The organism is Lutibacter maritimus, assembly GCF_900116115.1.
Taxonomy (GTDB): domain Bacteria; phylum Bacteroidota; class Bacteroidia; order Flavobacteriales; family Flavobacteriaceae; genus Lutibacter; species Lutibacter maritimus.
In genome coordinates, this window is sequence record NZ_FOZP01000007.1 from 1 (window position 1) to 230,686 (window position 230,686).

At 29.7% G+C, this 230,686-nt stretch carries 198 protein-coding genes and 3 tRNA genes (1 of these 201 cut by a window edge); 82 read left to right on the forward strand and 119 right to left on the reverse strand.

What is annotated here, in order from left to right:
* Positions 1-195: 195 nt before the first annotated feature.
* Positions 196-888, reverse strand: coding sequence for a DUF4294 domain-containing protein (locus BM335_RS11700; RefSeq protein ID WP_177219203.1), 693 nt, complete (start codon positions 886-888; stop codon positions 196-198).
* 151 nt (positions 889-1,039) lie between these two features.
* On the opposite strand from BM335_RS11700, the gene BM335_RS11705 reads away from it, so the two are divergent.
* The 6 genes from BM335_RS11705 to BM335_RS11730 all read left to right on the forward strand — a co-directional run bounded on the left by BM335_RS11705 (position 1,040) and on the right by BM335_RS11730 (position 7,940).
* Positions 1,040-2,125, forward strand: a complete 1,086-nt coding sequence (locus tag BM335_RS11705; protein ID WP_090227775.1) for a M42 family metallopeptidase — start codon at positions 1,040-1,042, stop codon at positions 2,123-2,125.
* Between the two features lie 39 nt (positions 2,126-2,164).
* On the forward strand, positions 2,165-2,704 hold the full coding sequence (locus BM335_RS11710) for an NUDIX hydrolase (protein WP_090227779.1): 540 nt from the start codon (positions 2,165-2,167) through the stop codon (positions 2,702-2,704).
* A gap of 16 nt (positions 2,705-2,720) precedes the next feature.
* The gene (locus BM335_RS11715; protein WP_090227782.1) at positions 2,721-4,637 is read left to right on the forward strand and encodes a DUF294 nucleotidyltransferase-like domain-containing protein; all 1,917 of its coding nucleotides are present in this window, start codon (positions 2,721-2,723) and stop codon (positions 4,635-4,637) included.
* A 2-nt stretch (positions 4,638-4,639) separates the two neighbouring features.
* Positions 4,640-5,308 carry a 3'-5' exonuclease gene (locus BM335_RS11720; protein ID WP_090227787.1) on the forward strand — a complete coding sequence of 223 codons (669 nt, stop codon included), beginning with the start codon at positions 4,640-4,642 and terminating at the stop codon, positions 5,306-5,308.
* 62 nt (positions 5,309-5,370) lie between these two features.
* Positions 5,371-7,278, forward strand: coding sequence for a DUF294 nucleotidyltransferase-like domain-containing protein (locus tag BM335_RS11725; protein ID WP_090227790.1), 1,908 nt, complete (start codon positions 5,371-5,373; stop codon positions 7,276-7,278).
* Positions 7,275-7,940 carry a 3'-5' exonuclease gene (locus BM335_RS11730; protein WP_090227793.1) on the forward strand — a complete coding sequence of 222 codons (666 nt, stop codon included), beginning with the start codon at positions 7,275-7,277 and terminating at the stop codon, positions 7,938-7,940. Before BM335_RS11725 ends, BM335_RS11730 begins: the two co-directional genes overlap by 4 nt.
* Positions 7,941-8,006: 66 nt before the next feature.
* Here the strand turns inward: BM335_RS11730 and acs are convergent, their stop codons facing one another.
* From acs to BM335_RS11770, 7 genes are all read right to left on the reverse strand, one after another.
* Positions 8,007-11,831: an acetate--CoA ligase gene (gene acs / locus BM335_RS11735; protein ID WP_090227798.1), complete on the reverse strand. Its 3,825-nt coding sequence runs from the start codon at positions 11,829-11,831 to the stop codon at positions 8,007-8,009.
* 53 nt (positions 11,832-11,884) lie between these two features.
* Positions 11,885-12,247, reverse strand: a complete 363-nt coding sequence (locus BM335_RS11740) for a response regulator transcription factor (RefSeq protein ID WP_090227802.1) — start codon at positions 12,245-12,247, stop codon at positions 11,885-11,887.
* A gap of 1 nt (position 12,248) precedes the next feature.
* Complete coding sequence (locus BM335_RS11745; RefSeq protein WP_090227805.1) at positions 12,249-14,879, reverse strand: sensor histidine kinase; 2,631 nt, start codon at positions 14,877-14,879, stop codon at positions 12,249-12,251.
* Between the two features lie 264 nt (positions 14,880-15,143).
* A complete protein-coding gene (locus BM335_RS11755) occupies positions 15,144-16,835 on the reverse strand; it encodes a sodium:solute symporter family protein (RefSeq protein WP_090227815.1) in 1,692 nt (563 codons plus the stop codon).
* A 22-nt stretch (positions 16,836-16,857) separates the two neighbouring features.
* Positions 16,858-17,112, reverse strand: coding sequence for a DUF4212 domain-containing protein (locus BM335_RS11760; RefSeq protein WP_090227820.1), 255 nt, complete (start codon positions 17,110-17,112; stop codon positions 16,858-16,860).
* Positions 17,113-17,123: 11 nt separating this feature from the next.
* Positions 17,124-18,299 (reverse strand): hypothetical protein, encoded by a 1,176-nt coding sequence (locus BM335_RS11765; protein ID WP_090227824.1) that lies wholly within the window; start codon positions 18,297-18,299, stop codon positions 17,124-17,126.
* Positions 18,300-18,414: 115 nt separating this feature from the next.
* Positions 18,415-18,834, reverse strand: coding sequence for an IS1/IS1595 family N-terminal zinc-binding domain-containing protein (locus tag BM335_RS11770; RefSeq protein WP_090227829.1), 420 nt, complete (start codon positions 18,832-18,834; stop codon positions 18,415-18,417).
* Between the two features lie 320 nt (positions 18,835-19,154).
* On the opposite strand from BM335_RS11770, the gene gltB reads away from it, so the two are divergent.
* From gltB to BM335_RS11790, 4 genes are all read left to right on the forward strand, one after another.
* On the forward strand, positions 19,155-23,660 hold the full coding sequence (gene gltB / locus BM335_RS11775; RefSeq protein WP_090227832.1) for a glutamate synthase large subunit: 4,506 nt from the start codon (positions 19,155-19,157) through the stop codon (positions 23,658-23,660).
* A gap of 2 nt (positions 23,661-23,662) precedes the next feature.
* Complete coding sequence (locus tag BM335_RS11780; RefSeq protein ID WP_090227836.1) at positions 23,663-25,117, forward strand: glutamate synthase subunit beta; 1,455 nt, start codon at positions 23,663-23,665, stop codon at positions 25,115-25,117.
* Between the two features lie 233 nt (positions 25,118-25,350).
* Entirely contained in the window at positions 25,351-25,872 is a 522-nt protein-coding gene (locus tag BM335_RS11785; RefSeq protein WP_090227840.1) for a hypothetical protein, read from the forward strand.
* Between the two features lie 12 nt (positions 25,873-25,884).
* The gene (locus tag BM335_RS11790; protein WP_090227844.1) at positions 25,885-26,442 is read left to right on the forward strand and encodes a PepSY-associated TM helix domain-containing protein; all 558 of its coding nucleotides are present in this window, start codon (positions 25,885-25,887) and stop codon (positions 26,440-26,442) included.
* 33 nt (positions 26,443-26,475) lie between these two features.
* Here BM335_RS11790 and aroC read toward each other — a convergent pair whose 3' ends face one another.
* Both aroC and BM335_RS11800 read right to left on the reverse strand, forming a co-directional pair.
* Positions 26,476-27,528 (reverse strand): chorismate synthase, encoded by a 1,053-nt coding sequence (gene aroC / locus BM335_RS11795; RefSeq protein WP_090227847.1) that lies wholly within the window; start codon positions 27,526-27,528, stop codon positions 26,476-26,478.
* A gap of 66 nt (positions 27,529-27,594) precedes the next feature.
* Positions 27,595-28,347 carry a sulfite exporter TauE/SafE family protein gene (locus tag BM335_RS11800; protein ID WP_090227851.1) on the reverse strand — a complete coding sequence of 251 codons (753 nt, stop codon included), beginning with the start codon at positions 28,345-28,347 and terminating at the stop codon, positions 27,595-27,597.
* A 111-nt stretch (positions 28,348-28,458) separates the two neighbouring features.
* On the opposite strand from BM335_RS11800, the gene BM335_RS11805 reads away from it, so the two are divergent.
* Positions 28,459-28,543: transfer RNA gene (locus tag BM335_RS11805), tRNA-Ser, on the forward strand.
* Between the two features lie 712 nt (positions 28,544-29,255).
* Here BM335_RS11805 and BM335_RS11810 read toward each other — a convergent pair.
* From BM335_RS11810 to BM335_RS11915, 22 genes are all read right to left on the reverse strand, one after another.
* Positions 29,256-29,861: a peroxiredoxin-like family protein gene (locus BM335_RS11810; protein ID WP_090227854.1), complete on the reverse strand. Its 606-nt coding sequence runs from the start codon at positions 29,859-29,861 to the stop codon at positions 29,256-29,258.
* An 811-nt stretch (positions 29,862-30,672) separates the two neighbouring features.
* A complete protein-coding gene (locus BM335_RS11815; RefSeq protein WP_143102420.1) occupies positions 30,673-31,341 on the reverse strand; it encodes a hypothetical protein in 669 nt (222 codons plus the stop codon).
* A gap of 1 nt (position 31,342) precedes the next feature.
* A complete protein-coding gene (locus BM335_RS11820; RefSeq protein WP_245780664.1) occupies positions 31,343-32,389 on the reverse strand; it encodes an ATP-grasp domain-containing protein in 1,047 nt (348 codons plus the stop codon).
* A complete protein-coding gene (locus tag BM335_RS11825) occupies positions 32,386-33,087 on the reverse strand; it encodes an NRDE family protein (RefSeq protein WP_090227862.1) in 702 nt (233 codons plus the stop codon). Before BM335_RS11825 ends, BM335_RS11820 begins: the two co-directional genes overlap by 4 nt.
* On the reverse strand, positions 33,075-33,578 hold the full coding sequence (locus BM335_RS11830; RefSeq protein ID WP_090227867.1) for a DinB family protein: 504 nt from the start codon (positions 33,576-33,578) through the stop codon (positions 33,075-33,077). The genes BM335_RS11825 and BM335_RS11830 overlap by 13 nt, the downstream gene beginning before the upstream one ends.
* A gap of 289 nt (positions 33,579-33,867) precedes the next feature.
* On the reverse strand, positions 33,868-35,088 hold the full coding sequence (locus tag BM335_RS11835) for an alpha/beta hydrolase-fold protein (protein WP_090227871.1): 1,221 nt from the start codon (positions 35,086-35,088) through the stop codon (positions 33,868-33,870).
* Positions 35,089-35,231: 143 nt separating this feature from the next.
* Positions 35,232-36,116: a helix-turn-helix domain-containing protein gene (locus tag BM335_RS11840; protein WP_090227876.1), complete on the reverse strand. Its 885-nt coding sequence runs from the start codon at positions 36,114-36,116 to the stop codon at positions 35,232-35,234.
* Positions 36,117-36,130: 14 nt separating this feature from the next.
* On the reverse strand, positions 36,131-37,165 hold the full coding sequence (locus BM335_RS11845) for a T9SS type B sorting domain-containing protein (protein WP_090227880.1): 1,035 nt from the start codon (positions 37,163-37,165) through the stop codon (positions 36,131-36,133).
* 21 nt (positions 37,166-37,186) lie between these two features.
* The gene (locus BM335_RS11850; protein ID WP_090227885.1) at positions 37,187-37,594 is read right to left on the reverse strand and encodes a nuclear transport factor 2 family protein; all 408 of its coding nucleotides are present in this window, start codon (positions 37,592-37,594) and stop codon (positions 37,187-37,189) included.
* Positions 37,595-37,635: 41 nt separating this feature from the next.
* A complete protein-coding gene (locus tag BM335_RS11855) occupies positions 37,636-37,908 on the reverse strand; it encodes a hypothetical protein (RefSeq protein WP_090227888.1) in 273 nt (90 codons plus the stop codon).
* 63 nt (positions 37,909-37,971) lie between these two features.
* Entirely contained in the window at positions 37,972-38,517 is a 546-nt protein-coding gene (locus BM335_RS11860; protein WP_090227893.1) for a carboxymuconolactone decarboxylase family protein, read from the reverse strand.
* Positions 38,518-38,770: 253 nt separating this feature from the next.
* Entirely contained in the window at positions 38,771-39,859 is a 1,089-nt protein-coding gene (locus BM335_RS11865; protein WP_090227896.1) for a serine hydrolase domain-containing protein, read from the reverse strand.
* 164 nt (positions 39,860-40,023) lie between these two features.
* Positions 40,024-41,097 carry a 3-keto-alpha-glucoside-1,2-lyase-like domain-containing protein gene (locus tag BM335_RS11870; protein WP_090227900.1) on the reverse strand — a complete coding sequence of 358 codons (1,074 nt, stop codon included), beginning with the start codon at positions 41,095-41,097 and terminating at the stop codon, positions 40,024-40,026.
* Between the two features lie 57 nt (positions 41,098-41,154).
* Positions 41,155-42,039, reverse strand: coding sequence for a helix-turn-helix domain-containing protein (locus tag BM335_RS11875; protein WP_245780665.1), 885 nt, complete (start codon positions 42,037-42,039; stop codon positions 41,155-41,157).
* Positions 42,040-42,368: 329 nt separating this feature from the next.
* Complete coding sequence (locus BM335_RS11880) at positions 42,369-42,860, reverse strand: GNAT family N-acetyltransferase (RefSeq protein WP_090227906.1); 492 nt, start codon at positions 42,858-42,860, stop codon at positions 42,369-42,371.
* On the reverse strand, positions 42,850-43,437 hold the full coding sequence (locus BM335_RS11885) for a uracil-DNA glycosylase family protein (protein ID WP_090227909.1): 588 nt from the start codon (positions 43,435-43,437) through the stop codon (positions 42,850-42,852). The genes BM335_RS11880 and BM335_RS11885 overlap by 11 nt, the downstream gene beginning before the upstream one ends.
* A gap of 8 nt (positions 43,438-43,445) precedes the next feature.
* Positions 43,446-43,841, reverse strand: a complete 396-nt coding sequence (locus BM335_RS11890) for a hypothetical protein (RefSeq protein ID WP_090227913.1) — start codon at positions 43,839-43,841, stop codon at positions 43,446-43,448.
* Positions 43,842-44,190: 349 nt separating this feature from the next.
* Positions 44,191-44,637: a hypothetical protein gene (locus tag BM335_RS11895; protein WP_143102421.1), complete on the reverse strand. Its 447-nt coding sequence runs from the start codon at positions 44,635-44,637 to the stop codon at positions 44,191-44,193.
* A 108-nt stretch (positions 44,638-44,745) separates the two neighbouring features.
* Complete coding sequence (locus tag BM335_RS11900) at positions 44,746-44,931, reverse strand: tyrosine-type recombinase/integrase (RefSeq protein ID WP_317041037.1); 186 nt, start codon at positions 44,929-44,931, stop codon at positions 44,746-44,748.
* Positions 44,932-45,564: 633 nt separating this feature from the next.
* The gene (locus BM335_RS11905; RefSeq protein ID WP_090227922.1) at positions 45,565-46,041 is read right to left on the reverse strand and encodes a RidA family protein; all 477 of its coding nucleotides are present in this window, start codon (positions 46,039-46,041) and stop codon (positions 45,565-45,567) included.
* Positions 46,042-46,333: 292 nt separating this feature from the next.
* Positions 46,334-49,897 (reverse strand): ABC transporter permease/M1 family aminopeptidase, encoded by a 3,564-nt coding sequence (locus tag BM335_RS11910; protein WP_090227928.1) that lies wholly within the window; start codon positions 49,895-49,897, stop codon positions 46,334-46,336.
* A 3-nt stretch (positions 49,898-49,900) separates the two neighbouring features.
* Positions 49,901-50,788 carry an ABC transporter ATP-binding protein gene (locus BM335_RS11915; RefSeq protein WP_090227930.1) on the reverse strand — a complete coding sequence of 296 codons (888 nt, stop codon included), beginning with the start codon at positions 50,786-50,788 and terminating at the stop codon, positions 49,901-49,903.
* A gap of 339 nt (positions 50,789-51,127) precedes the next feature.
* On the opposite strand from BM335_RS11915, the gene BM335_RS11920 reads away from it, so the two are divergent.
* Positions 51,128-52,252 (forward strand): sensor histidine kinase, encoded by a 1,125-nt coding sequence (locus tag BM335_RS11920; protein ID WP_090227936.1) that lies wholly within the window; start codon positions 51,128-51,130, stop codon positions 52,250-52,252.
* Positions 52,245-52,946: a LytR/AlgR family response regulator transcription factor gene (locus tag BM335_RS11925; RefSeq protein ID WP_090227940.1), complete on the forward strand. Its 702-nt coding sequence runs from the start codon at positions 52,245-52,247 to the stop codon at positions 52,944-52,946. The genes BM335_RS11920 and BM335_RS11925 overlap by 8 nt, the downstream gene beginning before the upstream one ends.
* 707 nt (positions 52,947-53,653) lie before the next feature.
* On the opposite strand, the gene BM335_RS11930 is transcribed toward BM335_RS11925, so the two are convergent.
* From BM335_RS11930 to BM335_RS11950, 5 genes are all read right to left on the reverse strand, one after another.
* Positions 53,654-54,175 carry a lipid-binding protein gene (locus BM335_RS11930; protein WP_177219204.1) on the reverse strand — a complete coding sequence of 174 codons (522 nt, stop codon included), beginning with the start codon at positions 54,173-54,175 and terminating at the stop codon, positions 53,654-53,656.
* Between the two features lie 26 nt (positions 54,176-54,201).
* Complete coding sequence (locus BM335_RS11935) at positions 54,202-54,804, reverse strand: immunoglobulin-like domain-containing protein (RefSeq protein WP_090227946.1); 603 nt, start codon at positions 54,802-54,804, stop codon at positions 54,202-54,204.
* A 25-nt stretch (positions 54,805-54,829) separates the two neighbouring features.
* Positions 54,830-56,257 (reverse strand): SusD/RagB family nutrient-binding outer membrane lipoprotein, encoded by a 1,428-nt coding sequence (locus BM335_RS11940; protein WP_177219205.1) that lies wholly within the window; start codon positions 56,255-56,257, stop codon positions 54,830-54,832.
* A 20-nt stretch (positions 56,258-56,277) separates the two neighbouring features.
* A complete protein-coding gene (locus tag BM335_RS11945; protein WP_177219206.1) occupies positions 56,278-59,460 on the reverse strand; it encodes a SusC/RagA family TonB-linked outer membrane protein in 3,183 nt (1,060 codons plus the stop codon).
* 285 nt (positions 59,461-59,745) lie between these two features.
* Entirely contained in the window at positions 59,746-60,177 is a 432-nt protein-coding gene (locus BM335_RS11950; RefSeq protein ID WP_090227966.1) for a DDE-type integrase/transposase/recombinase, read from the reverse strand.
* Between the two features lie 494 nt (positions 60,178-60,671).
* Here BM335_RS11950 and BM335_RS11955 point away from each other — a divergent pair, with 494 nt between their 5' ends.
* The 3 genes from BM335_RS11955 to BM335_RS11965 all read left to right on the forward strand — a co-directional run bounded on the left by BM335_RS11955 (position 60,672) and on the right by BM335_RS11965 (position 63,082).
* Positions 60,672-61,442, forward strand: a complete 771-nt coding sequence (locus BM335_RS11955) for a LytR/AlgR family response regulator transcription factor (RefSeq protein WP_245780667.1) — start codon at positions 60,672-60,674, stop codon at positions 61,440-61,442.
* A gap of 361 nt (positions 61,443-61,803) precedes the next feature.
* A complete protein-coding gene (locus tag BM335_RS11960; protein WP_177219207.1) occupies positions 61,804-62,523 on the forward strand; it encodes a sensor histidine kinase in 720 nt (239 codons plus the stop codon).
* 112 nt (positions 62,524-62,635) lie between these two features.
* Positions 62,636-63,082: a hypothetical protein gene (locus BM335_RS11965; protein ID WP_143102422.1), complete on the forward strand. Its 447-nt coding sequence runs from the start codon at positions 62,636-62,638 to the stop codon at positions 63,080-63,082.
* Positions 63,083-63,091: 9 nt separating this feature from the next.
* Here BM335_RS11965 and BM335_RS11970 read toward each other — a convergent pair whose 3' ends face one another.
* The 3 genes from BM335_RS11970 to BM335_RS11980 all read right to left on the reverse strand — a co-directional run bounded on the left by BM335_RS11970 (position 63,092) and on the right by BM335_RS11980 (position 66,644).
* Positions 63,092-63,946, reverse strand: coding sequence for a Vgb family protein (locus tag BM335_RS11970; protein ID WP_090227979.1), 855 nt, complete (start codon positions 63,944-63,946; stop codon positions 63,092-63,094).
* A gap of 2 nt (positions 63,947-63,948) precedes the next feature.
* Complete coding sequence (locus BM335_RS11975; RefSeq protein ID WP_090227982.1) at positions 63,949-66,030, reverse strand: penicillin acylase family protein; 2,082 nt, start codon at positions 66,028-66,030, stop codon at positions 63,949-63,951.
* Between the two features lie 62 nt (positions 66,031-66,092).
* A complete protein-coding gene (locus tag BM335_RS11980; protein WP_090227986.1) occupies positions 66,093-66,644 on the reverse strand; it encodes a nuclear transport factor 2 family protein in 552 nt (183 codons plus the stop codon).
* Positions 66,645-67,488: 844 nt separating this feature from the next.
* On the opposite strand from BM335_RS11980, the gene BM335_RS11985 reads away from it, so the two are divergent.
* The gene (locus BM335_RS11985; protein WP_177219208.1) at positions 67,489-68,817 is read left to right on the forward strand and encodes a M61 family metallopeptidase; all 1,329 of its coding nucleotides are present in this window, start codon (positions 67,489-67,491) and stop codon (positions 68,815-68,817) included.
* Positions 68,818-69,001: 184 nt separating this feature from the next.
* Here the strand turns inward: BM335_RS11985 and BM335_RS11990 are convergent, their stop codons facing one another.
* The 10 genes from BM335_RS11990 to BM335_RS12035 all read right to left on the reverse strand — a co-directional run bounded on the left by BM335_RS11990 (position 69,002) and on the right by BM335_RS12035 (position 76,924).
* Positions 69,002-69,376 carry a DDE-type integrase/transposase/recombinase gene (locus BM335_RS11990; RefSeq protein ID WP_090227995.1) on the reverse strand — a complete coding sequence of 125 codons (375 nt, stop codon included), beginning with the start codon at positions 69,374-69,376 and terminating at the stop codon, positions 69,002-69,004.
* A 503-nt stretch (positions 69,377-69,879) separates the two neighbouring features.
* Entirely contained in the window at positions 69,880-70,056 is a 177-nt protein-coding gene (locus BM335_RS11995) for a transposase (RefSeq protein ID WP_090227998.1), read from the reverse strand.
* Between the two features lie 362 nt (positions 70,057-70,418).
* Entirely contained in the window at positions 70,419-71,267 is an 849-nt protein-coding gene (locus BM335_RS12000; protein WP_090228002.1) for a PPK2 family polyphosphate kinase, read from the reverse strand.
* 108 nt (positions 71,268-71,375) lie between these two features.
* A complete protein-coding gene (locus BM335_RS12005; protein WP_090228007.1) occupies positions 71,376-71,633 on the reverse strand; it encodes a DUF6952 family protein in 258 nt (85 codons plus the stop codon).
* Positions 71,614-71,928 carry a thioredoxin family protein gene (locus tag BM335_RS12010; RefSeq protein WP_090228010.1) on the reverse strand — a complete coding sequence of 105 codons (315 nt, stop codon included), beginning with the start codon at positions 71,926-71,928 and terminating at the stop codon, positions 71,614-71,616. Before BM335_RS12010 ends, BM335_RS12005 begins: the two co-directional genes overlap by 20 nt.
* An 11-nt stretch (positions 71,929-71,939) precedes the next feature.
* Positions 71,940-72,581, reverse strand: a complete 642-nt coding sequence (locus tag BM335_RS12015) for a peroxiredoxin (protein ID WP_090228015.1) — start codon at positions 72,579-72,581, stop codon at positions 71,940-71,942.
* 171 nt (positions 72,582-72,752) lie between these two features.
* Positions 72,753-73,919, reverse strand: a complete 1,167-nt coding sequence (locus tag BM335_RS12020; protein WP_090228019.1) for a sigma-54-dependent transcriptional regulator — start codon at positions 73,917-73,919, stop codon at positions 72,753-72,755.
* Positions 73,920-73,926: 7 nt separating this feature from the next.
* Positions 73,927-75,240, reverse strand: coding sequence for an ABC transporter permease (locus tag BM335_RS12025; protein WP_090228024.1), 1,314 nt, complete (start codon positions 75,238-75,240; stop codon positions 73,927-73,929).
* Positions 75,233-76,162 carry an ABC transporter ATP-binding protein gene (locus BM335_RS12030; protein WP_090228027.1) on the reverse strand — a complete coding sequence of 310 codons (930 nt, stop codon included), beginning with the start codon at positions 76,160-76,162 and terminating at the stop codon, positions 75,233-75,235. Before BM335_RS12030 ends, BM335_RS12025 begins: the two co-directional genes overlap by 8 nt.
* A 69-nt stretch (positions 76,163-76,231) precedes the next feature.
* Positions 76,232-76,924, reverse strand: a complete 693-nt coding sequence (locus tag BM335_RS12035) for a hypothetical protein (RefSeq protein ID WP_090228031.1) — start codon at positions 76,922-76,924, stop codon at positions 76,232-76,234.
* A 124-nt stretch (positions 76,925-77,048) separates the two neighbouring features.
* On the opposite strand from BM335_RS12035, the gene BM335_RS12040 reads away from it, so the two are divergent.
* From BM335_RS12040 to BM335_RS12060, 5 genes are all read left to right on the forward strand, one after another.
* Positions 77,049-77,504 carry a MarR family winged helix-turn-helix transcriptional regulator gene (locus BM335_RS12040; RefSeq protein ID WP_090228035.1) on the forward strand — a complete coding sequence of 152 codons (456 nt, stop codon included), beginning with the start codon at positions 77,049-77,051 and terminating at the stop codon, positions 77,502-77,504.
* Positions 77,505-77,515: 11 nt separating this feature from the next.
* Positions 77,516-79,915, forward strand: coding sequence for a 3-hydroxyacyl-CoA dehydrogenase/enoyl-CoA hydratase family protein (locus BM335_RS12045; RefSeq protein ID WP_090228039.1), 2,400 nt, complete (start codon positions 77,516-77,518; stop codon positions 79,913-79,915).
* A 4-nt stretch (positions 79,916-79,919) separates the two neighbouring features.
* The gene (locus BM335_RS12050; protein WP_090228043.1) at positions 79,920-81,104 is read left to right on the forward strand and encodes a thiolase family protein; all 1,185 of its coding nucleotides are present in this window, start codon (positions 79,920-79,922) and stop codon (positions 81,102-81,104) included.
* 29 nt (positions 81,105-81,133) lie between these two features.
* Entirely contained in the window at positions 81,134-82,927 is a 1,794-nt protein-coding gene (locus BM335_RS12055; RefSeq protein WP_090228048.1) for an acyl-CoA dehydrogenase family protein, read from the forward strand.
* A 152-nt stretch (positions 82,928-83,079) separates the two neighbouring features.
* Positions 83,080-83,487, forward strand: a complete 408-nt coding sequence (locus BM335_RS12060; RefSeq protein WP_090228053.1) for a hypothetical protein — start codon at positions 83,080-83,082, stop codon at positions 83,485-83,487.
* Here the strand turns inward: BM335_RS12060 and BM335_RS12065 are convergent.
* Positions 83,484-84,980, reverse strand: a complete 1,497-nt coding sequence (locus tag BM335_RS12065) for a YfcC family protein (RefSeq protein ID WP_090228056.1) — start codon at positions 84,978-84,980, stop codon at positions 83,484-83,486. The two genes, BM335_RS12060 and BM335_RS12065, sit on opposite strands and share 4 nt — an antisense overlap.
* 75 nt (positions 84,981-85,055) lie before the next feature.
* Here BM335_RS12065 and BM335_RS12070 point away from each other — a divergent pair, with 75 nt between their 5' ends.
* Positions 85,056-85,820, forward strand: coding sequence for an MBL fold metallo-hydrolase (locus BM335_RS12070; protein ID WP_090228061.1), 765 nt, complete (start codon positions 85,056-85,058; stop codon positions 85,818-85,820).
* On the opposite strand, the gene BM335_RS12075 is transcribed toward BM335_RS12070, so the two are convergent.
* Complete coding sequence (locus tag BM335_RS12075; protein WP_090228064.1) at positions 85,817-87,088, reverse strand: DUF2851 family protein; 1,272 nt, start codon at positions 87,086-87,088, stop codon at positions 85,817-85,819. The two genes, BM335_RS12070 and BM335_RS12075, sit on opposite strands and share 4 nt — an antisense overlap.
* Before the next feature lie 115 nt (positions 87,089-87,203).
* Here BM335_RS12075 and BM335_RS12080 point away from each other — a divergent pair, with 115 nt between their 5' ends.
* The 14 genes from BM335_RS12080 to BM335_RS12145 all read left to right on the forward strand — a co-directional run bounded on the left by BM335_RS12080 (position 87,204) and on the right by BM335_RS12145 (position 98,283).
* On the forward strand, positions 87,204-87,836 hold the full coding sequence (locus BM335_RS12080; protein WP_090228069.1) for an NAD(P)H-dependent oxidoreductase: 633 nt from the start codon (positions 87,204-87,206) through the stop codon (positions 87,834-87,836).
* 31 nt (positions 87,837-87,867) lie between these two features.
* Positions 87,868-89,325, forward strand: coding sequence for an aminoacyl-histidine dipeptidase (locus BM335_RS12085; protein ID WP_090228071.1), 1,458 nt, complete (start codon positions 87,868-87,870; stop codon positions 89,323-89,325).
* 120 nt (positions 89,326-89,445) lie between these two features.
* A complete protein-coding gene (locus BM335_RS12090; protein ID WP_090228075.1) occupies positions 89,446-90,225 on the forward strand; it encodes a ParA family protein in 780 nt (259 codons plus the stop codon).
* The gene (locus BM335_RS12095; RefSeq protein ID WP_090228080.1) at positions 90,209-91,108 is read left to right on the forward strand and encodes a ParB/RepB/Spo0J family partition protein; all 900 of its coding nucleotides are present in this window, start codon (positions 90,209-90,211) and stop codon (positions 91,106-91,108) included. The genes BM335_RS12090 and BM335_RS12095 overlap by 17 nt, the downstream gene beginning before the upstream one ends.
* Positions 91,108-91,686 carry a DUF5683 domain-containing protein gene (locus tag BM335_RS12100; protein ID WP_317041038.1) on the forward strand — a complete coding sequence of 193 codons (579 nt, stop codon included), beginning with the start codon at positions 91,108-91,110 and terminating at the stop codon, positions 91,684-91,686. The genes BM335_RS12095 and BM335_RS12100 overlap by 1 nt, the downstream gene beginning before the upstream one ends.
* Positions 91,687-91,688: 2 nt before the next feature.
* Positions 91,689-92,390 (forward strand): 4-hydroxy-tetrahydrodipicolinate reductase, encoded by a 702-nt coding sequence (gene dapB, locus BM335_RS12105; RefSeq protein ID WP_090228088.1) that lies wholly within the window; start codon positions 91,689-91,691, stop codon positions 92,388-92,390.
* 16 nt (positions 92,391-92,406) lie between these two features.
* Positions 92,407-93,948, forward strand: coding sequence for a signal peptidase I (gene lepB, locus BM335_RS12110; RefSeq protein ID WP_090228093.1), 1,542 nt, complete (start codon positions 92,407-92,409; stop codon positions 93,946-93,948).
* Between the two features lie 74 nt (positions 93,949-94,022).
* Entirely contained in the window at positions 94,023-94,631 is a 609-nt protein-coding gene (locus tag BM335_RS12115; protein WP_090228097.1) for a WbqC family protein, read from the forward strand.
* Positions 94,632-94,946: a DUF6122 family protein gene (locus BM335_RS15920; RefSeq protein ID WP_262493867.1), complete on the forward strand. Its 315-nt coding sequence runs from the start codon at positions 94,632-94,634 to the stop codon at positions 94,944-94,946. It begins immediately after the preceding gene.
* 117 nt (positions 94,947-95,063) lie between these two features.
* A complete protein-coding gene (locus BM335_RS12125) occupies positions 95,064-95,663 on the forward strand; it encodes a YiiX/YebB-like N1pC/P60 family cysteine hydrolase (RefSeq protein ID WP_090228100.1) in 600 nt (199 codons plus the stop codon).
* 19 nt (positions 95,664-95,682) lie between these two features.
* Positions 95,683-96,096: a DUF4878 domain-containing protein gene (locus tag BM335_RS12130; protein ID WP_090228104.1), complete on the forward strand. Its 414-nt coding sequence runs from the start codon at positions 95,683-95,685 to the stop codon at positions 96,094-96,096.
* A gap of 4 nt (positions 96,097-96,100) precedes the next feature.
* Positions 96,101-96,505, forward strand: a complete 405-nt coding sequence (locus BM335_RS12135) for a hypothetical protein (RefSeq protein ID WP_090228108.1) — start codon at positions 96,101-96,103, stop codon at positions 96,503-96,505.
* Positions 96,506-96,557: 52 nt separating this feature from the next.
* Positions 96,558-97,736 carry a hypothetical protein gene (locus tag BM335_RS12140; RefSeq protein WP_090228112.1) on the forward strand — a complete coding sequence of 393 codons (1,179 nt, stop codon included), beginning with the start codon at positions 96,558-96,560 and terminating at the stop codon, positions 97,734-97,736.
* A gap of 25 nt (positions 97,737-97,761) precedes the next feature.
* Positions 97,762-98,283, forward strand: coding sequence for a hypothetical protein (locus BM335_RS12145; RefSeq protein ID WP_143102423.1), 522 nt, complete (start codon positions 97,762-97,764; stop codon positions 98,281-98,283).
* Positions 98,284-98,321: 38 nt separating this feature from the next.
* Here BM335_RS12145 and ettA read toward each other — a convergent pair whose 3' ends face one another.
* The 4 genes from ettA to aceB form a co-directional block, all read right to left on the reverse strand.
* Positions 98,322-100,013 carry an energy-dependent translational throttle protein EttA gene (ettA, locus tag BM335_RS12150; RefSeq protein WP_090228123.1) on the reverse strand — a complete coding sequence of 564 codons (1,692 nt, stop codon included), beginning with the start codon at positions 100,011-100,013 and terminating at the stop codon, positions 98,322-98,324.
* Positions 100,014-100,078: 65 nt separating this feature from the next.
* Positions 100,079-100,255, reverse strand: a complete 177-nt coding sequence (locus tag BM335_RS15760) for a CAL67264 family membrane protein (protein WP_090228127.1) — start codon at positions 100,253-100,255, stop codon at positions 100,079-100,081.
* Between the two features lie 130 nt (positions 100,256-100,385).
* Positions 100,386-101,663 carry an isocitrate lyase gene (aceA, locus tag BM335_RS12160; protein WP_090228131.1) on the reverse strand — a complete coding sequence of 426 codons (1,278 nt, stop codon included), beginning with the start codon at positions 101,661-101,663 and terminating at the stop codon, positions 100,386-100,388.
* A gap of 75 nt (positions 101,664-101,738) precedes the next feature.
* Positions 101,739-103,337, reverse strand: a complete 1,599-nt coding sequence (gene aceB, locus BM335_RS12165) for a malate synthase A (protein ID WP_090228136.1) — start codon at positions 103,335-103,337, stop codon at positions 101,739-101,741.
* Positions 103,338-103,464: 127 nt separating this feature from the next.
* Between aceB and BM335_RS12170 the strand changes: the two genes are divergently transcribed.
* Positions 103,465-104,934, forward strand: a complete 1,470-nt coding sequence (locus BM335_RS12170) for a helix-turn-helix domain-containing protein (RefSeq protein WP_090228550.1) — start codon at positions 103,465-103,467, stop codon at positions 104,932-104,934.
* On the opposite strand, the gene BM335_RS12175 is transcribed toward BM335_RS12170, so the two are convergent.
* From BM335_RS12175 to BM335_RS12185, 3 genes are read right to left on the reverse strand one after another with little or no spacing between them, the layout of a single operon-like run.
* Positions 104,931-105,653: a pirin family protein gene (locus BM335_RS12175; protein ID WP_090228140.1), complete on the reverse strand. Its 723-nt coding sequence runs from the start codon at positions 105,651-105,653 to the stop codon at positions 104,931-104,933. The two genes, BM335_RS12170 and BM335_RS12175, sit on opposite strands and share 4 nt — an antisense overlap.
* A 2-nt stretch (positions 105,654-105,655) precedes the next feature.
* Entirely contained in the window at positions 105,656-106,093 is a 438-nt protein-coding gene (locus BM335_RS12180; protein WP_090228144.1) for a MarR family winged helix-turn-helix transcriptional regulator, read from the reverse strand.
* A gap of 2 nt (positions 106,094-106,095) precedes the next feature.
* Complete coding sequence (locus tag BM335_RS12185; RefSeq protein ID WP_090228148.1) at positions 106,096-106,626, reverse strand: NADPH-dependent FMN reductase; 531 nt, start codon at positions 106,624-106,626, stop codon at positions 106,096-106,098.
* Between the two features lie 137 nt (positions 106,627-106,763).
* On the opposite strand from BM335_RS12185, the gene BM335_RS12190 reads away from it, so the two are divergent.
* From BM335_RS12190 to BM335_RS12205, 4 genes are all read left to right on the forward strand, one after another.
* On the forward strand, positions 106,764-108,392 hold the full coding sequence (locus tag BM335_RS12190; protein ID WP_090228151.1) for an acyl-CoA carboxylase subunit beta: 1,629 nt from the start codon (positions 106,764-106,766) through the stop codon (positions 108,390-108,392).
* Positions 108,393-108,402: 10 nt separating this feature from the next.
* Positions 108,403-109,299: a hypothetical protein gene (locus tag BM335_RS12195; RefSeq protein WP_090228156.1), complete on the forward strand. Its 897-nt coding sequence runs from the start codon at positions 108,403-108,405 to the stop codon at positions 109,297-109,299.
* 80 nt (positions 109,300-109,379) lie between these two features.
* On the forward strand, positions 109,380-110,096 hold the full coding sequence (locus BM335_RS12200) for a YebC/PmpR family DNA-binding transcriptional regulator (RefSeq protein WP_090228160.1): 717 nt from the start codon (positions 109,380-109,382) through the stop codon (positions 110,094-110,096).
* Between the two features lie 9 nt (positions 110,097-110,105).
* Entirely contained in the window at positions 110,106-110,438 is a 333-nt protein-coding gene (locus BM335_RS12205) for a hypothetical protein (RefSeq protein ID WP_090228164.1), read from the forward strand.
* On the opposite strand, the gene BM335_RS12210 is transcribed toward BM335_RS12205, so the two are convergent.
* The 3 genes from BM335_RS12210 to BM335_RS12220 are packed head-to-tail and all read right to left on the reverse strand — an operon-like array spanning position 110,422 to position 113,511.
* On the reverse strand, positions 110,422-111,495 hold the full coding sequence (locus BM335_RS12210) for an AMP-binding protein (RefSeq protein WP_317041039.1): 1,074 nt from the start codon (positions 111,493-111,495) through the stop codon (positions 110,422-110,424). The two genes, BM335_RS12205 and BM335_RS12210, sit on opposite strands and share 17 nt — an antisense overlap.
* A 19-nt stretch (positions 111,496-111,514) precedes the next feature.
* Positions 111,515-112,474, reverse strand: coding sequence for a CPBP family intramembrane glutamic endopeptidase (locus BM335_RS12215; protein ID WP_090228167.1), 960 nt, complete (start codon positions 112,472-112,474; stop codon positions 111,515-111,517).
* Between the two features lie 2 nt (positions 112,475-112,476).
* Positions 112,477-113,511: an o-succinylbenzoate synthase gene (locus BM335_RS12220; protein ID WP_090228172.1), complete on the reverse strand. Its 1,035-nt coding sequence runs from the start codon at positions 113,509-113,511 to the stop codon at positions 112,477-112,479.
* 70 nt (positions 113,512-113,581) lie between these two features.
* Here BM335_RS12220 and BM335_RS12225 point away from each other — a divergent pair, with 70 nt between their 5' ends.
* Positions 113,582-114,490 carry a sterol desaturase family protein gene (locus BM335_RS12225; protein WP_177219210.1) on the forward strand — a complete coding sequence of 303 codons (909 nt, stop codon included), beginning with the start codon at positions 113,582-113,584 and terminating at the stop codon, positions 114,488-114,490.
* Between the two features lie 58 nt (positions 114,491-114,548).
* On the opposite strand, the gene BM335_RS12230 is transcribed toward BM335_RS12225, so the two are convergent.
* Entirely contained in the window at positions 114,549-114,920 is a 372-nt protein-coding gene (locus BM335_RS12230) for a TM2 domain-containing protein (protein WP_090228176.1), read from the reverse strand.
* A 39-nt stretch (positions 114,921-114,959) separates the two neighbouring features.
* On the opposite strand from BM335_RS12230, the gene BM335_RS12235 reads away from it, so the two are divergent.
* Positions 114,960-115,847 carry a hypothetical protein gene (locus tag BM335_RS12235; RefSeq protein ID WP_090228179.1) on the forward strand — a complete coding sequence of 296 codons (888 nt, stop codon included), beginning with the start codon at positions 114,960-114,962 and terminating at the stop codon, positions 115,845-115,847.
* A 97-nt stretch (positions 115,848-115,944) separates the two neighbouring features.
* On the opposite strand, the gene BM335_RS12240 is transcribed toward BM335_RS12235, so the two are convergent.
* From BM335_RS12240 to BM335_RS12290, 11 genes are all read right to left on the reverse strand, one after another.
* Positions 115,945-116,625: a metal-dependent hydrolase gene (locus tag BM335_RS12240; protein ID WP_090228183.1), complete on the reverse strand. Its 681-nt coding sequence runs from the start codon at positions 116,623-116,625 to the stop codon at positions 115,945-115,947.
* 109 nt (positions 116,626-116,734) lie between these two features.
* Positions 116,735-119,005 (reverse strand): TonB-dependent receptor domain-containing protein, encoded by a 2,271-nt coding sequence (locus BM335_RS12245; protein ID WP_090228188.1) that lies wholly within the window; start codon positions 119,003-119,005, stop codon positions 116,735-116,737.
* Between the two features lie 199 nt (positions 119,006-119,204).
* Complete coding sequence (locus tag BM335_RS12250; RefSeq protein ID WP_090228192.1) at positions 119,205-119,588, reverse strand: hypothetical protein; 384 nt, start codon at positions 119,586-119,588, stop codon at positions 119,205-119,207.
* Between the two features lie 67 nt (positions 119,589-119,655).
* The gene (locus BM335_RS12255) at positions 119,656-120,555 is read right to left on the reverse strand and encodes a 1,4-dihydroxy-2-naphthoate polyprenyltransferase (protein ID WP_090228195.1); all 900 of its coding nucleotides are present in this window, start codon (positions 120,553-120,555) and stop codon (positions 119,656-119,658) included.
* A complete protein-coding gene (locus BM335_RS12260) occupies positions 120,546-122,030 on the reverse strand; it encodes a PH domain-containing protein (protein WP_090228200.1) in 1,485 nt (494 codons plus the stop codon). Before BM335_RS12260 ends, BM335_RS12255 begins: the two co-directional genes overlap by 10 nt.
* Entirely contained in the window at positions 122,023-122,529 is a 507-nt protein-coding gene (locus BM335_RS12265) for a PH domain-containing protein (protein ID WP_090228203.1), read from the reverse strand. Before BM335_RS12265 ends, BM335_RS12260 begins: the two co-directional genes overlap by 8 nt.
* Positions 122,530-122,543: 14 nt before the next feature.
* Entirely contained in the window at positions 122,544-123,323 is a 780-nt protein-coding gene (locus tag BM335_RS12270; RefSeq protein ID WP_090228207.1) for a (Fe-S)-binding protein, read from the reverse strand.
* An 18-nt stretch (positions 123,324-123,341) separates the two neighbouring features.
* Positions 123,342-123,788 carry an LNS2 domain-containing protein gene (locus tag BM335_RS12275; protein ID WP_090228212.1) on the reverse strand — a complete coding sequence of 149 codons (447 nt, stop codon included), beginning with the start codon at positions 123,786-123,788 and terminating at the stop codon, positions 123,342-123,344.
* Positions 123,789-123,826: 38 nt separating this feature from the next.
* A complete protein-coding gene (locus BM335_RS12280) occupies positions 123,827-125,131 on the reverse strand; it encodes a 4Fe-4S dicluster domain-containing protein (RefSeq protein WP_090228216.1) in 1,305 nt (434 codons plus the stop codon).
* Between the two features lie 162 nt (positions 125,132-125,293).
* Entirely contained in the window at positions 125,294-126,256 is a 963-nt protein-coding gene (locus BM335_RS12285; RefSeq protein ID WP_090228220.1) for an MlaD family protein, read from the reverse strand.
* A gap of 60 nt (positions 126,257-126,316) precedes the next feature.
* On the reverse strand, positions 126,317-127,468 hold the full coding sequence (locus BM335_RS12290) for an N-acetylmuramoyl-L-alanine amidase family protein (RefSeq protein WP_090228223.1): 1,152 nt from the start codon (positions 127,466-127,468) through the stop codon (positions 126,317-126,319).
* Positions 127,469-127,665: 197 nt separating this feature from the next.
* Here BM335_RS12290 and BM335_RS12295 point away from each other — a divergent pair, with 197 nt between their 5' ends.
* Together BM335_RS12295 and BM335_RS12300 are read left to right on the forward strand one after the other, a co-directional pair.
* The gene (locus BM335_RS12295; RefSeq protein ID WP_245780668.1) at positions 127,666-130,326 is read left to right on the forward strand and encodes a putative LPS assembly protein LptD; all 2,661 of its coding nucleotides are present in this window, start codon (positions 127,666-127,668) and stop codon (positions 130,324-130,326) included.
* A 12-nt stretch (positions 130,327-130,338) separates the two neighbouring features.
* On the forward strand, positions 130,339-130,719 hold the full coding sequence (locus BM335_RS12300) for a RidA family protein (RefSeq protein WP_090228227.1): 381 nt from the start codon (positions 130,339-130,341) through the stop codon (positions 130,717-130,719).
* On the opposite strand, the gene BM335_RS12305 is transcribed toward BM335_RS12300, so the two are convergent.
* The 5 genes from BM335_RS12305 to BM335_RS12325 all read right to left on the reverse strand — a co-directional run bounded on the left by BM335_RS12305 (position 130,720) and on the right by BM335_RS12325 (position 138,502).
* A complete protein-coding gene (locus tag BM335_RS12305; RefSeq protein WP_090228234.1) occupies positions 130,720-131,082 on the reverse strand; it encodes a methylglyoxal synthase in 363 nt (120 codons plus the stop codon). It lies immediately after the preceding gene.
* Positions 131,083-131,127: 45 nt separating this feature from the next.
* A complete protein-coding gene (gene gap / locus BM335_RS12310) occupies positions 131,128-132,120 on the reverse strand; it encodes a type I glyceraldehyde-3-phosphate dehydrogenase (RefSeq protein WP_090228238.1) in 993 nt (330 codons plus the stop codon).
* Between the two features lie 35 nt (positions 132,121-132,155).
* Positions 132,156-133,130: a 6-phosphofructokinase gene (pfkA, locus tag BM335_RS12315; protein ID WP_090228241.1), complete on the reverse strand. Its 975-nt coding sequence runs from the start codon at positions 133,128-133,130 to the stop codon at positions 132,156-132,158.
* A gap of 93 nt (positions 133,131-133,223) precedes the next feature.
* Entirely contained in the window at positions 133,224-134,126 is a 903-nt protein-coding gene (locus BM335_RS12320) for a sugar phosphate nucleotidyltransferase (protein WP_090228245.1), read from the reverse strand.
* Positions 134,123-138,502, reverse strand: a complete 4,380-nt coding sequence (locus tag BM335_RS12325; RefSeq protein WP_143102424.1) for a translocation/assembly module TamB domain-containing protein — start codon at positions 138,500-138,502, stop codon at positions 134,123-134,125. Before BM335_RS12325 ends, BM335_RS12320 begins: the two co-directional genes overlap by 4 nt.
* A gap of 142 nt (positions 138,503-138,644) precedes the next feature.
* Between BM335_RS12325 and tsaD the strand changes: the two genes are divergently transcribed.
* The 4 genes from tsaD (at position 138,645) to BM335_RS12345 (ending at position 142,818) form a co-directional block, all read left to right on the forward strand.
* Positions 138,645-139,679 carry a tRNA (adenosine(37)-N6)-threonylcarbamoyltransferase complex transferase subunit TsaD gene (gene tsaD / locus BM335_RS12330; RefSeq protein WP_090228255.1) on the forward strand — a complete coding sequence of 345 codons (1,035 nt, stop codon included), beginning with the start codon at positions 138,645-138,647 and terminating at the stop codon, positions 139,677-139,679.
* 55 nt (positions 139,680-139,734) lie between these two features.
* A complete protein-coding gene (locus BM335_RS12335) occupies positions 139,735-140,145 on the forward strand; it encodes an HYC_CC_PP family protein (RefSeq protein WP_090228258.1) in 411 nt (136 codons plus the stop codon).
* Positions 140,146-140,222: 77 nt separating this feature from the next.
* Complete coding sequence (locus BM335_RS12340) at positions 140,223-142,451, forward strand: TonB-dependent receptor (RefSeq protein ID WP_090228263.1); 2,229 nt, start codon at positions 140,223-140,225, stop codon at positions 142,449-142,451.
* Between the two features lie 10 nt (positions 142,452-142,461).
* Entirely contained in the window at positions 142,462-142,818 is a 357-nt protein-coding gene (locus BM335_RS12345; protein ID WP_090228568.1) for a heavy-metal-associated domain-containing protein, read from the forward strand.
* An 83-nt stretch (positions 142,819-142,901) separates the two neighbouring features.
* Here BM335_RS12345 and BM335_RS12350 read toward each other — a convergent pair whose 3' ends face one another.
* Together BM335_RS12350 and BM335_RS12355 are read right to left on the reverse strand one after the other, a co-directional pair.
* Positions 142,902-144,173 carry a mechanosensitive ion channel family protein gene (locus tag BM335_RS12350; RefSeq protein ID WP_090228270.1) on the reverse strand — a complete coding sequence of 424 codons (1,272 nt, stop codon included), beginning with the start codon at positions 144,171-144,173 and terminating at the stop codon, positions 142,902-142,904.
* Positions 144,174-144,263: 90 nt separating this feature from the next.
* A complete protein-coding gene (locus BM335_RS12355; RefSeq protein ID WP_090228274.1) occupies positions 144,264-145,613 on the reverse strand; it encodes a dihydrolipoamide acetyltransferase family protein in 1,350 nt (449 codons plus the stop codon).
* A gap of 424 nt (positions 145,614-146,037) precedes the next feature.
* Here BM335_RS12355 and BM335_RS12360 point away from each other — a divergent pair, with 424 nt between their 5' ends.
* From BM335_RS12360 to BM335_RS12390, 7 genes are all read left to right on the forward strand, one after another.
* Complete coding sequence (locus BM335_RS12360) at positions 146,038-147,078, forward strand: hypothetical protein (protein ID WP_143102425.1); 1,041 nt, start codon at positions 146,038-146,040, stop codon at positions 147,076-147,078.
* Between the two features lie 150 nt (positions 147,079-147,228).
* Positions 147,229-147,609, forward strand: a complete 381-nt coding sequence (locus BM335_RS12365; RefSeq protein ID WP_090228284.1) for a hypothetical protein — start codon at positions 147,229-147,231, stop codon at positions 147,607-147,609.
* A gap of 17 nt (positions 147,610-147,626) precedes the next feature.
* Positions 147,627-148,478: a DUF5777 family beta-barrel protein gene (locus tag BM335_RS12370; protein WP_245780669.1), complete on the forward strand. Its 852-nt coding sequence runs from the start codon at positions 147,627-147,629 to the stop codon at positions 148,476-148,478.
* A 260-nt stretch (positions 148,479-148,738) separates the two neighbouring features.
* Complete coding sequence (locus BM335_RS12375) at positions 148,739-149,722, forward strand: 4Fe-4S dicluster domain-containing protein (RefSeq protein WP_090228287.1); 984 nt, start codon at positions 148,739-148,741, stop codon at positions 149,720-149,722.
* A gap of 17 nt (positions 149,723-149,739) precedes the next feature.
* Positions 149,740-151,083, forward strand: coding sequence for an NrfD/PsrC family molybdoenzyme membrane anchor subunit (gene nrfD, locus BM335_RS12380; RefSeq protein ID WP_090228290.1), 1,344 nt, complete (start codon positions 149,740-149,742; stop codon positions 151,081-151,083).
* 20 nt (positions 151,084-151,103) lie between these two features.
* Complete coding sequence (locus BM335_RS12385) at positions 151,104-152,009, forward strand: hypothetical protein (protein ID WP_090228293.1); 906 nt, start codon at positions 151,104-151,106, stop codon at positions 152,007-152,009.
* Positions 152,010-152,090: 81 nt separating this feature from the next.
* Positions 152,091-152,492, forward strand: coding sequence for a c-type cytochrome (locus BM335_RS12390; RefSeq protein ID WP_177219211.1), 402 nt, complete (start codon positions 152,091-152,093; stop codon positions 152,490-152,492).
* Positions 152,493-152,559: 67 nt separating this feature from the next.
* On the opposite strand, the gene hemN is transcribed toward BM335_RS12390, so the two are convergent.
* From hemN to hemA, 6 genes are all read right to left on the reverse strand, one after another.
* Entirely contained in the window at positions 152,560-153,918 is a 1,359-nt protein-coding gene (gene hemN / locus BM335_RS12395; RefSeq protein WP_090228298.1) for an oxygen-independent coproporphyrinogen III oxidase, read from the reverse strand.
* 70 nt (positions 153,919-153,988) lie between these two features.
* On the reverse strand, positions 153,989-155,011 hold the full coding sequence (gene hemE, locus BM335_RS12400) for a uroporphyrinogen decarboxylase (protein ID WP_090228302.1): 1,023 nt from the start codon (positions 155,009-155,011) through the stop codon (positions 153,989-153,991).
* Between the two features lie 79 nt (positions 155,012-155,090).
* A complete protein-coding gene (gene hemL, locus BM335_RS12405; protein WP_090228306.1) occupies positions 155,091-156,392 on the reverse strand; it encodes a glutamate-1-semialdehyde 2,1-aminomutase in 1,302 nt (433 codons plus the stop codon).
* A gap of 7 nt (positions 156,393-156,399) precedes the next feature.
* Positions 156,400-157,365, reverse strand: coding sequence for a porphobilinogen synthase (hemB, locus tag BM335_RS12410; protein ID WP_090228580.1), 966 nt, complete (start codon positions 157,363-157,365; stop codon positions 156,400-156,402).
* A gap of 7 nt (positions 157,366-157,372) precedes the next feature.
* Positions 157,373-158,965 carry a hydroxymethylbilane synthase gene (gene hemC, locus BM335_RS12415; RefSeq protein WP_090228309.1) on the reverse strand — a complete coding sequence of 531 codons (1,593 nt, stop codon included), beginning with the start codon at positions 158,963-158,965 and terminating at the stop codon, positions 157,373-157,375.
* Between the two features lies 1 nt (position 158,966).
* Positions 158,967-160,220 (reverse strand): glutamyl-tRNA reductase, encoded by a 1,254-nt coding sequence (gene hemA, locus BM335_RS12420; protein WP_090228313.1) that lies wholly within the window; start codon positions 160,218-160,220, stop codon positions 158,967-158,969.
* Positions 160,221-160,494: 274 nt separating this feature from the next.
* Between hemA and BM335_RS12425 the strand changes: the two genes are divergently transcribed.
* The 6 genes from BM335_RS12425 to BM335_RS12450 all read left to right on the forward strand — a co-directional run bounded on the left by BM335_RS12425 (position 160,495) and on the right by BM335_RS12450 (position 167,467).
* Entirely contained in the window at positions 160,495-161,388 is an 894-nt protein-coding gene (locus BM335_RS12425) for a helix-turn-helix domain-containing protein (protein ID WP_090228317.1), read from the forward strand.
* Positions 161,389-161,392: 4 nt separating this feature from the next.
* A complete protein-coding gene (hemH, locus tag BM335_RS12430) occupies positions 161,393-162,409 on the forward strand; it encodes a ferrochelatase (RefSeq protein ID WP_090228321.1) in 1,017 nt (338 codons plus the stop codon).
* A 4-nt stretch (positions 162,410-162,413) separates the two neighbouring features.
* Positions 162,414-162,965, forward strand: coding sequence for a CopD family protein (locus tag BM335_RS12435; RefSeq protein ID WP_090228326.1), 552 nt, complete (start codon positions 162,414-162,416; stop codon positions 162,963-162,965).
* A gap of 207 nt (positions 162,966-163,172) precedes the next feature.
* Positions 163,173-164,804, forward strand: coding sequence for a thiamine pyrophosphate-dependent enzyme (locus BM335_RS12440; RefSeq protein ID WP_090228331.1), 1,632 nt, complete (start codon positions 163,173-163,175; stop codon positions 164,802-164,804).
* A 5-nt stretch (positions 164,805-164,809) separates the two neighbouring features.
* On the forward strand, positions 164,810-165,394 hold the full coding sequence (locus BM335_RS12445; RefSeq protein WP_090228335.1) for an indolepyruvate oxidoreductase subunit beta: 585 nt from the start codon (positions 164,810-164,812) through the stop codon (positions 165,392-165,394).
* Between the two features lie 12 nt (positions 165,395-165,406).
* The gene (locus BM335_RS12450; protein ID WP_090228339.1) at positions 165,407-167,467 is read left to right on the forward strand and encodes an acetate--CoA ligase family protein; all 2,061 of its coding nucleotides are present in this window, start codon (positions 165,407-165,409) and stop codon (positions 167,465-167,467) included.
* Here BM335_RS12450 and BM335_RS12455 read toward each other — a convergent pair.
* Together BM335_RS12455 and recR are read right to left on the reverse strand one after the other, a co-directional pair.
* Positions 167,464-168,618: a glycosyltransferase family 2 protein gene (locus tag BM335_RS12455; protein WP_090228343.1), complete on the reverse strand. Its 1,155-nt coding sequence runs from the start codon at positions 168,616-168,618 to the stop codon at positions 167,464-167,466. The two genes, BM335_RS12450 and BM335_RS12455, sit on opposite strands and share 4 nt — an antisense overlap.
* 3 nt (positions 168,619-168,621) lie before the next feature.
* Entirely contained in the window at positions 168,622-169,233 is a 612-nt protein-coding gene (gene recR / locus BM335_RS12460) for a recombination mediator RecR (protein ID WP_090228348.1), read from the reverse strand.
* 78 nt (positions 169,234-169,311) lie between these two features.
* Between recR and BM335_RS12465 the strand changes: the two genes are divergently transcribed.
* The 4 genes from BM335_RS12465 to BM335_RS12480 are packed head-to-tail and all read left to right on the forward strand — an operon-like array spanning position 169,312 to position 172,869.
* Complete coding sequence (locus BM335_RS12465) at positions 169,312-170,781, forward strand: sodium:solute symporter (protein WP_090228351.1); 1,470 nt, start codon at positions 169,312-169,314, stop codon at positions 170,779-170,781.
* 8 nt (positions 170,782-170,789) lie between these two features.
* A complete protein-coding gene (pdxH, locus tag BM335_RS12470; RefSeq protein ID WP_090228354.1) occupies positions 170,790-171,437 on the forward strand; it encodes a pyridoxamine 5'-phosphate oxidase in 648 nt (215 codons plus the stop codon).
* A 30-nt stretch (positions 171,438-171,467) separates the two neighbouring features.
* Positions 171,468-171,956, forward strand: coding sequence for a SixA phosphatase family protein (locus tag BM335_RS12475; protein WP_090228358.1), 489 nt, complete (start codon positions 171,468-171,470; stop codon positions 171,954-171,956).
* Positions 171,957-171,975: 19 nt separating this feature from the next.
* Positions 171,976-172,869, forward strand: a complete 894-nt coding sequence (locus BM335_RS12480; protein WP_090228363.1) for a Ppx/GppA phosphatase family protein — start codon at positions 171,976-171,978, stop codon at positions 172,867-172,869.
* 22 nt (positions 172,870-172,891) lie between these two features.
* On the opposite strand, the gene BM335_RS12485 is transcribed toward BM335_RS12480, so the two are convergent.
* Genes BM335_RS12485 through lpxK form a run of 3 tightly spaced genes read right to left on the reverse strand, consistent with a single transcriptional unit; the run spans position 172,892 to position 175,198 of the window.
* Positions 172,892-173,371 (reverse strand): thioredoxin family protein, encoded by a 480-nt coding sequence (locus BM335_RS12485; RefSeq protein WP_090228367.1) that lies wholly within the window; start codon positions 173,369-173,371, stop codon positions 172,892-172,894.
* A gap of 17 nt (positions 173,372-173,388) precedes the next feature.
* On the reverse strand, positions 173,389-174,201 hold the full coding sequence (locus tag BM335_RS12490) for a purine-nucleoside phosphorylase (protein WP_090228370.1): 813 nt from the start codon (positions 174,199-174,201) through the stop codon (positions 173,389-173,391).
* The gene (lpxK, locus tag BM335_RS12495; protein ID WP_090228374.1) at positions 174,173-175,198 is read right to left on the reverse strand and encodes a tetraacyldisaccharide 4'-kinase; all 1,026 of its coding nucleotides are present in this window, start codon (positions 175,196-175,198) and stop codon (positions 174,173-174,175) included. The genes BM335_RS12490 and lpxK overlap by 29 nt, the downstream gene beginning before the upstream one ends.
* A gap of 98 nt (positions 175,199-175,296) precedes the next feature.
* Between lpxK and BM335_RS12500 the strand changes: the two genes are divergently transcribed.
* Positions 175,297-176,391: a Nif3-like dinuclear metal center hexameric protein gene (locus BM335_RS12500; protein WP_090228377.1), complete on the forward strand. Its 1,095-nt coding sequence runs from the start codon at positions 175,297-175,299 to the stop codon at positions 176,389-176,391.
* 2 nt (positions 176,392-176,393) lie between these two features.
* Entirely contained in the window at positions 176,394-177,164 is a 771-nt protein-coding gene (locus tag BM335_RS12505) for a zinc ribbon domain-containing protein (protein ID WP_090228381.1), read from the forward strand.
* A 50-nt stretch (positions 177,165-177,214) separates the two neighbouring features.
* Here the strand turns inward: BM335_RS12505 and BM335_RS12510 are convergent, their stop codons facing one another.
* Positions 177,215-178,024, reverse strand: coding sequence for a class I SAM-dependent methyltransferase (locus tag BM335_RS12510; RefSeq protein WP_090228384.1), 810 nt, complete (start codon positions 178,022-178,024; stop codon positions 177,215-177,217).
* Between the two features lie 11 nt (positions 178,025-178,035).
* Entirely contained in the window at positions 178,036-178,914 is an 879-nt protein-coding gene (locus tag BM335_RS12515) for a UbiA prenyltransferase family protein (RefSeq protein WP_143102427.1), read from the reverse strand.
* A 105-nt stretch (positions 178,915-179,019) separates the two neighbouring features.
* Here BM335_RS12515 and gcvP point away from each other — a divergent pair, with 105 nt between their 5' ends.
* The 3 genes from gcvP to BM335_RS12530 all read left to right on the forward strand — a co-directional run bounded on the left by gcvP (position 179,020) and on the right by BM335_RS12530 (position 184,493).
* The gene (gene gcvP, locus BM335_RS12520; RefSeq protein ID WP_090228393.1) at positions 179,020-181,866 is read left to right on the forward strand and encodes an aminomethyl-transferring glycine dehydrogenase; all 2,847 of its coding nucleotides are present in this window, start codon (positions 179,020-179,022) and stop codon (positions 181,864-181,866) included.
* Between the two features lie 359 nt (positions 181,867-182,225).
* Positions 182,226-183,218 carry a pyruvate dehydrogenase (acetyl-transferring) E1 component subunit alpha gene (pdhA, locus tag BM335_RS12525; RefSeq protein ID WP_090228397.1) on the forward strand — a complete coding sequence of 331 codons (993 nt, stop codon included), beginning with the start codon at positions 182,226-182,228 and terminating at the stop codon, positions 183,216-183,218.
* Positions 183,219-184,493: a pyruvate dehydrogenase complex dihydrolipoamide acetyltransferase gene (locus BM335_RS12530; RefSeq protein ID WP_090228400.1), complete on the forward strand. Its 1,275-nt coding sequence runs from the start codon at positions 183,219-183,221 to the stop codon at positions 184,491-184,493. It abuts the gene before it with no gap.
* A 303-nt stretch (positions 184,494-184,796) separates the two neighbouring features.
* On the opposite strand, the gene BM335_RS12535 is transcribed toward BM335_RS12530, so the two are convergent.
* The gene (locus tag BM335_RS12535) at positions 184,797-185,048 is read right to left on the reverse strand and encodes a type B 50S ribosomal protein L31 (RefSeq protein ID WP_090228404.1); all 252 of its coding nucleotides are present in this window, start codon (positions 185,046-185,048) and stop codon (positions 184,797-184,799) included.
* 120 nt (positions 185,049-185,168) lie between these two features.
* Between BM335_RS12535 and BM335_RS12540 the strand changes: the two genes are divergently transcribed.
* From BM335_RS12540 to BM335_RS12565, 6 genes are read left to right on the forward strand one after another with little or no spacing between them, the layout of a single operon-like run.
* Positions 185,169-186,203 carry a glutaminyl-peptide cyclotransferase gene (locus tag BM335_RS12540; protein ID WP_090228407.1) on the forward strand — a complete coding sequence of 345 codons (1,035 nt, stop codon included), beginning with the start codon at positions 185,169-185,171 and terminating at the stop codon, positions 186,201-186,203.
* Positions 186,204-186,242: 39 nt separating this feature from the next.
* A complete protein-coding gene (locus BM335_RS12545) occupies positions 186,243-187,766 on the forward strand; it encodes a hypothetical protein (protein WP_090228411.1) in 1,524 nt (507 codons plus the stop codon).
* Between the two features lie 2 nt (positions 187,767-187,768).
* Positions 187,769-188,449: an SDR family NAD(P)-dependent oxidoreductase gene (locus BM335_RS12550; protein ID WP_090228414.1), complete on the forward strand. Its 681-nt coding sequence runs from the start codon at positions 187,769-187,771 to the stop codon at positions 188,447-188,449.
* Positions 188,450-188,452: 3 nt separating this feature from the next.
* Complete coding sequence (locus BM335_RS12555; RefSeq protein ID WP_090228417.1) at positions 188,453-189,037, forward strand: SprT-like domain-containing protein; 585 nt, start codon at positions 188,453-188,455, stop codon at positions 189,035-189,037.
* A 6-nt stretch (positions 189,038-189,043) separates the two neighbouring features.
* A complete protein-coding gene (locus BM335_RS12560) occupies positions 189,044-190,120 on the forward strand; it encodes a mannose-1-phosphate guanylyltransferase (protein ID WP_090228422.1) in 1,077 nt (358 codons plus the stop codon).
* 11 nt (positions 190,121-190,131) lie between these two features.
* Positions 190,132-191,544 carry a DUF389 domain-containing protein gene (locus BM335_RS12565; protein WP_090228426.1) on the forward strand — a complete coding sequence of 471 codons (1,413 nt, stop codon included), beginning with the start codon at positions 190,132-190,134 and terminating at the stop codon, positions 191,542-191,544.
* Here BM335_RS12565 and BM335_RS12570 read toward each other — a convergent pair.
* The 5 genes from BM335_RS12570 to BM335_RS12590 form a co-directional block, all read right to left on the reverse strand.
* Positions 191,541-193,949 carry a TonB-dependent receptor gene (locus BM335_RS12570; RefSeq protein ID WP_090228429.1) on the reverse strand — a complete coding sequence of 803 codons (2,409 nt, stop codon included), beginning with the start codon at positions 193,947-193,949 and terminating at the stop codon, positions 191,541-191,543. The genes BM335_RS12565 and BM335_RS12570 overlap by 4 nt on opposite strands.
* A 117-nt stretch (positions 193,950-194,066) precedes the next feature.
* Positions 194,067-194,147 (reverse strand) — tRNA-Tyr (locus tag BM335_RS12575).
* A gap of 44 nt (positions 194,148-194,191) precedes the next feature.
* Positions 194,192-194,264: transfer RNA gene (locus BM335_RS12580), tRNA-Lys, on the reverse strand.
* 62 nt (positions 194,265-194,326) lie between these two features.
* On the reverse strand, positions 194,327-195,094 hold the full coding sequence (locus tag BM335_RS12585; protein ID WP_090228433.1) for an ABC transporter ATP-binding protein: 768 nt from the start codon (positions 195,092-195,094) through the stop codon (positions 194,327-194,329).
* A complete protein-coding gene (locus BM335_RS12590) occupies positions 195,094-195,834 on the reverse strand; it encodes an MlaE family ABC transporter permease (RefSeq protein WP_090228438.1) in 741 nt (246 codons plus the stop codon). The genes BM335_RS12585 and BM335_RS12590 overlap by 1 nt, the downstream gene beginning before the upstream one ends.
* 123 nt (positions 195,835-195,957) lie before the next feature.
* Here BM335_RS12590 and pafA point away from each other — a divergent pair, with 123 nt between their 5' ends.
* Entirely contained in the window at positions 195,958-197,637 is a 1,680-nt protein-coding gene (gene pafA / locus BM335_RS12595) for an alkaline phosphatase PafA (protein ID WP_090228443.1), read from the forward strand.
* Between the two features lie 45 nt (positions 197,638-197,682).
* On the opposite strand, the gene BM335_RS12600 is transcribed toward pafA, so the two are convergent.
* The 6 genes from BM335_RS12600 to porU form a co-directional block, all read right to left on the reverse strand.
* On the reverse strand, positions 197,683-198,306 hold the full coding sequence (locus tag BM335_RS12600) for a hypothetical protein (RefSeq protein WP_090228446.1): 624 nt from the start codon (positions 198,304-198,306) through the stop codon (positions 197,683-197,685).
* An 85-nt stretch (positions 198,307-198,391) separates the two neighbouring features.
* Positions 198,392-199,462 carry a 3-oxoacyl-ACP synthase III family protein gene (locus BM335_RS12605; protein ID WP_090228450.1) on the reverse strand — a complete coding sequence of 357 codons (1,071 nt, stop codon included), beginning with the start codon at positions 199,460-199,462 and terminating at the stop codon, positions 198,392-198,394.
* A gap of 32 nt (positions 199,463-199,494) precedes the next feature.
* Positions 199,495-199,878 (reverse strand): group III truncated hemoglobin, encoded by a 384-nt coding sequence (locus BM335_RS12610; protein WP_090228454.1) that lies wholly within the window; start codon positions 199,876-199,878, stop codon positions 199,495-199,497.
* Positions 199,879-199,886: 8 nt separating this feature from the next.
* The gene (gene cdd / locus BM335_RS12615; RefSeq protein WP_090228457.1) at positions 199,887-200,369 is read right to left on the reverse strand and encodes a cytidine deaminase; all 483 of its coding nucleotides are present in this window, start codon (positions 200,367-200,369) and stop codon (positions 199,887-199,889) included.
* A 22-nt stretch (positions 200,370-200,391) separates the two neighbouring features.
* A complete protein-coding gene (gene porV / locus BM335_RS12620) occupies positions 200,392-201,534 on the reverse strand; it encodes a type IX secretion system outer membrane channel protein PorV (RefSeq protein ID WP_090228460.1) in 1,143 nt (380 codons plus the stop codon).
* A gap of 38 nt (positions 201,535-201,572) precedes the next feature.
* Entirely contained in the window at positions 201,573-205,379 is a 3,807-nt protein-coding gene (porU, locus tag BM335_RS12625; protein WP_245780670.1) for a type IX secretion system sortase PorU, read from the reverse strand.
* Positions 205,380-205,540: 161 nt separating this feature from the next.
* Between porU and gldJ the strand changes: the two genes are divergently transcribed.
* Both gldJ and BM335_RS12635 read left to right on the forward strand, forming a co-directional pair.
* Positions 205,541-207,247 carry a gliding motility lipoprotein GldJ gene (gldJ, locus tag BM335_RS12630; protein ID WP_090228463.1) on the forward strand — a complete coding sequence of 569 codons (1,707 nt, stop codon included), beginning with the start codon at positions 205,541-205,543 and terminating at the stop codon, positions 207,245-207,247.
* Between the two features lie 65 nt (positions 207,248-207,312).
* Complete coding sequence (locus tag BM335_RS12635) at positions 207,313-208,572, forward strand: UDP-N-acetylmuramoyl-tripeptide--D-alanyl-D-alanine ligase (RefSeq protein ID WP_090228467.1); 1,260 nt, start codon at positions 207,313-207,315, stop codon at positions 208,570-208,572.
* Here BM335_RS12635 and BM335_RS12640 read toward each other — a convergent pair.
* From BM335_RS12640 to BM335_RS12700, 13 genes are all read right to left on the reverse strand, one after another.
* The gene (locus BM335_RS12640; RefSeq protein WP_090228472.1) at positions 208,558-209,418 is read right to left on the reverse strand and encodes an N-acetylglucosamine kinase; all 861 of its coding nucleotides are present in this window, start codon (positions 209,416-209,418) and stop codon (positions 208,558-208,560) included. The two genes, BM335_RS12635 and BM335_RS12640, sit on opposite strands and share 15 nt — an antisense overlap.
* Positions 209,419-209,443: 25 nt before the next feature.
* Positions 209,444-210,448: a type I glyceraldehyde-3-phosphate dehydrogenase gene (gene gap / locus BM335_RS12645; protein WP_090228476.1), complete on the reverse strand. Its 1,005-nt coding sequence runs from the start codon at positions 210,446-210,448 to the stop codon at positions 209,444-209,446.
* A gap of 30 nt (positions 210,449-210,478) precedes the next feature.
* Positions 210,479-211,465 carry a 6-phosphofructokinase gene (pfkA, locus tag BM335_RS12650; protein ID WP_090228479.1) on the reverse strand — a complete coding sequence of 329 codons (987 nt, stop codon included), beginning with the start codon at positions 211,463-211,465 and terminating at the stop codon, positions 210,479-210,481.
* Positions 211,466-211,628: 163 nt separating this feature from the next.
* A complete protein-coding gene (locus BM335_RS12655) occupies positions 211,629-212,984 on the reverse strand; it encodes an alpha-amylase family glycosyl hydrolase (RefSeq protein ID WP_090228483.1) in 1,356 nt (451 codons plus the stop codon).
* A 6-nt stretch (positions 212,985-212,990) separates the two neighbouring features.
* Positions 212,991-215,114, reverse strand: a complete 2,124-nt coding sequence (locus BM335_RS12660) for a glycoside hydrolase family 97 protein (protein WP_090228587.1) — start codon at positions 215,112-215,114, stop codon at positions 212,991-212,993.
* A gap of 1 nt (position 215,115) precedes the next feature.
* Positions 215,116-216,783 (reverse strand): alpha-amylase family glycosyl hydrolase, encoded by a 1,668-nt coding sequence (locus BM335_RS12665; RefSeq protein WP_090228487.1) that lies wholly within the window; start codon positions 216,781-216,783, stop codon positions 215,116-215,118.
* Between the two features lie 6 nt (positions 216,784-216,789).
* On the reverse strand, positions 216,790-219,171 hold the full coding sequence (locus BM335_RS12670) for a glycoside hydrolase family 31 protein (RefSeq protein WP_090228590.1): 2,382 nt from the start codon (positions 219,169-219,171) through the stop codon (positions 216,790-216,792).
* 19 nt (positions 219,172-219,190) lie between these two features.
* The gene (locus tag BM335_RS12675) at positions 219,191-220,159 is read right to left on the reverse strand and encodes an alpha/beta hydrolase (protein ID WP_090228491.1); all 969 of its coding nucleotides are present in this window, start codon (positions 220,157-220,159) and stop codon (positions 219,191-219,193) included.
* Positions 220,160-220,162: 3 nt separating this feature from the next.
* The gene (locus tag BM335_RS12680) at positions 220,163-222,028 is read right to left on the reverse strand and encodes a glycoside hydrolase family 13 protein (protein WP_090228495.1); all 1,866 of its coding nucleotides are present in this window, start codon (positions 222,026-222,028) and stop codon (positions 220,163-220,165) included.
* Positions 222,029-222,097: 69 nt separating this feature from the next.
* Positions 222,098-224,404 carry a family 65 glycosyl hydrolase domain-containing protein gene (locus BM335_RS12685; RefSeq protein ID WP_090228499.1) on the reverse strand — a complete coding sequence of 769 codons (2,307 nt, stop codon included), beginning with the start codon at positions 224,402-224,404 and terminating at the stop codon, positions 222,098-222,100.
* A 4-nt stretch (positions 224,405-224,408) separates the two neighbouring features.
* On the reverse strand, positions 224,409-225,065 hold the full coding sequence (gene pgmB / locus BM335_RS12690) for a beta-phosphoglucomutase (RefSeq protein ID WP_090228502.1): 657 nt from the start codon (positions 225,063-225,065) through the stop codon (positions 224,409-224,411).
* 2 nt (positions 225,066-225,067) lie between these two features.
* Positions 225,068-226,411, reverse strand: coding sequence for an MFS transporter (locus tag BM335_RS12695; protein ID WP_090228507.1), 1,344 nt, complete (start codon positions 226,409-226,411; stop codon positions 225,068-225,070).
* Between the two features lie 256 nt (positions 226,412-226,667).
* A complete protein-coding gene (locus BM335_RS12700) occupies positions 226,668-227,690 on the reverse strand; it encodes a LacI family DNA-binding transcriptional regulator (RefSeq protein WP_090228511.1) in 1,023 nt (340 codons plus the stop codon).
* 316 nt (positions 227,691-228,006) lie between these two features.
* Between BM335_RS12700 and BM335_RS12705 the strand changes: the two genes are divergently transcribed.
* Positions 228,007-230,686, forward strand: the 5' portion of a protein-coding gene (locus BM335_RS12705; RefSeq protein WP_090228515.1) for a SusC/RagA family TonB-linked outer membrane protein. It continues 251 nt past the right edge of the window; 2,680 of the gene's 2,931 nt are visible here — the first part of the coding sequence; it begins with the start codon at positions 228,007-228,009; its stop codon lies off the right edge, out of view.

Sequence of the window (230,686 nt, forward strand, 5' to 3'; positions counted from 1 at the left end):
CCCTTTTTTTAACTCTAACAAACTTTTTTTGCCTTTTTTTTGAACTATTCCTTAATCCATAAACAAGACCCTTAAAACTAGTTACTTAAATGTGAAAATTCTTTTTGAAAATATAACAAATGATTGTTTCAAAAAAAGGGGATTGCTAAGATAATAGATTATTTTGTATTACACAATAGCATTTCATACAATTTTTTACTTCTTTTTATTGACTATTGAAGATACATCTATTTCTTTTTTACTTAAATTTATATAGTCGTAATTAAGTTTTGATGGTTGTTCTTTTAAAATTCCGGCAATAAATGCTCTTTGTAAAATATCTTCAATTAAATAATCTTCTGGATTTTTTTCAGGATTATACTTATCTTTTAATGAAAGTTTAAACATACTTGCCGTTGTATTATACCAAAAAGCTTTCCAACCACTTCGTAAATCTTTTACAACATCAAAAGCAGTTTCTCCAGTTTGTCTATGAATTAACTTAATTAATATTCTTCCTTCTGTTCTTGTTAACTTTTTTAATTGATCTGTAAATTCACCTTCCATATACTTTTGAACTCTTATAGTATATTCTCTTTTTTTACTTCTTGACTTTATACTATCTCTTCTTTGGTTTAATACCGTTAATCTTTCTGAAGCCAATTTTGCATAAGGATATGCTTTTAAAACCTTTTTTCTAAACCAATAATAATACTTTTGATCGTATGCTGTTTTAAATTTTACTTTTTTTAACAACATTATTTCATCTAATTCAATTAATAAGGTGTCGCCTTCAAAAACAATATATTGATCAGACAAACTAATAGAATCTGTTTTTTGCTGAGAAAATACATTTATACCTATAAATAGTAATAAAAAGGTAAGTGTAATATGTAAATATTTTTTCATAAATAATAATCAATCAAAAAGAGCGCCAAAATTACATAATTCAAATTGCTATTTCAAAAATTGTTTTGCTTATTTAAAACGTAAAAGAAATGGTAAAATTTTATGGGTAGATAACATTTTACTATCTTCGTTTTTCAATAATATAATATATATGAGTAAAAAAATTTTAAATAAAAAATCGATTGATTTTTTAGAAAAGTATTTAAACAACGCTTCTCCTACTGGATATGAAAGTGAAGGTCAAAAAATATGGATGGAGTATATAAAGCCATATGTTGATACGTTTATTACAGATAATTATGGAACTGCGGTTGGAGTTATTAACCCAGATGCTGAATTTAAAGTTGTAATTGAAGGACATGCCGATGAAATATCTTGGTACGTAAACTATATAACTCCTGAGGGATTAATATATGTTATTAGAAATGGAGGAAGTGATCATCAAATTGCACCATCAAAAATTGTAAATATTCATACTAAAAAAGGAATTATTAAAGGTGTTTTTGGCTGGCCTGCCATTCATACTCGAATTGGAGGAAAAGAAGAAGCTCCTGCTTTAGACAATATTTTTATTGATGTTGGTTGTAAAAAGAAAGAAGAAGTTGAAGCCTTGGGTGTTCATGTGGGTTGTGTTATAACATATCCTGATGAATTTTTTATTTTAAACAAAAATAATTTTGTTTGCAGAGCGCTTGATAACAGAATGGGTGGTTTTATGATTGCTGAAGTTGCTCGTTTATTAAAAGAGAATAAAAAAGAATTACCTTTTGGATTGTACATCACAAATTCTGTTCAAGAGGAAATTGGTTTAAGAGGTGCTGAAATGATTACTCAAACAATTAAACCAAATGTGGCAATCGTTACAGATGTTTGTCATGACACCACAACTCCAATGATTGATAAAAAGAAAGAAGGTGAAACAATTTCAGGAAACGGTCCCGTTATTAGCTATGCTCCTGCTGTTCAAAATAATTTAAGAGAATTAATTATTGATACAGCTGAGGCAAATAAAATACCTTTCCAAAGAATGGCTTCGTCTAAATCAACTGGAACAGACACCGATGCTTTTGCATATAGTAATGGCGGTGTTCCTTCAGCATTAATTAGCTTGGCTTTACGCTATATGCATACTACTGTTGAAATGGTACATAAAGATGATGTTGAAAACGTGATTAAATTAATTTACGAAACGCTTTTAAAAATTAATCCAAAAGAAGGATTTAGCTATTTTAAATAATATACTAAGACAGCTTCGGCTGTCTTTTTATTTAACAATATGGATGAATATATAGACATATTAAATGATAACGGGGAAATTTCTGGAAAAACTTGCCTAAAATCTGAAGCACATAAAAAAGGTTTATTTCACCAAAGTGTACATATTTGGATTGTAGATTATGAAAAAAATGTGCTCATTCAAAAAAGAGCTGCTTCTAAAGATGTGTTCCCTAACTTGTGGGATGTTTCAGTTGCTGGGCATATATCTGCAGGAGAACAACCTGAAATTTCAGCCATTAGAGAAATTGAAGAAGAAATTGGCTTATCCGTTTCAAAAGATGAACTGCAATATATAGGAACTTCAAAAAAGAAAATAATTCATAAAATTGATTTAATTGATAATGAATTACACCATATATATATATGTAGGATTAATTTTAATTTTGATACTTTAAGAATTCAAAGAGAAGAAGTTTCAGAAATTAAAACCATTGAACTTTCCAATCTCATTAAAGAAGTTTTAAATGAAAAAAATTGTTTTGTACCTCACGGAAAAGATTATTATACTTTTGTTTTTAATGAACTAAAAATGCTTTAAAAAATTAAATTATTTTATGAAGAATACCATTGCCGAACGCATTTTCGATTTTTTAAAAGATTATCCACCTTTTAATTTAATTTCAAAAGAAACTTTATTGGAAGTTTCCAAAAGAATAGAAATTCAATATTTTGAAAAAGATCAAATTATTTTCAACCAAAATGACACACCACATGAACATTTTTACATTATATATGAAGGTGCCGTTAGGTTATATAGATTTATAGATAATGAAAAACATAATTTAGATATTTGCGACGAAGGTGATTTATTTGGATTGCGACCACTAATAATGCAAGAAAATTATTTAATGGGTGCAGCCGCTAACGAAGAAACAATTTTATATGGTATTCCTATTAGCCTATTTAACGGCATTATTTTAAATTATCCAAAAGTAAGTCAATTTTTAATTGCCAGTTTTGCCACAAATACACGCGATCCTTTTTCCGATAAACATAAAGGAAAATTATTTGCTAATGTTTCTTCAATTCAAAAAATTGAAAATAGTTTTGCCGAAACACAATCAGCAAAATATAGTAAAAACCCAATTACATGTTCTATTGAAACTTCTATAAAAGAAGCATCAATGATAATGACAAAACACATTATCAATTCAATAATAGTTGCAAAAGATTATATTCCTATTGGAATTATTACCGATAAAGACATTAGAACAAAAATTGGAACTGGAATATTTAGCATTTTTGATCCAGTTAGCAAAATTATGTCGAGCCCGGTGGTTACTTTTCCTGAAAAAATTACGGTGGCAGAAGCTCAAATTGCCTTGTTAAAACACAAAGTATCTCATATTTGTATTACTAAAGATGGCACTGACAAATCTGAATTGGTTGGTATTTTAGCTGAACACGATTTAAATATTTTACAAACAAATAACCCAATGTTTTTGGTTCGTGAAATTAAATACGCACAAGATGCTGAAACGTTAAAACATATTAGAACCAAAGCTTCTGAACTTACAAAAGGGTATTTAGAACAAGAAATTCCTATTTATTTTATTACAAAAGTAATTACAGAAATTAACATTGCCATTACCAAACGAATTATTCGTTTAGCCATAAAAGAATTAGGTCAAGATCCACCTGTTGCCTATGCTTGGCTTGCTATGGGTAGCCAAGGACGAAGTGAACAACTATTAATGACTGACCAAGATAATGCTTTGGTTTTTGAAAATGTTGATGAAGATAGTTATCTTCAGGTAAAAGAATATTTCTTAAAATTTGCTACATTAATTACCCAAAAATTACACATTGTTGGTTTTGAATATTGTCCAGCAAATATAATGGCAAGCAATCCAAAATGGTGTTTATCGTTAAAAGAATGGAAGGAACAATTTAAAGATTGGGTAAAACATCCTACTTCAGATAAAATATTACTAAGCATTATCTTTTTTGATTTTGAATATATTTTTGGAGATAAAGAATTGTACAATCAAATGTCTGAAAGTGTTTTTAAATACATTTCAAAAAAACAGACTTTTTTAGGCTTTTTAAGCAAAGCTACCCTAGACAATCCACCACCATTAGGATTTTTTAAGCAATTTTTAGTAGAGCAAGATGGCGAAAATAAAGATCATTTTGATATAAAAAGCAGAGCAATTAGACCATTGGTTGATGCTGCCAGAATTTTTTCATTACACCATAGCTTAAAAGTAAATAATACTATTGCGCGTTATGAAAAATTAATGGAAGTTGAATCTCAAAATAAAGATTTATTTGAATCTTGCGCTAATGCTTTTAAAATTTTGTTACAATTTAGAACCTTACAAGGGTTAACAAATAACGATAGTGGAAAATTTGTTGACATTAATAACTTAAGCAAATCTGACAGATTAAAACTAAAAAGTTGTTTTAAACCTATCAAAAACATACAGGATTCATTAAAATTACGTTTCAACGTTTCTCAAATTCCATAGTTATGTTTAACCTTTTTAAGAAAAAGAAATACCCATCGTATTGGCAAAAACATATTGATGCCGTAAAAAATAGCAGAAACTATTCAAATTATGAAAGCATTCGATTTGTATGCTTAGATACTGAAACCACAGGGTTTGATTATGAAAATGATCGTATTTTATGCATTGGTGCTGTTGCAATAAAAAATAATAAAATTTTAGTTTCCGACTCTTTTGAAGTGTATATGCAACAAGAAGTATTTAATAAAGAAACTGTAAAAATTCACGGAATTAGAAGAAACGGTACCGAAAAAAAAGTGAGTGAAGAAGAAGCAATCATTCAATTTTTAGAATATTTAGATGATGCCGTAATTATTGCACATCATACAAAATTTGACCTTACTATGATTAACAATGCATTAAAACGACTAAATATTGGACCAATAAAATCTAAACAATTAGATACCAATTATATACATAAAAAAATAGCAATAACAAATAAGTTTAAAAAGCTATATAGTTTAGATGAATTGTGTGAAATTTACAATATAAAAATGCACGATAGACACACAGCATTAGGCGATGCTTTATTAACAGCATACGTATTTTTGAAATTAACTTATAAATACAAAAAAAATAACGTACTTAATTTAACCAACTTAATAAACACAAACTACTATTTAAACAAATAAAATAGCTTTTTTTACTATTGTAAATTTTGTAACTTTAAAGTTTATACATGCTTTAATAGATTATGAAAAACACTATTGCTGAACGCATTTTCGATTTTTTAAAAAACTTCCCTCCTTTTGATATTTTAGAAAAAGAACAACTATTAGAAATTGCCAGTAATGTTAAAGTAACATACGTTGAAAAAGACACCTTTGTATTTAAACAAGATGAACTACCGCATCAAAATTTTTATATTGTAAAAGACGGCGCTATTGGTTTATATAGAACAATGGAATCTGACACTATTTTAATTGACATTTGTGATGAAGGTGATATTTTTGGTTTGCGACCACTTATTCAAAATGATCATTATTTAATGAGCGCAAAAGCCAATGAGGAATCCATTTTATACGCTATTTCTGTTGAAATTTTAAAAGAAATTATAAAAACAAATCAAAAAGCTAACAAATATATTATTGCTAGTTTTTCATCAAACATAAAAACACCATACGCCAAAACTAATTCAGGAAATTTATTCGCCAATATTGATACAGATACAACTTTTTCAGAAGTTCAAACAGCGCAATACAGTAAAAATCCTATTACTTGTACAAAACATTCAACCATAAAAGAAGCTGCATTAATAATGAGCGACAAAAAAGTGGGCTCAATTTTAATTGTTGAAGACAAAAAACCAATTGGAATTATTACCGACAAAGATTTACGATTGAAAATTGCCACAGGATTATTATCAATTGACAAAAATGTGAGTGAAATTATGTCGTTTCCAGTAATTACTTTTCCTGAAAAAATTACCATTGCTGAAGCTCAAATTGCCATGATAAAACATAAAATCACACATTTATGTATTACAAAAGATGGCTCGCCAAATTCAGAATTAGTTGGTATTTTATCGGAACATGATATTGTTGTGCTGCACGGAAATAATCCGTCCGTATTAATTAAAGAGCTAAAACGCGCAAAAAATGTTGAAACTTTAAAATATGTTAGAGAAAAATCATCCAATTTATTAAAAGGCTACATTGAACAGAACATTCCAATTACATTTATTTCAAAAATAATTGCTGAAATAACCGATGCTATAACTATAAAAGCTATTGAACTTTCTATTTTAGAAATGGAAACCGAACCGCCTGTAAAATTTAGTTGGCTAGCTTTAGGAAGTCAAGGCAGAAAAGAGCAACTGCTAATTACGGATCAAGACAATGCATTAATTTTTGAAGATGTTTCACAAGAAAATTATGAGAATGTGAAAACCTATTTTTTAAAACTTTCAAAAAAAATTACTTCAAAATTGAATAGTGTTGGTTATAAATTTTGCCCAGCCGATATGATGGCAAGTAATCCAAAATGGTGTTTATCACTTTCTGAATGGAAACAACAATTTAATAACTGGATTACCAAACCAACGGAAGATGCCATAATGCTATGCACTATTTTTTTTGATTTTAACTTTGTGTTTGGTGATAAAGAATTGGTAACAAAACTTTCAAAAAGTATTTTTAAATCTATTAATTCTTTTGAAATATTTTTAAATTTTTTAGGAAGAAATGCGTTAAAAAATCCACCACCACTAGGTTTTTTTAGACAATTTTTAATGGAACATGATGGAAATCACAAAGATCAATTCGATTTAAAAAGCAGGGCATTAATGCCTTTAATTGATGCTGCGCGTTTAATAATATTATCACACAACATAAAAGATAAAAACAATACTATTTCAAGGTTTAACAAACTGGCAAAAATTGAGCCTCAAAATCAAGATTTATATCTTTCTTGTGCAGATTCCTTTAAAATTTTATTGCATTACAGAACGGAACAAGGTTTAAAAAATAATGATTCTGGAAGGTATATTAATTTAAATACACTTACTAAATCGGAAAAATTAAAATTAAAAGGATGCTTTAAGCCTATAAAAGACATTCAAGATTTATTAAATATTCGTTATAATTTAGCTCAAATGATGTGATTTTTAATTGGTTTACATATAGAAAGTATCCCGATTTTTGGAAAAACTATCTAAAAAGTTTTAAGCAAAAACAACCCAAATCTATTGAAGAAACACGGTTTGTAGTTTTTGATACCGAAACAACTGGATTAAGCATAACAACTGATAGAATTCTTTCAATTGGAGCAATAAGTATTGCTAAAAATAGTATTGATGTCGCAGACAGTATAGAGATTTATTTAAAACAAGATGAATTTAATACCGAAACTGTAGAAATTCATGGAATTTTAAAAGATGGAAATCTTAAAAAAATTACTGAAAATGAAGCAATTAAACAATTTATTGAATTTTTAGGAAATGCAGTTTTGGTAGCACATCATACAGCTTTTGATATTGAAATGATAAATGCAGCATTAAAAAGAATGAAGCTTCCAAAATTAAAAAACAAAACAATTGATACTGGAATTTTATATAAAAAGTTAGCAAATAAAAAGGATAAACTTTATAATTTAGATGTGTTGTGTGATGAGTTTACTATTCCAAAACACGACCGTCACACAGCCTCTGGTGATGCTTTTATAACTGCACTACTATTTTTAAAAATTATTTCAAAACTAAAAAAAGAACGTACAGTTCATTATTCAGATTTGTTTAGAACTTCAAACAATAAAGGTTTGATTTAGTAGATTTAAAGTAGAAAACCGTTTACAAAATTGTAAACGGTTTTATCATAAAATAAAATCATTAATTTACTTCACCAAAGATCCATTTTTAATAGCTTCTACTACTTCAGGGTTTAATAGTGTTGAAATGTCACCTAAATTTGAGGTTTCATTCTCTGCTATTTTACGTAAAATTCTTCGCATAATTTTTCCTGAGCGTGTTTTTGGTAAACCTGGTACAAACTGAATTTTCTCTAATTTAGCTATTGGACCAATAGTTCTACCTATTAAATCATTAATTTCATGACGTAAAAAGTCTTCGTTTTCTGGTTTTTCATATACAATTACATAGGCATATAAAGCATTTCCTTTAATGTTATGAGGGAAACCAACTACCGCAGATTCTACCACATTACTGTGTTCGTTAATTACGTTTTCAATTGGGGCTGTTCCTAAATTATGACCAGAAACAATAACTACATCATCTACTCTACCTGTAATTCTATAATTTCCTTCTAAATCTCTAAAAGAACCATCACCTGTAAAGTATTTACCTTCAAATGCTGTAAAATAGGTTTCTTTATAGCGTTTATGATCGCCATAAATAGTTCGCGCAATTGACGGCCACGGGTATTTAATACATAATCTACCTTCTGCTGGATTGGTATTTACTTCGTTTCCTTGTTCATCAACCAAACAAGGCTGAATTCCTGGCAACGGACGTGTTGCAAACGTTGGTTTTGTTGGTGTAACTCCCGCCAATGGAGAAATCATAATTCCACCAGTTTCTGTTTGCCACCAAGTATCAACAATTGGCGATTTTTGTTTTCCAATTTTTTCATCATACCAGTGCCAAGCTTCTTCATTAATTGGCTCACCTACAGTACCTAATACTTTTATAGAGCTTAAATCGTTACGCTCTGTTAATTCATTTCCTTGTGCTGCCAATGCTCTAATGGCTGTTGGTGCAGTGTAAAACTGGTTGACTTTGTATTTTTCAACAATTTGCCAAAAACGACTGTAATCTGGGTACGAAGGAACACCTTCAAACATTAAAGTTGTTGCTCCAGCAGCCAACGGTCCGTATACAATATATGAGTGACCAGTAATCCAACCAATATCAGCTGTACAGAAATAAACATCGCCGTGCGTATATTGGAACACATTTTTAAAACTATACGCAGTATGCACCATGTAACCAGCACATGTATGCACCATTCCTTTAGGTTTACCTGTTGAACCTGATGTATATAAAATAAATAACATATCTTCTGCATCCATTACTTCCGCTTCACAAACTGCATCAACTTTTGCAATTTCATCGTGCCACCAAACATCTCGTCCAGCTTTCATATTAATATTTCCATTCACCCTATTTAAAACAATAGAAGTTTCAATAGTTGGACACGTTTCCAACGCTTCATCAACAATTGTTTTAAAATCTACTGCTTTGCTGCCTCTAAAAACACCGTCAGAAGTCAAGAGCATTTTACATTCAGCATCATTAATTCTTGTTGAAAGTGCCACTGATGAAAATCCTGCAAAAACTACCGAATGTACCGCACCTATTCTGGCACAAGCTAAAACTGCAATTGCCAATTCTGGAACCATTGGCATGTAAATACAAACTCTATCTCCTTTTTCGACACCATTATTTTTTAACACGTTTGAAAACTTACAAACCTCGGCATGTAATTCTCTGTAAGTAAAAGTTCTGTTGGTTTCATTTGGATTGTTCGGTTCCCAAATAATAGCTAAATCATCTCCTCTTTTTGATAAGTGACGATCTAAACAATTTTCAGTAATATTTAATTTAGCGCCTTTAAACCATTCAAATTTTGGTTTCTCCCAATCAAACTCCACCACTTTATCCCATTTTTTACGCCATGTAAACGTATCTGCAATCTGAGACCAAAAACCTTCTGGATCATTAACACTATGTTGATATGATTTATAGTATTTGATGAATGAATCTACTTTTAAATCATCTAAAGTTTCTTTTTCTTCTTCAGTTGCATGTTCAAAAATTCCTATTTTATGTAACTTGAATTCATGCGTAATTTCATTAATAATTTCAGGATCATCTATTGTTGAAGGAATTGTATATGCAACACCGTCAGCAATATTCCTTAATAATTTTCGAAGAATTTTTCCTGAGCGTGTTTTAGGTAATCTGTGAACTAACAATACTTTTTTCAAAGAAGCTACTGCTCCAATTTGCTTACGAACTTCCTGTACAATTTTATATTCTAACTCAAAGCTAGAAACATAATCACCTGATTTTAAAACTACCAATGCTAAAGGCACTTGTCCTTTTAACTGATCTTCAATTCCAAAAACAGCACATTCTGCAACTGATGGATTAGAAGCTACAATTTCTTCCATTTCGGCAGTAGACAAACGATGACCTGCAACATTTATCACATCATCTACTCTACCGGTAATGTACACATAGCCATCTTCATCGGTATAACCACCATCACCAGAAAAATAGTAACCAGGTAATTTTTTCAAATAACCATCAATAAATCGTTCTGTATTTCCCCAAATATTTAGCAATGTTCCTGGAGGCATTGGTAATTTAACCGCAACTAATCCTTCTTCATTTGCTCCTAATTGTTTGCCTTCAGTATTTAAAATTTGAATATCGTATCCCGGAACTGCTTTTGCTGCAGAACCTGGTTTTACTGGTAATTGTTCAACACCCATCATATTAGAAAGCATTGGCCAACCTGATTCTGTTTGCCACCAATGGTCGATTACTGGAATATTTAATTGGTCTTCTAACCAATGTAATGTTGCTGCATCACAACGTTCACCTGCTAAAAATTGATATTTCAAACAACTTAAATCGTACATTTTCAATAATTCACCTTCAGGATCTTCTTTTTTTATGGCACGAATTGCAGTTGGTGCTGTAAACATTACTTTTACATTATTTTCACTTATAATTCTCCAAAATGTACTTGCATCTGGAGTTTTTATAGGTTTCCCTTCAAAAACAATGGTGGTATTTCTATTTAAAAGTGGTCCGTACACAATATAACTATGTCCAACAACCCAACCTACATCAGAAGCTGCCCAAAAAGTATCGCCTTCGTCAACACCATAAACATTTTTCATTGAATATTTTAAAGCAGTTGCATAACCTCCTGTATCACGTAAAATTCCTTTAGGTTTTCCTGTTGTTCCAGATGTATATAATATATATAATGGATCAGTTGAGTTCATTTCAACACAATCTACAGGTTTTGAGTTTTTTACCAGTTTTTTATAACTAATATAACGTTCTGTTTTTGGATTTACAGCGCCTAAATTACGTTGATAAACAATTACTTTATCTGGTTTATGAACAGCTAATTGTACTGCTTCATCTACTAAAGGTTTATAGGCAATTAACCTATCTACTTCCATTCCAGAAGTAGCTGTAATAATAGCTTTTGGTTTACAGTCATCAATTCTTATTGCTAATTCATGTGGTGCAAATCCACCAAATACCACAGAATGAATAGCTCCAATTCTTGCGCAAGCCAACATACTAAATGCTGCATGTGGAATCATTGGCATATAAATAATTACGGTATCTCCCTTTTTTACACCTAAATCACGTAATCCACCAGCTAAACGTTCTACTTGGCTTTTTACATCATTAAAAGTGTAATTTACTTTTTGTTGTGTAACCGGAGATTCATAAATAATTGCTACCTGTTCACCAAAACCATCTTCAACGTGTTTGTCAACAGCTAAATAACAAATATTTAATTTTCCATCGGCAAACCACTTATCAAATCCATTTTCATCTTTTGATAAAATAGTTTGCGGTTTTTTATACCATTTTAAATTATCGGACTGTTCTTTCCAAAATTCTTGTGGGTTTTCAATACTGTGATTGTAATGTTTTTGGTAACTCATACTATTATATTTTTATTGGTTATATAATCCAATTGGCATTGGATTCTAATTTTTTATTTTAATAAATTATATACTTCGTTTACTAATTTTTTAGTTGAAAATGGTTTGGTAATGTATTTATCGGCTCCTAATTGCAAACCTAATTCTATATCAGAAGTTTTATTTTTAGCTGATAAAAAGATGACTTTAATATCATTTAATTTAGGGCTTTCTTTTAACAATCTTAAAACTTGATAGCCATCTACATTAGGCATCATAATATCCAACAATATTATATCTGGCACTTTTAATTCAGCTATTTCTAATGCTTCTGCTCCATCTCTTGCTATAAACACTTCAAAATTTTCTTTTGTAAAAAGGTATTCTAATGACATTACTATATTTGGTTCGTCGTCTACTATTAATATCTTTTTCATTTTAATTGGTTTTTAATGGTAAAGTAAAAGTTATACGAGCTCCTTGTGGTTTTATATTTTCAGCCCAAATTATGCCGTTATGACTTTCAATAATTTGCTTACTAATTGCTAAACCTAATCCACTTCCTACAGGCTTTAATATGGTTTGATTTTTAGATTGATAAAATTTGTTGAAAATAGAAATTAAGTCATCTTCTTCAATTCCTCTTCCGTTATCTTCCACAGAAACTTCAATATTATTTGAATTTATATTAGTAAAAACAGCAACTAAACCTGTATTTTCAGTTGAAAATTTAATGGCATTTGACAGTAAGTTGATAATTACTTGCTGAATTCTGTCTTCATCATAAAAAACTTGAAGATTTTGTACTCCTCTACTATTTATTTTAATTCCTTTATTTAATGCTAATTGAGAAACGGATTCTATTGATTTTTGAATTGTATGATCAATAAAATTCAATTTCAAATCTAATTTTTCTTTTCCTGTAGCTAATTTTTCTAAATCTAAAATATTATTAATTAATCTACTTACACGTTCACTTTCGTTTAATATACTAGTTAAAAATTTGTTTTTAGTATTTGTATCAATAGCTTCATTATCTAATAATATTTCAGAAAGCGCTCTAATTGAAGTGATTGGAGTTTTTAATTCGTGAGAAACCGTGTCTAAAAATTCGTCTTTTTGTTTATCGCGCTCTTTCAATTCTTTATTAGATTCTTTTGCTTTTTGAGTTTCATCTAAAATATTTAAAACTTCTGGCAAACTAATTTCCTCTTCTTTTACTACCGATGCAATTAAAATTCTTGAAGATGCACTTCCTATACTACCAGTTAACAATTTTTCGGAAAAATTTACTAAACGCGCATCTGCTAATTGTGTATTTTTATCAATATTATATTTCATGTAAAACAAATTCAATGCTCTTTCTGTTCTTTGTTCACCTAAAAAACGTGTTAACACTTTTCGCAAATCTTTTACATAAGCCTCACCTTTCCATACATAAGCATCTTCGTGTAAAGCAGCATATTTTGTACTATCAACAAACATTTCAGCAAAGTTTCGTTCTCTATAATTACCAACCACACTAACTGATGCAATTGCATACACTAGAATATTAAAAAATAAACTCCAAAAAAATGCGTGCGGAACAGGTTCAAACAATTGTAACCCAAAAAGTTCGTATGGTTTTAAAAATTCAACACCCCATAAACCATCGTTAATAAATGTACTTGAGATTAATTGAGAATCAATAGTAAAAGGGATAACAAGTGTATATATTGTAACAAAAAAACCAATAATTATACCGTATTTAGCACCTTTTGATGAACCTCTTCTCCAAAATAAACCACCAAAAAATGTTGGTGCCAATTGTGCAATTAATACAAATGATATTAAACCAATTGAAACTAAAGATCTTTCTAAAGTAAAACTTCTATAAAAAAAATACGCTAAAACAATTAAAGAAAAAATAGCAATTCTTCTGATGTTTTTAATTGATTCTGTATTTTCTTCAGATTCACTTGTGCTATATTTTTTAAGAAATCCATAAGGAATTATCAAATTATTACTCAGCATTGTTGATAGTGCTAATGTTGAAATTACAACCATTGAAATGGCTGCCGAAAAACCACCTAAAAACACTAATAATGCTAAAAACTCGTTGCCACTTTTTAATGGTAACATTAAAGTAAATAAATCGGCATCAACGCCAGTATTTTGAAAAACTATATTACCTCCCCATGCAATAAAAATTACAAAAACGTTAAATAATAATAAGTATAAAGGGAATAACCAAGTTACTTTTTTTAAATATTTTTCACGCTCATTTTCTACAACAGTAACTTGAAATTGTCTTGGTAATAACATAATTGCAATCATAGATAACAAACTTAAAAAGAACCAGTTAAATCCACCTTCTAATCCATTTATGGTTTGTTGTGCTTCAAAATTTGGTAATAGCGATGCTTGCTGATAAATATCTGATGGACCATTAAATAAATAAAATGTTACATAAATACCTATTGCTAAAAAGAATACTAATTTAATAATAGATTCTAGTGCAACAGCTGTTATAATTCCTTTATGACGTTCAGATGCATCTGTATGTTGTGTGCCAAAAAAAGCAGCAAAAATTGCTAATAGAATAGCAATATAAAAAGTAGTATCGTTTAAAATTGAGTTTGAAATAATATTGTGATTTGTAATTACATTAAACGTTTCTGAAATTGCTTTTAATTGTAATGATATATATGGTACAATTGCTAACACACAAACTATAGTTACAAGTGCACCTAAAAAACGATTGTTACCATAACGCAACGAAATAAAATCGGCCAAAGAAGAAATTTTATTTCCCTTCGCAATCCTAATAATTTTTCGCATTAAAATTATCCAAGTAGGAATAATTATAATTGGTCCTAAATATATAGTTAAAAATTTCAATCCCGAAGTAGCTGCCAAACCTACACTACCATAATAAGTCCAAGCAGTACAGTATACTGCTAATGATAACGTATAAACATAAGGATTATTAACCCATTTGCTTTTCGAGTTTTTTTCAGCCCAATAAGCAACATAAAAAATAATGCTTAAATAAGTTATAATAATAAATATTACTAAAAGACTACTCATAATATTTATTTAAAATAATATATGAAATAATGATACTAACAATCCAAACAAAAAAAATGTATAAGTAAATTAGTGGAAGTCCTATAACTGAAGTATTACTATTAAATATTAAAATAATAGGAATATTTAATAAGCATAATAAAACAATTGCTAAAACTATTAATTTTTGTTGATGGCGTTTTTTCATTAGATGAATTTATTTCTAAATATAATAAAAACAGCACTACATAAATATAGTGCCGTTTTTATAAACTAACTATTTTATTAATGTCCGCTTGCTTCTCCTGCTCCAGAAGGAATTCTAATATGTTCAACAATTTCCTGAACGTGTAAAGGTGGTGCAGGCGTAACTCTAGAAACCACTATTGAAACTACAAAATTTACTACCATAGCTACAGTTCCAAAACCTTCAGGTGAAATTCCAAACCACCATTCACTTGCTGGAGGCATATCACCAATCCATCCTAATTTATATTTTGCCATATAATAAAACATAAGTGACAATCCAATTATCATTCCAGATATTGCACCTTCTTTATTCATACGCTTATCAAAAATTCCCAATAAAATTGCTGGAAAAAATGACGCTGCAGCTAAACCAAAAGCTAAGGCAACAACTGCCGCAACAAAACCTGGTGGATTAATTCCAAAATAACCAGCAATTAAAACTGCTACAAAAGCACTTAATCGAGCAGCAATTAACTCTCCTTTTTCTGAAATATCTGGTTTAATAATTTTTTTAAATAAATCATGTGAAATTGATGAAGCTATAACCAAAAGTAATCCGGCTGCTGTTGAAAGTGCTGCAGCCAAACCACCTGCACCAACTAAAGCAATTACCCAATTTGGTAACTGTGCAATTTCAGGATTGGCTAATACCATAATATCACGGTCAATCTCTAATTCATTTATTTCTTTATCAGCTACATACTGCACAATTCCATCAGCATTTTTATCATCAAACTTTAATAAACCTGTTTTTTCCCAGTTATTAAACCATTGTGGCAATTCTTCATATTTAGTATTACTCACAGTTTCAACTAATTTTATTCTTGCAAATACAGCAACTGCAGGAACAGTTGTATATAAAATAGCAATAAATAACAATGCCCATCCTGCTGAAACACGTGCATCTTTTACCTTAGGAACCGTAAAGAAACGCACAATAACATGTGGTAACCCTGCTGTACCTACCATTAATGCAGTAGTTATGGCAAAAACATCAATCATCGATTTACTTCCTGATGTGTATTCATGAAAACCAAGTTCTGTTGATAAGCCATCGAGTTTATCTAACAAATAAATACCATCTTCACCAGATCCACCAAAACCTAGCTGAGGAATTGGGTTTCCTGTCATTTGAAATGATATAAAAATTGCTGGTACCATAAATGCAAAAATTAACACACAATATTGTGCAACTTGCGTATATGTTATTCCTTTCATTCCACCCAAAACCGCATAAAATAATACGATAGCCATACCAATATATACTCCCGTATTAATATCTACTTCTAAATAACGAGAAAATACAATACCTACGCCACGCATTTGACCAGCAACATACGTAAACGATACAATTAATGCTGCTATAACTGCAACAACGCGTGCAGTGTTTGAATAATATCTATCACCAATAAAATCTGGCACTGTAAACTTTCCAAATTTACGAAGGTAAGGCGCTAATAATAAAGCTAATAACACATAACCACCTGTCCACCCCATTAGGTAAACAGAACCATCATACCCTGTAAAAGATACAATTCCGGCTAATGAAATAAATGATGCTGCTGACATCCAATCTGCCGCTGTTGCCATACCATTCATTATTGGTGGAACTCCTCCACCTGCAACATAAAATTCTTTTGAAGATCCTGCTCTAGCCCAAATTGCAATTCCAATGTATAATGCAAAAGTTAATCCAACAAGTATCCATGTCCATGCTAATATTCCCATGTTTAAATTTTTTAAAGATTAATTATTCGTCTACGCCATATTTTTTATCTAGCTTATTCATCAATTTTACATAGACAAATATTAAGATAACAAACACATACATTGACCCTTGTTGTGCAAACCAAAAACCAAGTTTAAACCCAGCAAATTTGATGGTATTTAATTGATCTACTAATAAAATTCCAAATACATAAGAAACTAAAAACCATATACTTAACAAAATTGCTAAATAACCAAGATTTTCTTTCCAATATGCTTTCATATCTGTTTTTGACATAATAGTAAGTTTTAAAATTTATAAATTGCTGTTGTTAATAATCTGAAGTTGTTTACTGCGTCTGTAGAAGAAGTAATATCTCCATTTCCATCAATTGAACCATATTGAGCATTTGTAAATTCACCTTCAACACCAATAGTTAAAGCGCCAGATTTCCAACCAATTCTTGGTGCAATTCTATAAGCGTTTTCAACAGTTCCTAAAAAACCATTAACATATGTTATGGCTTCTCCAAAACCACCATTTTCAGTATATCCACCAAATAACCCCCATTCCATAGTTTCTGAAAAATCGCCACTAAATTCTGTCCATAGAGAAAGTGTATTGTTATTTACAAAATCACCATTAGTAGCTGTACCAAAACCACCAATTTGAAGTAAATCTGTCATATTTTCACCATAAATAGCTTCTGCTTTCCAAGTAGCGTTACCTAGTTTAGTCCTAAAATATCCAATAAATGCTGTGCTTGTTAAATTATCATCCCCTAAATTTGGTCTGCTAGATTTCACATTAAAACCTAATCCACCTAAAGTTTCTGAGGCTTTTCCAAATTGTAATTGTGCATGAAATTGAGGAATTCCAGATTTGCTAACGCTAGCTCCTCTAGTCTGAAAGTCCCTCTCCGTAAATAAAACTCCAATAAATTTAACGTTACCTTTTGTTGTGATACGCAATTGTGGATTTCTAGAAAACGGTTGAAAAGGCACACCCGTATTAAAAGAATAAGTTCCTGGAAAAACAGCTGTAACAAACATTGGATGCCAATATTGTCCCATTAAAATTTCAATTTTATCATTTGAAAGTTGTACAAAGGCATGTCTTAAACGCAACTCTCCAACTGACGCATCTGAATTACCAAAAAAGGCAGCTTCAATTGCTCCAGATGTTTTCATTCCAAAAAAATCTGGTCCAGAAATAGCTGCTTTCAACCTTGTTTGAATTGATAAAATATTGAAGTTAGATTGATCGTTCAAATCTTCTCCTCCAACTAAATTTTCTGCTGCTGGTAAAATATTAAAGTGACCTTCTCGAGCATTTACTACCTGACGTGTGTCATACATAAAGTCGGTTTTTACAAAGCCACTCCAATTTATACCGAATTTTTTGTCAGCATTATTTGACTGACCATAACTAAAGTAAGTTACTGCTAGCAAAGCAATTAACAATACCGAGAGCTGTTTTTTCATAATATAAATTTGGTTAGTTAATTAATTATTGTTAAAAATTAATTTTAACCATCACAATATGAAAATAAAATTGAACGAGAAGAAATTTTATATATATATTTGCTAATTAGTATAGTTACCCTTTGAATCGTTCCCATTTAATAAGCATAAACTTATCACCAAGTTCAGTAACAATAACACCTGCACCAATTAAATTTTTATTATCAGAAAAATACTTAGCCAGCTCTACAGCATTTAAAATTTTATAAGTGGAGTGATATTCAAAACTATATGGCCGTTTTATATTGTATTTTTTTACCCAATTAATAATACTAACGTGCGAAATTCCTAAAATACGCTCAATTTCTCTATAACTTAAACCCTCCAAATATAATTGCAGCGCTTTATTTACATAGTACGAATCAATTTGTTTTCCAATTTTATTAACTGTAAAATAATAGCCGCATTTTTTACACTTATAACGCTGTCTATCTTTTATAACCCCACTCTTAACATACTGATTTGAACTACAGTTTGGGCAAAATTCAATATTCATATATATTATTTTTGCATAAATATATTAATTTAGCAGTTTAAAACAAAAAATTAATTTATAAAACCTAAAAAATCAATTACTCGACTTTTTTATCATTAAATACCAAAAACTGACGTTTTGGAGTTTCTAACATCGTTTTCCAAAAATTATAACTTAATATTTTTTACATATATCATAAAATGATAACTAAAATTTAACGATTTAATTATTAATAACAATTTCAAAATTATATTATCATAATTACAACGTTTTCGTAAAATGATTGACATTCCCATTCATATTTTCCTATTTTTGTAAATATTCAAAAACCAAAACTCAATATGATAAAACAAGGACTTTACCTTCCAGAATTTGAAAGAGATAATTGCGGTGCAGGATTTATTTGTAATCTAAAAGGTGAAAAATCAAATCAAATTATTCATGATGCCTTAGAAATTCTAATAAAGCTAGAACATAGAGGTGCAGTTAGCTCCGATGGTAAAACTGGTGATGGTGCTGGAATTCTTATTGATATTCCTCATGATTTTTTTGTAAAAAACACCAATTTTAATTTGCCTGAACCCAGAGAATATGCAGTAGGTATGGTATTTTTACCTCAAAATGATAACCAACTTAATTTTTGTAAAAACTTATTTGAACAAGAAATTAAAAATCAAGGTTTAGAGGTTTTAGGATGGAGAAAAGTTCCTGTAAATAAAGCTCATTTAGGTTATGTAGCTTCAAAAATTGAACCTGCAATTGAGCAAATTTTTATTGGTAAAAATGGACAAGACTTAAAAGCTAACGAGTTTAATGCAAAACTATTTGCTGCTCGTAAAATTGCAGAACACGGTATTGAAAATTCTAAATTATCTGATAGAAAAAAATTCTATTTACCAAGTTTATCAACTACAACTTTAATATACAAAGGGTTATTAATGCCTGAAGATATTAGAAATTATTACACCGATTTGTCAAACCCAGATTTAGTTACTCGATTAGCTTTAGTTCATCAACGTTTTTCAACAAATACATTTCCTTCTTGGGATTTAGCACAACCATTTAAATATATGTGCCATAACGGAGAAATTAATACACTTCGTGGAAATGTAAACAGAATGAAAGCTCGACAAGAACTGATGCAAAGTGATGTTTTTGGAGATGATATCAAAAAATTATTCCCAATAATTATTGAAGGGAAATCTGATTCTGCTTCAATGGATATGGTTGTGGAATTATTATTAATGACTGGAAGAACTTTACCTGAAGTTATGATGATGATGGTTCCTGAAGCTTGGGAAAAAGATGTTACCATGAGCGATGAAAAAAAGGCTTTCTATCAATATAACGCTTGTATTATGGAGCCTTGGGATGGACCAGCATCTGTTCCTTTCACCGATGGAAATTACATTGGTGCGCTATTAGATAGAAATGGCTTGCGTCCATCAAGATATACCATTACAAAAGATGGAAACGTAATTATGTCATCAGAAACAGGTGTTTTAGAAATTAAACCTGAAAATGTTGTAAGTCATGGACGTTTAGAGCCAGGAAAAATGTTTTTAGTAGATATGAATGCTGGTAGAATTATTAATGACGAGGAAATTAAAAAAGAGATTGTTTCAAAAAGACCCTACAAAGAATGGTTAAATAAAAACTTACTACCACTAAAAGAAGTTCCTTACACAGGAAATATGTGTCCAATTGAAGAAACAAATTTTCTTTCAAGACAAAAAATATTTGGTTACACCATTGAAGATATAAAAACAATAATAACACCAATGGCTACCCAAGGTAAAGAAGCGATTGGCTCGATGGGGAATGATACTCCTTTAGCAGTTTTATCAGACCAACCACAATTGTTGTATAATTATTTTAAACAATTATTTGCTCAAGTTACAAATCCGCCTTTAGATGGTATTCGTGAAGAAATTGTTACTGATTTTAGCTTAGCGATTGGAGGCGATATTAATATTTTTGACATTACAGAGAAACAGTGTAAAAAATTAAAAATTAGCAATCCTGTTATATCAAATGAAGATATTGACAAATTAAAACTTATTAATCATCCTGATTTTAAAGCGGTAACCGTTGATGCTCTTTATGACATCACCAAAGGTTTAAATGGTATTGAAGCTGCTTTAAAAAACATGGTTAAAGAAGTTTCAAAAGCTGTAACCGATGGTTGTAATATTGTTATTCTATCCGATAGACATGTTAACAAAACTTTCGCTCCTATACCAATGCTTTTAGCTTGTTCATACGTTAGTAATCAATTAAATAAATTAGAACAACGTTCAAGTTTTGGAATTGTAATTGAATCTGCCGAACCACGTGAACCACATCATTTTGCAACCTTATTTGGCTACGGAGCAAGTGCAATTAATCCGTATATGATTAATGAAATTATTCAACAACAAATTAAAGATAAAGTAATTACAGGTATTTCATCTGAAAAAGCTATTGATAATTTCAACAAAGCAATTGCAAAAGGAGTTTTAAAAATTATGAATAAAATTGGAATCTCTACATTATTATCATATAGAGCTTCTCAAATTTTTGAAATAGTTGGTTTAAAAAGTGATTTTACTAATGAATATTTCCCAAATACACCATCAAGAATTGAAGGTGTTGGATTATATGAAATTGAAAAAGAAATATTTTTACGTCACAGAAATGCTTTCCCAAATACTAAAGTTGCCGCAAGCACAAGTTTAAATATTGGAGGCGATTACCGTTGGAGAAGAAATGCAGAACGTCATATGTTTAATCCAACAACAATTTCAAAACTGCAACAAGCAGTTAGAAATAATAGTTATGAAACTTATGGCGTTTATTCTAACGCTATAAACGAACAAAGCAAAGAGCTAATGACACTTCGTGGAATGTTTGAATTTAGCAATTTTGATCCAATTCCAATTGAAGAAGTTGAGCCGTGGACAGAAATTGTAAAGCGATTTAAAACAGGTGCAATGTCTTACGGATCAATCAGCCAAGAAGCACATGAAAACCTAGCAATTGCTATGAACCGTATTGGCGGAAAAAGTAATTCTGGTGAAGGTGGTGAAGATAAAAATAGATTTAGAAAAGATATAAATGGTGATAGCAGAAACAGTGCAATTAAACAAGTAGCATCTGGTAGATTTGGGGTTTCAACCAACTATTTAACAAATGCTGAAGAAATACAAATAAAAATGGCACAAGGAGCTAAACCAGGTGAAGGAGGTCAATTACCCGGCGAAAAAGTACTTCCATGGATTGCTGCAACAAGAAATTCAACACCTTATGTAGGTTTAATTTCGCCACCTCCACACCATGATATTTATTCAATTGAAGATTTAGCTCAATTAATTTTTGATTTAAAAAATGCCAATAGAGACGCACGAATAAATGTAAAACTAGTTTCTAAAGTAGGTGTTGGAACTATAGCTGCTGGTGTTGCAAAAGCAAAAGCAGATGTTATTTTAATATCAGGTTATGATGGTGGAACTGGTGCATCTCCATTAACATCATTAAAGCATACTGGCTTACCTTGGGAACTTGGTATTGCTGAAGCGCAACAAACTTTAGTTTTAAATGGGTTAAGAAATAGAGTTGTTTTAGAATGTGACGGACAGTTAAAAACTGGTCGTGATGTGGCAATTGCTTGTTTATTAGGTGCTGAAGAGTTCGGTTTTGCCACTGCTCCGCTTGTTGCTTCAGGTTGTATTATGATGCGTGCTTGTCACCTTAATACTTGCCCAGTTGGTATTGCAACTCAAGATCCTGAATTGCGTAAAAACTTTAAAGGTACACCTGAACACGTGATTAACTTTATGTATTTCATCGCAAAAGAATTACGTGAAATAATGGCGCAATTAGGTTTCAGAACAATAAATGAAATGATTGGTCAATCACAAAAAATAAATGTAAATACAGCAATTGATCATTATAAAGCAAAAGGTTTAGACTTGTCGGCAATTTTACACAAACCAACAACTGATAAACCTTTGTACAATACCGAAAAACAAGATCACGGTTTAGAACATGTTTTAGATTTTGATATTATTAGAATGGCGCATCCAGCCATTTATAGAAAAGAAAAAATGCAATTAGAATTTCCAATTAAAAACACTGACAGAACTGTAGGTGCTATTTTAAGTAATGAATTGTCTAAAATTTATGGAGATAATGGATTACCAGAAGATACTTTAAAATTAAAGTTTAAAGGTTCTGCCGGACAAAGTTTTGGTGCATTTGGAACCAAAGGTTTAACCTTGCAAGTTGATGGAAATACCAATGATTATTTAGGCAAAGGACTTTCTGGAGCAAAACTGATTATAAAAACTCCAGATGAAGCAACTTTTGAGTCACATGAAAACATTATTGTTGGAAACGTCTCACTTTACGGAGCCATTAATGGTGAAGCTTATATTAACGGAATTGCAGGCGAGCGTTTTTGTGTAAGAAACTCAGGAGCAACAGCAGTTGTAGAAGGAGTTGGCGACCACGGTTGTGAATATATGACAGGCGGAAAAGTAGTTATTTTAGGTAAAACAGGAAGAAATTTTGCCGCGGGTATGAGCGGAGGTATTGCTTATGTTTTTGATGATAAAGAAAAATTTAGAAATGGCTTATGTAATATGGAAATGGTTGAATTTGAACCAATTTCAAAAGATGATGAAGAAGATTTAAAACAATTAATTAAAAACCATTTTAAATACACAAATAGCGAATACGCATATAAAATTTTGAACGATTGGGATTCAAACTTAAAGCATTTTATAAAAGTAATGCCTACTGATTATAAAAATGCATTAATTAGATTGGAGAATGAAAAAAATATTAACGCAGAAACTGTAGCATAATTATGGGAAAAGTTACCGGATTTAAAGAATTTGAAAGAAAAGATGAATCTTATGTTTCAGTTAAAGAAAGAATTGAAAATTATAAAGAATTCACAATACCATTAAAAAAAGAGGATCTTGAAAAACAAGGATCACGCTGTATGGATTGCGGAATCCCGTTTTGTCACAGTGGCTGTCCTCTTGGAAATTTAATTCCAGATTTTAATGACATGATTCATAAAGGAGAATGGAAAAAAGCCTTAGAAATTTTACATTCTACAAATAATTTTCCAGAATTTACAGGCAGACTTTGCCCTGCCCCTTGTGAACAAGCTTGTGTACTAGGAATTATAAAACCTCCTATTTCAATTGAACAAATAGAAAAATCTATTGTTGAAAAAGGATTTTCTGAAGGCTGGATAGTTGCACAAACACCCGCAAAAAGAACTGGGAGAAAAATTGCCATTGTAGGTTCTGGTCCAGCAGGATTAGCTGCAGCTCAACAACTTAACAGAGCTGGTCATTCTGTAACGGTTTTTGAAAGAGACAATGCAATTGGAGGGCTTTTACGCTATGGTATACCTAATTTTAAATTAGAAAAAGAAATTATTAATAGGAGAATTGCAATTTTAGAAGAAGAAGGAATTGAATTTAAAATCAACGTAAATGTAGGTGTTAATTATTCTGTTGAAGAATTAAATAAATTTGATTCAATAGTACTTTGCGGCGGCGCAACTGAACGCAGAAAATTACCAATTAAAGGTGCTGAAAGTAAAGATGTTGTTCAGGCAATGGACTTTTTAACTCAACAAACAAAAGTAGTTTTTGGAGAAAAAGTAAAAGATCAAATTTTAGCTACCGATAAAAACGTAATTGTTATTGGTGGTGGAGATACGGGATCAGACTGTATAGGAACATCTAATAGACAAGGCGCAAAATCTGTAACAAATTTTGAGATTATGCCTAAACCTCCAGTTGATAGAGATCCATCAACACCTTGGCCATTTTGGCCATTGAAGTTTAAAAACTCAACTTCACATGAAGAAGGTTGTGATAGAAACTGGTTAATTAACACTAAAGAGTTTATTGTTGACGAAAAAGGGAATTTAATTGGTTTAAAAACTGTAGAAGTAGAATGGATTATTGAACCTGGTAAAAGAGCTCAATTGCAAGAAGTTCCTGAAAGTGAAAAAACTTGGCCTTGTGAATTAGTTTTATTAGCTCTTGGTTTTACTGGTCCTGAAAAAACTTTAAGCGAACAATTAGGAATTGAAACAGACGCTAGAAGCAACTATAAAGCAACAGAATACCAAACTAACGTTCCACATATATTTACAGCTGGAGATATGAGACGTGGACAATCTCTAATTGTTTGGGCAATTTCTGAAGGAAGAGAAGCAGCTAGAAAAGTTGACGAATACTTAATGGGCTATAGCAACCTACCAACAAAAGGTAAAGGAGACTTAATAGGAGTTTAAAACTTTAAATTTTATTAATTTAAAAATCACCAGAAAACATTAAGTTCTGGTGATTTTTTATTTTTATAATAAAATTAACAACTACCTAAAAATCTGAATATTACACCTTTTAAGAAACTTAAGTTACTTATTAACAATAAGTTGACTGACATTTATCAGCTATTTTAAAACGTATCATTGTTATTTTTATAGTTACGTAAAATCAGTAATTTATAAATTTAAATAACTTTAAAATGAAAAAAATTGTATTTCTATTAATAATTTTAACTTTTATTATTTCTTGTAAAACCGAATCTAAACCTGAAGTTGAAGAAAATTCTCAAATCGTTAAAATTGAAGAAACTCCTGTGGTAGCTTTAGCTGAATTTGACACTAAAGCAAGTGAATATGTTAACAAAGAAGTTGAAGTTAAAGGTATTGTAGATCACGTTTGCAAACATGGTGGAAAGAAAATTTTATTAGTTACAGACGGTGGTGATGTCCATATAAATTCTGATGAACGATTTGATGAGGCTTTAATGGGAAGTGAAATAGCAGTAAAGGGAATTGTTGTTGAAGAACGAATTGACGAGTCTTATTGTTTAAAAATGGATGAAGACAATATTAAAAGCCACTCTGAAGGCGTTTCCAATAAAGAACAATTTGAAGCTAAGAAAAAGCACGTTCAACAGTACAGAGATCAAATGAAAGCTAATAATGTAGATCATATTTCATTATACTCTTTAAAATATGTTTCACATATAGAAGCTAAATAATTAAAATATTATATGAAAAAAATACGAAAATGGAGTAGAATACTTCATAGAGATATTGGTTTCTTTTTTATTGGCACAACTTTAATATATGCTATTTCTGGAATTGCTTTAAACCATATGAGCGATTGGAATCCAAACTATTCAGTAGAAAACAAATCGTTCTCTACATCAATAAATTTAGAAAAAACTGCTTCATTAAAAAACAATATTTTAGAATTATTAGATGAAATAGATCATAGAGATAATTATAAAAAACATTATTTTCCTTCTCAAAATAATTTAAAAATTTTTTTAAAAGGTGGTTCTTCAATTATAGTTAATATTAAAAGCGGCAATGGAAATGCTGAATTTTTAAAAAGGCGCCCACTATTTTATGAAGTCAACTATTTACATTACAACCCTAATAAATTTTGGACCTGGTTTTCAGATATTTTTGCTGGTGCACTTATTTTATTTGCAATAACATCTTTATTTATGAATAAAGGTAAAAACGGATTAAATGGTTGGGGAGGAATTTATACCATTTTAGGATTTTTAATTCCTATTCTCTTTTTAATAATTTATGCTTAAAATTAAGGCTGAAATTAAATTTCAGCCTTAATTTTATTTATTTAGTAACATAAAATCTACCAATACCATGGCGGTCAATGCTTCAACAATAGGAACCGCTCTTGGTACAACACAAGGGTCATGACGACCTTTTCCGTGCATTTCTACAATATCCCCCTTTTTATCAATAGTTTGTTGCGCTTGCATTATAGTTGCAACAGGCTTAAAAGCTACTCTAAAATAAATATCCATCCCATTACTTATACCTCCTTGAATTCCGCCTGATAAGTTTGTTTTGGTTGTTCCATCTGCATTAAAAATATCATTATGCTCACTTCCCTTCATTTTAGCACCACAAAAACCACTACCATACTCAAAACCTTTTACAGCATTTATAGATAACATTGCCTTTCCTAACTGGGCGTGAAGTTTATCAAAAATAGGTTCTCCTAAACCAACTGGCACATTTTTAACTACACAAGTAATTGTACCCCCAATAGTATCGCCTTGCTTCCTAATATCATCAATTTTTTGAATCATTTTTTTTGCAACTTCAGGATCTGGACAACGAACAATATTGTTCTCTGTTTCTTTAAAGTCTATATCTTGATAAGGTTTTTCTAAAAATAAATCTCCAACAGATGAAGTATATGCATTTATTGTAATATTAGGTATAACTTGCTTAGCAACAGCTCCACCTACTACCCAATTTGCAGTTTCACGAGCAGAAGTTCTTCCTCCACCTCTATAATCTCTAACACCATACTTTTTATCGTACGTATAATCGGCGTGTGATGGTCGATAAGAATCTTTTATATGTGAATAATCATTAGATCTTTGGTGTACATTATTTATAATAAATCCAATAGAAGCTCCGGTTGTTTTACCTTCAAATATCCCAGACAAAAATTGCACTTCATCAGGCTCTTTTCGCTGCGTAACAATTTTTGACTGCCCTGGTTTTCTCCTATCTAATTCTGCTTGAATCGTATCAAAATTCAACTCAATCCCCGCAGGGCATCCATCAATTACACCACCAATTGCAGGCCCGTGAGATTCACCAAAAGTAGTTATTGTAAAAAGTTTTCCAAATGAGTTAGCCATAATAATAAATTAGTTGACAAATGTAAAAAAAGTATTTTAGAAGGAGTTTAATTATACGATGAAATAAATTTAAAAAAACCATAGTTTTATTGCCATAATGACAACCATTATCACTAATAATTTTTGCACTAATTTATCGCCTTTTTTAACTGACCACCTACTCGCTATCCATCCTCCTATAGCATTTCCTATAGCTAATATAAGTCCTAATTTCCAATCAATTTTATCATTAATAACAAAAATAATAACTGCGGAAATAGTAAAAATAAGCGTTACAAACACTTTAATAGCATTACTTTTAACTAATGAAATATTATTTACTGTTGATAAAACAAAAAGCATAATAATACCAACACCTGCTTGTATAAAACCACCGTAAATACCAATAAAAAAGAACAAAACTATACTTAACCATAATTGTTTACCAGAACTTTTTTCAATAATATCTAATGGTTTATTTTTAGAATTCATTACCATAAAGGCAACCACTAAAACCATAATTACAGCCAAAATTTTATTAAAAATTTCCCCTTTTATATCAATTGCTAGTTGAGCTCCTAAAACCGACCCTATTAGTGCAGAAATACCAACATATAAACCAAAAGGGAAAGCTTTTACACCTTTACTATTAAAACCTGCAGTTGTAAATATACTTTGAAATAAAATTCCAATTCTGTTTGTTCCATTAGCTACATTTGGAGGTAAACCTAAAAAGATTAAAACTGGTAAGGTTAATAAAGAACCTCCTCCCGCAACGGTATTTATAAATCCCGCAATAAAACCAACTGTTACTAAAACTAAAATTTCTACTGTAGAATCCATACTTTTAATTAATTAGCAAATGTACTTTTTTAATTCTCAAAATATTTTAAAAAAAAAATGAAAAAAAGTTTTTGTTAAACCAAAAAGGGTTTTATATTTGCCCTCGCTAAAGGAGAAATGGCAGAGTGGTCGAATGCGGCGGTCTTGAAAACCGTTGAGGGTCACACCTCCGGGGGTTCGAATCCCTCTTTCTCCGCTGAGAGAACAACAAATCTCACTAAAAGCCCAAAAACATAGTGTTTATGGGCTTTTTTAATTTCCTAAAACATCAATTAAAGGCATTAAAACACTTATAAAATATGTCTAGTTAGGTGTCACTTTTAAAAAGTCAAAAGTGACACCTAATCACCTATAAAGTTCTGATTTAGTTAATGTTACAGGGTTTATTATTAAATTATTTTTTGTATATTTAAAGAGAATTTATTAATTGACACCGATGCAAAATCTATTTTCACTTCTTTTTTACATTAAACGCAGTAAAGTTGACATGAATGGGTATGCCAATATTTCTCTTTGACTTCTTTTTTAACGGTCGCAACTTCTTTACCATTCATTCTGTTTTTAACTTCTTTCGTTGTCATAATACTTAAATTTTAGATTAAACAATATTTAAGCAGGAACCAAACGGAAGATAAAATCTTAGCTCAAAAGGAAACGGAATAAATAAGCAAGGAAAAGGCATTGGCTTTATGCCGTAGTCTTTTGATGAAAGTATTTTATGAGTTTAAATTTGCGGTTATATTGTATGATAATAAACTTCCTTTCCAAAAAAATTAAGTGAATAATATATCAAAAAATAGTATCCGAACTGAAAATTCATAAATTTTCTATGGAAATGAAAATAACTAATAGTAAGTTTTATAGCTAATACGAAAATAATAAATTCTCTACCTATTCTGTGGCTATAATTACTTTTTAATACCCAGATTTTTCAGTACAGCAATTAATAAGGATGCAGATAATCTTGTTTTATAATCAGGATTTATATATTCAAATAAAATTTTTCCCGATGTATCTACTATAAAAACAGCAGGTACAGGTAAAAAACCTTCATTTAAACCTCCTGATTTTACACTTAACATTTTACCATATTTTTCAGGTGATTTAAAAGCAATACCTACTGCTTTAATTAGCTCTCCGTCGCTGTCTGAATATAAACCATAGTTAATTTTGTTTTTGTTATCTGTAATTTTCAGATTTTCTGGAGTATCTGGACTGATAGCAACAATTTGATAACCTAGTTCTAAAATTTCACTTTCGGCTTCCTGAATTTCTGCCAAATGGGCGTTACAATATGGACACCAACCTCCACGGTAAAAGAGGATAATTGTTGGTTTTTTACTTAGGATATTTAAGGTAAAGTGCTCACTTGCATCTTGTGATTTCAAAAGTATATTCGGAAAAACTTCACCAATTAATAACGGCGAGATATCTACTGCTTTATCTGCTATTTGTGCATTCGATTGAAACCCTATAACACTTACTAATGCTAATAAAATAAATTGTTTTTTCATTTTTTAATAATTTTTAATGATTTTTTAATTAATATTTAACTACTCTTAGCGCTTAATTCTATACAAGCGCCATAATTTTAATTTCTTAATTGATAGTCGTCTTTAGATGGTCTAAATTACAAATACCTATTCCCACAAGTTGCAATTCTTTCAGTAACCTTTTTTTGGGTTGCCACAAAAACTGAACATGTTTGGTGTAACATTGCAACGCATGAAGGCTTCCAATTGACATCATCCTGGGAAGTATCCTGTTAATGTTGTCTGTTACCAAAACCAGCAACCAATCATATGAAAGTCAGAAAACAACTTACCCGAAGTAATTACTTCAATATCTTATTTTATCTTATATTTTTTTTAAGACACTTAACACAAAAAAACAACTCTTCTAGCAAAGGTGAACCTAACGAATTTAAAAATTCAACAGGTGTATCACAGATACCATCTTCTCCCCTTCAACACAGATAAAATCGGGTAAAAAATTCGTGTTTTCAACGCTACACATAGATCTATAAACTCTTCATTGCTACCAATACAAAGTTCAAAACCGATAGGCTATCCGTTGGAAAGATCCCTTAATTACTGAATAATACATTAAGCATTCCTTAGTGCTAAAAGCTATTTTATAGTACGGAATTTTCAAAACGTCTTCTCCAAAATCACCTTCTGCTGTTTTACATCCAAAATTACCATACCAACCTGCCAAATCAAATCTGCATCCCCATCAAAGTCCGCTGCTACTGCGTCATTCTATAATTTTATAACCTGTGTCACCGAATTGAAATTTTTATTATAGTTCATAATTTTTATTTTTTTAAATTAAATTGACTTTACATCTCTTCCAAAACAGGTTGATGAATTGAAAAAGCGCCAATCCCAAAAAAATGAAAGTAAAAATAACATTAAGGTATTTGCCCATGTCCGTCTTTTTGTCAATTAAGAAATAGTTTCCTGTTTGGGCGAAAAGCATCATTCCCGAAAACGTTCCCAAGAGCGCACCTCTAATAAAAATGTTATTTTGATTAGTCTTTGGCTTTATTTTTTCTGTTCTGAATAAGAAAACATAAATGCCCGACCAATAGGGCCATTGCATAAAATTTAAGCTATTAAGCAGCACCCCTAAAACAAACGGAAACTTGATTAATTGCAATTGCGATAAACTAAAATTTTTCTCATTGCCGATATTAAAATAAAAATATATGGCAATGCAAGAAAAGAAAACAATTGTAAAAATGTCAATTAACAACAGTAATTTTTTTTGTTCAACCAACCAATTTGCGCCATAAAAGGCTATTTTTAATACAAAAAATTCAACTGCCACAATCCCGAAAATAAAGGAAGTTGTTGCCCAATTCCCCTTTTCCAGCAATATTTGTACACCAACTACATTGAGATATCCCAAAGGTAACGTCCCCATTAGGCTGATGAAAAAACCTAAGGCAAATGAATATTTTTTGAATGAGATACGCTTTAAAATTTTCATTTTAGCTAATTGATTTTAAATAATTTGTTAATTTTTTATTGTCAATCACCAACTGCCTTGATTGTTTCATATTCAAATATGCATATCCTTTTTGATGGTTATAAGTGCTTATTTTATACAAAATATCGTAATGCTTTATAATTTCTTTCCAGGCAAAAAAAATAGAATGCTTAGGGTCATATATATGCGTAGGTTCACTCCCTGCTCCATTCAGTTCTATGATGGAAAAGTTTTTGCCATTCTCCAAGTCTTCTCTCGATTGAAACATAATATCCAGTCTACCAAAATAAAAATCGGGAATTTGCATACAGATATTGTTGAAGGTTTCAGTTAATTTGTCGTTGATCCAATCACTTACATCGGTAAATTTACTCCCGCGAACATGATTTCCGAAAGGCACTAAATTAAGGCTTTCGTCTTTTGGTAATATTCTAGCCAATTCAATTCCGAATTTTTTCTTTAAAATGTCATATTGAAGCGCAAATCTCGGATTTTGAAGAATTAGTTCCTCCACCGTATTTTTACCATTTCCCTTTACGATGAGAAAATCCTTATATACAATCCCGGTAATTTTCCCTATTTTCTCATTGGGCATTCTGTAATAAAACAAGCCAATTTCTAATGGAAATTGCGAGAACTCTTGAATAAGAAAATCGTATTTTACTTTTTTTAAATAGGTTTCCAATTCAATTTCATCGTGTATTTTTTCCACGCGTAATCCCTGCAAACCTATATCTGGTTTTATGATAAAAGGAAATTTAATATTAGAAGCCGTTAGTTTTTTCAATATTGTTTCCCAGCTTTCACTGGATTTAATAAACAGGGTTTCAGGATAATATTGCTGCGGAATTAAATCATAAATTCCTTTTTTGCTTTCCAATGCAAACCCACCGTTGATGATTCGTGGATTGCTTGCGCTAAAAAAACCCAACGATTTTGCTTTAATGCTCAAATAAATCCAATAGAAATAAATAGGAAAATATAACACGTTCATTGGCCAATATTCCCAATTCAGGATTTTATGAAGTGTGTTTTTTAAAGCTCTCAAAATGATGTTTTTTCAATAAATTCCTTATTTTCCAAATCCACATAGGTCATTTCAATACGGTTATTTTTTAATAAAAGTTGTGTAATGCTTAATGTTTTTATATTATCGTCCCTATTAATCACCAGTCCATATTTCTTATTTTTAGGTTGGGTATTCTTATGAAACGAAAGAATTTTTTCTGGAGACATTGGATTATTTTTTGCGCTGAAATTCTCAAACCATTGGGTGCGAAGTTCTCTTTGCGATCGATTGTAAAGTGTTGAAGAGGACCAAATATGCGATTCTGATATGGAATGTTCTAAATCATACTTTTGTTTTTCATCCCATTTCAGCTCGACTAATTTGTTATTTTGAAAAACAATGAGCGTAAACGGCGCTACACCTTTTAATGATATTGAAAAAAAATAACCTATCGGATTTGATGCTTTTATCATTTCCATTAAGACAAGGCCCCTGCTTTTTAAATAATTGGTTTTTTTTTTATGATTTTCAAATGCGCCATTCAATAAAACAATTGCCGTGCCTTCATTTTTTGCAACCACCCAAGTACCACCAGCTTTTTCATCTTTGGGATACATTAATTTAATGCTCTTATCAGTATAAATTTTTGGTGAAATGGTAGGACGAGTGGTTTTTTCATCCCTGTTGGATGTCAACACAAAACTATCTTTTAGCTGAACAAAACTTACTGTACACATTTCCTTTTATATCTAATAGTCGCAGGAGCCAATCCGAAATTTTCATCTATAAACGATGCTTTGTTTAATTCCAATAAACCCACTTTTATTAAGGCCTGATGATGAATACTGTGCTCTAAACAATAAGCTAACTCTCTAAATACAGTTGTTTTTATTAGAGTTTCATTTTTTTCATTTTCAGAAAAATTACCTTCCAAATAGCAAAGTGCGTCTGAAAATTCCATTGTTAATTTTGAACAAATACTTTCAATCACTTCAATGACAACATCCTTATTTGTTTCAATTAGCAAATTTCTTTTTCGATTGTCGTAATTTATAATTTTTGAATCTAAACCATCTAAAACGCTTTGATAAAATTCTAAAATATGACGAACATGTTGTCCAATTGTGGCATTTGACAGTAATTTAGAACCATACGTATATTCTTGATCAGACAATTTAATCACAAGCTTTTTTAATTCTTCTAAATTTTGTTTGCAATATGTTTTCATCTGTTTAAATTTTCATTTTTAGCGGTAAAAGTGCTGTCCCTAATGATCATTCCTTTGTATTCTGAAATTTGTTGTTTTCGATTCATTAAATCTTTAATTTAATAGTTAAAGCTCACTCCTTTATTATCTTCTAAAGCTACACTTAATGCCAAAACCATACTTTTTAAAAATTAAAGTTAGCAACCACTAGTGTCTAGGCCTAGAATATAATAGATGGATAAGTTATATACTATATTGGGTGTTTTATAATCAAACGCTAAGATTAATCTTATTTGGTGGAATAATTTTATTACATTTTTTTTAACTTTTCTATTTCGTTTTGAAAGCCATCCTCATATCCTAATTTGTATTTTTTCGACATTTTAATACCTAAAACGTAAGTGTCAATCGCTTTATTTATTTGCCCTGTCTTTTCATACAATTGGGCCAGGTTAGTCAAAATTCCAACATATTTTGGGTATGCCTCATAGGCCCTTTTAAAAACTATTATTGCTCCTATAGGATTTTCATCGTCTATCAGTTTCATTGCTAAGTCAAAATAATCACCCACAGGTCTTCTGGCACTTATACCATACTTGTTTATTAGCTCTTTTTCACCTTTTAAGAAAGTTTCGTTACTATAATTTTCCTGAAATTCTTTAGTAGGTTTTAAATCGGAAAAAATAAATTTTAACCCATGATAATTTAGGATTAGTCTGGCATCATCATGCCCTTCATTTCCCACTTCTTCATGCTTCCAATGCAGATTTTTAGAGCCCACATTTTTGATAACATTCGTATAGCGGATTAATTCATTTCTCATTCCCCAGCCGTCACCACCGCCAATCCCAAAATATATTGATTTGTTCAAGTCGGGATGCGAATTGAAAAATTCAGTAGCTTTTTTGGTCATTTCTTCATTATTCCACCATAAAGCGGGAGACTGAACGATAAGCGCATCAAATAATTCTGGTTTTTCCATAAAAGCATATACACTAAATAATCCACCAAAGGAGTGCCCTTCTAAAATACGATAGGGATGGGTTCTATAATTCGACTCAACATAAGGAATCAATTCATTTTGTAAAAAACGAAGAAATTTAGGAGCTCCACCACTTTGTGGAATAACAGCATTACCGGATCCGCCATAAACATTCTCTCCAGCATTTGATGGGGTTAAATCTCTCGCTCTGTCTATACTTTCGATGCCTACAATGATCATTGGAGGAATGATTCCAGATTCTGTAAGTAACTCAATGGTCCCAACTACATGTTTTATATTTCCTAAGCCATCCAAAAGATAAAGTACAGGATAGTGAGCTTCACTCTCTTCATAACCATTTGGTAGTGAAATAATAATTGGTCTATCTTCAGGCAAGATCTCAGATTCTATGGTTAAATATGTACCTAACCCTAAAAGTTCATTGTCCTTGGTTAATTTTATTTTATCAGCTATTTGGGCATTAATACTCAATTGACATAAGATTAAAAAGAGTATTGAAAGCGAAATTTGTTTTTTTTTATAGTTCATTATATTAAAATATTTTTCATTTAAGACGTTTCTCAAACATTAAAGTAACACAATAATAACTCGCCTTAAAATATGGCTACAATTAGAATTGATTTTAAACAGATAATTTATATACCATATGGGTGTTCATTTTTTTAATTCCTTTAACTAACTGAGGCTCTATTAAAACCAATAGTTTCTCTATAAAGTTGTGGAGATACATCTGCATTTTTTTTAAAAAATCTGCTAAAATAGTATTCGTCATTATAGCCTAACTCGTACGCAATTTCTTTAACAGTTTTATTAGTTAAATATAATTCTCTTTTGGCTTCTATAATGATACGTTCAGAGATTAAGTCGGTTAAGGTTTTATTAAAATGAGCTTTGGTTAGCCTTGTTAATGCTTTTGGAGTAATTGCTAACATATTGGCATATTCACTAGCTGAGTGCTTTGTTTTGTAATGCGTTTCAATATAATTTTTTAAATTCTGTAAAATAAAGGGTTCTTCTTTCTTAATAGGTGTTTTTGATACTTCGGTTTGTTGTTCTGTTTTTAATCTTGAAGCTGTTATTAAAAATATTTTTAAATAAGAAATTAATAATTCATATTGTGCTAAAGCGGGATTTTGCATTTCATTTTTAATTTGTTCTATTACCATATTAAAATGCTCTTGTGCTTTAACATTTACATCTACAAAAGGAGGATTATAGATGTTATTAAACAGTACACCATTACAAGCTACTTCTTTTTGATGTTTATGAATACAAAAGAAATCTGGATGAAAATGGATAACTAAACCTTTAAGAGAACTGTTAGTTTCTAGTAAAAAAGGTTGATGAGGTGAAAAAGAAAGCAATGTGTTGGATTTAAAGGAATAACTATTAAAATTGGCTTTTATGTTTCCAACTCCTTGTTGTATCCAAATAAGGGAGTAGTAGTTATGCTTTTCTATATGGCTAAAGGGGTTATTATGTTCAAAATAACTTAGCTTGAAAGCCAAATTACCCGTTTGTGGGTTTGTAAGTGTAAAACTATCTCTTTGTTCCATAATTAGTATTGCTTTTAGTTGCTATAAGTCTTTAAAATTACTCTATCTATTATTTTTTTTGCTGTGTCTATATATGAAAGCTCTTTGTAAAGTGTACCATTTTTTCCTGAATGATGCCCATGACCAATAAGTTTCATTATTTTATAATTATTGTCTTTGATGTCTTTAGAAGATACGTCTGCCGTGTAAATTAAAGACGGTTGTCCAACTTGACCTGATCCGGAATATATTTCGTCATCAGGAAACTTGTCTTTTGTATAAAAGGTATTCCAATCATAAGATTGATTGACTTCTAACATTACTTTATAGCCATTTAAAGTAGATATATTACTTCTAGATTTAATGATAAAATTACCTGTAGGTGTTGCTCCAGAAACAGCATCAAGATCTTTAGCATTATTAAGAGGAATGTATAGTCCATCAGAAGCTTTTATACCTCGTTTATGAGACCAATAAGGTAAAGCTTCAGGACGTCTTTTTATAGCAGATTGCCATTTACCATTAACGTTTTTACCAAAATCAAATGTGCTTGATGCTATCACCCTAGAAATATAAAGTGTTTCTATATAATTACCAAGACTATCTTCTAGCCATATTGCAAATAATGGATATTTAAAAGCACTACCCTTTTTTAACTCGACTTCAAAATGATGCTGTCCATTAACATTGGAAAGTTCTATTACTTCATAATCAAAAGATGTTTCATCTTTACCTAATTTTTGATTTTTTAACTGATTACCAAAATTATAAATGCTGTTTAATATTGGGACGTTAAGGAATAAACCTATACCAATTGCTACCAAAAAGCTAAAGATAAATGGTGCTTGAAGTTTTTGAAAACTAGATCTTTTACTTCCAGTTATATAATTAAATAATGGCTTTTTGTTATTGATTATATGAAATACCATAGCCAATACAAACAAGAAACCAAAAACGGTATGTAAAGAGGCAAGACCTTTACTAAATGGGATGAGGTACATAGCAATACCAGAACCTAGTAAAATAATAAGTATGAAAATTAATACATTTCCTAAAAGCCTTCTATTCATGATGCTGTTTAATATTAAATTTTATAATTGTCTGTCGGTCTCTTCAATTTTTAAATTATTTATACTTGCGTAACGCTTTTGCATAAGACCATTTTTATCAAATTCCCAAAGTTCATTACCATAGGCTCTATACCATTGGTCGTTATCACCTTGAAATTCATACTCAAATCTAACAGCCATTCTATTTTCTTTAAAACCCCAAAGTTCTTTTTTTAGTTTGTAGTGTCTTTCATTTTTCCATTTTTGGGTTAAAAAATCAATAATTTCTGCTCTTCCGTTAATAAACTGTGTTCTATTTCGCCATTCAGAATCTATGGTATAAGCTTTAGAAACTTGGATTGGATCTTGGGTGTTCCATGCATCTTCTGCCATCTGTACTTTTATTTTTGCTGTTTCTTCGTTAAAAGGAGGTATTGGAAATTTTTTCATGATGTGTGTTTTTCATATGATTTATTAAAATATTTTTATCACTAGTGTTTGTAGCTTTCATAACATACATTGCAGACTAGTTTCTTTTCATTGGTTTGTAGGTATATACCTTTTAAGTTATTTTCAACATACATTTTAATCCAACCTTTTTTATGTTCCAAATCTTTCATATTTTCAGCCTTTAATGCTTTATAAAAGTTGCCTCCATATTCTTGTCTCCCCCAGCAATTTGGGCAAAATCCTTCAGGTGATTTTAACTTGTTGCTAGTTGATTTTTTTCTTAAAAAAGTTAGTATATTCTTGACTAGATTCATCTCTAAATTAGTTTAAAGTTAAAAATAAAGGAAATATGGAAATCCATATTCCCTTTATTTGATTTAAATAGTTTCAGCTAAAGGGAAATCTACAGGCACTTTAGTCAGGTTGTGCAAATAATTCATAGCTGTTTTATCGCTCACCTGAAGTATTACATCTACAAGATTTTCTTTAGTATATCCTTGAGCAAAAAAGTCCTCTACATTTTCATTGCTAGCTTTACCTCTATTTTGAGTGATATCCGCGGCCAATTTTACCAATGAATTCAATTTAATGTTTTCACTCTTTCCCTTTCTGATATCTAATAATTGTTCATCATTAAATCCATTCATTTTACCCAATACTAAATGGGCACTTTGACAATACAAGCACTCATTTACTTGACTTACAATAAGGTTTACAGCTTCCTTCTCCTTGTTGTTTAAGGAGGTTTTAGCATTTTGATAGTCTAAAAATCGTTTTAAACCATTATCTGAATACCCTATAGTTGCATAAAGATTGGGTACAAAACCTAATGCTTTGTTTAAATTATCAAAAATCTCTTGATTGGTTTGTGATACTTCATTTCTAGTTGGAACGTTAAATTCCATTGCAGATACATTTTCCATTTTTTATTTTATTTAAATTGATTGTCAATATTGACATTACAAAGTTGATGAAGATTGCAATAGCTTAAAATGGATAATTTTCGTTAATGGATGGATGATTTTCTTGAAATGATTAAATGTCGGTTATGACTAATTGGGCGAAGTTTTATACGAAACTTTGGCAAGCATACACTAGGCTGAAAATCAGAGAGAATTTCCAGAAGTAGACGAGAACTAGAAATAACTTATAACTATTGTTCCACAACGTAATTTATCAATTTTCAATTATTTTACTTGCAATTATTGAATTAATTTGATTAGGTCTTACTTTCCAATCATATGCACCATTAGTCAACAAGATTATCGTAATATTCTGATTCAAGTTTTCATTCCAGTAATGTCTAAATGATGAAATTCCAGCACCGCCATGACCTACCATCCTATAACCACCTTGAAGGGTATATGATTCCCAGCCTAATCCAAAATAAGCATCTGTACCATCCGCCAATTTAACAGGTGTCCAAACTTCTTTAAGTTTGTTTTTGTCCAAAATCTGCCCATCTTGTAACGCTTGAAACCATTTGGCTAAATCACCTATAGAGATATTTAGACCAGCACCAGCATACATAGGTGGCGAATAATTTAGAGGAAATATTTCCAAATTTCCATTATTATTTTGATAACAAGTAACTCTATTTGGAATGACTTTTTTAAACCCTCCATATTTAGCCGAACTTAAATAGAACTTATCAAAATATTCAGTTTTCATATGAAATTCAAAACCTTGATTTGCCAATTTTTCAATTATAGCACGAATCAACATAAATCCTGTGGCATTGTATTTCGATTCAGTCCCAGGTTTAGAACTAAATGGTTTGTCCTTTAGTGCATCAATAACAGTTTTTTCACTTTCTGGTGCCAAAAAAATTTGGTAATCAATTTGATCTGGAATGCCTGAAGTATGTGATAATAATTGTTTAACAGTAAGTTTTCGCCAAGATTCTGGTAAGTCTATTCTATCAGGCAGAAAATCCGCTACTGTTTCATTAACATCTCTATTGTTTGTACTTAACAACTTGTGCAGTGCAATTGAACTGAATAATTTAGAAATTGAGGCAACTGGAAAGGAATTGTCAATTGTCATTGGAACTTTCAGCTGAGCATTTGCCAAACCGAATGATTTCATGTGAACAATTTCATTGTTAATGAGTATTGCGTAGTTCAGACCAACAATTTGCAAGCTATCAATAATCTCTTTTAAGTAGGTATCTGTCTTATCAAAAATCAAATTGTTAGTTTGTTGAGCGTTTGATAATTGGACGAAGCCTACAATTAAAAAAAATAGTGAAATTCTTTTTTTCATTATTTGTGAGTTGAGTTTTCAAAATGTTACCCAACTGCTCTGTCTAAAAGCAGTTGGAGACTTTTCATCTTAACTTTTCGGTTGGCACCGACTTTTAATCTATGTTCATAATTTCGTTTCATCAATTTTGTTCCAATTGCTTATAGCCTTTTTTGCAAATGCCATTACTCCAATTTAGCCATTAACCCCCAGCCATTTGCTTTGTCTATAACTACGCAGTGAATCTCATTTGTCCCTTTTTCAAGTGGTAGATATAATTTATTGGTATTGATTTCCATATGCCCCATGTATTGCACTCCTTTTTGTCTAAACGCATTGTTGCCACTAAAGTAGGGCTTCCCGTTAAGATATACAATAATTTTATCGCTATAGTCAAAGGAAAATAGTTGGACTTTCCTTTTTTCTGAATAAATTGTTGTACTGGCAACAATATAATTTTCATTATTCTGTTCGAAGCTACCAGCAGATGTCTTTCTAACATATTTTGATATGGGTAATAGTCCTGATTCTTCAGTTGATACGTTTGTATAAATATCTTGAGAAAAATCCTCAAAGTTGAGTTTTTCCTCCTCATATAAAAAGGCTTTAGTAATATCCCAATTCGTTATGATGTTCGTGTCGTTGACTGGAATTCTAACCGTGCTAGACTTTTCAGAAACATCTTTATGTGTGACCCTAAAGTTTGAAAACCGATTTCCAAACAAAGCCCAGAGCCCAATCTCACCTTCACCTTGATTTGTTCTCAGCCTATCCACAATCATAACTTTTACGTTATTTACAAAGACCTCAGCATTGTGACGATACACATCAATGCGTAAGGTGTTCCATCCATAATCTTTAAAGGAAACCTTTGCCTGGTATTCTCTATACAGTTGCCAATTTGACTCATTATTAAACATGGGGGTGTACTGAACAGCATCTACCTGATTCGATTTATGCATCCTCATATACACCTCTTCCAGATTGTCGTTGTGCTCTCTGAAACTAATGCCTGCAAAGCTTCTTTTGGAGTTTGCATATACATCCACTTCAATAGTCCCAATTGTGAAATTCTGATTCTTGACGGTTGCTCTCCCGTCTTTCAAAACAAGAGTTTCTCTATTGTCAAATTTCTCAAACAAAGCACTATCAGGGACATCCCATTGAGATGGTATCATCTCAATTTTTGTTGATATATTTTGGGCCGTAGCAAATTGAAAACCCAATAAACTGATTAATAGATAAAGAAGTTCTTTCATGATTTTTTATTTGCAAATATTTATTTAAAATACCTTTCGTTACATATCAATTCAGTATTAATTACTATCATTTTGGTGTTTCGTTCTATATGCAGAAGGGCTGACCCCTTCCATTTTTGTAAAAAAACGTGTCAAATTATTGGGTTCGCTAAAATTCAAAATATAAGCAATTTCTGCTATTGTTTTACCGGTATAACGAAGTTCCATTTTCATTTCTTGAAGCAATCTATTGTTTATTACTTCCTTTGAAGTGCATCCTATATGTTCTTTAACCATAGCGCTCAATTTATGTCGATTTATATGCAATAAGTCACAATATTCCTCAACGGAATGCACACTTCTAATATGCTGTTCCAATAATTCCTTAAACTTGTAAATGACTATATCGGACAGTATGTTCGACGAAATATTATAGTACTTTGAATACAGCCGATTCAACTTCGACAAAGAGAAGTATAAAAGCGAACGCAATATATGAAAGCTATCATTCTGGAAGTTTTCATTTTGGAAATTTTCAATCTCAGCGATAATTTCATTTAAGGCAAATTGTACAATCGTATAATCTGCATTTTGCAATTGAAAATACTGGGGGTGTTGAGTATTGTAAAAATATTGTAATCGGTATGCGAACAATTTATCAGCAAAAAAGTCGGCCAAAAAATCATTTTGAAAAACAAGGTGAAATCCTTGGATCCCAGTAAGAGATATTTTGCAACTTTTCTTTTGAAAGGGGCAAATGAAGAAGAAACTGTTCTCGGAGACTTCCAAAAGGCGTCCATTCAATTCAATGGATCCACTTGCTTTTTTAAAAATCATAATCTCAAAAAAATCTGTTGTGTGTGGTTTTGAATCGAAAAAAATATTTGGATTATCTTCAAACCTGTGTAAATCCATCAGGAATTGGAATCCGTACTTTTTTTTATCGAAGATAAATGTTCTCAAAATCTATTTTTTGTTTATGTATAAGATTAGGGACATGGTTTAAACACTAAAATTAACAAATACAATCTGAATAGAAATTCCGAAAGGATTTTCGTAAGTATAAAAAAACCTATCAGTTAACTTTATTTCAAACAGCTTATATTCCTTTTTCATTTCTCCTTTTTAGTTAAACAGAGCTACTTTTATTAAAACTACTGGCAACGTGATTTTATATGAATTGTGCGCCTAAAAATCGGAGATTTTTCTGTGGTAGCAAATTTTTAGTTGAATGTTTGTCTTTTGTCCTAATTCAAATTTAAGCATAAATTATATGAGATACCTGCTGTGCATCATTTATTATTTAACAACTTAGTCAAAGGATTTTCTATTCTGTACCGAATGAATTGTTGATTTCCAATTATTACTTCAGTCTCCTTTTCAAATCCTATTTTTAAAAGCCCCTTAATTCGGGTTCTTGATGTCGGAAATAAAACGGTTATTGAAGTTAAACTCATCTCATTAAACGCTTTGTTGATTATCTGTGTGTAGATGATTTTTCCTAACCCCCAGTAATCGGGGTGAAGGACAATTGCCAAATCAACATCACCATTTTCCGGTTGCAAACCACCCCAACCTGCAAATTGACCTTTTACTATAAATGCCCAAGGACCATAACCATATTCATTCCATATTCTTTCTTTGGCTTCAATAAATTGATCACATATGCTTTCATCAAAATCATATGATAATAGAGGCATTTGTCGTCTCACTAACGGACTGTTCATCAGGTCAATAATCTCATTTCTACTTACTTCAGTAAGTCGTCTAAACTCAATTTTCATTATTCAAATTTATATAAGGATGTATGATGTTTTGTAATGTTGGTATGATGCTTTCTTTAAACCAACTGTTTTTCTTTTGCCAAATATTGTTACGTGGCGATGGATGTGGCAATGGTAGAAAGTCTGGTAGATATTCGTTATAGTTTTTTACAGTTTCCGTGAGTGTTTTTTTAGCGTTGTTTTTTAAGTAGTAATTCTGGGCATATTGTCCAATCAATATAGTCAACTTTACCTCTGGCATTGATGTTAGAATTTGATGATGCCAAAGAAGCGCACATTCTGGTCTAGGTGGTAGGTCGCCAGTTTTTCCTGTACCTGGAAAACAAAAGCCCATTGGGATAAGTGCAAACATCTTTTCATTATAAAATGTTTCTTTACTCACTCTCAACCATTCTCTTAAATTATTACCACTGACATCATCCCATGGGATACCACTGTTATGCACCTTTTGTCCGGGAGCCTGACCTATAATTACAATTTTTGATGTTGTACTTGCCTGAACAATTGGTTTAGGTGTGTTAGGTAAAAACTCCTTGCATACCGTACAATTTCTTATTTCTGTAAGGAGGTTTTGCATGGTCTTGATTAATTTTTTCTAGCCTGACGAGGGTGAACAAACAAAATAATACCGAAAAGGCAGCCAAAAATTACATATACTATTGCTAGACCCCAAATAACAAATGGTAATTCTGGATTGGAAATTATTCCCTTGAGTAAAGCTAGTGCTGCAATTAAGAAATGGGCAAAATTAGCAACTGTTGTTGGGCGGTTATAAATGCCTCCTATAATGCTAGATTTACTCATCCAATTAAGCATGGCAAAACCAAAATATAGGGACCCTAGGATTTGCATGAGGAACACCGCAATACGATTCTCTTCAATGCCAAGATACATTAAGATACTATCAGAACTAAAGGATAAAGCAATGCCTATTGCTCCCATGATTAATGCGCTAAAAGTCATCGTCATTTTTGTATTCATACTATAAAGGTTTCTGTGATTGGTCGGAATTTTTGGTTAACTATTACACCATAGCTCAAATTAGATTGTAGTTAAAAAAATAAGCTATATCTAAAAACAAAAACAGGAGTTAGTGATTAATGGTTACTCCTGTTTGTTTAACTCCAATTACGTTATCTAGTTATGAGTTTTTGAAAGTTTTTTTCAATAAGACAGTATGATGAGATTTTATAAGATCTGCGCGCCTGGAAAATCAGAGATTTTTCGAACGTAGCAAATCCTTAGTTGAATATTTGTCGGGATGTCATTTAGTTTTAATTTAAGCATAAATTTTATGAGGTGTTGTTTGTAGTTTAATACATTCAACATGTCATTTAGTTATTTGACTAAAGTTCAATTGATCTTTTTCCCAATTCCAGATTGACATACCAAAGTTTCCAGAATCTTCAATGACTTTCATTTCAATAGCACTTATTATTTCAATAACTATTTTCCCATTTAAATTACCTTTTCCGACAGAAATGTCAGACCAATCTAAGATTATCCGATTGTCAATTATTGTTCCGTTCCCAACGTGACACCAATTTTCGCCTAACTCATACTCTGAGGTCTTATTGTTCATACCTAACCAAAAGACCTTATTTTGAACAATATTAATCCAAAATAAATTACCTCCAGTTGATTTCCAAACTCCATTTTTTATCAAAATATTCTCATTTTTAATTTTATTATTCCCTTTGTTACTACTATTAGTATCCTTGCAACTTAAAATAGTAATAAATAAAATCAAACTAAATGTTTTTGTTATTTGATTCATAGGTGGCTGCATTCAAGGTTTTAACGCAACAAACGTTGCTTTTTTAGTTGGGTCTAAACTACAAATTTTAATTCAGAATCTATATTTTTTTAGGGGTTTTAAATCCCTTTATTTATTTAATTTATTTGCTAATAAGTCCTTAAGAACATTCATATCATCACTTACTTTTCGTTCATTTACACATGCATAAATTTGTGTTGTTGCAATTTTTGTGTGACCGAGTAATTTTGAAACTGCTTCGATAGGGACACCATTAGTTAGAGTTACCATTGTAGTAAAAGTGTGTCGAACCATGAAAAGTTAGTTTTTTTTGATGCCACATAAATCCACTACTTCAATTAAATAACTATTTAACTTCTGGTTCGATACTACTGAAAATAAAGTTCCCGAAACCTCAGCTCTGGAATTGTTTTATACTTGTCAATTAACTCTTGTGCTTTGACAAGCGTTGAAAATTAAAGTCAGAAATAGTAAGAGTATAAAAGGTGTTTTATTTTTCATTCGATAGAATTTTGTTTACATATTACATAAATCTTAATTGTTTCATTACAGTTATCCTGTAGAAAACTTGAATAGTCCACTAATTAAATTGTCATTCATTTAGTCTTAATAGCTTTCTTTGTTGGTTGACATTCTCCTATCAATCCAAGATTTGTTTCTATAATTATCCAAGTTATTGCAACGTTATTTTCTTATGAAATTGCAGATATAATTTCAAAATTCATATCTGGAAATGAGTTGAATGAGAATTTTAATATCTCTTTAAATTCCAAATGGGTTAAAGTTTTCCCTTCCCAAGGATCGGTAGTGTCAAGATAAATTGTATATACTGAATGAACATATTGTTCAACTTTTTCAAAACATGGTTATTCCAGATTTCATTCATAATTTCCCGAAGGAATAATTCATTTTTCATTATCATTTTTATTATTTATAGCTATTATTACTTACTATTATTGTAAATGTTGCCGTTAAGCCAACACTAAAATTTCTAGGTAATTTCTCAACTCCGAAAATAGCTCTTGAATGTTTACCTTTTTCTTCTAAAATATTCACGAACAAATCGGATGCTCCGTTTACAACAATTGGCGAATCGTCCCACCCATTTCCTGATTGAAAATACGCGTCAATATGATTCAGTCCTACAATATTTTCAAATCCGACTTTCTTTTCTACTTGAGCCAAAACATTCAAAGCACATAATTGCATAGCTGTATACCCTTGTTCAGTTGTAATTTCATTTCCTAAACGTCCTTGATAAAGATATTCTTGGTTTAAAATCGGAAATTGGATTGCGATGTAAGCTATATTCTCTCTAACATTTACCGAGACGTAATTTCCACCTGGGGTTGATGTCTCACAAAGTTTAAGTTTAAGCTTTTTTAGATTTTCTTTTGGATTCATATTTTCATTTAATTCTTCTTTTTCAACACATTAAGGTGGTCATTTTTCTATTTTTGCTTTTCTAAATTAAAATGATTGTTCTTTATTGTTATTATTATAGTTGGTGGCTTGTTTTGAAAAATATTACAAAAAATTTATTTATAATATCTTTTTTAGGATGAGTCATGTTATAGAATGTATAACTTTTTTTGAGAGTTAACAAAAAGGCGCATTAATGAATAAAATAGAGTAAATACAGGAATGGGTATAAACACATATAAACGTTAAAATGAATTACATTAAATCCTATTATTTACAACCTCCTCAAATTATCAGTCAAATTATCATCTGACCTCGTTCCATATGGATCAATAGAAACATAAACAGGCTTCTCTTTTACTACAATTTTAATATTTGTAAGTTCTTGAGTAATCCGATGTGATTCGTAATTTAAAATTGAATTATCATCCTTAGTAACCTCCGATGGATGTTTTGAAAACACCCCTATTTTTATAGGCTCATTAATTAAAATTTCCTTTATTTCTCCACTATCCAAAGTTTCAAAACGCTTTGCTTTAATCGAAAAAGTAACTTCATAAGAACCGTTTTCTAATTTTCGATAAGAACTGTCAATAACACTTAAGTCATATGTAATTACTCTTTTAAACCAATCATCAATTAATGTATGCTGCTCAGCCGGAGTTGCATTGTAAATTTCTTGCAATAACTCTATAGAATTTGCTTCCAACTTATTTGTATCGCGATGTCTATCTGTGATTGTTTTTAATATTTGATTGACCTTTTTTTCACCAATTAAATCTCTTAAAGCCAGCAAAACGGTTAATGCTTTACCATACGAAATATAGCCTTGACCATCAACTTTATATACCGGAGGTTCCATCTCTGCAGCAAAAGATCTTCCTGAAAAATAGCGTCTTCTAGCATCATCACTTAATTCATATACGGCTCTTTTTCCATATATTTCTTCCATGATTACAGCTTCTGTATATTTTGCTAAACCTTCGACAAATAGCGATCCACCTGCAACTGGTTTAGCAGAAAGTGTATGTCCCCAATATTGATGTGCAACTTCATGAATGGTTCTTTTGGCTACAAGATTGAATGTTTCTACTCTACGCACATCGGCTAAATACAATCGGTCTTCTACCATACTAATGACTCCTGGATGTGCAAAGCCTGCAAAAGGCCAATAAGAGGGAACTTCTGCAATTCTTACATGGTCAAAATTATAAGGGCCAAAATTTTCTTGACAATAATCTAATGTTTGTTTTACACTGTTTTCAATGTTTTCAATATTAAAGTCGTGATCCGCATCGTAATATTGCGCTATTGAAATCCCTTTATAATCTATTTTCTTAGTGGTGTATTTTGCGGAAAAATAGCCGACTTCGGGTGTTATCTTTTCATTAGCTTTATAATGAAAGTAGTTTCTATTATTTTTCGACCATTCTTTTACTAAACGACCGGAACTAATGGCCGTTTGATCACTTGATGTCGAGATAATAGTTTCGAATCTTATTTTTTCATAATTAAATTCTTCAAGTACAATATGCGCATCCGAATTATCATTTTCAATGCGTTCTGGTAAATTTCTTTTTTTACGTTCAGATCTATTAGAAATCTCTAAGGATGCTGTGTAACCTAAAATAGGTTCAAAATTGGCAAATCGATTCAAATAAGTACCATTATTAACGATGGAATGGTCTTCTTCATACCCTTTTATTTCTTTCTTCAATGTATAGGTATATCTTACAGAATCGTTAGTCTGTAAGGGTTTGTTATACTGAAATAAATATGTTCCATAGAAAGTATCATGCGCAACTAACTTTGCATTTTCCACAGTGATATTCTCTAACGGAATTCTTTCGGTGATGAAAAGTTCTGATAAAGGTTGTCCACTTTTATTTTTCGCTATATAATCAGCGGAAATAGTAAACATTCTCTCTTTCGGATAGATATCAACTTTTGTCTTTTTTGAAGTCGGAATTAACCTTTCAATACTTTCATATTTCTTGAATTTCCTTTCATAGCCTTCGCTAAAATCTAATTGATTGCTCACAGTTTCATAATCTGAAACGATATTTATATTGTAATATATCAAACTTCCAAAACTAATAAAGAATACTATAAGTCCTGTTGTTGTTACTTTTTGAAGTTTTGTCCAACTATAAAAGAGTTGTTTTAGTTTTACTGAAAAACTTGTAACCACACCTCTATTCCAAATTTTAAAAGATAGCGCAGTTAGCAACAAACCTAAAACCAACCAATACATGGCTAAATGATTAAATAAACTGGAACCACCATAAAAACCATTCATATTTGAGTAAGACACTCTTGGCATAAATCCAATACTAGTTAAAGGGTGTTCCAAACCTAAAACACTAGATTTTAAACATAAGATTACAACCATTCCAAAGATTCCCATTCCAATATATTTAGTGCCTGCAAGACTATTAATGAATAAGGCAATCATAACATATATGGCTAATGGTAATCCATAGTGATAATATAAAGATGCATAGAGACCGAATTCAAAGTTTGAATAACCTAATGCAATCTGAAAGCCGATACACATTAAAATCCCAATAGTTATTAAAATAACTGGCAATAATAGTATGGCAAAAAATTTAGATAAAAAGAATACACTATTCTTTGTTTGTGTAGCATCAATAATTAAATTGAAGTTTAAACTACGCTCTTTCCAAACAATTTCTGAGCTATAAAAAATGATTAAGATTAAGCTAAATATGGTTAGAGGGTCTACTATTAAATCTATTAATTGATTTGTAAATGGATATACATTTACACCATATTCTTCACCACTTACTACAGTTGAAAATAATTCTGAAAACACAGTAAACAACCACATAATTAGTACTGCCAAAAAGGGCAAACTTTTAAATACACTTTTAAGCTCTATTTTTAATAAAGATAAAAGTGCCGCTAGTTGTGCCTTTAGACTCTGTGTCGCTTGCAAAGGTCTATAAGCTATTAATTTTGTATTTCCATTTTTCACTTTGGATTCTTTCTTCACTTTTTTTGTGATTTTTCTAAAAGTGAATGTTCTATACGTCCCAAATAAAATTGCGATAGAAATCAATATCCAAACGAGTCTATTCCATAAAAACAAACCTGAAAGCGATAGTAGCTGTATGTTTTTTTGAAATGGTGTCCAAAATTGAGTTTGTTCAAAAAATGCGGCAATTCCAAATGGATCGGCAATAGCGGCAATAGCCATACTTTCTGGAGATGCTGGTACAGCTTGCGCCATTAATGGGGAATTTAAAAAGAGGGAGCTTACAAAATATAGCATATAAACAAATACTGCGCTTACATAAGTTGCAGTACTATTTTTTGTTAATGTACTAACCGAAAATACAATGGCAGAACAGAAAAATATATTAGGCAAAACAATATATATCCAAGGTTGCAAATAGGTTAGTAATTGAAAACTACCTATTCGCTCCGGATCTAAATCCGAAAAATAATTTCCAAATATATAGCCTAAAATAAAAGGTGTAAATGCTAATACACTAAACACAAATGTTCCTAAAAAACGACTCCAAAAATAATGTGTTTTTTTTATTGAAGAGCTATAAACTAAACTCTCCATATTGTGCTGTTTATCTCTAAGTATAGCACTAATAGCGAAAAACATAATGATAAAAACACTTCCTAAAGAAAAAAGACTTGTGTGAAAATAGACTTGATAAACAGAAGTGAAATCAACTCCTGTAGGAGCAAATCCTTGTCTTCCAACAAACACACCTAATGCTAAAAACAAAATGGCAAATATTGGAAATGCACGTTGCTTTAATTGATAAAAAACTTCGAAATTAAACAATTGCTTAAACATGGCTTATAACTTTTTGGATTGGTTATTAAAAATTGTAGTGAAGTAAAAATCTTCCAAATTTGGTGTGATTAATCCGAAACCTTCTTCTGGTCTCGTATCAGAAAATACTCTAATCTGGGTGTCGCCAGCAACTAATTTTGTCGAAATAACATCAAATGCTATTTTATAGGCTTCGATGTCTTTTTTGGGGATAATTTTAGTCCAAATTTTGCCTTCAATACTGGCTACTAGTTCTATAGGATTTCCTTCCGAAATAATTTTCCCATTTGAAAGAATGGCCATTTTCGGGCATAAGTTTTTTACATCTTCTACAATGTGTGTAGATAAGATGACGATGACGTTCTGCCCTATCTCACTTAGCAGATTCAAAAAACGATTGCTTTCTTCTGGGTCTAAACCAGCAGTGGGTTCATCTACAATAATTATTTGTGGATTTCCCAATAATGCTTGTGCAATACCAAAACGCTGACGCATTCCGCCAGAAAAAGTATAAACAGATTTTTTTCGATGCTGATATAAATTAACTTGCTGTAATAATGCGATGACCTGTGCTTTACGATCATTTTTATTTAATATGCCTTTTAAAACAGCTAGATGATTCAGTAATTTTTCTGCAGAAATTTTAGGGTAGACACCAAATTCTTGTGGCAAGTAACCTATGTGTTTTCTTATGTCATCAGGTTTTTGAACGATATCTGAATCATTGAATAAAATACTCCCAGAAGTAGGTTCTTGCAAAGACGCAATGGTTCTCATTAAAGAAGATTTTCCAGCACCATTAGCACCTAACAAACCAAACATTCCGTTTGTTATTTCTAAATTTATTCCATTTAACGCCTTTACGCCATTAGAATACGTTTTTGTAAGATTATTGATTTGTAAGGTATTCATAAATATTCGTTTTTTAGATTGATGAGTTTAACAGTGCTATTTTTTGTTTGTAACGCCTTTTAGCATTCCAGGTAGCCCTAATGTTTGTGGTGAATCTGTTTGTGATTCGAATGTTGTTTAAAGTGCTCATAATTTTGTTCTTAATATTAATTTGAAACAAACATACAGCGAAGGAAAGGGGCTTTATAATTAAAATGATATATGGTGCTGTTATTAACTTATATGTGGTAAAAAGAAGCATCAATCGTGTTCGTCCTGAAAATGGCTGGTTTTGTGCTAAAAATTATAGTGCCTATCAATTTACTTGTATAACCAGCATATCATGCCTATTTTTGAAGTATGATTAAACTATTAAAGAAATTTAAAGCCTTTTTAATTGGGTTCATTATTATGATACCAGTATTTTATGTATTGGATTATTTTGGCTTTATACTTCTTCCTAAAGAAAAATCATTTGAAATTTTTATTTACGCCACCATTTGGGGTTTCATAATCGCTTTGCCATTTTATTATTTTAAAAAGAATAAGCAAACTGTAATTAGATTACTTGTTCTATTCTTAGTCCTTGTTACTGCATTGATTATCGATTCTTATATGAAATTGCCAGATAACCCCATTACATTTATACTTATAATGGGATTTTGGGTGGGAATCGCTTATGTATTATCTCCTACATTTATTAAAAAGTATTGGAAATTAATTGTGATTATTTATGGACCATTACTTCTATATTTTATTTATCTAAGATTGTTTTCTGGTGATTTACAAGCCTATTTAGAAATTAAAAAAGATTATCCTTTCTATATATTCTTTTTGCCAATTCCAATCTTGTTTCTCATTTGGGTATTTGAACAATGGAAATGGTTACAAAATTTGAAAGCTGAAAAATCAAATGCTGAATTATCATTGTTAAGAGCACAAATAAATCCACATTTTTTCTTCAATACTTTGAATAACTTGTATGCTTTAACCGTTAAAAACTCCAAACAGGCTCCAGAGGTAATTTTGAAATTATCCAATATGATGCGCTACACAATTTATGAAGGTGAAAAGGAAACAGTACAACTTGATGATGAAATAGCATATTTGAACAACTATATTGAATTACATAAAATTCGATATAAAAAATCTGTTGAAATTACGTTTGATTATTCCTCAGTTGATACCCACTTAACAATTGTACCTTTAATGTATATTATTCTTTTGGAAAATGCTTTCAAACATGGTGTTGAAACACTTACCGAAAAAGCCTTTATTCATATCAAACTATTTGATGACAATGATTTCATCTATTTTACAATTGAAAATAATTTTGACCCTAATGAAGTCAATGAAACAAATGGAATTGGATTGGAAAATTTAAAGAGGAGACTCACTTTATTGTATAAAAACCAACATGAATTAATTGTTAGTACATCAAACAACCGTTATAAAACAACCTTAAAGATTTCTAAACATGCTTAATTATATCATTATAGATGACGAACCACTAGCGCACGAAATTATAGAGGAATTCTGCAATTTGCTACCTCACTTACACTTGAAGAGAAACTGTTACAATGCCATGGAAGCAATGCAATTTTTAAATGAAAATAGTGTGGATTTTATGTTTTTAGATATCAACATGCCAAAATTAAAAGGTTTAGATTTTTTAAGGACACTAACGAATCCCCCTAAAACTATTATTACAACAGCGTATAAGGAACATGCTTTAGAAGGTTATGAATTAAATGTCGTCGATTATTTATTAAAACCCTTTAGCTTTGATCGTTTGGTAAAAGCAGTGAATAAGGTCTCAGAATATCAAGAAACTAAAACGATTATCAAAGAAGTTAGTAATGAAGATTCGGCTGTTCGGTTCTTTATTAAGGGAGATAAGAAACATCACCAAATTGATTTGGACGACCTCTTATATATAGAAGCATATGGAAACTATACCAAGTTATTTTTAAATGATGAAATGATTGTAAGTCACGAAAAAATCTCTCATTACGAATCAATTTTACCAGAAGAAAGATTTATAAGGGTTCATAAATCGTTTATTGTAGCGTTAGATAAAATAAAATTCATAGAAGGGAATCGTATTCTCATAAACGCGCATAAAATTCCAATTGGTCAAACCTATAAAATCCAAGTAAATAAACTTTTGAATTCATAGTCAATATTTGTGCTACTTTGATCTTCAGAGTTCTTTTTTTATCCTCAGAATGTTTTGGACTAGTAGCGGGAACTGGACTCAAACTAGTGACTTTCGGGTTATGAGTCCAAAACTTAAATAATCTAGATCAATGAAATTTTTACTTCACAAAAAATTAAAAAGAGGCAAATTATGTTAAAATTCTTAAAAAATGTTAAAGTTTAATATCTAGAGACTGATTCGGTGTCAGTAAATTTTTGTATACATTCTTAACCTTTATAAACACTGCTTTTTTCATTTTATGGATAGTCCCTTTTTCCACTTTAGGTTATTTTTGAATTTCCCTCATTACTATAATGCTATATTTTTAGCTAATTTAATTTTAAATTCCAATTTGCTTAAATTATTAAGTTTCATGTTTTAATTCAATATTTAGCATATTAAAAAGCCAAGGTTAATGAATCCTTGGCTTATAATTCAAACAATTTCATATAATGTATCAATCTTATAAATTAATTCAAACAATTATAGTATTGAAAACAAAGCTATATGATATTATACTTCAAATATTAGAAAAATGTTTTAAACTATGAATGCACTTGATTTAAAGTCATTAATAAATGATACAAACAACTTAATTTATAAATTAGAATTTAATTGCTCATTTATTATTAATACAAAAAAGAGGCGGCCTACATAGACCACCTCTTTTATAATAATTTTGAAAATCAATAATTTGGATTTTCATCCTCTAAAAAACCTGTTCTTTTATGTCCTTTAAATTTATAAATAGTACCTGGATCCCAATCAAATTCAGCTTCAAAATAAATTTCATCAACCACAGTATTACTTGAAGTAGTATATGAACCTTTTGTTACTTTGCCATTACTAACAGTTACAGTACCTTCAGTATAAAGTTCTGAAGAATTAACATCTCCAGAAAAAGTTAAATTAGAGGTATTAGTACTAACTCTTGTTTTGATTTGAAAAAAAATATTATTATCATCAATCCACATAGTACCATCATCGGCAGCAGTATTATAAGTTGTAAATTGCACATAATTCCCTCCATATGCTGGAGTTATACCATCACTTTCAAGAGCTATAACCCACCAGTCACCTGCAAATTCAACAACTGAAGTAGAACCTGCATCTAAATCACCATCGCCAACCTCATCACATGAAGTGAAAGTAGTGATTAACAGCAGAGTCATAAATAAATTTACTACATTACTTTTAATATTTTTCATTTTGTTTGTATTTTTAATTATCATATTTAGTCAAATTGGAAAGTATATAGAAAAGGAAGTGCAGGAATATAACATGTAAATGTTCCAGTAACTGGATCATAAGTTAAATCCACATATGCATTGCCATTTGCAAGGGGTTGAGGTATATATGATATTTCATCACCATCCATCTGAAAATACACAGGAAAAGTACCTGCATACCCAAAATCACTAGCTAAAAATATGCTAGTAGTTCCATCAACCAATGTTATACAACCCGTCCTTGATGGTCTTCCTACATCATGAAAGCACCCAGTAACGTCAGATCCAATAATAGTTGGATCGTGAACTAAAACAGTTTCAAAAGCAGAAGCTACAAATCCATCTGAGTTTGTTGCAGAATACGAAATAGTATAAAAACCTACTGTATTGGTATCAACGGTTCCTTCAATTACCACATCAACTTCAGTCTCACCTTCTTTAGCCGTTGCTCCAGGGGTAAAACTACCACCTAAAGGAACCACCGTAAAAGGTGAATAATCAAAAACAGCAAAATTTGTAATACTACTCACATCATCTGTTGTATCATCTTCACAAGCGATAAAAAATAGTACACTAACTAAAAGAATGTATATATATATATTTTTCATAATTCTATCTTATATTTTTTATTAATTATTTCCACCATACTGGAGTCGTTAGACTAATTACATCAGGTGTATTTGCATTTCTAACAACTTCAGTACTTGGCCACTCTAACCTTTGAGGAAAAGCACCATTAGTAGCACCATTAACAGAATAAGTCCATTGACCTGGCACATATGCACCACTTGTTTGTGGAACAGAGGATTCAACAGGATAACCTGTTCTATTATGTTCAAAGAATGATTCAAATCCATTTCCTGGAAATGAAGCTATCCATTTTTGAGTTATAATTGCTTCCAATTTCTCTTCAAATGTGCCTGCAGAAGGAAATTCATAAACTCCACCAGAACTAATGTATTGAGAACCATCTAAGCCCCATTTACTAAAGTTAGCTAGTACTGCAGCATCATATAAAACTTTTGTATTTGCACCAGAATTGTATCTTAAATTAGCTTCTGCTTGTAAAAATAAACTTTCCTCTGTACTAATAAAATAAACAGGTGTAGTTGCCGATAAATTAACAATTGAAATGCTTGTTGGCGCATCAAGACTTTGATAATCTCCTTGGTTTAAAGGGTTTCCTACACCATAATACTTATTTAGTCTGTCGTCACCATTCTCATTTAGATAAGAATACATTGTTGTACTAGCTCTAAGGTTAGAAGCAACATTTAATTGTCTCCTATCACTTTCATAAAGAGGATTGCTATTACTAGGTAAATCGGCAAAATTATGCATAGAAGCATCTTCCGATAAGAAATTAGATAAACTTCCAGCGCCTGAGGCTACGCTAGGTCTAGCATTAACTTGTCTAAGTAAAATTCTTAACTTTAAAGTATTTCCAAATTGAACCCACTTAGTCATATCTCCATTAAAAACAAAATCATCATCTGCAGGTGAACTTCCTTTGGATGCAGATAAATCTTTTGATAAAGCAGCGTCTAAATCCGCTATCATTAAATCATAGACTTCTTCACCAGTATTAAAAGCAGGCTGAAAATTTGTTAAATCATTTGCCTCAGTATATGGTATTTGATCATAAGTATCTGCTAAGATTTGAGAACTATAACATTCCAAAACAGAAGCAATTAAAAAATACTTCCAGTTCTCTTGAGTCAATGCATTTCTTTTGATATTTCTAATATCTCCCAGTGCATCATACATATTGTGCCAAGGACCCCGTGCAATTAATGTTGAAGAACCAATTTGGTAGGAATCAACAGTCCTATATTGGTTTGCGGATGGGCTTTGCGTGTAAAATTGTGACCATATACCACCAATTATGGCTAGTTCGGCACCCTGAGCTCCAGCAACACCTGCAATACATGCTGGTAACTCAGTAGCAAATGCAACACCTTCAGGAGAAAGTAAATCTGGGTCTCTGTTTATATCTAGTTGGTCATCACATGACATAAACAATATTAATAAACTTAATAGAGTAAAAATTATTTTTTTCATTTTTTTCATTTTTATATTATTTAAAATGATACTTTAAAGCTCATTCCATAAGATCTTTGTGCTGGATTTCCTGCAAATTCTCCAAATTCACTTGCTAAATCACTACCATAAGTCGATATTTCAGGATCAACATAAGGGTTCTCTTCTGGAGTCCATAGAGCCAAGTTTTTTCCATATAAAGTAACTGAAAACTTGGACAATTTCATTTTATCTGTAAATGATGCTGGGAATACATAAGATAGAGAAAGGTCTCTTAACCTTACAAAGGTTTTGTCAATTGTATGATATGCTTCATAAGCTGGATTGCTCCCTGCCCCAAAATAATTAGTAACACCAGCAAAATTTACTGGGGTTGTATTTTCTGAATATGTTCCATCTCCATTATCATTTACTGAGTTTGGAATAATAAATGGTCTTCGATTATTATATGTTGTAGAAATAGCATTACCCGTAAAGTTGAGCAATCTGTTTGTATAGGAATACATTTTACCACCTTTTTTATAATCAAGACCTATAGAGAGGGTAATATTTTTATATTTAAATGAGTTTTGTAAACCCATTACAAAATCTCTTTCAGATGTTCCTAGTTCTTGTTCTTCAGTCCCTAATACTGGTAGTCCAGTCCCTGAATTAACAACAATTTGTCCTGAAGAATTAGTTTCTGCACCTGCAAATCTAAAAACACCTAAAGGTCTTCCTATTTCAGCATAAAAATTTGTAGCATATGCACTATTAATTAATAGCTTGTCTAAACCTCTTAAATCGGTAATTTTATTCCTATTTTTTGTAAATGTATAAGTTACTTCCCAACTTAAATCATTTGTTCTTACAGGAAAACCGCTTAAAAGTAATTCAACTCCTTTATTAGAAACATCTGCGAAATTACCTGTTACTTGAGAATATCCAGTAGATCTTGGTAATAAACGATCAATTAATAAATCGTTTGTTTGCTTGTCATAATATGCTGCGTCTACAGATATTCTACTATTGAAAAACCTACCCTCTAAACCAACCTCATATTCTGTTGTTATTTCTGGTAACAGTGTATTATTACCTAATTGTCCAGATAATTCAAATGAATTTACACCATCAATAGGGAAAGATATATTCCCAAAATATGCAGCTCCATTAGCTTGTGTTAAAGTTGACTCTGTATTGTAAGGATTAGTATCATTAGCAACTTGCGCAAAACCTCCTCTTAATTTAAGGAAAGAATTATTATCTTCTAAAACAATACCACTTAATGAAACAGATGGATAAAAATAAGAGTTATTTGCAACAGGCAATGTTGAAGACCAGTCATTTCTACCCGTTAAACTTAAAAAATAGCGATTTTTATAAGATCCTGTTGCAGATGCAAATACCCCATAAGTTCGTCTCAAAGTATTATTTTGAGTTATTATTGGAGGAACTGCGCTATTAGATAGTTCGTAATAATTTGGAATATCTAGTATTGAAATAGTAGCTCCAAGAAAATCTGAAGATCTTTGATTAAACGTTGCTCCAACATTAGCAACGATGTTTAAATCATTATTAACATCAAAATTATAATTAATAACTCCAAATGTGTCATATTCAAGTCTTTCTACCTGTGATTCGGTTACTCCACCAACAATTGGAGTTGTACCTAAAAGTTGTTGGGCTGAGCCTTGAGAGTACTTAACTACAGCTCCATAACTTTTAGTTTTTTGATTGGTCATATCCATACTCATTTGCCATGAAGCTGAAAATTTTGATGACAATTGATAAGAAAGATTCACATTGCCAAATACACGATTACTTTTAATATTTGTTGAATTTTCATTTATAGTCCAATACGGATTTGATGCGTATGGAGTATAAAACCAATCATTTGAATTAAATACATTATTTTGATAATCCTTTAAATCAAGAATACTTATATCTCTTGGAACTTGAATTAATTCCTGTGAAAAAGTATTCCCTTGTCCTGCAGCATCACCCTGTCCAGTATTTACGGCATTTTGGTCTTTTTTAATAAAGTTAATTGCAGTACGAACTTTAAATTTATCATTACCTAAACCTCCATTAAAACTTAATGCTTTTCTTTTATAACCATCTGCATCTGTAGGTACAACTCCATCACTATCTGTGTTGGTAAACCCTAAAGCAAAATCAGAATTTGCACCACCACCACTTAACCTAACAGAATTTGTATAGGTATCTCCAATAGTATAAAAGTCTTTTACGTTATTCGGCAGCGCAGAATAAGGCTTTAACTGTTGTGAATTATTTACAATATGTCCCCACAACCTTATTTGTCCTGTAAATGCTGGCCCCCAAGATCCATTTTGGTTACTGGCTCCTGTTCCTCCTGTTGGCAATCCATCATAATTTATTCCATTCCATCCTTGCCCAAATTCATTTTGCATGTGAGGTATTCTTGAAACTTCAGCAAACTCTAATGAGCTATTAATATCAACAGCTATTTTGGAATTTGATTTTCCTTTCTTTGTTGTAATAACAATCACACCAGTAGAACCTCTTGACCCATAAAGAGCCGTAGCTGCAGCACCTTTTAACACATTTACAGAAGCAATATTATTTGGATCCAAATCATTTATTCCTGTTCCACCGTCAAAAGATCGATTAACAGAATTAGATCCATTGGCTGAATTATTAATTGGTGAACCATCAACAATATATAATGGAGAATTGGACCCTTTAATACTACTAAAACCTCTAATAATAACTTTTGTTGATGCTCCCGGTTGAGCAGGTGCTGTAATATCAACACCAGCTATTTTACCAGATAAAGACTCAAAAGGGTTGTTTGTTGTAACCTGAGTTAATTGCTCAGCAGAAACAATCGTTGCAGCATAGCCCGTCGATCTTTTTTGTCTAGTTTGACCAAATGCTGTAATTACAACTTCTTCCAATACATTGCTCTCTACTTTTAAAGTGACATCAATAATATTTGATGTACCAACTACTATTTCTTTAGTGTAATAACCAACATAACTATATTGGAGAATATCTCCAATTTTTGCTTTAATTGAGTATTTACCATCAAAATCTGTCAAAGAGCCAGTTTTTGAGCCTTTGATTATGACATTTACACCTGGCAAAGGTCCACTCTCTTCAGATACCACAGTACCTTCCACAGTTTTCTCTTGTCCATAAATACTAATACAAGTACCTAATACAAACATTAGAGAAAGTAAAATTTTGTAACTTCGATTCATGAATTTCATTTTAAATTAATATGGGTAAATATATCTAGGTAAAATGCTTTCTCTCAAAGTAGAGATGTGGAATGGTGATTTTTTGATGTGAATGATACTTTTAATAGTGTTAAAGAAGATAATTTCAACATAATTAACGATCGTACCAATCCCTATAATGGAATGAAAATTGAATTAAAGTAAAATAACGTCCTGAAATATGGCTAAAGTTAAAATTGATTTTTAAGCTGATAATTGATATACCATATTCGGTGTTTTAAAGTCTAAAAATAAGTGTAATCTTATTTAGCTGTATAATTTTATTGCATTTTTTGCAGCTCTTTTTGCGTGTGCTGTATTCATAAATGTTTGATCTAAATAAAATTCATCTTTTAAAATTCCATTAACTCTTTCAGCCAGCGCATTTTCATAACAATGGTTTTCTTCTGTCATACTAATGTTTATTTTCTTTCTTTTAAGAATCTGAGTGTATACATTACTACAGTATTGAATTCCTCTATCTGAATGATGAATAAGTCCTTTAATATTTCGACTACGCTCAGCACAGGTGTTTTCAGCTTGATATACGGCTTTACTTAGAGCCCTCACGCAACCTTTAAGTTCCAAGCTATCACTCAGGTCGTATCCTACAATTTTACGAGAATACATATCTGTTATAAGTGCTAGGTAGCAAAATCCATTTAAGGTTCTGATGCATGTTATGAATTTTGTGGTAATATTTTGTGGATTATTGAACTATTATGAATCATAAATTATCAAAGTAGCCCAATCTCCTACAGATGAAAAATCTAAACGAGTATTAGCAGTATACCTCATGTTCACTTTGATTTCTGCTTCGAATTTTCCTTTTTCTGTTGCTACATTACATCTTTCATTATGCTCTAAAATAACTTATCCAATTTCAAAATTTTCTTGAGCATTTATATGAATTGATAATAAACTAATACAAAAAAGAATCTTGCAAACTTTGTCCTATAAAATTAATTTTAAGCTAGTTGTATAAAGCTCGAAGGATAAAAGTAAATACATATAGTTCAAATAACATATGAAGTGAATTCTTTAAAAGAAGTGTATCATCCATAATATGATGTAAAAGCCTTTTATATAGCTTTGAATGTCTTATTTTTTGATATTATTTTTAAAGTAATAATTTTCAAGTTAATTCAAAATGTTATTTTTACAAATATTATATATAAATTGATTCATTTCTTATGAAGATAAACACTGTTGTTGTAGATGATGAACCTCTTGCAAGACAAAGGGTAATTAAGCTTTTAGAAAATGTAGAAGAAATAACTTTAATAGAAGAATGTTCAACAGGGAAAAAAGCCATCCAAGTAATTAATGAATTTGCTCCTACTTTGGTTTTTTTAGATATTAAATTAAAAGATATGACTGGTTTTAAGGTTTTAGAAAAGATATCTCCAAATATAAAACCGGTAGTAGTTTTTATAACAGCTTATGATGAGTTTGCAATAAAGGCTTTTGATTATTTTGCCTTAGACTATTTACAAAAACCATTTAGGGAAGACCGTTTTATGAAATCAGTCAATAAAGCTATTGAAGTTATTAAAGAAAAACACTATCCCTTTTTTGACAACAAAATAAGAAATATTCTTGATTATATGAATGCCCAAGGGGAAAAGAAAGATTTTATAAAAAAAATTCCAGTTAAAATAGGAAACAAAATATTGTTTATTGAAGTCAAAGACATAATATATATAATAGCTTCGGGGTATTATGCAGAGATTTTCACAGAAAATAAAAAATATCTATTAAGGGATTCGTTAAATAATTTGATTACACAATTAAATTCAAATCATTTCCTCAGAATCCATCGATCAACCATTATTAACCTAAATTATATCAGTGAGCTAATAAATTCAAACTATGGAGAAATTGACGTAAAAATGAAGGACAATAAACTATTTAGAATAAGTAAAAGTTATAAAAAGGATTTTACTAATGTTATGGGACTTTAAAATGAGAAACGTTTTTCCAAAAAAATTATTTAACCTTTTATTGTTTTTTTGGGTTTTTTACAACCTGATTAACTTATCCAAAAACAGTATTTTAAAATATAATGGACTTGGATTTAAGGAAAAAAGTTGGCTTAGTTTTTTGTTTGATGGTTTTATAATAGAAAACCTTTATAGCATAGCTCTTTTTATTTTCATTATGTACACTGCTAAAAAGTTTCTAGATATTTATGAAAGTTGGTTTACAAGATTCGTCTTTCATTTTTTATTATCCATAGTCACACTAATTATAATTTTCCTGACTTATGATTTATACACATTCTATTTTAAAAACGTTATAGGAACCAGAACATTAAGATACTATATGTTAAATATAGTAGATTATTCAAATGTGCATTTTTTAATCTATTTCACTAATGTATTTATTATTAACACATATTACTTTTTAGACAAGATAAAAAATACGGAAGTTCAAAAAGCTAAGTTAAAACAACAATTATCTGATGTTAAGGTTAATATTTTAAAATACCAATTGCATCCCCATTTTTTCTTTAACACACTAAATAGCATTTCGCAGTTAATTGAGGTAGATAAAAAACTTGCACAAAATACCTTAGCCGATTTTAGTGATTTATTAAGAGATATTGTTTACTTAAAAGATACAAATTTTTTAAATCTTGGAAAGGAGATTGATATTTTAAATCGTTATTTAGATATAATGAGTATTAGATTTTCAGATCATTTGGTAATAAACATAAATATCCAAGAAGGGCTAGAAGATGTTTTAATTCCAAGTTTAATAATTCAGCCAATAATAGAAAACTCTTTTAATCATGGATATTCTGATGAAAACACAAGTCTAAAAATTGAAATATCAATAAAACAAAATAAAGATAACTTAGAAGTTAAAATTAAAAATGATGGAGCCCCATTATCCCAAAAGAATATTATTTATGGAACTGGTTTAAAGAACACAATAGAGCGTTTAGAAACATTGTATAACGATTATAAGTTCTCAATAAAAAATATTCCAAATAAAAAAGGAGTTGTTACTAAGCTTATATTTCCTATAAAATATGATTAAAAAGATAAACAATTATGTATCAAGAAAAAACACTTTTAAAAGAGTTTTTTTTCTTTTTTTGGCAACAAATGTTATTTATGGAATAATCATTTTTGTAACTATTCCTAAAGTTATGAAATACTCAGACGGCATGAAGATTTTAGATATGTTGCCTATGGGTTATAACGCAGAATACGTAAAAAACCTATTTGTTACTTTAGGTGAAAACGGCAGACATACATACTTGTTTGAACAAATTCCTTTTGATATGATCTATCCTGGTTTGTTTGGGCTAACATATAGTTTAATAATTTTTTATTTATCAAAAAAAATAAATTTTGATAATTTGTCAATTTACAAAATTGCTTTACTTCCTATGTTCGCTGGAATATTTGATTATTTAGAAAACATAGGGGTTATTTTCTTGCTTACAAAATTTCCTGATTTAAATGAGAAAGTTGTTGGCACTTCTTCTCTTTTTAGTCTCGGTAAAAGTTTATTTACTACACTTACATTCTTAACAATTATAACTCTTCTGTTCTTAATGGTGTCTAAAAAAATTAAAATGAATAAGAAATAAGGTTTAAAATTAAAAAGTTATTTCTCTAATTAAACCCAATTTATGTTCAAGAATATAAAGCTTTCCATTTGAAGCATCAATAGCACAACTATTTGGCATATTAAACTCTGATGCTTTCAATGTGCCGTCAGTTACATTTTCCTCCCCAGTTCCTGCGAAATGTTCTAATTTCCCATTTAACACATTGTATCTGAATATTTTTCTCAAATTAGGACTAGGTAAATAAACATAGTGATCAAAATAAGTTATTTGATTTATTTTAGCATTTGGGATTGATGCAGGTTTACTCATTTGCTTATTAACACCAACCTTAAACAAATCTCCTCCTACAAAATTTGTAGTATAAATATTCTTTTGATTGTCAAATATGATTCCAATTGCATCTTGTAAACCGTTGCCAGTAAAATATTCTACAAAACTACCATCAGGTTTAAACTTGAGTATTTTGCCTCCAGTGCCACTAAAACCAGCACCATATAATGTTACGAAAATATCATCATTTTCATCAACTGCAAGCCCAGCAGGACCATCAAGATTTTTGGCAAAATCACTAACCACTTTATTTGGTGTAATTTTGATTATTGAATTCCCCGTGTAATTGGAGACATATAAATTTCCTTTGGAATCAAACCCCATACCAACGGGACCAGGTAAATCATCAATGTAGGTTGAGACCTTACCGTTTGGGGTTACCTTTAAAATGGTTGTTTTATTATAGCCTCCTGAAACCAAAATATCTCCATCTGGTGTAACTATCATACCATCTCCATAATTAGACTCTATTTTGGCCAATGTACTTACATCTTGGGAAAAAATGGCGGTAAAACTAATCAATGCTATAATTACCATAGGCAATCTTTTCATAGTTATATTTTTTTAATGTTTAAAATTTCCTGTTTGGTTGTATTCTTTTTAATATCTGCTTCATAAAACCAAATATCCCTAATTTGGCGCTTTGCCATTAAAGCTAATTGATCGCCTTTGAAAGGCGATTTGTTTTGAGAGGCATTTCCATAACTAAGGAGTCCTTTCGCTCTGATTTTTTCACCAAACTCTACTACAGAAGTGTAAGCTGATCCGCCTAATAAAGTAAATTCCTTAGGAGACATTGGTCTGTAAAAACCAGCATTAAAAGAGCCAACTTCACTTAAACCTAGACTACCTTCAAACGATTTGTCTGCAAAATTGGTTTTGTAAACAGCCCCATAAGAAACCTCTAAATCTTTATATTTTTCTTGGGTAAGTATGGCTGCATCAAGCAAAGATGCCTTAGCATTGTCTGTTAATATATTAGGAGTATTCAGTGGATTCTCTTCAGAGAATTTAATTTTGAAAATGTCCATCGAATTCGATGAAACATACCAATTAATAAATAGTACAGCTCCTTTACTGTTTGTATCCAACTTTCTGTCCCAATTCTTAAGAGCAATTGCAGCTTTATTTAATAAGGTGTCTTTTGAATGCATTCCGTAGTCTACCAATTCATCAATCGTTCTATCTGCTAATTCAGAATAGGTTGAGGTGGATAAATTGACTACATCATCAAAATCAAACCTATCCATGCTAAGAAGCATTTTAATTGACCTTCTAGCTCTATTATCAAAATTTGTATAAAGTTGAGACGAAATATATGATGGAAAGTTTTCAGGTTGTCTTAAAAATGGGTAGGTACTTGTCCATGGTCCATTATTTGAATTGGCTAAGAAACCCGAATTTGGATTTTTGATCTTTGGCAATTCTTCATAATTAACAAACTCAGTGACAAGAGCTCCAGGCCTTGTTGACTTTATGATACCCGACCAGTCATTTAAAGTTCCATTTGGTCTTTTTGGAATAATACCATTGTACAAATAAAATATTGTTCCTTTTTTATCTGCATAAATAATATTTTGAAGTGGTAATTGTAAAGTTTTTAAGGCTTTCTCAAATTCATTAAAATTATTTGATTTGGCCATATCTAAAAACTGTTTTGTAAAAAAAGGCCTATCCAATCCTGATAACCTTAAAGCTAAAGCTTTCCCATTTTTTTCTTCTACAACAAAACCATAATCTGACTCTTTAACTTGAATTGTTTTGGTAATCATGGAATCGTTTTCTTTTACTTTATAAGTTGTTTCAGTAATTATAAAAGGTTTTAATTGCTCCTTTATCTTATAAGAATCTTCTTTTACCTCTAATTCAATCAAGTCCATAGTATCAGCTTGATTGAAAGTCATACCCCAACCAAGTTTACTATTAAAACCCATTGCAATAGTTGGACTTCCAACTAAAGTTATACCATAAATGTTGGTGTTTTTACTTTTAAGGTGAGCTTCAAAAAATAAATAATCGTCAAACCAAGGTGGATGTGGCTGGGTAAGCAATATTGTATTTCCTGTTTTTGATTTTGAGGGACCAATGGCCCAAGCGTTAGATCCTGCTGTTTTCCATTCTTTAGCTTCTGGTTGTAAAGAAAATGCACCAACCATGAGATGATAACTTAATTGCAATTTAGCAAAGGGATCGAATTTGGTAATTGGCAAAATAACTTTCAAATCATCATTTATCTTATCTGGATTATTGGAACAATAATCATTCATACCTTTAATAAAGGCCTCAATTATTTTTTTTGTCTGTTTATCTTGAAGAAAATACCATTGTTCAGCTCTTTTAGGAATATTCAATTTAATTAAAAGAACATCACTTGCTTCATTTTGTGAACCTCCAAAATATTCAGAAGATCTTCCTCTTGCTTTTCCATAAGATTTTAGAATTAAATTACCATGTGCCTCCATTTGAGCCCAACCAAAGCCGTAAAAAATTTCGGTATCCAAATCACCTTTTATATGAGGAATTCCCCATGTGTCCCAATTAATTGTTACTGTTTCATTTTCTTGACTATAGGTTACGCCAATAAATATTATTATTAAAAATAATTTGTTGATTTTTAAAAGAATATTTTTTCTCATATAATGAATTTATATAATTTCAGTATTATTAAAGTATGTTTTTTTTAGAATTTTTATTGTTCTTAATTATTAAGTTGGGCTTTAATTTGTTTTTTATATGTATTATAGTCCCCATAATCTTTATGGCTTATTATTCTAGCGTTTTTAATTTGAAGAATTGTTAAAAATGGAATAGAAATCAAAATTTTGTCAGAAGTGTTTTTACCAAACCAAGAATTTGGTATTAAACTTTCAAAAGTAGAATTAATTATGATGAATGATCCAGACTCAAATATTTTTTCAATTTTAAAATCAACATAAGGTGGTTTATCATTTTCAAAACCACCCTTAAAAACATTTTTGAAGAAAGCAAGAACATTTTCTTTTCCATGAAAATCAAACTTTTGGTCAAATGCTTCACTTCCCGTAAGATCTTCAAAATGTATATCTTCACTATGATATGTCTTCATTGTATCAAAATCCCATTTGCCATAGGCTTTCATGTATTCTATAGCTAAAATTTTTGTAGATTGACTTTCTGAATCTGATTGAGAGTAAAATAAAATAGGTGTTAATATGTATAATAAAAAGAGAGTATACTTTGTTTTAATTTTAAATTGATAAAAGAATGACATTACAACTAACTTTATTAGAAAATTAGGCACTAATATCAGCAAAGTAATTTATTATATTATTATTTTGAATTGGATCTATTAAAATATGATGTAAAACATTAAAATATTGATTTTTTTGAATTGTTATCATTTATTAAAAAATGTAAAATTCAATAAAAATATATAATTATCATACAAATAAATAAAGTAAGTCATGCCTTTCTTTTTTCCTAACACGCATAAAAAAATAATTAAACTATCCATATCACATTAAAAACCTAGACAATTGTTTAAGATTTGAAAAACAACAGGAAAGTAATAATACTAAATATAAATACCATTTAAATCATAATTAATAGGATTCAAATCATTTTAAAATGATTTGAACAACTGTTCATTATTTTTAATGAATGATATAATTCATATTTTTTGGATAAGTCAACAAGAACCTTAGATCCCATTTCATTGAAGACATTAAATCATATCAGAAAAACCTTGTTAATTCAAAAAATATTGAAAATTTATATGTGAAAACGCAAGGTAATATTTAATATCAAATTTAGTTAAAAAACTATGATTCTTGCGTCTGTCATTTTTTTTGACTGAATTTGGGAATCCTACAAAATAAATTTAAATGTATGATAGTCCATGATTTATAAAAAAATATAAACTAAAAAATAAAAACAGCAACATGATAATTCCTAAAAAAGTTCTTTTAACTATTTCTATAGTATTATTTTCATTTACAAGTTACTCACTAGGAAGAACGATTCCAATTTCAAAATATCATTTAAAGATTTCAAAAGAAAACTTGAGGGTTGTAGAAGTCAATGCCTCTTTTGAAGTCCAAGAATCATATTTGGAAATGAGGCCATGGGGATTTCCACCAGAAATAGAAAGAGGTTGGGCTAAATTTGTTGATATAAAATCTGTTACGGACAGTAAAGGTGAACCAATTAATTTTGTTTGGAACGATGAGTTAGAAAAGTGGAAATTAGATATTTCAAAAAATAGCTTAATAAACCTCAACTATCAAGTAGAATTATCACATGATAAATACAACTGGGATGCAGGGGGTGGTATTGATGGAAGGCCCACAGTGTGGAAAGATAATACCATATTCTGGGTTTCATCTGCTCTAATTGTTTTTTCAGAGGGACATAATAACCAAAAGGCAGAAATAACTTTTGATGTTCCAAAAGATTGGAAAGTTTCGACTGCATGGGTGAAATTATCAAACAGAAAATTTGTGTCTAATAGTATTGATGAGCTAATCAATAATTTAATAATGATTGGTCACCATGAAGAAAGACTTATCAAACATGATAATATGTCAATTACCATTGCAACACCATCTAATTTTAAACATAGAATAGATTTAATTGAACAAAGTTTAGAAAAAGTTTTGCCAGCCTATAAAAATATTTTTGGAGAATTACCAACTGCTAATTACTTAGTTTGTGCCTCTAAAAACACAATACAAGATGGTGAGGCGTATACAAATAGTTTTCATCAAATGTTCATAGATAAGGATTTGGAATACAATAAAATGGTTTGGGCTAACACACTTGCCCATGAAATGTTTCACTATTGGAATGGTACAAATTTTATTTTTAGTGATGATTATGCTGGAAATTATTGGTTTTCTGAAGGATTTACTAATTATTATTCTAGCCTAACCTTACTTAGGACAGGAATTATAAATGAAGAAGAGTATCTTCGTTTTTTAGCTTTTCAATTTTCTAAACTTCATTATTCACAAATAAACTCTAATGAAAAAACAAGTCTGATAGAAGCTGGCAAAAGCAAGATAAATAATTGGCATTTCATTTATGGTGGTGGTACTTCCATTGCTTTCATATTGGATGTTCAGATTCGGTCCAATACAAAGGGAAGGAAATCATTGGATGATTTTATGAAAGTACTCTATTCCAAATATGGTAAGTTGTATAAATCCATAAGTATTGAAATTCAAATAGAAGAATTGAATCATTTAACTAATTCTAATTTTAAGTCTTTTTATAATGATTATATCATTGGAAAAGATTCACTCTTGGATGCTATTGTAAAGGCTTGTGATAAAGCTGGGTTAGCCATTAGTCATTATCAAAGTGAATTTTATTTGACCCCTAAAAAAGATAAACCTGACAGTATCTACCAATCGATTATCACTCCTACAAGATATATTGATTAGTGATTATATTGTAAAATTATAATCGCAATAATATCACTATTAGCCACATCAGACTATAGAATGAATTTAAATTACTAACCGAGCAAATTTTAAATTAATGAATAACAATACCTATTAAAATGAAAAAATATCTTACCTCTGATCTTGTGAATGGAAATATTCACTTCTTTAGGTGTTTTATAATTTAAAGAGGAATGTAATCTTCTTCTATGGTTTTATAACTATGATGACAAATCAATTCAGACTTAAGTGTTTTAAAAAATGATTCCGCTACAGCATTATCACAACAATTTCCTTTTCTACTCATACCTTGAGTAATTAGTTTATTTGATTTTAGATATTTTCTAAACTCTTTACTAGCATATTGGATTCCTCTATCGGAATGAAAAAGTAAAGGCTTGTCAATTTTCCTTTTTGATACTCGCATTTTCCAATCTGGAATAATAGTTTCATTTGTGTACAACGTTGTACTCAACGCCCAACCAATAACTTGTCTAACATATAAATCAATAACAGTCGTAAGAAACAACCAACCTTGTTTGGTTTGTATATAGGTAATATCAGATACTCAGGCTTCGTTCAAATCATTAGGAGTAAAGTTTCTATTTAAATAATTTCTGTAAATAGGGTATCGATGGTTAGAGTTCGTTGCAATACGATATTTTCTGATTGCCTTACTTCTCATACCATTCAATCTCATTAATTTAGCCACCCTTCTTTTTGAAATTTAATAGCCTTGCCTATTTAACTCAGCTGTTATTCTAGGACTTACATAAGTTTTCGGACTGCTATCAAAAATATTTTTTAATAAATCGCTGAATAAACTGTTTTCTAAGGCTTGATTAGAAGGACCACAACTAAAACCACCTATAATAACTACTTCTACTTACTTTTAATATTTTACACATCTTCTCTACAGGAAATAAATGTTTATAACTCGCTATAAATTGATAGACTTCCCATCGCTCATGGAAAAGATATGAACGGCTTTTTTTTAATATTTCAAGCTCCAATTGAGTTTCCTTAAGTGACTTATGCAGTTGTTTGACTTCCAATGAATCTTCATTCTTTTTTGCTACTGCTGTTAAACTTAGATGTTTCTCTGTAGGTAGCTCTCCACTTATAAATACGTTGAACTTGAACACCAAATTCATTGGCTAATTCCTTTATGTTATCTCGTTTATAACTTAAGCGAACTGCTTCTAATTTAAATTCAGTACTGTAATGTCGTTTTCCCATAATTCTAAGATATCTGCTTTTATTTAAACAGTCTTAAAATAATGTCTGTGTAAATGTAGTAACTCCAACTGTTTAATTGTTGGGTTTGTAGACTGACTCGAACCAGTGACTTTCGGGTTATGAGTCCAAAACTTAAATAATCTAGATCAATGAAATTTTTACTTCACAAAAAATTAAAAAGAGGCAAATTATGTTAAAATTCTTAAAAAAATGTTAAAGTTTAATATCTAGAGACTGATTCGGTGTCAGTAAATTTTAGGATACTTTTTAACCCCTTATAAACACTGTATTTTTTAATTTTTGGATAGATCCTCTTTCTCAGCTAAAACCCTATAAGTCAATGATTTATAGGGGTTTTTTATTTACTCACTTTCTAGTTGCTTTTTATAATTTTTAATTTCCGACTTATACTTTTCTGGTAACTCAGGTTCTTTAAAATTTAACTTATCAAGTTCTTCAACAAGTATTTCAGAAACTAAATACCTAGCTGTATCTTTATCATCGGCCGGAATCACAAACCAAGGTGTATTTTCTGTTGATGTTTTATTTAATAAATCTTGATAACAAAACTGGTATTTATCCCATAATTGACGCTCTTTTAAATCGCCTGGTGAAAATTTCCAGTTTTTTTCTTTTAACTTTAATCTGCGTAATAATCTATTTTTTTGTTCTTCTTTTGAAAGGTTTAAAAAGAATTTTAATACAATTGTTCCGTTATTAGTAATTTGTTTTTCAAAATTATTAATCTCATCCATTCTTTTATTGTAAAAATCATCATCTAAATCTTCCAAACTTTTAACTGATGGAATATTTTCTGAAAACACGTATTCAGGATGTACGCGTGTTACCAATACATTTTCATAATGGGTTCTATTAAAAATTCCAATTTTTCCTTTTTCTGGTAAAGCGATATAATGGCGCCATAAATAATTATGTTTCAACTCAACTTCTGTTGGAACTTTAAAACTGGTAACCTCAACTCCTTGCGCGTTTACATCTTTAAAAACTTCACGAATTAAACTATCTTTACCTGATGTGTCCATTCCTTGCAAGCAAATTAACACAGCATACTTACCTTCGGCATACATAGTTTCTTGTAGTTGGCTTAACTTTTTTCTATTTTTCTTTAATTTTTTGCTTGCTTTTTCAATTATTTCTTTGGTACTGATTTCACTTAAATTAATGGACGATGCAACTTTATATGATTTCATTTATAACTTTTTTTATATAAATATATAAATTTATATCAATAAAAAATCCCGACCTAGGCCGGGATTTTATTTTTTTAATTAGTAGTGATTTTAATAGTAGTAAATTTTTTAAGAATCTATTGATCCTAATACTCTTTTCATAAAAGTATTTAAAGCTTCTTTTTGTGGCATTCCCTCTTTTATCATTTTATCAACTTCAAGTGCTCCATATAAGTTAGAAATCAATTCACCAATTACATCTAACTCTTCATCTTTTAAAGAAGAAACTTCAGTTAATGCTTCTAGAGTTTCAATTGTTTCTATAACATAATCTTGATCATTTTCTTCAATAAAATTAGTCAAGTGTTTAATTATTGGTAACTTCATCTACTAGATCTTTTAAAATTTCAAACTTATTTGTTTGTACTTGGTTTACAAAAGTTCCATTTTTAAAAGTTGCAAAGGTTGGTAAATTATCAACATTGGCTAACTTTCTTGATTCTGGAAACTTTTCAGCATCTGCAATTATAAAAGCTGCATCTTCATTTTCTGAAGCTAATTTTTTAAATTTTGGCTTCATAATTCTACAGTTTCCACACCATGTTGCTGCATATTGTACAACAACTGTTTTATTTTCTTTTACTAATTGCGCTAAATTATCTGCTACTAATTCTTGAAACATAATTTTATTTTTTAGTGAGATGCTAAATACTCTGCTGTTCCCTTTCTATCTGCTTTCATTGCGTCTTTTCCTTCTTCCCAGTTTGCTGGACAAACTTCTCCGTGGCTTTGTACGTGTGAATAAGCATCAATTAAACGCATAAATTCTTTTACATTTCTACCTACTGGCATATGATTTATTCCTTCATGAAAAACAATTCCTTCTTCATCAATTAAATAAGTTGCTCTGTAAGTTACATTGTCACCTTCAACTTCAACAGTTCCAGTTTCTTCATTATAGGTTTCATTAAAAATATCTAAAATTCCTAATCGGCTCGATAAATTACGATTGCTATCTGCTAATATTGGATATGTAACACCTTCTATTCCTCCATTATCTTTTGATGTATTTAACCAAGCAAAATGTACTTCTGGAGTATCACAAGATGCACCAATTACAATCGTATTTCTTTTTTCAAATTCGCCAAGAGCTTCTTGAAAAGCATGTAATTCTGTTGGACAAACAAAAGTAAAATCTTTTGGGTACCAAAATAATAGTACTTTCTTTTTGTTATTTACTGCTTCTTCTAAAATATTTAATTTAAATGTGTCTCCCATTTCATTCATTGCATCTACATTTAAATCTGGGAATTTTTTTCCAACTGCTGTTGCCATATTGTTTTAAGTTTTTATTGTTTATAATTTTTTTCTATTGCAAATATACCTGATAATGAAATTTAGTTAATAAGATTTTCAATCCTAATTTTTTATTGAATTATAGATTTTATTTATAACAATAATATTTACATAAATCTACGCTATTTTAAATAAACTTCATTAACAAATTTACTTATTTGCAAATAATTTAATATCGTTTTCTGAAACTACCTTTTCTCCTAAAATAATTAAACGTTCTACAACATTCCTTAACTCTCTAATATTTCCAGTCCAATCATAATCTTGTAACAATTTAACAGCTTCTTCAGAGAATATTTTAACAGCCGTTCCTTGCTCTTGAGCTATCTGATTTGCAAAAAACTCAATTAATAAAGGTATATCATCTCTTCTATCGTTTAATGCAGGTACGTTTATTAAAATTACCGCTAACCTATGATATAAATCTTCTCTAAACTTTCCTTCGGAAATTTCTTTTTGTAAATCTTTATTAGTAGCTGCAATTACTCTAACATCTACTTTAATATCTCTATCACTACCAACTCTGGCAATTCTGTTTTCTTGCAATGCTCTCAAAACTTTGGCTTGAGCAGAAAGACTCATATCACCAATTTCATCTAAAAAAATGGTTCCGCCGTTTGCTGCTTCAAATTTCCCTGCTCTATCTTTATTTGCACCTGTAAAGGATCCTTTTACGTGCCCGAACAATTCACTTTCAATCAATTCTGAAGGAATTGCTGCACAATTTACCTCAACCATCGGAGCTTTTGTACGTTCACTTTTTTCATGTAACCAATGTGCTACCAATTCTTTTCCTGTACCGTTAGGTCCTGTTATTAATACTCTAGCATCGGTTGGAGCTACTTTTTCAACCATACTTTTAATATGGTTAATAGCTTCACTCTCACCAATCATTTCATATTTTTTACTTACTTTTTTCTTCAGTAATTTATTTTCAACAACCAGTTCTTTTCTGTCAAGTGCATTTCTAACAGTATTCAATAAACGGTTTAAATCTGGTGGTTTTGAAATATAATCAAAAGCGCCTAAACGCATGGTATTAACAGCTGTATCTAGATCTCCGTGACCGGATATCATTACCATTGGAATTTCTGGTTTTAATACTTTTATACGTTCTAAAACCTCAACACCATCCATTTTTGGCATTTTAATATCACACAATACTAAATCATAATCAGATTTAGTAATCATGTCAATTCCAACAAGTCCATCTTCAGCTTCTTCAACAATATAGTTTTCGTTTTCTTCAGAAATTATTTTTGCTAAAACTCTACGGATTGCTGCTTCATCTTCAATTATTAGTATTTTACTTTTCATATCATTTTTAATATTTTAACCATTTATACAGTTCTTTATAGCTTGGTTTTTTACCATACATTAAAATTCCTACTCTATAAATTTTTGCTGCAAACCAAACGATACCGACAAAAGTAACCAATAATAATGCCATAGATAAAGCTATTTGCCACCAAGGTACACCAAATGGAATACGCATTAACATAACTATTGGTGAGGTTAATGGAAATAATGAAAAGCCCAAAGCAATTGGTCCATGTGGATTTTCAATTACAGAAAAACCAACATAAATAGCTATCATTAAAGGTATTAACACTGGCATCATAAATTGTTGCGTATCTGTTTCGCTATCAACTGCGGCACCAATTGCAGCATAAATTGAACTGTAAATTAAGTAACCACCTAAAAAATAAAAAATAAATGAAAAAAACATGGTTAAAATTGGTAAATTCTTTATTTCAGCCAAAGCAACTTGCAAATCGGTTGCTGATGATTGCTGCATTTGTTGCACCATTTCAGGATTCATTTGCCCCATAGCGCTACCAGAACTTGTAGCTTCTGGTCCAAACAATGATGTTACAATAAAAAGTAATAATCCTGCTGAAATCATCCAAACTACAAATTGTAGTATTCCAGCTAAAGCATTTCCTAAAATTTTACCCAGCATTAATTGAAATGGTTTTACGGATGATATAATGACTTCAATAATTCTGCTGGTTTTTTCTTCAATTACGCTTCGCATTACGGAAGTTCCATAAATAATTATGAACATAAAAATTAAATATCCAAATCCACCTCCGGCAAACATTCTTAAAATACTACCAATTTTTGAGGACTTTTCACCTGAAAAATTTTCAGTAATAATATCAACAGTTGTTTCGGTTGCTTTAATTTTGGCAACATCAAAATTCAATTGTTCAATTTTTAAGTCTCTAATTTTCTTTTCTAATTTATTTTCAATATCGCCTAATAAACTTAAACTTGGCGCATCTTCAGAATAAAAAGAAATGCCTTTTGAAATAGCATTTAAACTATCGTTTTTTGGAATATACAATACTCCATAGTACGATTTTTTTGCTTGTTTTCTAGCTTCATCAATTCCTAAGGCTGTTAAATTCACATATTTTGTTGATGCTGTATTTGTAAAAACTGAATCTAATAATTGAGAATCATCAACATAAGCAATGGTTCTCACCTCTTCACTATTTTTTACATTTAAAAATACGATTAATGAAAAAAATCCAACCATTAGAAGTGGACTTAAAATGGTCATTATTATAAACGACTTGTTTTTTACTTTTGCAAAAAACTCTCTTTTTATGATTAATTTTAATTTACCCATTGTTTGCTACAGCTTTTAAAAAGATATCATTTGCACTTGGTATAATTTCAGTAAAATGATTGATTTGTGCTTTATCATTTAAAAATTGAATTAAATCTGTTGATGTTTCATTATCTTTTAATCCAATAACTAATCTTAATTCATTATCTATTGTAATTTCTTTGTTTAAATTAACCGTAAACTGAGAAGAAATTTCATTTAATAAATTTACTTTGGAATTAGATACTAATCCAACTTCAAATTCATTGGTTTTAAATTGCTGTTTAATTTCGTGCAGTTTACCATCAATAATTTTGTTTGATTTATTGATTAAAGCAATGTAATCACATAATTCTTCAACAGATTCCATTCGGTGGGTTGAAAAAATAATACTTGCTCCTTCATCTCTTAATTTTAAAATTTCATCTTTAATTAAGTTGGCATTAATTGGGTCAAATCCACTAAAAGGCTCATCAAAAATAAGTAACTTAGGGCTGTGCAAAACCGTTACAATAAATTGTACTTTTTGTGCCATTCCTTTTGAAAGTTCTTGTATTTTTTTGTTCCACCAATCTGAAATACCAAATTTTTCAAACCAATATTTCAGTTTTTTCTTTGCTTCTGCTTCAGACAATCCTTTTAACTGCGCTAAATACAAAGCTTGTTCACCAACTTTCATACTTTTATACAAACCACGTTCTTCAGGTAAGTAACCTATTTGATGAACATGATGCGGTTGTAAAACTTCACCATCTAATAAAATTGTACCTGAATCTGGTAAAGTAATTTGATTTATAATTCTAATTAACGAAGTTTTTCCAGCTCCATTTGGACCCAATAATCCAAAAACACTTCCTTTTGGAACTGAAATTGAAACGTTGTTTAATGCCGTAAAATTTCCGTAAGTTTTACAAACATTTTCAACCGTTAAAATATTTCCCATGCTATAAATTTTATTTCGTCAACGAAAATAAATTTATTTTATCAGAATTAAGTTAAGTTTTTAATAAAATTAATGAAGTCTTTCTATGTATTTACTTTGAATTGTTTTCAATAATTCAATAGTAGCTTTTGGTTTTACAATACGCAACATTTCAACAATACCCCCTTTGGTGTAAAAAATACCTTTGGCAATATCATATCTAGAGTCTGTAACATTGTGTTTTACTTCATAGGTTAAACGTTTAAATTCCTCCCAACTCATATATCTAGGAACCTTAACATAAAACACATCACTATCATTTTTGGATTTATAAATTCCTTTTGCAAGTTTTTCAATTTTAAAAAATCTATTTATTCTAATTAAGGCTTCTATATTTTCAAATTTTTCACTTTTAGCAAAATCATATCCTTCTTTGGCATAATATTCTTGAATGGTTTCAATTTCATGATATCGATTTAAACCCTTTACTCTAACTCCATTTAATTTTCTATCACCAATGGTAATTTCGCATTTTGCGCCATCTAACTTTAAATGGTGCTCTTTATTAATTTTTTTGGTAACTCTTAAAATTTTCTCAAAAGAGTTTGGTGTTTTGGTAACAAAAATGATAGAGTTTGGTTTTTCTACTTCTGTAAATCTACCGTAGTAATTTTTATAGGGATCTGGTACATTAATTATAAAAGTTTTCGGTATTTTATTTTCATTAACCGTATCTATATTTTCTTGTATAATAATTTTTCCTATAAGTTCTTTAGCTGCCATGTTTTAGTGAATTAAATTTCTGTTTTAAACTTATCTCTTTTTTTTATAAAAACCAAACAAACAATAAAAAGTATTTTTTTTAAATTTATTATGCGTGCATAGTAATTTTTTATATATTTGATAAATGCAAAAGGAAAAAACTATTGACCATGTGCTAAGAGCAACTTGGCAAACTGTAGCAAAAATGTATAATGAACAAGCTATAAAACACGATAGTTCTATGGCTATGGCATTTGTTTTATTAAATATAGATAAAGAAAATGGTACTCCTTCCACTTCACTTGGTCCATCTATGGGAATGGAACCAACAAGTCTTTCTAGAATTTTAAAAAATATGGAAGAAAAAGGCGCCATTTATAGAGAAAAAAATCCTGAAGATGGAAGAGGTGTTTTAATTAAATTAACACCTTTTGGACTTGAAAAACGTAAAATATCAAAAGAACATGTCATCTTATTTAATGAAACTGTTCGGAAAAACATTTCAGAAGAAAAAATAAAATGCTTTTTTGAAGTAAATGAAACAATAAATAAATTAATAGCTAACAAAGCTATTTTTCCAGAAAAAAAACCAACTATATAAAAATCAAAATAATGAAAAGACCAATAAAAAAAGTAGCAGTCATTGGTTCCGGAATTATGGGATCCGGAATTGCTTGTCATTTTGCAAACATTGGTGTTGAAGTTTTACTACTTGACATTATTCCTCGTGAATTAAATGAAATAGAAAAAGCTAAAGGATTAACACTTGAAGACAAAGTTGTAAGAAACCGCTTGGTAAACAACAGTTTAACAACAGCATTAAAATCTAAACCATCTCCAATTTACAATCAAAAATTTGCTGATAGAATTTCTACCGGAAATTTAGAAGACGATTTACATAAAATAAAAGATGTAGATTGGATCATTGAAGTTGTAATAGAGCGTTTAGATATTAAAAAATCTGTTTTTGAAAAAATTGAAAAATATCGTAAACCCGGCACTTTAATTACTTCTAATACTTCTGGTATTCCTATTAAATATATGAATGAAGGAAGAAGTGAAGATTTTCAACAACATTTTGCCGTAACGCATTTCTTTAATCCACCACGTTATTTAAAATTATTTGAAGTAGTTCCTGGGCCAAACTGTAAACAAGAAGTTACTGACTTTTTAATGATGTATGGTGAAAAATTCTTGGGAAAAACTTCGGTTTTAGCAAAAGACACACCTGCTTTTATTGGTAACAGAGTTGGAATTTTTGGAATAATGAGTTTATTCCACCAAGTAAAAGAATTAGGTTTAACCGTTGAAGAAGTTGATAAATTAACTGGACCAGTTATTGGTCGCCCAAAATCTGCAACTTTTAGAACAGTTGATGTTGTCGGATTAGACACCTTGGTTCATGTTGCTAACGGAATTTATGAAAATTGTCCTAATGATGAAGCTCATGAATTGTTTAAACTGCCAACTTTCATCAATAAAATGATGGAAAACAAATGGTTAGGAAGCAAAACCAAACAAGGATTTTACAAAATGGAGATTGAAAATGGCAAGAAAAATATATTGTCATTAGATTTAGATACTTTGGAATATCGCCCAAATAAAAGAGCCAAATTTGCAACTTTGGAACTAACAAAAACTATTGATAATGTTATTGATCGTTTTAAAGTATTGGTAAAAGGAAAAGACAAAGCTGGTGAATTTTACAGAAAGAATTTTGCAGCAATGTTTGGTTATGTTCAAAATAGAATTCCTGAAATTTCCGATGAATTATACAGATTAGACGATGCAATGAAAGCAGGATTTGGTTGGGAACACGGACCTTTTCAAATTTGGGATGCCGTAGGTGTTGAAGCCGGAATTGAATTAATGAAAGCTGAAGGAATTCCTGTTGCTACTTGGGTTACCGAAATGATTGCAAGTGGAAATAAATCATTTTATACTGTAAAAGATGGTGCAAAATATTTCTACTCAATTCCTTCAAAAAAACAAGAAAAAATTCCTGGTCAAGATAGTTTTATCATTTTAGATAATATTCGCGAAGCCAAAACAATCTGGTCAAACGCAGGAGCTTCAATTCAACATTTAGGTAATGGAATTTTAAATATAGAATTCCAATCTAAAATGAATACTTTAGGTGGTGAAGTTTTACAAGCTATTAATAAGGGTATTGATTTAGCCGAAACTGAATATGACGCTGTTATTTTAGGAAATCAAGCAGCAAACTTCACTGTTGGAGCTAATTTGGCTATGGTTTTTATGATGGCTGTAGAACAAGAATATGATGAACTAAATTTCTCTGTAAAATATTTCCAAGATACTGTAATGCGTCTGCGTTACTCTTCTTGTCCAACTATTATTGCACCTCACGGATATACTTTTGGAGGAGGTTGCGAATTAAGTATGCACGCTGATAAAGTTATTGCAGCTGCCGAAACTTATATTGGTTTGGTAGAATTTGGTGTTGGAATAATTCCTGGCGGAGCTGGATCAAAAGAAATGGCTTTAAGAGCTTCTGAAGGTTTATTAAAAGACGATGTGAAGCTAAATAAATTAAGAGATTATTTTATTAATGTAGCAATGGCAAAAGTTGCAACTTCTGCACACGAAGCGTATGATTTAGGTTTCTTTAAAGAATATAAAGATATTGTTGTTGTAAATAAAGACAGACAAATTGCAACTGCTAAACGTTACGCAATACAAATGTTAGAGGATGGCTATACACAACCAGTTCCTAAAAAAGTATTAGTGTACGGACAACAAGCATTAGGTATGTTTTTAGTTGGAACTGACAGTTTAGAAAAAGGACATTACGCTTCTGAACATGACAAAAAAATTGCCAATAAATTAGGATATGTAATGGCTGGTGGAGATTTATCTGAGCCAACTTATGTATCTGAACAATATTTATTAGACCTTGAACGTGAAGCTTTTATGAGTTTATGTACCGAACGTAAAACGTTAGAGCGTATTGAACACATGTTAAAAACAGGTAAACCATTAAGAAACTAAAAAAATGAAAACAGCATATATAGTACAAGGATATAGAACAGCAGTTGGGAAAGCTCCAAAAGGAGTTTTTAGGTTTAAAAGACCTGATGAATTAGCTGCTGAAACAATAGAATATTTATTAAAAGATATTCCACAATTAGATAAGCATAGAATTGATGATGTAATTGTTGGAAACGCCATGCCAGAAGCAGAACAAGGCTTAAATATGGGGCGTTTAATTTCATTAATGGGATTAAAAATTGAAGATGTTCCTGGAATGACCGTTAATAGATATTGTGCTTCAGGATTAGAAACTGTAAGTATTGCGGTTGCAAAAATTCAATCTGGAATGGCAGATTGTATTATTGCGGGTGGTGTTGAAAGCATGAGTTATATTCCTATGGGAGGTTATCGTCCAGTTCCTAATTACAAATCGGCAAAAGAAGGACATGAAGACTATTATTGGGGAATGGGTTTAACTGCTGAAGCTGTAGCAAAACAGTTTAAAGTTTCTCGTGAAGACCAAGATAAATTTTCTTATAACTCTCACATGAAAGCTCTAAAAGCTCAAGCTGAAGGGAAATTTGATGACGATATTGTACCCATCACAGTTGAAAATATTTTTATAGGTGAAAACGGTAAAAAACAAACTAAAAATTACACAGTGTCTGTTGATGAAGGTCCACGTAAAGGAACTTCACTAGAAGCTTTGGCAAAACTACGACCAGTATTTGCTTTAGACGGAACTGTTACTGCTGGTAACTCTTCACAAATGAGTGATGGTGCTGCATTTTTATTAATTATGAGTGAGGAAATGGTGAAAGAATTAAATATTGAACCAATTGCTCGTATGGTTTCTTTTGCTGCCGTGGGTGTTGAACCTCGCATTATGGGAATTGGTCCTGTAAAAGCAATTCCAAAAGCATTAAAACAAGCCAATTTAACATTAAATGACATTGATTTAATTGAATTGAATGAAGCTTTTGCCTCACAATCATTAGCAGTAATGCGTGAGTTAAATATCAATCAAGAAATTGTAAATGTTAATGGAGGTGCTATTGCATTAGGGCATCCTCTTGGTTGTACAGGAGCAAAACTTTCTGTACAATTATTTAATGAAATGCGTCGTAGAAAAAACAAGTATGGTATCGTTACAATGTGTGTTGGAACTGGACAAGGTGCAGCAGGTGTATACGAATTATTGAAATAAAATATTAAAAATATAAACCTATTAAAATAATGGCAGCAATTAAAGGAGGAGAATTCCTAATCAAAGAAATTAAAGCAGAAGACATATTTGTATCTGAAGAGTTTACTGAAGAACAAAAAATGATGAAAGACGCGGTTATCGAATTTATTGACCGTGAAGTTTGGCCTCAAAAAGAACGTTTTGAAAATAAAGATTATGCATTAACTGAAGAAGTTATGCGTAAAGCTGGAGAAATGGGCTTTTTAGGTGTATCAATTCCTGAACAATACGGAGGAATTGGAATGGGTTTTGTTTCTACAATGTTAGTAACTGATTATATTTCATCAGCAACTGGATCATTAGGAACAGCATTTGGCGCACACACCGGAATTGGTACAATGCCAATATTTTTATACGGAACTGAAGAGCAAAAACAAAAATATTTACCATTATTAACATCAGGTCAAAAATTTGGCGCGTATTGTTTAACTGAACCAGGAGCAGGAAGTGATGCTAATTCAGGAAAAACAACTGCTGAATTAACTGCTGACGGTAAACATTACAAAATTAATGGTCAAAAAATGTGGATATCAAACGCAGGTTTTGCTGAAATTTTTATTGTATTTGCTCGTATTCAAGATGATAAAAACATCACTGCATTTATCATGGAATTTGATAAAAACAATCCGAATGGTGTAACTTTAGGTGAAGAAGAAAAAAAATTAGGAATTACATCTTCATCAACACGTCAGGTATTTTTTAGTGACACTTTAATCCCTGTAGAAAATATGTTATCCGAAAGAGGAAAAGGATTTAAAATTGCCATGAACTCTTTAAATGTTGGTCGTATAAAATTAGGTGCTGCGTGTTTAGATGCAAGTAGAAGAATTATTACAGAGTCAGTAAATTACGGTAACGAACGTAAACAATTTAAAACTGCCATTTCTAATTTTGGAGCAATTCAAAAGAAATATGCAGATATGAGTGCCAAAACTTTTACCATTGACGCTGGTTGTTATAGAGCTGCAAAAGACATTCAAAATATGATTGATGCAGGTTTAGAAAAAGGTAAATCGCACCAAGATGCAGAATTAGAAGCATTTCAAGAATATGCAATTGAATGTGCAATTATAAAAGTATTTGGATCAGAAGTTTCTCAATTTGTTTCAGATGAAGGAATTCAAATTTTTGGTGGAATGGGATTCTCAAAAGACACACCTATGGAAAGTGCTTGGAGAGATGCTAGAATTACTAGAATTTATGAAGGAACAAACGAAATAAATAGACTTTTAACTGTTGGAATGTTGCTAAAAAAAGCAATGAAAGGCGAAATTGATTTATTAACTCCAGCTATGGAAGTTGGAAATAGTTTGTTAGGAATACCTTCTTTTGATACGCCAGATTATGCTCTTTTATTATCAGAAGAAAAAGAAATGATTGCAAAATTAAAGAAAGCTTTTTTAATGATTGCAGGAAAAGCAGTTCAAACTTATGGAATGGATTTAGAAAATCACCAACAATTAGTTTTAGCTGCCGCTGAAGTTATGATTGAAATTTATATGGCTGAATCTGCTATTTTAAAAGCAGAAAAAGTTGCTAAATTAACTTCAGAAACTGAAGCGGAATGCCAAATTGCTATGGCAAAACTAAACCTATTTAATGCCGTTGAAAAAACAGCAACAATGGGTAAAGAAGCTATTGTTTATTTTGCTGAAGGAGATGAACAACGTATGTTGTTAATGGGATTAAAACGTTTTACAAAATACACTAACAACCCAAACCCAATTGCACTTAGAAAAGTAATTGCTGCTAAGGTAATTGCTGAAAACAAATATTGTTTTTAGATAAATTAAAATTCAATCAATTTAATTATTTTTAAAAGCTGTAACTTTTTTGTTACAGCTTTTATTTTTTACTTCTTTTTTTTTGTAACTTTATATCAACATCCAACCAAACTTATTGCCCCTTTGTTTCATCAATTTAAATTTTTCTGATTATGAAAAAAAATATTGGAATATGGATAGACTCTAAACAAGCCTTCATCATTAAATTATCAAACCACAAGCACACAATTAAAACCATTGAATCTAATATTGAATTTAGAGAGCGAGTTGAAGGGGAATCTAAAAAATTTGGGAGGTTTGGTGGACAATATATTTCTTATGAAAAGCACAGAGAAAATAAACAAATGTCTCAAACCAGCGAATTCATCAAAAAATTATTAAAAGAAATAACAAATTGCGATTCTTTTGTAATATTTGGGCCTTCAAAAATGAAAAAAATACTAAAAAAAGAAATTAAAAATAATATGCTCTTGGCTCCAAAACTTTTGGGTGTATTTAAATCTGAACAGTTAACAGAAAACCAAATGGTTGCTTGGGTAAAAGACTATTATAAAATTTAAAATAATAAGCCTCCCCATAAAATTACAAAAGCTAAAATGCCTAAAATTACCAAAAGTGGCCATATAAATTTTAGCCAAATATTGTAATTTACATTTACCATTGCTAATGATGGTAAAATTAAACCTGTTGGCGTAATAAAACTCATTAATCCCATACCAAACAAATATGTATTTACAATTTCTTCTGGCGGAACACCAACTACTGGCGCTAAAGAACTCATAATTGGCATAGTAACAACTGCCAAACCTGATGATGAGGAAATAAATAAAGTTAACACAAAAAACACAACCATTAATATTGGTAAAAATAATGTTGGAGGCATTCCTTCCACCAAATTTGTTGCGTAAAACAAAATGGTATCAGAAATTTGACCTTCACTTAGTATAAAAGTTACACCTCGGGCAATTCCAATTATAAATGAAACTCCTAATAAATCTTTTGCTCCATTTATAAATTCTTTGATAAAATTTTGTTCACCAACTCTTTGTAAAATTCCAATTAAAATTGCAGCCACTAAAAATAAAGCTGTCATTTCTTGAAACCACCATCCTAAAACAGAAACACCATAAATCATTACAATAAATGTTAATGCAAACAAACTCAACAAGCCTTTAGTAACTGTGCTTAATTTAGATTTTGGTGAAACTTCTACATTTGATACAAAAGGATTTTCAAGTTTTGTGTTATACAATAATGATTTTGTAGGGTCTTTTTTAATTTTATTTGCATAACGCATTACATACCAAATACAAATGATTAAACCTAAAACCAGCATTACCAACCTGCTATAAATACCAACGGTCCAATTTACACCAGCAGCATCTGACGCAATAATTGTTGAAAATGGATTTACTGTTGATGCCATTGTACCAATAGATGAACCAATATAAATTACAGCAACTGGAACAATTAAATCGTATCCTGCAGCTAAAAAAACTGGAACTAAAATTGGATAAAATGCTAATGTTTCTTCCGCTAAACCAAAGGTTGTTCCGCCAAAAGCAATAAGTGTTGTTACTATAATTATTAAAATACTTTCTCTCCCTTTTAATCTATGAGCTAAAAAACCAACACCATCATTAAAAGCTCCAGAACTGTTAAATACACCAATAAATCCTCCAATTATTAAAACAAATAATATAATATCTATTGCTTCATAAATTCCTTTAATTGGTGCAAACAAAATTTCAAAAAAACCTTGAGGTTTTGCTTCCACATTTTTATAGGTTCCTGGGATTGAAATTGGTTTTTTAATTTTTCCTTCTTTAAATTTATCTAAAGAAATAACTATATTTTTTTCATCTAATAATTTTTGAGTTGCTGTAAAGCGTTCCTGATTTTCAGATGAGCTTATAATAAATTCATTCGATGATTTTTCATATTGAAGTGTACTATATTTTCCCGCAGGAAGCAACCATGTTGCAATAGCACTTATTATAATTGCAATAATTAAGACAGAATATGGTGAAGGAAATTTTATAGCTGCTTTCATAATTAAAAAATGTGGCACAAAAATAGCAGTAATTAAATTAATAGTATATTTAACAACACATTTTTTAATTAATTTATGAACACAAAAATTATATCAACAGTACTTTTATTATTTATTAGCTTATTTGGTTTTTCTCAAAAACCAGCTATTGATGAAATTAAAACAGCAAATGGCGTATTAAAAATTCAACCCATTTTACACGGAAGTTTGGTCTTAACATACAATAATAAAACAATTTATGTAGATCCTTACGGAGGTTTCAATGGTTACAAAAATCTAAAAAATCCTGATATTGTATTAATTACAGATATTCACGGTGATCATTTAGATGAAAAAACATTAGATTCTATTAATACTTCTAAAGCAATATTTATTGCTCCAAAAGCGGTTCAAAATCAAATTTCAGCAAAATATAAATCTAAAATTTCTGTATTAGAAAACGGAAAAGGTGTACATCGTTTAGATTTTTTTATAAAAGCCTTGCCAATGTATAATTTACCAGAAAATCCGCCAAGTAAAAAACATCCAAAAGGGAGAGGAAACGGTTATGTTTTAACTATTGATAATTTACAAATTTATATTTCGGGTGATACAGAAGATATTCCAGAAATGAGAAATCTTCAAAATATTGATGTTGCTTTTGTTTGTATGAATTTACCGTATACAATGACAATTGAACAAGCTGCAAGTGCTGTTTTAGAGTTTCAACCTAAAATTGTGTATCCATACCATTATAGAGGCACAGAAGGTTTCAGTGATGTTGAAGCATTTAAAAAATTAGTAAATTCTAAAAACAACACTATTGATGTTCGATTAAGAGATTGGTATCCAAAAAATTAAGGTTTCAACAATTCTTTTCCAATAGCACATTGCAAACACAATTGTTTGCTACAATACTCATTTTTAAGTTGTAACAATGCCTGAGTTTCAAAGGCATTGTTACTTTTTATTATCAACTCATTAAACTTAGAAATTATTGTATTCTTTTCAGGCTTTAATTGCTCAATGAGTGAAATTACCGAAGTATAATCTGTTGCTCCTAAAGCTTTTAAATACATAAATTTTAAAGGAATTATTGTGTTTATTAGCAACAAATCAATAAATGATTTTGTGAGTTTTTTTGTGCTCTTTTTAGATTCTTTGTTAAACGTATAATGTGTTTCCCAAAATTGAGAAGTTGAAACATTAAAAATCGCATAAAAATCAACTAAATGTTCAATTTCAATAATTTTAGAAAATAAATTTTGAAATTTATAATATAATGATGCTAACTGTGATAAACGAATAGTAGGAAAATTATTTGGACGCAATCTAAAAAATTGAATTTCATTTTTTGAAATTGAAACTAATTTAAATTTTACTTTTAAATAATTATAGTCACTTTGTAATTGTTTAAAATATTCGTTTTCAATATTTTCACCCAATAATCCGGCTTGTCCAAACAACAAAGCTTCTAACTGATATTGGTTGTGTGCAACCTTTCTTAAAATAGAAAAATCAAAAGACAACGCTGTATTTAAAAATGCATCTGCATTAATTTTTAATCCAAAATTTTTGGCTAATAACACAAATAATGTTGCTTCCCAATTGTTATTTGTTGTATTTAAAACTTCCTGAAAATAGTTGGCTTTTTGTTCTAATCGTTCAAAATACAAACGTTCAATCCAATTTTTAATGGTAAATGAACCAACAGTTTCAATAGAGTTTTCACAATTAATCCAATGTTTCTTTTTATTAAATAGCTGTTTATAATTATCTAATAATTCTACAGATACAAACTCTTTTAATTCAAGTGTTGAAATTGGGTTGTTATTCTTTCTAAAAACATCAATATCATGATTCCAAACTACATGTAAAATAACAGAATCGTAGTTTTCATCTATTTCATGTTGATGAACATACCAGTCTGATGAATTTAAATGAATTTCAACATTTCCGGCCCAAAGTTGACCGTTAATCTCAATTTTTGAGTTTAAAAAATCTGGTCCTGAGTTAAAATTTTCAGTTCCTACACTAATAATTTGAATCTTTTCACCCAATGTAGAGCACAAATTATTGACTGAAAACAATTTAAGTTTCCATATAAAATGAAGTAAATTTTCTTTCATAGCATTTATTTACTTTATAAATATAAAAATTAACCTTGATATTTTAAAATTGAATTCAAATGTTACCTAATTTTCAATAAATTTGAAGTAATTTTGTGTTATTAAATTATATATAATGAAAATAATTAATAGTTTAGAATGGAGATATGCAACAAAAAAGTTTGATCCAGCTAAAAAATTATCAAATCAACAAATAGACACTTTAAAAAACGCATTTAATTTAACACCAACATCTTTTGGATTACAACCGTTAAAATTAATAGTAATTGAAAATAAAGAGTTACAAGAAAAATTTATTGAGCTTTCCTATTTTCAACGTCAAGTTGCAGATGCTTCTCACCTTTTAATTATTTGTGTTGAAAATGACACCACTACAAAAGACATAAATGCATATTTTGATTTAGAAAAAGAAATACGAAACGTTGATGAAACAGTAATTGCAAATTTTAGAAAGCAATTAATTGAAATGTATGCAAACAAAACCGCTGAAGAACGAAAATTATCAGCCGTTTATCAAGCATATATTGCTTTAGGCAATTTAATGACCGTTTGTGCTGTTGAAAATATTGATGCTTGTCCGCTAGAAGGTTTTATTCCTCAAAAAGTTGATGAACTTTTAAATTTAAAATCCTTAAATTTATCATCCGTTTTATTATTACCAGTTGGAATTAGAGCCAATGATGATATTATGAGCACGCTAAAAAAAGTAAGAAAACCACTGAATGAAATGATTATTAACATTTCATAAAAATACAAACCAAAAAATATCAAAACTAATTATGAATAAAGCAATAAGAACCCTTGAACCGAAAGAACTTTGGAACAATTTCGCCAATTTAAATGAAGTGCCAAGAGGGTCTAAAAAAGAAGACAAAGTAATCCAATTTATGGCTGACTTTGGAAAAAAATTAAACTTAGAAACCATTATCGATCCTGTTGGGAATGTAATTATAAAAAAACCTGCTTCAAAAGGTATGGAAAGCAGAAAAACTGTAGTATTACAATCGCATTTAGATATGGTTCATCAAAAAAATGCTACAACTAATTTTGATTTTGACACTGAAGGTATTAAAATGATTATTGATGGTGAATGGGTTAAAGCTGAAGGCACAACTTTAGGTGCAGACAATGGTTTAGGAGTTGCTGCTATAATGAGTGTTTTAGAATCTAAAAACATTCAACATCCAGCAATTGAAGCTTTATTTACTATTGATGAAGAAACTGGAATGACCGGAGCAATGGGCTTACAAGCTGGATATTTAAATGGTGAAATATTATTAAATTTAGATACAGAAGAAGATGATGAAATTGACATAGGTTGCGCTGGAGGAATTGATATAACTGCTCAAAACCCATACAACGCAGTAAATTCGCCAAGTAATAGTGTAGGGATTACAATTTCTGTTACAGGTTTAAATGGAGGACATTCAGGAATGGATATTCATAAAGGTTTAGGAAATGCAAATAAAATCATGAATCGCCTTTTATTTGGATCTCAGGAATTTGTGAGAGTTTCTGAAATAAATGGGGGAAGTTTAAGAAATGCTATTCCAAGAGAAAGTTTTGCAATTGTATCTGTAAAAGAACTTTATAAAGATCAATTTTTAAAAGTGATCAATAAAATTGCTAAAGAAATAAAATCTGAACTTAAAACAATAGATCCCAACCTTGAAATTACTTTTGTTGAAACAACTGTTCCAAAAAAAGTAATGACTTCAATCAGCCAAAACACCTTACTAAAAACCTTATATGCATTGCATAATGGAGTGTATAGAATGAGTAATGATATGGAAGGTTTAGTAGAAACTTCAAACAATATTGCACGTGTAATAGTAAAAGATGAATTGATTAAAATTTTATGCTTAACACGTTCATCTGTTGAAAGCTCTAAATTTGATTTAGCAAACACTTTAAAAGCAACTTTTGAATTAAGCGGATTTAAAGTTACATTATCTGGTTCATACCCAGGCTGGAAACCAAATGTAAACTCTCCAATTTTAAAAGTTTTAAGTGAAACCTATGAAAAATTGTTTGAGAGCAAAGCTAATATTGTAGCCTGTCACGCTGGTTTAGAATGTGGAATTTTAGGAACTAATTATCCAGAAATGGATATGATTTCATTCGGTCCAACAATACAAGGAGCACATTCTCCAGATGAAAGAGCACACATAAAATCAGCTCAAAAGTTTTGGAAATTTTTACTCACCATATTGGAAAACATACCATTTAAAAAATAAAAATAAAAAAAGAGGTTAAAAAAATTAACCTCTTTTTTTTATCTCTTTGTTAACATTATTAGCTTTTATTAACCATAAATAATTGTATTTTTACAACTTAAAATAACTTGATAATCTTCAATGGGAAAAATTATTGCAATTGCCAATCAAAAAGGTGGTGTTGGCAAAACTACAACAACAGTAAATTTAGCTGCAGCACTTGGTGTTTTAGAAAAAAAAGTGTTGTTAATTGATGCTGATCCACAAGCAAATGCTTCATCAGGATTAGGTATTAATGTTGATGAGGTTGAAATTGGAACCTACCAATTATTAGAGCATGCTACTACTGCAAGAGAAGCCGCAACACCAACAAATTCTCCAAATGTTGACCTTATTCCTGCACATATTGATTTAGTAGCTATTGAAATTGAATTGGTTGATAAAAAAAATCGTGAATCAATGTTGAAAGAAATGTTGAAAGACATTAAAGATGATTACGATTTTATTTTAATTGACTGTGCGCCATCATTAGGTTTAATAACATTAAACTCATTAGTTGCAGCAGATTCTGTTATTATTCCAATTCAGTGCGAATATTATGCACTAGAAGGTTTAGGAAAATTATTAAACACCATAAAAAGTGTTCAAAAAATACACAATCCAAATTTAGATATTGAAGGATTATTATTAACCATGTATGATTCACGTTTACGTCTTTCAAACCAAGTTGTTGAAGAAGTAAATAAACATTTTCAAGATATGGTATTTAAAACCGTAATTCAAAGAAATGTGAGGCTAAGTGAAGCACCAAGTTTTGGTGAAAGTATTATCTCTTACGACGCTACAAGTAAAGGCGCTGTAAATTATATTAACTTAGCAAACGAAATTTTAAAACTAAATAAAAATGGCAAAGGCAATTAAAAAACAAGCACTTGGAAGAGGATTATCTGCCTTATTAAAAGAAACAAATTCAGATATAAATTCTGCAGAAGATAAATTTGCTGATAAATTAGTAGGAAATATTCTTGAAATTGAATTAGACTCTATAGAAGTAAACCCATATCAACCAAGAAGTTATTTTAATGAAGAAGCTTTAAGAGAATTAGCCAGTTCAATTAAAGAGCTTGGTGTTATACAACCCATTACAGTTCGTAAATTTGAAGGCAATAAATTTCAACTAGTATCTGGTGAACGCAGATTTAGAGCCTCAAAACTAATAGGAAATAAAACAATTCCTGCATATATTAGACTTGCCAATGACCAAGAAATGTTGGAAATGGCTTTGGTTGAAAATATACAACGTAAAGATTTAGATCCAATTGAAGTTGCACTAACTTACCAACGATTAATTGATGAAATAGATTTAACGCAAGAAGAAATGAGTGTTCGTGTTGGAAAAAAACGTTCTACAATTAGCAATTATTTACGATTACTAAAATTAGATCCAATTATTCAAACAGGAATGCGTGATGGATTTTTATCAATGGGACATGGTAGAGCTTTAATAAATGTTGAAGATCCTGAAGAACAATTAAAAATTTACGAAAAAATAATTGAAGAAAAACTCTCTGTTCGTCAAACTGAACAGTTAGTTAAAGATGGTAAAGAAACACCTGTAAAAATTATTTCTAACCCAACAAAACAAAAAGATAATCCAGAATTTATTTCAAAAGGATTAAAAACATTTAGCGCATACTTTGGACATAAAATTGACGTTAAACTTTCAGGCGTTGATAAAGGAAAAATTTTAATTCCTTTTCACTCTGAAGAAGATTTTAATCGTATAAAAAAATTATTAGAATAGTGTTGAAAAAGTGTTTTTACATACAAGTTGTTGTTGTTTTAATTTTCGCCTTTAAAAGTTATTCTCAAGAAGAAAATTTAGGCTTAAAAATAAAAGATACTATTTTTAACACAAATGACTTCAACCCTTTATCACCAGCCAAAGCTGCTTTTTATTCAGCAATTTTACCAGGATTAGGTCAGGCATATAACAAAAAGTATTGGAAAATTCCTTTTGTATATGGAGCCATTGGTACTGGGATATATTTTTACGATTCAAACAATAAAAATTATAACAGAGCAAGAACAGCCTACAAATTGAGAATAAATGATAAACCAGATGAGTTTGATGGTACAAATGGAAATATTTTATTATCAGATGATGCTTTAATTAGAGCTCAAAAAAGTTATAAAAAAGATAGAGATTTATCATTACTTGTTACCATAGGTATATATTTCTTACAAATTATTGAAGCAAGTACAAACGCACATTTATTACAACATAATGTTGATGATAATTTATCTTTTTCTCCACAAATAATTCAAAATTCGGTCACTAATAAATCCATTGTTGGTGCCTCAATTAATTTTAATTTTTAAGAATGAAAATAGCACTTTTAGGTTACGGAAGGATGGGAAAAACAATTGAACAAATTGCTTTACAACGCGGTCATACTATTGTTTTAAAAGTTGATGAAAACACCGAAAGTTATGATATTAATAAAGCTGATATTGCAATAGACTTTAGTATTCCAGTAGTTGCATTTAACAACATTTCAAACTGTTTAAATAACAATGTTCCTGTGGTTAGCGGAACAACTGGTTGGTTAAATAAGTTTAATAATGCTAAAGAACTTTGTCAACAAAAAAATGGCGGTTTTATTTATGCATCAAATTTTAGTTTAGGCGTAAACATTTTTTTTGAACTTAATGAGTATTTAGCTAAAATGATGCGCAATTTAAAACAATATCAAATTTCTATGGAAGAAATTCATCATACAAAAAAATTAGATGCTCCAAGTGGTACGGCAATTACTTTGGCTGAAGGAATTATAAAAAATTCTGACAAAGAAAGTTGGGCATTAACTGTAACAAATAACACTACTGAAATACCTATAGTTGCAAAACGTATTGATGATGTTCCTGGAACACACTCCGTTGAATATAAATCAGATGTAGATACTATTGATATCAAACACACAGCGCATAGCAGAGATGGTTTTGCTTTAGGAGCGGTTATTGCAGCTGAATGGTTGGTAGATAAAAAAGGTGTATTTACAATGAAAGACGTTTTAGGTATTTAATAAAAATTTAGTAATTATGACAATGATTGAATGGTTCATATTTTTCTTAATAATTCAGGTAATCCACTTTTTAGGAACTTGGAAATTATATGTAAAAGCAGGCAGAAAACCTTGGGAAGCAATAGTTCCAATTTATAATGGAATTATACTAATGAAAATAATAAAACGCCCTAGTTGGTGGATTGTTTTATTATTTATTCCAATTATAAATCTATTAATGTTTCCTGTAATTTGGGTTGAAACTGTTAGAAGTTTTGGAAAATACAAAACCATTGATTCATTTTTAGCAGTACTTACATTAGGTTTTTATATTTACTATTTAAATTATGTTGAAAACGTAACATATGTAGAAGATAGAAGTTTAAAATCTAGAACTGAATTAGGTGAATGGGTAAGTTCAATAGTTTTTGCTATAATTGCTGCAACAATTGTGCATACTTACTTTATGCAGCCTTATACAATTCCTACTTCTTCATTAGAAAAATCGTTACTAATTGGTGATTTTCTTTTTGTAAGTAAATTTCATTATGGTGCAAGAACTCCAATGACAACAGTTGCTGCACCTATGGTACATGACTCGTTGCCTTTAACAAAAATGAAATCATACTTAAACAAACCTCAACTTCCATATTTCAGAATTCCTGGGTTTGAAAATATAAAAAGAAACGAAATTGTTGTTTTTAATTGGCCTGTAGATACTGTTCGTTTTTTTAGAGATCATTCTAATATTCACATAGATAAACCTATTGATAAAAAATCTAATTATGTAAAACGTTGTGTTGGAATTCCTGGTGATTCACTTGAAATTAAAGATGGATACATTTTTATTAATGGAGAAAAAACAGTTTTACCAGACCGAGCAAAAACACAATATATGCATAAAGTGGTTACCAACGGACAACAATTAAATGGTACTACTTTAAGCAGATATAATGTTACTGAAGGACATTTTCAAGGAGATTTTTATATGTTAAATTTAACCGATGAAAATGCTGCAAAACTTAGTAAAAACCCAATAGTTAAAAGCGTTACAAAATTAGTTGAACCAAAAGGAAATTATAACAAATCAATTTTTCCACATAATGAGCAATATGCTTGGTCTATAGATAATTACGGCCCAATTTATATTCCTGAAGCTGGAAAAACTGTTGAAATAAATTCAAAAACACTACCATTTTACAAGCGAATTATCGAAGTTTATGAAAATAATGATTTAACCACCAATGGTGATGAAATTTATATCAACGGAAAATTAGCAAAAACCTATACTTTTAAACAAAACTATTATTGGATGATGGGAGATAACCGTCACAATTCTGAAGATGCACGTTATTGGGGTTATGTACCTTTTGATCACATTGTTGGAAAACCAGTTTTTATTTGGTTTAGTTGGGATAGCAACGCTGAAGGAATTGCAAACAAAATTCGTTGGGAACGCGTTTTTACCACTGTTCATGGTACTGGTGAACCTGTATCTTATTTATATTATTTTTTAGGTGCTTTACTACTTTGGTTTGGTTACAGTTCTTTTAAAAAACGTAAAAATAAAGAAGAATAAATTATCTTCATATAATTTAATAATTAGGAATCTAATTTCAATTAAATTCCTAATTATTTCAAGCTTCAACTATAATGACGTTACTTCAACCTACATTTTTTTCTCCAATAATTCAATATATAGCCACTCTACAGGCTTCTGAATTAATGTTTGAAATTGAAGATAACTTTCAAAAACAAACATATAGAAATAGATGTTATATTAATACATCAAACGGAAAACAACTAATAAATGTGCCTGTGCAGCACAGCAAAAACATAAAAATAAAAACAAAAGATGTAAAAATTGATTATAAAGATGATTGGCATAAACATTTTTTAAAAACGTTAAAAACTGCCTATAATTCCTCACCTTTTTTTGAATTTTATATAGATGATTTGTTACCTATAATTAATAAAAAATATAATTTCCTTTTAGATTTAAATTTTAGTTGTCACAACTTTGTAATGGAAGCTTTACAACTTGATATTCCTTTTTCTAAATCTATGGAATATGAAAAAGAATTTGATGGAAATGACTTTAGAAATCTAGCAAATGTATCAAAAGATCCTCTTAAATTAGATAAATACACACAAGTTTTTGATACCAACGGTTTTATTTCTAATTTAAGTATTTTAGACTTAATCTTTATGGAAGGTCCAAGTGCAGAAAATTATTTAATAAAACAAACACTTCAAATTTAATTGGAAACCTTTCAATTTATATCACATTACGGAATGCATTTTTTAGTTCCGGGAATTATTGCCTATATTTTTTTTAGAAAACGTTGGAAAAAAGTATGGCTAATTTTTATACTAACAATGCTTATAGATTTAGACCATTTATTAGCAACCCCAATTTTTGATGCAACAAGATGCAGCATTAATTTTCACCCACTTCACTCCTATTATGCCATCTTTTTTTATTTTTTGCTTTTATTTTCATCCAAAACAAGAATTATTGCCATTGGATTACTTTTTCATATACTAACTGATTTTATTGATTGTTTTTGGATATAGTTTTTACGATTTGAGAACTATTTTTACGATTTGATAATAAACGCTCAATAATTAGTTTTTAACTTTAATAAACTATTTAACACCCCATTTCATCTAAGTTTAATTCAAATTTAAACAATGATTAAGAAATGTTTATTACTGCTTTTTGGAATTATATATATACTGGGTGCAGTATTTATGTTGCATTTTTTCAACAATTATAATTCTATAGAAATTCCAAAAAATTTACATCTAAAAAATGGCGATTTAATTTTACGTTGTGGAAAATCAACAGAAAGTTATGCTGTAATTTTAGCCGATTCAAAAACCGAATTTTCACACATTGGTATTATAAGCATAGAAAACCAAGTTCCTTTTGTAATTCATGCTGTACCACATAAAAACCATCTTATAAAAAAAGATAAATTAAACGTTTTTTTAAGTTCAAAAAATGCATCAAAATATGCTGTGTACAGAGCAAATTTTAATGAAGAAGCAATGCAAAAAGTTACAATTGAAGCACAGCTTTTTTATGATAAAAAATGCACTTTTGATACTCATTTTGATTTAACAACAAACACAAAACTGTATTGTACTGAGCTAATTTTTAAAGCATTTAAAAATGCTGGAATTCCATTAAAAATACAACCAAAAGAATTTAATTACATAATTGGAAAACAACCAATTATACTTCCTTCCGAATTTACAAAAGCCCCTATTTTTAACAAAATTATTTAATTTTTAAAACAAATTTATTATGAAAAAATCAGCAATTTACGTAGCCATTTTAACAGTATTTTCATTTATTGGATTTTATTCTTGTAGTGGAACTAGCTCAAATTCACCTGGAAAAGCAGTGATTTCACTTTATGAAAAAATGAAAAGTCAAGATTTTGAAAAAGTTGCCAAAATGTATGTTACAAAAGACGGCGAACAATTATCTGAAGATGAAGCAAAAAAAATAGAAGGATTAATTGGAATGGGATCTAAAGAATATGAAAAAAAAGGTGGTTTAGATACAATTACCATTGATGAAGAAAAAATTAATGATGATGGAACATCTGCCAAAGTAGATTTTACAGTTCATTATAAAAATGGCGATACTGATAAAGAACATGCGTCATTAATAAAGGTAAATGGCGATTGGTTTATTCAAGTAACAAATTTTTAAAGTGATGAAAAAGTTTTTTATAATCACAACATTTGTGCTTTTTCTGATTAATTTTAAAATAGCTGCTCAAGAATATACGACCATTGAAATTTTAAATCTTGAACCCGAAATTGCAAGAAATGCTATCAACCAAACTTTTAAAGATTTAAAATTACCGCCAATGCATATTTGGAATAATGAAACTTCTACCGAAAGTAGTTTTTATACATATACCTCATTAATGGTGAAAAATAGGTTTGTTTTTAAAGTGGATGTTGAACCAAATAAATTAACTATCTCAATTATAAACAGGCAATATTATACAAATAATCATTGGGCTGATAGTCCATTACCAATGTCTAAAAAACAAGCTGCTAAAATTTTAAATCCAATAAAAGAGAAGATTTTAGAGTTAACTAAAAGTATTTAAATTCAATAATTAAACCCCAGGATTATGACTGGGGTTTTAAATTTTTCTACTTATGAAAACAAAATATGTTATACTATTGGTTTTATTTTATAACCTAACTATTGGCCAAGAAATAAAAAACACCAACTATATTTCAGGGACAATAAATGTTCCTATTCTTATAGATCAATTTCTAAGTGAAGATCACTTGGTGGATGACAGACGAGACTCAAATACAACATATGAAAATGTTTCTGGAGATATTTATACTCAACTTAAAAACACTCCAATTCATTTCAATAATAATGGAAGTTTTAGTGGCGTATTTAAGGAGGAAATTTATGATTTAATAACTGAAATATCAATATCTGGAAGCATTGATACAGAAAAAAATATGGGAAGTATTACAGTTTGTCAAAAAGAAACTAAAAATGTAAAAGCACATCCAATGAGTGTTTGTGATTACAACTACGAATATAGTTATACATATGAGTATAAAAATCTTCATGTGAGCAAAGGATTTGAATTTGGAAGAAATCTGAAAGATAATGTGGTTCCTTATTTATTTAAACCAAATGAAAACACAACATTAACAGTAAGTAACTATAAATACTCTGTAGACGAAAAATGCCCTAAACGCAATTTTTCAAAAGAATTTTTATTTAAAAACATTAAGCAAGACTATTTAAAAGAAAAACTAACTCAAAAGTATGGCTCCTATTTTTATTTTAATGTGTATTGGGATGGTACATTCATAGAAAAAAAAGAAGATGCTTTAGGTATTGCATTTTTTGAACAACCCAATGCCGCCACTATTGATTTAGAAACATTTACAACAATGTCTGGTAAAAAAATAACACAGGGTGAAAACAATAGTTCTGTTTATATGGAAGAGATAAAATATAATCTTATGGATAATAACCTCAGAATTGTTGAAAGAGCATTACTAGAAAAACTATTAGGAGAAATAAATTTGGGAAGCTCAGAATTAGCTGATCCTGCTGCAAGAGTAGAAGCTGGTAAAATTACTATTGCAGGTTTTTATATTCTTGGTAGTTTTACACGCGATAAAATAAAAAACACATTTAATTTAAGGGTTATTTATAATGAAACAGGTGAAATTGTATTTGCAAAAACACTTTCATTTATAGATTTCATCGACGTAGATAAGGTGAAAATTTTAGAACCTGAATTATCACAAGTAATTAAAAACTTCGCGAAAAAGAGAAATCTGTCAGTTTTTAAAAATTAAAATTAATAGACAATAAAATTAAATTATGAAAAGCTTAATAAAAGTCAGAAAAATTCAATATTCCTTAATTTTCACATTCATTATACTATTTTTTTCAAACACAATGGTAATTGGACAAACTACCTATAAAAATTCTATTAAAATTAACGGCAACAGTACAAGTTACGCTGGATATATTATTGCTGAATTAATTAAAAAGAACAATATTCAAATTTTTGATTTCACGGATAAAATAAATGAGGCAAGACAAGTAGAAGCTTCAATGAAAGATATTTGTAATCCGAATCATCGTGAATTTGCAATTAAAATTGAAGAAAATTTAAAAAACCTATCAGGCTTTAGAACTGTAGTAACTTTAAATGAAAATAGAAATATTTCCAAAAATTCTTTGGATATTCAAATAATAATTGAAAATTCTAGTATTAAAAAAGAATTAAAATATTCATTAGATTTTGGTAATACTGATGAAGATTTAATTAAATGTAATAATTTATTTTTATCTCAAGTAGAGGAAATTGCCAATAATATAGTACAATTTAGTAATTAATATTTAAAGGGTTGTTTAATTAAACAACCCTTTAAATATTACCTAACCAACTTTTTATACTTAATACGTTTTGGCATTAAATCGCCACCTAAACGTTTTTTCTTATTTTCTTCATAATCTGTAAAAGAACCTTCAAAGAAATATACTTGAGAATCTCCTTCAAAAGCTAAAATATGTGTACAAATTCTGTCTAAAAACCAACGGTCGTGACTAATTACAACGGCACAACCTGCAAAATTCTCTAAACCTTCTTCTAATGCACGCAATGTATTTACATCTAAATCGTTTGTTGGCTCATCTAATAATAGTACGTTACCTTCTTCACGCAATGTCATTGCTAAGTGTAAACGGTTACGCTCACCACCAGAAAGTGTATTCACTTTTTTATTTTGATCACTTCCTGAAAAGTTAAAACGACTTAAATAAGCACGAGAGTTTACTTGTTTACCTCCCATTAAAATTAATTCTTGTTCATCAGCAAAGTTTTGCCAAATTGTTTTCTCAGGATCAATATTTGAATGACTTTGATCTACATAGGCAATTTTAGCAGTTTCACCTACTTTAAATTCGCCCTTATCAGGTTGTAATTCATTCATTATCATTTTAAAGATAGTTGTTTTTCCTGCTCCGTTTGGACCAATAACACCAACTATTCCTGCTTGTGGTAAATTAAAGTTTAAATCTTCATACAATAATTTATCACCAAATGCTTTTGAAACTCCTTTAGCTTCAATAACATTGGTTCCTAAACGTGGTCCGTTAGGAATATAAATTTCTAACTTTTCATCTAGTTGATTTTGATCTTGACTTAATAATTTATCGTAATTCGCTAAACGTGCTTTAGATTTTGCATGACGACCTTTTGGTGCCATACGCACCCATTCTAACTCACGTTCTAATGTTTTTTGGCGTTTTGAAGCTACTTTAGATTCTTGTGCTAAACGTTTTGATTTTTGATCTAACCAAGATGAGTAATTTCCTTTCCAAGGAATACCTTCACCTCTATCTAATTCTAAAATCCAACCAGCCACATTATCTAAGAAATATCTATCGTGTGTTACTGCAATTACGGTTCCTTTATATTGTTGTAAATGATGCTCTAACCAATGTACAGATTCTGCATCTAAATGGTTTGTTGGCTCATCTAATAATAAAACATCTGGCTCTTGCAATAACAATCTGCATAATGCAACTCTTCTACGCTCACCACCAGATAAATGCTTAATTGGTGTGTCGCCATCTGGGGTACGTAACGCATCCATAGCAATTTCAAGCTTTGTATCTAATTCCCAAGCATTTGAAGCATCTATTTTATCTTGTAGAATGGCTTGTTGAGCCATTAGCTTATCCATTTTATCAGCATCAGAATACACTTCTTCTAAACCGAACATATCGTTTATTTTGTTGTATTCATCTAAAATTGCAACGGTTTCTGCAACACCTTCTTTTACAATATCCATAACCGTTTTAGAATCATCTAACTCCGGTTCTTGCGATAAATAACCAACAGAATAGCCTGGTGCAAAAACAACATCGCCCTGATAATTTTTTTCAATTCCAGAAATAATTTTCAACAAAGTTGATTTTCCTGAACCATTTAAACCTAAAATACCAATTTTAGCTCCATAAAAAAAGCTTAAATAAATATCTTTTAAAACCGGTTTATTAGCACCTTGATAGGTTTTTGTTAAACCAGACATTGAAAAGATTACTTTCTTATCATCTGACATATGACTTTATATATTTTTATTTTAAACTATTAATTTTCAAAAATTTACATTTTTATTTTTGTAAGTTACACTCTACCTTTTAAGGCATTAAAAACCCAAGCAATGGCAAAAAAGCCAATTCCAACTGAAGCAAATCCCCAACCTGCAATATCATTATACCTAAATGCACCAAGTGCAATTAAAATAATTCCAACTATAATCATAATGGCTGTAGCCCAAGCTAATACAGTATTTTTATTCATTTTATATATTTGTTAATGTTAATATACTACTTTAAGAAATAAGCAGCCTACAAATATCGTAATTTATTGTTTATAATAAAAAAAAACGCTTTCTATAGGAAAGCGTTTAACTTAAAAGTAATTTATAATCTTAAAATTGAGCTACTTCTGTAGAATTTTTCATAGCTACAGTTGATGCTGTTCCACTGGTAACAGAATTTTGAATAGCATCAAAATAAGTAGTCCCAACAAATCCTTGATGTTTTACAGCTTTAAAACCTTTTTTTTGCAACTCAAATTCTCTTTCTTGTAATTCTGAATATCCAGCCATGCCTCTTTCTTTATATGCTTTAGAAAGCTCAAACATACTTGTATTTAAAGCATGGAAACCTGCCAACGTAATAAACTGAAATTTATAACCCATTGCTGCCAAATCTTCTCTAAAAGTTTCCATTTCAGAAACTGAAAGTTTAGCTGCCCAATTAAATGATGGAGAACAGTTATATGCTAACATTTTTCCTGGGTATTTAGCGTGAATTCCTTCTGCAAATTCTCTAGCAAACTCCAAATCAGGATTTGAAGTTTCCATCCAAATTAAATCGGCATAAGGTGCATAAGCTAAACCTCTGTCAATACCTTGTTTAATTCCATTATTCACATAAAAAAACCCTTCAGAACTACGCTCTCCGGTAATAAATTTATGATCTCTTGGGTCAATGTCACTAGTAATTAAATTTGCTGCATCAGCATCTGTTCTTGCCACAATTACTGACGGCACACCACAAACGTCTGCAGCTAAACGTGCTGCAATTAATTTATTAATTGCCTCTTGTGTTGGGACTAAAACTTTTCCGCCTAAATGTCCACATTTTTTTGCTGAAGATAGTTGATCTTCAAAATGCACACCAGCAGCTCCAGCAGCAATCATTGCTTTCATTAATTCAAAAGCATTTAAGTTTCCTCCAAAACCAGCTTCAGCATCTGCAACAATTGGTACTAAATAATCAATTTTTTGTGCTTCATTATTTACACACTGAATTTGATCTCTGCGCAACAATGCATTATTTATTTTTTTTACAACTGAAGGAACACTATTAGCAGGATACAAAGACTGATCTGGATACATTTCCCCTGCCAAATTAGCATCAGCTGCAACTTGCCAACCACTTAAGTAAATAGCTTCTAAACCAGCTTCAACTTCTTGTATTGCTTGATTTCCGGTTAAAGCACCTAAACCAGCAACAAAATCTTGACTATTTAATCTTTTCCATAAGATTTCTGCACCTCTTCTTGCAATTGAATGCTCAATTTGATAGGAACCTTGCAGTTTAACTACTTCAGCAGCAGTATATGGTCTTTTAATTCCTTTCCACCTTACGTTTGTTTCCCAATCTGTAATTAATTGTTGGATTCTTTCATTAGTTTTCATAATTTTGGTTTGTATTTAATTTTTATAATTAACTATTAAGTCACCCTTTAATTTCGCGGTTTTTGGGTGATTTTTTTATATATACTTATATGCTTTTAAGGTTAAAAATTCTTGAAATTCTTCAGATATTACCATTGAGTCAAATAGTTCTATTGCCAATTTAAATTTTCCTTTTTCAAAACTTTCTTTACCTATCATTCGTTTTATTATTTCAATTTCGCTTTCTAACAATTCAATATATAATTCTATATTAAAAGTTCTTCCATCTTCTAATTTTGAATTATTATGAAGCCATTGCCATAATTGAGTTCTAGAGATTTCGGCAGTAGCAGCATCTTCCATTAAATTATATAAAGCTGCAGCGCCATTTCCTGAGAGCCAAGATTCCATATAAAGAATTCCAACATTTATATTTTTACGAATTCCATTTTCAGTAATTGTTCCTATTGGCTGTTCTACTAATTGAGTTTCTGTGATATTTAAATCATTTCTTTTGTTATTAATTTGATTTTTATCAGGCATATATTTATTAAAAACTTCCATAGCAACACTTACTAAGCCAGGGTGCGCAACCCAAGTACCGTCATGTCCATTTTTTGCTTCTCGCTCTTTATCTGCAAGTACTTTTTCATAGGCAATTCTATTAGCTTCTTCATCATTTTTTACAGGAATTTGAGCTGCCATTCCACCAATTGCGTGAACATTTCGCTTATGACAACGTTGAATAACGCGTAAAGAATAAGCTTCCATAAAAGGTGATGCCATTGTAACCTGATCTCTGTCTGGAACTACAAAATTATTATGATTTCTAAATTTTTTGATATAAGAAAAAATATAATCCCAACGACCACAATTTAAACCTGCCATGTGCTCTTTTAGTTCATAAATAATCTCATCTATTTGGAAGCTTGCTGTAATTGTTTCAATTAAAACCGTTGCTTTAATAGTTCCTTGCGAAATATTTAAATGGTTTTGAGCAAAAACAAAAACTTCATTCCACCAACGTGCTTCTGTATAATGCTCTAATTTTGGTAAGTAAAAATATGGCCCCGAACCATTTTTAATCAATTGTTTTGCATTATGAAAAAAGTACAAACCAAAATCTACCAATGAGCCTGAAATTTCTTCACCATTTATTAAAATATGTTTTTCATTTAAATGCAATCCTCGTGGTCTTACCAATAACGTTGCTGTGGTATCTTGTAATTGATAGTCTTTTCCATTTTCATTTGTAAAAGAAATTGTTTTATTTATGGCATCTATTAAATTTTGCTGACCTTCCATATTATTTTTCCATGAAGGCGAATTACTATCTTCAAAATCTGCCATAAAAACTTTTGCGCCAGAATTTAAAGCATTAATAACCATTTTTCTTTCTACAGGACCAGTAATTTCAACTCTTCTATCTAACAAATCATTTGGTAGCGCAGCTGCTACCCAATTACCTTCTCTAATTTTTTTAGTTTCGGAAGGAAAAGTTGGAAAATTTCCATTATCAAAAACTTTTTGTTGTTGGTTTCTTCTCTCTAAAAGGTCTAACCTTTTACCATTAAATTTTTCGTGTAACTGTACTAAAAAATCTAATGCCTCGTTTGTTAAAATTTCATTGTAATAATTTTTTACTCCTTGAGCAAATGACAATTTTAATATTGCCGTTTCATCAAAATTTTCCATGACTTAATTGTTTTATACTGACAAACATAGAAAAAAGTTTTTTACAAAACAAGCGAACGTTCGCTATTTATCAAAAAATAATATATTTTTATTATTTCGCTAAAAAACATACATTTGTTTTATGAATATAGAAGAAGAGTACATTCGATTAATCTTTGGATTGAAGTTAAAGCAAATTAGAACAGAAAAACATTTGTCTTTATTTGGGCTTTCTAAACTTACAAATATCTCAAAATCATACCTTAATGAGATTGAGAAAGGAAAAAAATATCCAAAAACCGATAAAATTGCGTTGCTATCTCAAGTATTGGATGTTCCTTATGATAATTTAGTTTCTTTGAAATTAGATAAAAATTTAGCGCCTTTAGGTGAAATATTACAATCTAAAATTTTAAAAGAAATTCCTTTAGATTTGTTTGGAATTCAGGAAGCTGATCTAATTGATATTATTTCAAATGCACCCGCCAAGGTTAACGCATTTATTAGCACTTTAATTGAAATAGCCCAAAATTATAACTTATCGAGAGAAAGTTTCTTTTTAGCCGCCTTACGTTCTTACCAAGAGGCACATAATAATTATTTTGAAGAAATTGAACAAAGTGTAGAAAAGTTTGTTAAAGCATACCAAATAAATCAAAAGGAAAAAATTAAATCTAGCGATTTAGAAGAAATTTTAGTAGAAGAGTTTAATTACAATATCATTGAAAATGGATTAGCAAATTACAACAATTTAAATGAAATAAGATGTGTTTATATTCCTAAAACAAAAACATTATTATTAAGTAAATCAATTGATGAGTCACAAAAAACTTTTATTTACGCTAAAGAAATAGCCTATAATTATTTAAAACTAAAAGAAAGATTGTACACTTTTTCTTGGATTAAATTTGAAACTTTTGATCAGGTACTTAATAATTTTTTAGCTTCTTACTTTGCTGGAGCTTTAATAATTCCTAAAAATGCTATTGAAAAACAATTAAAAAAGTTTTTTAAATTAGAAAAATGGAATAGCGAATTATTTAACGATATGATTTATAAGTTTACAGATTCACCAGAAACATATTACCAACGTTTAACTAATATACTACCAAAAACTTTTCATTTTAAAAATTTATTCTTTTTGCGCTTTACAAATAAAAATAATTTAAACCGATATAAATTATCTAAAGAATTACACATCACTCAACAACAACCACCAACTGCCAATGAAACTCATGAGCATTATTGCAGAAGATGGATATCAATAGATTTGCTTAATAAAGTACAGAAAAATGAGGTAACCACGGGAGTTCAAATATCTGAATATCCAGACAATGAATTAAAATATTTAGTTATTTCAAGCGCAACACCTGATCCATTTAAAGAAAATCACAACAGAAGTGTTAGCATCGGTTTATTAATTTCTCCTTTGCTAATAAGTAAACTAAATTTTTTAAACGACGAACAAATAATAACAAAAAAAGTGGGTGTTACATGTGAACGCTGCCCAATTACATCATGTGAAGTAAGAGTTTGCGAAGCAATTGAGTTGCAAAAAAAAGCAGAAAATGAAGCTATTGCAAAAACAGTACAACAAATTATAAAAGACTTTTCTTAAAAATTCATAGGCACTTCAACAAAAAGTAATTCTGAATTTTTAATAGCTTTAAATTTTACACTATTAGTTTTATAAAAACCAATAGCATCACGCTTTTTTAAATTTTCATTTTCAATTAAAACTTCACCACCAATTACCATTATATACACCCCATGATTTTCGGTTTTTAATTGATAGTCGAAATCAGCATTTTCACTTAAATCAATTCTTGAAATTTTAGCATCTTGATGAATTTTTAAAACATCATTAACTTCATCATCTATTGAAGAAACCAATAATTGCAATTTATTTTTTCTTTCATTAGCATCAAACTTCTTTTGATCATATCTTGGAGTTACATTTTGTTTATTAGGAATTATCCAAATTTGAAATAAATTAATAGCTTCGTGTGGTAAATTGTTCATTTCAGAATGCATTAAACCACTTCCTGCCGACATTACTTGAACTTCACCTGTTTCAATGGCAATCCATTTATTACTCATAGAATCTTTATGTTTTAAACTACCTTTTAAAGGAATTGTAATAATTTCCATATTATCATGCGGATGTGTTCCAAAACCCATTCCACCACTAATAATATCATCATTTAAAACTCTAAGTGCACCAAAATTTATCTTATTTGGATCATAATAATTTGAAAAACTAAACGAAAAATTTGCTTTTAACCATCCATGATCTGCCGTTCCTCTTTCATTTGCTTTAAATACTTTTGTTTTCATAATTAACGTATTTTATCTAAAAGTTCATTTAATTGTTTAGCCTCCTTTTCAGAAATTTTATTGATATACTTATTAAATTCATCCATATTTATTTCATTTAACAATGCTAAACCTTTCTCATTAATTTGAACATAAACAACCCTTCTATCATTTTCACATCTAACTCTCTCAATAAATCCTTTATCACACAATTTATCCATTAATCGAGTAGAATTTGGCGACTTTTGAATCATTCGCTCTTTTACCGTACTCACAGTAATTGCTTCTTTAGCTCCTCTTAAAATTCTTAAAATATTATATTGCTGTTCTGAAATATTATATGGTTTTAAAAAAGTATTTCCCAAAGTATCTAAAAAATTGGCAGTATATTTTATATTCAACAATGCTTTTACATTCTCATTTGGGAATGTTGAATTTATTTCTTTTGAAAAATCACCCATAACTATAAATTATTTTCAAATTCAATAATCAACTTTTGAATTGCCAACTTTAGTTCTGAATTTTTAACTTCATCTTCCTTAAAATTATCATGAAAAGATGGAAATGATAAATTACCCACAATTTTGGCCCCGTGAAATGGAAATCTGGCTAATGCAATTTCTAAAACAGTTTGACCTCCTCTTGCTCCAGGAGATGTTGCCAATAACAACATTGGTTTATTTCTCCAAACTTTCCCCTCAATTCTAGATAACCAATCAAAAGTGTTTTTAAAGGCCGAGGAATACGCACCATTATGCTCTGCTAGTGAAATTACAAAACCATCAGCTTTGTCAAAAATTGAATTTAATTCAATAGCTTTATTTGGAAAACCATTTTCAGTTTCTTCATCAACAGAAAACAAAGGCATTTTAAAATTGTTTAAATCAAGTTTAATTAATTCTACATTATTAATTAAGCTGCCTACATATTCAGCCAATTTCTTATTAATTGAGTTTGTACTACTGCTGCCTCCTATTGTTATAATTGACCTCATACATACTTTAGTTTAAAATTTTATACAAACATATAAAAAAATATTTTATTTACCTAGGTATATATTACCTTGTTATATTTTTAAGGATTATTTAACATTCATTTCGTACTTTAGCAAGACTAAATTTTATTCAAAAAATGGACATCAGCTTCAATAAAAATGAAGATTTTAACAAACTTCAACTTTCCGAATTAAAAAACAAACTATTAAAAGTTTATAAAGGTGGCGGAGATAAAAATATAGAAAAGCATAAAGCAAAAGGGAAACTAACTGCTAGAGAACGAATTGATTATTTATTTGATGCAAAAAGTGAATCGATTGAAATTGGAGCTTTTGCAGGTGATGAAATGTATAAAGAGCACGGTGGCTGTCCATCTGCAGGTGTTGTTGTTAAAATTGGTTATATAAAAGGAAAACAATGCATTGTTGTAGCAAATGATGCCACTGTAAAAGCAGGTGCTTGGTTTCCAATCACCGGCAAAAAGAACCTACGTGCTCAAGAAATATCTATAGAAAATAAATTACCAATTATTTATTTGGTGGATAGTGCTGGCGTTTATTTGCCAATGCAAGACGAAATTTTTCCAGATAAAGAACATTTTGGGCGTATTTTTAGAAATAATGCCATTATGAGTAGCATGGGGATTACACAAATTTCAGCAGTAATGGGAAGTTGTGTTGCCGGTGGCGCTTATTTACCAATTATGAGCGATGAAGCTATGATTGTTGATAAAACTGGAAGTATATTTTTAGCAGGAAGTTATTTAGTAAAAGCTGCTATTGGCGAAAGTATTGATAATGAAACTTTGGGAGGCGCAACAACACATTGTGAGATTAGCGGAGTTACGGATTATAAAGCGTTAGATGATAAAGATGCTTTAGATAAAATTAAAAGTATTATTGGTAAAATTGGCGATTATAACAAAGCGGGTTTTAACAGAATAAAAGCAATAAGCCCAACAAATACTATTGATGATATTTTTGGAATTCTTCCAGCCTCGCGATCTGAACAATATGATATGCGTGAAATCATAAAACGTATTGTTGATAATTCTACTATTGAAGAATACAAACAAGATTATGGAAAAACCATTATTTGTGGATACGCCAGAATTGATGGTTGGGCAGTAGGTATTGTTGCAAACCAACGAAAAGTAGTTAAAAACGCCAAAAAAGAAATGCAGTTTGGTGGCGTTATTTATTCCGATTCAGCAGATAAGGCAACAAGATTTATTGCGAATTGCAATCAGAAAAAAATTCCGTTAGTATTTTTACAAGATGTAACTGGCTTTATGGTTGGCAGCAAAAGTGAACATGGTGGCATTATAAAAGATGGCGCAAAAATGGTAAATGCAGTAAGTAATTCTGTGGTTCCAAAATTTACAATTATTATAGGGAACTCTTATGGCGCTGGGAATTATGCTATGTGTGGTAAAGCGTATGATCCGCGTTTAATTGTTGCTTGGCCATCAGCACGATTAGCAGTTATGGGTGGCGAACAAGCTGCTAAAGTTCTATTACAAATTGAAACGGCTTCGTTAAAAAAGAAAGGAGAAAAAATTACTCCAAAAAAAGAACAAGAAATTTTACATTCAATCCAACAAAAATATGATGCACAAACCTCACCATATTATGCTGCAGCAAGGCTATGGACAGATGCAGTAATTAATCCTTTAGATACTAGAACATGGATAAGTTTGGGTATTGAAGCTGCTAACCACGCTCCTATTGAAAAACAATTTAATTTAGGTATAATTCAAGTTTAAAAAAAATGCTATGAAAAAAATTATTACAATTCTAACCTTTTTAGTAACCCTTAACGGATTTTCACAAACAAACAATACAAATATTAAATTAAAACAAAAATATATTTCTTTAAAAGGTTATAAGGCATTATTTGGAAAGAGTTTAACTAAAGAAGACTCTCTGCTTTTTGTTATACATAAAAGCGATACTTTAATACCTTTTCCAGACGACAACACTCAGCTAAAAGGCGTTAAAGTTAAGTATGTTGAAAAAGATTCAGTGTTTTTAGACATTTATGAAGATATTGTATTTAAAAAATATTTTTATAATCAAAAAAGTAGTACCAGCCATCTAAAAATGAGATATTGGAAAGATGAAATCAAAATCTATTTCGCCAATAATATAGATGCTGAAGTCAAGAGCGCTTTAACAAAGTTTGCTAACTATTTAAATAAAGAAGTAGATTCTTTAAAAATAAGCTATACAGATACTATTAGTCATTCAAATTTTATCATCTATAATTTCAATTCTAAAGATGACAAAAAATATGATGAAAGAATCAAAGATTTTTATAATGATTACTATATTAGTTGGAAAGGGAATCAAAGAATTTATGATTGTAAATTACAATTAAATTCAAATTATTATAAGGATAAGAGTGATTTTATAAGTGCAACAAAAATCTTGTTCTTAAAATCATTAGGACACTTAAATTTCACTGACTTATTACCTAAAGAAAGCTATTTATCCTCCCATTATTCCAACACTAAAGAATTCACAGAAAAAGATTTAGAAATTTTAAAATACCATTACTCATACGGAATATGTAAAGGTACTGATTTAAAAACATTTCAGGAACAACACAAAAGAGCTAAACAAGTTTTAAAAGAAACAGGAATGCCTTATTATATTATTCAAACGTATTAAATTTTCAAGTATAAAAGTGTTGTAAATGAATTTGGTAATATTTACATTTGCATCACTAAAAATAAAACTATTTTAATATTATGGGAAGAGCGTTTGAATTTAGAAAAGCACGAAAAATGAAACGTTGGTCTGCAATGGCTAAAACATTTACCAGAATTGGTAAAGATATTGTTATGGCGGTTAAAGAAGGTGGGCCTCATCCTGAAAGCAACGCACGTTTAAGAGCTGTCATTCAAAATGCTAAGGCTGCAAATATGCCTAAAGACAATGTTGAAAGAGCTATTAAAAAAGCAAGCGACAAAGATACAGCAAACTATAAAGAAGTTTTATTTGAAGGTTACGCACCTCACGGAATTGCAATTATTGTTGAAACTGCAACTGATAATAACAACAGATCCGTTGCTAATGTAAGAGCTGCTTTTAATAAATGTGATGGTAATTTAGGAACTTCAGGGTCTGTAGTATTTATGTTCGATCATACGTGTAACTTTAGAGTTAAAACAGAAGATTTAAAAATGGATTTGGAAGATTTTGAGCTAGAATTAATTGATTTTGAAGTTGAAGAAGTTTTTGAAGATGAAGATGGAATTTTAATTTATGCACCATTCGAACAATTTGGAGCAATTCAAAAATTTTTAGAAGAAAATAATTTAGAAATACTTTCATCCGGATTTGAACGTATTCCAACAACAACAACCAAACTATCAGAAGAACAACAAGCTGATGTTGAAAAATTATTAGAACGTTTAGAAGAAGATGACGATGTGCAAAACGTATATCACTCTATGGAAATGTAATAAAGAAAAATGTTTTTAGCTGGCAAAAAAACTTCTGAATTAAAATTTGAAACTCCAAAGGAAGTTTTATGCCCTAATTGCAATAAAAAAAATACTACAAAAGTTTCCGTATTTGGTATTTATAAACATTTATTACACATTCCTTTTTTATCTGGAGGAAAATTTGGAAAATCTGTTTGTGTAAGCTGTAAACACGAGTATGAATTAACAACTATGCCAAATTCTATAAAACTGGCATATTACGAATTAAAAGAAACTGTAAAAACACCTATTTGGTTTTATGCAGGTTTAATTGCAATTAAAACATTGGTGCTCATTAAAATTTTTAGCAAATATTTTTAAGTAATTTTAAAGTTTCTTTCCTATTGATTTTTTGAGTTGGCGTTTCAATAAATTTTGATATAAAGTAAATTTCCTTAGGTTTTTCAAACTTTGATAGTGAACTTAATTGCTTCACTTTTTTTGTTAAATTCAAATTTGATGCTCCTTCAATAATTAAAACTAATTTTTCACCTAAAACAGCATCAGAAATTCCTGTTATAAAAAATCGTTCGTGAATAATTTTAGAAAGTTTTTCTTCAATTTGCTCAGGAATTAATTTAATACCTCCAGAATTTATAATAGAATCATACCTACCTAACCATTTAAATTCTGTTTCTGAAATTAATTCAACCAAATCATTTGTTAAAATTTTTTCATCACAAATTTTTGGAGCATCAATTATTAAGCAACCTCTATCATCAGTTGAAAGTATAATATTTGGAAGTGTTTTATAACTTGATTTATCGACTTCACCCAAAATGACATTTAAATTATTCAATTTTTTAATTGCAATATGCGTAACGGTTTCTGTCATTCCATACGTTGCAAAAATTTCAGTTTTTAACGGTTGAATTTTTAGCAATAAATCATTAGAAACCACCCCACCACCAACAATTAGCTTTTTAATTTTATGAATATTTTTTAGTGAATTTGAAACCTGCAACGGCACCATTGCCGAAAAATCATACTCTTTATTTATAATATTTAATGGAGAAGAAGTTGGTTCAATAATATCCAGCTGCCAACCTAACGTAAGTGCTCTTACCAACATCATTTTTCCAGCAATAAAATTAACAGACATACATAATAAAGCCGTAGTGTTTTCAAACAAATTAAAAAATTCTCCAGTAGCTTTTGCACTGTTTATCATATGCTTTTTTTGAAGCTGAATTACCTTAGGAGTTCCTGTAGAACCGGAAGTTTTTACTTCAATAATTGTAGATTCATTAAACCAATTTTCTAAAAATTGAGCAACATCCATAGAAATTGTTTTAGAAAACAACAACAATTCATCAACAGAATTAAATGATTTTCCTTGTAATCTAAAGTCTTTATGAAAATTGTTTTCTATTATCAATTCTTAAAGTTTTTGGCAACTATGCAATAAATTCTTCTTCTTTTAATTCAATAGGTTTCATAACTGTTCCAAACAATTTTTCTTTCCAATTTGTCCAACCATATTTAGTTGAAAAAATATATAAAACTATTGGATATAAAACCAACACAGGCATAAACATTTCCCAACCAACCGAAGGTTCTGAAGTATCAATTAACAGCGCATCTGTCTGGAAAACTGTCCAATTAGCAGTTACCAAAACTGCTGCAACAATATTATTTGCTGCGTGAAACCCTAAAGCAAGTTCGGTTCCTTCATCCATCAAAGTAAAAATCCCTAAAACTAAACCAGTTCCAATATAGTATACCATACTTATCCAACCCAACTTTTCTACTTCAGGATTTAAACCATGTAATAAGCCAAAAATCACCGATGTTAAAATTAAAGCAACAAAAGATTTTTTAAACCAAGTTCCAAAACCTTGCATTAAATAGCCTCTAAACAAAATTTCTTCCATACTTGTTTGAATTGGCAAAAACAGAAATGAAACTACTACTAAAATTGCAAAAGAAACGGGTTTAAAATTCCAAATAAAATTTTCTGGCTCTAAATAATAACTGATACCAATCATAATTACACCAATTACAGCCCAAAGTCCAAAAGCATAAAAAAATCGGTTCCAATCAATTTTATTTCGACTTGTAATTACTGAAATAATTTTACGCTTATGAATGAATTTTATTCCTAAAAACAATGAAATTAAACCGCCTAAAAAAGTTAATATTACTAAAAACAAGTATAAGTTAGAATTTATTCCTAATGATGTAAAATTATTATTTGCTGCTGCTAAAAAAGTTTCAAAATCTCCAGCATAATAAAAAGCTACTCCAATTAAAGGAATTACGGCTATAAATTGCCACCCAAAAAATAATAGTATAATAGTTACAAAATAGGCCCACCACTGGTTCTCTCCTTTATATGCTTGTTGAATAAATTTCATATTTATAAATTAAATTTCCAATTTTTTAAATTATTATACTTTAAATGACCGTTTTCAACTTCTAACGGACAATCAAAATTATTGGTAAATAAACCGCCAGTTCCTAAACCTTGAGGCATTTTATTACCTAAAATATACGTCCATTGTGCAATGGCATTTAAACCAATATTACTTTCTAAAGCCGATGTTATCCACCAGCCAATTTGTTGTTTTTCTGCCAAATTTATCCACTCTTCACTTCCTTTAAAACCACCAACTAAACTAGGCTTTAAAATTATATACTGCGGATTTATTATTTGTAGCAATTCTTGCTTTTTTGTTACATCAAAAATGCCTATTAATTCTTCATCCAACGCAATTGGTAAAGGTGTTTTCAAACATAAATCAGCCATTTCATTTATTTGTCCTTGCTTTATTGGTTGTTCAATAGAATGGATTTCAAAATCCGCTAAACGTTTTAATTTCTCTAAAGTTTCGTTTGGTTTAAAAGCTCCGTTTGCATCCACTCTTAATTCAATTTCTTTTGAAGAAAAATCTTTACGGATACTTTTTAATAAAGAAAGTTCCGTTTCAAAATCTATAGCTCCAATCTTCATTTTAATGGTTGAAAATCCTGCTTCTAATTTATCTGAAATTTGTTGCTTCATAAAAGCTTCGCTTCCCATCCAAATTAAGCCGTTAATATTTATCGCATCTTGTGATTTAGTGAATTTTGATGAAAATAATTCAAACATATTTTCGCTTTTTAGCAATAATAATGCTTGTTCCAAACCAAATTGAATGGAAGGATATTCCATTAATTCTTCCAATAAAAACTCTTTATTTTGATGAATGTTTTCACACAACCAGTTTAATTTATCTTCGTAATCTGTTCTATCATCACAACTTAGTCCTCTAAACAAACCACATTCACCAATTCCAATTTTATCATTTTCAACCAACTTTAAAAAAAATGTTTCTTTGGTATGTAAAACACCACGAGATGTTCCACTTGCCTGTTTAAAATTTAGAATATATTTTTGAAAACTTGCTTTCATTTTTGCTTTAAAATTGAAAGGTACAAATATTTAAAAATTTATTTTATATTGGACTATAATTATATTTTTTATGGAAATTCCACAGATCCCAAATTTAATTTATTACGCAATACCATTTTTTATAGTTACAGTTATTTTTGAAAGTATTGTTTTGTACAAAAAAAAACCTAAAAACTATAATATTAAAGACACGTTTGCTTCGTTGACAATGGGAATTGGAAACGTGTTAGTAAATTTACTAAGCAAATTACTGGTAGTTTTTATCATTACATTTTTATATGAAAACTTTAGATTTACTACAATACCGTTTGTTTGGTGGAGTTGGCTATTAATTTTATTTGCTGATGATTTTTGTTATTATTGGGCACATAGAATGGGACACGAAAGTCGTTTTTTTTGGGCATCACATATTGTGCATCATTCTTCCCAAAAATATAATTTAAGCACCGCTTTACGTCAAACTTGGACTGGTGGATTTTTTACTTTTGTATTTTATTTAGCATTACCATTGTTAGGTTTTCATCCATTAATGATATTTACACAAATGAGTATTAGTTTGTTATATCAATATTGGATTCATACAGAATTAATTGATAAAATGCCAAAATGGTTTGAAGCCGTTTTTAACACGCCATCACATCATAGAGTGCATCACGGAAGTAATCCGTTATATTTAGATAGAAATCACGCTGGGATTTTTATTATTTGGGATAAATTATTTGGAACGTTTCAACCTGAATTAAAGGAAGAAAAAGTGATTTACGGATTAACTTCAAACATTGATACTTATAATCCAGTAAAAATTGCTTTTCACGAATGGATGGCTGTTTTTAAAGATGCTTGTTTAGCAAAAACTTCACTTGTAAATAAATTAAAATATTTTATAAAACCACCAGGCTGGAAACATGATGGTACTGGTTTATTATCTGATGATTTAAGAAAAGAATGGTTATCTTCCAAATCAATAAAGAATAAATAGATATAAAAAAAAGAGAAGTAATTTACTTCTCTTTTTTTATGATAATATGTATTAATATTTAGAAAAAATCAGCTTTATAACTTCCATTGTGTGGTTTGTAATCTCCAGTAATAATTCTAATCATATCTATTATCCACCAGATTCCAAGACCTCCTAAAGTAATTATAAAAAGTACATTTATATACCAAGGATTGCCTAAATACCACTTATGCCCTGCTAAACCTCCTAATAAAATACCTAAAAGTAAAGCAATACCCTGACTCTTTTCTGATCCAACAGCGGCTGGAGAAACTAAAACCTCTGTTGCTGAAGTTTTATTAACTTGCGAAGAATTTTCAAATGTTGCAACTCTTTTAACAGGAAAAGAAGCGTAGCTGAAGCTTGCGATTAATAAGAATGATACTAATGATAAAATAATTTTTAATTTCATAACTTTTAATTTTAAGTTTGTAATCAAATCTAATAAAAAATGTTTAAAAATAATAAATACTTTCTTTTTATTTTAACCTTGTTGTTACTTAATACTGAAATTTATAGCCAAAGTGAACAAGAATATTTAGGGGTTATTAAATTAAATGATTCATCATTTATTTCTTACAGATTAAACTTATTAGAAAACAATAATTTAATATCTGGCTATTCAATAACAGATATTGGTGGTGATCACGAAACTAAATCTAACATTAGAGGAACCTATGATAACAAAACCAATATTTTATCTTTTAAAGAAATAGGAATTGTTTATACCAAATCTGAAATCTCTGATTATGATTTCTGCTACATCCATTTTAAAGGAAAAGTAAATAGTGTAGATTCTAATAAAAACATAGAAGGTAAGTTTAATGGACTTTATAATGATGGAAGTACTTGTATAAATGGCGAAATTAAACTTAGAAACATTCAAAAAATTGAAAAAAGGGCCGAAAAAATTGATAAATTAATTCAGAAATCAAAACAAGTAGACAAAACTATTAAATCTACTATAAGTGTAGCTCAGACTTTAGATTCATTAAAAATGAACATTCTAAAACCAAACCAAAATTTAACAATGTTTTCAAATTCTAGTAAACTAGAATTAAAAATTTATGATGCTGGAAAAGTTGATGGTGATAAAATTAATGTGTACGTAAATGATACTATTTTTTTAAGAAATTATGTGGTAAGTAAAAAAATAAAACAATTAACAATTCCTTTAAAATCAAAATTAACAAGTATTAAAGTTGAAGCATTAAATATTGGTACTATCTCACCAAATACTGCTAAAATAGAAATTATTGATCAAGAAAATAATATTAATACATTAACTCATTTAAAAAAAGGAGAAAAAACATCTATAACAATTGTTAAAAATAATTAGTTCTTTTTCTAAACTAGTTGATATTCAACTTTTAAATCTAATATTTCAATTGATCTTAAGTTTTTACATCTTTTATTTAAACCAAAATAACCTAAACTTAGATTTTAATATTTCCACCTATTGATAATAAATATAATTCCTTTTTTGCTTTTGCAAATTTCTCATAAGCTTCTTTATGATCAATTTTTATATAGCCAAACGTATCAAAATGCACTCCTAAAACTTTGTTACAACTTAAAAATTTACTTGCCTTTATGGCTTCATCAATTCCCATTGTAAAATTATCACCAACTGGTAAAATGGCTAAATCTAAATCGCCAATTACATCTGGAATTAATTTCATGTCGTACGTTAAAGCCGTATCTCCAGCAATGTAAATTCTATGATGACCAGTTTCTAAAACAAACCCTCCCGGTTGTCCACCATAACTTCCATCTGGAAAAGAACTTGAATGAATTGCGTTTGTATAATGTAGTGTTCCAAAATCGAAATGCCATTTTCCTCCGTGATTCATTGGATGTCCTGCAATTCCTTTATTTTCAAAATACGTTACAATTTCATAATTAGAAATTACTTTGGCTCCAGTTCTTTTTGCAATGGCTTCTACATCTAAAATATGATCTTGATGCGCGTGTGTAATCAAAATATAATCGGCTTGCAGATTGTCAATATCAATATCTTTCGCTAATTCATTTCCAGAAATAAATGGGTCTATTAATAAGGTTTTATCTTTTGTTTCTATACTTAACGTTGCGTGTCCTAAATAGGTTATTTTCATTTGAAGAAGATTTTATAGGTTTACTGCAATTTAAAAAATATATTTCATAATAAAACCACAGAAAGCGAACTTTCTGTGGTTAACAAACAAACAAAATAAGTATCTAATATTAAAATTGATACTTGCAATACGTTGTAAAATTTCTACCAGGTTCGTAAATTTTTCCTGATAAAATATTTGAATTACTATAAGAGAAGTTTAAATGCTCATAATATGTTTTATCAAAAATATTTAATACTGCAAAACCGATAGAGAAACCTTTAAATGGCTCTACACCTGCTCTAAAATCAAGTGTTCCAAAACCTGGCGTTTCTTCTTCCATAAATGAAGGTGCAATTTTAGCTTGTTTAGCAACCAACCTTGAACTTAGTGCAAACCAATAATTATCATCTTCAAATTTAGCACCCAAATTTGCCATAAAAGGCGGAATGTGTGCTAAAGGCTCATTTAAATCTTTGTTTTCAGCTTGTGTATAAGACACTTCTGAAGAAAAACTTATTTTATCAGAAGCTTTATAGTTAAAAGAAAATTCAAAACCAGTTTGAGTTGCTTCATCAATATTAATAAATTGCTTGGCAACTACCGGAGGTGTTGTTGGCATAAATTTTCTAGGAATATCAGAATTAACTACAGGAATAATATAATCTGACAAAAACGAATGGAAAAAAGTTGCGCCAATTTGTATAGTTTCAAACTTTTTAAGTAATGAAAGTTCTAATTGTGTATTAACCTCTGGCTTTAAATTAGGATTACCTACATACTCATACGGATCAACACCAACTGAAAAATGGTTGATAAAACGCTCTATCATTGAAGCTGTTCTTACACCTCTACCAATTGCAAACTGCGTTTGAAATCCGTTTTTTTGATACTTTATAGAAGCATTTGCACTGATATTTGTTTCAGTTTGATCATCAATATTTCCACCATATAATGCTTCAAAATCGGCTTCTGGGTCATCTATAGACGCTGAAATAAAATCGGCTCTAACACCTGTTGTAACCGTTGTATAATTGTTAATTTTAAAATTACTTTCTGCAAACACACCAATATCATTTACACTTGCATCTTGCCAAATTTTATCGGTAAAAACTTTAGGAGTTGGTAACATCATGCCATTCATCATTTTCACAATTCGGGTTCTATCACCTTTTCTATCCACTAAGTTTGCATCAATACCTGTATAAATCCTTACATTATCACTTGGTGCAATAACTAGTTCAGTTTTCCCTCCATACGTCCAAGATTCTACTGGAGATTGCGAATCTGTCATGTTAAAATTTGGTCGATTTTCATTGGTCATTAAATGATCTACATACGAATAAAAAACCTTTAAAGTAAAACTGTTAATTTTATCAGATAGTTCTTTTATTTTATAATCAATTCCAGCTAAAAAACTATCGTCATAAGGTGAATCCATAGGCAAACCAGCGTGGTCAATATCGCGACCAAAAGATTGTCTCCAACTGAATTGCAAACGTTGTTTTTCTGTTGGATTTATTCCCACTTTTAATGAATAATCTGTTGTTTTAAATGATGAAGGAACTTCTGTTCCATCTCCATCTTTATAATCACCAAAATCACGATACGAACCATTTAAATACACATCATATTTATTAGCAACATACAACGCCGAAGCTCCTGTAACTAAATTATCTCCATTGGTTTCATAACCTCCTTCAACACTTCCGTGAAATCCTTTTTGGTCTTTTGTTGGATTTTTTGAAACTAAATTGATAATTCCCCCAAAATTTTGTCCGAAACGTACCGTAAATGGGCCTTTTATAATTTCAATTTTTTCAATTTCTTCAGGAATAATGTGCGTGGTAATAGGATCCATTCTATTTGGACACGCGTTTAACACTTTCATTCCACCATCATATTGCACATTTAATTGCTCATATTTAAAAGAACGGAAAACTGGTTCTGAAGCATACGCTCCTTTTTTTGTAATACCAAAACCACTAATATCTTTAAATAAATGTCCCACACTACGAGGTTGACTAATACGCTTTTCAGTCTCATTAATTACTGTAGATTGTGAAATATCTTGCAAAGGATTAGCGGCTACAATTATTTCATTTAACTCTATTTGAGTTAGTTGTAATGGTATTGTTATTTGGTTTTGTAAATTTGTGATAATGGTTTTATAACTGATATGCGATACTTCAATTTTATCGCCAATTTCTGCATTTAATGTAAATTCTCCATTAGAGTTAGAAATAGCTAAAACATTGTTTTTCAAAAGTCTAATAGTTGCATATTCTATTGGAGATGCCGTTTTTTCATCAATAATTTTTCCTGAAACTTTTGTGGCTTGAGCGAAAGAAAGTATTGATGTAAATAATACTATTATAGTTAGAAGTATTTTATTTTTCATTTTTAATTTTAAATTGTTGAGTAATTTACTGCTGATTCTTACTAATTAAAATAACTAATTAGCAAGCTTATAAACTGAGATTTTAGGTGTTTAAAACCCACAACATTGTTAGCTATTATTTTGTTTTTCAACAAATTAAAGCACGTAATAATGTTTCAAAAAACAATTATTTTTTGAATTAAATAAACACGTAAAAAAATTAAGAAATTACTTGAGGTGGTTTAAAAACAGATTTAAAAAAATCTTGTGAAGTATAACTACCAAAATAAGATTTTTCAAAAGATACCTCTTTAAAATCTTTTAATTGGTAAGAATATTGATCTAATGGACTTACAGGATAATCATCAAAATTAATTTGAGGAATTGTTGATTTGTGTTCATGATTGTCATGATTTACCTCCTTTAATTGTTTTTGTAAATAACATTTACCGTTACACTCTAAATAAGGCTTGTCTTTATTTTCACAAAGTACTGTAGCAATATAATTGTAATTAGCATAGTATTCCATTATTGGAACTAACGGACGCACCATTGCCAATAAATACAATAAGTAAAAAAATATGCCTAATACTTGATTTTTCATTAAACCTCTCAATAAAAGACAAAGATATCTTTTATTTTTTAATTATAAAATAATAAACTCTTTTAATTTATAAAACCAAACCAAGACCAAACAAAACTGAAAAAATAAATGTACTAATTGCTAATTTCTTTAATTCTGGATCTAACAACCTTGGTTTTTCATTTTTGTACACAACCAAAAGATGCTTTGCAATTGGCAAGTACGCAGCAACAAATATAAATTGGTAAAATGAATTGAAATGTATCATTGTATACAAAAGCGCAAATAAAAATGAAGCTATTAATAAATAATAATGGTAATACTTTGCAAACTCTATCCCAATTTTAACAACCAACGTGTTTTTTCCAGATTTTATATCAGACTCTCGATCACGCATATTATTTAAGTTTAAAACACCAATACTTAAAAAGCCAATTGAAAATGCTGGTAGAAATACGGTAAAATTTAGCTGCTTTGCGTATAAATAATAACTACCACAAACACTAACTAAACCGAAAAAGATAAAAACAAACACATCACCAAAACCGCTGTAACCATAAGCATTTTTCCCCATTGTATATTTTATAGCTGCAGCTATACTTGCAATTCCAAGTACAAAAAAGATAATTAAATTGAAAAAATCTTCTTTACCAAAAGAAACATATATTAGTAAAACAGCAATTATAAGTGTTATTGCTATTGAAATTTTAATGACTTTAAGCAATTGCTTTGGCGTAATTTTACCACTTTGAATAGCTCTTTGCGGACCAACTCGTTCATTATTATCGGTTCCTTTAACTCCGTCGCCATAATCGTTAGCAAAATTTGAAATAATTTGAAATCCAACAGTTGTTAATAAAGCCAACACACAAATTGTTACATTAAAAAAACCTTCGGATGCTGCAATAAAACTTCCAACAATTATTCCTGAAATTGAAAGTGGTAATGTTCTTAAACGTGCTGCTTTTACTAACTCTTTTACATCCATGATTTATTTGAAATTTCAGTTTTATATAACATAATGTTAAACAATTCTATCGCTAACATTTTATTTATACAAGGTATTTTAATTTTTCCTGATGCAGTTTGTAAAATAATATCGGTAACGTTTTTTCTTTTCTGAAAAACAGTTTGTCGCATTTTTATATGTTGTATTTTAAATAATTCAAAATAAATAATTTCTGTAGAAAACTGTCCAGAACCTATTTCAAGTATATTGGTGTGCAATTTAAAATAAGATTTTTTATACTTCAAATTTATCAATAAAATAACCAATGGAATTCCAATTAAATTTATAAATAGAAAATTAATGCTTATAAGTGTAAACAAATTAAAAATGACTAATAACAAAAAACTTCTAAAATACATTTGTGTTAAATAGTATTTATTTGGTACAAATATTTCTTGATTTTCATCTATTTCTTTACCAAATAAAATATTTTTTAAAATTGATAATTGATTCATTTTTGCACCAACAATTTTAACGATTTTATTGTTTTTAACCTTTCCACTACTTGCCTGTTTAAAAACTACATTATAAATTCCTATAATTTTTTTTAACGGATTTGTTGAAACAACTAAATATTGAACTTTTTCTTTTTTAATAATATTATGTTGCTTGGTAATTAATCCTTGAGATATTTCTAATGCTTTATCTTTTAAACTTAAATTTAAATTATAGTGTTTTAAAAATGTTCTAACAAATGAAATTATAATTGAAATTATAAATGTAAATAACAACAAAATACTCACTAAAAACACATCGTGAATCAATGAATTTGCTTTTTCTTCAACTAGTACATCAAGCTTATTATTTATTACTAAGTCTCCTAACAAATCTTTTAATTGCACGTATCCAGAAAAAATAAATGCAAACAATAATAAAAAGCTATGAAAATGATTTTCAGAAATACTTACTTTAAATAATTCAAAAGGTGAAATTTGTAATAATTCTGTTGGTGGTTTGGCAATTAAAATTTCTTCAACATTTTCAGTTTTTTTATCGCTAAACAACACTTCTTTTAAAGCTTCTGCGCGTTCTTTTGTTAATGCCTTTATAGAAACCTCAACCGTTTTTGCTCCAGCAGTTTCAATTTCAACTTCAGTAACATTTATAAGTTGTTGAATAAAATTTTGTTTAAATTTTACATTCTGAATTTTAGAAAATGGGATGGAAACATTGGTCTTTTTTAAAATTCCGTGCTTTAAAACAAAGTTGTTATCTTTTACTTTAAACTTGTAGTTTAAGTATAATAATATGGAACGAACCAAAATATAAATTAAAATAAGTGCAATACTCAACAAAATTTTAGTGGCGCTAAAATTTTCTGGTTTTTTAGTAAAAAAAAGTGGAATTAAAACCCAAGAAGATTTTAATGATTTATAAAATATTAAAGAATAATTTACAATTATTCCTTTGGAAGATTGTCTGGAAAAAGAAGAAAAATTGAAGGAATTATTCATTAATAAAGTTTGTGATATACTCTTTAATTTTTAAGGCTTCCTTTTTTGGAATTCCATTAATTTTCAAGTCATCATTACTTTCTCCTGCAGTAAATATTTGGATAGAAGCTAATTTAAATAAGCGCGAAATTGGTTTTTGGTCAACTTCTAAATGTTGCACTCTGGCAAATGGAACAGTCGTTAATTTTTCAATTAAAATTCCACTACTATATGAAATGTCTTTTTCACGTAATGCGTATTTTCTTCTGGAAAAACCAGCAATTAAAATCACATTATAAATTATGACAATAATCGCTAATATTATATAGTCGTAGTTTGAAAACTTTGGGTAAATTTCAGCATATTTATGGTCTATCAAGAAATAATAAGCTATAAAAATTACAATCCATACTATTGCTGAGTTAAACAATAAAATCCATAAATAATTTTTATGGATTTTTAAAAAGTTCAATTGATCAATATCGGGAATTTCAGTTGTAATTTGCGCGTTTTGAAACATCTAATTTAATAAAATTATAAATCTTCTGCATTAGCAATTAGCTCTGCAATGTCTAAAACTTCAATTTCAGCTTCTTTATTGGTAACTTTTACGCCATCTGTCATCATAGTATTACAAAACGGACAACCGGTTGCAATAATATCTGGATTTACTTCAATAGCATCTTCTGTTCGCTCAATATTGATGTCTTTAGTACCTTTTTCTGGTTCTTTAAACATTTGTGCTCCACCAGCACCACAACACAATCCATTCGTTTTACAACGCTTCATTTCAACTAATTCTACATCTAATTTTTGAATTAAATCTCTTGGAGCTTCATAAACATCATTTGCACGACCTAAATAACAAGGGTCATGAAATGTAATTTTTTTTCCTTTAAATTTTCCGCCTTCAATGGTTAATCTACCATCATCAAGCAGCGATTTTAATAATTCTGTATGATGTACTACTTCATAAACTCCACCTAATTGTGGATATTCATTTTTAATAGTATTGAAACAATGCGGACAAGCAGTTACTATTTTTTTTATTTCATAAGCATTTAAAATTTCTATGTTTGTCATAGCTTGCATCTGAAATAAAAATTCGTTTCCTGCTCTTTTTGCAGGATCACCCGAACAGCTTTCTTCTGTACCTAAAACAGCAAACTCTACGTTGGCTTTATTTAAAATTTTGATAAATGCTTTTGTAATTTTTTTTGCTCTATCATCAAAACTTCCTGCACAACCAACCCAAAATAAAACTTCAGGTTGTTTACCTTGCGCCATCATTTCTGCCATTGTTGGTACGTTCATACTTTTATTTTTTAAATATTATTCGTGTTTTCCGTCATCAAATACTTCAATAGTAACTTCTTTAGCTACTAAATCGGTAAATTTACCTCTATATCTTGTTGCTTTTACTAAATGATTATCTATCCAATGGTAATTCCCTCCTCTAGGTTTTCCCATTAATAAACTATGATATTTAAATCCGTTTTTTTCTAACCAAGTTTCAGTATATGCTCTATGCTCCTCAGTTCTTGAAGTAAAAAAGCAAATAATATGCCCTTCGTCATACCATTTATTTAATGTTATTAAAGCATCTGGATATACTTTTGCTGTTAACATTCTTTCTGGTTCTTCATTTGGTATGTCGTCACAAACTGTCCCATCTATATCAATCAAATAATTTTTAATTCCTTCAGGTAAAATTGGGCTAATATGTAATCCTTCTTCTACTTTTTCATGTAATAGTTTATCTACATCCTCTTTTTTCATTCTTTATGTGTGTTTTTTGATTTTTAGTTGTTATTGTTTTATTCATTTTTCCAATTTAACCTATCCATTTGGTTGTATTGCCATGGTGCTCCATTATTTTCAATATTTGTCATCATACTATTTAGTTCTTGTGGAGCAGCAGATTGTTCCATTACTAAATATCTTCTTAAATCCATAATTATTGATAATGGATCAATATTTACAGGACATTCTTCAACACATGCGTTGCAACTTGTACAAGCCCAAATTTCTTCTGGTGTTATATAATCTGATAGTAATTGTTTACCATCTTCAATAAATTTTCCATTTTTATTGATATTTTCACCAACTTCTTCTAATCTATCACGCGTTTTCATCATAATAGCACGTGGTGAAAGTTCTTTTCCTGTAATATTTGCTGGGCAAGATGAAGTACAACGTCCACATTCTGTACACGTATAGGCATTCATTAATTGAACCCAATTTAAATCGGCAACATCACTAGCGCCAAATTTTTCTGGAACTGTAGCTTCTGCACCTTCAGGAGCAGCTGCAAATGGATCTATTGTTGGATCCATCATCATTTTTACTTCACTGGTTACAGATTCTAAATTTGTAAATTGACCTTTTGGATTTAAATTTGCGTAATATGTATTTGGAAATGCCAATAAAATATGCAAATGTTTAGAGTAGTATAAGTAGTTTAAAAACACTAATATTCCTGCAATATGCAACCACCAAGCAGTTCTTTCAATAGCTGTTACAGCTGTAAAACTTAAATTATGAAATAATGGTGCTATGTATTGACTTATTGGGTTTCCAACATTTAATTCTTGAAAATGATTATCAGCGGCATTCATTATTAAGAATAACGACATTAAAACCATTTCAAAATATAAAATATATAATGCGTCATTTTTAGGAAATCCTTTCATTTCCTTGTTCCAAAAACGAGGAATTTTAAGTATCATTCTTCTAATCCAAAAAACAGTAACGGAAACTAAGACTAATACTGCCAAAATTTCAAACGAAGCAATTAAAAAACTGTAAAAACCACCTAAAAAAGACAATACTCTGTGGGTTCCAAAAATACCATCAATAATTATTTCAATTACTTCAATATTAATAATAATAAAACCTAAATAAACAATAATGTGAAGTATTCCTGCAACGGGTCTTTTTACCATTTTAGATTGCCCTAAAGCAATCATAGCCATATTTTTCCAACGTGCATTTGAATTATCAGACCTATCAACTTCTTTCCCAAGTTTGATATTTCTGATTAATTTAGTAATGTTTTTAACAAAAAAACCGACTCCTATTGTTAGAAGAATTACAAATGCTATGTTGTCAATATAGTTCATACTTTTTGTTTAGTGATGATTAAAAAATATAGCTTCATCAATTACTTTTCAAAAACAAATAAGACTGCAAATTTAATTTAAACTTCCTAAAAATTTGATTGTTATTTAATAATTATTGAATAGTTTTATTGATATTTTCACAAAAATATTTCTATTAATTGATTATTCTTTTACTTCAGAAGAAGGTGGTTGGTAACCTTTATCCTTTTTTCCGAATATAGAAAAATGCACAAACCTTTTTGGGTGTTCTTTAATTTCGCGCATCAACTCTTCTAATTCTTTTGATGCATTTGTAAGGTTTGTATACATTTGCTCATCGTATAGTAATTTACCCATTGTACCATTTCCTTCTTCAATATTATTTATAATAGAAGATAAACTTGCTATACTTGTTTCTAAATTTTTAATTGTTTTTCCAATATCAGCATTTACTAATGAATCGGAAAGCATCGATAGGTTTTTTGTTAATACTTCTGTATTCGTAAGTGTTTTGGATAATTTTTCGTCGTTGGTTTTAACTAAATTATTAACGGATTCTGAAATTTGTTTAAAATTTGCAACCGTTTCATTTAATTGTGCAATGGTACTTTTTAAATTGTTTCTACTTTTAACATCTAACACATCAGTTAAACCTGTCATTAAAGAATCTGCACTAACAATTACATTTTCTACTTTAGCCTGCAAAGGATTTAATTTTTCAGTTACAGTTGAAAAAATATCTGATTCTATTTCACCTGCAATAAAATCACCAGGTTTAGCAATTTCACCTTCATAAGATGGAACAATTGCTAACGATTTTCCTCCCATTAAACTAGCACTGTAAATTTTTGCGATACTATTTTTAGAGAACTCAAAATCATTTTCAATACTAAATTCAACAATTAATTGTCCTTTTTTATTTGGATTTTGGTTGAAATTTATTGAAATAACTTTTCCAACCACAACACCATTAATAGTAACTTCACTAGAAGTATTTAAACCTTGTACGTTATTATATTCGGTATAATATGTTTTTAAAGGTCCGTCAAATAGATTCATACCTTTTAAAAAATTATATCCCCATATAAAAAGGGCTATAACTCCAACAGCAACAATACCGGTTTTTAATTCTCTTGATATTTTCAAAATAAAACTTTTTTAATTAGCAATAATACTAATAATTTTTGGTAGTACTTGCTTAACTTTCTATGATTTTTTTAAAATATCATCTACAGAAACTTTATTTCCATTTTTAAAAGCAACTATAAATGCTGATGTATATCCTTTGGATTTTGCAAGTTGTAACACTTCTTTAATCTTATTATAATCCGAAGTTCCACCTAAATAATATTTATAACTTGACCCTACTTGCACTCTTTCAACATTTTCTAATCCGTTAAAATTATAGGAACGTGTTTCTAATTTTCGAGATCCTGAAGCAATTTGTACTTTAAATTCTGCTTCAAAATTATTTTCATTATTAGTTTTCTGCTTGGTAATTTTACCTTTATTTTTAGTATTTATTGGTAAATCTTCTAAATCAATATTTACAACCGTATTTAAAGATAATTGCTCTTTATATTTTAAAATTCCATGATAAATAGATTCAGAGAATTTTTTTTGGCCTTCATAAGAGCTTAATAAAGCACCTTCTTCAGTATTTGTAATAAAACCTGTTTCTATTAAAACGCTTGGCATATATGTTTGGTGCAATACTACAAAACCAGCTTGTTTAACGCCTCTGTTAACTCTGTTTAATTTGGTAGTAAACACATTTTGAATAATACTTGCTAATTGTATACTTTGATCTAAATACTCTTCTTGCATTAAAGTTAATCCGATTACTGATTCTGGAGAGTTAGGATCAAAACCTTTATAATTGGTTTTATAATTATCTTCTAGTAAAATTACAGAGTTTTCTGCTTTAGCAACTTCAAAATTTCGACTATTTGCGTGGGTTCCTAATACCCAGGTTTCTGCACCTCTAGCTTGTGAGTTGTGTGCATTACAGTGTACTGAAACAAATAAATTGGCATCGGCTTTATTTGCAATTCTACCTCGCTCCCACAAATCAACAAAAACATCCGTTTTACGAGTATAAACTACTTTAATATCTTTTTCTTTTTCTAATAACGCACCAACTTGTAATACAATTTCTAATGCTATTTCTTTTTCTTTCGTGTTATTGCTTCCAACTTTTCCAGGATCTTTTCCTCCGTGTCCAGCATCAAGCACAACAATAAATTCTTTATTTTGGGCAAAACCCGTATGATTTATAAAAAGAATTAGTATAAAAAATACGAAAATTTGGGAATAATTCGTTCTTATTTTAATTTTAGTAAAGAGTTGTGAGTTCATCAAATTTTTTAATTAATTTTGGCAACTGTTATTTGGTGATACAATTATTGAGCCATACATTTACAAACTGTCAATTTAGGCTATTTAATTAATAAGCTAAAGTAAAAAAACTTATGCTATCAAACCAATTTAAAAAGTATTTTTATAAAAATTTCATTATTAAAACAAATAGCAAAAATACAACTCTTCTGATTTATTTGATATTAGCAAATTGCTTTATCAGTTCAACAATTTATTCTCAAGAAATTAAACAAACTATTAAGGATAATAGCGAACTAAAGCTTTCTGATACTATTTTTATAAAAAATGATTCTGTTATTATTCCAAAAAATGATTCTATAAATTTAAAAGCAAAAGACTCTCTTATTGCAAGCAAACCTAAAGATTCATTAAAAAAACCTAAAGAACTTTTAGAAAGCATTATTGAACATAGTGCTGATAGTTTAATTAGACAAGATATAAAGAATAATAAAATTACTTTATATAAAAATGCACACATTCATTATAAAGATATTGATTTAACTGCTGGTTTTATTGAAATTGATAATAAAACAAATATTGTAACAGCAAAAGGTATTAAAGATAGTGTTGGTGTATATACAGAATTACCCGTTTTTAAGCAAGGTTCACAAGAATCTACTCAAGATACTATTAAGTTTAATTTCAAATCTGAAAAGGCTAAAATCTGGAATTTAAAAACCGATCAACAAGGAATTATCATTAAAGGTGAAGTAAGTAAAAAGCATAATGATTCCGTAATTTTTATAGAAAATATAAAATTAACATCTTCGCAAAAAGATGATCCAGATTATTACATTAGAGTAAAAAAAGCAAAATTTATTAAAGATCAAAAATTAGTCGCTGGTGCTAGCCAATTAGTAATTGCCGATGTTCCAACACCTGTTATACTACCTTTTGTGTATGTTCCAATGACTCAAGGAAGAACTTCAGGATTTTTAATGCCTACTTGGGGTGAAAATAACAGACAAGGTTACTTTTTACAAAATGGAGGTTACTATTTTGTATTGAGTGACAACTTTGACTTGGCAATTTTAGGAGATATTTATACCAATGGAAGTTGGGGATTAAGAACTGAATCTGGATACGCAGTTCGCTATAAATTTTCTGGAAATTTTGATTTTAGATATGAAAATTTAATTAACAGCTTAAAAGGATTGGATGATTATGCTAAAACATCAAATTACAATATCCGTTGGAGCCATAGTCAAGACCAAAAAGCTAGTCCAAACTCACGTTTTTCAGCATCTGTAAACTTAGGAAGTAGTAAATATTATAAAGAATCTAATAACGAGTATAATACAAACTCCTTTTTAAATAACACGCTTAGTTCTTCTATTTCATTTTACAAAAAATTTGTTGGCACACCTTTTAACATGTCATTATCTGTAACGCATTCTCAAAATACAAATACAGAACAGATTTCAATGACATTGCCGTCATTACAAGTTAATATGGATAGAATTTATCCTTTTGTTGGTAAAGGTGGTGCAAAAAACAATGCGCTTCAAAAAACAGGATTAACCTACTCAATGAAAGGCGATAATAAGATAAATACCACAGATGAATTTTTCTTTAAAAAAGAAATGTTTGATGAAGCAAAATCTGGAATTCAACATAGTTTGGCTTTAAATACCAATATGAAAGTCCTTAAATATTTTACACTTTCTCCAAATGTAAACTACAAAGAAGTTTGGTATTTTGATAGATTAAAGAAAACTTTTGATGATGCTGAAAATGCAGTAGTTACTGATACTATTAGTAGCTTTAGTTCATTTAGAGAATACAGTACAGCACTTTCATTAAGCACCACATTTTATGGAATGTTTAAGTTTAAAAAAGGTAGTAAAATTGAAGCAATACGTCATGTTGTAAGACCAAGCGTTTCCTATAGCTACAGACCAGATTTCAGTTTTTACAATGAAGAAGTACAAAAAACTGCAGATCCAAATAATACTATTGAATATTCTCCTTTTTCAAACGGTATATATGGAAGTCCTGGAACAGGTATTTCAAACAGTTTAAATTTCTCATTAAACAATAACCTTGAAGCTAAAGTTAGATCTAAAGATTCTACCGAAACCGAATCAAAAAAAATTATTTTATTAAATAATTTAAACTTTTCTACCAGTTATAATATGGCTGCAGATTCATTAAAATGGAGTCCGGTTAGTGTAAATGCAGGTACAAACTTATTTGACAATAAACTAAGTGTAAATGCCAATGCAACACTAGATCCTTATGCGATTGATGCTAACGGAAAAAAAATTAATACGTTTAATTTTGATAACAATGGAAGCTTATTTAGACTAACAAATGCAGGATTAACACTGAACTATTCATTAGCTAGTAAAAGTGGAAAGAAAACAAAAACTGATAGCCAGAAAAAAGCAGACGCTAATAATTCTGAGGGTGTTTTTGGAGAAAGTTCAATTGCTTCAAATCAGCAAACTCCTGCTGGCGAAAGTAGTGAAGAAGTTAAAGAAACTAAACTTTTTGGCGCTGAAATACCATGGTCTTTAAAAATTGCTTATTCTTTAAATTACAGTAATTCCGCCAGGCAAAAGGAAATTTCATCAAACTCATTAATGTTTTCAGGTGATTTAGATTTAACTCCTAAATGGAAAGTTGGTTTTTCATCTGGTTATGACATAAAAAATCAAGGGTTCACCTATACTCAATTGCGTTTTTCTAGGGATTTAGATAGCTGGAAATTAAACTTCAACTGGGTACCATTTGGAGACAGACAAACGTATTACTTTTTTATTGGTGTAAAATCATCTATGTTAAGTGATTTAAAATACGATAAGAGACAACAACCAGACAGAAGATTATTCTAAAATTAATTTATTATGAAAAAAATTATTCACACTAAAAATGCACCAGCGCCAATTGGTCCATATAATCAAGCAGTACTAGTTGACAATACATTATACACTTCAGGACAAATTGCAATAAACCCTGAAACTAATGAGTTGGTTATAGATTCTATTGAATTAGAAACAAAACAAGTTATGGAGAATTTAAACGCTGTTTTAAATGCTGCTAATATGACTTTTGAAGATGTTGTTAAAACATCTATATTTATATCAGATATGAATAATTTTGCTAAAATAAATGATGTTTACGGAAGTTACTTTAACAACGAAACGGCTCCTTCAAGAGAAACTGTTGAAGTTGCCAATTTACCAAAATTTGTTCACGTTGAAATATCAATGATTGCTATAAAATAATTAAATAGCTTTTATTAAAAGTTCAGCAGTTGCTGGGTTTGTGGCTAACGGCACATCATGAACATCACATAAACGCATTAACATTGCAATATCAGGTTCGTGTGGATGCATACCTAGCGGATCTCTAAAAAATAAAACCATATCTGTTTTACCTTCTGCCACTCTACCAGCAATTTGAGCATCACCACCGTAGGGCCCAGATAAATACTTATTTACTGTAAAACCCGCTTTTTCAGCATTTTTTCCAGTTGTACCTGTTGCTATTAATGTTATGTTTTTTGAGATTATTAAAGCTTTAAAATCCATTAAAAACTGAATCATTTCGGCCTTTTTACCATCGTGTGCTATAATTGCTATTTCCATAGTGTAAAAATAAGAAACTTACTTATTAATTATTATATTTTTCTATTAAAGTGTATGTGAATATTCTATTAAATCTACAATTTTAGTAGCATATCCAAATTCATTATCATACCAAGCTATAATTTTAAAAAAATTATTATTTAAAGCTAAACCTGCTTTTGCATCAAAAACTGCTGTTCTTGGTTCTGAAACAAAATCTTGAGACACAACTTCATCTTCTGTATAACCCAAAATCCCTTTCATTTCATTTTCAGATGTCAACTTCATAACCTGTTTTATATGTTCATAATTTGTTGATTTTTTTAAACGTACTGTTAAATCAACTAAAGAAACATCAACTATAGGAACTCTTACCGCCATAGCAAGTAATTTTCCCTCTAATTCAGGCATAATTTTTAGTACAGCTTTACCAGCATTTGTTGTAGTTGGAATCATATTATTTAAAGCTGATCTACCTCTTCTCCAAATAGCTTCAGGTCCATCAACTGTATTTTGGCTAGAAGTAGCTGTATGAACTGTTGTTGCTAACGCTTCAACAATTTCATAATTATCATTTAACACTTTTGCAATGGGCGCTAAACAATTTGTAGTACAAGAAGCGTTTGAAAAAATAATGTCTTCTTTTTTTAAACTTTTATGATTTACCCCCATTACAAACATAGGCGCATCTTTTGAAGGTGCGGAAATCACTACTTTTTTTGCGCCTCCAATTAAATGAAGTGCTGCTTTATTTTGATCCGTAAATAAACCTGTTGATTCTATTACAAAATCAACATCTAGGTTTTTCCAAGGAATATTTTCTGGGTTTTGCTCTGAAAAAACCTGAATTATTTGATTATTAACAATTAAATGATTTTCATGAACTTCAACTACACCTTTAAATTTCCCGTGAACAGAATCATACTTTAATAAATAGGCTAAATGATGAATATCTAAAAGGTCATTAATTCCAACAATTTGAAAATTTTTTCTATTTATTGCAGTTCTAAATGCTAATCGGCCAATTCTTCCGAATCCATTTATTCCTAGTTTTATCATTTAAAAGTGTAACTTTTGATATTATTAATAAATTATTAGATTGACATCATGTCACTAACTCTAATTAATTCTTTATTAATTGCATGATGACCTTTAACTGCCAATTCTAAATCTGTAGTTTCAACTTTATTATCAATTAAACCAACCATTAAATTTGATTTTCCATCTAATAATAGCTCTACAGCTTTCACACCCAATCTACTTGCTAAAACTCTATCAAAACAGCTTGGTGCTCCACCTCTTTGCATATGTCCTAAAACAGAAACTCTAACTTCATATTGTTTTAAGTTTTCTTCAACATAATTGGCTAATTCAAATACATTTTTTCCAATTTTATCTCCTTCAGCAATTACAACAATACTAGAAGATTTTCCTGAGCGCTTACTTCTTTTTAAAGATTCTAACAACCTTTCAAGTCCCATATCTTCTTCAGGAATTAAAATTTCTTCTGCTCCTGCTCCAACACCTGCATTTAGAGCTATAAAACCTGCATCTCTTCCCATAACCTCAACAAAAAACAACCTGTTATGAGAACTTGCTGTATCTCTAATTTTATCTATAGCCTGCACAACTGTATTTAATGCTGTATCATAACCAATGGTATAATTAGTTCCAAAAATATCATTATCTATGGTTCCGGGAACACCTATGCAAGGGAAACTATATTCTTCATTAAAAACCATTCCTCCAGTAAAAGTACCGTCTCCACCAATTAAAACAATTCCTTCAATTTCGGCATTTTTAAGGTTTTCGTATGCTTTTGCTCTGCCTTCTTTCGTCATAAATTCTTTTGACCTTGCAGATTTTAAAATTGTACCACCTCTATTAATAATATTGCTTACGCTTCTGGCATCTAACTTTATAAAATCTCCTTCAATTAAGCCTTGATAACCTCTATATATTCCAACGCATTCTACATTATAATATTTACAAGCTCTAACAACTGCTCTAATTGCTGCGTTCATTCCTGGAGCATCGCCACCAGAAGTCATAACTCCTATTTTTTTCATTTGTTTAGTTATTCATTAATGCACAAAAATAGCATAATTTTATTATAAAATTATTTTAAGATTGTTAGCTTTATAATAATATTTAGTAATATTTTACCATAGATTTTTAGGATACGTTCCGTTATCTTTTAATTTTTGAATTTCTGAAGTTACATATGCTTTGTCTTCTTTATAAGTAACACCAAACCATTTTGCGTCAGATTTTAACACTTCCATTGTGCTTAAGTTATTTACAATAAGATGGTTTACGACTGATGGAATAAAAAATTCTGCTTTTGGTTCTTTATAATTTTTCTCTAAAAATTCTTCAAATAAGGCGCTAGAAAGTTCAAAATATTTTGGTGTAAATCCGAAGAAATTCATTGCAACGGTTGTATTTTCTGAAATTGACACCATTTCACCTAATTCGTTTTTATACTTTAAAATTCCGTCTACTTTTTCTATTTGAGTTCTTTCGGTTAAACCAATTAAAAATCCATTTTCATCTACTTTACATTCGCCGCGAGAAACAAATCCATAATCAGAAATTGTGTTTTTTAATACATAGCCCATCATATTAAATTCATTTGATGTTGTTTCAATTTTATTTAAAGCTTCGGCCATTACTACATATGCTTCACGCCCATAAAAATCATCAGCATTAATTACCGCAAAATTTTCTTTTATAATGTCTTTTGTCATTAACAATGCATGACCAGTTCCCCAAGGTTTTTCTCGTTGGTTATCTTTGTATTTTTCAGGAATTTTATCTAATTCTTGAAAAACATATTCAACTTCAATTTTTCCTTTTAGTTTTTGGTTGAAAAAAGATTTAAAATCATCCTCAATACTTTTTCTAATAATAAATACAACTTTGCCAAAACCGGCTTGAATTGCATCATAAATAGAGAAATCTAAAATTGTATCGCCTTGTTCAGAAAAGGTATCTAATTGTTTTAATCCTCCATATCTACTTCCTACTCCAGCGGCTAAAATAACTAAGGTTGGTTTTTTCATTTTTTATTATTTTTATTTTTGAATTTTATTATTTTATTTTCAGTAATTATTGAATCTTGTTGCGCTTTATCTGGTATTGAATCTTCAGATTTTTTCTTTTTAAGTCCTAATTTTTCTAATAATTCTCTACCACTATCAAAATCTATTTGATATGTTAAACCTGCTCCTTGGGTATATCCTTCTTCTTCTTCTGTATATTGAATTTCATTTTGTCTGTTAAAAATGGATGACCTTAATGTTCCTTCTTCATTCATTAAAAACTCTACATTAACTTCACCAATAACATTGGTTTGTTCTTTTGAACCAATTGGCATACCCACTTTTCCGTTGATAATAATTTTATCGTTTAATTGGTAATCTAAAGCAATTGCTAATTGATCGTTTATATTTAAGTTGTCTACTTTATTTTTTTCTCCAACGGTATATACCGGTTTTAATTTAAATCTGTTATTACCTTGATTTAATATATTGTCAAAAACGTTGGATAACATATCAAAACTAGTCCCATATAAAGCTGCGTTACTGTTTACACTTAAATCGCTTTCATTATAAAAACTACCGGAAACTAATAATGATATAAAGTGAACAGTTTTACTATTTTTATCGTTACTATTTAATTTAAACGCTAACTCTGATGCTACTGTTGAACTTGAATTAGGTATTTCTATGTCAAAATCGCGTTGTGAATTAAACAACTCTCCTGAAAACCTTGTTATCAAATCTATTGGTATTTTTCTGTTTGCAACTATATTTTCCAATAAAGATTTTGGGTTTGCTGAAACTCTATAAACCGCTTCAATATTAATATCTGCAGTATATGGGTTTCCACTCCAAGATATGCTACCACCTTTTCTTACTGTAAAGGGTTTGTTTATAAAACCACCATATTTAAAATTATACACACCGTTATCAACAATAAAATCGCCATACATTTCAAACTTATCTTTGGTGTCTAAATCAATTTGTAAATTTCCTGTTCCGCTTCCTTTTATATAACTTCCTGTGGCTTTATCTAAAACCATTTCAACAACTGCATCTTTGGTAATTTCTAAATTAAAAAACATTGACAAGCCTTTTAATTTATCGGAAATAAACTTTCTCCTTATTTCCTCATTATTATCAGTTGTGTCTTTACTTATAAAACGAATTAATTGTGATGTTTCTACAGTTTTAACGTCGCTAATTGGAATTACAAAATGTGTTCCTTTTTTTGTTTTACCAACTACATCAATTGTTAATTTATCAGTTGGTCCATATATAAATGCATTTCCTTCTAAAAAGCCAGTTCCATAATACAATGAACTTTCTTTTTCTATGGTATTTAATACTAAAAGATTTTTGGTGTTAACACCTAAATCTAGTTTCCAATTATCAAAATTTGTGTGTTTAATTGTTCCTGTTAGTTTTCCTTTGGTGTTTTTTAAGTTATCTTTTATAGTAACATCATCAAACGTAAAGGTTTGATTAGATAATTCTACAATACTTGTTCCATCAAACTGATAATCAACATTTAAGAAAGGAAAATACATTCCAGCTTTATCTAAATAAAGTGTTCCGTTCATGTCCGGATTTTTCAGCAAACCTGTTAGGTTTACGTTTCCATATACAAAACCCCTAATATTTGTAAAAACATCTTCTCCTAACGGACTAAAAGCATCAAGTTTAAATTCTTCAAAATCTACAATTAAATCTAACGTTGGTTGTTTTGGTGTAAAATCTAAATCTCCTAATGCAGAAAAATTGATGTTTCCGTTTCTTTTTAATGAAATATCAACCAAATAATTTGTTACTGAATTTTTACCTTCAATATTTACTTTTAAATCACCTTGATGAGAATTGTTTACATAAAAATTTGCAATTGTTAAATCTGCTGAAGGCTTAATTTTATCGGCAATTTGTTTGTAATTTAATGTTCCATTTACAAGTCCTTTCAATTTTAAACTATCAATTTCAGGTGTAATACTTGATAGTTTTACATTTTTAAAAGTGAAATTTAAGTCTTTAGAAATGGTATCTTTCATAGTTCCAAAAATTTCAATTTTTTCATTGTTTGAAGTAATTAAAAACGGGCTAACATCATAGGTTTTTGTTTTATTATCAAACACTACTTTATTATCAAAGTTATTTTCTGGATTAATAATCCAGCTATTATTTTTAAACGTAAAGTTTGATTTTTGCAAACCAAAAACCGATTTATTTTCTTTATTAAATGTATGATAAAATGCTAAATTATATTGTTCTGTATTTTGTTTTCCTCCTTCAAATTCGGTTCTAAAATACAAAGTATCATTTAAGGTAATATTTACTAATTGAAGTTTGTTAATATTATAATATTTTGATTTAATATGATCAATTGAAAGTTGTGTATTAAAAAGTGGATTTTTGTTATCAATTTGAACATTTAAATCTTCAATAACAGTTTTATAAGCTTCTACTCTTGGCGATTTTATGTTTAGTTTAAATAAATTATCATCAGCACTAATATTTCCTCTTACCGATGAGTTTGCATCTAACACAATTTCTGGATAAAAAACTTCAACAATTTTGTTATAAACATTAAATCTAAAATCAAGATATTGACCCGCAGTAACTTTATATGGTTTGTAGTTAGAGTAAATACTACCAATTGAGTTTTGTGCTAATTTTCCTAATTCGGCAAATTTAAATTTTCCTTTAATTCTACCGGTAATTATTTCGGGTGAGTTAATTGTAATTGTTCTTGTACTGTCTTCAAATGTTGAATTGATATTAAAATCTTTGAAAAAGTAATCACCTTTTTGGTTGGTATATAATAAGTCTTTAAAATCTAAAGTACCTGCTAAATCATCAATAGAATTACCTTTTACGTTAATATTTATTTCGCCTTTTAAATTAGAAATACTATCACGTTTAAATAAGTTTATGGCGTTTAAATCGCAATAATCAACAATTGCTTTAAAGTCAAACGTATAAATTTTTGATGAAAAATCTGCTAAACCATTAAAATTCAATTTTATATTTTCATCATTTACTTCGGTTTCGCCATTAAAATGTTTATTTTTAATTACACCATTTATTTTAATATTATTGTATGCATAATTATTGTACTCATATTTAGAAATTATTCCTTTTACAGAAGTATTCATTTTTAGTAATGAAAATCCTACACCATCAACATCAACGGTAGTTGAAAATAATCCAATTAATGGATTATTTAATAATTCTCCTAACTGAAAATCAACCAACTCTATGTGTCCAATATAAGTAGCATCATCAATATTAACAACATTTGTTAGTTCTAAATCTGTAATAGCAACACCTAAATCACTTCTCAAAACTAATTTAGCATCAATTAAATTAGGGGTAATAAATGTTTTACCTTTTAAAGTAAATCTTCCTAGTTTTGAAAGTTCTGTTGGTAATTTGTTTTCTAAAATATTCGGAAGCAATTTTTTTAAATGATAATAATCTGAGGTTATATTTTCAATAGTTCCATCTAATGAAAAACCATTTTCCTGATTAAACACATTTTTAAAATTTATATCACCTTTAATAATTGCGCCATTATCAGATACTAAATCTAAATTATACGTTGTAAAATTATTAAGTGTTCCTGATATTTTTGTTGAAAAATGCAATTCATCATCTATTCCTAGTTCACTATAAAAATTTTTAAGATCAACTAAAGATATATTTGCTTTTTGAATATCAGCCTGTAACTTTACTTTATTATTAAAATCTGAAAAATCTTCTCTAACATAACTAAAAATAATATCGGCTTCTATAGAAGATGTTGCAGTTTCTATTAGCGAATTATTAAAACTCATTGCTGTTTTAGAGTACGAAAAATTACTTGTTAAATTTTCAACCTCAAGATTTCTATTTTCAATAAAATGAATATCTTTTAAATCGGCCGTTACGTTAGGTCCGTCAATTTTAAAATTTTTGGCACTTCCTTTTATTTTTTTGAAGAAAATAGGTTGATTATTGTCCGCATTATCGTCTACCACTTCAACATAACCTTCATTTAATTTTATTCTGGTTGAAGTTAACATAAACCCAGAAGGTTCATTGCTTACAGTACCATTATCAAATTTTTCAACAAAAATAGTTAAGGCATCATCAACTTCTCCTTTATACGTTTTTATATTTAAAATAAATTCATCTAAATAAATTTGACCAAATTGTGGCGTTCCATCAACCAATTTTTTAAAACTGATAATTGATGTTGATAAATCTTTAACAAAAATTAGCGTATCTGCATGATGATCTTTAATAAAAACATCTTTCAATTTTACATTTCCTAAAACCGATAAATCAACTTTTTTAACATTAATATCTACATTAAATTCCTTTCTTAAATAGTTAGTAGCTTTTTTTCCTAATGAAGTTTGCACAGCCGGAATAGTCAATAACACACTTACCACTGCTAATAAAACCAGTAGTACAAGTAAAATATTTACAACTATTTTTTTAATTCGTTTGATATGACCTAAATTTGCAAATTAACGGCAATTATTGTGCCTATATTTTATTAAAATGACTAAAAATAATCCAATTTATATTCTTGGAATTGAATCGTCTTGTGATGATACAAGTGCCGCTGTTTTATGCAACGGAAAAGTACTATCAAATGTTGTTGCTAACCAAGAAATTCACACTAAATATGGTGGTGTTGTTCCCGAATTAGCATCAAGAGCACATCAACAAAATATTGTTCCTGTAATTCAACAAGCAATTCAACAAGCAAATATCGACAAAAAAGATTTACATGCCATAGCTTTTACGCGCGGACCTGGATTAATGGGATCGCTTTTAGTTGGAACATCGTTTGCTAAGTCACTTTCAATGGCTTTAAATATTCCGTTAATAGCTGTAAATCATATGCAAGGACACGTTTTAGCGCATTTTATTGATGATGAAACACAGCAAAAACCTCCCTTCCCTTTTTTATGTTTAACTATTAGTGGTGGGCATACGCAAATTGTAAAAATCACCAATTACTTTACAATGGAAGTGATTGGTGAAACTACTGATGATGCTGTTGGAGAGGCTTATGATAAAACAGCAAAAATTTTAGGATTACCATATCCTGGTGGACCTTTAGTTGATAAATATGCGCAACTTGGCAATCCAAAAGCTTTTAAATTTACAAAGCCAAAAATGGACGGTTTAAATTTTAGTTTTAGTGGTTTAAAAACTGCTATTTTATATTTTATTCAGAAAAATGTAAAAGAAAATCCAAATTTTATTGAAGAAAACTTATACGATATCTGCGCATCAGTTCAATACACCATTGTAACTATTTTATTTGATAAAATAAAAAAAGCAGTAAAACAAACAGGAATTACACATATTGCAATTGCTGGTGGCGTTAGTGCAAATTCTGAAATACGAAAAACTTTAAAAGCAACTGAAGAAAAATATGGCTGGACTACTTATATTCCAAAATTTCAATACACTACAGATAATGCAGCAATGATTGCTATTGTTGGGCATTTAAAATATTTAGAAAAAGACTTTTCAGAAACAACAACAGTAGCAACAGCAAGATTAAAAGTTCAAGAAGGTTAAAAAATATTCTTATTTTTAAATTTTCTGTATTAAATCTAAATTGTATTTTAGCCTTATGAAAAATACTTTCAGAAAAACATCAGCAGTTGTATTAATAGCAGTTTTATTGTTATCTACAACTTCTTTTTCTGTATTCAAACATTTTTGCAATGGTAATATGATTACTATTTCAACTGAAAAAGTAGAAAGTTGCTGCGAATCTGAAATTACTATTAAACCCAATAACCTAAATTTTTCAGAACAAAATTGTTGTAAAAACGAAACAGTACAAAAAGATGTTTTACCTTTTGATTACACAAAAACTGTTAAAATAACTAAAAGTGAAACGTTATTTTTAACTTCATTTTACTTCAATTTTATTGAAAGTTTATCTGTTATAAAAACTAAAAATAATTTTTATAAAGATTTTTCTCCTCCAAAGCTTATTTTTAACAAACAAGTCCTTTTTCAATCATTCTTAATTTGATATAAAGTCTTTTTATAAAGAATCTTAACAGCCAGTATATTAGTATTGGCTCAATATCAATTATTAAGAAAATATAAATGAAAAAATATACGATAGTATTATTACTATTATTTCCCTTTGTAGTATTTAGTCAAAAAACAATTAAAGGAACTATTTTAGATACTAACAACTCACCTATTTTTGGTGCAAGTATTTATTGGAAAAACGCTAATATAGGAACAAATTCTGATGAAAAAGGTGAGTTTGAACTAAAATCACTGGAAAACAACAGCCAATTGATTGTTAGCTTTATAGGCTACAAAACACAAACTATTTTAGTAGAAAATTTAAAAAACATAAACATTGTTTTAGCGGCTGATAACCAACTTGAAGAAGTAAATATTCAAACCCGAACAAAAAGTTCTAACAGGCCAAGTTACCTTGTAAAAAATATTATTAATGTAAACAAAACAGAACTATTAAAAGCTGCTTGTTGCAATTTAGCGGAGAGTTTTGAAACCAATCCTTCAATAGACGTTAATTATTCTGATGCATTAACAGGCACAAAGCAAATTAAAATGTTAGGTTTATCCAGTCCATATATTCAAATTGTTCAAGAAAATATTCCTAATATAAGAGGAGCTGCACAAGCATTTGGACTCTCATTCACACCCGGAACTTGGGTAGAAAGTATACAAATTACCAAAGGTGCCGGAAGTGTTGTAAATGGATACGAAAGCATTACTGGACAAATTAACGCTGAATTAGTAAAGCCTTTAACTGATAAAAAACTATTTGTAAATGCTTTTAGCTCTTTTGATGGGAGGTATGAATTAAACACGCATTTTAATAAAATTTTAACCGATAAATGGAGCTCTGGATTGTATGTTCATGGGAATTTAAGAAATAATAAAATAGATGAAAACAACGATAGCTTTTTAGATGCTCCGCTATCTAGCCAAGTAAATATTATGAATAGATGGCAATATACAGACACTGAAAAAGGTTGGGTTAGCTTTTTTAGTCTTCGATATTTAACCGACAATAAACAAACTAGCCAAACAGATTTTAATCCCAACATTCATAAAAAAAGCACAACCTTTTGGGGTAGTGAAATTGAAACAGAAAGGTTTGAAACTTCAACAAAATTAGGATATGTTTTCCCTGAAATGCCTTATAAAAGTTTTGGGCTACAACTTGCTTTTAGCAATCATCATCAAAATTCTTATTTTGGATTAAAAGACTATAAAATTAAACATCAAAGCTTCTATGCTAATGTAATTTTTAACTCTATAATTTCTGACACAAGAAATAAAATTGTTACCGGATTAAATGCAACTTTTGATGATTTTGACGAATTGGTTTTAAATTTAAACTACTCTCGAAATGAAAAATCTGTTGGTGCCTTTTTTGAATACAATTATGATAATTTAGAAAATTTAAGTTTATCTGCCGGCATTAGAGTTGATTCTCATAATTTATTAAACACCTTTATTACTCCGCGGTTACACGTTAAATATAACGCTTGGGAAACTGGAACATTACGATTTTCAGCAGGAAGAGGAAAAAGAGGAGCATCTATATTTGCTGAAAACCAAAAATTATTTGGAACTAACAGAGCTTTAAATATTATAAACAACAATGGTGAATTTTATGGATTAAAACCCGAAATAGCTTGGAATTACGGAACTTCATTTAATCAAAAATTTATATTATTTAATAGAAGTGGTGACGTAACAATTGATTTTTACAAAACAATATTTAATGAACAAATTATTGCAGATTGGGAAAATCCATCAGAAATATTATTTTATAACGAATCAACAATTGGGAAAGCTGATAGTTTTCAAATTGAACTAAATTACAGCCCAATAACCCATTTTTCCATAAGAACTGCGTACAAATATCAAAATATTGCTAACAATTATATTTCTGGTGAAAAGCAAGTCCCGTTACAACCAAAAAACAGATTTTTTACAAATTTATTTTTTGAAACTCACCAAACACAAAAAGGAGGAAATTGGAAATTTGATTTTACATACAATTGGCAAAGTGAGCAAAGAATTCCTGACACAAGTATTTATAGTGAAAATTATCAATTACCACTTTACTCAGACAATCATAGCGCAATAAATGCTCAAATAACCAATGTTTTTTCACCTCGATTTGAATGGTATTTTGGTGGCGAAAATTTAACCAATGAAAAACAACAAATACCTGTGTTAGGAGCTAACAATCCTTTCGGAACAAATTTTGATACAAGCTTAGTATATTCTCCAGTAATTGGAGCAATGTATTATATAGGAATTAGATTTAATTTAGAATAAAATGTTTATTATGAAAAAACTATTATTAATTTTTGGAATTTTATTTATTGGAATTTCAATTCAAGCACAAGAAAAAAATAAAAATGCAAAAATTGCTTTTGATGTAAATGGCGTGTGTGAAATGTGCAAAGAACGCATTGAAAAAGCTGTTTTAAAAACAAAAGGAGTAAAATTTTGTAATTGGAGTATAGAAACGCATCAACTAACTGTAATTATGGATGAACGTAAAATTGATGAACTTACAATTCATAAAAATATTGCCGCAGTTGGTCACGACACCCAAAAAGTAAAAGCTACTGATGAAGCTTACAATAACTTACATGATTGTTGTAAATACGATAGAGTTAATCCTCAATTTGGGCATTAAATAATTCTCTGAATTTTTAAAATTTCAACTTATTTCATTTTCTAAAACGAAATTGTGTAGTTATAAAAAATGAAATAAGTTTTTTATTTTTTTGTTAAAATAGCAATATCTTTCCCTGTTGGCTCCTCAAAAATCTCTAAATTAAAATAAGGAACTGAAGCTATAATATGGTCAAAAATATCAGACATAATAGCTTCGTAATTTGCCCAATTTTTATCGCTGCTGAAACAATAAATTTCTAATGGAATACCTTTTGAAGTTGGTTCTAGCTGCCTAACCATTGCAAATAAATCTTTACTTACTGATGAATTTTGTTGCAAATAAGCATCAACATATTTTCTAAAAACTCCAAAATTTGTAAGATTTCTTCCATTAATTAGAACTGATTTATCAGCACCTGTTTTTTCATTATACAATTCAATTTCATGATATTTAGTTTTTAAATATGGCGATATCAATTGTATTTTTTTAAATTCTTCAATCTTTTCTGGAGTTAAAAATTGAATTGTGTTTTGTTTGATAAAAACAGCTCTTTTTATTCTTCGCCCACCAGATTCCTGCATTCCTCTCCAGTTTTGAAAAGAATCAGAAATTAAACTATAGGTTGGTATTGTTGTGTAGGTATTGTCCCAATTTTGTACCCGAACAGTAGCTAAATTTATATCTGTAACTGTTCCATCAGCACCAAATTTATTGTAGGTAATCCAATCTCCAATTCTCACAATATCATTAACAGATACTTGAATTGATGCTACAAAACCTAATATTGTATCTTTAAAAATTAATAATATCACAGCTGAAGCTGCCCCCAATGTTGCAAAACTTAAAACATCTTTTCCTGTTAGTTGATATACTATAAAAATGATAGCAATTCCCCATAAAAATATCATAACAACTTGCACATAACTTTCTAAAGGTTTATCCATAAACCTTTCTTTTGTGCGTAAATATTTTTGTGTAGATCGTAAAAAACTTCTAATAATTTTTACAATTAATATAATTCCATAAATATTAATTATAATTTCAAATGCATTTAACAAAAAAGGAAAATCTTTAAAAATAAGCGGAACAATTAACTTTAATAAAAAAAATGGAATTACATGACCAATATATCTTGGAAATTTACTTTGAACTAAAAAATCATCAAAAGTAGTTTTTGTTTTTATTGAAAATATATAAAAAGCTTTTACCACAATTTTGCGTAAAATTCTATCAAAAAAATAAGCTATAATTACAACAACAGTAAAGGTTACAATTAAGTTAATTAATGCTGCCCAAAATTCAGGCATGCCTTTGTCTAATAAAATTTCTTTTAAAAAATTGGTATACTTTATAATTAATGAATTTTCAAACATAATTTTAAATTTTGTATTAAAGTAGATAAAAATATATTTAAAAAAAGAGGCTTTAAATAAGCCTCTTTTTTAATATTTTAAAATGTAAATTTAAAATTCTGCATTTACATCCCAGGCTTCTAATGTTTCTTTTATAGCTTTTATAAACATGCCTCCTAAAGCACCATTTACAACTCTGTGATCATAAGAATGTGAAATAAACATTTTATGCCTAATCCCTATAAAATCTCCTTCTGGTGTTTCAATAACTGCTGGAACTTTTCTTACAGCACCTAACGCTAAAATTGCAACTTGTGGTTGATTAATTATTGGTGTTCCAAAAACACTTCCAAAACTACCAACATTAGTAACTGTATATGTTCCTCCTTGAATTTCATCAGGTTTTAATTGACCTTTTCTTGCTCTTTCTGCCAAATCATTTACGGCTCTGGTAATACCTACTAAATTCAATTGATCGGCATTTTTTATAACTGGCACAATTAAATTTCCATCAGCTAATGCAGCTGCCATTCCTAAATTTATTGCTTTTTTCTTAATAATTTTATCTCCAGCAACCGAAATATTAATCATTGGAAATTGCTTAATTGCTTTTGCTACAGCTTGCATAAATATTGGAGTATATGTAATTTTTTCACCTTCACGTGCCAAAAACTGATCTTTAACGCGATCTCTCCATTTTACAATATTAGTAACATCAACTTCAATAAAAGATTGTACATGGGCAGATGTTTGTACCGACTCTATCATATGATGTGCAATTAACTTGCCCATTCTGCTCATTTCAATAATTTCATCATCTCCATTAACAGAAACTGTAGCAACAACATTTTTAGTCTCAGCTTTAGTTTCAATATTAACTGCTTTAGTGGCTACTTTTTCAACCTTTGGCTCTTCAATTTTTGGTGTTATTTCTTTCTTCTCCGAAACTGAAGATTTTCTACCATTATTTATATAGTCTAAAATATCATTTTTAGTAACTCTATTATCAGTGCCTGTACCTGTAATTGTTTCTAATTCTTCCATTGAAATTCCTTCAGTAGTAGCAATGTTTCTAACTAAAGGCGAAAAGAATTTTCCAGAAGCTGAAGTTTTTTCAATAGTTGTAGATTGTACAATTTCCTGAACATTTTTTTCAATTTCATCAGCGTTTTTTTCTACTTCTTTTGAAATACTTTTTTCTTCAATTTCAGTACCTTTATTTGAAGTTTCAATAATTGCTATAGTTTCACCAACCTTTACCACTGCATCATTTTCATACAAAACTTCAACTAAAGTGCCTTCAACTTCACTTGGCACCTCTGAATCCACTTTATCTGTAGCAATTTCAACAATCGCTTCATCTAATTCAATAGTATCTCCAACTGATTTTAACCACGAAGTTATAGTTGCCTCCGCAACGCTTTCGCCCATTTTAGGAAGTTTTACTTCAAATCTTGCCATCTTTTGATTTTTTTTAGAACTGCAAATTTACAAAAAATATATAGTCAATAGAATAATTGAATATATTAAATATATTTTCTCTACATATCATTATTTACCACATTCATAAAATACAATGTTTACATTATATATAAATTACATAAATTTAAAATATAAAAGCATAATATTTTATATATCACAAAAAAATAATTGAGTAAACTTTACAATCAAATTATTTTAAAACAAATTGTAACTATTATTACTTAAGTCTGTAACAAAATACGCTTAATATTTTGTTAAAATTAATTTTAACGGTTCTAAATAACAGTTAAATACCTGATTTTCTGTTTTTTAAAATTTATAAAACAATGACTTAAATCATAAAATTACTGTGCTTATGTAATTAAATTTACATAAGATTTAAAACAAACAAATATCTAATATTATGAAAAATTTAAAATTAATAGGATTCTTGATGATTATAGCGTCAAGTTTAATGTTTATACAATGTACCAGCGACCCTATCATGGGACCTCAAGGAACTGCTGGAATTGATGGTATTGATGGTGTTGATGGTATTGATGGTGTTGATGGTGTTGACGGAACTGCTAGTTGCGTAGCTTGTCACAATCAAAGCCATAGAGAAGCCATTCAAGATACATACGAAAAATCTGGCCATGCTGCTGGTGGAGCTGTTGCTTACGCAGGAGGTAGAGATAGCTGTTCTCGTTGTCACTCTAACGAAGGATACATCAATTACATAACAGGACAACCTGCTGTTGCAATAGCATCTCCAACAGCTATTGGATGTACTACTTGTCACGAAAAACACAGTACTTTTGATTTTGCTAATGATGGAAACGATTACGCGTTAAGAAGCATGGGGCCAGTAACATTAGATTTAACAGACGCTTCTTATGTGATTGATTATGGTGATGCAAGTAACAATTGTGTTTCTTGTCACCAACCAAGATCAAAAGCTCCAGTTGATGATGATAATGATGGTCTTTATTTACAAACTAATACAAGATTTTATCCACATTATGGTCCACAATCTACAATGTTAGAAGGTATTCAAGGTGCTATTATTGCAAATGGTTCTACACCTATGCCAACTGTTGGAACAGCAGTACATAGAACAGGCGCTTCATGTGTTTCATGTCATATGAGTTCATCAGCAGATGGAGAAACTGGAATGCATACATTTAAGCCAAATTATGAATCTTGTAAAACTTGCCATGTAAATGGAGCTCCTACTGAAGTTGCAGGATTAGCAGCAGATATGGCATCATTACATGATAAATTATTAGCCCTTGGTTTGATTGATGAGGATGGTAATACACTTAAACAAACTGAAAATATTCCATTTAAAACTGCTCAAGCATTATGGAATTACAAAACAGTTGAAAAAGATCATAGTCATGGTGTTCACAATCCAAAATACGCTAAAGCCTTAATTAAAAATGCTTTAGAAGCAGTAAATTAATATTATAATAGTTAGATATTAAAGTTCAGGGGAACTAATTAGTTCCCTGAACTTTTAAAACTAATTATTACTTATAAATAGTTACAGTATTAACTTAAAATTTTTACGAAAATTTTAATAAAGGTTAATTAACAATTTAAAACAAAACAAATGAAAAAACTATTGCAAATAGTTCTAGTTAGTAGCTTAAGTTTACTATGCTTTTCATGTTATTACGATGAAATTCCTGAGCAACTGGTAGTTGATATTCCTGAAATACCAGATACTCAAGTTATTTCTTTTGGAACTGAAATACAACCAATATTTTCTAAATGTACAGGTTGTCACGGAGCAAATATAAGTCCAGACTTAAGATCTGGAAGTTCTTATAGCGCTTTAGTTCCTAAATATGTAACAGCAGATAATGCAGATGCTAGCAGATTATACAATTATTTACCAGGAAATGGACACCACGATGTTGGTATTTCATTAAGTGCAAATGAAATTGCTTTAATTAAAGCTTGGATAAACCAAGGAGCTAAAGACAACTAATAAATAAGACATTTAATATGAAAAATTATAAAATATTACTGCTTGCTTTTTTAATGCTCCCTTTTATTGGGTTTACCCAAGAAGAAGAGGTAATTGAAAAAGAAGTAGTTAAAGAAAAACTTGAAAGACCTGCTTATGAAAGTTCTTTTATTGTTGATAATCCAACAAATGTGTTGTTTTCTAAAAATGCTTTAGAAGTTACTATGCAACATAGATTTGGAACTATTAATGGTGGAGATAATGATATGGCTGGTTTTTGGGCTCCGTCAAACATTCGAATTGGTTTAACTTATGCAATTCATGAGCGATTAACAATTGGTTACGGAACAACAAAATTTAATAGATTACAAGATTTTAACTGGAAAGTTGCATTATTAAGACAAACACAATCGGGTAGTATGCCAATTAGTGTTTCTTATTATGGAAATTTTACTATTGATGCAAGGTCAAAAGAAAATTTCAATATGATTCAAGACAGATATTCTTACTTTAATCAATTAATTATTGCAAAAAGATTTAGTTCAAAAGTATCATTACAAATTGCACCAAGTGTATCTCACTATAATTTAGTAGACCCAACAATGCAAAATGATATGGTTTCTGTTTCTTTTGGTGGACGTTTCAAAATAAGTCCACAAACATCTATTTTAGTTGATTATAGCCAACCTATTACACAGTTTGACGCTAACCAACCTAAACCAGGTTTAAGTATTGGTACTGAATTTGCAACTTCTGCACACGCTTTCCAAATCTTTTTAACCAACTATAATGGTTTAGTATCTCAAAAGAATTACATGTACAACCAAAATGATTTCTTTAAAGGCGATTTCTTAATTGGATTTAATATTACAAGAATTTACAACTTTTAATTTTTTATAAATCACCCTTTTTTAGAAAACAAAATATCAATAATCCATTGGTATTTTGTTTTCTTTCGTTGAAAAATAACCTATCATTTTTTAATTTTAGCTAAAGTGCTAATTATCAAAAAGATACAATAAAAAAACAACCTTTAAAAGCTTATTTTATTTTAAAAATTCGCTGACAAAAATCATAATAAAAAACAAGTTATGTAACTAAATTTACATAAGAATATTACACATAATTATTCGTATAGATTTTTAATATTATGGAAAATAAAAAAACTGAAAACGGAAGCACAAACAGACGTAAATTCTTAAAATTAGGATTAATGTCAAGTGTTACAGCGGTTACTGGGGCTTCAATAATCTCTACTTTTGCTAATGAAGATGAAACAAAACCTTCAGGAGAAAAAATGAGATTACTTACGCCTGATGGAAAAATTGTTGAAGTAGATGCATCAAACGTAAATAAATACCCAGAAGCATTAATTACTCCAGAAGAATCACGCAAAGGAATACCAAACAGAAAATTTGTGATGGTTATTGATTTGGCCAAATGTAAAAACGCAAGAAAATGTGTTGAAGGCTGTCAGAAAGCACACAATTTAGATTATAATGAGGAATTCATGAAAGTACAATTAATACAAGATAATCCAGAGGCTTCTCCTTATTGGTTACCAAAACCTTGTTTTCATTGTGATGAACCTCCTTGCGTAACTGTATGCCCAACTGGCGCTACTTTTAAACGTGAAGACAATATTGTATTGGTTGATAACGATCGTTGTATTGGATGTAAATTCTGTATTACAAGTTGCCCATACTCTGCTCGTCAATTTAATTGGGGACATAAAGATAAATTTGATGATAAATCACAACCTTATTCTCCAGAAACCAGTGTTCCTGCAGCAGAAGGTACAGTTATGAAATGTGATTTTTGCCCTGATATGCTTCGTCAAGGAAAATTACCACATTGTGCATCATCTTGTCCAATGGGAGTAATTTATTTTGGAGATAAAAACGAAGATATTGTTACAAACGGTGAAGAAACTGTTCGCTTTTCAAAATTAATTGAAGATCGTGGTGGATATCGTCATTTAGAGCATTTAGGCACAAAACCTAATGTTTATTATTTACCTGCTGTTAACAGACAATTTCCATTAGAAAGAGGTTTTAATGTAGATGAAGATATTATTGAACGTTATAAAGATGTTCCGTATGTTCAAGAACTAAAAAAAGATGGTAAAATTTAACTTTAAAACTCTTAATTATGAATTTAGAAAATAGAAAAAGAGAATTGGTTAAAGAATTTTCTCCGATGCTTGAAAAAACAACCAAAGTTTCAAAAATTTGGATGGGAATATTAGTAGCTGTAATTTTAGTTGGTATTTATGCCTTCTTTTTACAGTTATTTAAAGGACATGAAGTAACAGGTATGCGCGACAATGTAGTTTGGGGTGTTTACATTATTAACTTTATATTTTTTGTGTGTTTAAGCTATTCTGGAGCTTTTATTTCAGGTATTTTACACTTTTTTAAAACTCCTTGGAAAAATTCAGTTTCAAGAATAGTAGAAATAATAACAGTACTTTCATTAATAATTGGACCCATCTTTATTTTACTATGTATTGGTAGATTAGACAGATTGCATTATCTATTCTTATACCCAAGAATTCAATCACCAATTACTTGGGATATTATTGCAATTATGACAGATTTAGTAGGTTGTTTTATTTACTTATACTTAACATTTATTCCTGATTTGGCAATTTTAAGAGATAACAGTGAAAATGCACCAAAATGGAGACAAAAATTATATAAATTTTTAGCTATAGGTTACCAAGATACTACAGAACAAAGAGAAACATTACACAAAATAACTAAAACAATGTCGGCAATGATTATTGCTTTAGCCATTGTTGCGTATTCTGTTTTAGCATGGATCTTTAGTTTAACTTTACAACCAGGATGGAATAGTTCAATATTTGCTCCATACTTTATAATTGCAGGATTGTATTCTGGTGTTTCAGTTATTATTGTAGCAATGTTTTTAATTAGAAAATACTACCATTTAGAACATTATATTAGAAAAGTACATTTTGTAAGTGGTGGAATAATTCTATTAATTATATCATTGCTTTATGGATATTTTACTTTTAGTGAGTATTTTTCAAGATGGTTTAGCCATAAAATTCAAGATACAAACTTATTAAACACATTATTTACACGTTATTTTTGGCAATTTGTTTTAGCGAACTATGTTGGTGTTTTAGTGCCCGTTGTAATTTTATTTTTCAAAAAATTTAGAACAATAAAATCTATCACTTTTGCATCGGTAATCGCAATTTTAGGCTTATGGTTAAATAGGTATTTAATAGTTGTTCCAACTTTAGAAACACCTTATTTACCAATACAAGACACTAGACCAGAGTTTATACATTACACTGCAACTTGGGTTGAGTGGGCTCTAAGTTTTACAGGTGTAGCCGCTTTTATCTTATTCTTTATTTTAATAATGAAATTAGTTCCAGTAATACCAATGTCAGGAATTATTGATCAAGAAAGAGAAGCTTTAGATAAAAAAGGAAAAACAAATCAAACTATAACTGAATAATAACAGTAAAATTAGAAATTATGCAACGTAACATATTTAAAAACACATCATTTACTTGTTTTCTTTTAGCACTATTATTTAGTTTTAGTATCGTTGCTCAAGAAACAACTGTAGATGATTATAAACTGTCATTTTCTTTTAAAACAATCAAAAAATTTGACAACACTAGAGTACTTGAAGTAACATTTATAGGAAAAAACAGAGAAGATAGAAAAGATAAAATTCCTGTATTTGATGCAGAAATAAAATTCTTCAATATAGCAAATGACGAAGAAATATTATTAGGTACTGCAAAAACTTCAAACGAAGGTATTGCACAATTAGTACTATCTGAAAAACAGAAATATTTAACAGATGAAGATGGATACATTAACTTAACAGCTAGATTTGAAGGTTCTGATGTACTAGACGCTGAAGAAGAAGAAATTTTAGTGAAAGATCTACATCTAGAACTAAATTTAGAAGAAATTGATAGCGTTAAAACCATCTTTGTAAAAGCATTTACTATCGATAGCTTAGGAGTTCAAATGCCTGTTGAAGAAGTTGATGTAATAGTTTCCATTGAAGGTATGCTTTCAAAAATGAAAATTAAAGAAGGTACCATTGAAAATGGTGAAATTGAATTTGAATTGCTTCAAAATATCCCTGGAGATGTAGATAAAAACTTTACTGTGTATGCTCAAATTTTAGATAACGATGAATTTGGAGATGTTATTCAAAAACAAACAGTAAATTGGGGAACTTTTAATAAATTAAATACACCTGATAAAAATAAACTTTGGTCTGAAGCTGCACCAATTTGGATGTATATTGTTTTAACAATATTATTAGTTGGAGTTTGGGCAAATTATATGTATACTATATATAATTTATATAAAATAAAAAAAGAAGGAAAAAAAATAAATATAAGCCAAGAAGAAGAATAATTTATTAATTTTTATTTAAATTGGCACTATATTTGAATTATAGATTAACAATTAATAAACAACAAACAAAAATTAAACAAAATGAAAACATTTAAAATTTTAATGATTATAGGTGTAGTTAGCGTTGGACTTTTGTCTTTCACTAAATTGGTACAAGAAGAATGGAAAGTGCCTGCAAAATACCAAACAATGAAAAACCCAATTGAAGCAAGTAAATCTAATGTTGATTTAGGTAAAACTTTATATGCTAAACATTGCAAATCTTGTCATGGTAAAGAAGGTTTAGGAGATGGACCAAAAGCAGAAGAAGTTGATGGAAATTTAGGAGATTTTTCATCTAAAAAATTCCAAGCTCAAACTGATGGAGCATTATTTTACAAAAGTTATTTTGGAAGAGACGATATGCCAAGTTATGAAAAGAAAATGCCAGAAAAAGATGATATGTGGGCAATTGTTCATTACTTAAGAACTTTAAAAAAATAATTAGTTCTTACAAATAAAAAAAACCTGAAGTTTAAAGTTCAGGTTTTTTTTATACTATTTTTATAATTTATATTGTCATTGAAAAAATACGAGTATCTGGTTTATTTTCAATTAAACGAAGATCAAAAGTCATGCAAATATTACGTACAAACATTCTTCCTTCTTCTTTTACTTTCACCCTTTCATCAGAAACTTCAACCAAACCATCATCAATTATTGGTTTTAAACGCTCAATAATTTCTTTTTTTATCTGTGCATCTAATCCAATTTTCCATTCTGTTTCTAAATTACACATTAAATTTAAAATGTGTTTTCTAATAATTAAATCTTTATCGGTTAGTAAATGACCTCTAAATATTGGAATGATACCAGCATTTACTTTTTCAGTATAATCATCAACATCTTTTTCATTTTGAGCAAATGCATACCAAGAATCACTTATTGATGACATTCCTAAACCAACCATTAACTCAGTTTTTCCAGCTGTATAACCCATAAAATTACGATGTAACTTTTTAGCTTCCATAGCTTTATGTAACGAATCTGATGGCAAAGCAAAATGATCCATACCAATTTCTACATAACCATTATCAAAAAACAATTGTTTACCAAGCTCATATAAATGACGTTTTTCACTATCTTTTGGTAAATCACTATCTTCAAAACCACGTTGACCAACACCTTTTATCCAAGGCACATGCGCATAACTATAATACGCAATTCTATCGGGTTTTAAAGCGATGGTATTTTTTATTGTATTTCTAATACTTTCTTCAGTTTGAAAAGGTAAACCGAAAATTAAATCGTGACTAATAGACTCATAACCAATCTTTTTTGACAACTCATGAACTTTTTTTACTTGCTCAAAACTTTGAACTCTATGAATTGCTTTTTGAACTTTTGGATCATAATCCTGAATTCCAAAACTGTTTCTTCTTGAGCCTAAATCGTATAAAGTTTGTAATTGTTCCTCTGATGTATGATTTGGATGACCTTCAAAACTAAAATCAAAAATATCAAATTTATCAGCTCTTTTAAAGATTCCGTTTATAAGTTTTCTTAAATTTTCTGAAGAAAAAAAAGTTGGTGTTCCGCCTCCTAAATGAATTTCTCTAATTTTAGGTCGTTCTTCAAACAAATCGCAATATAAATCCCATTCTTTTAAAACAGTTTCAATATATGGCTGTTCAACTTCGTGGCGTTTTGTTATTTTTTTATGACAAGCACAAAACGTACATAAACTTTCGCAAAAAGGCAAATGTATGTACAAGCTAATTCCTTCTATATCATTACTTTCAAAAAACGATTTTTTTACTGTTTTTTTCCAGTCTTCTAAAGCAATTCCTTCTTTGTCCCAAAAAGGAACTGTTGGATAACTGGTATATCTTGGACCAGGAATATTATATTTTTGAATTAAGTTTTTCATTTTTTAGCTGTTGGTTTGGCTGTTGGCAGTTGGCTTACTAAAAACTAGCAACCAAAAACTAACAACTATTTTATTTGTACTCTTTTACAGCGTCAATAAACGCTTTTGCATTATCTAAAGGAATATTTGGTAAAATTCCATGCCCTAAATTAACAATGTATTTATCTTTTCCAAAATCGTTAATCATTTTGGTAACCATTTTTTTAATTTCAGCTGGTGGAGACAACAATCTTGATGGATCAAAATTACCTTGTAATGTTATTTTATTTCCAGCAAATTTACGTGCCATTTGAGGAGTAATTGTCCAATCAACACCTAAAGCTGATGCATTTGACTTTGCCATTTCTTCTAAAGCAAACCAGCATCCTTTTCCAAAAGCAATTACTGGAGCATCATCTTTTAAAGCTTCAATTATTTGATTGATATATTTCCAAGAAAATTCTTGATAATCAACTGGAGAAAGCATTCCTCCCCAAGAATCAAAAATTTGAACTGCATTAACACCTGCTTTTACTTTTTCTTTTAAATAAGCAATAGTAGTGTCTGTTATTTTTTGAAGTAATAAATGCGCTGCAACTGGTTGTGTAAAACAAAATTCTTTAGCAATATCATATGTTTTAGAGCCTTGCCCTTGCACACAGTAACATAAAATAGTCCATGGTGAACCTGCAAAACCAATTAATGGAATGTCATCATTCAACATTTGTTTTGTAATTTTTATGGCATCCATTACATATTTTAATTCTACTGTTACATCTGGTACAACAACTTCATCTACAGCTTTTGCTGTTCGAATTGGATTTGGTAACCAAGGTCCTACCCCATTTTTCATTTCAACTTCAATATTCATGGCTTGTGGAATCACTAAAATATCCGAAAATAAAATAGCTGCATCCATACCAAATCTTCTTATTGGTTGCACAGTAATTTCAGAAGCTAATTCTGGAGTTCTACAACGTGTAAAAAAATCGTAATTATCTCTAATTGCAATAAATTCAGGCAAATAACGTCCAGCCTGACGCATCATCCAAACTGGTGGACGCTCTACAGTTTCGCCTTTTAAGGCTCTTAAATATAAATCGTTTTTTATCATTTCTTTTTTCGTATCTGTATTATAGTATTAGGTATAAATATTTAGTACATTTTAATTACTGTATATTAACCTAAACAATCTATTCTTCATCTTTTTTATCAGCTACAGCTTTCATAGCAATATTTATAGCTGATCTAACTTTGTATATATCTCTTTTGGACATTGCCGTTGCTAAAAACCAGGCTTCAAATTGTGAAGGTGGTAAAAACACTCCGTTTTCCATCATTTTCCAAAAGAAGGTTTTAAATTTCTTAGTATCGCTAGTTTGCGCTGTTTTAAAATCAACCACTTTGGTTTTTGTGAAAAATGGATTAATCATTGATCCAAATCTATTTACTTGCAAATCAATTCCATTTTCTTTTGCTGCTGATAGCATTGCTCTTTCTAAAAATGCTGCAGTTTTTTCAAAATCTTTATACGGATCTTGTTTTTTTAACTCTTTTAACGTTGCAATTCCACATGCCATTGCAATTGGGTTACCCGATAAAGTTCCTGCTTGATACATTGGCCCCAATGGCGCTACCATTTGCATAATTTCATTTCTTGCTCCATACGCTCCAACAGGAAAACCTCCACCAATAACTTTACCTAAACAAGTTATATCTGCTTTAATACCTAGTAATTCTTGTGCTCCACCAAATTTTGATCGGAAACCTGTCATTACCTCATCCATTATTAATAGAACACCGCTTGCTTTGGTTAAATCTCTTAACTCTTCAATAAATTCTTTAGTTGGTAACACAACGCCCATATTTCCTGCAATTGGTTCAATAATTACAGCTGCAATATCATTATGTTTCGCTAAATGTCTTTCAACACTATCAATATTATTATATTCAGCAATTAAAGTATTTTTTACAGCTTCATCAGGAACACCCGCGCTTCCAGGTAAACTTAATGTTGCTAAACCAGAACCAGCAGCTACTAACAAAGCATCTGAATGACCATGATAACAACCTGAAAACTTAATAATTTTATTTTTCCCAGTATAGGCTCTTGCTAAACGAATTGCACTTAAAACAGCTTCTGTACCAGAATTTACAAAACGAACTTTATCCATTCCCGGAAAAGCATCACAAACTAATTCAGCTAAAATAATTTCTCCTTTAGTTGAAGCACCAAAAGTATATCCTTTTTTCAGGTACTTTTTAATAGTTTTTTCTACAACACTATTTCTATGACCTAAAATCATTGGACCATAAGAAAGCACCATATCTACATATTCATTTCCGTCAACATCTATAATTTTACTACCTTTAGCAGCATCTATAAAAATAGGCACTCCACCTACAGATTTAAAAGCTCTAACTGGTGAATTTACTGCACCTACTAAATGCTTTTTCCCTTTTGTATATAATTCTATTGATTTTTCTAATTTCATTTTTAATTTATTTTTTCAATAATACCTTGGCAACATCTTTAGCAAAATAAGTAATAATAATATCAGCTCCTGCTCTTTTCATAGATAGTAAACTTTCCATCATTACGCGTTCTTCATCAATCCAACCCTTTGCTGCTGCAGCTTTTATCATTGCATATTCTCCACTTACATTGTAACAAGCAATTGGTCTATCAAAATTATTTTTTAAATCTCTAATAATATCTAAATAAGCTAACGCTGGTTTCACCATTAAAATATCAGCGCCTTCCTGATCATCAAAAGTAGCTTCGCGTAAACCTTCATCTCTATTCGCAGGATCCATTTGGTACGTTCTTCTATCACCAAAAGTTGGTGCAGAATCTGCCGCATCTCTAAACGGGCCATAAAATGCAGATGAATATTTAACGGCATAAGACATTATTGGAATGTTTGGAAAACCTGTATTATCAAGTGCTTGACGAATTGTATCAATCATACCGTCCATCATTCCTGATGGCGCCACCATATCAACACCTGCTTTTGCATGAGATATTACTTGTTTTGCAATGTTTGGCAATGTTGCATCATTATCAACATCGTTATCATGAATAATTCCACAATGTCCGTGACTTGTATATTCACAAAAACAAACATCCGTAATTACATACAAACTCGGATAATTTTTTTTGATAAATCGTACTGCTTTTTGCATAATTCCATCATCATTCCAAGTTTCAGAACCAGTTTCATCTTTTTTTGAAGGAATTCCGAATAATAAAACAGCCGGAATGTCTAATGCTACAACCTCATCTAATTCTTTTGAAATTGTATCTAAAGAAAAACGTTTAATTCCTGGCATTGAAACAATTTCGGTTTCGATATTTATTCCTTCTTCAATAAATAAAGGATAAATTAAATCATCTATAGTTAGTTTATTTTCTCTAACTAAACGACGGATATTTTCAGTTTTACGAAGACGTCTTGTTCTGTTTATCATAATATTATTGCTTTACTTTAAAATATTTATTTGCTGCTTCAATGACACTTTCAATGGTTGAAACTTTTGAAACTTCTACATTTTTAAAATATTTACGAGCCTCTGTAGCCGTAGTTTCTCCAATACAAAATGCCACAATTTCTGTTGCTTTATTTTGAATTAAAAAACTTTCAATTGCTGAAGGACTGAAAAATAATATTCCATTAATTTTTTCATCAATTTTGCGCGGTGTTAATGCGGTTTGATAACTTTCAACTTCATTAACAACAATATTGTTTTCAGTTAAAATAGTTGTAAGTTCTTCTCTTTTTTTATTACCACAAAAAAATGTTACTTCTTTTCCATCTAAGTTTTTAACTAAATAATTGGCTAATTTTTCAGACGTATTTTCGTCTTGAATAACTTTACCAATTTTCTTTTCAATCAAGCGTTTTGTTCTTTTACCTACACAGTAAATATTTTCGAACTGTAACTCCATTGGAATAAAATTTTCTAATAAAGCTTCTACAGCATTTTGACTTGTAAAAATTACATTTTTTATTGGATTTTTCACCACATTTGGTTTTAAACGATTGCTACGCGTTGTAATAAAATCGCTCATTGAAGAACCAATATGAGATGAAATGCTATTTACCTGATCTAATGATAAATTTTTGGTAGAATAGATATTAATATCTTTATCAATAATAATTTCTTCTCGCATTAATTTATTACCACCTCTGTCCAAAACATAATTAGCAGCATATTCACCCAAATTTCCTATTTTATCTAACTCAACAGATTTAGAAAATTCAATTTTATTTTTCCCATCTGGACTAAATAAAACACCTTTAAACATTAATTCCTCTTTTATAATTAATGCCAAAGCACCAATTGGTGCTGTACAACCTCCTTCTAAAACGCGTAAAAACTCGCGTTCAATTTTTACACAAGTTGCTGTATCATCATGATTTAATTGTTTACAAATTTCAACTAAATCTTCATTTTTTTCTAAAACCGCTACCATTACTGCTCCCTGTGCAGGTGCAGGAATCATCCAATCTAATTTTATATGTTTTTCCTTTTCAGGTAATAATTTTAATCTTTTTAATCCGGCAGCAGCAAAAATTGCCCCATCCCAATCATTATCTTCTAATTTTTGTAAACGTGTAATTACGTTACCACGCAAACCTGTAATTGTATGATGTGGATAACGATAAAGCCATTGTGCTTTTCTTCTTAAACTTCCGGTTGCAATAATGGCTGAATCTTTGGTAAAAAAATTTTCATCTTCTTTTATAACCAAAACATCATTAAAATCACCTCTTTTTAAAATGGCTCCTTGAATAATTCCGTGCGGTAATTTTGTTGGCACATCCTTAAAAGAATGTACGGCAATATCAATTTTATCGTTTAATAAAGCAATGTCTAAATTTTTAGTAAAAACACCTGTTATACCTAATTCATATAGTGGTTTATCTAAAACAACATCACCCAAAGAATCTATTTTTACTATTTCGCTTTTATATCCTAAATTATCTAATTGTTTTGCAACGGTATTGGCTTGCCAAAGCGCTAATTCACTTGAGCGAGTTCCAATTCTTATAATTCTTTCCATTTTAAATTTCGGTTATTTCAGTGTTAAAAATTTTGCTAATAACACTTATACTTTGATCAACAGAAGTTTCTTGATCTTTTAAATGCTTTACAAATTGCGTTGTGATTTTCTGAATCATTCTATTGGTAACAAACTCAGCATCTTCAACATTGAAGTCTTTATTTTTTTTACTATAGAAGTTTATTTCATCTTGTTGAATTGCCATTAGAGACTCTTTTAAAGCATTTACTGCTGGCACATATTTTCTGTGCGAAATCCAATCGTTAAATTCATCTCTATATTTTTTGATGATTTTTTCAGCTAAAGGAATTTGTGCTTTACGTGTTTCAATAGTTTTATCAGTAATTTTAGAAAGTTCATCAACATTAATTAGCGAAACTCCATTCATTTTCTTTACGTCAATATCAACATTTTCTGGCATTGATAAATCTATAATCAACAATTCGTTTCCTTCTTTTAAATTTTCACTAGTTACAGTATGTGTACTTGAACCTGTTGATACTATTAAAATATCAGTATTATGAATTTCGTTTGTTAAATTAGAAAAATCAGCTACTGTAACATCTTTATGAGTAAGTTCAAAATCTATTGCTTTTTCAAGCGTTCTATTAACTAATGTTACATTTTTGTTGGAAGTATACTCTAATACATTTTTACAGGTATTTTTTCCAATTTCGCCTAACCCATAAATTAAAATTTTCTTATTATTATAATTTTCAACATTTTCAACAATGTATTGAATTGCCGCATATGAAACTGACGTTGTTCCTGAACTTAACTTAGTGTTGTTTTTAACATCTTTACTAGCTTGTAAAACTAAGTTCATTAAACGCTCTAAATACGCATTTGTAGTACCTGTTTTTTTTGCTAATTTAAACGATTCTCTTAACTGCCCAACTATTTCATAATCACCTAAAATTTGACTATCTAATCCAGTTGCGATGTTAAATAAATGAGTTATTGCATCATTATTTTTATAAACATTTGAAACATTTATAAACTCTTCTACTGTACCTTTTGAATATTTAATTAATAAACTAATTAACTCAAATGGATGTTTTGCAAATCCTGTGATTTCTGTTCTATTGCAAGTTGAAAGGATAAAAATACCATCTATCCCTTTTTCTTTAGCTTCTTTAAGTAGTAATTTCTGATTTTCTTTAGTTACACTAAATGCCCCACGTACTTGTACATCGGCTTTTTTGTAACTCAAACCCACATTATATAATTTTGTAGGAAGATTTTCTTGACTCATAAAAAATGTATTACCAATAAGTATCGACAAAAGTACAACTAATAAAAAATTCAATATGTCGCTAAAAGTACTTTTATTGTCGACATAAGTTATTGTAATTAATTTAGAATAATTCCAAATAACAACTAAATCGATTTTTTTATGACAAATATCAGTAAAATTAGGGGCTTAAAAATATGACAAATATCATTTTTTAATATTAAAAGATGTTTTTTTATAGTAAAATTTATTGTACTTTTGTCGTGATTTTACAATAATATCATAAAAATGCTTTATGAAATCTAATTTTAAAAACTACGAAAACATCGACAAAAGTACTCAACTTCTTTTTGAAGAAGAAAACACTTTTAAAGTATATTATTTCAATAACTTAACTTCAAATAACGAATTATTTAAGCATAATTTAAGTAATAATTATTTACAACTTTATTTTTGTAGTACAAACGAATGTACAGTTGCGTTTAATATGGAACATTGTGCCATTCAATTAACCGAAGGAAATTCTAGTTTGGTATATTTTAAAGATGAAAAAATGAACATTCTCTTTAATCTTCCTCCAAAATCAGAACTTTTTGTTGTGTTAATTTCAATAGAATATTTTCATTCTCTATTTTCAATAGAAGGTAATTTTTTATTCAACTTTAATAGTTTTAAAGTAGGAAAACCAATTATTGAACCTAAAGAAACTACTACTGCTATTAAAATAATTTTAACTCAATTAATTACCAAACAAACCAACGAAACTTTACGCCCAATTTTTATAAAAGGAAAAGTTTTTGAATTGTTAAGTTATTATTTTAGCTCGCATACAGAATCTGAAACAGAACATTGCCCATATATTGCCAATGAAGAAACCGTTTCAAAAATAAAACACGCCAAACAAATTATTATTGAAGAAATGAACAATCCTCCTTCTTTAAATGAATTGGCTAAAAAAGTGGGTTTAAACATCAAAAAATTAAAAACCGATTTTAAAGAATTTTATGGCGATCCAGTTTTTACCTTTTTACTAAATTATAAAATGGATTTAGCAAAAAAATTATTGCAAGAACAACAATTAAATGTAAATGAAATTGCTATTCATTTAGGCTACAGCACATCAAGCCATTTTATTGCAGCATTTAAAAGAAAATTTAAAATAACACCAAAACAATTTGCAAAATCATAACTAAATGAAAGGAGCATTATTAGTAAATTTAGGATCACCTAACAGCACATCTGTAAAAGATGTAAAAAATTATTTAGATGAATTTTTAATGGACAAGCGCGTTATTGATATTCCATATTTAATAAGAGCATTTGTAGTAAAAGGAATTATTTTAAATACACGTCCAAAAAAATCTGCCGAAGCTTATAAAAAAATTTGGTGGCCAGAAGGCTCTCCATTAATTGTTTTATCAGAGAGATTACATAAAAAAGTACAAGAAAATTCAGATATTCCTATAGAATTGGCAATGCGTTATGGAAATCCATCTATAAAAAGTGGTATTCAAAAATTAGCAGACAAAGGTGTTACTGAAATATTACTTTTACCATTATATCCTCAATTTGCAATGGCAACCACAGAAACTATTGTAGTTTTAGCTAATAAAATTGTTAAAAAACATTTTCCACATATTAAAATCACCGATGTTCCAGCTTTTTATAATCAACCTGATTATATTGCTGTTTTAAGCAATAGTATTCAAAAGCATTTAGCAGAAACGAAACCAGATCATTTATTATTTTCATATCACGGAGTTCCAGAACGTCACATAAAAAAATCTGATGTTACAAAATCTCATTGTAAAATAGATGGAAGTTGTTGCAAGACACCTTCTGATGCTCACGAATTTTGCTACAGACATCAATGCTATCAAACAACAAAAAATGTTGCTAAATTTTTAAATTTAAAAGAAGGAACTTATAGCACTTCTTTTCAATCAAGATTAGGACGTGAACCGTGGTTACAACCATATACGGATCAAACTATTGATGATTTTGCCAAAAATGGAGTTAAAAATTTAGCTGTTGTAACACCTGCATTTGTTTCTGATTGTTTAGAAACTTTAGAAGAAATTGGTATGGAAGCTAAACATTCTTTTGAAGAAAATGGCGGCGAACATTTTTCAACTATTCCGTGTTTAAATGATAATGATGATTGGGCAAATACAGTTTCAAACTGGATAAATAATTGGAATACTAAATAGTTTTATGGAATATTTATATTTAAAATCTCTACACATTATTTTTATAACTACATGGTTTGCAGGATTATTTTATATAATAAGATTATTTATTTACTACAAAGAAGCGGAAGGAAAACCAGAAATTGAGCAACAAATTTTATTAAAACAATACAAATTAATGATTAAAAGGTTATGGTATATTATTACCTGGCCTTCTGCAGTTTTAGCTACAATATTTGCTGTATGTTTATTGATTTTACAACCAGCTTGGATAAAAATGCCATGGATGCACATTAAACTAACTTTTGTGGTTGCATTATTTGCATATCATTGGAGCTGTCAAATAATGTACAATCAAATTGAAAAAGGATATTTAAAATATTCTTCTTTTGCTTTACGTATTTGGAATGAAGTTGCTACAATTATTTTATTTGCTTGTGTATTTTTGGTAGTTCTAAAAAACTCCATTGGTTGGATTTTTGGAACTATCGGAATTATTGGTGTATCAGTTTTGTTGATGTTAGGCATAAAATTGTATAAAAATATTAGAAAAAAGAAAAGTTGGGACACCAATTAAAATTATTAAAAGTTTAATTACTTCTTAAATTCTATAGTAATTATTCAACAAATAATTTAATATCACTCCATTTAATTTAAAATTTAAAAAGAATTATTGAATATATAATATATTGTATATCAATGTATTATATGTTACAATGTGATTTTAATCATATCTTTTCCGAAAACGGTTTCGTACTTTTAGACTCTAAAAAATTTAATTTTTATGAACTCTAATTCTACAAAAAAACTGTTATTAGGTAACGAAGCCTTAGCACAAGCGGCTATAGATGCAGGAATATCAGGTGTTTATGCCTATCCAGGAACACCTTCAACCGAAATTACAGAATATATACAACGCTCAAAAACTGCTAAAGAACTTAAAATTCATTCGCAATGGTCTGTCAACGAAAAAACAGCCATGGAGGCCGCCCTAGGAATGTCTTATGCAGGAAAAAGAGCTTTAACCGTTATGAAACATGTTGGCCTAAATGTAGCCGCAGATGTTTTTATGAATATGTCTGTAGCCGGAATAAATGGCGGATTAGTTGTGGTAGTTGCTGATGATCCATCTATGCATTCTTCACAAAATGAACAAGATTCTCGTTATTACGGAAAATTTGCAATGATTCCAATATTAGAACCATCAAATCAACAAGAATGCTACACAATAACCAAATATGCTTTTGATTTGTCCGAAAAATTGGGTTTACCAGTTTTAATTCGTTTGGTTACACGTTTATCACATTCAAGAGCAGGTGTTACCTTAGGTAATAGAGAACCTCAAAATGAAATTCATTTATCAAAAAACCCAAAACAGTTTCAATTGATTCCAATGCACGCCAGAGGCAGATACAAACATTTAGTTGATATTCAAACAGATATATTAGAAACTTCAGAAAATAGTTATTTTAATGAGTTTAAAAAAGGTCCAAATACATCCATTGGAATTATTGCTTCAGGAATTGCCTATAATTATTTAATGGAAAATTTTGAAGGTGAAAAATGTCCATATCCAGTTTTAAAAGTTTCGCAATATCCACTTCCTAAAAAACCTATTAAACAACTTTTTGATACATGTAAAAAAATATTGGTTTTAGAAGATGGTTATCCATTTATTGAAGAAGCTATTTCCGATTTTTTAGGCGAAAACAGAAATGTAATTGGAAGATTAAGCGGTGATATTCCTAGAGTGGGAGAACTAAACCCCGATAATATTGCAAATGCACTTGGTTTTGATGTAGTTATCAATGATAATATTCCAAAAGTTGTATCAGGAAGACCACCAGAATTATGTGTTGGTTGTGGACACCGAGATTTATTTGACGCTGTAAATGCATTAGGAAAAGAAATGACAAGTCAGCAAGTTTTTGGAGATATTGGTTGTTATGCGCTTGGCGTACTTTCTCCATACGAAAGCATTAACACATTAATAGATATGGGAGCTTCCATTACTATGGCAAAAGGTGCCGCAGATGCAGGAATTCATCCTTCCATCGCTATTATTGGAGATTCAACATTTACACATTCTGGGATGACTGGTTTGTTAGATGCTGTAATTGAAAATACACCAATTACTGTTATTATTTCAGATAATTCCGCAATTGCAATGACAGGTGCTCAAGATTCTTCAGCTTCTGGTAGATTAATTGATATTTGTAAAGGTATTGGTGTTGTTGAAACTCATTTAAAAGTAATTACACCGCTTCACAAAAATTTACAAGAAAATATAGATTTAATTAGAGATGAAATTAACTACAAAGGAGTTTCTGTAATTATTTCGCAACGTCCTTGTGTTCAATTACCTAAAGAAAAAAAAGATAAGTTAAATGAGCTTAAAAAAGCAACTATAAACTAAAAAAAATGAAAACAAATATAATTTTAGCAGGCGTTGGCGGACAAGGAATTTTAACCATTGCTGCAGTTTTAGATACTGCCGCTTTAGACAATGACCTTAATATAAAACAATCTGAAGTTCACGGAATGAGTCAACGTGGTGGCGCAGTGCAATCACACGTGCGGATATCAGATAAAGAAATTTTTTCAGATTTGATTCCACAAGGAAAAGCAGACCTAATTATCTCTGTTGAACCAATGGAGTTATTACGATATTTACCATTTTTAAAAGAAGATGGTTTTTTAGTAACAGATTCAAATCCATTTGTAAACATTACTAATTATCCAGAACTGGAAGATTTATACAAAGAAATAAAATCACATAAAAACAATATTTTAATTGATGCCAAACAAATAGCAAAAGATTTAGGAAACTCCAAAGCCACAAATATGGTATTACTTGGCGCCGTTTCTTCACTACTTCCTTTAAGCGATGAAAGTTTGCAAAAAGCTATAAAAACATTGTTTGAAAGAAAAGGAGAAAAAATTGTAGCAAAAAATTTAGAAGCCTACGAAAAAGGTAAAGAAGTTGCTGTAGAATTTATTTTATAAAGATTGTATTAAATGCTGAACAAAAAATTACTAAACCCTAAAAGCATTGTTGTTGTTGGTGCTTCAAATAATATTAAAACACCTGGCGGACGCGTTTTAAAAAACTTATTGGATCATAATTTTAAAGGCAAATTATTCGCTGTAAATCCAAAAGAAACCGAAGTACAAGGTTTAAAATGTTACCAAAATATAACCGATATTCCCAATGTTGATGTGGCAATAATAGCAATTGCTGCAAAATTTACATTAGAAACGGTAAAAGTTTTAACACAACAAAAAAACACCAAAGGTTTTATCATTTTTTCAGCAGGATTTAGTGAAAAAGACGCAGAAGGCGCAAAATTAGAACAACAAATTGTTGATGAAATTAATCTAGTAAATGGAACTTTATTAGGTCCAAATAACATTGGATTAATCAACCAAAATTATGCAGGTGTTTTTACAACGCCAATTCCAAAATTAGATAAAAATGGCGTTGATTTTATTTCAGGTTCTGGCGCAACTGCCGTTTTTATAATGGAAGCTGCAATGACAACTGGCTTAACTTTTTCGAGTGTTTATTCCGTTGGAAATTCAGCACAAATTGGTGTTGAAGAAGTGCTAGAACATTTTGATGAAACTTTTGATAAAACCTCAAGTTCAAAAATAAAACTACTTTATATAGAGAGTATAGAAAATCCGCAAAAATTATTAAAACATGCTACTTCATTAATTAAAAAAGGTTGTAAAATAGCCGCAATAAAAGCAGGAAGTTCTTCGGCTGGAAGCAGAGCCGCAAGTTCACATACTGGTGCTTTGGCAAACTCTGATGTAGCCGTAGATGCTTTATTTAAAAAAGCTGGAATTGTGCGTTGTTATGGTAGAAATGAATTAATTACAGTAGCATCCATTTTTACATTGCCTCAGCTAAAGGGAAAAAATATTGCAATAATTACACACGCTGGTGGACCAGCAGTGATGCTAACCGATGCTTTATCTAAAAACGGATTATCTGTTCCTGAAATAAAAGGAAAAGAAAGTGAAGAATTACTTTCTAAACTTTATTTAGGTTCTTCAGTTTCAAATCCAATTGATTTTTTAGCAACAGGAACCGCCGAACAACTAGAAACTATTATAGATTATTGCGAAAATAAATTTGATAAAATTGATGCTATGGCAGTTATTTTTGGAAGTCCAGGTTTGTTTGAAGTGTATGATGTGTATGATGTGATTCACAAAAAAATGAAGACTTGTAAAAAGCCAATTTTTCCAATTTTACCTTCGGTAATAAACGTTAAAAATGAAATTGATTATTTTATTTCTAAAGGAAACATCAACTTTCCTGATGAAGTTTTATTTGGAAATGCGTTGGCAAAAACAATGCTTGATAAAAAAGTCACTTCAATAGAAAAATTAAATTTAACTACTAATAATCAATTAATTAGAAATATTATAGATATTTCAGAAAATGGATATTTACAACCGCAACAAGTACGTGAATTATTAATTGCAGCAGAAATTCCATTAGTAAATGAAATTGTCTGCAACACTAAAACGGAATGTATTTCGGCAATTGACCTTTTGCAATTTCCAGTTGTTATGAAAGTTGTTGGACCAATTCATAAAAGTGATGTTGGTGGAATTATTTTAAACATTTCATCAAAAGACGCGTTAGTAATTTCCTTTGATACTATTATGAAAATTGGAGGCGCAACATCGGTGTTATTACAACCCATGAAAAAAGGTACCGAATTATTTATTGGCGCTAAAAAAGAAGGAGATTTTGGACATTTAGTTTTGTGCGGTTTAGGTGGAATTTACATTGAAGTTTTAAAAGATATTCAAACTGCATTAACGCCTATTTCAAAAAATGAAGCTATTGAAATGATTCAAAATTTAAAATCGTATAAAATAATTCAAGGAATTAGAAATCAAGAAGGTATCAACGAAAATGAATTTGCAGAAATTATCACCAAAATATCAAATTTAGTAACTATTGCTCCAGAAATTGTTGAGTTAGATTTAAACCCACTTTTTGGAAATTCAAAAGAAATTTTTGCTGTAGATGCTAGAATTAGAATTGAGAAAAATTAGATTTCAGTAATTATTTCAACACTGCCTTTATGTTCGGAATTATTACTTCCAATTATAAAATTGGTGTTTTTTGGATGAATTTTAAAAGAAACTTGCTCATTTTTCAACAATTTAAAATGAGCAATAATTTCTTTATTAGAAAGTATAGAGTTATCAAAAACAATGGTATCAATAGCGTTTGTTCTTATTAATTCTTTAATTTTATCAACATCATCAATAAGTATAGTATTAATTAGTAAGTATTTTTTATTTAAATGAGTGATAATTAACTCATCTTTTCCAAAATACAACACATTTAAAATATCTTTTGATTGATAGTTTACTTTTCTGAATTTAAAATACTTTAAAAGGTACCAAAACTCAATTCCAAAACTCATTAAAAAATCGTAAATTTTATTTCGCTTAAAGTGTTTTTTGTAAAATATTTTCATCGCATTATGAAAATATTTTAAATAAATAAGATCCTTTTTGGTAGATTCTCCTTTGTAATGAATTACTTGTGTATCAGAAAAATAATAATTTTGATACCCTTTATTTAATACCTTGTAGCATAAATCTATATCTTCACCATACATAAAATAATCTTCATCAAAACCTTTTACCTCATTGTAAACAGATTTTTGCATAAACATAAATGCGCCAACCAACACAGCCACTACTCCACTTTCATTTTCACCAATATGTGTTGCATAATATTTACCTTTTTGGCTTGATGAAATTCCAAATAATTTATTGAATGAAGCACTTGGTGTTGGAATTCCTCTTTTACTTTCTGGCAAGTATTTTCCAGATCCATCAATCAATTTAACGCCTAGTATTCCTAAGTTTTGTTTTGTTTTTGCAAAGTTAAAAATAGTGTCTAACGTATCTTCAGCTATAACCGTATCAGGATTTAAAATTAAAACATATTCTCCTTTTGCAATGGAAACGCCTTGATTATTAGCTTTAGAAAAGCCAACATTTTCTTTATTTGCAATTAAATTAATAGAAGGATAATTACTTTGTAAAAAAGGAACACTATCGTCGGTTGAATTGTTATCAACTACTATAATTTCAACAGCTAATTTTTTAGAGGCATCAATAATACTGAGAATACATTGCTCTAAAAAATACCGAACATTGTAATTTACAATAACTATTGAAATATCCATCCATTAAAATGATTTATCAAAAGGGATTCTGTTTAAAATACTCCTTCCTAAGGTAATTTCATCGGCATATTGCAACTCGTCTCCAACAGCTATTCCTCTTGCAATAGTAGATGTTTTAATTTGTAGTTTTTCTAATTGTTTAAAAATATAAAAATTTGTAGTATCACCTTCAATTGTAGAACTTAAGGCAAAAATTACTTCTTTTATTGTCCCTAATTTCACTTTTTCAATCAAACTTTCAATAGTTAAATTTTGCGGACCAACACCTTCTATTGGAGAAATTTTTCCACCCAAAACGTGGTATAAACCTTTAAATTGCGATGTGTTTTCTATGGCCATTACATCTCGAACATCTTCAACTACACAAATAATTTCTTCATTTCTTGAAGGATTTGCACAAATATCACACACATCTACATCAGAAATATTATGGCATTTTTTACATAACTTAATGTTATCAACTAAATTACTTAATGAATTTGCTAAATTGTGTGTTTGAGATTTTGGTTGTTTAAGTAAATGTAATACCATTCGTAACGCTGTTCTTTTCCCAATACCTGGCAATTGAGCAACTTCATTTACAGCGTTTTCTAAAAGTTTCGACGAAAAATTCATTTCGCAAATGTACAATTAGCAATCGATATTCTCAATAATTTTAGTTTCTTTGTTATTCATAAAATTTAAATTTATTTAATGCAACCAATATATTTACTTTCGCTAATTGCGGCTTATTTTTGTGTATTACTTTTTATTGCCTATTTCACAGGTAAAAATGATACAAATGATACTTTTTTTAGCGCCAACAAAAAATCGCCTTGGTATATTGTAGCTTTTGGTATGATTGGCGCATCGCTATCTGGTGTAACTTTTATTTCTGTACCTGGTTGGGTACAAACTTCACAATTTAGTTATATGCAAGTTGTATTGGGTTATATGGTTGGTTATATAGTAATTGCATATATTTTAATTCCTATTTATTACAATTTACAGGTAACTTCAATTTATGAATTTTTAAAACATCGTTTTGGACCAACATCACATAAAACCGGATTTGTTTTCTTCTTTATTTCTAGAGTTTTAGGTTCAGCTTTTCGGTTGTTTTTAGTTGCATCTGTAATGCAATATTTTATTTTTGACGCTTGGAATATACCGTTTGAAATAACCGTAATATTTTCAATTCTACTCATTTGGATTTATACTTTTAAAGGCGGAATAAAAACCATTGTTTGGACAGATACTTTACAAACTGTGTTCTTGCTTTCTGCCGTTTTTGCAACTATTTATATTATTTTAAATAGATTGAATTTAAATGTTACTGATATTTTTACTTCAACTGAATTTGACAAATACACTAAAATATTTTTTACTGATGATTTTAATGGAAAAAAACATCTTATAAAATCGTTTTTAGGTGGAATGTTTATTGCCATTGCAATGACAGGTTTAGACCAAGATATGATGCAAAAAAACCTGACGTGTAAAAACACCAAAGAAGCACAATGGAATGTACTTTCATTAGGTTTTGTGTTAATACTTGTAAATTTTGTTTTTCTAACATTAGGAGCGCTTTTATTTATTTATGCCGAAAAATTTGGCATACAAATACCAATTGTTGAAGGAAATATAAAAACAGATTTACTTTTTCCAGAAATTGCCTTAAAAGGAGATTTAAGTTTTTCAATTGGTATAATTTTTATTTTGGGTTTAATAGCCGCAGCATATTCAAGTGCAGATAGTGCTTTAACAAGCTTAACAACATCTTACTGCATAGATTTTTTAGATATTAAAAAAAGAGAAGAATCTAAGCAAAAAGCCATAAGAAAAAGAACTCATATTGGCATTTCAGTATTATTAATCATTGTAATTATTATTTTTAAATATGTTTTAAAAGAAAATGTTATTAGTAGTTTATTGCAAGTTGCCTCTTATACTTACGGTCCGTTATTAGGTCTTTTTACCTTTGGAATATTTACAAAACTGAATATTAAAGATAAATATGTTTGGATGGTTGCAATTATTTCAGTGGTTTTAAGCTACTTACTTGACGCCAATTCAATCAGATTATTAAACGGTTATCAATTTGGTTATGAACTTTTAATTATTAATGGATTGTTTACCTTTGTAGGGCTATTTTTAATTAAAGACAAAACAATCTCAAATTAATTTTTTTAATGGAAAAAGATTTAAGTAACTATAGAAGAAATTATGTAAAAAAAGAACTTTCGTTAAAAGAAGTTTCTGAAAACCCAATGGAATTATTTCAAAAATGGTTTTTTGAAGTTGAAGAATTTGGTGGTGATGTAGAATCTAATGCAATGACAATTGCAACGATTGGTAAAGATGGTTTTCCAAAAAGTAGAGCTGTTTTATTAAAAAAATACACGTGGGAAGGCTTTATATTTTATACAAATTACAATAGCGAAAAAGGAAAAGCTATTGAAGAAAATCCAAATGTTTGCCTTTCATTTTTATGGCATAATATTGAACGTCAGGTAATTATTAAAGGTATTGCTGAAAAAATTTCTGAAAATTTATCAGATGGATATTTTGAATCTAGACCAGATGGAAGTAAATTAGGAGCTTGGGCATCTGACCAAAGCGAGGTTGTCCCATCAAGAAAATATTTAGATGACCGCTTAACTACTTTTGAAAAACAATTTGAAAACAAAGAAATTACGCGACCTAAATATTGGGGCGGTTATATTGTGAAGCCAGTAAGTATTGAATTTTGGCAAGGAAGAGCAAACAGAATGCACGACAGAATTAGATATACCTTACAAGAAAATTTTGATTGGAAAATAGAACGTTTAGCACCATAATTTTTATATTTGAAAACTAACCAACACTAAATGAAAACACTTTACATTGTTAGGCACGCAAAATCTTCTTGGGAATACGAAGGCATAAAGGATATTGATAGACCTTTAAATAAAAGAGGAATTAATAATGCATATTTAATTTCTAGCGTATTAAATAAAAAAATTGCTTGTCCAGATGTGTTCGTTTCAAGTTGCGCAAACAGAGCATTACATACAGCAATGATTTTTAGTTACACGTTTAACTATCCCCTAACAAACTTAAAAATAAGTAAATCTCTCTATAGTTTTAGCGATGGTTATTTAATTAAAACTGTGAAAGCTTTAGATGACGGATTTGATTCTGCTATTATTTTTAGTCACGATCACGGAATAAGTGATTTTGTAAATAAGTTTGGAAGTGAAGAATTAGATCACGTACCAACTTGTGGCGTTGTAGGTATAAAATTTAACACAAACCATTGGAAAAACATTAAAGACGGAAATACTTTTATAACAGAATTCCCTAAACACTATAAATAAAATTAAGCCTCAATAACGGATGAAAATAGAAAAACTCGCTGCTATAGATATCGGTTCCAACGCAATTAGATTATTAGTTGCAAACGTAATAACCGAAAGAGATGGAAAAGAACCAAGTTTTACAAAATCAGCATTAGTTAGGGTTCCAATTCGTTTAGGAGCTGACACATTTAATTCTAAAAACATTTCAGAGGAAAGTAAAAATAGAATGATAAAAGCTATGGAAGCTTTTAAATTGTTAATGGAAGTTCACGGCGTTCAAAAATATAAAGCATGTGCTACTTCAGCAATGCGTGAAGCTAAAAACGGAAAAGCAGTAACTGAAGAAATTTTTGAAAAAACAAATGTTAAAATAGATGTAATTGATGGAAAAAAAGAAGCCGCAATTATTTTTTCAACCGATTTATCTACTATTATTAGAAATGACAAATCTTACATTTATGTTGATGTTGGTGGTGGTAGCACAGAAATAACTATTTTTTCAAATGGAAAAATTGTTAACTCAAAATCATTTAAAATTGGAACTGTTCGATTATTAAATAAAAAGAATTCTTTTAAAGATGTTTGGGAAAATATTGAAATTTGGTTAAAAGGAAACACACAATTTCTTAAAAAACCAACTTTAATTGGTTCTGGTGGAAATATTAATAAAATATTTAAACTTTCTGGAAAAATGATGGGCGAACCACTTTCATTAATATACATGAAAGCGCAATACAACTTTTTAAAATCTATGACTTATGATGATAGAATTTCAGAATTAGGTTTAAACCCAGATAGAGCCGATGTAATAATTCCTGCAACAAAAATTTATTTATCTGCAATGAAATGGAGCGGAGCCAAAAAAATATACGTTCCTAAAATTGGACTAGCTGACGGAATTGTAAAAAGTATGTATTACGGAAAAATTTAAGATTGTTGCAACAAAAAATCTACTACTTAGTAGATTCTTTGTTGTTTTTATTTAAAGCTGACTCAATAAACATATAATGATATTTGGTATCTCTAGCTGAACTATATCCCTTAATATTATCAATAGATTTTCCTTTGCTATTTATAATATAAATTGTTGGGTACAAATTAACCCCAAACATGACTTTAAGTTCTAAATTATCCCTTTTTTGATTTTCAGTAACTAAACTTTTATTCCTCGGAAAATCAGCTTTATAAAGTACAAAATCAGTTTGTGCAATTTCTTTAAATTTATCTGAATTAAAAAAATCAGTAGTTAAATTTTTGCAATATTTACACCAATCTGAACCCGTAAACAAAATTAACATTGGTTTATTTTCTTTAAGAGCAATTGATTTAGCGTCACTAAAACTTTCAATCCAATTTAATTTAGAAACTGTTTTATTTTGTGAAACGCCAACAAAACAAATAGAAACTGCAATAATAAACAAGAACTTATTCATCACTATATAAATAATATTTAAGTTAATTTAATAAATGCTTCTACTAGTTTCCCTAAATTCTTTTCCGAACCTTTAGCAGCTTTTTGAACTTCTTCATGCGACACTGCTTCAACAATTCCTTCAACACCTAAATCTGTAATAACAGAAACACCAAAACAAGTCATTCCCATATGTTTAGCAACAATAACTTCAGGTACAGTTGACATTCCAACCGCATCTGCTCCTAAAATTTTTACCATTTTATACTCTGCAGGCGTTTCAAAAGTTGGACCTTGAAGCGCTAAATAAATTCCTTTTTGAACTGGAATATTCAATTTTTCAGCGACACTTTCCATTTTAGCAATCATTTTTTTACTATAAGCTTCGTGCATATCAACAAAACGCGGACCAAAACGCTCATCATTTTTACCGTGTAATGGATGCTGTGGCATTAAGTTAATATGATCTGTAATAATCATTATGTCACCCACTTTAAATGCAGGATTTACACCTCCTGAAGCGTTAGATACTATTAAGTTTTCAACACCTAAATATTTCATAACTCTCACAGGAAAAATTGTTTGCTCCATTGTCCATCCTTCGTAAAAATGAAAACGACCTCTCATTGCTAATATTTTTTTAGTTCCAATGGTTCCAAAAATTAATTCACCTGAATGTCCTGCGACTGTTGAAACTGGAAAGTTTGGTATATCTTGATAAGGAATGGTTATTTCAACTGCTATTTTTTCAACTAAATTTCCTAAACCGGTTCCTAAAATAATTCCGTAATCTGGCTTTGTAATTCCTTTATTTTGAAGGAATTTAACTGTCTCTTGAACTTTGTTCCACATATTTTTTTATAATATTATCAAAATCGTTTTTACGATTTATAAATTTGGTTTCTATTGGTAAATAATACAAATTCTCCAATTTGTCAAAGATACGAACATAATCTTTCTCTGTAGTCAACAGAATTGTATTATTTGATTGTAATTTCTTAATTTCTGCTATTTCTTTATTACTTAATTGATGATGATCTTTAAATTTTAAATGCTTAAATTTTATACTATTATCCATTAAATAAGCAGTTAAAGGTTTTGGATTTGCAATACCCGTTATTAGTATAATTTCTTTGTTTTTAATTTGATTAAATTCAATAGAATTTACTCCTTTTAACACATTTGCATAGTCAATTGTTGTAAAAAATACATTTTGGTAAATTGATGGGCGTAACTTTCTGGTTATTTTAACTTGTTCTTTTTCCGATAAATTTGCTGGGCATTTTGTTACCACAATAATATTAGCTCTTTTGGCGCCACTTTTGCTTTCACGTAAATTTCCTGTTGGCAACAAAAAATCGTTAGTATAAAGGTTAGAATATGACGTTAATAAAATATTAAAACCAGCTTTTACTTTTCTATGTTGATAAGCATCATCTAATAAAATAATTTCTGGTGGATGCTTTAAATGTTCTAATTGCTCTATAGCATTGCTTCTATCGGCATCTACACTAACTATTATATTTTCAAATTTTTTATAATATTGAAAAGGTTCATCTCCAATAATTTCAGCAGTAACAGTTTTATCTGCTATTATAAAACCTTCACTTTTTCTTTTATAACCTCTGCTTAAAACAGCTACTTTATAATAATCTTTTAATATACGAATTAAATATTCTATCTGTGGTGTTTTACCCGTGCCTCCAACGCTTAAATTACCAACAACAATAGTTGGTGTATCAAATTGGTTAGATTCAAAAATACCGTTTTCGTACAAATAATTACGTACACTAGTAATTAATCTGTACAATAAAGAGAATGGATATAATAAATTTCTTAAAAGTTTCATCGTGGGCGAAATTACAAAACAAATCATAATTTTTACAGAATAATACTTCAACTTTATATACTATAATTTATATTTGTAAATATCAACCGTTTTTAACAATGAAAATTAAAGATATTACAAATTGCATTGAAGAAATTGCTCCTTTAAATTATGCTGAAGATTTTGATAATGTTGGGTTATTAATTGGTGATTACAACACAACTATTACAGGCGTTTTAGTTACTTTAGATACACTAGAAAATGTTGTAGATGAAGCTATTGAGAAAAAATGTAATTTAATTGTTAGCTTTCACCCTATAATTTTTAGTGGCTTAAAAAAGTTAAATGGTAAAAATTATGTTGAAAAAGTAGTGTTAAAAGCTATAAAAAATGACATTGCCATTTATGCAATGCATACCGCCTTAGATAATTCAATTATTGGTGTGAATGCTAAAATATGTGAGGTTTTAGGTATTAAAAATCCAACAATTCTAATTCCTCAAAAAAATACCATTAAAAAATTGACTACCTACGCTCCTACTGAAAATGCTGAAAAAGTTAAACAAGCTTTATTTAATGCAGGCGCTGGAACTATTGGTAATTACACAAATTGCAGTTTTAACATCAACGGAATTGGTACTTATAATGGTAACGAAAATTCAAATCCTACAATTGGAGAAAAAGGAATACTTCATGCTGAAAATGAAACGTGTATAAGTGTAATTTTTGAAAAACATAAAGAAAAAAGCATTTTAAAGGCATTATTTGAAGCTCATATTTATGAAGAAGTAGCATATGAAATAGTTGCTATTGAAAATTTAAACCAAGAAATTGGTATTGGAATGGTAGGAGAACTTGACGAAGAAATAAACGAAATTGATTTTTTAAAGTTTGTTCAAAAAACAATGAGTTCAAAAGGAATTCGACATTCTAAATTAATAGGTAAACCTATAAAAAAAGTAGCAGTATTAGGAGGTTCAGGAAGTTTTGCAATTGAAAATGCTATCAATGCTGGTGCGGATATTTATATAACTTCTGACATAAAATACCATGAATTTTACAAAGCTGAAAACAAACTTATAATTGCAGATATTGGACATTATGAAAGTGAACAATTCACAAAAAATCTTTTAGTTGATATACTTACAAAAAAATTTCCTAATTTTGCAATCATTTTATCAGAAAAAAACACAAATCCAATTTATTACTTATAAACATGTCTAAAAAAGAAGTTACAGTTGAAGAAAAATTAAGAGCACTTTACGATTTACAATTAATTGATTCAAGAATTGATGAAATTAAAAGTGTGCGAGGGGAACTACCTTTAGAAATTGAAGATTTAGAAGATGAAATTGTTGGTTTAAATAAAAGACTCGCTAATTTAGATGAAAGCGTGGTGAATATAAAAAATGACATTGCAGCAAAAAAAGTTGTAATTGAAGATGCTAAAACTTTAGTAAAAAAATATTCAGAGCAACAAAAAAACGTTAGAAATAATAGAGAATTTAATTCTTTAAGTAAAGAAACTGAATACCAAGAGCTTGAAATTGAATTAGCCGAAAAAAGAATTAAAGAATTTAAAGCAAAAATTGAGCAAAAAAATGAATTAATTGCAGCTACAAAAGAAAATATTGCAAAACAAGAAGAATTGTTAAAGCATAAATCTGCTGAATTAAACGATATTATGGGTGATACTGCTAAAGAGGAAACTTTATTAATTGAAAAATCTAAAGAGTATAGTGAAATGATTGATGAGCATTTATTAAATGCTTACAAAAGAATTAGATCTACAGTAAAAAATGGTTTAGCAGTTGTTTCAATTGAAAGAGGTGCTTCTGGAGGTTCGTTTTTTACAATTCCACCACAAAGACAAGTTGAAATTGCTGGTCGTAAAAAAATTATTACTGATGAACATAGTGGAAGAATTTTAGTTGATGGTGCATTAGCTGAAGAAGAAAGAGAAAAAATTGAAAGATTATTAAGCTAATCTTTCTAAATATATAAAAAAAAGCTTTCAAAATTTGAAAGCTTTTTTTATTACTTTTTAGTTGCTTTAATAGAAAATAACAAAGGAAATAAGCGCTGATTTCCTTGTAAAACATACATGTTATCTGCCGTTTTATCCATTTCTGGAAAACTATTATACGGTGATTTTTCAAATTCATGCAAAAACTCAATATGCAAACCTGCATTAGAAAGTGCAGATACAACTTCACCTAAACCGTGATTCCAGCCATATTCTTTACTAATAATATCTGCATCTTTATTTGTATAAGTTCCAGCATATTCTTCATAAATAACTTCACTTGTTTTATAAGGATATATTAATTTTGGAGGCGATTCCAAATAAGTAAACATCCACGCAATTGGATGAAACTCTATTAAATAAAAAAATCCACCTTTTTTAAGTTTGCTGGCAATTATTTCACCCCAAGTTTTTAAATCTGGCAACCAACCAATAACGCCATAAGATGCAAAAACAATATCAAATTCACCTTCAACATTTTTAGGAACATCATATAAATTACTTTCTATAAAAGTAACATCTAATCCTAATTTATTATTTAGAAATTTTGCTTTTTCAATCCCTTCATTTGATAAATCAATCCCAGTACATTTGGCTCCTAACCTAGCAAAACTTAACGTATCTTGACCAAAATGACATTGCAAATGAAGCAGCGACTTTTCTTTAACATTACCAACTTCATTTAATTCATAAGAATTTAATGAAGTTTTTCCATTCAAAAAGCCTTCAACATCATAAAATTCTGAAGCCGCATGAATACCAACTTTTTTATTCCAGGTATCTTTATTTACTTCAAAATATTTCTTAAAATCGTCGTTCATAAATAAATTTTTTATTTAAAATTATATAAAAATAATAACTGTAAAATTAACCACAAAATTGGTATAGATTCTACCCAAAAACCTGCATAATATTTCGATTTTTTTTCTGAAGCAAACCACAAAAACATTCCAGTAACAATGCAAATAACTATAAAAATACTTGATAAATTTAATACTTGCTTAAAGAGATTTATAAAAAGGGCTAAAAACAATAATATTGTTCCAATTATTTTTGCTGTTTTTATCCCAAAAACTTGAGGCAATGTTTTTAAAGATTTGTCATCACTTTTAACATCTCTAATATCAAAAGGCAAAGTAATAGCAATTAGTAAAAAAAATCGCTGAAAGAACTCTAAATAAATATCAAAAGTAAATTTTATACTTGCTTCATACAATGGAAAAAATAATGAAATTCCAGCCCAAGCAAAAGCAATACTAAAAATTTTTATTGAAGGAAAATTTCTGAATGAAAATTCAATGTTTTTCACATTAAAAATAGGAATTACATAAAAAAATGTCATTATTGAAAACGGAATTAATACGAACAAACCTTTTAAATTAAAGCTTGTAAAAAAAGTAATTACAATTAATAATATTGCTGAAAAAACATTTAAAATTAGCAACCCAATTATATTCTTTAAAAACCAATCTTTCAGCCATTTTAACCTACGGGTTTTAAGTTCATAAAACCGAATAAAATTATAAGAAATAATTATTGATAACGCAACAAATAAAGGTGCAAAACTTGACTGTATTCCGTAGTTTATAACAGTAATTTGCGTAATACAAAAACCAGCTACAGCCACATGAATATTGCTAAAAATATAAAAATCAAATATTTTTTTTAAAAATTGCATATTACAAATGTAAGTTATTGTTAATATATTCATTTTTTTGGTTAACAAAATATTATAAAATGTATTTATGATAACGATTTCGTTCTATAAAATTCAGTATTTTTGTGCACGTTTAATAACACAATTTAAATTATATAAATGAAAACAGATTCATTCGTTTTAAGACATGTAGGTCCTCGTGAAAATGAGGCAAAGGAAATGATTAAAACAATTGGAGTTTCTTCTGTAGCTGAATTAATTGACAAAACAATTCCGTCAGATATCCGATTGAAAAACAATTTAGATTTACCAAAAGCAATGAGTGAATATGAATACATATATCATATTCAAGAACTGGCAAATAAAAACAAATTATTTAAAAATTATATAGGTTTGGGTTACCATCCAACTATTGTTCCAGGTGTTATTCAACGTAACATTCTTGAAAACCCAGGATGGTATACTGCCTACACTCCTTATCAAGCAGAAATTGCTCAAGGTCGTTTAGAAGCTTTACTTAACTTTCAAACAATGGTTAGTGAACTAACTGGAATGGAACTAGCAAACGCTTCATTATTAGATGAAGGAACTGCTGCTGCAGAAGCCATGATAATGTTATTAAACAATAGAACTAGAGAACAAAAAAAGGCGAATGCTGTTCAATTTTTTGTATCTGATGAAGTTTTACCTCAAACTATTGATGTTTTAAAAACTAGAGCCTTTCCTTTAGGTGTTGAATTGATTTTTGGAAACCATAATACTTTTCAATTTACAGAAAACGTTTATGGTGCGTTAGTGCAATATCCAGCAAAAAACGGACAAGTTTATGACTATGAAAGTTTTGTTGAAAAAGCAAAAACCGTTAATGCTAAAATTGCTGTTGCTGCCGATTTATTGAGCTTAGCAATACTTACACCTCCAGGCGAATGGGGAGCAGATGTTGTAGTAGGTACAACACAACGCTTTGGTATTCCAATGGGATATGGAGGTCCACATGCTGCATATTTTGCAACAAAAGATGAATATAAAAGAACCATTCCAGGTAGAATTATTGGTGTTACTGTTGATAAAAATGGAAACCGTGCTTTGCGAATGGCATTACAAACTCGTGAGCAACATATAAAACGCGAAAAAGCAACCTCAAACATTTGTACGGCACAAGTTTTATTAGCAGTAATGGCAGGAATGTATGGTGTTTATCATGGACCAAACGGTTTAAAATATATTGCTAATAAAATTCAAAATTTAACTGCTACATTAAATACTGGTCTTCAACAATTAGGTTTAAAACAATTAAATTGTGTGTATTTTGATACTTTAAGCGTTGAAGTTGCTGATGCAAAAAAAGTAAAACAAGTTGCTGAAAGTAAAGGTGTTAATTTTTACTATCCAACAAATAATTTAGTAAACATTTCTATTAATGAAACTTCAGGTTTAGAAGATATTAATACTATTTTAGAAATTTTAGCTGAAGCTGAAGAGAAAAAAGCTGTTAATTTTAATGCTGAAGTTGAAAATGTAATTCCTACAAATTCAAAAAGAACATCAACTTTTATGACCAATGAAGTTTTTGAAAACTACCATTCAGAAACTGAATTAATGCGTTATATTAAAAAATTAGAACGTAAAGATTTATCATTAAATCACTCAATGATTTCTTTAGGTTCTTGTACAATGAAATTAAATGCAGCAACAGAAATGCTTCCGTTAAGTTGGCCAAACTGGGGCGTTATGCATCCATTTGTACCTATTGAACAAGCACAAGGTTACCAAGAAGTTTTTAAAGAAACAGAAGCTGCTTTAAATGAAATTACCGGGTTTTATGCAACTTCATTACAACCAAATTCTGGAGCACAAGGTGAATATGCTGGTTTAATGGTTATAAAAGCATTCCACGATTCTCAAAACAATCATCACAGAAACATCTGTTTAATTCCAGCATCAGCCCATGGAACAAACCCTGCATCAGCAGTTATGGCTGGTATGGAAGTAATTGTAACTAAATCTACTGATGAAGGAAATATTGATGTGGATGATTTAAGAGAAAAAGCAGAATTACATAAAGATAATTTAGCGGCTTTAATGGTTACGTATCCATCAACTCACGGTGTTTTTGAAAGTACTATAAAAGAAATTACAGAAATTATTCATCAAAGAGGTGGTCAAGTTTATATGGACGGTGCAAATATGAACGCACAGGTGGGACTAACAAATCCTGCAACAATTGGTGCAGATGTTTGTCATTTAAACCTTCATAAAACATTTGCCATTCCGCACGGTGGTGGTGGTCCTGGAGTTGGACCAATTTGTGTTGCAAAACATTTAGCTCCTTTTTTACCTTCAAACCCAATAATTCCTACTGGTGGAGAAAATGCAATTACAGCAGTTTCTTCAGCCCCTTGGGGATCCGCTCTTGTAATTTTAATATCATACGGATATATAAAAATGTTAGGCACAAACGGTTTAAAACAAGCTACAATTAATGCTATTTTAAACGCAAACTATATAAAAGCTCGTTTAGAAAAAGAGTATAAAATTTTATATAGCGGTGAAAATGGATTTGCAGCACACGAAATGATTGTTGATTTTAGAGAGTTTAAAGCAAAAGGTATTGAAGTTACAGATGTTGCTAAACGTCTTATGGATTATGGATATCATGCACCAACAGTTTCATTTCCAGTTGCTGGTACGTTAATGATTGAACCTACAGAAAGTGAAAACAAAGCAGAATTAGATCGTTTTTGCGATGCTTTGTTAAGTATTAAAAATGAAATAATTGAAATGGCTGATAATGATACTAATTCTCCTTTAAAAAATGCGCCTCACACACAAGAAATGCTAACTTCTGATAATTGGGATTTACCTTATTCTAGAGAAAAAGCTGCATTTCCTTTACCATATATTAAAGAAAATAAATTTTGGCCATCAGTTAGAAGAGTTGATGATGCCTATGGTGATAGAAATTTAATTTGCTCTTGTAATCCTATTGAAGATTATATGAACTAAAAGTTAATACAAATAGAAAATAAATAAGGCCTTTAAGAAATCATCTTAAAGGCCTTTTCTAATTTTTAACTTCAATAAAAGTAATAATATTGTCGTCCCCACAACGGTAGTATATTATTGTATACTCTTTTATAACATTTGAAATTAGAAACTGTCAACTATAATTAATTAAAGGTATAGTCGTCCCTAAACTGTAGTATAAACTTTAATTATTAGCAATTATAACCAACAGATATTCAAAAATATTAATTTTTTTTTACACAAAACCACTTTATACAAAAAAAAACAGTTGAGATTTTTTAAATATATAGCAATATAGTACTTTTGCAATCGAATTAAAAACTAATCTTTTTTAATAAATGAAAAAAATAACAAAAGAAACCTACATCAACTGGTATAAGGATATGCTTTTTTGGAGGAAGTTTGAAGACAAATTAGCAGCCTTGTATATCCAACAAAAAGTTAGAGGATTTCTACATTTATATAATGGGCAAGAAGCCGTACTTGCTGGTGCATTACACGCAATGAAAGAAAACGATAAAATGATAACTGCTTATCGTAATCATGTGCAACCAATTGGTTTAGGTGTGGATCCTAAAAGAATTATGGCCGAATTACTTGGGAAAGATACTGGAACTTCTCGTGGGATGGGTGGATCTATGCATATTTTTTCTCCTGAACATAATTTTTATGGTGGACACGGAATTGTAGGAGGACAAATTCCTTTAGGTGCAGGATTAGCTTTTGCTGACAAATATTTTGGAAGAGATGGTGTAACACTAACATATTTTGGTGATGGTGCTGCAAGACAAGGTTCTTTACACGAAACATTTAACATGGCTATAAACTGGAAATTACCAGTAGTATTTATCTGTGAAAATAACGGATATGCTATGGGAACTTCTGTTGAACGTACTGCAAACCATGAAGACATCTGGAAATTAGGACTTGGTTATGAAATGCCTTGCGGACCTGTTGATGGAATGAATCCTGTTAAAGTTGCAGAAGCAATGAATGAAGCAATTGAAAGAGCTAGAAGAGGTGATGGACCAACGTTATTAGATATTAAAACATATCGTTACAGAGGACACTCAATGAGTGATGCTCAACATTACCGAACAAAAGCTGAAGTTGATGAATACAAAAAAATTGATCCAATTTCACAAGTATTAAAAATTATAAAAGACAAAAAATACGCTACAGATGCCGAAGTGAAAACTTGGGATAAAGAAGTGAAAGATAAAGTTGAAGAATGTCAAAAATTTGCTGAAGAATCTCCATTCCCAGACAAACAACTTTTATACGATATAGTGTACGAACAAGAAAATTATCCTTTTTTAAAACATAGATAAATGGCAGAAATAATTACAATGCCACGTTTAAGTGATACAATGACCGAAGGAGTTGTTGCACAGTGGCTAAAAAAAGTAGGTGATAAAGTTTCAGAAGGCGATATTTTAGCTGAAATTGAAACAGATAAAGCTACCATGGAATTCGAATCTTTTAATGAAGGAACCTTACTTTATATTGGTTTAAAAGATGGCGAAAGTGCTCCAGTTGATTCTTTATTAGCAATTATTGGAGAAGAAGGTGAAAATATTGATGCTTTAATAAAAGATTTTAAAGTTGAAAACACCAACACCAGTCAGGAAAAAAAAGAAACTAAAAAAGCAAGTGAAGAAGAAACTACTACTCCTGAAATTAAGGAAACTGTTGCTGAAACTAAAACTACTGCACCAAGTGCTCAAGTAGCTCCTGCAACAAATACATCGGGAAGAGTTGTAGCATCACCATTAGCTAAAAAAATAGCTGAAGATAAAGGAATTAATATAGCAACTATTGCTGGTTCTGGAGAAAATGGTAGAGTAATTAAACGTGATATTGAAAATTACGTTCCTGCTGCCGCAAATACAGCTAATTCAACTACTACAGTAGCTTTAGGTGAAGAGAGTTTTGAAGAAATTACAAACTCACAAATGCGTAAAACCATTGCAAGAAGATTAGCTGAATCTAAATTTACAGCTCCACATTATTATTTAATGATAGAGTTAGATATGGACAATGCTATTGCTTCTCGTAAAGTAATTAATAATTTACCTGACACTAAAGTATCTTTTAATGACATTGTGGTAAAAGCAAGCGCAATGGCATTAAAAAAACATCCAAAAGTAAATTCTCAATGGTTTGATGATAAAATAAGAATTAATCATCATGTAAATATTGGTGTTGCTGTTGCTGTTGAAGATGGGTTAGTAGTTCCTGTAATTCCTTTCACTGATCAAAAAAGTATGACACAAATTGGTGCTGAAGTTAAAGATATGGCTGTTAGAGCGAAATCTAAAAAATTAACACCTGCTGAAATGCAAGGAAGTACTTTTACAGTTTCTAACCTAGGTATGTTTGGAATTTCAGAATTTACATCAATTATAAATCAGCCAAACTCGGCAATTTTATCTGTAGGAGCAATTATTGAAAAACCTGTTGTTAAAAACGGACAAATTGTTGTTGGAAATACTATGAAAGTAACTTTAGCCTGTGACCATAGAACTGTTGATGGAGCAACAGGATCTGCATTTTTACAAACTCTAAAAGATTTTGTTGAAAATCCAGTTACAATGTTAGCATAACATTTTTACAAATAAATAAAAAGCCTATTATTTTAAAATAATAGGCTTTTTTTATATTAAAAAAATTATTTTTTGAAATAAACACAACTGTTTACTTCTAACATTTCAAAAGTTTTTGAATTATTTTTAACTCTACAAAACTTATTGCTACTCCAAGAAATTAATGCATTGATCTTTGAAGTAAGCTACTTTGTATTGTTTTAAGCCTAAACCTATAGTAGAGTTCAAAAATAATATAGTACATAAAAAAACCTTCAAAATTTTTTTGAAGGTTTTAAATATTTTTAAATTATAGAAATCTAATTATTTTTTAAACTTAGCATATTTAGATTTAAACTTATCAATACGTCCTGCAGTGTCAATTAATTTAGACTTACCTGTGTAAAAAGGATGTGATGTTCTTGAAATCTCTAATTTTACTAAAGGGTATTCAACACCATCTACATCAAGAGTCTCCTTTGTATTCACTGTAGAACGAGTCAAAAACACATCTTCATTAGACATATCTTTAAATGCTACCAATCTATAATTTTCTGGGTGTATACCTTTTTTCATCGTGAACTCGTTTTAAATCTATTTTTATTTTTCAGACTGCAAATTTAACTATATTTTTGAAACTTCAAACAAATAATTTATTTTATTTACACAAATATCTATTAATCTTTATTTAAAGCTATGTTATACAGATCAATTTTAGGAATTTTCATCATTTCACTACTAATTTCCTGTAAAAGTGAGTACAAATTTATACTAAATTCTCCAACAAAGATTCAAATTAACGAAGAATTAACCTTCTCGGTAACCGAAAAAGAGAACAAACCAATTGATTCTGTTCAGTTTTCAATTGATAATATTAAAATTAAAGCCAATGGAAATTCAGCTACGTTAAATATTGCTAACTATAAATTAGGAAAACACACCATTACTGCCATACTTTTTTTTGAAAACAAAACAGAAAAAGTAACAAACGTAATTTACTTTATGGCAGATGCTGCACCAGAAATTTTTACCTATAAAATAATTAACACTTATCCGCATGATAAAAATGCATATACTCAGGGACTAGAATATTACAATGGGTTTTTGTATGAAGGAACTGGTAGAAAAGGAACATCATCAATTAGAAAAGTTGAATTAACTACTGGAAAAGTGTTACAAAAAGAAGATTTAGATGCAACTTATTTTGGTGAAGGAATTACCCTTTTTAACAACAAAATATACCAATTAACTTGGCAAGATGGCGTTGGATTTATTTATGATTTAGAAACTTTTAAAAAAGAAAAAGAATTTAAATATACCAAAAGTAGAGAAGGTTGGGGTTTAACACATAATGGTGAAAAATTAATAAAATCAGACGGTACGGAACGAATTTGGTTTTTAAATCCAGAAACACTTTTAGAAGAAAGTTATATTGAAGCCTACACAAATCAGCAAAAAGTTGAAAAATTAAATGAGTTAGAATATGTAAATGGTAAAATTTACGCCAATATATGGCAAAAAAATTCAATCCTTATTGTTGATCCAACTTCGGGGAAAGTTTTAGGTGTTGCTGATTTAAATGGTTTAAAAGACGAAGTATTAAAAACGCAACAATTAGAAGATCAAGATGAAGTATTAAATGGGATTGCTTATGACAAAGAAAATGACAGATTATTTGTAACTGGTAAAAACTGGGGCAAATTATTTGAAATTGAATTGATGAAAAAATAATTGTAACTATTTTATATTAAATTTACAGAAAACCAACCTATGCGTACTCGTTTTTTTTCTTTATTGCTATTACTAATAATACTTGTAATATCTTGTAGAAAAGATTTTTCAACAGAATTAAGCACAGGTAAGTTACTTTTTTCAAAAGACACTGTTTTTTTAGATACCGTTTTTACCAATATTGGCTCAAGCACCTATAATTTAAAAGTGTACAACAAAAGTAATAACGCAATTAACATTCCAAGTGTAAAATTGGGCAGAGGAGAAAATTCCATGTACCGTTTAAATATTGATGGAAAACCTGGAAAAGTTTTTGAAAATATTGAAATTTTAGCCAAAGACAGTATTTATATATTTATTGAAACAACCATCAATTATAATACTGTTACCAATCCTATTTATACCGATTCTATTGTTTTTGATAGTGAAAATTATTTACAAGATGTAAAACTAATTACCTTAGTTAAAGATGCGCACTTTCTATTTCCATCAAAAAATACACAAGGAATTGTAGAAACTATTAACATAGGTGTTAATGAAGCTGGTGAAAATATTAAAATTAACGGATTTTATTTAAACGAAAACACCACATTTACAAACGAAAAACCCTATGTAATTTATGGTTATTGCGCTATTCCATCAGCAAAAACTTTAACTATTGATGCTGGTACAAACATTTTTTTTCATAAAAACTCTGGTTTAATAGTTTCTAAAAATGCAACTTTAAATATTAATGGCACATTAAATAATCAAGTTATTATTGAAGGCGATAGATTAGAACCGAGTTTTAGTAACATTCCCGGACAATGGGGCGCTATTTGGTTACGCGCCGGAAGTAAAAACAATTCCATACACAATACAATTATAAAAAATGCTTCTATTGGTATAATTTCCGATTCTATTGGAAACAGCTCATCTCCTACTTTAATTATAAAAAATACACAAATTTATAATAGTTCAAATTTTGGAATTTTAGGAAGAGAAACAAATATTACCGGAGAAAATTTGGTAATTAATAATAGCGGACAATCCTCTTTAGCCTGCACTATTGGTGGAACTTATAATTTTACACACGCCACTTTTACTAATTTTTGGAATAACAATTTTAGAGAATTTCCAACAGTACTAATTAATAATTATTACGCTTATTCACAAAACAACAATCAAATTGTAGTTGCAAAAGATTTATTTGCTGCCAACTTTACAAATTGTATTATTGATGGTAGCAATAACATTGAATTAATAATTGATAAGGCTGAAGGTGCTTCTTTTAATTTTTTATTTAAAAATAATTTGCTAAAATTTAATGATTATAATAGCACATATTCTTCCATACCTGAATATGATTTTGCAAATACAGCAAATTATCAGAACAATATTTTAAATGGAAAATCTCATTTTAAAAACCCAAAAAATAACGAATTAATAATTGGAGAAAAATCAGATGCAATTGAAAAAGCTACTATTCAAGGCACACAATTTGTACCAAATGATATTTTAGGTGTTTTAAGAACATCTCCAGCAGATATTGGCGCTTACCAACACATAATTTTTGAGAACTAACTATGAAAAATATAATTATTACAGGAACAAGTCGCGGAATTGGTTTTGAATTGGCGCAACTTTTCGCAAAAAATAACTACAACGTTTTGGCAATTTCCAGAAATGCTGAACCTCTAAAAAAACTGAACTTAAAAAACATATCAACTTTATCGGTAGATTTATCTGATGAGCATGATTTTAAAAAAGTCACTGATTTTGTTTCAAAAAATTGGAAAAAAGTAGATGTTTTAATTCATAATGCAGGAAAATTAATTAATAAACCTTTTGAAAAATTATCTTCAAAAGATTTTTTTGATGTTTACTCTATAAATGTTTTTGCTGTAGCACAATTAACAAGTGTTTTAATTCCATTTTTATCAAAAGGAAGTCATGTTGTTATAATTAGTAGTATTGGAGGCGTTCAAGGAAGTATGAAGTTTTCTGGTTTAGCAGCTTATAGCTCCTCAAAAGGAGCGGTTATAACTTTATCAGAATTACTTGCCGAAGAATATAAAGAACAACAAATTTCATTTAATGTTTTAGCTTTAGGTGCAGTTCAAACAGAAATGTTACAAGAAGCTTTCCCTGGATACAAAGCTCCAATTTCTGCTGAAGAAATGGCAAATTATATTTACAACTTTGCTTTAACTGGAAACAAATATTACAATGGTAAAATATTAGAAGTTTCTTCAACTACTCCTTAATTTATGATTGAAAAAATATCAAAATATCTTCCAGAAAATTCAATATATTTAGTTCAAGAAATTTTAGAAGAACACCACATTTTAATTAAAGTTGTAAATAAAAGAACCAGTAAACACGGTGATTTTAAAAGGTTTCCAAATGGTTCTTTTCAAATAACTATAAATAATAGTTTAAATCAATACCAATTTTTACTAACTTTAATACATGAAATTGCTCATTTTGTTACATACAAGCAAAGTAAAAGAGTAAAACCACATGGAATAGAGTGGAAAAGAAACTTTCAACATTTAATGTTGCCTTTTGTACAGCCAACTATTTATCCAGCATCGGTTTTACCTTTTTTAGCTAATTATTTAAAAAACCCTAAAGCTAGTACAGGATCTGATGTGAAATTAACTTTTGCTTTAAAACAATTTGATGAAATATCCGGAAAGAATTTTATATTTGAATTAAATGAAGGAAGTGTATTTCACTTTAATGGCAAAACCTATAAAAAAGGAATAACTAGAAGAACAAGAATTGAGTGTTTAGAAACTAGCAGTAATAGAATCTATTTATTCAATCAAAATGCAGAAGTAGAAATTTAAAAAACTATGAACAAAAATTATTATGCCGTTATTATGGCTGGAGGAATAGGATCTCGTTTTTGGCCAATGAGTACAAAACAATTTCCAAAACAATTTCATGATATTTTAGGAACAGGAACTTCCTTAATTCAACAAACATCAAAAAGATTTGAGCAAATAATTCCTTCAGAAAACATTTTAATAGCTACACATAAAGATTACCAAACATTGGTAAAAAAACATTTACCAAATATACCAACAAGTAATATTTTATTAGAACCTGCAATGCGCAATACAGCGCCTTGTATTTTATATAGCGCATTAAAAATTTACAATCAAAATCCGGATGGAATCATGATTGTAGCTCCTTCAGATCATTTGATTGAAAACGAGTCGGCTTTTATTGATAATATTAAAACTTCACTAAAATTTTGTGATGATAATGATGTATTAGTAACTCTTGGCATAAAACCAACATTTCCAAATACAGGTTATGGTTATATTAAATATATAGATTCTGAAGAAACCATAAAAAAAGTAAATTCCTTTACAGAAAAACCAAATTTAGAAAAAGCACAAGAGTTTTTAAATGATGGTAGATATCTTTGGAATGCAGGAATTTTTGTTTGGAGTGTAAAATCAATTCTTCAGCAATTTCAACTTAATTTACCTAAAATGTTTGCGCTTTTTAATTCAGAAAACAGTATTTACAATACTAGTTTAGAAGTTGATTTTATAAATACTATTTATGAAACTTCTGAAAATATTTCAATAGATTTTGGAATTATGGAAAAAGCAACCAACGTTTTTGTGCTTCCTGCAACATTTGTTTGGAATGATTTAGGTACTTGGTTATCACTTTATGAAAATTTAGAAAAAGATAAGAATAAAAATGCAACGGTTGGCGGACAAGTAATTTATAATAACGCTAACAACAATATTGTACGAACTCAAAACCACAAAAAAGTAGTAATACAAGGTTTAAATGATTATATTGTAATTGAAGAAAATGATATTTTATTAATTTGTCCTAAAAATAACGAGCAAGAGATTAAAACAATTAGAGAACAAGTTAAAAATAAATTTGGTGACAACTTTGTTTAAAATAATTTAAAATGGAAACTACCAACAACTCTGAAAACACCCCGGAAAAAGTTCATCCTATTAGTCTTATAGCTATATTTAATAGTATAAGAGCATTTTTGCATGATATTTTAGACATTAGACAAGATACTAATTCAAAAGGTACCATTGAAGATATTAAAGGAAATATCTCCATGAAAGGACATACTGCTTGGGTACTGGTTTTTTCAATTTTAATTGCATCTATAGGTTTAAATGTTAGTTCTCCAGCAGTTGTTATTGGAGCGATGTTAATTTCACCGCTAATGGGACCAATTTTAGGCGTTGGTCTATCAATTGGCATTAATGATATAGATACTTTAAAGCGCTCATTAACAAATTTAGGTGTAATGGTATCTTTAAGTTTAACAACATCATTTTTGTTTTTTTTAATTCCATTATTTAGAAATGAAACACCTGAATTATTAGCCAGAATTGCACCAGATGTTCGCGATGTATTTATTGCAATGGCTGGTGGATTGGCTTTAATTATAGCATTAAGTAGACGAAGCCAACAAACAAATACCATAGCTGGTGTTGCAATTGCTACTGCTTTAATGCCTCCTTTGTGTACAGCCGGGTACGGATTAGCTGTTGGTAATTTAAGTTACTTTGCCGGAGCCATGTTTCTTTTTACAATAAATACCATTTTTATTGCATTGGCAACGTTTGTTATTGTCAAGTTTTTAAAATTTCCAATGGTAAAATATATCAATTCTGAAAAAAGAAAAAAAGTAGCAAGAATGGCTTCATTTATTGCACTTTTAGTATTTTCTGGAAGTATTTATATGTTTTTTAATTTATATATAGAAAACAGATTTAAACAAAATGCACAAAATTTAATTAATGATATTAAAAAAAGTGGCATTAGCATAATTGATGAAGTTGCAGAAAATATCAATTATTCAGGAAAAAGTATTCAAGTTTTTATTTATGGAGATAAATTATCTGCAGACGAAATTGAAAAATGGAAATCTAAATTACCAGAATATGGTCTTGCTGGAACTCAACTTATATTAAAACAAGGTGTGGACGATTCTGACTTAAGACATGAGGTAAAAAACTTGACTGAACTATATTCCCAAAATCAAAAAATAATTTCATCAAGAGATGAATCTATCAAAGAAAAAGAAGAAAAAATAAAGCTTTTAGAAACTCAACTTAATAAATACTTTAATTCTCAAATTCCGTTTATTCAAATAAGTGAAGAAGCTAAAGCCAATTACAATGGTTTAAAACAAATTAGTTATGGTGTTATTGTACAAAATAATTTTAGTAAAGTTGATACCTTAACCGTATTTAATACCGAATGGAACGATTCTAATCCAAAATCAAAAGAGCAAAAGGCTTTATTACAAAAATGGCTTAAAATAAGATTAAACAAAGATAATATTCTGGTAAATTAAAAATCGATAATTACTCCAAAACGTGGTAAAACTGTTCCTGAAGAATTATCAATTTCTTCTAAAACATATTTTGAGCTATCATTTGCATCAATAATTCTATTTCCATTGTTATCAACCGTTGGAATTAAATATGGTTGTTGCTTACTTTCACTTCCATAAATATTTTGAATATCAATATAAAAATTTATCGAAAAGTGCTCCCAATACCAAGTTTTATCAACTCTCACATCTAATTGATGATAATTGTTGTAGCGTTCCGAGTTTAATTCATTATAATTTAAAATTCCACTATTTGAAATGTTGTAATTATCAATAGTCGCCGAAGCATTTATATCGTACGGTGTAAATGGACTTCCGCCAACAAAGCGAAACTTACCTCCTATTTCCCAGTTTTTTTGTAATTTTTTTCCACCAGTAATGGTTAACAAATGTTTATTATCCCACGATGAAGGAATATAATTATCGTTTTTATCCTTAAACTCGCTAACTACAAACGTGTAACTCACCAAACCATACAAACCATTATATGATTTTTTTTGTGCAAAAATCTCAAAACCATACGATCTTCCTTTTGAAGTTGATGTAACTTCCTCATTTCCAATAACACCAAAATCTGAACCTAAATTTGCCAAACTAATTTGATCTCTTAAAGAAAATGGATAGTTATCATATTTTTTATAAAATCCTTCTAATGAGATTCTTGCATCGTTTGAAGGTTTCAATTCCAATCCAGCAACTAAATGTTTGGCATTTATATATTTTAAATTGTTATTTTTATTCACCAACACATTTGAAGCATCTCTATAACCCAAAATTGTATATGCCGGAAGCTGGTAATAACTACCTGCGGAAGCATTTAATAACAATTTAGGATCTAGTTCATACGATAATGAAATTCTTGGTGAAAACTGATTAAATATATTTTTCATTTCACTGTTAAAATCTACACCATCAAATCGAACACCAAATGAAGTTCCCAGTTTAGAATTTAAATATTTTTTAGAAACCTGTCCGAACAAACTATATTTAAATAGTTTTAAATCCGACGAAAAATCTATTTCCGAAACACCGTTTGAATTTGCAAACTTTTGAAAAGTGGCATTACTATAATTTGCATCTTCCAAACCAACACCCATATTAATTTTATAACTGCTTTTTGATGTGATAGTGTTTTCAAACCTAAATTTATTTTCAGTTTCTTTAGAAACATACTGCAATAATAAATCATTGGGGTTTGTGGTATTGTTAAAATACTTTTTAGCGTTGTTTTCCCATTCGTTTCTACTCAAAACTAGCTGTTGTGTAGAATTTTCAGAAAAATGCTTGTATGATGCTCCTACGGTGTAATTCCACTGTTCCTGAACAGGAATATTACTTAAAATATAATTGTTTCTTTTAATAATATCTTCATCAGTAACCTTATCATTTACAGATTCGTTTAATTTAAATTTATCGATGGCTCCTAAACCAATAAAACTAATTTCACTTTTTGATGATAATTGATGCTTAACCTTAAATTGAAAATCGTTATAAGTAGGTAAAAAAGGTAATTTAATTAACTTAAATAACACCTGTAAATACGATTGACGCGCAGATAAAATAAATGTAGTTTTATCATTAATTGGTCCATCTAAGGTAATTCCAGCATCCGATGTTCCCAAGGTTGCTCTTGTATTTAACTTATCTGGATTTCCATCTTTTTGGGTAAACTCAATTATTGAGCTTAATGCATTTCCTTTATTTGCTTGAAATGAACTTGTATAAAAATCTACATTACGTATTAAATCGGCATTCATAATTCCAACAGGACCTCCTGTAGAACCTTGCGTTTGAAAATGATTTATAACTGGAACCTCAATTCCATCTAAATAAAATTTATTTTCAACTGGCGAACCTCCACGAATAATTATATCATTCCTAAAACCCGGATTTGAAGCCACACCTGGCAACGATTGAATTACTTTTAAAACATCTCTATTTCCTCCAGGATTTCGCTCAATTTCTGCAATTCCTAAAGATTGTTTAGATAATGGCGTTTCAATAATTTTTCTAAAGGGGCTGCTTACAATAGTAACTTCGCTTAAAACTTCATTATTTTGAATTAATTCAACAATAATAAAAGGTGTTTTTTCATTGGTAACTAAATAATCTTCAGAAAAGGTTGTTAAATAGCCTAAATAAGAAACTTGAATTGAATTATAACCTAACGGAACTTTAGTAATTTCAAATTCGCCATTTTCATTTGAAACCGACCCAATTGTCGAACCAACTACCACAACATTTACATAGGGTAGAGCTTCTCTTGTTTTTGAATCAATTATTTTACCTTTTATAACTCCTGAATTTTGGGAGTAGATTATAGAACTACCTATAATAAAGAAAAAAAACAACCAATTTTTTATCATAACAAATTATCTTAATATTGAAACAAATATACATTTTTTGTTTAACTATTTTATATTTTAATTAAACAAATGATTTTTAAATGAAAAAAAACCTCAAATATATATTTGAGGTTTTTGTGGTGAGAGGAGGATTCGAACCTCCGAAGCTTGCGCAGCAGATTTACAGTCTGCCCTCGTTGGCCACTTGAGTATCTCACCGCATTTTAAATAAAAAACTTCTCAGTATTTTAGAGAAGTTTTTGTGACCGGGCTGGGGCTCGAACCCAGGACCACCTCCTTAAAAGGGAGGTGCTCTACCAACTGAGCTACCAGGTCATTCTTTTCCTTTTTAGCGGGTGCAAATATAAGGGTATATTTTAAAAAAACAAACAACTTTGCTATTTAGTTTCATTTAAATATGCTTCTCTAACTTTCTTAAATAAATTAGATGAATATACAAATTTTACAATTGCTTCATTTTCAGTTTTAAAGATGTCTTTATTAGTACCTTCCCAAGCTTTTACACCATTTTTTAAAAAAACAATTTTTTCTCCAATTTCCATCACAGAATTCATATCATGTGAGTTTATTATGGTAATTATTTGATATTCATCCGTAATTTCTTGTATTAAATTATCAATAACTGTTGCTGTATTTGGATCAAGTCCAGAGTTTGGTTCATCACAAAATAAATATTTTGGTTTCATTACAATTGCTCTTGCAATGGCAACACGTTTTTGCATTCCACCAGATAATTCTGCCGGAAATTTTTTGTTTGCATCGTTTAAGTTAACGCGTTTCAAAACAAAATTTACGCGATCTAACATTTCAGACCTTGGCTGATCGGCAAACATTTTTAATGGAAACATAATATTTTCTTCAACAGTTAAAGAATCGTATAAAGCACCTCCTTGAAACACCATTCCTATTTCTTGACGTAATTGTCGCTGTGTAGTAATATCTAGCTCGGTATGTTTCCTTCCATCAAAAGAAATAATACCTTTATCTGGTTTATGCAGGCCCAATAAACACTTTAAAAAAACCGTTTTACCAGATCCACTTTGACCAATTATCATATTTGTTTTTCCCTTTTCAAAAGTAGTTGTAATACCTTTTAAAACTGGCACTCCATTAAATTCTTTATATAAATCGGTAACTTCAATCATTATCCTAGTAGCATTTGAGTTAAGAAATAATTCAATAAAATAATAACAACACTTGTCCAAACCACAGCTTGTGTACTTGCCCTACCAACTTCAAGAGAACCTCCTTTTACGTAATAACCGTGGTAAGCGGGAATGGTTGCAATTACAAAAGCAAATACCAATGTTTTGGTTAGCGCATATTTAACAAAATACGGATTAAAATCGAGTTGAATTCCATAAATAAAATCTTCAGTGTAAAACAAATCTGTTAAAACACCTGCTGTATAACCTCCAAAAATACCTAAAAACATTGCTAATGTGATAAGTAATGGATAAAAAAACAAGGTTGCAATTATTTTGGGCAATACTAAATAGTTCAATGAGTTTATTCCCATAACTTCTAAAGCATCAATTTGTTCTGTAACACGCATTGTTCCAATACTAGACGAAATATACGAACCTACTTTACCTGCCAAAATTACACACATAAATGTAGGAGCAAATTCCAAAATCATAGATCGTTTTGTAGCAAAACCAATTAAATATTTTGGGATGAATGGACTATCAACATTTAATGCTGTTTGAATAGCTACAACTCCGCCAACAAAAAAAGATATAAAAGTTATAATTCCTAAAGACTTTAGACCTAAATCTTCTATTTCTCTAAATAGCATTTCTCTAAAAACAGACCATTTTTGAGGTTTTTTAAAAACCTGCTTTAGCATTAAAAAATATTTACCAATATGTTCTAAATAGTTCATTCTATTTCTTTTTGGCTAAAATATTAAATTAATGTAACCTTTTCTGTTTTTAAAACAGAAAATTCATTGAACGCTTAAAAAAATACTACTTTTGAAATCTAATAATGGGACAATTCTTTTAAAATGAAAAAAATACTTTTTATACTACTTTTAAGCATCAGCTTTACACAATGTATTGCCGTAAAATCTAAAAAAACAACTTTTGTTGCTACTGAAAAAAAACAAACAAATCAGGTTGATTTTAAGCGCCCCAAACTTATAGTTGGCGTTGTTGTTGACCAAATGCGTTATGACTATTTAATTAAATTTTATAAAAAATATGGTGAAAATGGTTTCAAAAAATTAATGAAACTAGGTTATAACTTAGAGAATGTTCATTACAATTATATTCCAACATATACAGCTGTTGGACATACTTCTATCTACACAGGGACCACACCAACAAACCACGGAATTATTTCAAATAATTGGTACGATAAATATGAGAAAAAATCTATTTATTGTGTTGATGATGACAGATATGAAACTGTTGGTGCAAAAACTGGTGGAAAAAAATCACCTTACAGAATGTTAACTACCACAATTAGCGATCAATTGCGTTTGGCACAAAACATGAAAGGAAAATCAATTGGAGTTTCAATAAAAGACAGATCGGCTATTTTACCAGCTGGTCATACGGCAAATGCTGCGTATTGGTTTGAAGGTGGCGATGAAGGTAAATTTATATCCAGTACTTTTTATATGAATGAATTACCAAAGTGGGTAACTGATTTTAATAACAATGGAAAAGCAAATGCGTATTTAAATCAAATCTGGAATACCTTTTATGATATTAATTCTTATACTGAAACTTTGCCTGACAACAATAATTATGAAGGGTTGTTTAAAGGAAAAGAAACACCTACATTTCCATATAACTTAGCAGAATTAAGAAAACTAAATGACAATTACAGTTTATTAAAAGCGATTCCTTTTGGAAATTCAATAGTTACAGATTTTGCTGAAGCTACCATTATTGGCGAGAATTTAGGAACCAGTAATTTTACAGATTTTTTAGCCATCAGTTATTCCAGTACAGATTATGTAGGACATCAATTTGGTGTTGATGCTAAAGAATTAGAAGACACTTATATTAGAATGGATAAAGAAATTGAACGCTTACTAATAATTTTAGACTCAAATGTTGGAAAAGATAATTACACATTGTTTTTAACTGCTGATCACGCAGCTGTTGAAGTTCCTGCGTATTTAAATTCATTAAAAATTCCAGGCGGCTATTTTAATAATCAAGAATTTAAAACTCTAGTTAAAAAAATAGCTTTAGATAATTTTAAATCAAAAGAAATAATTGAAGATATATCTAATTATCAAATATACTTAAATAAAGACAAATTAAAAGAGCTAAAGCTTGATGCAAATTATGTATCACAAATAATTGCTGATGAAATTTTAAGCATTAAAAATGTTTACAAAACAGTCACTGGCCATACATTACAAACTACAAATTTTGACTTAGGCGTTTTACAAACCTTACAAAATGGTTATAATCAAAAATTTTCAGGAGATGTGCTTTTTGTACCAAATCCAACAACTATAACCTATGATAAAACAGGTAGTACACATGGTTCAGGATACAGTTATGATACTCATGTGCCTTTAATATTTTATGGAAGCGGCATTAAAAAAGGACAATCAGATAATTATTATCCAATAATTGATATTGCTCCTACAATTACTAGTTTTCTTAAAATTGCCCAAACAAACGGTAATACAGGCAAACCAATTATTGAAGTTTTAGATTAATATAAAAAAACCCTCAGATGAGGGTTTTTTTATTAATATTAAATTTTATTTTTCACCACCTGTATCTCCTCCTCCAGTTTCACAACTAAATTTACAGAACTCAAAATACATAGCCCAACTTCCGCCTTCAAATTCTTCTCCTTCTCCCCATCCAGTTTCTCGTTGTATTTCATTGCCTTTTTCATCAACTTTAACAACCTCACAGTGTGCGGCAATGTAAAAACATTCATTTAATGCTTCGGCTGGAATTTTATATTCAACCTCGAAATCTGAAATAATATTGGCTTCATAATCCATTCTTTTTTCAAACACACCAGGTTGAGGGTTTCCTTTTTTTGTTTCAGGAATACCTTCTTTGTCTCCAGCATATAAATGGGTTAATTTAAGTACCCAATCTTCATTTGTTAAATAAGTAATATAAACAAAATCTACACCTTCTTCATTCACAATTTCAACATCAATTCTACCTGCCGTGTAGTTTTGTCCAGCAATTAATGGTGTTGAATAACATGCTGATTCAGAATTTCTAGAAACTAATCCAGATAAATCTTTTGTATTTACCGTAAATTCATAAGAATTAGTTTCAATTTCTCCAAGCTGCAAATCATCAGTCTGACAGGAATTAAATAGTCCAATTGCTATAATAGCAATAAAAGTTTTTTTTATCATAATATTTGTCTTTGAGGGGTTTATCTTGTAAAGATACAAAAAAAACTTATTATAATTACTTTTATTGACTAATAGCTTTTTAAATTTAATACCTATAAACAACTGCATTAATGTTCATTCCGGCTCCAACAGAGGCTAAAATAACTATATCTCCATTATTAATTTCTTGGTTTTCAATTTTACCTTGTTTCACCAAATCAAAAAGAGTTGGCACTGTTGCAACAGAACTGTTTCCTAACTTATGTATGCTCATTGGCATAACATCTTTTGGAACTGCTTTTTTATACAGTCTATAAAATCGCTTTAAAATTGCTTCATCCATTTTTTCGTTTGCTTGATGAATAAAAATTTTCTTAACGTCATCAATACTCACACCACTTTTATCTAAAGCAGTTTTCATAGCTAACGGAACATGATTTAAACCATATTCATATATTTTCCTTCCAAACATTTTTATATAACGAATGTTTGATTTATCCTCTTTATTATATGACTTACCATAAAATAGATAAAAACATTCATCAACAGTGTTGGTTTGTGCAGCATGACTTAATATTCCTGTCTCTAAATCTCCTTCAACAGCTTCAACAATACACGCTCCTGCACCATCAGAATAAATCATTGAATCTCTATCAAAAGGATCAATTACTCTTGATAACGTTTCTGTACCAATTACTAAACATTTTTTAGCCATCCCAGATTTTATGTATGCTTCAGCTTGTATAACTCCTTGAATCCAACCTGGACAACCAAAAAGAATATCATAAGCTACACAATTAGGATTTTTAATGCCCAACCTTTGTTTCACTCTAGAAGCTAAACTTGGTAAAATATCACTTTGAATTGAGTTGCTTTTAACATCACCAAAATTATGGGCTAAAATTATATAGTCTATCGTTTCTTTATCAATACCAGCATCTAAAATAGCTCTATCAGCTGCAAAAAAACCTAAATCTGATGAAGTTAATTCTGGGGTTGCGTATCGCCTTTCTTCAATACCTGTTATTGACTTAAATTTATCTATAACTATTGCATTTTCATACTCAAATGGAGTGCCATCTTCGTTTAAAAACGTATCATTTAAAAAGTCAAAATTTTTTTTAACAAGCGTTGGAATATAACTGCCTGTTCCTGTAATTACTGAGTTAATTTTCATTCTATAAAATTAGACAATAAAATTAAAACGTATTACTTATTTAACTCAGAAATTTTAATTTCCATTACGATGGCTATCGACTGTGCACGCGACTTTGCTTGGTGTGAAACTTCACCCTCAAAAAGCTCATCAACCGAACTATTAAACATTGATAACCAAGTATTAAAGTGCTTTTTTGATATTGGATTTTTTTGATGTAAAGTTAGGTGTGGAAGCATTGCATTTTTACGATACCCACCAGAATAAAATAGCACATTATCCCAAAAATCTACTAAAGTTTGGAGATGCTCTTCTAATAAGTCTGGTTTACTAAATTCTAAAAAAAAATGACGCATTAAATCGTCATTCATTAATTTAGTATAAAAGTGTTTAACTAATAAATAGATATCTGCTCTATTTTCAATATCTTTTTTCATTTAAATTCTTAAAGAAAAGATTTATCAAATGCAATTGGTAATAAATTTAGTAAAGAATCTGTCATAATAATCTTCCCTATTTCACCCATAAAATAAACCTCAATTTTATCTTTTTGTTTTAATTCATATTCTGATAAAGTTTGCCTACACCCACCACAAGGAGCAACTGGCTCGCTTAATATTTGCGAAGATGAACTTGCCGAAATTGCCAATTTTAAAATTTTTGTAGTTGGATATTCTGAAGATGCTTTCCAAATTGCAACTCTTTCGGCACACATACCAGAAGGATATGCTGCATTTTCTTGATTATTCCCTGTTATTATTGTTCCATTTTCTAACAATAATGCTGCACCAACTTTAAATTTTGAATATGGTGCATAAGCGTTTTTTTTTGCTTCAATTGCAGCCTCCATTAACTGAATTACTGAGCTTTCAAGCTCACCAATAGCATCAAAAACTACTATATTAGTTTTAATTTCAACTTTTTTCATTAAAAAGATTTCCTTTTTTTAATTAATACACTTCAAAAATTTCTCCGAAATCAAATGATAATGAAAATCTTAGTGTATTTTCTAGCGGATTATTTATATCAGAAGCATTGAATAAATACGAAATATCTAATCTAGTGCTTTTAAATTTAAATCCAGATCCAATTGTAAAATATTTACGAGCTCCTTTAATATCACTTTCATTAAAATACCCAGCACGCAATGCAAAAGAGTTATCATATAGATACTCTGCACCTAATCCCCAAGTAAATTCTTTAAGTTCTTCACTAAAACCTCCTGGAGCATCTCCAAAAGATTTAAACATTCCGCTAACAAAACTTGCTTCTTCTTGCAAATATGGTGGTTCACCATTTCCATCACGAGAAACACTTGGTGTTGGCACCAATAATTTATTAAATTCTAAATTGACTCCAATTTTATTGTAATCGTCTAAAATAAAGTCAAATCCACCTCCAATTTTAAAATTTGTAGGAATATAATTTTCTTGTCCATCATCTGTATATGAAACTTTAGGTCCAATATTAGAAATATTAAATCCACCACGCCAAACACCATTAAAATCGCCATAATTTGCTTCGTTTGACTGAAAGTAACCAGAAATATCTACCGCAAATGTATTTACAGGATTTATTGTTGAATTTGCTGATTCTATACCAAGATCAGAACGAATATAACGCAATGTTACACCCATAGAATATGTTTCATTTAACTTTAATGAGTATGATCCATCTACCGAAAATTCATTTAATTTTTCTGTCCCTTCTGGCGCACCATTTATGTCGGTTAAATCAATTTGTCCTAAATTAAAGTATTTCAAACTTGCTGCCCAAGCACTTCTGTCGTCAATTCTATTAGCAAATGAAAAACCACCTAAAAACACATCGTTTGTAAGTTCTCTTAACCAAGGTGTATAGATAACTCCTACTGAAAACTGAGATTTCATAAATGCAAATTTAGAAGCATTCCAATGTTGAGAGTTTGCATCGGGTGAAGTTGCAACACCTACATCTCCCATACCTCCGGCTCTTGCATCAGGTGCAATTAAAAGAAATGGTGTGGCTGTTGTGATTGGATTTGGTATATCTTGAGCGTTAATAGTTTTTGCAAAAGCAACTAATATAACTAAGGTAAAAATTATTTTTTTCATTAAAAGGGTTAATTTAACTATACAAATATCTTAATTTCTTATTGAAGTATTACTAATTTTTCTATTTTTTCAGAAGAAGTATTAGAATTTATAGATTTTACTTTTAATTTATAAACATATACACCTTTTCCTATTTTGGAACCAAAATCATCTAATCCGTTCCATACAATTGATTTACATAAGGTACCTTCCGATTGTACTGTTTGATTAATTGTTTTCACTAATTTTCCTGAAACAGTAAAAATTTGAATTTGAACATTTAACAATTCATTTGGTTTATTATGATTAAACCAAAACTCTGTATAATTAATAAATGGATTTGGGTAATTTAATACATTTGTTAATACCAAATCACTATCATTAACTACAATAAATGAAAACGAAGTTTCCGATAAATTATTGTAAGTATCCCAAACTTTTAATGTAATTGTATGAATTCCTGGATCTAAATTTCTTAACGGATACTCTATTCTACCTTTTTTATAATTATTTAGTTCTGTTTGGTAGTAATCATTTAAAATAATTGGATTTGATTGATTTCCATCTAAAATTGCAACAATATCGTGATCAACAGCTGTTATAGAGGTATTTATACCGCTTTCATCTTCAATAACAGCTATAAATAATGGTGACTCATTGGTATTTCCTCCTTCAACAAAATTTAAATCATTTAAATATAATTGAACATTTGGCCCAGTGGTATCTTCTGGAGCGTTAGAATTAATTCCTCCTATTGTTATGTTGGAATTGTAACCTAGTTTATCTGTAATTGTGTTATTGGCATAAAAACTTAATTTACCTTTTCCATAAGCTATTTTTATGTCTTTTGGCGTTATAAAATCAAAAGTGAAATTTCCATTTTCAACTTTTGAACGACCTGTAAATATTTTACTTTCTATAACATCAAATTGCATTTTTTTATTTTTATTATCGTTATCTAAAGTGGTTTTATTAATTGGTTTATCGTATACCGTAATATCAATTTCACCGTTAAAATCTGTAATAATGTTTTCTGACAAATCTGTAATTTCTCCTTCAAATTTCACATAAGACAAAGCTTTAATTGTATCTAAAGATTGAGTAATAGGTTTGTTGTTCATTTTAGTTAATCTAATATTTGGTTTGGGTACACTTAAATGCATTGCTGGATCTCCAATATTAAATATAAAAAAACGTTGTGTGGTTGAAAACTGATTTTTAGTATACATTAAAGCTTCAGAAATGGTGTAATTTTCATTATTAAAGTTAAGTAATGGTTTTATTAATCGTTCATTAAGTGATTGACCAACGCTAATAAAAATTTCTCTTGTTGTTGAAATTAATGTTGATGCACCTCCTTTTTCATTCCAAAATAAAAATTCTCCAGCAGTTTTTCTTATTGGGTTATCAAATCTTGTAAACTCACAGGTTACTGTTACAAATAATGGTAATTTAAATTTATTATTAAAGTTTTGAATATCAGATACGCCTAAAATTCCTTCCGATGACCAACCTCCTTCACCACCGTGCCCAAAATAATCTACCAATAACGTTCCAGATTCTACTTGATTAAGAATATCTAATTTTGCCGTAGGATATTTTTTGCCGCCCGATGTGCTTTCTTGTGTATAGGCATCTAAATAAATTTTCTTTAAATTAAATTGTGGTTTCCCTTTAAAAATGGTGTCTGCAATTTCCTCCATTTGTTCTTGTAAAACTTCTTCTCCAATGGCATCAATATCATCAGCAATTAAAGTTATAGAAGTTCTCCAGTTACCAAAAGAATTTTTATTATAATAATTTAAGATTTTGTCTACAATTTTTTCAGCTTGCAACACTTCGCTAACGGGAATTCTTCCGGTAGCAACATCTTGTCTTTCAAAAGAAAGTAATGACCCTTCATTTGCATCCATCATCCCATAATAATCATCTGTAACATATGAAGTTGCTAAATTAAAACTATCAAAAGCTTCAAAAACTGGCACAATATTGTTGTTATTATTTATACGATTTTTATAATCATAAGTAGCATCTCCAAATAAACAAACATATTTTACTTTGTTTGATGATGAATTATCATATAAATGTTTTACAAAATCTCTTATAGCAGTTATATCTGGCGAACCTGATGCAAATTCATTATAAATTTGATTTAGTTTTATAACTTCAACCTTTAAATTAGAATTTAATCGATGAAAATTAGCCAATCTTTCTGCTTGTTCTACTAAAAAATCTTGTGTAATAATTATATAATCTATATTACTTAAACTGTGTAAGTTTTGATTTTCAACTTTATTGTTTTCAGTTAACTTAGGTCTATATAAATCACTGTAATTAATTGCAATAAATTCTTCTAACTTACCTCCACTAACATTAAATTTAAAATCTGAATTGGTAGACTGATTTTTAACATTTGTTGGATTTAACGGATTTGAAACATTCCAAATCAGATCAATTTTTGAAGCATTTTTAATTGCATACTCAACAGTTCCATTTAAGTTTAATATATCAAAGTTTCTAAATGAAAACTGTTTACCACTTGCCACTAATTTTTTTTCTCCAATTACTTCAATATAATCTAAAAATGCTTTTGACGATGGATTACCTCCATTATTAAAATTAATTTCAACATTAATATTATTCCCTTCTGTTATTAAATTCCCTTTATTTTCAACTGCAATTGCTCTTGTTAAACCTCCATTTGCAGGAAAATTTAAATTAAATAAATTTTGATTATTTACTTTTACAGCCATTGATGAAGGCAATGAAGATTCAACAACACCTCTAACCTTAACATATACTTTTGATGTAGCTTCAATTTCATTAAAAGGGATTGAATATAATTTGGTATTATTAATACTTAAATCATCTCCAAACCATTGTTGGCCTGTACCATATAAATTTACCAAATCTTCCTCAAAAAAGGTGAAATCATGAAAAGAAGATAAAAAATGACTGGCACTTGAAGTTATGTTTGTTTGCTCTGAAATGCGTTTCCCTAAAGAATTTCCAACTGTTAAAAAATAATAAGAAGCATCAGAAAAAATATTGTTAGCATGGCTTATATTTTCGATACTTGGATTTGATTTTATATTCCAACCATGTGGACCCTTACCGTAAAATAATATATAATCATCTGCATCAAATTTATTATCAGCTTCACCACTAATATAAATTGCATTCTCTTGCAAGCCATCATACCTAAATTCACTATTTTTAAATGGCAACATTTCACCGCCATTTCCAAAAATTTGAATATTTTTTGGGTTGATTTCATTTGTATTTAAGCCTAATTTTTCTAAAAAAGATTTATCAATTTTAAAAACACCAGTAGTATCAATTTGAAATTTATACCAAGTTCCAGTGCTTAAAACAGAATTTTTTATTTGTGATGTGTTTTTCTGGGCAAAATTTATAATTTCAGAACTATATTCCAACTCAAATGAAACAACTTTCTTAAAAATATTTCCTTCTTTAATTAGTGGAACAAAATCAATTATTGCAAATGTATGCGTGCGCTCATTAACAAAATGAAATTGAGGTGCTAGTTTTAAAGGAATTAAATCTGAATTAACAAAATCACTATCAGGAATAAAAGCTTGTTCAAAAACAACATTGGTTATTTTAAAGTTTAGTATTTTTTGATTGTTAGCTACTTCCCACTTTTCAATAAAAACAGGTAATAAATTATTATTTACTTGATTATTTTCAAGCAAATCCATTTGAATTTTATTAGTTGCATTAATTGTGAAAGTTGCTTTTTCTTTCCATTTTAAATCAAACCTCTTAAAAAAAGTATTTTGACCGAAAAGAATATTTCCAGCAATAGAAATAAAAAAAAATAGTATTAATTTAGAGCGTTTCATTAAAATTATAATGAGAAATTTTTATGGGTATTTTAATATAATACAACATTACATATAATAAAGAACAAAAACAATCGTTAATAAAAAACATAATTAAATTTTTTCTTGTAAAAAAATTAATTTAATGTAAATTGCGACACAAAACCCTAATTGAGTTTAAAATGAATTTTAAGAATTTATACAGCATTACTAAAATACTAATAACCATATTGGTTGTAGCATCTTTGGTTAGCTGCCACAACAGAAACCCACGAAAAATTGTTTCATTAACTGGCTGGTCTTCAAAGGATAAAAAAACAGCAGGTTTTTCAGAAGCAGGTGATTACAGAGGTCAACAAGCACCTCCAGGAATGGTACTTATTGAAGGTGGATCTTTTACTATGGGACACGTACAAGATGATGTAATGTTTGATTGGAATACAACTCCAATTAAACAACAAGTACGTTCTTTTTATATGGATGAAACTGAAGTAACCAATGCAGAATATTTATTTTATTTAGATTGGATGGAAAAAGTTTATCCTCCAAGTGATGTTAATTATGAAAATATTTACTTATCAGCAGTTCCAGACACATTAGTTTGGCGAGATGTTTTAGGCTTTAATGAATTACTTACAGAAAACTATTTAAGACACCCTGGATATGCAGATTATCCAGTAATTGGTGTTAGCTGGATCCAAGCAAACCAATATTGTCATTGGAGAACCAATAGAGTAAACGAAAAAATATTAATGGACAAGGGTGTATTAAAAAACATTTACAATCTTGAGGACATTGAAGTTAGTGGTGAAAATAATTTTGATACTGATGCATATTTAAACAATCCAAATCAAGTTTTTGGAGGAAACCAAGACATTTACAAAAAAGGATTGACTGATAATGTAAAAAGAAAAAAAGACGATCCGAAACCAGCAAGAGGAGAATTTACGGGAAGACAAGTAAAAATTTCTGATGGTATTTTAAGTGCTAAGTTTAGACTTCCTACAGAAGTTGAATGGGAATATGCTGCTAAAGCAATTGTTGAAAACAGAGAATACAACAATACACGAGGCAGAAAAAAATATGCTTGGGATGGAAAATATACAAGAAACAAGTCTAAAAAATATAGAGGTGACCAATTAGCGAATTTTAAACAAGGAAAAGGTGATTATAGCGGTGTTCCTGGTTGGAGCAATGATGGAGCAGATATTACTATTCAAGTAAAATCATACGAACCAAACGCTTTTGGATTATATGATATGTCAGGAAATGTTGCAGAATGGGTTGCCGATGTTTACAGACCAATTGTAGATAATGATGCCAATGATTTTAACTATTTTAGAGGTAACATTTTTACAAAAAAAATGATTGATGCTGAAGGTAATGTAGTAATTACTGACAATGTTTCTGTAGAATATGACACTTTAGATAACGGAAAATTAGTACCTAAATCTTTACCTGGTAGTGTAAAATATATTCCTATCACAAAGCGTGATGCTTATATGAGAGATAATTATGAAAAATCATATAATGTTGATGCGAAAGATGGTGACTTAAAATCTACAAAATTTTATGCTAAAGATGAAGAAGAATTAGAAACCAAACCAAGAATGTATAACTCACCTATTAAACCACGTGAAATTGGAGAAAGTGGCTTAATTATGCAGCAATATGATACAGAGAAAAGAAACACGCTTATTAGCGATAAATCGAGAGTTTACAAAGGAGGCTCTTGGAAAGATAGAGAATATTGGTTAGATCCTTCTCAAAGAAGATATCTACCAGAATATATGGCAACAAATTATATTGGATTTAGATGTGTAACTGACAGAATTGGACCAATGACATACAAAAGAAGGTTGCCAACTACTACAAAAATTAGATATTAAAATTTAATATTCATAAAATTAATAGCCTCACTTTAACTTAGTGAGGTTTTTTTTATATTTAAACTATGAAAATTGACCAACTATATAAACTTTTTGAAGAAAGTTATTTGATAGATACTGATACAAGAAAAATTAGAGAAGGAAGTTTATTTTTCGCGCTGAAAGGAGAAAATTTTAATGGAAATTCATTTGCTATAAGTGCGCTTGAAAATGGCGCTAAATTTGCTATTATTGATGAATTAAAATATCATACGCATCCAAACACAATTTTGGTTCCAAATGTGCTTGAGACACTTCAAAGTTTAGCAAATTTTCATCGAAAAAAATTGAATATCCCAATAATTGCTTTAACAGGTAGTAACGGAAAAACAACTTCAAAAGAATTGATTAATGCTGTGTTATCTAAAAAATATAAAACTACAGCTACAGTAGGTAATTTAAATAACCATATTGGTGTTCCTTTAACACTGTTATCAATAACATCAACAACTGATATTGGTATTATTGAAATGGGAGCAAATCACTTAAAAGAAATTGAAACTTTGTGTAAAATTGCCGAACCAAACTTTGGTTACATTACCAATTTTGGAAAAGCACATTTAGAAGGATTTGGAAGTGTAGAAGGTGTTATTAAAGCAAAATCTGAACTGTATGATTTTCTTAGAGAAAATGATGGAATTGCTTTTGTAAATTATGATGATCCAATACAAATTATACAATCTGAAAAAATTAATTCTATTAAGTTTAATAATGAAATAATTCAATTTATTGAAGCAAATCCTTTTGTTAAAGTACTTTTTAAAAACACTGAAATAGAAAGTAATTTAATTGGAAAATATAATTTTAACAATATTGCTGCAGCAATTTCCATTGGAAATTATTTTAATGTTAGTTTAAACAAAATTAAAGAAGGAATTGAAAATTATACACCTTCAAATAACCGTTCCCAAATTATTGAAAGAGGAACTAATAAAATAATATTAGATGCATACAATGCAAACCCAAGTAGTATGTCGGCTGCACTAGAAAATTTTAACCAATTAAAAGCTTCTAAAAAAGTAGTTTTTCTAGGCGATATGTTTGAATTAGGCAGTGAAAGTTTAATTGAACATCAAAAAATAGCTGATTTAGTAAGCTCTTATAATTTTAATGAAGTGTATTTAATAGGAAAAGCATTTTCTACAACAAGTGCAAAAAATGCTTTTATTTATGATAGTTTTGAAGCGTTTAAAACTTCAACTTTAACACTTAATATTTCCCACGCTACCATTTTAATTAAAGGATCTCGTGGAATGGCTTTAGAAAGAATTTTAGATTTTTTCTAAAGCTAACTTTTCTCTGTGGTAATCAATTAAACCATCTATTGGGCGTCTTACAACTTTACCCAATACAACTCTGTAATAATTGGCAACATCTTCAATAATATCCTTTCCAAAAAATGCAATTGAACCTACAAAATGTACCGGAACTTCCTCACTTTCATTATAGGTTAAAACTCTATTTTTAAAGAATTCAACTATTCCTTTTCTTAGAACTTTATTAAAATAGGCTGTTCGCTCATTTTTTAATAAAAATTCTGCAAAAGTTGCTAAATAAGCATTCGGATTTTCTTCTTTGTAGATATTTCTTTTAATGGTATCAGCATCCAAATCAAACTGTTTTTCAAAAAGTTCGGCAGCTTTTTTTGGCATTTTACTATAATAATAATCTTGAATTAATTTTTTCCCAAAATAATTACCACTCGCTTCATCCATTAGTATATAACCTAATGAAGGCACTCTTACATCAACATCTTCACCATCAAAATAGCAACTATTTGATCCTGTTCCCAAAATACAAACGATTCCTGGTTTATTAGTTACCGCATAAACTGCAGCAAAAGTATCTTCTTTTACTACAACTTTTGCATTTTTAAAAAATGATTCAAATATAGACGTTAGCAAAGTTGTTAATCTTTCGGTACCACAACCTGCACCATAAAAATACACTTGTGTAACTTGGTCTTTACAACTTGATATCTCATTATTTTCCTGAATTCTGTGTAATACAGCTTCTGCATTTAAAATTTCAGGATTTAAACCATTTGTTCTTGTTTTGAATACCTGATTTCCAGCCATATCTAAACAAATCCAATCGGCTTTTGTAGAGCCTCCGTCTGCTATTAGAATCATTTTTTAATTTATTTAATATAATTAATTACTTTACGTTTGCAATGTAAGTAGCTAAATCAACTAATTTAGTTGAGTAACCAAATTCATTATCATACCAAGAAACTAATTTAAAGAAATTATCGTTTAAAGCAATACTTGCATCTGCATCAAAAACACTTGTTCTTGGTTCAGAAACGAAATCTTGAGATACAACTGCTTCTTCAGTATATCCTAAAACACCTGCTAATTCATTTTCTGAAGCAGCTTTTAAAGCAGCTTTAACTTCAGCCCATGTTGCAGACTTTTCAGTTCTTACTGTTAAATCTACTACAGAAACATCTGGAGTTGGTATCCTGAAAGACATACCTGTTAATTTTCCGTTTAATTCTGGAATAACTTTTCCCACTGCTTTTGCAGCTCCAGTTGAAGAAGGTATAATATTTGCTAATGCACTTCTACCACCTCTCCAGTCTTTTTTAGAAGGACCATCAACAGTTAATTGAGTTGCTGTTGTAGCATGTACAGTAGTCATTAAACCTTCAACAATTCCAAAGTTATCATTGATAACTTTCGCTAAAGGTGCTAAACAGTTTGTAGTACAAGATGCGTTAGATACAATTGTATTTGCTGCTGTAATTTCTTTATGATTTACTCCCATTACAAACATTGGTGCGTCAGCAGATGGTGCAGAAATTGCAACTTTTTTAGCTCCAGCTATAATGTGTTTTCCTGCTCCTTCTAAACTTGTAAAAATTCCTGTACAGTCTAAAACAATTTCTGCTCCAACTGCATCCCATTTTAAATCTTCTGGGTTACGTTCTGCAGTAATTCTAATTTCATTACCGTTTACAATTAAGTTTCCATTTTTTACTTCAACTGTACCATCAAATTTACCGTGTACTGAATCGTACTTTAATAAATAAGCTAAGTGATCTACATCTAATAAATCATTTATTCCTACTACTTCAATGTTTGGTCTTGTCATTGCTACTCTAAACGCAATTCTTCCTATTCTACCAAATCCGTTAATTCCAATTTTAATTGTTGACATCTCTATTATTTTAATTTATTATTCAATTATTTATACTGAAGTTATTTCAGCAACTTTTAGTAATTCTTCGTTAATATCGTGATTCATTTTAATTGCTTTATTGAAACCTACAGAAGTTACCTCATTGTTGGTAACACCAACCATTACTCCTGAGGTTCTATCTAACAATGCTTCAACTGCTGCAACACCTAATCTACTGGCTAAAACTCTATCATAACAACTTGGTGAACCACCTCGTTGCATATGACCTAAAACTGAGACTCTAATATCATAAAAAGGATATTTTTCTTTAATATAATCAGCTAATTCAAAAACATTTTTTCCAATTTTATCTCCTTCAGAAACAACAACAATACTTGATGTTTTTCCTTTTTCTCTACTTTTGTCAAGTGATTCAACTAATCTATCTAGTCCTAAGTTTTTTTCAGGAATTAGAATTTCTTCAGCTCCTGCACCAATACCAGTATTTAAAGCAATAAAACCAGCATCTCTACCCATTACTTCAATAAAAAATAATCGGTTATGCGAACTTGCTGTATCTCTAATTTTATCAATAACTTCAACAACTGTATTTAGAGCTGTATCATATCCAATTGTATTATCAGTACCATAGATATCATTATCAATTGTTCCGGGAATACCAACAACAGGAAAATTAAATTCTTCAATAAATTTTAATCCTCCAGTAAAAGTACCATCACCACCAATAATGACAAGTGCACCAACACCCGCTTTTTTTAGGTTTTCATAAGCTTTTGCTCTTCCTTCAACTGTTTTAAATTCTTCAGATCTTGCTGATTTTAAAATAGTTCCCCCTTTGTTAATAATATTACTTACGTGGCGTGCGGAAAGCATTTCAAAATCTCCTTCAATTAATCCTTGGTATCCTCTATAAACACCAATACAATCAACTCTGTAATATGTACATGCTCTAACAACAGCACGTATTGCTGCGTTCATACCCGGAGCATCTCCTCCTGAGGTTAAAACTGCTATCTTTTTAATAGGTTCATTCATTACTTAAAATTAATAGTTCAAAGGTACTTTTTAATGAAATTTTTTCCTACAAAACAGGTCAATATTCACTAAAACGATTTCGCTGTTTTTTAATAAAAAAGGCATCTTTTAAAGATACCTTTTTTTTGTTTAAAAAACTTATATTCAAATTGTTAAAACATTGTTAATCTATAAATATTTTATATTCCCAAGGTTTAAATGTTTGCTCAGTTTCTCCAGAAAAAAGAACCTTATCGTTGGTAAAATAATTGGTTGATTCGCCCTCTTTTTTAAATACAAAATTAATCTCTTTATTTGATAAATTACCAATAAAAGTTAGCTTTTGACCTTCTTTTTCTCTTGTAAAAATTAAAATATTTTGATCATCTGAAGAACTAATTCTGGTATATGATGCAGCATTTTTACCTCCATTTAAAGCTTTATTTGTATTTTTAAGCGTTCCTAATTTCTCTAAAATTGGCCAAACATTTCCTTTTGTTTTATTAATAGTGTCTTTTTCAAAAAACAATAATCTTTTATTCATATCGTATTCTTGGCCACTATAAATTAATGGCATACCAGGTGCACAATATGACAATGCCAACATTAATTCTGATGCATCACCCATACGTTCTTTCACTGTTCCATTCCAAGAATTTTCATCGTGGTTTGTTACAAAATTCATTAAAATATCATCTTTTGCATACAATGTATCAATTTGAGCCATTCGATCATCCCAATTTTTTACAGTTTCTTCACCTTTTGCAATGTGATTCATTCTGTGGTGCGTATCCCAACTGTATCCCATATCAAAAGCATTTTTCATTAACTCAGGCTCCCAAGCCTCTGCTAGCATAAAAACTGGCTTTACTTTCTTTAATTCGGCAACTGTATTTTCCCAAAAATCTGTAGGAACCATTCCTGCAACATCACATCTAAATCCATCCACATTAGCTTCTTTTAACCAATATTTCATGTCTTCCAACATTTCTGCACGCATTTCTAAATTATCATAATTTAAATCTGCAACATCTGTCCAATCTGTTCCAACAGTATGCGTAATTTTTCCAGCTTCATTTTTAGTATAATATTCTGGATGTTCTTTTAACCAAACGTGATCCCAACCGGTATGATTTGCAACCCAGTCTAAAATTACATACATACCATTTTTGTGTGCTGTTTTTACAAGATTTTTAACATCCTCTAAATTTCCAAATTCTGGGTTTACTTTTGTGTAATCTGAAATTGCATAATAGCTTCCTAAGGTACCTTTACTTTTGGTTGTAGAAATTGGATAAATTGGCATAACCCAAATTATTTTAACTCCCAATTCTTTTAATTTTGGAATATCTTTAGTAAATTCTTTAAATGTTCCTTCAACTGAATATTGACGGATATTTGCTTCATAAATAACTGCATTTTCTAATACTTCATCAGAAATTGGAGCAATTGTAGCGGGCACTTCACTTACCGCTTGTTTAGGTTCTGTTTTGCACGATACTATCATAGCAAGAATTAAAATTAAATAAATATTTTTCATTGATTATTACTTTTTAGGTTTTAAACTTATTGCGAAACCTCCTCCTGGAGCAAGTTTCATTTTTATAATTGATTGATTGTTTATTTCTATTGTTTTTATATTTATTGAAGTTGGATTTTTATCCCAATGGGCATCTGTTCCATCTTCATAAATAATTGCTTCATAAGTTGTATTTGGACTTAAAAAATCAAAATTTAATTCCATTTCTCTTGCATTTTCATCGGTAATTCCGCCTACAAACCAATTTTCTGATGTTCTTTCTTTACGTGCAATAGTAACAAAATCACCAACTTCACCATTTAAAATGTTGGTTTGCTGCCAATCTACTCCAACATCTTTTATAAATTGAAACGCAGGATTTCCTTCGTAATTTTCAATTAAATCTGCCGCCATTTGTATTGGACTATAAATAACAACATACAAAGCTAACTGCTGAGCTATAGTAGTATTTACCTGATTTTCAACCTTCCATTTATCAAATTTAATATCAAAAATTCCTGGCGTATAATCTATAGGGCCTGCCAACATTCTTGTAAAAGCCACAATTGGTAAATGTTCTGCTGGGTTTCCACCATCAGTTGCCCAAGCGTTAAACTCTTGTCCGCGTAGACCTTCACGAGAAATAGTATTTGGATATGTTCTTCGTAAACCTGTATCCTTAATAGGTTCATGCGCATTGATTGCCACTTGGTATTTCGCTGCTTTAATCACTGCATTATTATACTGATTTACCATATATTGACCGTGATGATATTCACCTTTAGGTAATATTTTACCTACATAACCAGTTTTAACAGCGTGAATTCCTAAACTTTGCATTAATGCATACGCTGTATCTTGTTGCTTTTCATAGGTTTCAGTTGCTGCAGAAGTTTCATGATGCATAATAATTTCAACACCTTTTTCTTTTCCGTAACGCACCACTTCTTTTAAATCATAATCTGGATAAGGAGTTACAAAATCAAACACGCCTTCTCTATCTTCAAAACCAATCCAATGTTCCCACCCAGTGTTCCAACCTTCAACCAATATAGCTCCAATATTATTTTTAGCTGAAAAATCAATAAAAGCTTTAGCATTTTCAGTTGTTGCGCCGTGCTTTCCATGAGGTTTCAATTCTGTTGTATGGGAAGTCATATCTTGTTGTGCACTCATATCCCAAGTTGATTTACCTAAATGCATTTCCCACCATATTCCCATATATTTTGTTGGTTTAACCCAAGAAGAAACATCGCCTAATTTATTAGGTTCGTTTAAGTTTACAATTAGTTTAGATTCTATTAAATCTCCAGCTTTTTCTGCAATTTGTATAGTTCTCCAAGGTGTTTCAAAGGGAACAGTTCTAAATACTTTATAATCTCTATTTGCCGAACCTACCAATCCGCTAGTCATTGTAAAATTAGTGGTATCAACTTTTAAAGTCATATCAGCATAATCAACTAAAGCAGCCTCATGAAAACTTAAATGCAAACCACTTACTGTTTTCATTGTCACTGGTGTATTTACAGCGTTTATTGGAATATAAGTTTGCCCTAAATCAGGGTGATTCGCTTTTGACAAAGCATCAATATTTGAAAAATTGGTTGTACTAAATAAATGCTCATAAATATCCCAATCTCCGGGTGTCCACCAAACTTTATGATCTCCTGTTAAATTAAACTGTGTATTTTCATCTGTAATAAAAACTTCCTTTAAATTTTCTTGTTCTGGAAATTCATATCTAAATCCAATTCCATCATCAAAAACTCTAAAAATAATGTTTAGTTTTCTTTTTAATTCTGATGTTTCTTGCAATTCAATTTTTAACTCATTATAATTATTTACAACATCTAATTGCTCTCCCCAAGGCATTTGCCAAGTTTCATAAAAACTACTAGAAACGGCATTAATAATTTCAAACTTATCTTTTAATGAAAGCTGATCTTTTAAATTAAAACCTAAAGTAGAAGGCTTAATAACTTCACCATTTTTAAAATTCACTAAATATGTTGGCTCACCATTTTTAGATAAATTGAATTTAATTTCGATGGAGTTATTTGGCGAAGCAATTACAATTTCTTGTAATTGTTTTTTTGCACAAGAACCCATAATAAAGGCTACTATTAATACACTTAATTTTATATATTTCATTTTAATTAATTTTTTCAAGTAATACTACAGAGTTTGGAGTGTTCAATTTCACTTTACCGTTTTTTACAGTTGTTTTTGTTTTAGAATATGCATCAATTAATTCATATCCATCTGTAAAAACTGTTCCAACAGTTAATTCTTTCTCCCCTTCAGGAAGATCTAAACCAATTACAACAGCATCGGTATAGGCTCCTTTTGTAAAAGTTCTTTCAAAAACGTAGGGATTTTCACTCAACATTTTATGAACTCCTGCACCAACAGCTGGATGATTTTTTCTGAACTTTCCTAATTTTTGCCAATGTGTTAAAACATCTTTCGTTTGCTGATTATTGGCTATTTCATCCCAATTCATATTAGATCGCAAAGTTGCATCGCCAACAGTTCCTTCAATTATTAAAGATCGTGCAGATTCATCTCCATAATATACTTGTGCTGCACCGGGACACAACAATAATTTAGTTGCAGATTCGTATGGTTTTGTTCTGTCTTTATCAAACGGACTTCCATCATCATGAGAACTTACGTAATTTAAAACGCAGAAGCCTTTTAATTGATCGTTTAAAATATTAGAATATCTAGAAAATAATTCTTCATAGGTATTTTGAGCTGCATTCCATTTAAACTCAAAATTGATTAGACTATTAAATCCATTTTCAAAATAATTTACTTTTTTATCACCAAAATCATACAACTGTGCACTTCCAATTCCATAATTATACACTTCACCAACCATATAAAACGCATTATCATCTAACACTTTATCTGGATTATTTTTTTTCCATTCCGCAAAAGCGTACTCGCACTCTTTTTTAAATTCTCCCCAAATTGTTTCTTCCGTATGTTTTACCGTATCTGCTCTATAACCATCAATTCCAAATTCAGTTATATAATCTGTTAACCATTTCATAATGTAAAATCTTGGTGCTTTTGGGTAGCCAGTTCTTGCAAAAAAATCATCTAATTCTTTCATTTCTTGCTCGTACCTTCCTTCTGCTTTCCACTTTTCAGCCAAAACTTTCGGAATTTCTACATTCTCATTACTTTCCGTTTTAATATCTGGTAAATTTTTTACCAATGTACACATCACAGTAGATTCATAATCTTTATATGAACATTGCACATCAGTCCGCACCCAGTCATTTGGCCAAACAGGATCTAATTCAGTTACTGGACCTGTATGATTTATAACGCCATCTAATACAATTCTAATTCCGTTTTTATGTGCTACTTCTACTAATTTTTTTAAATCTTCTTTTGTTCCAAAATTAGGATCTAAAGTAGTCCAATCATTTGTCCAATACCCATGAAAACCGTATGTTGAACCGGTTCCTTCATCAACATCTCCGTGAATTTGCTCTACAATTGGCGTTAGCCAGATAGCATTTATCCCTAAATCTGTAAAATAACCTTCTTCAATTTTTTTTGTAATTCCAATAATATCACCACCTTCAAACCCACGTAATTTGGGTGTTTCTTTTGTTCTATCAAAATTAACATCATTTTCAGGGTTTCCGTTATTAAATCTATCTGTTAATAAAAAATAGATGTTTGCATTTTCCCAAATAAAAGGAATATTATTGGTTTCCTTTGCTGAAATCATTTCTTGTTTTTTTGTGTTACAGCTTGCTAAAATAGTAGATAGCATTAGTAGTATTAAATATTTTTTCATTCTTATTTAGAATTTAATTTTGATTGTTTTTTCTGAAACTTTTTGTATTGAAATTATAATTTCAAGTGTACCCTTTTCATCATTCCAAGTAAACTTATAACCTTTCACTTTTTTAGGTTTTTTTGAAATATTATGAACTATTAGTTTTATTTCTTTTGATGAAAATTGATAGTTTTCCCCTAGCTCTAGCTCAATTTCAACAGTTAAACAACCTTTTTTTAATTCACTTTCAAAATGCAATATTTCATACATTTCTTTCTCAAAAGCATTTGGTGTTTCACCATCATCATTATATAATTTACCTTCACTTTCTTTAACGGTTTCATCAAAATAAAAATGCAAGTCAAACGATTTTAAGCTATAAGCATCTGTATTTTGAATTGACGCAATCATTGGAATAAAAGCACCTCCACGAACATATGTTGGAATACTTTCTAAAGATAATTGAACCGTTTTTGTTTGACCTCCTTCAACTTTTTCATCAGTATAAAAATTGAACCAATTAGCGTTTTTTGGAAAAGTAACTTCTTGCTGCTTTAATCTAGAATTTACCACTGGACTCACCAAAATATCATTTCCCCACAAATACGTTTTATCATTTAAAAACAACTCATTATTTGTAGTATTTTCAAAAAATAATGGTCGCATTAATGGTGTTCCTTTTTGATTGTTTTCAAAGGAAAGTGTGTAATTATAAGGCAACAAACTGTAACGTAATTCTATAGATTTTTTTGCTAAAGCTTTTGTAGTTGCCTCTCTAAAAATAGGTTCGCTTGGTACTTCTTCCTGTGCGTGTGGACGATAAATTGGTTGAAAGACTCCATATTGAAGCCAACGTGTATACAATTCATCATCTAAATTATCACCTGCAAAACCACCTAAATCAGAATGCATATAGCCTAAACCTTGCATTCCCATTTGCAACGCTATTTCAACTTGCGATTGCAATCCTCCCCAAGTTCTGTTGACATCTCCAGACCAAGGAATCATTCCATAATGTTGTGAACCTGAATAACCTGCACGCATTAAAATAAACGGACGTTGGTTTGGAAAATCTTTTTGATAACCTTCAAAAATTAATTTTGCCCAATTGTGCCCGTAAATATTATGCACCTCATCTGCAGTTCCTGTTGCGTGTAATAAATCTGACGGATGTACTTCTGGCTCACCTAAATCTCCCCACCAACCAGCAACACCAATGTTATTTAAATTTTTATAAATATCCCAAAACCATTGTTTTCCTTCAGGTTTAAAAATGTCTATAATCCCAGTGTTACCAAAGTAAAAATCGTAGGTGTATGGTTTTCCTTCTTTGGTTTTTCCTAAAATATCTTTATCAACAGCTTCTTGCCATCTATTTGAAGTTGTTAACACAAAAGGTTCTGTTATTAAAATTGTTTTAACTCCTTTTGCTTTTAAATTAGCAATCATTTTCTCAGGATTAGGAAAGGAATCTTTATGAAATTCTAAATTTCCCATGGTTCCTTTCATTTCTTTTCCAAACCAAAATAAATCTAAAATTACAGCATCAACAGGAATTTTTTCTTCTGAAAATTTTGCTATTGTATTTTCAACCTCTTGTTGAGAATGATACCCAAATCTGCTTGCAAAATTACCCAATGCCCAACGTGGAATTAACGGTTGAAATCCTGTTAAACTCACATAATTTTCTACCAATTCTTCCCAATCATCACCAGCAATTATTTGATAGGTTTTTCTACCAGATATTGTTTGATAGGTAAGCGTGTTATTTTTTTGACTATCTAAATCTAAATAGCCAATTGGTGCATTGTCAAAATGAATAGCGTACATTTTTGAAGAATACACTAATGGAATTGTAAAGTTCATTAATTCCGAATGCGTTTCGTATCCATAATGCGCTCTATTATATAATTGCAAACGGTAACCTCTACGGTTCATTCCCAATGCACGCGCGCCACCTCCATATAAAATTTCATCGTTGGTTAAATTGAAATCTAATTCTTCAAATTCATCATTTTTAGAATAACCATTTTTTTCAGAAGTTAATAATTTACCTTCATAATAATAGGATATTTGAAAAGGTGAATGTGCTATTTTTATTGAAAAATCTAATAGTTTAATTTCTGTATTATTAGAAGTTTCGATAATTTTCATTTTAACCGATGTTGGTTTTAAAACTACTGCGTGAGAATTTTCAGAAAAACTTTCACCATTTGGAATAAATGAAGTTTCAATTATTTTATTTCCGTATGGTTGAAATCTGTACAATCCATCATTTGTTTTTACTTCAACATAACTATCAAACTGCTTAATACTGTCAAATTTTCGATGAACATTTTGAGAAAAAACTGAAAAGTTTATCAAAGCAATAATTAAAACAGTAACTATTTTTTTAAAATTCTTCATTGTAATAATCATGGATTAATTAGTTCTTTAATAAAAATTCAACTGGTATTTGAAAACGCTGATTCCAAGAGTTTTCAGAATGATCGTGCCCTTCAAATTTTAAATTTTTAGAATTAGAATTATCAAAACCTTTTAAAGTTAGCACCTCATTTACCCTATATTGATATGGCAAATAAAATTTATCTAAAGTTTCTGTTCCATAATCAAAATAAATTTTATGTGTTTTGGATGAAGGTAAATTTGACTCTAAATACTTAAAAAATGATTCAGGAACTACCGAATTTTCTTGAGGCATAAAACCTATCCAATGTGTAGATAAGCAAGCAGCTCCACCAAAAACTTTTGGGTATTCACAAATTGCGTACATTGAAATTAAACCACCCATACTTGAACCAGCTATAACCGTATTATCAGGATTTTTATAAACTGAAAAGTTTAAATCTATATATGGTTTTACTTCTTCAACAATAAATTTTAAATAATTATCCGATTGTAAACCTGTAAAAGTTGTACCAAACTGTTTTTGACTTTCAGAAAAAATAGAATCTTTAAACTTCTGAGGTAATAAATCAAATGGTTTTTGTGGATAATAATCGGAATGTCTAATATTTGGATGATTCCAAATTGCCACAACAATAGTATTTTTAATTTTTGTAGCATCTATTAATCCGCCAACAATTTCATCTACTTTCCATTCTTGTTTATTCCATGTAGTTTCTGCATCAAACAACATTTGTCCATCATGCATATACAAAACGGCATATTTATTTTTTAGCGAATAATTATTTGGCAACCAAATATCTACTGTTCTTGAACGCACAAATTTTGATGGAAAACTATCAATTCTTTTTATTGTTCCAGAACTTAACTTTCCATTGTATTCTGAAAGTTTAATAGTTGATAAATTAGTTATAACTTGTTGCTTTTCTTTACAAGAAAATAAAGCCAGCAATAAAATTATAATTGTTGTTTCTTTAAAAAATCTCATAACTTACAATTTTGTTGATAGAATAAGCACTCCTTTTTCTTTAAGTTTTAAGGAATTGTTCCAAGTAAATTCTTCTGAGGTATTGATATCTTTTACTTTTTTCCCATTCAAGCCAATTTCATTAAATCGAGTTAAATCTAAGTTTATTTCCTTTTGATTTTTATTTAAAATAACCACTACAATTTCATCATTTTTAACTCTAAAAAGCACATAAACACCTTTTTCCGGCCCAAAATGAATCGTTTTTCCGCTATGAATGGCTTCGCTATTTTTTCTATAATTTAATACATTCTTTAGGAAAGATTGCATTTCAACTTGTTTTTTAGATAAGCCTTCGCCAGTAAATGCATTAATTTTATCATCTTTCCATCCACCAGGGAAATCAGTTCTAATTAAACCGTGATCTCCAGGTTTAGCAGCATCACTTATTAAAATTTCTGTACCATAATAAATTTGAGAAATTCTTGGTAAGGCCAATAAATAACCCAATGCCATTTTAGTTTTTGTAATATCTTCACCTAATTGCGTATAAATACGACTCATATCGTGATTGTCTGGAAATGCCATTATTGCGCTTGGATTTGAATATGAAAAATCATTTGCCAAACCTTCATATATTTTTACCAAACCAGTACCCCAAGTTTCGTCTTCATTTAAACCATCAACAATTGCTTTTTGCATTGGAAAATCCATTGATGATGTTAAGTTAGAACGATATCCGTCTTTATTTTCAGCATCTTTTTGCCAATAGGCAACCAATAATGGATTTGTGCTCCACTCCTCGCCTACAATACTAAAATTTGGGTATTCAGCCATAATTGCTCCTGCCCAATTACTCATAAATTCCTTATCTGGATATGGATAGGTATCTTGTCTTATTCCTCCTAAATCCAAAGTTTCAATCCACCAAATACTATTTTGAATTAAATATTTAGCTAACAAGGGATTCTTTTGATTCAAATCTGGCATTGCAGAAACAAACCAACCTTCATTCATTAATTTACTATCAGCTTTTGAAGCATAAGAATCTTGATTGGTTGTACGTCTGTGGTTTGTTATTATGGTGTTTCCTTCTAAATATTCTTTTTGATAATTTACCCAATTACTTGATGGTAAATCTTTCATCCACCAATGTTCACTTCCAATATGATTTTCAACCTGGTCCATTATTAATTTAATGCCTTTTTCATTGGCTTTTTTTGATAAATTAATATAATCTGCTAAAGTTCCAAAACGAGGATCAACTTCATATAAATCTGTCATAGCATAACCGTGATATGAACTATTTTTCATATCATTTGTTAAAACTGGCGTTGGCCAAATAGCCGTAAAACCCATTTCATCTATATAGTCTAAATGATTTATAATTCCTTTTAAATCACCACCGTGACGACCGTAATCATCTTTTCTATTTATTTTAGTTTCACGCAATCCTTTTACCACATCATTTGAAGTATCGGCATTTGCAAAACGATCTGGGGTTATTAAATAAATAACATCTGAGCTATCAAAACCTTTTCTGTTTTTTGAATTTTCTTTTCGTTGTTTTAACTCGTAATTATAAGAGAAATTATTTCTTTTACCTGCTCTAGCAAAATCAATTGTAAAATTGCCTATTGTTGCTTTTGAAAGATCTACCGTTAAAAATAAATAATTATCATTTTCGGTGTTTTTTACCTCAACAAGTTGAATTGTTTCATTAGCAATTGTTGGTTTGTATTTAGCAATATCTTTTCCATAAATCATAATTTCTAATTGATTATGATTCATATCTACCCACCAATACGGAGGTTCAATTTTATCTATTTTCTGTGCGTAAATATTTAATCCTAAAAACATTAAGATTAAAAAGAATTTAATTTCTTTCATTGTGATTTGTTATTTTAAAACAAAATCCTGCAACTTTTTACAATGATAAAAAATTACAGGATTGTTTGATTAAACTGTTAAAAGTTGGTTTGAAGGAATTATAACTTCCATATTATTTACCATCAATTTAAGTTCTTTTTCAGATTCATTGTAAAATTTACAATCGGTTTGACTTTTGTAAACTTTTAAAACATTTCCTCTAAAATTAATTGTAAACGAGTATGATTTCCATTCTGCAGGAATTTGTGGATTGAATGATAACACACCATTTTCCCAAACACGCATTCCTCCAAAACCTTGAACAACACTCATCCAAGTTCCTGCCATACTTGTAATGTGGCAACCTTCATGAACTTCGTGGTTATAATCATCTAAATCTAAACGTGCAGTTCGTAAATATTGCTCGTAGGCTTTTGGCATTCTATCTATTGAAGCTGCTAAAATTGAATGTACACAGGGTGATAACGATGATTCATGAACAGTTAATGGCTCGTAAAAATCGAAATGACGTTCAACTACTTCTTTGTCAAATTTATCTTCAAATAAGAACATTCCTTGCAAAACATCGGCTTGTTTTATATAACAAGAACGCAAAATTCTATCCCAAGACCATTTTTGATTAATTGGACGTTCAGATTTTGGTAAATCTTTAACCGGAATCAACTCTTTATCTAAAAATCCATCTTGTTGTAAAAACACTTGTTTTTCTTCATCAAAAGGAAAATACATGTTATCTGCAACTTTAATCCACTTATAAGTTTCTTCCCCAGATAAATTGGTTTTCGCAACAATTCGTTTAAAATCTTGTGGATACTTTTCTTCAATCTTATTTAAACATTCAACAGTATATTCAATACACCATTTTGCTAAATAATTGGTATAGAAGTTGTTATTTATATTGTTTTCGTATTCATTTGGACCTGTAACACCTAAAATTACAAATTGCTTTTTTACTTCTGACCAATTAGCCCTTTGATGCCAAAAACGTGAAATTGCAATCATAACTTCCAATCCGTTTTTTACAACGTACTCAAAATCTTGCGTAAAATTAACATAGTTGTAAATTCCATAAACCATTGCTCCGTTACGGTGAATTTCTTCAAAAGTAATTTCCCATTCGTTATGGCATTCTTCACCATTCATAGTAACCATTGGATACAACGCCGCTCCGTTTTTAAAACCTAATTTTTGAGCGTTTTCAATGGCTTTTCCCAATTGATTGTAACGATACATTAATAAGTTTTTTGCAACACTTGCATCTTTTGTAGCCATATAAAACGGTATACAATAAGCTTCTGTATCCCAATAAGTACTTCCTCCATATTTTTCGCCAGTAAATCCTTTTGGGCCAATGTTTAAACGTGCATCTGTTCCCATATAGGTTTGATTTAATTGGAAAATATTAAAACGAATACCTTGTTGTGCTTTAATATCTCCTTCAATTATAATATCGGCAGTTTCCCAAATTGTTGCCCAAGAATCTTTTTGATCTTGAAATAATTGTGCAAAGCCTAAATTTTTAGCCTCTGTAACATTTTTAAAACCAGCTTCAATTAAATTACCTTTTTCATAATTTAACGAACTTACGTATGATGCGAATTTATAAATTGTAGCTGTTTCTCCTTGAGATACTTTTAATTTATAAGTATAGGTCAAAGCTTTTTCTTCAATTATTGATATGTGAGTTGCAGCAACATTTTTTCCATTAATAGCAAAATCAACTTCCATAGCTGTTGCAACATGAAATTCAGTTTTTAGTGTTTTCGCTAAAATACACCCTTGGTTAACTCCTTCAACAATTTTTAATGTTTCCCAAAAATATTCGTTATAATTAGAATCTTCGTTTTCAATACCAGCATCTAAATAAGGTGAAAAAGTAATTTCTCCAGAAAAATTAACTGCTTTTATTGAATACTCAATAGCTCCAACTTCGTTATATTTTACACTAATAAAACGTTTTGCATGTACTTCAATTTCTTCACCAGTTGGGAGTATTGCTTTAAAAGAACGGCCTAACCAGCCTTCTTTCATATTTAATTCTCTTCTGAAATTAGAAATTTTGCAAACATTTAAATCTAAATTAGTTGCATTAATTTGAATACGAATTCCAATCCAATTTGGTGCATTTAAAACTTTAGCAAAATATTCTGGATAGCCGTTTTTCCACCAACCAACACGTGTTTTATCTGGATAATAAATTCCTCCAATATAACTTCCTTGAAAAGTTTTACCTGAGTAATCTTCTTCAAAATTAGCTCGTTGTCCCATAGACCCATTTCCAATACTGAATAAACTCTCAGAAGCTTCAACATTTTCCACATTAAAACCTTCTTCAATAATGGCCCATTCATTTGGAATAATATAATTCTTGTTCATTTTTCTAATTGATTAGATTTTTTAAAAAATCGTTTGTAAAACCTGTAGTATCTTTTAATATATACGTGGCTTTCTTTAATAATTCTGCATCACCAATTCCAATACTTACCATATTTGCTGCATTTGCAGCTTCAATTCCTGCAATGGCATCTTCTACCACAATACAGTTTTCAGGTTTCATCTGTAATTTTTGAGCACCTATTAAAAATACTTCTGGATCTGGTTTTGCTTTTGAAACATCATTTCCATCTACTATTGCTGAAAATCTATTTAAAAGACCCACTTTTTCTAAAATTAATGGTGCATTTTTACTTGCTGAACCCAAAGCATATTTTATGTTATTTACATCTAAATAATCCAACAAATTACTAATCCCTGGAAGAATTTCATCCGCTGTCATTTTATTTACATAGCTTAAATATTCTTCGTTTTTCTTTATTAATAATGATTGTTTTTGGTCTTCAGTTAATGCTACTTTACCTATTTCTAATAAAATTTCTAGAGATCTTACTCTACTTACTCCTTTTAATAATTCGTTATGCGCTTCGGTAAATTCAAATCCTAATGAATTTGCTAAATTTCGCCAAGCTAAAAAATGATATTTTGCGGTATCAACAATAACACCATCTAAATCAAATATAAATGCTATTTCTTTTTTCATTTTTATAATTTTATTACTACTTCGTCATCAACATCTTTCACTTTTACAACTAATACTGCTGCAATTAAAAGTGAAACACCACTTAAAACTAATGCATAAATTGGATTACCTCCATATAAATATTCTACCATAGGACCACCAATTAAAGCATTTATAATTTGTGGTAACACAATAAAGAAGTTGAAAATTCCCATATAAACACCCATTTTTTTAGCAGGAATAGAACCAGCTAAAATGGCATAAGGCATTGCTAAAATACTTGCCCAAGCAATTCCGACACCAAACATAGATAAGAATAACCAGTTTTCATTTGGCACAAAATAAATTGAAATTAGTCCCAATCCACCTAAAACCAGCGAAACAGCATGTGTTAATTTTCTACCTATTTTTTTTGCTATAGCAGGTAAAAAGAAGGCGTACACCGCAGAAACTGCATTATAAACTCCAAATAATATTCCTACCCAATCTCCCGCTACTTGATATTGTGTTCCGTGATCATCTAATGATAAGCCATAAATATGATGTGCTATTGCTGGAGTTGAAAATACCCACATACCAAATAAACCAAACCATGAGAAAAATTGAACAGAGCTCAATTGTCTCATTGTTAATGGCATTTTCTTAAAATCGGTAAAAATATCAAATATGCTAGATTCTTTATCTACAATTTCTTCCTCTTCAGTTTGAAATTGAGCAACTTCATCAGGCGAATATTCTTTTGTTGTAAATACTGTAACTAAAATACTTGTAACTAAAACTGCGGCTCCAATAATGAATGATAATAATAGATTGGTTGGAACTTCTCCTGGTTGAGATTCATTTAAAATACCAAACCAGTTTGTTAAAACATATGGTAACCATGAACCTATTACGGCTCCAATACCAATTAGAATTGTTTGAACACTAAAACCTAACGTTCTTTGATCTGAAGGTAAAATATCTGCAACTAGCGCTCTAAAAGGTTCCATTGCAACATTAAATGAAGCATCCATAATCATTAACATACCTGCACCAACCCACAAAGCGGGCATAAATGCTGTAAACATATCGGCATTTGGCATTAAAATTAATCCCATAGATGCTAATAATGCTCCTGTTAAAAAATAAGGACGTCTTCTCCCAAGTCTTGTCCAAGTTCTATCACTATAATAGCCAATTATTGGCTGAACAATTAAACCTGTTAAAGGAGCAACAATCCAAAACCAAGATAGTTCGTGAACATCTGCACCAAAAATTTGTAATATTCTACTGGCATTGGCATTTTGCAAAGCAAAACCCATTTGAATTCCCAAGAACCCGAAACTCATGTTCCAGATATCCCAGAAACTTAGTTTCCGTTTTTCCATTTATGATAGTATAAAATATTAATATGGTTTAAAGCGAAATACTTTAAACATTATTTTGTGTGAAGTGTGAAAAATAGTAGTTGTAAAATTACTTTTACCAGACAAATATATAAATATAAATTTAAGTTTTATTTATTTGATGTGAGATTTTTTAGTTAAAAAATCTAGTTTTCAGTACTATAACCTTTGAGTTATTAGAAAAAAAATGCTGTCTTTTTTACTCTTAAAGCTAATTTAAGCCTTTTAAAAAAGGATTTTATGAATTAATTGTAGATTTTCTAACTTTTAAATTAGTAGAAATTACTTCTTTTTGAAAAGCTTCTGGAGCAGTATGTTCAATTCTATTTATTAACAATTCTGCAGCATGTTGCCCCATTAAAAATCCGTGTTGTACAACTGAAGTTAGTGGTGGCGATGTAAATTCTGATATTAAACCACTAGTAAACCCAATAATTGCAATATCTTCTGGAATTGCCAAACCTCTTTCCTTGGCGACTTTTAAGGCATTTGCAGCATAAATTTCATTTACAGCTAAAATTGCATCAGGAGGATTTGGAACATTAATAACTTTTTCAATTTGTTCGTATAAATTTTTATTATCCTCAATTCTATATATCAAACTCTCATCAATAGTAACACCTTTGGCTACTAATGCCTTTAAATAGCCTTCTTTTCTTAAAGCTCCAACTGATATATAGTCTTGCGTAGTAAGTAATGCAACTCTTTTTGCACCTAAATCAATTAAATGTTCGGTTGCTTGAAAAGCACCTCCAACATCATCAATTATTACTTTATCACATTGTAAATCTTCAATAATTCTATCAAATAAAACTAGAGGAAAATCATCTTTTATTAAATCTTCAAAGTGCTTAAAGTTTTGGGTTTCTTGTGTTTCTCTGGCAATTGACACAATTAAACCGTCAATACTTCCGTTTGTTAAAACCGAAATATTTGAAACCTCTTTTTTATAAGATTCGTTTGAGATACAAACCATTACACTATAGCCATGTTCATTGGCGTATTTTTCAATTCCATCAATTACTTGTGAGAAAAAATGATGCACTATTTCTGGAACAATTACACCTATCACAGATGTTTTCTGATTACGTAATTGAAGTGCTAAACTATTAGGTTTATAATTATAAAAATCAGCAAAAGCTTTTATCCGTTCACGAACATCTTCACTTATTTCGTGACTATCTTTTAATGCCTTTGAAACCGTTGAAATTGATACTCCAAATTCTTTTGCTATTTTTTTTAAAGTTATTCTAGGCTTCATTCTATTTTTTAAGGCTTTTTTAATATGTTACAAATATACTATTATATGCATAGAAATCGAAATTATAAATTTATTTACACAATTTTAATTCTAAATTATCAAGGTTATACACCAAATTGATAATTTTTACCAAAAAAGTTAAAAAAAAGTTAAACAACTCTAACGTTAGAGTTAAAAAGTTATAAACACGAAAACGTTTGCGTAACTTTATAAATAGTGTTAAATCTAAGTTAAGTTCTTAACTTCACAGTGTGAAATGTAATAAAATAGTACAAATTTTTTAAACAAACCTTAATTATTAATTAACTTAAAATAGATGAAAAATTTTAGAATTTTTTTGTTTAACGTCATACTTCTATTTCCTGTTATAATGTTTGGTCAACAAACTATAACTGGAAAAGTTACAGAAGCAACAGGAAATACAGCATTACCTGGAGTTGGCGTTATAATTAAAGGAACTGCTAGAGGTTCAGCAACAGATTTTGACGGAAACTATACAATAGACAACGTTAAAACTGGAGACGTATTAGTATTTTCTTTTGTAGGATTTAACTCAAAAGAAATTACTGTTGGAAATAACACAACAATTAATGTTGCTTTAACAGAAAGTACTGAAACATTAGATGAAATAGTTTTAATTGGTTACGGTACAACAACTGTTAAAGATGCAACAGGGTCTGTTTCTGCTGTTACTGAAAAAGACTTTAACAAAGGTAACATTGTTACACCTGCAAGTTTAATTACTGGTAGAGTAGCTGGTGTGAACGTAACAAGTGATGGTGCTCCTGGTGGTGGTAGTACTATTAGAATTAGAGGAGGCGCATCATTAGGTGCATCCAATGATCCTTTAATTGTAATTGATGGATTACCTATTTCAAATTCAACCGTAGGTGGATCAACTTCAGTTCTTGCTTCAATAAATCCAAATGATATTGAATCATTTTCTGTGTTAAAAGATGCATCTTCAACTGCAATTTATGGTTCTAGAGCATCAAATGGTGTAATTATTATAACAACTAAAAAAGGGAAACAAACTTTTCAGGTTGATGTGAATTTTAAAACCAGTTACCAAACTTTGGCAAACAAAATTGATGTATTTAGCGCTGATGAGTACCGATCTTTAATTGCGGACAGAGTTGCAGCAGGTCAAACTGGAATTAGTATTGATCAATTAGGAAATGCAAATACTGATTGGCAAGATGAAATTTATCAACAAAAACTTACGTTTGATCAAAATATTTCTTTAAGCGGTGCTTTATTAGAAAATATGCCAGCAAGGTTATCTTTTGGTAACACACAACAGCCTGGTTTACGTAAAACTTCAAAATTTGAAAGAACTTCAGTTACCTTAAATTTAAATCCAACATTTTTTGATGAAAGTTTAAAAGTTAATTTAAATGCAAACGTAAGTTCTGAAAAAAATAGATTTGCTGATGGTGTTGAAGGTTCAGCTTTATATTTTGATCCAACACAACCTGTATATGACGAAACTTCTCCTTTTGGAGGATTTTTTGAATATCACACTGCAGGTGAGCCAAACAACGCTCCTAGAAACCCTGTAGCTAGCTTAATGCAAAGAAATAATTCTGGTATTGTTGATAGAGTATTTGGTAATCTTGAATTTGATTACAAATTTAATTTCTTACCTGAATTAAGAGCAGTTTTAAATTTAGGTTACGACAGATCAACTGGTAGTGGTTCAAATATTTTATCAGACCAAAGTATTAATGGTTTTAGAACAGCTATCAATACTCCATTCTTAGGTTCAGCTTCTTATTACACAAGTGAAAGAAAAAACACCTTATTAGATGCTTATTTTGTATATAATAAAGAATTAGGAAATGTAAATGTTGAAGCAACTGCTGGTTATTCTTACCAAAAATTTGAAGGAGAAGACTTTAATACTGGAAATACAATAGATCCAGATGCAGTTTCTGATGTGAATACACATCCAGATGTTGTATTAATTGGTTTCTTTGGAAGAACTAATTTAAGTTTCTTTGATAAATACCTTTTAACATTATCTTACAGAAGAGATGGTACTTCAAGATTTAATAAAGACAACCGTTGGGGTAATTTCCCAGCTGCAGCAATTGCGTGGAAAATTAATGAAGAAGATTTCTTAAAAAATTCTAACGTTATTTCTACATTGAAATTAAGATTAGGTTGGGGTATTACAGGACAACAAGATATTCCTGCATCTTATGCATATTTAGGAAGACACGTAACTGGTGATGCTGTTTCTCAATATATATTTGGAAACACTCCAATTATAGTTGGAATTCCTCAATCTCGTTTTGAAGATATTAAATGGGAAGAAACAACAACATATAACGCAGCATTTGATTTTGGATTATTCAATGACAAAATTAATGGTTCATTAGAAGTTTATTTAAAAGAATCTAAAGATTTATTAGCAAACGTTGCAGTAGCCGATGGTTCTAACTTTAGCAATGCAGGTTGGCAAAATATTGGTCAATTTACATCAAAAGGTATTGAATTTTCAATTGGTGCTGATGTTGTTGCAAATGATAACTTTAACTGGAATTTAAACTACAACGTAAATGTGAACCGTACACAAATTGATCAACTTGCTTTTGGTCAAGATATTGAAGTTGGAGGAATTGCAGGTGGTACTGGATCTAGAATTCAATTACACAGAGAAGGTTTCTCACCATATTCATATTATGTGTACAAACAACTATATGATGTTAATGGAGCTCCAATTGAAGGTGCTTATGCAGACATTAATCAAGACGGTTTAATCAATTCTAGCGATAAATATATTTATAAAAAACCAAACGCAGACTTTACAATGGGATTACAATCAAGTATGAATTATAAAAACTTTGATTTATCATTTAATTTAAGAGCAAGCATTGGTAATTACATGTATAATAACCTAAATTCAGAAAGAGCTCAATACAATAAATTACAGGAGGTAACAGCATTAGCAAACGTACCTGTTTCAGTTTTAGAATCAAATTTTGTTGAAA

Bases quoted from the DNA above. Each gene is read 5' to 3' on its own strand.
- BM335_RS12190 (WP_090228151.1), top strand. From the start codon at position 106,764: ATGGACATCAGCTTCAATAAAAATGAAGATTTTAACAAACTTCAACTT.
- BM335_RS12145 (WP_143102423.1), top strand. From the start codon at position 97,762: ATGAAAAGCTTAATAAAAGTCAGAAAAATTCAATATTCCTTAATTTTC.
- BM335_RS12135 (WP_090228108.1), top strand. From the start codon at position 96,101: ATGAAAAAGTTTTTTATAATCACAACATTTGTGCTTTTTCTGATTAAT.
- BM335_RS12070 (WP_090228061.1), top strand. From the start codon at position 85,056: ATGAACACAAAAATTATATCAACAGTACTTTTATTATTTATTAGCTTA.
- BM335_RS11905 (WP_090227922.1), bottom strand. From the start codon at position 46,041: ATGAATCCAAAAGAAAATCTAAAAAAGCTTAAACTTAAACTTTGTGAG.
- BM335_RS12035 (WP_090228031.1), bottom strand. From the start codon at position 76,924: ATGGCAGCTAAAGAACTTATAGGAAAAATTATTATACAAGAAAATATA.
- BM335_RS12545 (WP_090228411.1), top strand. From the start codon at position 186,243: ATGCGTACTCGTTTTTTTTCTTTATTGCTATTACTAATAATACTTGTA.
- BM335_RS11865 (WP_090227896.1), bottom strand. From the start codon at position 39,859: ATGAAAAAAAGAATTTCACTATTTTTTTTAATTGTAGGCTTCGTCCAA.
- BM335_RS12180 (WP_090228144.1), bottom strand. From the start codon at position 106,093: ATGGGTGATTTTTCAAAAGAAATAAATTCAACATTCCCAAATGAGAAT.
- pfkA (WP_090228241.1), bottom strand. From the start codon at position 133,130: ATGAAAAAAATAGGAGTTATGACTTCTGGTGGCGATGCTCCAGGAATG.
- BM335_RS11940 (WP_177219205.1), bottom strand. From the start codon at position 56,257: ATGAAAAAAATAATTTTTACTCTATTAAGTTTATTAATATTGTTTATG.
- BM335_RS11920 (WP_090227936.1), top strand. From the start codon at position 51,128: ATGATTAAACTATTAAAGAAATTTAAAGCCTTTTTAATTGGGTTCATT.
- BM335_RS12300 (WP_090228227.1), top strand. From the start codon at position 130,339: ATGAAAAAAATTATTCACACTAAAAATGCACCAGCGCCAATTGGTCCA.
- BM335_RS11725 (WP_090227790.1), top strand. From the start codon at position 5,371: ATGAAAAACACTATTGCTGAACGCATTTTCGATTTTTTAAAAAACTTC.
- BM335_RS12085 (WP_090228071.1), top strand. From the start codon at position 87,868: ATGAATAAAGCAATAAGAACCCTTGAACCGAAAGAACTTTGGAACAAT.
- BM335_RS11980 (WP_090227986.1), bottom strand. From the start codon at position 66,644: ATGTCATTCTTTTATCAATTTAAAATTAAAACAAAGTATACTCTCTTT.
- BM335_RS11825 (WP_090227862.1), bottom strand. From the start codon at position 33,087: ATGTGTACAGTAAGTTTTGTTCAGCTAAAAGATAGTTTTGTGTTGACA.
- BM335_RS12055 (WP_090228048.1), top strand. From the start codon at position 81,134: ATGGCAGCAATTAAAGGAGGAGAATTCCTAATCAAAGAAATTAAAGCA.
- BM335_RS12390 (WP_177219211.1), top strand. From the start codon at position 152,091: ATGAAAACATTTAAAATTTTAATGATTATAGGTGTAGTTAGCGTTGGA.
- pfkA (WP_090228479.1), bottom strand. From the start codon at position 211,465: ATGAATGAACCTATTAAAAAGATAGCAGTTTTAACCTCAGGAGGAGAT.
- BM335_RS12665 (WP_090228487.1), bottom strand. From the start codon at position 216,783: ATGAAAAAATATTTAATACTACTAATGCTATCTACTATTTTAGCAAGC.
- BM335_RS12590 (WP_090228438.1), bottom strand. From the start codon at position 195,834: ATGAACTATTTAGAACATATTGGTAAATATTTTTTAATGCTAAAGCAG.
- BM335_RS11800 (WP_090227851.1), bottom strand. From the start codon at position 28,347: ATGGATTCTACAGTAGAAATTTTAGTTTTAGTAACAGTTGGTTTTATT.
- BM335_RS12480 (WP_090228363.1), top strand. From the start codon at position 171,976: ATGAAAATAGAAAAACTCGCTGCTATAGATATCGGTTCCAACGCAATT.
- BM335_RS12370 (WP_245780669.1), top strand. From the start codon at position 147,627: ATGAAAAATTATAAAATATTACTGCTTGCTTTTTTAATGCTCCCTTTT.
- BM335_RS12095 (WP_090228080.1), top strand. From the start codon at position 90,209: ATGGCAAAGGCAATTAAAAAACAAGCACTTGGAAGAGGATTATCTGCC.
- BM335_RS12175 (WP_090228140.1), bottom strand. From the start codon at position 105,653: ATGAAAACAAAAGTATTTAAAGCAAATGAAAGAGGAACGGCAGATCAT.
- BM335_RS12265 (WP_090228203.1), bottom strand. From the start codon at position 122,529: ATGTTTCAAAACGCGCAAATTACAACTGAAATTCCCGATATTGATCAA.
- nrfD (WP_090228290.1), top strand. From the start codon at position 149,740: ATGAATTTAGAAAATAGAAAAAGAGAATTGGTTAAAGAATTTTCTCCG.
- ettA (WP_090228123.1), bottom strand. From the start codon at position 100,013: ATGTCAGATGATAAGAAAGTAATCTTTTCAATGTCTGGTTTAACAAAA.
- BM335_RS12700 (WP_090228511.1), bottom strand. From the start codon at position 227,690: ATGAAGCCTAGAATAACTTTAAAAAAAATAGCAAAAGAATTTGGAGTA.
- BM335_RS12060 (WP_090228053.1), top strand. From the start codon at position 83,080: ATGAAAAAAAATATTGGAATATGGATAGACTCTAAACAAGCCTTCATC.
- hemH (WP_090228321.1), top strand. From the start codon at position 161,393: ATGAAAGGAGCATTATTAGTAAATTTAGGATCACCTAACAGCACATCT.
- porU (WP_245780670.1), bottom strand. From the start codon at position 205,379: ATGAAACGCTCTAAATTAATACTATTTTTTTTTATTTCTATTGCTGGA.
- aceB (WP_090228136.1), bottom strand. From the start codon at position 103,337: ATGGAAAATTTTGATGAAACGGCAATATTAAAATTGTCATTTGCTCAA.
- BM335_RS12385 (WP_090228293.1), top strand. From the start codon at position 151,104: ATGCAACGTAACATATTTAAAAACACATCATTTACTTGTTTTCTTTTA.
- BM335_RS11790 (WP_090227844.1), top strand. From the start codon at position 25,885: ATGAAAAAAATACGAAAATGGAGTAGAATACTTCATAGAGATATTGGT.
- pdxH (WP_090228354.1), top strand. From the start codon at position 170,790: ATGGAAAAAGATTTAAGTAACTATAGAAGAAATTATGTAAAAAAAGAA.
- BM335_RS11765 (WP_090227824.1), bottom strand. From the start codon at position 18,299: ATGAAAAAACAGCTCTCGGTATTGTTAATTGCTTTGCTAGCAGTAACT.
- BM335_RS12635 (WP_090228467.1), top strand. From the start codon at position 207,313: ATGAAAATTGACCAACTATATAAACTTTTTGAAGAAAGTTATTTGATA.
- gcvP (WP_090228393.1), top strand. From the start codon at position 179,020: ATGAAAACAGATTCATTCGTTTTAAGACATGTAGGTCCTCGTGAAAAT.
- BM335_RS12375 (WP_090228287.1), top strand. From the start codon at position 148,739: ATGGAAAATAAAAAAACTGAAAACGGAAGCACAAACAGACGTAAATTC.
- hemA (WP_090228313.1), bottom strand. From the start codon at position 160,220: ATGAGTCAAGAAAATCTTCCTACAAAATTATATAATGTGGGTTTGAGT.
- BM335_RS11960 (WP_177219207.1), top strand. From the start codon at position 61,804: ATGTTAAATATAGTAGATTATTCAAATGTGCATTTTTTAATCTATTTC.
- BM335_RS12005 (WP_090228007.1), bottom strand. From the start codon at position 71,633: ATGAAGTTACCAATAATTAAACACTTGACTAATTTTATTGAAGAAAAT.
- BM335_RS11910 (WP_090227928.1), bottom strand. From the start codon at position 49,897: ATGTTTAAGCAATTGTTTAATTTCGAAGTTTTTTATCAATTAAAGCAA.
- pgmB (WP_090228502.1), bottom strand. From the start codon at position 225,065: ATGAAAAAAGAAATAGCATTTATATTTGATTTAGATGGTGTTATTGTT.
- BM335_RS12320 (WP_090228245.1), bottom strand. From the start codon at position 134,126: ATGAAAAAACCAACCTTAGTTATTTTAGCCGCTGGAGTAGGAAGTAGA.
- BM335_RS12200 (WP_090228160.1), top strand. From the start codon at position 109,380: ATGGGAAGAGCGTTTGAATTTAGAAAAGCACGAAAAATGAAACGTTGG.
- BM335_RS11995 (WP_090227998.1), bottom strand. From the start codon at position 70,056: ATGGGAAAACGACATTACAGTACTGAATTTAAATTAGAAGCAGTTCGC.
- BM335_RS12230 (WP_090228176.1), bottom strand. From the start codon at position 114,920: ATGAAATTAAAAATTATTTTATCATTAGTATCATTCTTATTAATCGCA.
- BM335_RS12065 (WP_090228056.1), bottom strand. From the start codon at position 84,980: ATGAAAGCAGCTATAAAATTTCCTTCACCATATTCTGTCTTAATTATT.
- BM335_RS12090 (WP_090228075.1), top strand. From the start codon at position 89,446: ATGGGAAAAATTATTGCAATTGCCAATCAAAAAGGTGGTGTTGGCAAA.
- BM335_RS12555 (WP_090228417.1), top strand. From the start codon at position 188,453: ATGATTGAAAAAATATCAAAATATCTTCCAGAAAATTCAATATATTTA.
- BM335_RS12490 (WP_090228370.1), bottom strand. From the start codon at position 174,201: ATGTGGAACAAAGTTCAAGAGACAGTTAAATTCCTTCAAAATAAAGGA.
- lpxK (WP_090228374.1), bottom strand. From the start codon at position 175,198: ATGAAACTTTTAAGAAATTTATTATATCCATTCTCTTTATTGTACAGA.
- BM335_RS12500 (WP_090228377.1), top strand. From the start codon at position 175,297: ATGAAAATTAAAGATATTACAAATTGCATTGAAGAAATTGCTCCTTTA.
- BM335_RS11935 (WP_090227946.1), bottom strand. From the start codon at position 54,804: ATGAAAAATATATATATATACATTCTTTTAGTTAGTGTACTATTTTTT.
- BM335_RS12040 (WP_090228035.1), top strand. From the start codon at position 77,049: ATGCAAAAGGAAAAAACTATTGACCATGTGCTAAGAGCAACTTGGCAA.
- BM335_RS12655 (WP_090228483.1), bottom strand. From the start codon at position 212,984: ATGAAAAATATTTATTTAATTTTAATTCTTGCTATGATAGTATCGTGC.
- BM335_RS12640 (WP_090228472.1), bottom strand. From the start codon at position 209,418: ATGATTCTAATAGCAGACGGAGGCTCTACAAAAGCCGATTGGATTTGT.
- BM335_RS12445 (WP_090228335.1), top strand. From the start codon at position 164,810: ATGAAAACAAATATAATTTTAGCAGGCGTTGGCGGACAAGGAATTTTA.
- gap (WP_090228238.1), bottom strand. From the start codon at position 132,120: ATGATAAAACTAGGAATAAATGGATTCGGAAGAATTGGCCGATTAGCA.
- BM335_RS15760 (WP_090228127.1), bottom strand. From the start codon at position 100,255: ATGAATAAAAATACTGTATTAGCTTGGGCTACAGCCATTATGATTATA.
- BM335_RS11900 (WP_317041037.1), bottom strand. From the start codon at position 44,931: ATGGTTCGACACACTTTTACTACAATGGTAACTCTAACTAATGGTGTC.
- BM335_RS12080 (WP_090228069.1), top strand. From the start codon at position 87,204: ATGAAAATAATTAATAGTTTAGAATGGAGATATGCAACAAAAAAGTTT.
- BM335_RS12215 (WP_090228167.1), bottom strand. From the start codon at position 112,474: ATGAAATTTATTCAACAAGCATATAAAGGAGAGAACCAGTGGTGGGCC.
- hemL (WP_090228306.1), bottom strand. From the start codon at position 156,392: ATGAAATTAGAAAAATCAATAGAATTATATACAAAAGGGAAAAAGCAT.
- BM335_RS12670 (WP_090228590.1), bottom strand. From the start codon at position 219,171: ATGAAGAATTTTAAAAAAATAGTTACTGTTTTAATTATTGCTTTGATA.
- BM335_RS12275 (WP_090228212.1), bottom strand. From the start codon at position 123,788: ATGAAAAAAGAGGATGTAGATAAACTATTACATGAAAAAGTAGAAGAA.
- BM335_RS12225 (WP_177219210.1), top strand. From the start codon at position 113,582: ATGGAAATTCCACAGATCCCAAATTTAATTTATTACGCAATACCATTT.
- BM335_RS11985 (WP_177219208.1), top strand. From the start codon at position 67,489: ATGAGGCCATGGGGATTTCCACCAGAAATAGAAAGAGGTTGGGCTAAA.
- gap (WP_090228476.1), bottom strand. From the start codon at position 210,448: ATGTCAACAATTAAAATTGGAATTAACGGATTTGGTAGAATAGGAAGA.
- BM335_RS12195 (WP_090228156.1), top strand. From the start codon at position 108,403: ATGAAAAAAATTATTACAATTCTAACCTTTTTAGTAACCCTTAACGGA.
- BM335_RS11945 (WP_177219206.1), bottom strand. From the start codon at position 59,460: ATGAATCGAAGTTACAAAATTTTACTTTCTCTAATGTTTGTATTAGGT.
- BM335_RS12140 (WP_090228112.1), top strand. From the start codon at position 96,558: ATGAAAACAAAATATGTTATACTATTGGTTTTATTTTATAACCTAACT.
- BM335_RS11955 (WP_245780667.1), top strand. From the start codon at position 60,672: ATGAAGATAAACACTGTTGTTGTAGATGATGAACCTCTTGCAAGACAA.
- BM335_RS11890 (WP_090227913.1), bottom strand. From the start codon at position 43,841: ATGAATACAAAAATGACGATGACTTTTAGCGCATTAATCATGGGAGCA.
- BM335_RS11850 (WP_090227885.1), bottom strand. From the start codon at position 37,594: ATGAAAAAATTTCCAATACCTCCTTTTAACGAAGAAACAGCAAAAATA.
- BM335_RS11835 (WP_090227871.1), bottom strand. From the start codon at position 35,088: ATGAACTATAAAAAAAAACAAATTTCGCTTTCAATACTCTTTTTAATC.
- BM335_RS11840 (WP_090227876.1), bottom strand. From the start codon at position 36,116: ATGGAACAAAGAGATAGTTTTACACTTACAAACCCACAAACGGGTAAT.
- BM335_RS12680 (WP_090228495.1), bottom strand. From the start codon at position 222,028: ATGAAAGAAATTAAATTCTTTTTAATCTTAATGTTTTTAGGATTAAAT.
- BM335_RS12025 (WP_090228024.1), bottom strand. From the start codon at position 75,240: ATGGGTAAATTAAAATTAATCATAAAAAGAGAGTTTTTTGCAAAAGTA.
- porV (WP_090228460.1), bottom strand. From the start codon at position 201,534: ATGAAAAAAATAATTTTTACCTTAGTTATATTAGTTGCTTTTGCAAAA.
- BM335_RS12240 (WP_090228183.1), bottom strand. From the start codon at position 116,625: ATGAAAATAACCTATTTAGGACACGCAACGTTAAGTATAGAAACAAAA.
- BM335_RS11965 (WP_143102422.1), top strand. From the start codon at position 62,636: ATGAAATACTCAGACGGCATGAAGATTTTAGATATGTTGCCTATGGGT.
- BM335_RS11705 (WP_090227775.1), top strand. From the start codon at position 1,040: ATGAGTAAAAAAATTTTAAATAAAAAATCGATTGATTTTTTAGAAAAG.
- BM335_RS12185 (WP_090228148.1), bottom strand. From the start codon at position 106,626: ATGAGGTCAATTATAACAATAGGAGGCAGCAGTAGTACAAACTCAATT.
- BM335_RS12360 (WP_143102425.1), top strand. From the start codon at position 146,038: ATGAAAAATTTAAAATTAATAGGATTCTTGATGATTATAGCGTCAAGT.
- BM335_RS12000 (WP_090228002.1), bottom strand. From the start codon at position 71,267: ATGAAATCATATAAAGTTGCATCGTCCATTAATTTAAGTGAAATCAGT.
- BM335_RS11970 (WP_090227979.1), bottom strand. From the start codon at position 63,946: ATGAAAAGATTGCCTATGGTAATTATAGCATTGATTAGTTTTACCGCC.
- BM335_RS12290 (WP_090228223.1), bottom strand. From the start codon at position 127,468: ATGAACTCACAACTCTTTACTAAAATTAAAATAAGAACGAATTATTCC.
- hemE (WP_090228302.1), bottom strand. From the start codon at position 155,011: ATGATAAAAAACGATTTATATTTAAGAGCCTTAAAAGGCGAAACTGTA.
- BM335_RS12600 (WP_090228446.1), bottom strand. From the start codon at position 198,306: ATGATAAAAAAAACTTTTATTGCTATTATAGCAATTGGACTATTTAAT.
- BM335_RS12675 (WP_090228491.1), bottom strand. From the start codon at position 220,159: ATGAGATTTTTTAAAGAAACAACAATTATAATTTTATTGCTGGCTTTA.
- BM335_RS12565 (WP_090228426.1), top strand. From the start codon at position 190,132: ATGGAAACTACCAACAACTCTGAAAACACCCCGGAAAAAGTTCATCCT.
- BM335_RS11925 (WP_090227940.1), top strand. From the start codon at position 52,245: ATGCTTAATTATATCATTATAGATGACGAACCACTAGCGCACGAAATT.
- BM335_RS12540 (WP_090228407.1), top strand. From the start codon at position 185,169: ATGTTATACAGATCAATTTTAGGAATTTTCATCATTTCACTACTAATT.
- BM335_RS12115 (WP_090228097.1), top strand. From the start codon at position 94,023: ATGACGTTACTTCAACCTACATTTTTTTCTCCAATAATTCAATATATA.
- BM335_RS12015 (WP_090228015.1), bottom strand. From the start codon at position 72,581: ATGGCAACAGCAGTTGGAAAAAAATTCCCAGATTTAAATGTAGATGCA.
- BM335_RS12340 (WP_090228263.1), top strand. From the start codon at position 140,223: ATGAAAAAATATACGATAGTATTATTACTATTATTTCCCTTTGTAGTA.
- BM335_RS12350 (WP_090228270.1), bottom strand. From the start codon at position 144,173: ATGTTTGAAAATTCATTAATTATAAAGTATACCAATTTTTTAAAAGAA.
- hemN (WP_090228298.1), bottom strand. From the start codon at position 153,918: ATGAAAAACTTAATTCAAAAATATAATATTCCTGGTCCAAGATATACC.
- BM335_RS12280 (WP_090228216.1), bottom strand. From the start codon at position 125,131: ATGAACTATATTGACAACATAGCATTTGTAATTCTTCTAACAATAGGA.
- BM335_RS11975 (WP_090227982.1), bottom strand. From the start codon at position 66,030: ATGAGAAAAAATATTCTTTTAAAAATCAACAAATTATTTTTAATAATA.
- BM335_RS12250 (WP_090228192.1), bottom strand. From the start codon at position 119,588: ATGAAAAATCAAGTATTAGGCATATTTTTTTACTTATTGTATTTATTG.
- BM335_RS11880 (WP_090227906.1), bottom strand. From the start codon at position 42,860: ATGAAAATTGAGTTTAGACGACTTACTGAAGTAAGTAGAAATGAGATT.
- BM335_RS11760 (WP_090227820.1), bottom strand. From the start codon at position 17,112: ATGTCAAAAACAGATATGAAAGCATATTGGAAAGAAAATCTTGGTTAT.
- BM335_RS12610 (WP_090228454.1), bottom strand. From the start codon at position 199,878: ATGAAAAAAGATATTGAAAATAGAGCAGATATCTATTTATTAGTTAAA.
- BM335_RS12425 (WP_090228317.1), top strand. From the start codon at position 160,495: ATGAAATCTAATTTTAAAAACTACGAAAACATCGACAAAAGTACTCAA.
- BM335_RS11715 (WP_090227782.1), top strand. From the start codon at position 2,721: ATGAAGAATACCATTGCCGAACGCATTTTCGATTTTTTAAAAGATTAT.
- BM335_RS11720 (WP_090227787.1), top strand. From the start codon at position 4,640: ATGTTTAACCTTTTTAAGAAAAAGAAATACCCATCGTATTGGCAAAAA.
- aceA (WP_090228131.1), bottom strand. From the start codon at position 101,663: ATGAAAACTAATGAAAGAATCCAACAATTAATTACAGATTGGGAAACA.
- BM335_RS12435 (WP_090228326.1), top strand. From the start codon at position 162,414: ATGGAATATTTATATTTAAAATCTCTACACATTATTTTTATAACTACA.
- BM335_RS11700 (WP_177219203.1), bottom strand. From the start codon at position 888: ATGAAAAAATATTTACATATTACACTTACCTTTTTATTACTATTTATA.
- BM335_RS12440 (WP_090228331.1), top strand. From the start codon at position 163,173: ATGAACTCTAATTCTACAAAAAAACTGTTATTAGGTAACGAAGCCTTA.
- BM335_RS12050 (WP_090228043.1), top strand. From the start codon at position 79,920: ATGAAAACAGCATATATAGTACAAGGATATAGAACAGCAGTTGGGAAA.
- BM335_RS12685 (WP_090228499.1), bottom strand. From the start codon at position 224,404: ATGAACAAGAATTATATTATTCCAAATGAATGGGCCATTATTGAAGAA.
- BM335_RS12205 (WP_090228164.1), top strand. From the start codon at position 110,106: ATGTTTTTAGCTGGCAAAAAAACTTCTGAATTAAAATTTGAAACTCCA.
- recR (WP_090228348.1), bottom strand. From the start codon at position 169,233: ATGAATTTTTCGTCGAAACTTTTAGAAAACGCTGTAAATGAAGTTGCT.
- BM335_RS12585 (WP_090228433.1), bottom strand. From the start codon at position 195,094: ATGATTGAAGTTACCGATTTATATAAAGAATTTAATGGAGTGCCAGTT.
- BM335_RS12570 (WP_090228429.1), bottom strand. From the start codon at position 193,949: ATGATAAAAAATTGGTTGTTTTTTTTCTTTATTATAGGTAGTTCTATA.
- BM335_RS11755 (WP_090227815.1), bottom strand. From the start codon at position 16,835: ATGGGAATATTAGCATGGACATGGATACTTGTTGGATTAACTTTTGCA.
- BM335_RS12505 (WP_090228381.1), top strand. From the start codon at position 176,394: ATGTCTAAAAAAGAAGTTACAGTTGAAGAAAAATTAAGAGCACTTTAC.
- BM335_RS12075 (WP_090228064.1), bottom strand. From the start codon at position 87,088: ATGAAAGAAAATTTACTTCATTTTATATGGAAACTTAAATTGTTTTCA.
- BM335_RS12550 (WP_090228414.1), top strand. From the start codon at position 187,769: ATGAAAAATATAATTATTACAGGAACAAGTCGCGGAATTGGTTTTGAA.
- BM335_RS12475 (WP_090228358.1), top strand. From the start codon at position 171,468: ATGAAAACACTTTACATTGTTAGGCACGCAAAATCTTCTTGGGAATAC.
- BM335_RS12260 (WP_090228200.1), bottom strand. From the start codon at position 122,030: ATGAATAATTCCTTCAATTTTTCTTCTTTTTCCAGACAATCTTCCAAA.
- BM335_RS12305 (WP_090228234.1), bottom strand. From the start codon at position 131,082: ATGGAAATAGCAATTATAGCACACGATGGTAAAAAGGCCGAAATGATT.
- BM335_RS12560 (WP_090228422.1), top strand. From the start codon at position 189,044: ATGAACAAAAATTATTATGCCGTTATTATGGCTGGAGGAATAGGATCT.
- BM335_RS11785 (WP_090227840.1), top strand. From the start codon at position 25,351: ATGAAAAAAATTGTATTTCTATTAATAATTTTAACTTTTATTATTTCT.
- BM335_RS12365 (WP_090228284.1), top strand. From the start codon at position 147,229: ATGAAAAAACTATTGCAAATAGTTCTAGTTAGTAGCTTAAGTTTACTA.
- BM335_RS12345 (WP_090228568.1), top strand. From the start codon at position 142,462: ATGAAAAAACTATTATTAATTTTTGGAATTTTATTTATTGGAATTTCA.
- BM335_RS12220 (WP_090228172.1), bottom strand. From the start codon at position 113,511: ATGAAAGCAAGTTTTCAAAAATATATTCTAAATTTTAAACAGGCAAGT.
- BM335_RS12455 (WP_090228343.1), bottom strand. From the start codon at position 168,618: ATGGATATTTCAATAGTTATTGTAAATTACAATGTTCGGTATTTTTTA.
- pafA (WP_090228443.1), top strand. From the start codon at position 195,958: ATGAAAAAAATACTTTTTATACTACTTTTAAGCATCAGCTTTACACAA.
- BM335_RS11830 (WP_090227867.1), bottom strand. From the start codon at position 33,578: ATGAAAACATATTGCAAACAAAATTTAGAAGAATTAAAAAAGCTTGTG.
- cdd (WP_090228457.1), bottom strand. From the start codon at position 200,369: ATGAAAAAAGTTGAAATTAAAACTAATATAGTAGTTTTTGATGCTATT.
- BM335_RS11870 (WP_090227900.1), bottom strand. From the start codon at position 41,097: ATGAAAGAACTTCTTTATCTATTAATCAGTTTATTGGGTTTTCAATTT.
- gltB (WP_090227832.1), top strand. From the start codon at position 19,155: ATGATAAAACAAGGACTTTACCTTCCAGAATTTGAAAGAGATAATTGC.
- BM335_RS11740 (WP_090227802.1), bottom strand. From the start codon at position 12,247: ATGAAAAAGATATTAATAGTAGACGACGAACCAAATATAGTAATGTCA.
- pdhA (WP_090228397.1), top strand. From the start codon at position 182,226: ATGAAAAAAATAACAAAAGAAACCTACATCAACTGGTATAAGGATATG.
- BM335_RS11745 (WP_090227805.1), bottom strand. From the start codon at position 14,879: ATGAGTAGTCTTTTAGTAATATTTATTATTATAACTTATTTAAGCATT.
- BM335_RS11895 (WP_143102421.1), bottom strand. From the start codon at position 44,637: ATGAATCAAATAACAAAAACATTTAGTTTGATTTTATTTATTACTATT.
- gldJ (WP_090228463.1), top strand. From the start codon at position 205,541: ATGAATTTTAAGAATTTATACAGCATTACTAAAATACTAATAACCATA.
- BM335_RS11810 (WP_090227854.1), bottom strand. From the start codon at position 29,861: ATGAAAAAACAATTTATTTTATTAGCATTAGTAAGTGTTATAGGGTTT.
- BM335_RS12030 (WP_090228027.1), bottom strand. From the start codon at position 76,162: ATGGGAAATATTTTAACGGTTGAAAATGTTTGTAAAACTTACGGAAAT.
- BM335_RS12235 (WP_090228179.1), top strand. From the start codon at position 114,960: ATGTTTAAAAATAATAAATACTTTCTTTTTATTTTAACCTTGTTGTTA.
- BM335_RS12125 (WP_090228100.1), top strand. From the start codon at position 95,064: ATGATTAAGAAATGTTTATTACTGCTTTTTGGAATTATATATATACTG.
- BM335_RS11885 (WP_090227909.1), bottom strand. From the start codon at position 43,437: ATGCAAAACCTCCTTACAGAAATAAGAAATTGTACGGTATGCAAGGAG.
- hemC (WP_090228309.1), bottom strand. From the start codon at position 158,965: ATGGAAAGAATTATAAGAATTGGAACTCGCTCAAGTGAATTAGCGCTT.
- BM335_RS11780 (WP_090227836.1), top strand. From the start codon at position 23,663: ATGGGAAAAGTTACCGGATTTAAAGAATTTGAAAGAAAAGATGAATCT.
- BM335_RS12660 (WP_090228587.1), bottom strand. From the start codon at position 215,114: ATGAAATATATAAAATTAAGTGTATTAATAGTAGCCTTTATTATGGGT.
- BM335_RS11855 (WP_090227888.1), bottom strand. From the start codon at position 37,908: ATGAATCTAGTCAAGAATATACTAACTTTTTTAAGAAAAAAATCAACT.
- BM335_RS12695 (WP_090228507.1), bottom strand. From the start codon at position 226,411: ATGGAAAAACGGAAACTAAGTTTCTGGGATATCTGGAACATGAGTTTC.
- BM335_RS12010 (WP_090228010.1), bottom strand. From the start codon at position 71,928: ATGTTTCAAGAATTAGTAGCAGATAATTTAGCGCAATTAGTAAAAGAA.
- BM335_RS12020 (WP_090228019.1), bottom strand. From the start codon at position 73,919: ATGAAAAGTAAAATACTAATAATTGAAGATGAAGCAGCAATCCGTAGA.
- BM335_RS12045 (WP_090228039.1), top strand. From the start codon at position 77,516: ATGAAAAGACCAATAAAAAAAGTAGCAGTCATTGGTTCCGGAATTATG.
- BM335_RS12485 (WP_090228367.1), bottom strand. From the start codon at position 173,371: ATGAATAAGTTCTTGTTTATTATTGCAGTTTCTATTTGTTTTGTTGGC.
- BM335_RS11845 (WP_090227880.1), bottom strand. From the start codon at position 37,165: ATGAATAGAAGGCTTTTAGGAAATGTATTAATTTTCATACTTATTATT.
- BM335_RS12335 (WP_090228258.1), top strand. From the start codon at position 139,735: ATGAAAAATACTTTCAGAAAAACATCAGCAGTTGTATTAATAGCAGTT.
- BM335_RS12515 (WP_143102427.1), bottom strand. From the start codon at position 178,914: ATGAATATATTAACAATAACTTACATTTGTAATATGCAATTTTTAAAA.
- BM335_RS12270 (WP_090228207.1), bottom strand. From the start codon at position 123,323: ATGAACGTACCAACAATGGCAGAAATGATGGCGCAAGGTAAACAACCT.
- BM335_RS12530 (WP_090228400.1), top strand. From the start codon at position 183,219: ATGGCAGAAATAATTACAATGCCACGTTTAAGTGATACAATGACCGAA.
- BM335_RS12255 (WP_090228195.1), bottom strand. From the start codon at position 120,555: ATGGATGTAAAAGAGTTAGTAAAAGCAGCACGTTTAAGAACATTACCA.
- acs (WP_090227798.1), bottom strand. From the start codon at position 11,831: ATGAGTTACCAAAAACATTACAATCACAGTATTGAAAACCCACAAGAA.
- BM335_RS11860 (WP_090227893.1), bottom strand. From the start codon at position 38,517: ATGGAAAATGTATCTGCAATGGAATTTAACGTTCCAACTAGAAATGAA.
- BM335_RS12355 (WP_090228274.1), bottom strand. From the start codon at position 145,613: ATGGCAAGATTTGAAGTAAAACTTCCTAAAATGGGCGAAAGCGTTGCG.
- BM335_RS12450 (WP_090228339.1), top strand. From the start codon at position 165,407: ATGCTGAACAAAAAATTACTAAACCCTAAAAGCATTGTTGTTGTTGGT.
- dapB (WP_090228088.1), top strand. From the start codon at position 91,689: ATGAAAATAGCACTTTTAGGTTACGGAAGGATGGGAAAAACAATTGAA.
- BM335_RS11815 (WP_143102420.1), bottom strand. From the start codon at position 31,341: ATGAAAATTTTAAAGCGTATCTCATTCAAAAAATATTCATTTGCCTTA.
- BM335_RS11915 (WP_090227930.1), bottom strand. From the start codon at position 50,788: ATGAATACCTTACAAATCAATAATCTTACAAAAACGTATTCTAATGGC.
- tsaD (WP_090228255.1), top strand. From the start codon at position 138,645: ATGACTAAAAATAATCCAATTTATATTCTTGGAATTGAATCGTCTTGT.
- BM335_RS11770 (WP_090227829.1), bottom strand. From the start codon at position 18,834: ATGAATATTGAATTTTGCCCAAACTGTAGTTCAAATCAGTATGTTAAG.
- BM335_RS12245 (WP_090228188.1), bottom strand. From the start codon at position 119,005: ATGAAAAATAAAATACTTCTAACTATAATAGTATTATTTACATCAATA.
- BM335_RS12130 (WP_090228104.1), top strand. From the start codon at position 95,683: ATGAAAAAATCAGCAATTTACGTAGCCATTTTAACAGTATTTTCATTT.
- BM335_RS12465 (WP_090228351.1), top strand. From the start codon at position 169,312: ATGCAACCAATATATTTACTTTCGCTAATTGCGGCTTATTTTTGTGTA.
- BM335_RS11710 (WP_090227779.1), top strand. From the start codon at position 2,165: ATGGATGAATATATAGACATATTAAATGATAACGGGGAAATTTCTGGA.
- BM335_RS12605 (WP_090228450.1), bottom strand. From the start codon at position 199,462: ATGAAAATTAACTCAGTAATTACAGGAACAGGCAGTTATATTCCAACG.
- BM335_RS12510 (WP_090228384.1), bottom strand. From the start codon at position 178,024: ATGAACGACGATTTTAAGAAATATTTTGAAGTAAATAAAGATACCTGG.
- lepB (WP_090228093.1), top strand. From the start codon at position 92,407: ATGACAATGATTGAATGGTTCATATTTTTCTTAATAATTCAGGTAATC.
- BM335_RS11930 (WP_177219204.1), bottom strand. From the start codon at position 54,175: ATGAAAAATATTAAAAGTAATGTAGTAAATTTATTTATGACTCTGCTG.
- BM335_RS12535 (WP_090228404.1), bottom strand. From the start codon at position 185,048: ATGAAAAAAGGTATACACCCAGAAAATTATAGATTGGTAGCATTTAAA.